This is a genomic window from Kluyvera chengduensis, from assembly GCF_044197065.1.
Classification (GTDB): Bacteria; Pseudomonadota; Gammaproteobacteria; order Enterobacterales; family Enterobacteriaceae; genus Kluyvera; species Kluyvera ascorbata_C.
In genome coordinates this window covers 111,956-337,792 of the sequence record NZ_JBIQOI010000002.1, presented here as the reverse complement: position 1 = coordinate 337,792, position 225,837 = coordinate 111,956, and the positions used below count along the sequence as shown (strand labels likewise).

The 225,837-nt window shown below is 54.7% G+C and carries 221 protein-coding genes, 3 tRNA genes, 3 pseudogenes and 1 other annotated feature (2 of these 228 only partly in view); of the genes and pseudogenes, 133 read left to right on the top strand and 94 right to left on the bottom strand.

Annotated elements, in window-relative coordinates; translation table 11 throughout:
- The 5 genes from ACH1XZ_RS07265 to rnd form a co-directional block, all read left to right on the top strand.
- Positions 1-626: the 3' portion of an ATP-dependent DNA helicase gene (locus ACH1XZ_RS07265; protein WP_395594986.1), read on the top strand. It extends 1,285 nt beyond the left edge of the window; only the last 626 of its 1,911 coding nucleotides appear in the window; its start codon lies off the left edge, out of view; it ends in the stop codon at positions 624-626.
- A gap of 58 nt (positions 627-684) precedes the next feature.
- Complete coding sequence (tsaB, locus tag ACH1XZ_RS07260; protein WP_395594985.1) at positions 685-1,380, top strand: tRNA (adenosine(37)-N6)-threonylcarbamoyltransferase complex dimerization subunit type 1 TsaB; 696 nt, start codon at positions 685-687, stop codon at positions 1,378-1,380.
- Positions 1,381-1,420: 40 nt separating this feature from the next.
- A complete protein-coding gene (locus tag ACH1XZ_RS07255) occupies positions 1,421-2,002 on the top strand; it encodes a Slp/YeaY family lipoprotein (RefSeq protein WP_395594984.1) in 582 nt (193 codons plus the stop codon).
- Positions 2,003-2,209: 207 nt separating this feature from the next.
- Positions 2,210-3,895 carry a long-chain-fatty-acid--CoA ligase FadD gene (gene fadD / locus ACH1XZ_RS07250; protein WP_395594983.1) on the top strand — a complete coding sequence of 562 codons (1,686 nt, stop codon included), beginning with the start codon at positions 2,210-2,212 and terminating at the stop codon, positions 3,893-3,895.
- Between the two features lie 81 nt (positions 3,896-3,976).
- On the top strand, positions 3,977-5,092 hold the full coding sequence (gene rnd / locus ACH1XZ_RS07245; protein ID WP_395595568.1) for a ribonuclease D: 1,116 nt from the start codon (positions 3,977-3,979) through the stop codon (positions 5,090-5,092).
- A gap of 100 nt (positions 5,093-5,192) precedes the next feature.
- Here rnd and gdhA read toward each other — a convergent pair whose 3' ends face one another.
- Positions 5,193-6,536, bottom strand: coding sequence for an NADP-specific glutamate dehydrogenase (gene gdhA, locus ACH1XZ_RS07240; RefSeq protein WP_035895378.1), 1,344 nt, complete (start codon positions 6,534-6,536; stop codon positions 5,193-5,195).
- 235 nt (positions 6,537-6,771) lie between these two features.
- Between gdhA and ACH1XZ_RS07235 the strand changes: the two genes are divergently transcribed.
- Positions 6,772-7,041 (top strand): YnjH family protein, encoded by a 270-nt coding sequence (locus ACH1XZ_RS07235; RefSeq protein ID WP_248537209.1) that lies wholly within the window; start codon positions 6,772-6,774, stop codon positions 7,039-7,041.
- Here the strand turns inward: ACH1XZ_RS07235 and ACH1XZ_RS07230 are convergent.
- A complete protein-coding gene (locus ACH1XZ_RS07230) occupies positions 7,001-7,417 on the bottom strand; it encodes a pyrimidine (deoxy)nucleoside triphosphate diphosphatase (RefSeq protein WP_395594982.1) in 417 nt (138 codons plus the stop codon). The two genes, ACH1XZ_RS07235 and ACH1XZ_RS07230, sit on opposite strands and share 41 nt — an antisense overlap.
- Before the next feature lie 78 nt (positions 7,418-7,495).
- Here ACH1XZ_RS07230 and ACH1XZ_RS07225 point away from each other — a divergent pair, with 78 nt between their 5' ends.
- Together ACH1XZ_RS07225 and ACH1XZ_RS07220 are read left to right on the top strand one after the other, a co-directional pair.
- Positions 7,496-8,065 (top strand): carboxymuconolactone decarboxylase family protein, encoded by a 570-nt coding sequence (locus ACH1XZ_RS07225; RefSeq protein WP_395594981.1) that lies wholly within the window; start codon positions 7,496-7,498, stop codon positions 8,063-8,065.
- Positions 8,055-8,687 (top strand): CDP-alcohol phosphatidyltransferase family protein, encoded by a 633-nt coding sequence (locus tag ACH1XZ_RS07220; protein WP_395594980.1) that lies wholly within the window; start codon positions 8,055-8,057, stop codon positions 8,685-8,687. Before ACH1XZ_RS07225 ends, ACH1XZ_RS07220 begins: the two co-directional genes overlap by 11 nt.
- On the opposite strand, the gene ACH1XZ_RS07215 is transcribed toward ACH1XZ_RS07220, so the two are convergent.
- From ACH1XZ_RS07215 to ACH1XZ_RS07190, 6 genes are all read right to left on the bottom strand, one after another.
- Positions 8,684-9,988 carry a rhodanese-like domain-containing protein gene (locus ACH1XZ_RS07215; RefSeq protein WP_395594979.1) on the bottom strand — a complete coding sequence of 435 codons (1,305 nt, stop codon included), beginning with the start codon at positions 9,986-9,988 and terminating at the stop codon, positions 8,684-8,686. The genes ACH1XZ_RS07220 and ACH1XZ_RS07215 overlap by 4 nt on opposite strands.
- A gap of 84 nt (positions 9,989-10,072) precedes the next feature.
- The gene (locus ACH1XZ_RS07210) at positions 10,073-10,705 is read right to left on the bottom strand and encodes an ATP-binding cassette domain-containing protein (RefSeq protein ID WP_395594978.1); all 633 of its coding nucleotides are present in this window, start codon (positions 10,703-10,705) and stop codon (positions 10,073-10,075) included.
- Positions 10,705-12,240: an ABC transporter permease subunit gene (locus tag ACH1XZ_RS07205; protein ID WP_395594977.1), complete on the bottom strand. Its 1,536-nt coding sequence runs from the start codon at positions 12,238-12,240 to the stop codon at positions 10,705-10,707. The genes ACH1XZ_RS07210 and ACH1XZ_RS07205 overlap by 1 nt, the downstream gene beginning before the upstream one ends.
- Positions 12,213-13,379, bottom strand: coding sequence for an ABC transporter substrate-binding protein (locus tag ACH1XZ_RS07200; protein ID WP_395595567.1), 1,167 nt, complete (start codon positions 13,377-13,379; stop codon positions 12,213-12,215). Before ACH1XZ_RS07200 ends, ACH1XZ_RS07205 begins: the two co-directional genes overlap by 28 nt.
- 26 nt (positions 13,380-13,405) lie before the next feature.
- On the bottom strand, positions 13,406-14,107 hold the full coding sequence (locus tag ACH1XZ_RS07195) for a TVP38/TMEM64 family protein (protein WP_395594976.1): 702 nt from the start codon (positions 14,105-14,107) through the stop codon (positions 13,406-13,408).
- Positions 14,107-14,730, bottom strand: a complete 624-nt coding sequence (locus tag ACH1XZ_RS07190; RefSeq protein WP_395595566.1) for a TVP38/TMEM64 family protein — start codon at positions 14,728-14,730, stop codon at positions 14,107-14,109. Before ACH1XZ_RS07190 ends, ACH1XZ_RS07195 begins: the two co-directional genes overlap by 1 nt.
- Here ACH1XZ_RS07190 and ACH1XZ_RS07185 point away from each other — a divergent pair.
- A complete protein-coding gene (locus ACH1XZ_RS07185; RefSeq protein ID WP_395594975.1) occupies positions 14,665-14,805 on the top strand; it encodes a hypothetical protein in 141 nt (46 codons plus the stop codon). The two genes, ACH1XZ_RS07190 and ACH1XZ_RS07185, sit on opposite strands and share 66 nt — an antisense overlap.
- 741 nt (positions 14,806-15,546) lie before the next feature.
- Here ACH1XZ_RS07185 and xthA read toward each other — a convergent pair.
- Positions 15,547-16,350 carry an exodeoxyribonuclease III gene (gene xthA / locus ACH1XZ_RS07180; RefSeq protein ID WP_395594974.1) on the bottom strand — a complete coding sequence of 268 codons (804 nt, stop codon included), beginning with the start codon at positions 16,348-16,350 and terminating at the stop codon, positions 15,547-15,549.
- 450 nt (positions 16,351-16,800) lie between these two features.
- On the opposite strand from xthA, the gene ACH1XZ_RS07175 reads away from it, so the two are divergent.
- From ACH1XZ_RS07175 to spy, 6 genes are all read left to right on the top strand, one after another.
- Positions 16,801-18,021, top strand: a complete 1,221-nt coding sequence (locus ACH1XZ_RS07175; protein WP_395594973.1) for an aspartate aminotransferase family protein — start codon at positions 16,801-16,803, stop codon at positions 18,019-18,021.
- Positions 18,018-19,049 (top strand): arginine N-succinyltransferase, encoded by a 1,032-nt coding sequence (gene astA, locus ACH1XZ_RS07170; protein ID WP_395594972.1) that lies wholly within the window; start codon positions 18,018-18,020, stop codon positions 19,047-19,049. The genes ACH1XZ_RS07175 and astA overlap by 4 nt, the downstream gene beginning before the upstream one ends.
- The gene (gene astD, locus ACH1XZ_RS07165; RefSeq protein WP_395594971.1) at positions 19,049-20,527 is read left to right on the top strand and encodes a succinylglutamate-semialdehyde dehydrogenase; all 1,479 of its coding nucleotides are present in this window, start codon (positions 19,049-19,051) and stop codon (positions 20,525-20,527) included. The genes astA and astD overlap by 1 nt, the downstream gene beginning before the upstream one ends.
- Positions 20,524-21,849 carry an N-succinylarginine dihydrolase gene (astB, locus tag ACH1XZ_RS07160; RefSeq protein ID WP_395594970.1) on the top strand — a complete coding sequence of 442 codons (1,326 nt, stop codon included), beginning with the start codon at positions 20,524-20,526 and terminating at the stop codon, positions 21,847-21,849. The genes astD and astB overlap by 4 nt, the downstream gene beginning before the upstream one ends.
- 9 nt (positions 21,850-21,858) lie before the next feature.
- Positions 21,859-22,836 carry a succinylglutamate desuccinylase gene (gene astE / locus ACH1XZ_RS07155; RefSeq protein WP_395594969.1) on the top strand — a complete coding sequence of 326 codons (978 nt, stop codon included), beginning with the start codon at positions 21,859-21,861 and terminating at the stop codon, positions 22,834-22,836.
- A gap of 318 nt (positions 22,837-23,154) precedes the next feature.
- A complete protein-coding gene (gene spy / locus ACH1XZ_RS07150) occupies positions 23,155-23,661 on the top strand; it encodes an ATP-independent periplasmic protein-refolding chaperone Spy (protein ID WP_395594968.1) in 507 nt (168 codons plus the stop codon).
- 99 nt (positions 23,662-23,760) lie between these two features.
- On the opposite strand, the gene nadE is transcribed toward spy, so the two are convergent.
- Positions 23,761-24,588: an ammonia-dependent NAD(+) synthetase gene (nadE, locus tag ACH1XZ_RS07145; RefSeq protein ID WP_395594967.1), complete on the bottom strand. Its 828-nt coding sequence runs from the start codon at positions 24,586-24,588 to the stop codon at positions 23,761-23,763.
- Between the two features lie 227 nt (positions 24,589-24,815).
- Between nadE and osmE the strand changes: the two genes are divergently transcribed.
- From osmE to cedA, 8 genes are all read left to right on the top strand, one after another.
- Positions 24,816-25,154: an osmotically-inducible lipoprotein OsmE gene (osmE, locus tag ACH1XZ_RS07140; RefSeq protein ID WP_395594966.1), complete on the top strand. Its 339-nt coding sequence runs from the start codon at positions 24,816-24,818 to the stop codon at positions 25,152-25,154.
- Positions 25,155-25,441: 287 nt separating this feature from the next.
- Positions 25,442-25,762, top strand: a complete 321-nt coding sequence (locus ACH1XZ_RS07135; RefSeq protein WP_035897020.1) for a PTS sugar transporter subunit IIB — start codon at positions 25,442-25,444, stop codon at positions 25,760-25,762.
- Between the two features lie 84 nt (positions 25,763-25,846).
- Positions 25,847-27,205, top strand: a complete 1,359-nt coding sequence (gene chbC, locus ACH1XZ_RS07130; RefSeq protein WP_395594965.1) for a PTS N,N'-diacetylchitobiose transporter subunit IIC — start codon at positions 25,847-25,849, stop codon at positions 27,203-27,205.
- Positions 27,206-27,259: 54 nt separating this feature from the next.
- The gene (gene chbA, locus ACH1XZ_RS07125; protein WP_035897022.1) at positions 27,260-27,607 is read left to right on the top strand and encodes a PTS N,N'-diacetylchitobiose transporter subunit IIA; all 348 of its coding nucleotides are present in this window, start codon (positions 27,260-27,262) and stop codon (positions 27,605-27,607) included.
- Positions 27,608-27,632: 25 nt separating this feature from the next.
- Complete coding sequence (chbR, locus tag ACH1XZ_RS07120; RefSeq protein ID WP_395594964.1) at positions 27,633-28,457, top strand: transcriptional regulator ChbR; 825 nt, start codon at positions 27,633-27,635, stop codon at positions 28,455-28,457.
- Positions 28,458-28,562: 105 nt separating this feature from the next.
- A complete protein-coding gene (locus ACH1XZ_RS07115; RefSeq protein WP_395594963.1) occupies positions 28,563-29,909 on the top strand; it encodes a 6-phospho-beta-glucosidase in 1,347 nt (448 codons plus the stop codon).
- 11 nt (positions 29,910-29,920) lie between these two features.
- A complete protein-coding gene (gene chbG, locus ACH1XZ_RS07110) occupies positions 29,921-30,676 on the top strand; it encodes a chitin disaccharide deacetylase (protein WP_395594962.1) in 756 nt (251 codons plus the stop codon).
- Between the two features lie 139 nt (positions 30,677-30,815).
- Complete coding sequence (cedA, locus tag ACH1XZ_RS07105; RefSeq protein ID WP_395594961.1) at positions 30,816-31,055, top strand: cell division activator CedA; 240 nt, start codon at positions 30,816-30,818, stop codon at positions 31,053-31,055.
- 157 nt (positions 31,056-31,212) lie between these two features.
- On the opposite strand, the gene ACH1XZ_RS07100 is transcribed toward cedA, so the two are convergent.
- The 4 genes from ACH1XZ_RS07100 to hxpB all read right to left on the bottom strand — a co-directional run bounded on the left by ACH1XZ_RS07100 (position 31,213) and on the right by hxpB (position 35,044).
- The gene (locus ACH1XZ_RS07100) at positions 31,213-32,604 is read right to left on the bottom strand and encodes an L-cystine transporter (RefSeq protein ID WP_395594960.1); all 1,392 of its coding nucleotides are present in this window, start codon (positions 32,602-32,604) and stop codon (positions 31,213-31,215) included.
- Positions 32,605-32,781: 177 nt separating this feature from the next.
- The gene (locus tag ACH1XZ_RS07095; protein ID WP_035892990.1) at positions 32,782-33,372 is read right to left on the bottom strand and encodes a metal-dependent hydrolase; all 591 of its coding nucleotides are present in this window, start codon (positions 33,370-33,372) and stop codon (positions 32,782-32,784) included.
- 89 nt (positions 33,373-33,461) lie between these two features.
- Positions 33,462-34,223 (bottom strand): 2-dehydro-3-deoxy-D-gluconate 5-dehydrogenase KduD, encoded by a 762-nt coding sequence (kduD, locus tag ACH1XZ_RS07090; RefSeq protein ID WP_395594959.1) that lies wholly within the window; start codon positions 34,221-34,223, stop codon positions 33,462-33,464.
- Between the two features lie 152 nt (positions 34,224-34,375).
- Positions 34,376-35,044 (bottom strand): hexitol phosphatase HxpB, encoded by a 669-nt coding sequence (hxpB, locus tag ACH1XZ_RS07085; RefSeq protein WP_395594958.1) that lies wholly within the window; start codon positions 35,042-35,044, stop codon positions 34,376-34,378.
- A gap of 136 nt (positions 35,045-35,180) precedes the next feature.
- On the opposite strand from hxpB, the gene ACH1XZ_RS07080 reads away from it, so the two are divergent.
- Positions 35,181-35,717, top strand: coding sequence for a YniB family protein (locus ACH1XZ_RS07080; RefSeq protein ID WP_395594957.1), 537 nt, complete (start codon positions 35,181-35,183; stop codon positions 35,715-35,717).
- A 54-nt stretch (positions 35,718-35,771) separates the two neighbouring features.
- Here the strand turns inward: ACH1XZ_RS07080 and yciA are convergent, their stop codons facing one another.
- The 3 genes from yciA to ACH1XZ_RS07065 are packed head-to-tail and all read right to left on the bottom strand — an operon-like array spanning position 35,772 to position 37,516.
- Positions 35,772-36,170: an acyl-CoA thioester hydrolase YciA gene (gene yciA, locus ACH1XZ_RS07075; protein WP_395594956.1), complete on the bottom strand. Its 399-nt coding sequence runs from the start codon at positions 36,168-36,170 to the stop codon at positions 35,772-35,774.
- Positions 36,171-36,185: 15 nt separating this feature from the next.
- Complete coding sequence (locus ACH1XZ_RS07070; protein ID WP_035892980.1) at positions 36,186-36,725, bottom strand: septation protein A; 540 nt, start codon at positions 36,723-36,725, stop codon at positions 36,186-36,188.
- Positions 36,726-36,772: 47 nt separating this feature from the next.
- A complete protein-coding gene (locus ACH1XZ_RS07065; RefSeq protein ID WP_395594955.1) occupies positions 36,773-37,516 on the bottom strand; it encodes a YciC family protein in 744 nt (247 codons plus the stop codon).
- A gap of 335 nt (positions 37,517-37,851) precedes the next feature.
- Between ACH1XZ_RS07065 and ompW the strand changes: the two genes are divergently transcribed.
- Positions 37,852-38,487, top strand: a complete 636-nt coding sequence (gene ompW / locus ACH1XZ_RS07060) for an outer membrane protein OmpW (protein ID WP_395594954.1) — start codon at positions 37,852-37,854, stop codon at positions 38,485-38,487.
- A 34-nt stretch (positions 38,488-38,521) separates the two neighbouring features.
- On the opposite strand, the pseudogene ACH1XZ_RS07055 reads toward ompW, so the two are convergent.
- The 3 genes and pseudogenes from ACH1XZ_RS07055 to ACH1XZ_RS07045 form a co-directional block, all read right to left on the bottom strand.
- Positions 38,522-38,749 (bottom strand): annotated as a pseudogene (locus ACH1XZ_RS07055) (site-specific integrase); the annotation flags it as partial.
- 114 nt (positions 38,750-38,863) lie between these two features.
- Positions 38,864-39,322, bottom strand: a complete 459-nt coding sequence (locus ACH1XZ_RS07050; protein WP_395594953.1) for a hypothetical protein — start codon at positions 39,320-39,322, stop codon at positions 38,864-38,866.
- 13 nt (positions 39,323-39,335) lie between these two features.
- The gene (locus ACH1XZ_RS07045; protein ID WP_395594952.1) at positions 39,336-40,151 is read right to left on the bottom strand and encodes a winged helix-turn-helix domain-containing protein; all 816 of its coding nucleotides are present in this window, start codon (positions 40,149-40,151) and stop codon (positions 39,336-39,338) included.
- A 332-nt stretch (positions 40,152-40,483) separates the two neighbouring features.
- On the opposite strand from ACH1XZ_RS07045, the gene ACH1XZ_RS07040 reads away from it, so the two are divergent.
- The 5 genes from ACH1XZ_RS07040 (at position 40,484) to ACH1XZ_RS07020 (ending at position 47,724) form a co-directional block, all read left to right on the top strand.
- The gene (locus ACH1XZ_RS07040; RefSeq protein WP_395594951.1) at positions 40,484-41,281 is read left to right on the top strand and encodes an EAL domain-containing protein; all 798 of its coding nucleotides are present in this window, start codon (positions 40,484-40,486) and stop codon (positions 41,279-41,281) included.
- A gap of 229 nt (positions 41,282-41,510) precedes the next feature.
- Positions 41,511-42,680, top strand: a complete 1,170-nt coding sequence (locus ACH1XZ_RS07035; protein WP_395594950.1) for an autotransporter strand-loop-strand O-heptosyltransferase — start codon at positions 41,511-41,513, stop codon at positions 42,678-42,680.
- Between the two features lie 11 nt (positions 42,681-42,691).
- Positions 42,692-46,678, top strand: a complete 3,987-nt coding sequence (locus tag ACH1XZ_RS07030; RefSeq protein WP_395594949.1) for an autotransporter outer membrane beta-barrel domain-containing protein — start codon at positions 42,692-42,694, stop codon at positions 46,676-46,678.
- Positions 46,679-46,736: 58 nt separating this feature from the next.
- Positions 46,737-47,309 carry a hypothetical protein gene (locus ACH1XZ_RS07025; RefSeq protein WP_395594948.1) on the top strand — a complete coding sequence of 191 codons (573 nt, stop codon included), beginning with the start codon at positions 46,737-46,739 and terminating at the stop codon, positions 47,307-47,309.
- Positions 47,310-47,490: 181 nt separating this feature from the next.
- Positions 47,491-47,724, top strand: a complete 234-nt coding sequence (locus ACH1XZ_RS07020) for a hypothetical protein (protein WP_395594947.1) — start codon at positions 47,491-47,493, stop codon at positions 47,722-47,724.
- 275 nt (positions 47,725-47,999) lie between these two features.
- Here ACH1XZ_RS07020 and ACH1XZ_RS07015 read toward each other — a convergent pair.
- The 3 genes and pseudogenes from ACH1XZ_RS07015 to ACH1XZ_RS07005 form a co-directional block, all read right to left on the bottom strand.
- Positions 48,000-48,170: pseudogene (locus ACH1XZ_RS07015) on the bottom strand (hypothetical protein); the annotation flags it as partial.
- 236 nt (positions 48,171-48,406) lie between these two features.
- Positions 48,407-48,622 carry a hypothetical protein gene (locus ACH1XZ_RS07010; protein WP_395594946.1) on the bottom strand — a complete coding sequence of 72 codons (216 nt, stop codon included), beginning with the start codon at positions 48,620-48,622 and terminating at the stop codon, positions 48,407-48,409.
- Positions 48,623-48,838: 216 nt separating this feature from the next.
- Positions 48,839-49,045 carry a hypothetical protein gene (locus ACH1XZ_RS07005; RefSeq protein ID WP_395594945.1) on the bottom strand — a complete coding sequence of 69 codons (207 nt, stop codon included), beginning with the start codon at positions 49,043-49,045 and terminating at the stop codon, positions 48,839-48,841.
- A 722-nt stretch (positions 49,046-49,767) separates the two neighbouring features.
- Between ACH1XZ_RS07005 and ACH1XZ_RS07000 the strand changes: the two genes are divergently transcribed.
- Positions 49,768-51,291 carry an EAL domain-containing protein gene (locus ACH1XZ_RS07000; protein ID WP_395594944.1) on the top strand — a complete coding sequence of 508 codons (1,524 nt, stop codon included), beginning with the start codon at positions 49,768-49,770 and terminating at the stop codon, positions 51,289-51,291.
- A gap of 8 nt (positions 51,292-51,299) precedes the next feature.
- On the opposite strand, the gene ACH1XZ_RS06995 is transcribed toward ACH1XZ_RS07000, so the two are convergent.
- The gene (locus ACH1XZ_RS06995; protein ID WP_395594943.1) at positions 51,300-51,932 is read right to left on the bottom strand and encodes a LysE family translocator; all 633 of its coding nucleotides are present in this window, start codon (positions 51,930-51,932) and stop codon (positions 51,300-51,302) included.
- Between the two features lie 315 nt (positions 51,933-52,247).
- Positions 52,248-53,195, bottom strand: coding sequence for a quinone oxidoreductase family protein (locus ACH1XZ_RS06990; RefSeq protein WP_395594942.1), 948 nt, complete (start codon positions 53,193-53,195; stop codon positions 52,248-52,250).
- 75 nt (positions 53,196-53,270) lie between these two features.
- Between ACH1XZ_RS06990 and ACH1XZ_RS06985 the strand changes: the two genes are divergently transcribed.
- Positions 53,271-53,726, top strand: coding sequence for a MarR family winged helix-turn-helix transcriptional regulator (locus ACH1XZ_RS06985; protein ID WP_395594941.1), 456 nt, complete (start codon positions 53,271-53,273; stop codon positions 53,724-53,726).
- 32 nt (positions 53,727-53,758) lie between these two features.
- On the opposite strand, the gene trpA is transcribed toward ACH1XZ_RS06985, so the two are convergent.
- The 5 genes from trpA to ACH1XZ_RS06960 are packed head-to-tail and all read right to left on the bottom strand — an operon-like array spanning position 53,759 to position 60,290.
- Positions 53,759-54,568, bottom strand: a complete 810-nt coding sequence (gene trpA, locus ACH1XZ_RS06980) for a tryptophan synthase subunit alpha (protein WP_395594940.1) — start codon at positions 54,566-54,568, stop codon at positions 53,759-53,761.
- A complete protein-coding gene (trpB, locus tag ACH1XZ_RS06975) occupies positions 54,568-55,761 on the bottom strand; it encodes a tryptophan synthase subunit beta (protein WP_395594939.1) in 1,194 nt (397 codons plus the stop codon). The genes trpA and trpB overlap by 1 nt, the downstream gene beginning before the upstream one ends.
- Before the next feature lie 9 nt (positions 55,762-55,770).
- On the bottom strand, positions 55,771-57,129 hold the full coding sequence (gene trpCF, locus ACH1XZ_RS06970; RefSeq protein WP_395594938.1) for a bifunctional indole-3-glycerol-phosphate synthase TrpC/phosphoribosylanthranilate isomerase TrpF: 1,359 nt from the start codon (positions 57,127-57,129) through the stop codon (positions 55,771-55,773).
- Positions 57,130-57,132: 3 nt separating this feature from the next.
- On the bottom strand, positions 57,133-58,728 hold the full coding sequence (gene trpD, locus ACH1XZ_RS06965; protein ID WP_395594937.1) for a bifunctional anthranilate synthase glutamate amidotransferase component TrpG/anthranilate phosphoribosyltransferase TrpD: 1,596 nt from the start codon (positions 58,726-58,728) through the stop codon (positions 57,133-57,135).
- Positions 58,728-60,290, bottom strand: coding sequence for an anthranilate synthase component 1 (locus tag ACH1XZ_RS06960; protein WP_395594936.1), 1,563 nt, complete (start codon positions 60,288-60,290; stop codon positions 58,728-58,730). The genes trpD and ACH1XZ_RS06960 overlap by 1 nt, the downstream gene beginning before the upstream one ends.
- Positions 60,291-60,324: 34 nt before the next feature.
- Positions 60,325-60,417: a sequence feature (Trp leader region), on the bottom strand.
- Between the two features lie 167 nt (positions 60,418-60,584).
- Between ACH1XZ_RS06960 and rnm the strand changes: the two genes are divergently transcribed.
- The 6 genes from rnm to ACH1XZ_RS06930 all read left to right on the top strand — a co-directional run bounded on the left by rnm (position 60,585) and on the right by ACH1XZ_RS06930 (position 68,305).
- Positions 60,585-61,466: an RNase RNM gene (gene rnm, locus ACH1XZ_RS06955; protein ID WP_395595565.1), complete on the top strand. Its 882-nt coding sequence runs from the start codon at positions 60,585-60,587 to the stop codon at positions 61,464-61,466.
- Positions 61,463-62,083, top strand: coding sequence for an L-threonylcarbamoyladenylate synthase (locus ACH1XZ_RS06950; RefSeq protein WP_395594935.1), 621 nt, complete (start codon positions 61,463-61,465; stop codon positions 62,081-62,083). The genes rnm and ACH1XZ_RS06950 overlap by 4 nt, the downstream gene beginning before the upstream one ends.
- 393 nt (positions 62,084-62,476) lie before the next feature.
- Positions 62,477-63,394 (top strand): 23S rRNA pseudouridine(2605) synthase RluB, encoded by a 918-nt coding sequence (rluB, locus tag ACH1XZ_RS06945; RefSeq protein WP_395594934.1) that lies wholly within the window; start codon positions 62,477-62,479, stop codon positions 63,392-63,394.
- A 181-nt stretch (positions 63,395-63,575) separates the two neighbouring features.
- A complete protein-coding gene (locus tag ACH1XZ_RS06940) occupies positions 63,576-64,937 on the top strand; it encodes an MFS transporter (protein WP_395594933.1) in 1,362 nt (453 codons plus the stop codon).
- A gap of 18 nt (positions 64,938-64,955) precedes the next feature.
- The gene (locus ACH1XZ_RS06935; protein ID WP_395594932.1) at positions 64,956-67,307 is read left to right on the top strand and encodes a beta-glucosidase; all 2,352 of its coding nucleotides are present in this window, start codon (positions 64,956-64,958) and stop codon (positions 67,305-67,307) included.
- 23 nt (positions 67,308-67,330) lie between these two features.
- Complete coding sequence (locus ACH1XZ_RS06930) at positions 67,331-68,305, top strand: helix-turn-helix transcriptional regulator (RefSeq protein WP_395594931.1); 975 nt, start codon at positions 67,331-67,333, stop codon at positions 68,303-68,305.
- On the opposite strand, the gene cobO is transcribed toward ACH1XZ_RS06930, so the two are convergent.
- Positions 68,277-68,867, bottom strand: coding sequence for a cob(I)yrinic acid a,c-diamide adenosyltransferase (gene cobO / locus ACH1XZ_RS06925; protein ID WP_395594930.1), 591 nt, complete (start codon positions 68,865-68,867; stop codon positions 68,277-68,279). The two genes, ACH1XZ_RS06930 and cobO, sit on opposite strands and share 29 nt — an antisense overlap.
- Positions 68,864-69,625 carry a YciK family oxidoreductase gene (locus tag ACH1XZ_RS06920; RefSeq protein WP_395594929.1) on the bottom strand — a complete coding sequence of 254 codons (762 nt, stop codon included), beginning with the start codon at positions 69,623-69,625 and terminating at the stop codon, positions 68,864-68,866. Before ACH1XZ_RS06920 ends, cobO begins: the two co-directional genes overlap by 4 nt.
- A gap of 254 nt (positions 69,626-69,879) precedes the next feature.
- On the opposite strand from ACH1XZ_RS06920, the gene sohB reads away from it, so the two are divergent.
- Positions 69,880-70,926, top strand: coding sequence for a protease SohB (gene sohB / locus ACH1XZ_RS06915; RefSeq protein WP_395594928.1), 1,047 nt, complete (start codon positions 69,880-69,882; stop codon positions 70,924-70,926).
- Between the two features lie 92 nt (positions 70,927-71,018).
- Here sohB and ACH1XZ_RS06910 read toward each other — a convergent pair whose 3' ends face one another.
- On the bottom strand, positions 71,019-71,270 hold the full coding sequence (locus ACH1XZ_RS06910; protein ID WP_333498400.1) for a YciN family protein: 252 nt from the start codon (positions 71,268-71,270) through the stop codon (positions 71,019-71,021).
- 394 nt (positions 71,271-71,664) lie between these two features.
- Here ACH1XZ_RS06910 and topA point away from each other — a divergent pair, with 394 nt between their 5' ends.
- The 5 genes from topA to acnA all read left to right on the top strand — a co-directional run bounded on the left by topA (position 71,665) and on the right by acnA (position 78,930).
- Positions 71,665-74,262, top strand: coding sequence for a type I DNA topoisomerase (gene topA / locus ACH1XZ_RS06905; protein ID WP_395594927.1), 2,598 nt, complete (start codon positions 71,665-71,667; stop codon positions 74,260-74,262).
- A gap of 181 nt (positions 74,263-74,443) precedes the next feature.
- Positions 74,444-75,418, top strand: coding sequence for an HTH-type transcriptional regulator CysB (gene cysB / locus ACH1XZ_RS06900; protein ID WP_035892921.1), 975 nt, complete (start codon positions 74,444-74,446; stop codon positions 75,416-75,418).
- 335 nt (positions 75,419-75,753) lie between these two features.
- On the top strand, positions 75,754-75,870 hold the full coding sequence (locus ACH1XZ_RS06895; RefSeq protein WP_072011363.1) for a YmiA family putative membrane protein: 117 nt from the start codon (positions 75,754-75,756) through the stop codon (positions 75,868-75,870).
- 2 nt (positions 75,871-75,872) lie between these two features.
- Positions 75,873-76,040: a hypothetical protein gene (locus tag ACH1XZ_RS06890; RefSeq protein ID WP_395594926.1), complete on the top strand. Its 168-nt coding sequence runs from the start codon at positions 75,873-75,875 to the stop codon at positions 76,038-76,040.
- Positions 76,041-76,254: 214 nt separating this feature from the next.
- Positions 76,255-78,930, top strand: a complete 2,676-nt coding sequence (gene acnA, locus ACH1XZ_RS06885) for an aconitate hydratase AcnA (RefSeq protein ID WP_395594925.1) — start codon at positions 76,255-76,257, stop codon at positions 78,928-78,930.
- A gap of 122 nt (positions 78,931-79,052) precedes the next feature.
- Here the strand turns inward: acnA and ACH1XZ_RS06880 are convergent, their stop codons facing one another.
- Positions 79,053-79,940, bottom strand: coding sequence for an oligogalacturonate-specific porin KdgM family protein (locus ACH1XZ_RS06880; RefSeq protein WP_395594924.1), 888 nt, complete (start codon positions 79,938-79,940; stop codon positions 79,053-79,055).
- Between the two features lie 294 nt (positions 79,941-80,234).
- On the opposite strand from ACH1XZ_RS06880, the gene ACH1XZ_RS06875 reads away from it, so the two are divergent.
- Genes ACH1XZ_RS06875 through bglB form a run of 3 tightly spaced genes read left to right on the top strand, consistent with a single transcriptional unit; the run spans position 80,235 to position 83,815 of the window.
- Positions 80,235-81,407, top strand: a complete 1,173-nt coding sequence (locus ACH1XZ_RS06875; RefSeq protein ID WP_395594923.1) for an oligogalacturonate lyase family protein — start codon at positions 80,235-80,237, stop codon at positions 81,405-81,407.
- A complete protein-coding gene (locus ACH1XZ_RS06870) occupies positions 81,404-82,696 on the top strand; it encodes an ABC transporter substrate-binding protein (RefSeq protein ID WP_395594922.1) in 1,293 nt (430 codons plus the stop codon). Before ACH1XZ_RS06875 ends, ACH1XZ_RS06870 begins: the two co-directional genes overlap by 4 nt.
- 9 nt (positions 82,697-82,705) lie before the next feature.
- Positions 82,706-83,815, top strand: a complete 1,110-nt coding sequence (gene bglB, locus ACH1XZ_RS06865) for a beta-galactosidase BglB (RefSeq protein WP_395594921.1) — start codon at positions 82,706-82,708, stop codon at positions 83,813-83,815.
- A gap of 19 nt (positions 83,816-83,834) precedes the next feature.
- On the opposite strand, the gene ACH1XZ_RS06860 is transcribed toward bglB, so the two are convergent.
- Complete coding sequence (locus ACH1XZ_RS06860) at positions 83,835-84,683, bottom strand: helix-turn-helix domain-containing protein (RefSeq protein ID WP_395594920.1); 849 nt, start codon at positions 84,681-84,683, stop codon at positions 83,835-83,837.
- Positions 84,684-84,877: 194 nt separating this feature from the next.
- On the opposite strand from ACH1XZ_RS06860, the gene ACH1XZ_RS06855 reads away from it, so the two are divergent.
- From ACH1XZ_RS06855 to ACH1XZ_RS06845, 3 genes are read left to right on the top strand one after another with little or no spacing between them, the layout of a single operon-like run.
- Positions 84,878-85,768, top strand: coding sequence for a carbohydrate ABC transporter permease (locus ACH1XZ_RS06855; protein WP_248537170.1), 891 nt, complete (start codon positions 84,878-84,880; stop codon positions 85,766-85,768).
- Entirely contained in the window at positions 85,761-86,663 is a 903-nt protein-coding gene (locus tag ACH1XZ_RS06850; RefSeq protein WP_395594919.1) for a carbohydrate ABC transporter permease, read from the top strand. Before ACH1XZ_RS06855 ends, ACH1XZ_RS06850 begins: the two co-directional genes overlap by 8 nt.
- 12 nt (positions 86,664-86,675) lie before the next feature.
- Positions 86,676-87,803 (top strand): ABC transporter ATP-binding protein, encoded by a 1,128-nt coding sequence (locus ACH1XZ_RS06845; protein WP_395594918.1) that lies wholly within the window; start codon positions 86,676-86,678, stop codon positions 87,801-87,803.
- A gap of 206 nt (positions 87,804-88,009) precedes the next feature.
- Here the strand turns inward: ACH1XZ_RS06845 and ACH1XZ_RS06840 are convergent, their stop codons facing one another.
- From ACH1XZ_RS06840 to ribA, 4 genes are all read right to left on the bottom strand, one after another.
- Positions 88,010-88,510 carry an Hcp family type VI secretion system effector gene (locus tag ACH1XZ_RS06840; RefSeq protein WP_395594917.1) on the bottom strand — a complete coding sequence of 167 codons (501 nt, stop codon included), beginning with the start codon at positions 88,508-88,510 and terminating at the stop codon, positions 88,010-88,012.
- Positions 88,511-88,864, bottom strand: coding sequence for a putative T6SS immunity periplasmic lipoprotein (locus ACH1XZ_RS06835; RefSeq protein WP_395594916.1), 354 nt, complete (start codon positions 88,862-88,864; stop codon positions 88,511-88,513).
- Positions 88,861-89,412: a type IV secretion protein Rhs gene (locus ACH1XZ_RS06830; protein ID WP_395594915.1), complete on the bottom strand. Its 552-nt coding sequence runs from the start codon at positions 89,410-89,412 to the stop codon at positions 88,861-88,863. Before ACH1XZ_RS06830 ends, ACH1XZ_RS06835 begins: the two co-directional genes overlap by 4 nt.
- Before the next feature lie 269 nt (positions 89,413-89,681).
- Positions 89,682-90,272 carry a GTP cyclohydrolase II gene (ribA, locus tag ACH1XZ_RS06825; RefSeq protein ID WP_035896308.1) on the bottom strand — a complete coding sequence of 197 codons (591 nt, stop codon included), beginning with the start codon at positions 90,270-90,272 and terminating at the stop codon, positions 89,682-89,684.
- A 167-nt stretch (positions 90,273-90,439) separates the two neighbouring features.
- Here ribA and pgpB point away from each other — a divergent pair, with 167 nt between their 5' ends.
- From pgpB to yciH, 5 genes are all read left to right on the top strand, one after another.
- Positions 90,440-91,165 carry a phosphatidylglycerophosphatase B gene (pgpB, locus tag ACH1XZ_RS06820; RefSeq protein ID WP_395595564.1) on the top strand — a complete coding sequence of 242 codons (726 nt, stop codon included), beginning with the start codon at positions 90,440-90,442 and terminating at the stop codon, positions 91,163-91,165.
- Positions 91,166-91,333: 168 nt separating this feature from the next.
- Positions 91,334-91,642 (top strand): LapA family protein, encoded by a 309-nt coding sequence (locus ACH1XZ_RS06815; RefSeq protein ID WP_395594914.1) that lies wholly within the window; start codon positions 91,334-91,336, stop codon positions 91,640-91,642.
- Positions 91,643-91,648: 6 nt separating this feature from the next.
- Entirely contained in the window at positions 91,649-92,818 is a 1,170-nt protein-coding gene (gene lapB, locus ACH1XZ_RS06810) for a lipopolysaccharide assembly protein LapB (RefSeq protein ID WP_395594913.1), read from the top strand.
- 149 nt (positions 92,819-92,967) lie between these two features.
- Positions 92,968-93,702, top strand: a complete 735-nt coding sequence (gene pyrF, locus ACH1XZ_RS06805) for an orotidine-5'-phosphate decarboxylase (RefSeq protein WP_395594912.1) — start codon at positions 92,968-92,970, stop codon at positions 93,700-93,702.
- Entirely contained in the window at positions 93,702-94,028 is a 327-nt protein-coding gene (gene yciH / locus ACH1XZ_RS06800) for a stress response translation initiation inhibitor YciH (RefSeq protein WP_185666047.1), read from the top strand. Before pyrF ends, yciH begins: the two co-directional genes overlap by 1 nt.
- 136 nt (positions 94,029-94,164) lie before the next feature.
- Here yciH and osmB read toward each other — a convergent pair whose 3' ends face one another.
- The 13 genes from osmB to ACH1XZ_RS06735 form a co-directional block, all read right to left on the bottom strand.
- Positions 94,165-94,380, bottom strand: a complete 216-nt coding sequence (gene osmB / locus ACH1XZ_RS06795; protein WP_035896313.1) for an osmotically-inducible lipoprotein OsmB — start codon at positions 94,378-94,380, stop codon at positions 94,165-94,167.
- A 296-nt stretch (positions 94,381-94,676) separates the two neighbouring features.
- On the bottom strand, positions 94,677-95,426 hold the full coding sequence (gene yciT / locus ACH1XZ_RS06790; RefSeq protein WP_395594911.1) for a DNA-binding transcriptional regulator YciT: 750 nt from the start codon (positions 95,424-95,426) through the stop codon (positions 94,677-94,679).
- Positions 95,427-95,496: 70 nt separating this feature from the next.
- Positions 95,497-95,679, bottom strand: coding sequence for a YciZ family protein (locus tag ACH1XZ_RS06785; protein WP_064545989.1), 183 nt, complete (start codon positions 95,677-95,679; stop codon positions 95,497-95,499).
- A gap of 81 nt (positions 95,680-95,760) precedes the next feature.
- A complete protein-coding gene (gene pdeR, locus ACH1XZ_RS06780; protein WP_395594910.1) occupies positions 95,761-97,746 on the bottom strand; it encodes a cyclic di-GMP phosphodiesterase in 1,986 nt (661 codons plus the stop codon).
- 223 nt (positions 97,747-97,969) lie between these two features.
- Positions 97,970-99,904, bottom strand: coding sequence for an exoribonuclease II (locus ACH1XZ_RS06775; protein ID WP_395594909.1), 1,935 nt, complete (start codon positions 99,902-99,904; stop codon positions 97,970-97,972).
- 81 nt (positions 99,905-99,985) lie between these two features.
- Positions 99,986-101,143 (bottom strand): CMD domain-containing protein, encoded by a 1,158-nt coding sequence (locus tag ACH1XZ_RS06770; RefSeq protein ID WP_395594908.1) that lies wholly within the window; start codon positions 101,141-101,143, stop codon positions 99,986-99,988.
- A 233-nt stretch (positions 101,144-101,376) separates the two neighbouring features.
- Positions 101,377-102,162 (bottom strand): enoyl-ACP reductase FabI, encoded by a 786-nt coding sequence (fabI, locus tag ACH1XZ_RS06765; protein WP_395594907.1) that lies wholly within the window; start codon positions 102,160-102,162, stop codon positions 101,377-101,379.
- 23 nt (positions 102,163-102,185) lie between these two features.
- On the bottom strand, positions 102,186-102,992 hold the full coding sequence (gene sapF / locus ACH1XZ_RS06760; protein WP_395594906.1) for a putrescine export ABC transporter ATP-binding protein SapF: 807 nt from the start codon (positions 102,990-102,992) through the stop codon (positions 102,186-102,188).
- 1 nt (position 102,993) lies between these two features.
- Positions 102,994-103,986: a putrescine export ABC transporter ATP-binding protein SapD gene (sapD, locus tag ACH1XZ_RS06755; protein ID WP_035896321.1), complete on the bottom strand. Its 993-nt coding sequence runs from the start codon at positions 103,984-103,986 to the stop codon at positions 102,994-102,996.
- Entirely contained in the window at positions 103,986-104,876 is an 891-nt protein-coding gene (sapC, locus tag ACH1XZ_RS06750) for a putrescine export ABC transporter permease SapC (RefSeq protein ID WP_395594905.1), read from the bottom strand. Before sapC ends, sapD begins: the two co-directional genes overlap by 1 nt.
- Positions 104,863-105,828, bottom strand: coding sequence for a putrescine export ABC transporter permease SapB (sapB, locus tag ACH1XZ_RS06745; RefSeq protein ID WP_395594904.1), 966 nt, complete (start codon positions 105,826-105,828; stop codon positions 104,863-104,865). The genes sapC and sapB overlap by 14 nt, the downstream gene beginning before the upstream one ends.
- Positions 105,825-107,474, bottom strand: a complete 1,650-nt coding sequence (gene sapA, locus ACH1XZ_RS06740) for an ABC transporter substrate-binding protein SapA (protein WP_395594903.1) — start codon at positions 107,472-107,474, stop codon at positions 105,825-105,827. Before sapA ends, sapB begins: the two co-directional genes overlap by 4 nt.
- A 90-nt stretch (positions 107,475-107,564) precedes the next feature.
- A complete protein-coding gene (locus tag ACH1XZ_RS06735; protein ID WP_395594902.1) occupies positions 107,565-109,868 on the bottom strand; it encodes a helix-turn-helix domain-containing protein in 2,304 nt (767 codons plus the stop codon).
- A 169-nt stretch (positions 109,869-110,037) separates the two neighbouring features.
- Between ACH1XZ_RS06735 and ACH1XZ_RS06730 the strand changes: the two genes are divergently transcribed.
- Positions 110,038-111,210, top strand: a complete 1,173-nt coding sequence (locus ACH1XZ_RS06730; RefSeq protein ID WP_395594901.1) for a M20 aminoacylase family protein — start codon at positions 110,038-110,040, stop codon at positions 111,208-111,210.
- Between the two features lie 25 nt (positions 111,211-111,235).
- The gene (locus tag ACH1XZ_RS06725; protein ID WP_395594900.1) at positions 111,236-112,627 is read left to right on the top strand and encodes an MFS transporter; all 1,392 of its coding nucleotides are present in this window, start codon (positions 111,236-111,238) and stop codon (positions 112,625-112,627) included.
- Here the strand turns inward: ACH1XZ_RS06725 and pspF are convergent.
- Complete coding sequence (gene pspF / locus ACH1XZ_RS06720) at positions 112,618-113,592, bottom strand: phage shock protein operon transcriptional activator (RefSeq protein WP_312656100.1); 975 nt, start codon at positions 113,590-113,592, stop codon at positions 112,618-112,620. The genes ACH1XZ_RS06725 and pspF overlap by 10 nt on opposite strands.
- A 167-nt stretch (positions 113,593-113,759) precedes the next feature.
- Between pspF and pspA the strand changes: the two genes are divergently transcribed.
- From pspA to tyrR, 12 genes are all read left to right on the top strand, one after another.
- On the top strand, positions 113,760-114,428 hold the full coding sequence (pspA, locus tag ACH1XZ_RS06715; protein ID WP_395594899.1) for a phage shock protein PspA: 669 nt from the start codon (positions 113,760-113,762) through the stop codon (positions 114,426-114,428).
- A gap of 52 nt (positions 114,429-114,480) precedes the next feature.
- Complete coding sequence (gene pspB, locus ACH1XZ_RS06710) at positions 114,481-114,705, top strand: envelope stress response membrane protein PspB (RefSeq protein ID WP_035894063.1); 225 nt, start codon at positions 114,481-114,483, stop codon at positions 114,703-114,705.
- Positions 114,702-115,061, top strand: coding sequence for an envelope stress response membrane protein PspC (gene pspC, locus ACH1XZ_RS06705; protein ID WP_123650504.1), 360 nt, complete (start codon positions 114,702-114,704; stop codon positions 115,059-115,061). Before pspB ends, pspC begins: the two co-directional genes overlap by 4 nt.
- Before the next feature lie 14 nt (positions 115,062-115,075).
- Positions 115,076-115,294 carry a phage shock protein PspD gene (pspD, locus tag ACH1XZ_RS06700; protein WP_395594898.1) on the top strand — a complete coding sequence of 73 codons (219 nt, stop codon included), beginning with the start codon at positions 115,076-115,078 and terminating at the stop codon, positions 115,292-115,294.
- Positions 115,295-115,328: 34 nt separating this feature from the next.
- On the top strand, positions 115,329-116,726 hold the full coding sequence (locus ACH1XZ_RS06695; RefSeq protein WP_395594897.1) for a YcjX family GTP-binding protein: 1,398 nt from the start codon (positions 115,329-115,331) through the stop codon (positions 116,724-116,726).
- The gene (locus ACH1XZ_RS06690; RefSeq protein ID WP_395594896.1) at positions 116,723-117,790 is read left to right on the top strand and encodes a TIGR01620 family protein; all 1,068 of its coding nucleotides are present in this window, start codon (positions 116,723-116,725) and stop codon (positions 117,788-117,790) included. The genes ACH1XZ_RS06695 and ACH1XZ_RS06690 overlap by 4 nt, the downstream gene beginning before the upstream one ends.
- Before the next feature lie 123 nt (positions 117,791-117,913).
- Positions 117,914-119,482 carry an ABC transporter substrate-binding protein gene (locus ACH1XZ_RS06685; protein ID WP_395594895.1) on the top strand — a complete coding sequence of 523 codons (1,569 nt, stop codon included), beginning with the start codon at positions 117,914-117,916 and terminating at the stop codon, positions 119,480-119,482.
- Between the two features lie 103 nt (positions 119,483-119,585).
- A complete protein-coding gene (locus ACH1XZ_RS06680; protein ID WP_395594894.1) occupies positions 119,586-120,599 on the top strand; it encodes an ABC transporter permease in 1,014 nt (337 codons plus the stop codon).
- Entirely contained in the window at positions 120,599-121,432 is an 834-nt protein-coding gene (locus ACH1XZ_RS06675; RefSeq protein WP_395594893.1) for an ABC transporter permease, read from the top strand. Before ACH1XZ_RS06680 ends, ACH1XZ_RS06675 begins: the two co-directional genes overlap by 1 nt.
- The gene (locus ACH1XZ_RS06670) at positions 121,425-122,261 is read left to right on the top strand and encodes an ABC transporter ATP-binding protein (RefSeq protein WP_395594892.1); all 837 of its coding nucleotides are present in this window, start codon (positions 121,425-121,427) and stop codon (positions 122,259-122,261) included. The genes ACH1XZ_RS06675 and ACH1XZ_RS06670 overlap by 8 nt, the downstream gene beginning before the upstream one ends.
- Positions 122,248-122,952, top strand: a complete 705-nt coding sequence (locus ACH1XZ_RS06665; RefSeq protein WP_395594891.1) for an ABC transporter ATP-binding protein — start codon at positions 122,248-122,250, stop codon at positions 122,950-122,952. The genes ACH1XZ_RS06670 and ACH1XZ_RS06665 overlap by 14 nt, the downstream gene beginning before the upstream one ends.
- A 228-nt stretch (positions 122,953-123,180) precedes the next feature.
- Entirely contained in the window at positions 123,181-124,725 is a 1,545-nt protein-coding gene (tyrR, locus tag ACH1XZ_RS06660; RefSeq protein ID WP_395594890.1) for a transcriptional regulator TyrR, read from the top strand.
- Positions 124,726-124,772: 47 nt separating this feature from the next.
- Here the strand turns inward: tyrR and tpx are convergent, their stop codons facing one another.
- Entirely contained in the window at positions 124,773-125,279 is a 507-nt protein-coding gene (tpx, locus tag ACH1XZ_RS06655) for a thiol peroxidase (protein ID WP_064545896.1), read from the bottom strand.
- Positions 125,280-125,379: 100 nt separating this feature from the next.
- Here tpx and ycjG point away from each other — a divergent pair, with 100 nt between their 5' ends.
- Positions 125,380-126,345 (top strand): L-Ala-D/L-Glu epimerase, encoded by a 966-nt coding sequence (gene ycjG / locus ACH1XZ_RS06650; RefSeq protein WP_395594889.1) that lies wholly within the window; start codon positions 125,380-125,382, stop codon positions 126,343-126,345.
- On the opposite strand, the gene mpaA is transcribed toward ycjG, so the two are convergent.
- Positions 126,336-127,055, bottom strand: coding sequence for a murein tripeptide amidase MpaA (mpaA, locus tag ACH1XZ_RS06645; protein ID WP_395594888.1), 720 nt, complete (start codon positions 127,053-127,055; stop codon positions 126,336-126,338). The two genes, ycjG and mpaA, sit on opposite strands and share 10 nt — an antisense overlap.
- Positions 127,056-127,247: 192 nt before the next feature.
- Here mpaA and ACH1XZ_RS06640 point away from each other — a divergent pair, with 192 nt between their 5' ends.
- A complete protein-coding gene (locus tag ACH1XZ_RS06640; protein WP_395594887.1) occupies positions 127,248-128,864 on the top strand; it encodes a peptide ABC transporter substrate-binding protein in 1,617 nt (538 codons plus the stop codon).
- Between the two features lie 233 nt (positions 128,865-129,097).
- Positions 129,098-129,394: a DUF406 domain-containing protein gene (locus ACH1XZ_RS06635; protein ID WP_395594886.1), complete on the top strand. Its 297-nt coding sequence runs from the start codon at positions 129,098-129,100 to the stop codon at positions 129,392-129,394.
- Positions 129,395-129,446: 52 nt separating this feature from the next.
- On the opposite strand, the gene ACH1XZ_RS06630 is transcribed toward ACH1XZ_RS06635, so the two are convergent.
- Positions 129,447-130,814 carry an MFS transporter gene (locus ACH1XZ_RS06630; protein WP_395594885.1) on the bottom strand — a complete coding sequence of 456 codons (1,368 nt, stop codon included), beginning with the start codon at positions 130,812-130,814 and terminating at the stop codon, positions 129,447-129,449.
- Between the two features lie 322 nt (positions 130,815-131,136).
- Between ACH1XZ_RS06630 and ACH1XZ_RS06625 the strand changes: the two genes are divergently transcribed.
- Complete coding sequence (locus tag ACH1XZ_RS06625; protein WP_395594884.1) at positions 131,137-132,039, top strand: LysR family transcriptional regulator; 903 nt, start codon at positions 131,137-131,139, stop codon at positions 132,037-132,039.
- 68 nt (positions 132,040-132,107) lie between these two features.
- Here the strand turns inward: ACH1XZ_RS06625 and ACH1XZ_RS06620 are convergent, their stop codons facing one another.
- Positions 132,108-132,854 (bottom strand): SDR family oxidoreductase, encoded by a 747-nt coding sequence (locus ACH1XZ_RS06620; protein ID WP_395594883.1) that lies wholly within the window; start codon positions 132,852-132,854, stop codon positions 132,108-132,110.
- A 297-nt stretch (positions 132,855-133,151) separates the two neighbouring features.
- On the opposite strand from ACH1XZ_RS06620, the gene ACH1XZ_RS06615 reads away from it, so the two are divergent.
- On the top strand, positions 133,152-134,099 hold the full coding sequence (locus ACH1XZ_RS06615) for a zinc-dependent alcohol dehydrogenase family protein (protein ID WP_395594882.1): 948 nt from the start codon (positions 133,152-133,154) through the stop codon (positions 134,097-134,099).
- 151 nt (positions 134,100-134,250) lie between these two features.
- Entirely contained in the window at positions 134,251-135,120 is an 870-nt protein-coding gene (locus ACH1XZ_RS06610; protein ID WP_395594881.1) for an aldo/keto reductase, read from the top strand.
- Positions 135,121-135,203: 83 nt separating this feature from the next.
- On the opposite strand, the gene ACH1XZ_RS06605 is transcribed toward ACH1XZ_RS06610, so the two are convergent.
- The gene (locus ACH1XZ_RS06605) at positions 135,204-135,935 is read right to left on the bottom strand and encodes a MerR family transcriptional regulator (RefSeq protein ID WP_395594880.1); all 732 of its coding nucleotides are present in this window, start codon (positions 135,933-135,935) and stop codon (positions 135,204-135,206) included.
- A gap of 170 nt (positions 135,936-136,105) precedes the next feature.
- Positions 136,106-137,299, bottom strand: a complete 1,194-nt coding sequence (locus ACH1XZ_RS06600; RefSeq protein WP_395594879.1) for a diguanylate phosphodiesterase — start codon at positions 137,297-137,299, stop codon at positions 136,106-136,108.
- Positions 137,300-137,621: 322 nt separating this feature from the next.
- Between ACH1XZ_RS06600 and ycgZ the strand changes: the two genes are divergently transcribed.
- The 6 genes from ycgZ (at position 137,622) to amyA (ending at position 140,980) form a co-directional block, all read left to right on the top strand.
- Positions 137,622-137,858, top strand: coding sequence for a regulatory protein YcgZ (ycgZ, locus tag ACH1XZ_RS06595; RefSeq protein ID WP_395594878.1), 237 nt, complete (start codon positions 137,622-137,624; stop codon positions 137,856-137,858).
- Positions 137,859-137,901: 43 nt separating this feature from the next.
- Positions 137,902-138,216, top strand: coding sequence for a hypothetical protein (locus tag ACH1XZ_RS06590; RefSeq protein ID WP_395594877.1), 315 nt, complete (start codon positions 137,902-137,904; stop codon positions 138,214-138,216).
- Between the two features lie 23 nt (positions 138,217-138,239).
- Entirely contained in the window at positions 138,240-138,503 is a 264-nt protein-coding gene (locus ACH1XZ_RS06585; protein ID WP_395594876.1) for a biofilm development regulator YmgB/AriR family protein, read from the top strand.
- 55 nt (positions 138,504-138,558) lie between these two features.
- Positions 138,559-138,771 carry a hypothetical protein gene (locus ACH1XZ_RS06580; protein WP_395594875.1) on the top strand — a complete coding sequence of 71 codons (213 nt, stop codon included), beginning with the start codon at positions 138,559-138,561 and terminating at the stop codon, positions 138,769-138,771.
- Between the two features lie 33 nt (positions 138,772-138,804).
- Positions 138,805-139,338 (top strand): LuxR family transcriptional regulator, encoded by a 534-nt coding sequence (locus ACH1XZ_RS06575; protein ID WP_395594874.1) that lies wholly within the window; start codon positions 138,805-138,807, stop codon positions 139,336-139,338.
- 154 nt (positions 139,339-139,492) lie between these two features.
- Positions 139,493-140,980, top strand: coding sequence for an alpha-amylase (gene amyA, locus ACH1XZ_RS06570; protein WP_395594873.1), 1,488 nt, complete (start codon positions 139,493-139,495; stop codon positions 140,978-140,980).
- A gap of 68 nt (positions 140,981-141,048) precedes the next feature.
- On the opposite strand, the gene ACH1XZ_RS06565 is transcribed toward amyA, so the two are convergent.
- Together ACH1XZ_RS06565 and ACH1XZ_RS06560 are read right to left on the bottom strand one after the other, a co-directional pair.
- Complete coding sequence (locus tag ACH1XZ_RS06565) at positions 141,049-141,615, bottom strand: DJ-1/PfpI family protein (protein WP_395594872.1); 567 nt, start codon at positions 141,613-141,615, stop codon at positions 141,049-141,051.
- Between the two features lie 282 nt (positions 141,616-141,897).
- Complete coding sequence (locus ACH1XZ_RS06560; RefSeq protein WP_395594871.1) at positions 141,898-142,947, bottom strand: LacI family DNA-binding transcriptional regulator; 1,050 nt, start codon at positions 142,945-142,947, stop codon at positions 141,898-141,900.
- A gap of 222 nt (positions 142,948-143,169) precedes the next feature.
- Between ACH1XZ_RS06560 and ACH1XZ_RS06555 the strand changes: the two genes are divergently transcribed.
- The 5 genes from ACH1XZ_RS06555 to tkt all read left to right on the top strand — a co-directional run bounded on the left by ACH1XZ_RS06555 (position 143,170) and on the right by tkt (position 148,007).
- Positions 143,170-143,610 carry a PTS sugar transporter subunit IIA gene (locus ACH1XZ_RS06555; protein WP_395594870.1) on the top strand — a complete coding sequence of 147 codons (441 nt, stop codon included), beginning with the start codon at positions 143,170-143,172 and terminating at the stop codon, positions 143,608-143,610.
- 10 nt (positions 143,611-143,620) lie between these two features.
- Positions 143,621-143,887, top strand: a complete 267-nt coding sequence (locus tag ACH1XZ_RS06550; RefSeq protein WP_035894009.1) for a PTS sugar transporter subunit IIB — start codon at positions 143,621-143,623, stop codon at positions 143,885-143,887.
- Between the two features lie 31 nt (positions 143,888-143,918).
- Positions 143,919-145,181, top strand: a complete 1,263-nt coding sequence (locus ACH1XZ_RS06545; RefSeq protein ID WP_395594869.1) for a PTS ascorbate transporter subunit IIC — start codon at positions 143,919-143,921, stop codon at positions 145,179-145,181.
- A gap of 21 nt (positions 145,182-145,202) precedes the next feature.
- On the top strand, positions 145,203-145,880 hold the full coding sequence (gene alsE, locus ACH1XZ_RS06540) for a D-allulose 6-phosphate 3-epimerase (RefSeq protein WP_123650479.1): 678 nt from the start codon (positions 145,203-145,205) through the stop codon (positions 145,878-145,880).
- A gap of 135 nt (positions 145,881-146,015) precedes the next feature.
- Positions 146,016-148,007, top strand: a complete 1,992-nt coding sequence (gene tkt, locus ACH1XZ_RS06535; RefSeq protein WP_395594868.1) for a transketolase — start codon at positions 146,016-146,018, stop codon at positions 148,005-148,007.
- A gap of 50 nt (positions 148,008-148,057) precedes the next feature.
- On the opposite strand, the gene ACH1XZ_RS06530 is transcribed toward tkt, so the two are convergent.
- Complete coding sequence (locus tag ACH1XZ_RS06530; protein ID WP_395594867.1) at positions 148,058-148,993, bottom strand: LysR family transcriptional regulator; 936 nt, start codon at positions 148,991-148,993, stop codon at positions 148,058-148,060.
- Between the two features lie 96 nt (positions 148,994-149,089).
- Here ACH1XZ_RS06530 and ACH1XZ_RS06525 point away from each other — a divergent pair, with 96 nt between their 5' ends.
- Positions 149,090-149,524 carry a DMT family transporter gene (locus tag ACH1XZ_RS06525; RefSeq protein ID WP_395594866.1) on the top strand — a complete coding sequence of 145 codons (435 nt, stop codon included), beginning with the start codon at positions 149,090-149,092 and terminating at the stop codon, positions 149,522-149,524.
- 3 nt (positions 149,525-149,527) lie between these two features.
- Positions 149,528-149,986 (top strand): DMT family transporter, encoded by a 459-nt coding sequence (locus ACH1XZ_RS06520; protein WP_395595563.1) that lies wholly within the window; start codon positions 149,528-149,530, stop codon positions 149,984-149,986.
- 125 nt (positions 149,987-150,111) lie between these two features.
- Here ACH1XZ_RS06520 and ACH1XZ_RS06515 read toward each other — a convergent pair whose 3' ends face one another.
- Positions 150,112-152,247, bottom strand: a complete 2,136-nt coding sequence (locus ACH1XZ_RS06515; protein ID WP_459253851.1) for a putative bifunctional diguanylate cyclase/phosphodiesterase — start codon at positions 152,245-152,247, stop codon at positions 150,112-150,114.
- A gap of 368 nt (positions 152,248-152,615) precedes the next feature.
- On the opposite strand from ACH1XZ_RS06515, the gene ACH1XZ_RS06510 reads away from it, so the two are divergent.
- The 3 genes from ACH1XZ_RS06510 to dbpA all read left to right on the top strand — a co-directional run bounded on the left by ACH1XZ_RS06510 (position 152,616) and on the right by dbpA (position 156,712).
- The gene (locus ACH1XZ_RS06510; RefSeq protein ID WP_395594864.1) at positions 152,616-153,782 is read left to right on the top strand and encodes a methyl-accepting chemotaxis protein; all 1,167 of its coding nucleotides are present in this window, start codon (positions 152,616-152,618) and stop codon (positions 153,780-153,782) included.
- Between the two features lie 239 nt (positions 153,783-154,021).
- Positions 154,022-155,005, top strand: coding sequence for a zinc transporter ZntB (gene zntB / locus ACH1XZ_RS06505; RefSeq protein WP_395595562.1), 984 nt, complete (start codon positions 154,022-154,024; stop codon positions 155,003-155,005).
- A gap of 333 nt (positions 155,006-155,338) precedes the next feature.
- Positions 155,339-156,712, top strand: coding sequence for an ATP-dependent RNA helicase DbpA (gene dbpA, locus ACH1XZ_RS06500; RefSeq protein ID WP_331387971.1), 1,374 nt, complete (start codon positions 155,339-155,341; stop codon positions 156,710-156,712).
- A 48-nt stretch (positions 156,713-156,760) separates the two neighbouring features.
- Here dbpA and ttcA read toward each other — a convergent pair whose 3' ends face one another.
- The 3 genes and pseudogenes from ttcA to ACH1XZ_RS06485 form a co-directional block, all read right to left on the bottom strand.
- Entirely contained in the window at positions 156,761-157,696 is a 936-nt protein-coding gene (gene ttcA, locus ACH1XZ_RS06495; protein ID WP_035895287.1) for a tRNA 2-thiocytidine(32) synthetase TtcA, read from the bottom strand.
- Positions 157,697-157,742: 46 nt separating this feature from the next.
- Positions 157,743-157,867 (bottom strand): annotated as a pseudogene (locus ACH1XZ_RS06490) (hypothetical protein); the annotation flags it as partial.
- A gap of 273 nt (positions 157,868-158,140) precedes the next feature.
- On the bottom strand, positions 158,141-158,833 hold the full coding sequence (locus tag ACH1XZ_RS06485; RefSeq protein WP_395594863.1) for an outer membrane protein: 693 nt from the start codon (positions 158,831-158,833) through the stop codon (positions 158,141-158,143).
- Between the two features lie 385 nt (positions 158,834-159,218).
- Between ACH1XZ_RS06485 and ACH1XZ_RS06480 the strand changes: the two genes are divergently transcribed.
- Positions 159,219-159,917, top strand: coding sequence for an RluA family pseudouridine synthase (locus ACH1XZ_RS06480; protein ID WP_395594862.1), 699 nt, complete (start codon positions 159,219-159,221; stop codon positions 159,915-159,917).
- Positions 159,918-159,969: 52 nt separating this feature from the next.
- Here ACH1XZ_RS06480 and ACH1XZ_RS06475 read toward each other — a convergent pair whose 3' ends face one another.
- Complete coding sequence (locus ACH1XZ_RS06475; protein WP_395594861.1) at positions 159,970-160,509, bottom strand: DUF2058 domain-containing protein; 540 nt, start codon at positions 160,507-160,509, stop codon at positions 159,970-159,972.
- Between the two features lie 227 nt (positions 160,510-160,736).
- On the opposite strand from ACH1XZ_RS06475, the gene ACH1XZ_RS06470 reads away from it, so the two are divergent.
- Genes ACH1XZ_RS06470 through ACH1XZ_RS06460 form a run of 3 tightly spaced genes read left to right on the top strand, consistent with a single transcriptional unit; the run spans position 160,737 to position 162,497 of the window.
- Positions 160,737-161,882, top strand: coding sequence for a transglutaminase-like domain-containing protein (locus ACH1XZ_RS06470; RefSeq protein ID WP_395594860.1), 1,146 nt, complete (start codon positions 160,737-160,739; stop codon positions 161,880-161,882).
- Positions 161,860-162,216 carry a hypothetical protein gene (locus ACH1XZ_RS06465; RefSeq protein WP_395594859.1) on the top strand — a complete coding sequence of 119 codons (357 nt, stop codon included), beginning with the start codon at positions 161,860-161,862 and terminating at the stop codon, positions 162,214-162,216. The genes ACH1XZ_RS06470 and ACH1XZ_RS06465 overlap by 23 nt, the downstream gene beginning before the upstream one ends.
- Positions 162,213-162,497, top strand: coding sequence for a heavy-metal-associated domain-containing protein (locus tag ACH1XZ_RS06460; protein ID WP_035895277.1), 285 nt, complete (start codon positions 162,213-162,215; stop codon positions 162,495-162,497). Before ACH1XZ_RS06465 ends, ACH1XZ_RS06460 begins: the two co-directional genes overlap by 4 nt.
- Before the next feature lie 58 nt (positions 162,498-162,555).
- On the opposite strand, the gene ompC is transcribed toward ACH1XZ_RS06460, so the two are convergent.
- A complete protein-coding gene (gene ompC, locus ACH1XZ_RS06455) occupies positions 162,556-163,710 on the bottom strand; it encodes a porin OmpC (RefSeq protein ID WP_395594858.1) in 1,155 nt (384 codons plus the stop codon).
- A 715-nt stretch (positions 163,711-164,425) separates the two neighbouring features.
- A complete protein-coding gene (gene nifJ, locus ACH1XZ_RS06450; protein WP_395594857.1) occupies positions 164,426-167,953 on the bottom strand; it encodes a pyruvate:ferredoxin (flavodoxin) oxidoreductase in 3,528 nt (1,175 codons plus the stop codon).
- A gap of 309 nt (positions 167,954-168,262) precedes the next feature.
- Between nifJ and ACH1XZ_RS06445 the strand changes: the two genes are divergently transcribed.
- Positions 168,263-168,529 (top strand): putative hemolysin, encoded by a 267-nt coding sequence (locus ACH1XZ_RS06445; protein WP_035895266.1) that lies wholly within the window; start codon positions 168,263-168,265, stop codon positions 168,527-168,529.
- 3 nt (positions 168,530-168,532) lie between these two features.
- Here ACH1XZ_RS06445 and hslJ read toward each other — a convergent pair whose 3' ends face one another.
- Positions 168,533-168,973: a heat shock protein HslJ gene (gene hslJ / locus ACH1XZ_RS06440; protein WP_395594856.1), complete on the bottom strand. Its 441-nt coding sequence runs from the start codon at positions 168,971-168,973 to the stop codon at positions 168,533-168,535.
- 190 nt (positions 168,974-169,163) lie between these two features.
- A complete protein-coding gene (locus ACH1XZ_RS06435; RefSeq protein WP_395594855.1) occupies positions 169,164-170,153 on the bottom strand; it encodes a 2-hydroxyacid dehydrogenase in 990 nt (329 codons plus the stop codon).
- Positions 170,154-170,464: 311 nt separating this feature from the next.
- Between ACH1XZ_RS06435 and ACH1XZ_RS06430 the strand changes: the two genes are divergently transcribed.
- The 11 genes from ACH1XZ_RS06430 (at position 170,465) to ACH1XZ_RS06380 (ending at position 179,943) form a co-directional block, all read left to right on the top strand.
- Positions 170,465-173,107: a YdbH family protein gene (locus ACH1XZ_RS06430; RefSeq protein WP_395594854.1), complete on the top strand. Its 2,643-nt coding sequence runs from the start codon at positions 170,465-170,467 to the stop codon at positions 173,105-173,107.
- Positions 173,104-173,295: a YnbE family lipoprotein gene (locus ACH1XZ_RS06425; RefSeq protein WP_035895792.1), complete on the top strand. Its 192-nt coding sequence runs from the start codon at positions 173,104-173,106 to the stop codon at positions 173,293-173,295. The genes ACH1XZ_RS06430 and ACH1XZ_RS06425 overlap by 4 nt, the downstream gene beginning before the upstream one ends.
- Before the next feature lie 7 nt (positions 173,296-173,302).
- Entirely contained in the window at positions 173,303-173,626 is a 324-nt protein-coding gene (locus ACH1XZ_RS06420; protein WP_123650538.1) for a YdbL family probable chaperone protein, read from the top strand.
- 132 nt (positions 173,627-173,758) lie between these two features.
- Positions 173,759-174,115, top strand: coding sequence for a purine nucleoside phosphoramidase (gene hinT / locus ACH1XZ_RS06415; RefSeq protein ID WP_395594853.1), 357 nt, complete (start codon positions 173,759-173,761; stop codon positions 174,113-174,115).
- Between the two features lie 3 nt (positions 174,116-174,118).
- Complete coding sequence (locus tag ACH1XZ_RS06410; RefSeq protein ID WP_395594852.1) at positions 174,119-174,493, top strand: YcfL family protein; 375 nt, start codon at positions 174,119-174,121, stop codon at positions 174,491-174,493.
- 22 nt (positions 174,494-174,515) lie between these two features.
- Positions 174,516-175,151 (top strand): penicillin-binding protein activator LpoB, encoded by a 636-nt coding sequence (lpoB, locus tag ACH1XZ_RS06405; protein ID WP_395595561.1) that lies wholly within the window; start codon positions 174,516-174,518, stop codon positions 175,149-175,151.
- On the top strand, positions 175,132-175,974 hold the full coding sequence (gene thiK, locus ACH1XZ_RS06400; protein ID WP_395594851.1) for a thiamine kinase: 843 nt from the start codon (positions 175,132-175,134) through the stop codon (positions 175,972-175,974). Before lpoB ends, thiK begins: the two co-directional genes overlap by 20 nt.
- Positions 175,962-176,987 carry a beta-N-acetylhexosaminidase gene (gene nagZ / locus ACH1XZ_RS06395; protein ID WP_395594850.1) on the top strand — a complete coding sequence of 342 codons (1,026 nt, stop codon included), beginning with the start codon at positions 175,962-175,964 and terminating at the stop codon, positions 176,985-176,987. Before thiK ends, nagZ begins: the two co-directional genes overlap by 13 nt.
- Positions 176,988-177,025: 38 nt before the next feature.
- The gene (gene ycfP / locus ACH1XZ_RS06390) at positions 177,026-177,568 is read left to right on the top strand and encodes an alpha/beta hydrolase YcfP (protein ID WP_395594849.1); all 543 of its coding nucleotides are present in this window, start codon (positions 177,026-177,028) and stop codon (positions 177,566-177,568) included.
- Between the two features lie 272 nt (positions 177,569-177,840).
- Positions 177,841-179,145 carry an NAD(P)/FAD-dependent oxidoreductase gene (locus tag ACH1XZ_RS06385; protein ID WP_035895803.1) on the top strand — a complete coding sequence of 435 codons (1,305 nt, stop codon included), beginning with the start codon at positions 177,841-177,843 and terminating at the stop codon, positions 179,143-179,145.
- A 261-nt stretch (positions 179,146-179,406) separates the two neighbouring features.
- The gene (locus tag ACH1XZ_RS06380) at positions 179,407-179,943 is read left to right on the top strand and encodes a glycine zipper 2TM domain-containing protein (RefSeq protein ID WP_395594848.1); all 537 of its coding nucleotides are present in this window, start codon (positions 179,407-179,409) and stop codon (positions 179,941-179,943) included.
- A 55-nt stretch (positions 179,944-179,998) separates the two neighbouring features.
- Here ACH1XZ_RS06380 and ACH1XZ_RS06375 read toward each other — a convergent pair whose 3' ends face one another.
- Positions 179,999-180,637: a TetR/AcrR family transcriptional regulator gene (locus tag ACH1XZ_RS06375; protein WP_395594847.1), complete on the bottom strand. Its 639-nt coding sequence runs from the start codon at positions 180,635-180,637 to the stop codon at positions 179,999-180,001.
- Positions 180,638-180,883: 246 nt separating this feature from the next.
- Between ACH1XZ_RS06375 and bhsA the strand changes: the two genes are divergently transcribed.
- On the top strand, positions 180,884-181,141 hold the full coding sequence (bhsA, locus tag ACH1XZ_RS06370) for a multiple stress resistance protein BhsA (RefSeq protein ID WP_395594846.1): 258 nt from the start codon (positions 180,884-180,886) through the stop codon (positions 181,139-181,141).
- Between the two features lie 88 nt (positions 181,142-181,229).
- Here the strand turns inward: bhsA and ldtC are convergent, their stop codons facing one another.
- Both ldtC and ACH1XZ_RS06360 read right to left on the bottom strand, forming a co-directional pair.
- Positions 181,230-182,189 carry a L,D-transpeptidase LdtC gene (gene ldtC, locus ACH1XZ_RS06365; RefSeq protein ID WP_395594845.1) on the bottom strand — a complete coding sequence of 320 codons (960 nt, stop codon included), beginning with the start codon at positions 182,187-182,189 and terminating at the stop codon, positions 181,230-181,232.
- Positions 182,190-182,320: 131 nt separating this feature from the next.
- On the bottom strand, positions 182,321-184,402 hold the full coding sequence (locus ACH1XZ_RS06360) for a TonB-dependent siderophore receptor (protein ID WP_395595560.1): 2,082 nt from the start codon (positions 184,400-184,402) through the stop codon (positions 182,321-182,323).
- A 515-nt stretch (positions 184,403-184,917) separates the two neighbouring features.
- Here ACH1XZ_RS06360 and ACH1XZ_RS06355 point away from each other — a divergent pair.
- From ACH1XZ_RS06355 to ACH1XZ_RS06325, 7 genes are all read left to right on the top strand, one after another.
- Positions 184,918-185,739 (top strand): ABC transporter ATP-binding protein, encoded by an 822-nt coding sequence (locus tag ACH1XZ_RS06355; RefSeq protein ID WP_395594844.1) that lies wholly within the window; start codon positions 184,918-184,920, stop codon positions 185,737-185,739.
- Positions 185,739-186,755 (top strand): FecCD family ABC transporter permease, encoded by a 1,017-nt coding sequence (locus tag ACH1XZ_RS06350; RefSeq protein WP_395594843.1) that lies wholly within the window; start codon positions 185,739-185,741, stop codon positions 186,753-186,755. Before ACH1XZ_RS06355 ends, ACH1XZ_RS06350 begins: the two co-directional genes overlap by 1 nt.
- Positions 186,752-187,804 (top strand): FecCD family ABC transporter permease, encoded by a 1,053-nt coding sequence (locus ACH1XZ_RS06345; RefSeq protein ID WP_395594842.1) that lies wholly within the window; start codon positions 186,752-186,754, stop codon positions 187,802-187,804. The genes ACH1XZ_RS06350 and ACH1XZ_RS06345 overlap by 4 nt, the downstream gene beginning before the upstream one ends.
- A gap of 8 nt (positions 187,805-187,812) precedes the next feature.
- On the top strand, positions 187,813-188,763 hold the full coding sequence (locus ACH1XZ_RS06340; RefSeq protein WP_395594841.1) for an iron-siderophore ABC transporter substrate-binding protein: 951 nt from the start codon (positions 187,813-187,815) through the stop codon (positions 188,761-188,763).
- A complete protein-coding gene (locus ACH1XZ_RS06335) occupies positions 188,760-189,662 on the top strand; it encodes a MurR/RpiR family transcriptional regulator (RefSeq protein ID WP_395594840.1) in 903 nt (300 codons plus the stop codon). Before ACH1XZ_RS06340 ends, ACH1XZ_RS06335 begins: the two co-directional genes overlap by 4 nt.
- Positions 189,663-189,888: 226 nt before the next feature.
- Positions 189,889-190,764: an NAD(P)-dependent oxidoreductase gene (locus ACH1XZ_RS06330; RefSeq protein ID WP_395594839.1), complete on the top strand. Its 876-nt coding sequence runs from the start codon at positions 189,889-189,891 to the stop codon at positions 190,762-190,764.
- A 19-nt stretch (positions 190,765-190,783) separates the two neighbouring features.
- The gene (locus tag ACH1XZ_RS06325) at positions 190,784-191,656 is read left to right on the top strand and encodes an oxygenase MpaB family protein (protein ID WP_395594838.1); all 873 of its coding nucleotides are present in this window, start codon (positions 190,784-190,786) and stop codon (positions 191,654-191,656) included.
- Here the strand turns inward: ACH1XZ_RS06325 and ACH1XZ_RS06320 are convergent.
- Positions 191,620-192,360: a metallophosphoesterase family protein gene (locus ACH1XZ_RS06320; RefSeq protein ID WP_395594837.1), complete on the bottom strand. Its 741-nt coding sequence runs from the start codon at positions 192,358-192,360 to the stop codon at positions 191,620-191,622. The genes ACH1XZ_RS06325 and ACH1XZ_RS06320 overlap by 37 nt on opposite strands.
- A gap of 112 nt (positions 192,361-192,472) precedes the next feature.
- On the opposite strand from ACH1XZ_RS06320, the gene ACH1XZ_RS06315 reads away from it, so the two are divergent.
- The gene (locus ACH1XZ_RS06315; RefSeq protein ID WP_395594836.1) at positions 192,473-193,342 is read left to right on the top strand and encodes a LysR substrate-binding domain-containing protein; all 870 of its coding nucleotides are present in this window, start codon (positions 192,473-192,475) and stop codon (positions 193,340-193,342) included.
- A gap of 98 nt (positions 193,343-193,440) precedes the next feature.
- Positions 193,441-194,286: an HAD hydrolase family protein gene (locus ACH1XZ_RS06310; RefSeq protein ID WP_395594835.1), complete on the top strand. Its 846-nt coding sequence runs from the start codon at positions 193,441-193,443 to the stop codon at positions 194,284-194,286.
- Positions 194,287-194,390: 104 nt separating this feature from the next.
- Here the strand turns inward: ACH1XZ_RS06310 and ACH1XZ_RS06305 are convergent, their stop codons facing one another.
- Positions 194,391-194,531 (bottom strand): hypothetical protein, encoded by a 141-nt coding sequence (locus tag ACH1XZ_RS06305; RefSeq protein ID WP_112205122.1) that lies wholly within the window; start codon positions 194,529-194,531, stop codon positions 194,391-194,393.
- A gap of 253 nt (positions 194,532-194,784) precedes the next feature.
- Between ACH1XZ_RS06305 and ACH1XZ_RS06300 the strand changes: the two genes are divergently transcribed.
- Positions 194,785-194,991 (top strand): glycogen synthesis protein GlgS, encoded by a 207-nt coding sequence (locus ACH1XZ_RS06300; protein ID WP_395594834.1) that lies wholly within the window; start codon positions 194,785-194,787, stop codon positions 194,989-194,991.
- A 69-nt stretch (positions 194,992-195,060) separates the two neighbouring features.
- On the opposite strand, the gene ACH1XZ_RS06295 is transcribed toward ACH1XZ_RS06300, so the two are convergent.
- The 4 genes from ACH1XZ_RS06295 to ACH1XZ_RS06280 all read right to left on the bottom strand — a co-directional run bounded on the left by ACH1XZ_RS06295 (position 195,061) and on the right by ACH1XZ_RS06280 (position 200,134).
- Positions 195,061-196,251 carry an MFS transporter gene (locus tag ACH1XZ_RS06295; RefSeq protein ID WP_395594833.1) on the bottom strand — a complete coding sequence of 397 codons (1,191 nt, stop codon included), beginning with the start codon at positions 196,249-196,251 and terminating at the stop codon, positions 195,061-195,063.
- A complete protein-coding gene (gene pepT, locus ACH1XZ_RS06290) occupies positions 196,248-197,495 on the bottom strand; it encodes a peptidase T (RefSeq protein WP_395594832.1) in 1,248 nt (415 codons plus the stop codon). Before pepT ends, ACH1XZ_RS06295 begins: the two co-directional genes overlap by 4 nt.
- Before the next feature lie 238 nt (positions 197,496-197,733).
- Positions 197,734-199,035 carry a uracil/xanthine transporter gene (locus ACH1XZ_RS06285; protein ID WP_395594831.1) on the bottom strand — a complete coding sequence of 434 codons (1,302 nt, stop codon included), beginning with the start codon at positions 199,033-199,035 and terminating at the stop codon, positions 197,734-197,736.
- 145 nt (positions 199,036-199,180) lie between these two features.
- Positions 199,181-200,134 carry a LysR family transcriptional regulator gene (locus ACH1XZ_RS06280; protein ID WP_395594830.1) on the bottom strand — a complete coding sequence of 318 codons (954 nt, stop codon included), beginning with the start codon at positions 200,132-200,134 and terminating at the stop codon, positions 199,181-199,183.
- A 141-nt stretch (positions 200,135-200,275) separates the two neighbouring features.
- Here ACH1XZ_RS06280 and ACH1XZ_RS06275 point away from each other — a divergent pair, with 141 nt between their 5' ends.
- The 3 genes from ACH1XZ_RS06275 (at position 200,276) to ACH1XZ_RS06265 (ending at position 202,578) form a co-directional block, all read left to right on the top strand.
- Complete coding sequence (locus ACH1XZ_RS06275; RefSeq protein ID WP_395594829.1) at positions 200,276-200,803, top strand: NAD(P)H-dependent oxidoreductase; 528 nt, start codon at positions 200,276-200,278, stop codon at positions 200,801-200,803.
- Between the two features lie 16 nt (positions 200,804-200,819).
- Positions 200,820-201,803, top strand: coding sequence for an aldo/keto reductase (locus ACH1XZ_RS06270; protein WP_395594828.1), 984 nt, complete (start codon positions 200,820-200,822; stop codon positions 201,801-201,803).
- Positions 201,804-201,876: 73 nt separating this feature from the next.
- Positions 201,877-202,578: a carboxymuconolactone decarboxylase family protein gene (locus ACH1XZ_RS06265; RefSeq protein WP_395595559.1), complete on the top strand. Its 702-nt coding sequence runs from the start codon at positions 201,877-201,879 to the stop codon at positions 202,576-202,578.
- Here the strand turns inward: ACH1XZ_RS06265 and ACH1XZ_RS06260 are convergent.
- Positions 202,552-203,460: a LysR family transcriptional regulator gene (locus tag ACH1XZ_RS06260; RefSeq protein ID WP_395594827.1), complete on the bottom strand. Its 909-nt coding sequence runs from the start codon at positions 203,458-203,460 to the stop codon at positions 202,552-202,554. The genes ACH1XZ_RS06265 and ACH1XZ_RS06260 overlap by 27 nt on opposite strands.
- 169 nt (positions 203,461-203,629) lie before the next feature.
- Between ACH1XZ_RS06260 and ACH1XZ_RS06255 the strand changes: the two genes are divergently transcribed.
- The 6 genes from ACH1XZ_RS06255 to ACH1XZ_RS06230 all read left to right on the top strand — a co-directional run bounded on the left by ACH1XZ_RS06255 (position 203,630) and on the right by ACH1XZ_RS06230 (position 211,789).
- On the top strand, positions 203,630-204,472 hold the full coding sequence (locus ACH1XZ_RS06255; protein ID WP_395594826.1) for an SDR family oxidoreductase: 843 nt from the start codon (positions 203,630-203,632) through the stop codon (positions 204,470-204,472).
- A gap of 51 nt (positions 204,473-204,523) precedes the next feature.
- Positions 204,524-205,726 carry a multidrug effflux MFS transporter gene (locus ACH1XZ_RS06250; protein WP_395594825.1) on the top strand — a complete coding sequence of 401 codons (1,203 nt, stop codon included), beginning with the start codon at positions 204,524-204,526 and terminating at the stop codon, positions 205,724-205,726.
- Positions 205,727-205,927: 201 nt separating this feature from the next.
- Positions 205,928-207,820 carry a protease modulator HflK gene (gene hflK, locus ACH1XZ_RS06245; RefSeq protein ID WP_395594824.1) on the top strand — a complete coding sequence of 631 codons (1,893 nt, stop codon included), beginning with the start codon at positions 205,928-205,930 and terminating at the stop codon, positions 207,818-207,820.
- On the top strand, positions 207,817-208,818 hold the full coding sequence (hflC, locus tag ACH1XZ_RS06240) for a protease modulator HflC (RefSeq protein WP_395594823.1): 1,002 nt from the start codon (positions 207,817-207,819) through the stop codon (positions 208,816-208,818). The genes hflK (ACH1XZ_RS06245) and hflC overlap by 4 nt, the downstream gene beginning before the upstream one ends.
- Positions 208,815-209,885, top strand: coding sequence for a protease modulator HflK (gene hflK / locus ACH1XZ_RS06235; protein ID WP_395594822.1), 1,071 nt, complete (start codon positions 208,815-208,817; stop codon positions 209,883-209,885). Before hflC ends, hflK (ACH1XZ_RS06235) begins: the two co-directional genes overlap by 4 nt.
- Entirely contained in the window at positions 209,882-211,789 is a 1,908-nt protein-coding gene (locus ACH1XZ_RS06230; protein ID WP_395594821.1) for a heavy metal translocating P-type ATPase, read from the top strand. Before hflK (ACH1XZ_RS06235) ends, ACH1XZ_RS06230 begins: the two co-directional genes overlap by 4 nt.
- A gap of 22 nt (positions 211,790-211,811) precedes the next feature.
- Here ACH1XZ_RS06230 and ACH1XZ_RS06225 read toward each other — a convergent pair whose 3' ends face one another.
- The 5 genes from ACH1XZ_RS06225 to ACH1XZ_RS06205 all read right to left on the bottom strand — a co-directional run bounded on the left by ACH1XZ_RS06225 (position 211,812) and on the right by ACH1XZ_RS06205 (position 214,743).
- Complete coding sequence (locus tag ACH1XZ_RS06225; RefSeq protein WP_395594820.1) at positions 211,812-212,480, bottom strand: anti-sigma factor; 669 nt, start codon at positions 212,478-212,480, stop codon at positions 211,812-211,814.
- Positions 212,477-213,025 carry a sigma-70 family RNA polymerase sigma factor gene (locus tag ACH1XZ_RS06220; RefSeq protein ID WP_395594819.1) on the bottom strand — a complete coding sequence of 183 codons (549 nt, stop codon included), beginning with the start codon at positions 213,023-213,025 and terminating at the stop codon, positions 212,477-212,479. The genes ACH1XZ_RS06225 and ACH1XZ_RS06220 overlap by 4 nt, the downstream gene beginning before the upstream one ends.
- A 59-nt stretch (positions 213,026-213,084) precedes the next feature.
- Positions 213,085-213,645: a fasciclin domain-containing protein gene (locus ACH1XZ_RS06215; protein WP_395594818.1), complete on the bottom strand. Its 561-nt coding sequence runs from the start codon at positions 213,643-213,645 to the stop codon at positions 213,085-213,087.
- Between the two features lie 93 nt (positions 213,646-213,738).
- Positions 213,739-214,257, bottom strand: a complete 519-nt coding sequence (locus ACH1XZ_RS06210) for a phosphoribosyltransferase (RefSeq protein WP_395594817.1) — start codon at positions 214,255-214,257, stop codon at positions 213,739-213,741.
- An 84-nt stretch (positions 214,258-214,341) separates the two neighbouring features.
- On the bottom strand, positions 214,342-214,743 hold the full coding sequence (locus ACH1XZ_RS06205) for a hypothetical protein (protein ID WP_395594816.1): 402 nt from the start codon (positions 214,741-214,743) through the stop codon (positions 214,342-214,344).
- Positions 214,744-214,868: 125 nt separating this feature from the next.
- On the opposite strand from ACH1XZ_RS06205, the gene ACH1XZ_RS06200 reads away from it, so the two are divergent.
- On the top strand, positions 214,869-215,633 hold the full coding sequence (locus ACH1XZ_RS06200; protein WP_395594815.1) for a DeoR/GlpR family DNA-binding transcription regulator: 765 nt from the start codon (positions 214,869-214,871) through the stop codon (positions 215,631-215,633).
- A gap of 114 nt (positions 215,634-215,747) precedes the next feature.
- Here ACH1XZ_RS06200 and ACH1XZ_RS06195 read toward each other — a convergent pair.
- The 3 genes from ACH1XZ_RS06195 to ACH1XZ_RS06185 all read right to left on the bottom strand — a co-directional run bounded on the left by ACH1XZ_RS06195 (position 215,748) and on the right by ACH1XZ_RS06185 (position 215,987).
- Positions 215,748-215,824, bottom strand: a tRNA-Val gene (locus ACH1XZ_RS06195).
- A 4-nt stretch (positions 215,825-215,828) separates the two neighbouring features.
- Positions 215,829-215,905, bottom strand: a tRNA-Val gene (locus tag ACH1XZ_RS06190).
- 5 nt (positions 215,906-215,910) lie between these two features.
- Positions 215,911-215,987: transfer RNA gene (locus ACH1XZ_RS06185), tRNA-Val, on the bottom strand.
- 268 nt (positions 215,988-216,255) lie between these two features.
- On the opposite strand from ACH1XZ_RS06185, the gene zinT reads away from it, so the two are divergent.
- Positions 216,256-216,903, top strand: a complete 648-nt coding sequence (zinT, locus tag ACH1XZ_RS06180) for a metal-binding protein ZinT (RefSeq protein ID WP_395594814.1) — start codon at positions 216,256-216,258, stop codon at positions 216,901-216,903.
- Positions 216,904-216,963: 60 nt separating this feature from the next.
- Here the strand turns inward: zinT and mdtK are convergent, their stop codons facing one another.
- A complete protein-coding gene (gene mdtK / locus ACH1XZ_RS06175; RefSeq protein ID WP_395594813.1) occupies positions 216,964-218,337 on the bottom strand; it encodes an MdtK family multidrug efflux MATE transporter in 1,374 nt (457 codons plus the stop codon).
- 251 nt (positions 218,338-218,588) lie between these two features.
- Between mdtK and ACH1XZ_RS06170 the strand changes: the two genes are divergently transcribed.
- Positions 218,589-219,227 (top strand): riboflavin synthase subunit alpha, encoded by a 639-nt coding sequence (locus tag ACH1XZ_RS06170; protein WP_395594812.1) that lies wholly within the window; start codon positions 218,589-218,591, stop codon positions 219,225-219,227.
- A 45-nt stretch (positions 219,228-219,272) separates the two neighbouring features.
- Here ACH1XZ_RS06170 and cfa read toward each other — a convergent pair whose 3' ends face one another.
- Together cfa and punC are read right to left on the bottom strand one after the other, a co-directional pair.
- Positions 219,273-220,421, bottom strand: coding sequence for a cyclopropane fatty acyl phospholipid synthase (gene cfa / locus ACH1XZ_RS06165; RefSeq protein WP_395594811.1), 1,149 nt, complete (start codon positions 220,419-220,421; stop codon positions 219,273-219,275).
- Between the two features lie 297 nt (positions 220,422-220,718).
- On the bottom strand, positions 220,719-221,912 hold the full coding sequence (gene punC / locus ACH1XZ_RS06160) for a purine nucleoside transporter PunC (RefSeq protein ID WP_395594810.1): 1,194 nt from the start codon (positions 221,910-221,912) through the stop codon (positions 220,719-220,721).
- Positions 221,913-222,025: 113 nt separating this feature from the next.
- On the opposite strand from punC, the gene punR reads away from it, so the two are divergent.
- Positions 222,026-222,937: a DNA-binding transcriptional activator PunR gene (punR, locus tag ACH1XZ_RS06155; protein WP_123650429.1), complete on the top strand. Its 912-nt coding sequence runs from the start codon at positions 222,026-222,028 to the stop codon at positions 222,935-222,937.
- A gap of 18 nt (positions 222,938-222,955) precedes the next feature.
- On the opposite strand, the gene purR is transcribed toward punR, so the two are convergent.
- Positions 222,956-223,981: an HTH-type transcriptional repressor PurR gene (purR, locus tag ACH1XZ_RS06150; protein ID WP_395594809.1), complete on the bottom strand. Its 1,026-nt coding sequence runs from the start codon at positions 223,979-223,981 to the stop codon at positions 222,956-222,958.
- A gap of 295 nt (positions 223,982-224,276) precedes the next feature.
- Here purR and cydH point away from each other — a divergent pair, with 295 nt between their 5' ends.
- On the top strand, positions 224,277-224,366 hold the full coding sequence (gene cydH / locus ACH1XZ_RS06145; RefSeq protein WP_115074450.1) for a cytochrome bd-I oxidase subunit CydH: 90 nt from the start codon (positions 224,277-224,279) through the stop codon (positions 224,364-224,366).
- A 160-nt stretch (positions 224,367-224,526) separates the two neighbouring features.
- On the top strand, positions 224,527-225,693 hold the full coding sequence (locus tag ACH1XZ_RS06140; protein WP_395594808.1) for an MFS transporter: 1,167 nt from the start codon (positions 224,527-224,529) through the stop codon (positions 225,691-225,693).
- Positions 225,694-225,774: 81 nt separating this feature from the next.
- On the opposite strand, the gene sodB is transcribed toward ACH1XZ_RS06140, so the two are convergent.
- A protein-coding gene (sodB, locus tag ACH1XZ_RS06135) for a superoxide dismutase [Fe] (protein ID WP_035896301.1) crosses the window boundary here: on the bottom strand, positions 225,775-225,837 show its final stretch. 519 nt of this gene lie beyond the right edge of the window; only the last 63 of its 582 coding nucleotides appear in the window; its start codon lies off the right edge, out of view; its stop codon occupies positions 225,775-225,777.

Here is a 225,837-nt window from a genome sequence, read left to right as displayed (position 1 = left end):
CCACCCAGGCGCTATTGTGCGTGCCGCGCAACCTGCCGCTGCCGAACCAGCCGGGGGCGGCGCGCCATCTGGCGGCAATGCTGAAACCGCTGATTGAGGCCAACGACGGGCGCTGCTTTATGCTTTGCACCTCGCACGCCATGATGCGCGACCTCGCCGAACAGTTCCGCGCCACCATGACGCTACCGGTCCTGTTACAGGGGGAGACCAGCAAAGGCCAACTGCTTCAGCAGTTTGTCAGCGCCGGTAACGCCCTGTTGGTGGCGACCAGCAGCTTCTGGGAAGGGGTCGACGTGCGCGGCGATGCGCTGTCGCTGGTGATCATCGACAAGCTGCCGTTCACCTCGCCGGATGACCCGCTGTTGAAGGCTCGCATGGAAGACTGCCGTCTGCGCGGCGGCGACCCGTTTGAAGAGGTCCAACTGCCGGATGCGGTGATTACCCTCAAGCAGGGCGTTGGCCGACTGATTCGTGATGTTGACGATCGCGGGGTGCTGGTGATTTGCGACAACCGCCTGGTGATGCGTCCTTACGGCGCCACCTTCCTTGCCAGCCTGCCACCCGCGCCGCGCACCCGTGATATTCGACGGGCGACGCGATTCCTGGCGCTGTCATCGACGCGGTAATGCAGCGCAAAGTGTGGTAAGATGCGCGCCATTTTGTTGATCGAGAGCGCGACTAACTATGCGAATTCTGGCTATCGATACCGCCACGGAAGCCTGCTCGGCTGCTCTGTGGAATGATGGCAACACCTGTGCCCACTTCGAGCTTTGTCCACGGGAACATACTCAACGTATCCTGCCCATCGTGCAGGATATTCTCACTGAAGGCGGCGTAAGCCTGACCGACCTCGACGCGCTGGCGTTCGGCCGTGGGCCGGGCAGCTTCACCGGCGTGCGTATCGGCATTGGTATCGCACAAGGTCTGGCGCTGGGCGCAGAGCTGCCGATGATCGGCGTATCGACCCTTGCCACCATGGCGCAGGGTGCCTGGCGTAAGCAGGGTGCGACCCGCGTGCTGGCGGCTATCGACGCGCGTATGGGCGAAGTCTACTGGGCTGAATACCAGCGTGATGAAAATGGCGTCTGGCACGGCGAAGAGAGCGAAGCGGTGCTGAAGCCGGAAGCGGTGCAACAGCGTCTGGCTGAACTTAGCGGCGAATGGGCAACCGTCGGCACCGGTTGGGCCGCCTGGCCTGATATGGCGCAGGGCGCTAACGCGACGCTGGTCGACGGCAACGTGACGTTACCGGAAGCTGAAGACATGCTGCCTATCGCCTGTGCCATGCTGGAGCAGGGAAAAACCGTCGCCGTGGATAAAGCGGAACCGGTTTATTTGCGTAACAATGTTGCGTGGAAGAAACTTCCTGGCCGCGAATGAATCTCAGTAGGTAGAGAGCGTAAAAATCAGGAGCAGCATCATGGCAGGTAAAAGTTTTGTGATTCGTGGCGCCGCAGCGGGGCTTATCGCTTTCGCGTTAAGCGGCTGCGTCAGCGTGCCGGATGCCATTCAGGGCAGTAGCCCGACGCCACAGCAGGATCTGGTGCGGGTCATGGCTGCGCCGCAGCTGTATGTGGGCCAGGAGGCCCGCTTTGGCGGGACGGTTGTTGGCATTGAGAACCAGCAGGGGAATACCCGTCTGGAAATCGCCACCGTACCGCTCGACAGCGGCGCGCGTCCTATTCTGGGCGAAGCCTCGCGTGGGCGCATCTATGCTGACGTGAACGGCTTCCTCGACCCGGTCGATTTCCGTGGCCAGCTCGTCACGGTAGTGGGACCGATTGTTGGCGCCGTTGAAGGTAAAGTCGGCACCACCAAATACACTTTCCTGCAGATGAAAGCGACGGGTTACAAACGCTGGCATGTGGCCCAGCAGGTAGTGATGCCGCCGCAGCCTATCGACCCGTGGATGTTTGGTCCGCGCCCCTGGAACTACGGTTACGGCGGCTGGGGATGGTATAACAGCGGCCCCGCTGAAGTCCGGAACGTCGTAACTGAATAAGATCTGATATAAAGCAGACAAAAAAGAAACAGCGGCTAGCCCGCTGTTTCTTCGTTGTAATGGATATAAAAAAAATAAAGAGTGACGCGCTTCGCAACCTTAATTCTGATTAATTCTTAAACTGGTACGCTGAGTTAATATAATGTTAATGAAAGTTTATCATTTGGGGTTGCGATGACGACGAATACGTATTTTAGAGGTGATGCTTTGAAAAAGGTTTGGCTCAACCGTTATCCTGCTGACGTCCCGGCAGAGATCAATCCTGACCGTTATCAATCCCTGGTGGAACTGTTCGAACACTCGGCAACGCGCTTTGCCGACCAGCCTGGCTTCGTCAATATGGGCGAAGTCATGACCTTCCGTAAGCTCGAAGAGCGCAGCCGCGCCTTTGCCGCTTATCTCCAGCACGGGCTGGGGTTGAAGCAGGGCGACCGCGTCGCGCTGATGATGCCTAACCTGCTGCAATACCCGGTCGCGCTGTTTGGCATTCTGCGTGCCGGGATGATCGTGGTGAACGTTAACCCGCTGTACACGCCGCGCGAGCTGGAACACCAGCTGAACGACAGCGGCGCGCAGGCTATCGTGATTGTCTCCAACTTTGCCCATACCCTGGAAAAAGTGGTCGACAAAACCTCGGTGAAACACGTGATCCTGACCCGCATGGGCGACCAGCTTTCCACGGCGAAAGGTACGCTGGTGAACTTCGTGGTCAAATACATCAAACGTCTGGTGCCGAAATATAATCTGCCGGACGCGATTTCGTTCCGCAGCGCGCTGCATAACGGCTACCGCCTGCAGTACGTGAAGCCGGAAGTGAAGGCGGATGACATCGCTTTCCTGCAATATACCGGCGGGACGACAGGCGTGGCGAAAGGGGCGATGCTGACCCACCGCAACATGCTGGCGAACCTCGAGCAGGTGAAAGCAACCTACGGACCGCTGCTGCATGAGGGCAAAGAAGTCGTTATCACCGCGCTGCCGCTGTACCACATTTTCGCGCTGACCATGAACTGCCTGCTGTTTATTGAACTGGGCGGTAAAAATATTCTCATCACCAACCCGCGCGATATTCCGGGGCTGGTGAAAGAACTCGGGAAATACCCGTTCACCGCGATGACCGGGGTGAACACCCTGTTTAACGCGCTGCTGAACAATAAAGAGTTCCAGCAACTGGATTTCTCAACCCTGCACCTCTCCGCCGGTGGCGGGATGCCGGTGAACCACGCGGTAGCCGAGCGCTGGGTCAAGCTGACCGGGCAGTATCTGTTGGAAGGCTACGGCCTGACCGAATGCGCGCCGCTGGTGAGCGTTAACCCGCACGATATCGATTACCACAGCGGCAGCATTGGTCTGCCGGTGCCGTCTACCGACGTGAAGCTCGTCGATGACGACGATAACGAAGTGCCTGTCGGCCAACCGGGTGAGCTGTGCGTAAAAGGACCCCAGGTCATGGAAGGTTACTGGCAGCGTCCTGATGCTACCGCCGAAATCATCAAAGAGGGTTGGCTGCATACCGGCGATATCGCGGTGATGGACGAAGAGGGCTTCCTGCGCATCGTTGACCGTAAAAAAGACATGATTCTGGTCTCCGGTTTCAACGTTTATCCCAACGAAATTGAAGACGTGGTCATGCAGCATACCGGCGTGCTGGAAGTGGCCGCCGTGGGCGTGCCGTCCGGTAACAGCGGTGAAGCGGTGAAGATTTTCGTGGTTAAGAAGGATGAAAGTCTTACCGAAGAGGCGTTGATCACCTTCTGCCGCCGCCAGCTTACCGGCTACAAGGTGCCGAAACTGGTTGAATTTCGGCAGGAATTGCCGAAGTCGAACGTCGGTAAAATTTTGAGACGAGAATTACGTGACGAAGCCCGCGCCAAAGTGGACAATAAGGGATAAGTCACGAGTCATGATGCCAAACGCCAGCTCAGCTGGCGTTTTTTTTGGCGCAATCTAAGAGAGTACGATTTGAACTATCAGATGATCACCACCAACGATGAACTCAGCACCCTGTGCGACGCGGTTCGTCAGACCACCGCCGTCGCGCTGGACACCGAATTTGTTCGCACCCGTACCTATTATCCGCAGCTGGGGCTGATTCAGCTTTTTGACGGCGAACGGACGGCGTTGATTGATCCTCTGAATATTACCGACTGGTCGCCGCTGCAGGCAATTTTACAGGACCGCAACATCACCAAATTCCTGCATGCGGGCAGTGAAGACCTGGAAGTGTTTATGAACACCTTCGGTTCAATGCCGCAGCCGCTGATCGATACCCAGGTGCTGGCAGCCTTCTGCGGCCGCCCTATGTCCTGGGGCTTTGCCCCTATGGTGGCGGAGTATTCCGGCGTTGAGCTGGATAAGAGTGAATCACGCACCGATTGGCTTGCTCGCCCATTGACGGCACGCCAATGCGACTACGCGGCGGCGGACGTCTGGTATCTGCTACCCATCGCCCACAAGCTGATGGCGGAAACCGAACAGGCCGGGCGACTGAACTGGGCGCTCAACGAGTGCCAATTGATGCAGCAGCGCCGCCAGGAAGTGACCGACCCCGCGGACGCCTGGCGCGATATCACCAACGCCTGGCAGTTGCGTACGCGCCAGCTGGCGTGCCTACAGCTGCTGGCAGACTGGCGTCTGCGTAAAGCGCGCGAGCGTGACCTGGCGGTAAATTTTGTGGTCCGTGAAGAGCACCTGTGGAGCGTGGCGCGCTATATGCCGGGCAGCCTGGGTGAACTGGACAGCCTGGGGCTGTCGGGCAGTGAGATTCGCTTCCACGGTAAAACGCTGATTAGCCTCGTGGAGAAAGCGCAGGCGCTGCCGGATGACGCGCTGCCAGAGCCGCTGTTGAACCTGATGGATATGCCGGGCTATCGCAAAGCGTTTAAAGAGATTAAGGCACTGGTGCAGGAAGTGGGACAGGCGAATGACGTCAGTCCTGAAATGCTGGCATCCCGTCGCCAGATTAACCAGTTGCTGAACTGGCACTGGCAGCTGAAGCCACGTACCACGGCACCAGAGATGATCTCCGGCTGGCGCGGTGAATTGCTCTGTGGCGCGCTGGATAAACTGTTGGCGGCGTACCCGCGTTAAGTCTGGTGTTAATTCCCGGGGTCGCATTCGCTCGCCCGGGCTACATGTCACTGCACTGGTAGCCCGGCCGAGTGAAACGACGCCGGGAAAACGAGCTAGATTAAATCACACCCTGAGCCAGCATGGCGTCGGCGACTTTCACGAAGCCAGCGATGTTTGCGCCGCGAACGTAGTTGGTCTGCGCCGCTTCACCACCGTGCTCAACGCAGGCGTGGTGGATATCCAGCATGATGTGGTGCAGACGCGCATCCACTTTCTCCGCTTTCCAGCTCATACGCGCCGCGTTTTGCGCCATTTCCAGACCGGACGTTGCCACGCCACCGGCATTCGCCGCTTTGCCCGGCGCGAACAGGACGCCCGCTTCGAGGAACAGATCGGTTGCTTCGATGGTGGTTGGCATGTTGGCTCCTTCCGCCACGGCTTTCACACCGTTGGCAATCAGCACGCGCGCAGCGTCAACGTCCAGCTCGTTCTGGGTCGCACATGGCAGAGCGATATCCACCGGGACGCTCCACGGCTGCTGGCCTTCCAGATACACCAGACCAAACTCACGTGCGTAATCGGCCACGCGACCGTCGCGGCTGGCTTTGATTTCGCACAGACGCGCCAGCTTCTCGGTGGTGAAGCCCGCTTCATCGACCACGGTACCGCTGGAATCGGAGGCGGTTACGACGCGCGCGCCCAGCTCCATCGCTTTTTCGATAGCATACTGCGCCACGTTACCGGAACCGGAAACCGCGACTCGCATACCTTCAAAGCCCAGCCCATGACGCTTAAGCATCGCTTCAGTAAAGTACACCAGGCCATAGCCGGTGGCTTCAGGGCGAATCAGGCTGCCGCCGAAGGAGAGGCCTTTACCGGTAAACACGCAGGCGGTGTCGTTGGAGAGTTTTTTCATCATCCCGGCCATAAAGCCGACTTCACGGCCACCCACGCCGATATCGCCTGCCGGTACGTCGGTGTCAGAGCCCAGATGACGATAGAGTTCGGTCATCAGAGACTGGCAGAAGCGCATGACTTCGCCTTCGCTTTTGCCTTTTGGATCGAAGTCAGAACCGCCTTTACCGCCGCCCATAGGCAGGGTGGTCAGGGCGTTTTTGAAGGTCTGTTCGAAGCCGAGGAATTTGAGAATAGAGAGGTTTACCGATGGGTGGAAGCGCATTCCCCCTTTGTACGGCCCAATCGCCGAACTGAACTGCACGCGCCATGCGCGGTTAACCTGTACCTGATTGCGGTCGTCTACCCACACGACGCGGAATTGAATAACACGCTCAGGCTCAACTAATCGCTCCAGCAGAGAAAGCTGGCGATAGCGCGGGTTCTGTTCCAGGAACGGCCAGAGGGTTGTCATGACTTCGCGGACAGCCTGAGCAAACTCGGTCTGGTGTGGGTCGCGTTGTTGAACATGAGCCAGGAAGTTATTGAGGGAGCAAACCTGATCCATAAATATAAGCACCTCTTATGGTTGTGATCGTATGTAGTTGTTATGGTTGTGTTTAATAAAGTGGCATTTTTCGACTATATCATTACCTGGCTAACGGATGACAAGTAAATTCCGGGACCAAAATAAAATTAATATTCGGGGTGGGGTCATAACTAAAAGCGATGATGTAAAAAATTTAAGTTAGCCGCGATTTTGGTCGATAGTATTAAGAGATGATTTTTCAGGAGATTAAGGGATGAAAACGTTCTGGATTGCGGGCGCGCTGGCGCTGTTTTGTCATGCGGCGCAGGCCCGGCCTCAGCTGGAAGTCAACGTGCCGCCGGAGGTGTTCAGCAACAGCAACACGACCCAACGGGCGCAGCCGTGCGCCCAGTGCTGTATTTATGAAAATCAGAACTACTCTGAAGGAGCGGTTATCAAAGCGGAAGGCGTACTGTTACAGTGCCAGCGCGATGAAAAAACCATCAGCACGAATCCGCTCGTGTGGCGGCGGGTAAAGCCATAAACGCATGAAGCAACGGTATGTCGGCGGGGGCTAATGCGTAGCTTAAGGCCTCCTGCGGCGTACACCACGCCAGCGCGCTGTGTTCACGGGCGATGATTTCGCCGTCAAAGCGCGGAACGTACCAGGCGTGGAGATGGATAATCCGCCCGGAAACCTCGCGCTGGTGGCTGGCAACGTAACGGGCAGGCCAGGCGTGAATGGCTAACTCTTCGCGCAGTTCGCGTACCAGCGCTTCTGGCTGCGTTTCTCCTGCTTCCACTTTCCCGCCCGCAAACTCCCACAGCCCTGGCTGATCGGCATGAAGTGGGCGCTGGGCGAGCAGAATTTTGCCGTTTTGTTCGATAATGGCGGCAACAACATCAATGGTTTTCAGCATAGCGGTCAAAGACGTGATAAAGGGAATGCCATATTATCGCTGCTTTGTTGTTAGCTAAAGCCTTGCAGGAGTCTCCGGGTGAAAAATAAACAACCCTGGGTGCAGCCGCTCAGTCAGTTACCCCTCAGTTTAAAACCGATCGTTGCCATGCAGCAGAAACATTACGGAAGCGTGTTGAACCCAACCCGCTGGTGGGGGCGAATGCCGCGTTTGTTCTGGTTAGTCGCGCTGTTCGTCGGCTATCTGGAGCGTAAAAAAGCGCGTCTGGACCCTACGCTTCGGGCGCTGCTGATGACCCGCGTTTCCCAACAGTGTGACTGCGCCTTCTGCATTGATGCCAACAGCCTGCGTCTGGCGCAGCGTAGTGGGGCGATGGATAAAGTGCTGGCGCTGGCTGACTGGCACACTTCGACGCTGTTTTCTCCTGCCGAGCGTGCCGCGCTGGGCTATGCGGATGCGGTGACGGCCACGCCGCCGTGCGTCTCTGATGAGCAGAAAAAATCGTTACACCGTCACTTTAACGAGGAACAGATAACCGAGATGACCGCGCTGGTGGCGTTCCAGAATTTGTCTGCCCGCTTTAACGCCGCGCTGGAGATCCCGTCACAAGGGCTGTGCGGCACTGATGGAGACTCACATGCTCGATAAGCATCTGCACCCACGCCTGAAACCGCTGCTCAACCGTGCCGCAAAGGCGTTGGATAGGCCGGGCATCTCCGCGGACGGCATCACGTTAGTGGGCTTTGCTATTGGCGTGATGGCGCTGCCGTTTCTGGCGCTGGGCTGGTACGGTGCGGCGCTGGTGGCGATTGTGGCCAACCGACTGCTCGACGGACTTGATGGCGCGCTGGCCCGGCAACGCGGGCTGACGGATGCCGGGGGCTTTCTCGATATCGCCCTCGATTTTCTGTTCTACGCGCTGGTGCCGTTCGGCTTTATGCTCGCTGACCCGGCAGCGAATGCGCTCGCGGGCGGCTGGCTGCTGTTTGCCTTTATGGGTACCGGCAGCAGCTTTCTGGCGTTTGCGGCGCTGGCGGCGAAGCATCAGATTGATAACCCCGGCTACGCACACAAATCGTTTTATTACCTTGGCGGCTTAACCGAAGGCACCGAGACGATTCTGCTGTTTGTGTTGGGCTGCCTGTTCCCGGCGTGGTTCGCGTGGATGGCGTGGGTGTTTGGCGCGCTGTGCTGGCTGACGACGTTTAATCGGGTATGGGGAGGGTACATGACGCTGAAGAGCCTCCAGCGTCATGAAGAGGCGGATTAGCGAGAGCTGTCCGGGCCGCGGTCGCCGGTGGATACCGGGTTTTTCGGGTTGCTGCTCCACTCGTACCAGCCGCCGTCGTAGACGCTGACGTTCTGCCAGCCCATCGCGCGGGCGTACATAAAGGTCTCAGACGCGCGCCAGCCGGTGCCGCAGTAAAAGGAGACCTGCTGGGTTGGCAGGATATTCCAGGACTTCCACATGGCGGCGATATCATCCGCGCTGCGCATGGTGCCGTCCGGGTTATGGAAATCTTCCATGTGGGTGGAGTCGCTGCCCGCATGCCCCCAACGTGCGCCCGCAATCTCACCTTTTGGCTTAATGTAGCTGTAGCCGCTGGTGGTGCCGATAAATTCCGGCCACGAACGAATGCTGACCAGTGAAGCATCCTGGCGATGCAGCAGACCGCGCGCCTGCTCCATATCCAGCATCAGCTGCGGCTGGCCCGGGATGGTTGCGCCGAAGTCAGGTGCCGGGGTCACGTCTTTAGGCAGGCCGCGCTCAACCGGCAGGCCCGCATCTGACCAGGTTTTCCAGCCGCCGTCCAGCAGACGCACATCTTTCACGCCCGCATACAGCATAATCTGCGCCACGCGCGCCGCGGCGTAGACATCGCGGCCGTACAGGATAACGGTGGTGTCATGGCGGATACCGTGTTTTGCCAGCATCGCTTTGAGCTTATCGTCAGAGACTTTATTCCACAGCGGCTCGCTTTCCACTTCGTTAGTGTCGATATAACCTGCGTTAGGAATATGGCTGACCAGATAGAGCTTTGGCGCGCCCCAGGCGGCTTCAATCACCTTGACGTCGCCCGCAGGTTTCGCCGGAACGTCTTTCCCCTGCTGTAAATCATGCAGCCATTGCGGATAGACCAGTTGCTCAAAGTGCGGCAGCTTTTGCAGACGTTCAGGCTGCTGCAGCGCATCGCTCAGCGTGGAAATATTGCTGAAACCAGCCTGTTTCAGGCGCTTAGCCACAGCTTCGTTGTCTTTGCTGTCGCCATAGAGCGCGATGTCGGTGGTTTTACTCAGCTGATGCTGCTGCGCCCACGCGCTAAGCTGCTCGTTGTTCATTGAGGAGAGCCAGCTTGCGGAGAGGTTTAACGCGCCCGGTTCGTGACCCTGCGGGCCGTTAGCCTGCTGTGGCCAGCCGTTATAGAAAGCGCTCAGGCGCGTATCAATGGCGGTCCCTTTTTGCTGCAGCAGGTGGGTGAAAGTTAAGGTTTTTGCCGTTTCAGCAGCAAAGACAGAGGAGGCGAGGCCAAGGGCAACGGCCAGCGCAGTCAGTTGAGAAACACGTTTCATCAAATCATCCGACGAGGAAAAAAGGAGCATTATTCTGAACCTCCGAGGGGCTAAATACCTTGCGTTAACGCAGTTTTTTCCGCGTCAGCGGAATGCGGTAAGCTGTAAACAGGTCGCGTGAGTGGGAACATCATCCGGGTCGTGAGTCACCTGTACGACCGGGATCTGCTGCTGGCGAAGTTCATCGAAAACCCATTGGCGAAAATTGTCGCGTAATGTTTTATCAAGACGGCTAAAGGGCTCATCCAGCAGCAGTGCGTCGGGCTCCGCCAGCAGGGCGCGAAGCAGCGCCACCCGGGCGCGCTGACCACCGGAGAGCGTCGCCGGGTCGCGATGATAAAAACCGCCTAGTTCAACATGCGCCAATGCCTGCTCAACGCGGTCGCGGCGCGCTTTCCGTACAACGGTTGCCGGTAGCGCCAGCTGGAGATTTTGCCCAACGCTCAGGTTGTCAAAGAGCAACGCATCCTGGAATAACACGCCGATACGGCGTTTCTCGGTTGGCAGCGTGTCGCAGCGTTGCCCGTTAAGCCACAGCTCACCCTGGGCGCGGAAGGCACCATCCAGCGCACCCACCATCCATGAAAATAGCGTCGATTTCCCACAGCCCGACGGCCCCATGAGCGTGACTATCTCGCCGGGTTGCGTGGTGAAATGGAGGTCGCGCAGTAATGGCTGCCCGTTGAGCGAGAGCGTGAGATTTTTAACCTGCAACATTAACGTAATCCTCGACGATAATGGCCGATGCGGCGCGCCAGCAGCGCGGTGAATAAAAAGAACCCCATCGGCAGGAGGAGTTGCCACAGCGCCTGCGCCGCGAGTGATCCGGTCACGCCGCCGCTGCTGAGTGCGACGGCTTCGGTGGTGAGCGTGGGGACGCGGCCCCCGCCGAGCCACTGCGTCGGCAGGTACTGTGCGATGCTGACGGAAAAGCCTACGGCCAGCGCGGAGAGGAGAGGCCGGATAATCAGCGGACATTTCAGACGCAGGAATATTCGTCTGCGCCCCCAACCCAGCGTTCTTGCCAGCAGTATCTGACGGGTATCTATCTGTCGCCAGGCGGGGTGTAGCACGAAAAGCATCCACGGTACCACCCACAGCAGATGCCCCCACAGTACCGTCGCGAATTGCCCGTCCAGCCAGCCATAAAGCGCCAATTGATATTGCCCTGCCGCCAGTGGCAGCGCGGGGAGCAGCAACGGCAGCGTCAGCCAAATCGGCATGGATGAAGACCCCCATTCGAGCCATAGCAGGCAGACCCCGGCACCGATTAACGCCGACAGCAGCGCCAGACCAAGGCTGTTAGTGAACGTGTCAGTATCGGGAAGCGTCGCATGGGCGAACCAGGCCAGACACAAGGTGCAGAACAGTCCGCTGAACGGCAGCAGGGTACCGATAACTCGCCCCGGCAGCAGTGGGAAATCAGGGCATCGGATACCCGCGGGAAGTGGTTCGCGCGCTTGCCATCTTGACCAGAGTAGCTTGCAGACACCGGCTATAACGGCCAGCAGCGCCAGTAACAGCAGGCAGGCCAGGCCGCCTTTGGCCCGATCGTCCGGGTCGGCAGAATTGAGCCATTGCCAGGCGAGTACGGCAAGCGTTGGCGGGTTGCCGGGGCCGATAATGGCGGCCACATCCACCACGGAGAGCGTCCATGCCGTGGTCGCCAGTAGCGCGACTTTTAACGCAGGGGCCAGCGTGGGCAAGATGACATGAGTAAGACATTGCCCGCGCCCATAGCCCAGGCTCTTAAACACCACGACCTGTTCCGCCAGCCGTCGTTCACCGAGCAGCCCCCAGCATACCCACAGCAAAAAACCGCTCTCTTTCACTGCCAGAACCAGCCCCAGCCCGATGCCATAGCGATCCTGAACCGGTTGGATAACGGGTATCAGGCGATAAAGCGCGCCGCCTTCGGCAAACAGGATCAGGGCGCAGGTGGCAAAAGCGACGTGTGGCAGAGCCAGCAGCAAGGGAAGGCGAGAAGCCAGCCGCTGCCAGCCGGTTGAGGGCCAAAGGGTGGCGATAACAAGCAGCGCCAGACATAGCGCACCCCCCACACCGAGCAGGGTGGAAACCAGCGTAGCCGTGAGGGCTTGTACCAGTTGCGGGTCATTGAGCAGCGACTGCCAGTGGGCGAACGAAAATGCAGGCATCGCCATGATGCCTGCGGCAGGAATCAGGGGCAGATAGATAATCAGCATCATGCCCCAGCAGAGTAGCGTTAGTGCGTACCGTAGCGGCGCAGCCATTCCTGCTCCAGCGCATTGACCCAGGCCGCGTGCGGCTCAGCCAGCACCTGCGGTGTATGTTCCGGGATGAGCGATTGCAGCGTTTTTTGCTGTGCTTCACTCAGTTTTTGCGGAGCAAGTACGCTTGGGTCGCCCCATATTGCCGGGTCCGCTTTACGAAGCTGGGCTTCAGGCGACAGCAGGAAATTCGCTACCACCTGCGCTCCCGCGCTCGCGGACGCATTCGCCGGGATAGTCACAAAGTGAACGTTGCCGAGCATACCGTTTGGGAAGCCAAAGCTGTAGCTGTCCTTCGGCAGTTCACCTTTTGCCACCTTCTGTTTGGCGTGCATCGGGTTAAACGTCAGCGAAAGGCGTAGCGTGCCGTTGCTCAGCATGGTGTCCATTCGCGCTGGCGATGGCGGGAAATCTTTGCCGTTACGCCACAGGAAGGGGTGCAGTTTATCAAGGTAGGCCCACAGCGGCGCGGTAACGGTCGCGAACGTTTTCGCCTCAGGCGGCTGTTTTAGTGCTTCGGGCTGAGCGGTGAGGTTAATCAACAGCTGTTCCAGGAGCGCGGTACCGGTGAAGTCCGGCGGGCGCGGATAGGTCACCGTGCCAGGATGGGCTTTGGCAAATTCGAGCAGCGCCTGCGCCGAGTCTGGCGGCTGCGGCGTTTGCTGCTGGCGGGCGATAAAGGTCAGCTGCGCGCTGCCCCACGGTGACTCCGCGCCTTCCACGGGCACGGAAAAATCTTCCAAAACGGGTTTGCTGACATCCACATAGCGCCAGTTCGGCAACTGCTCCGCCCAGCCGGTGCGCAGCAGGTTGGCCTCTTTCAGCGCGCGGAAGTTTTCGCCGTTGACCCACAGCAAGTCGACCGAGCCGTTGGTTTTACGCCCGGCCTGCGCCTCAGTTTGAATACGCTTCACGGTGTCTGCGGCATCGGCAATATGGACGATACGCAGGTTAATGGCGTAATCGCGTTTTACCTCCGCGCTGACCCAATCAAGGTAGTGGTTCACCGCTTCATCGCCGCCCCAGGCGTTAAACCAGACGGTCTGGCCTTTGGCTTCGCTCTCAACCTGTTGCCAGCTTTGCGCGTGGGCCATGAAGGGGCTCAGCGCCAGCATACTAAGACCGAGCAGGCTATTGCGCAGGCGATGTGTTTCTCCGTAGTCACGCATCATGAATTCCTCTTTTGTCGTTCGTGGTAGACCGTCTTAGCGACAACGATAACGATAGTCAGTGCAAATAAAATAAATAGCCCGGTGATAAACCAGTAGGTGCCTCCGGTCAGCAGGCTGCCCACCCATGAATAGACGAGGGTGGCGGGAAGCTGGCCGATGCCGGTGGCGATAAAAAAGTGGCGAAAGCGCAGTGACGTCAGCCCGGCGGCGTAGCTCACCGGGTCGAACGGGACGAAGGGCAGCAGGCGACAGATCAAAATGGTGTGCTTGCCATAGCGCTCAAAAAAGCCGTCGATACTCTTAAGCACCGTTTTCCCCGTCAGCTTCTCGACCGCGCCGCGCCCCATCAGCCGCGCGATGTAGAAGCACAGTGCAGCACCGGCCATCGAACTGGTCCACGAGAGCACCGCGCCCCAGAACGCGCCGAACAGCGACGCGTTAGCGAAGGTGATAAGAAAAGCGGGCAGCGGGGCGGCGACGGCCTGAAAAATCATTAGCACAAATGAGACGGCGGCGGCCTGTGAGCCGTAGGAGTGAATGAACCGTTCAATGCCCTGTTGGTCGACGCTGAGAAACGCGGCCAGGCTCTGGTCGACAAAATCCTTCACGCCTGGAATACACCACCAGGCGAGCAGCAGCGTGATACCTGCAACGATAAGCAGTAGACGGAAAAGCAGCGTGGTGCGGCGCGGCGGCATCAGCGCTGCTCTCCGGAGAGGTCCACGCGCTTATGCCGGGCATAGCGTCTGGCGGCCTGTACCAGCGCAAATAGCGTGAGTCCGGCGAGGCTCAGTTTGAGGATAAACGTCGGCGTCAGGCCGTGTGTCGACAGTTCGCTTGCCATCAGCGTATAAATAAAAATGCCCGGTAGTGTGGTGAGCGCGGAAATCAGGGTGTAGGGCCAGAACGGGATAGCGGTCAGACCGTAGGCGTAGTTTTGAATGTTGTACGGAAAGAGTGGGATTAGCCGGGTCAGAATTAAAAAGTCGATGCCGCTGCGGGCGATGCCGCGTTCTATGGCCTGAAAGGTGGACGTATGCCCGACGTATTTTACCAGCAGCGCGCGTCCGAGCCAGCGGGCGAGCAGGAAGGAGAGCGCGGAGGCGATGGTGGCGGCAATGAGCGAAAGCAGTGTGCCGAGCCACGGGCCGAAGGCTATACCGCCGACGAGCACGAGTACGCTGCCGGGCAGCAGGCAGACCGTGGCGAGAATGAACAGGGCGATGTAGATGGCGTAGCCGAGCGTGCCGCTTTGGTGTACGAGCGTTTGCAGGTGACGGATGTTGGTGACCAGTTCAGTCAGGCCGAAAGTGTGGGTCAGGATAACCAGGAGGCTGATGACAGCGACGATGAGCAGGAGCTTAGCGGCTGTGGGGTAGTGACTTCTTTTGCATGAGGTCCTCCTGGCGGGAAGAAAAAGTGCGCGCGACGGTATTATAGATTAGTGGTCACTGCAAGATTTTAGCGTTGGTTTATTGATTTTGCTCAGAATTTTTTGGTCGGAAAAGTGGTTTTCCGGTTGGGTGCGGGATTCCGTTCACGTTGCGTTTTGTAGAATATGGCGCTTCTTCATCTGTGAACGGGTTAAGGGGAGCTTGCCGCGCTCCCCTTAACAATCCCCGCGGCCCCGCAGGGAAATCGGTGCTTCGCACTACGCTCGCCTACGACTCCAGCCTGCGGCACGGCGAAACTCGACATCCTGTCTCGGTTCGCCTCAGTCCGCCATCCCTGGCGTCCTGACCTTGTCTTCCGTGCTACGGCTCGCCGATTTCCAGCGGGGACTCATCGGTTTCAGTGACATTCGTGTGTTTTTTTTGTCGTTAACTTAAAGACCGCACGGTTTTTGGTGGCGTCTAAATCGCCGAAGCGTTTCCCGTAGGCCGGGTCAGCCCACAGGGATGTGGGCTGAGGGCGTGGTTCACAGGGATGTGAACTCACGCCCGACCCGAAGCCGGAGGGAATAAGCTGAGGGAACCGCGCAGCGGCGATTTTGCCGCCAGAGCCCGGGGGTGCAGGGGGCGGCGGCGATTGGCCGCCCCTTGCGCGCTCCCTGCGCCCGCACAATTTATATGGCTAACATTGGAAGGGAGCGCAACAGGGCACTGAACCTAACGAAATCCAACGAAACGTAATGAGCCTACTTAAACGTCGCCCACACTGGCGCATGATCCGAAGGCTTCTCCATCCCACGGATCTCATAATCAATCCCCGTCTCCACGCAGCGCGCCGCCAACGGTTGGCTCGCCAACAGCAAATCGATACGCAGCCCACGGTTATCGTCAAACCCCTTAGAGCGGTAGTCAAACCACGAGAAACGATCGTTAGTCTCCGGATTCGCATTACGGAATGTATCCACCAGACCCCAACCCAGCAGACGCTGCATCCACTCACGCTCTTCCGGCAGGAACGAACACTTGCCGGTGCGCAGCCAGCGTTTGCGGCTGTCTTCGCCAATCCCGATATCGAGATCGGTCGGGCTGATGTTCATATCACCCATAATCAGCACCGGGTTCTCTTTGCTCAGTCGGGTTTCCAGATAGTCCTGCAAATCCTGATAAAACTTAGTTTTCGCCGGGAATTTGGTTTCATGATCACGGCTTTCCCCCTGTGGGAAATAGCCGTTCATCACCGTCACGTTACCAAACGGCGATGGGACTTCAGCGATGATCAGACGACGCTGCGCTTCGGGATCGTCGGTCGGGAAACCTCGGTGTACCGCAATCGGCTCGGCTTTGGTCAGCAGCGCCACACCGTAGTGGCCTTTTTGTCCATGGTAGAAGACGTGGTAACCGAGTTTAGCCACGTCTTCCAGCGGAAACATGTCGTCGTGAACTTTTGTCTCCTGCAGGCCAATCACATCAGGTTGATGCTTTTCAACGATGGCTTGCAGTTGATGAGGGCGGGCGCGCAGGCCGTTGATATTAAAAGAGACAAATTTCATAGTCGGAGTCACTTTACCTGGTGAATTGTGACGGGATAGTAGCAGAATTTAACGTGACTCGCTGCTTCCGGCCGGTGGTATCACCAATTTCTTTTATCGTTGCTGCCATGTTACAGAGCAAAAAATGCACCAGATTGAGGCAATCTGCGCCGCAATAAGGCGTAAATCTACGATAAATTTCGCAGTTGATCACAAATCCAGAATGATATTTTGCTGATGCATAATATTTCTTAATTTCGCCCTGCAATCATCGCTCGTCGTCACTAATATTCACTTTTTATTCACTTTGCATGAATAGGTGGCTTCCGTAACTTATTGATATTTCGTTGCTGAATCTCGTTTATGCATTTTTATCTCTCGCTGGCACGAACCGTGCAATCTACATTTAAGGTGAAACGCACTCAATTAATTAACATAAAATAAACCATTTATTTACTTATCGAGGTCGCTATGTCTCAGTCAATCAGCCGTCAGAATTTTGATCAGTGGATGATGCAGGTCTACGCACCGGCACCGTTTATTCCTGTTCGCGGTGAGGGGGCCTGGCTGTGGGATCAAGAGGGGAAAGGGTATATCGATTTTGCGGGGGGGATTGCCGTAAATGCCCTTGGGCACGCGCATCCGGCGATGGTCCGCGCACTGACCGAGCAGGCGACGAAATTCTGGCATACCGGCAACGGCTATACCAATGAACCGGCGTTAAAACTGGCGAAGCAGTTGATTGATGCCACCTTTGCCGACCGCATTTTCTTCTGTAACTCTGGGGCTGAGGCCAACGAAGCGGCGCTGAAAACGGCGCGTAAATTTGCCCACGACCGCTTCGGCGCGCATAAAAGCGGCATTGTGGCGTTCAAAAATGCGTTTCATGGCCGCACGTTGTTTACCGTTACCGCTGGCGGCCAGCCCGCTTATTCGCAGGACTTCGCGCCGCTGCCGCCGGACGTGCGCCACGGGGTATATAACGACCTGGAATCCGCGCGCATGCTGATTGATGACAGCACCTGCGCGGTGATTGTAGAGCCTATCCAGGGTGAAGGCGGGGTGCTCCCGGCGACCCTCGAATTTTTACGCGAGCTGCGCGAGCTGTGCGACCGTCACCATGCGGTGCTGATTTTTGATGAAGTGCAAACCGGCGTTGGCCGTACCGGCGAGCTATACGCCTACATGCACTATGGCATCACGCCGGATCTGCTCACCACCGCGAAAGCGCTGGGCGGTGGCTTCCCGATTGGCGCGCTGCTGGCGCGTGAAGAGGTGGCGAGCGTTATGACCGTCGGCACCCACGGCACTACCTACGGCGGCAACCCGCTGGCCTGCGCGGTAGCGGGTGAGGTGCTTTCTATTATCAATACGCCTGCGGTGCTGGGCGGCGTCAAACAGCGTGAACAGTGGTTTAAAGAGCGCTTACAGGCCATTAATGCCCAGTATGGATTGTTCAAAGAGATCCGCGGCATCGGTCTGCTTATTGGCTGCGCATTGCGTGACGAATACGCCGGAAAAGCCAAGCAGATTAGCCTGCTGGCTGCCGAAGAGGGGCTGATGGTGCTGATTGCTGGCGCCAGCGTGGTGCGTTTTGCCCCAGCGCTTATCGTCCATGAAGAGGACGTGACGCTCGGTCTGAACCGTTTCGCCGCGGCCTGTGAACGTTTTGTCACGGGAGAATCATCATGATGGTAATCCGCCCTATCGGCAGCGGCGATCTGCCTGGTCTGCTAAAACTCGCCGGAAAAACGGGCGGCGGACTGACCTCGCTACCGCAGGATGAAACCACACTAGGGGCACGCATTGCCCGCTCGCAGGACACCTGGCAGGGTACGCTGCCGCGCGGCGACCAGGGCTATGTGTTTGTGCTGGAAGATACCCGCAGCGGTGATGTGGTGGGGGTATGCGCCATTGAGGTGGCCGTCGGCATTAACGACCCCTGGTATAACTACCGGGTAGGAACGTTGGTGCATGCGTCAAAAGAGCTGAACGTCTATAACGCGCTGCCGACGTTGTTTCTGACTAACGACCACACCGGCAGCAGCGAGCTGTGCTCACTGTTTCTCGACCCGGAATGGCGCAAAGAGAGCAACGGGCACCTGCTGTCGTCCTCACGCTTTCTGTTTATGGCCGCTTTTCGCGACCGCTTTAACCATAAGGTGGTGGCGGAGATGCGCGGCGTCATTGACGACCACGGCTATTCGCCGTTCTGGGAAAGCCTCGGTAAGCGCTTTTTCTCGATGGAGTTTGCCCGCGCGGATTACCTCTGCGGCACCGGACAGAAAGCCTTTATTGCCGAACTGATGCCGAAACACCCGATCTACACCGACTTTCTCAGCGAAGAGGCGCGGGCGGTGATTGGTCAAGTGCATCCGCAAACCGCGCCGGCACGTGCGGTACTGGAAAAAGAGGGCTTCCGCTATCGTGATTATGTCGATATTTTCGACGGAGGCCCGACGCTGGAGTGTGATATTGACCGCGTGCGTGCGGTGCGCAAAAGCCGCCTGGTCACGGTGGTTGCGGGTGAACCGGCAGGAGCGGAACTGCCGCTCTGCGTGGTGGCAAACGAACAGTATCAGCACTATCGCGCCATGCTGGTGCACGCTGACCCGCAGGCGGATGTCCTGACATTAAACGCTGAGCAGTCCGATGCCCTGAACTGCCACCCTGGCGACGCCGTTCGCCTGGTGCGCCTGTGCCCTGAGGAGAAAAAATAATGAGCCTATGGATTAATGGACAGTGGTTGAAAGGCCATGGCGCGGTGCGTCAGAGCGTAAACCCGGTCACCGCGGAGGCGGTGTGGCGAGGCAACGACGCGGACCCCGCCCAGGTGGAACAGTCGGTCGCGGCGGCACGCTCGGCCTTTCCCGCGTGGGCTCGTCTGCCGTTAGGTGAACGCCAGAGGATAGTCGAAGCGTTTGCCGGGCTGCTGGAGGTGAATAAAACGTTGCTCGCAGAAACGATTGCCCGTGAAACCGGCAAGCCGCGCTGGGAAGCGGCAACGGAAGTGACGGCGATGATCAATAAAATCGCCATCTCCATCAAGTCTTATCATAACCGTACCGGAGAGAGCCACACCGAAATGGCGGATGGCGCGGCGTCGTTGCGTCACCGTCCGCACGGGGTGCTGGCGGTTTTCGGCCCTTACAACTTTCCCGGGCATCTGCCGAACGGTCATATCGTTCCGGCGCTGCTGGCGGGCAACACGCTGGTCTTTAAGCCCAGCGAACTGACGCCAGAATGCGGCGAGGCGGTGGTGAAACTGTGGGAGCAAGCCGGGCTGCCTGCGGGCGTGCTGAACCTTATCCAGGGCGGGCGAGAAACCGGCGAAGCGCTGAGCGGGCAATCAGGCCTGGACGGCGTGCTTTTTACCGGCAGTTCAGCGACCGGTTTCCACCTGCACCGCCAGCTTGCCGGGCAACCGCAAAAAATGCTCGCGCTGGAGATGGGCGGTAACAACCCGCTGATTGTTGACGATATTGATGATATCGATGCGGCGGTGCACCTCACCATTCAGTCGGCGTTTGTTACCGCCGGGCAGCGCTGCACCTGCGCCCGTCGACTGCTGGTGAAACGCGGTGCTACGGGGGATGCCTTCCTGCAACGTTTAGTCGATGTGGCTGGACGTATCGTACCGGGGGCATGGAATGCAGAACCACAGCCGTTTATTGGCGGGCTCATTTCGCCTTTGGCCGCCGAGCGTGTTTATCAGGCCTGGCAGATACAGGTGGAAAAAGGCGGAAAAACGCTGCTGGCGCCCCGCTTAATCCAACCGGGTACCTCACTGCTGACGCCAGGGATTATTGAACTGAGCGCAGCGCGTGATATTGCCGATGAAGAGGTGTTTGGGCCGCTGCTGGGCGTATGGCGCTATGATGATTTTGACGAGGCGATTGCCCTTGCCAACGCTACCCGTTATGGCCTTTCCTGCGGTTTGGTCTCGCCAGACCGCGAGAAATTTGAACGTCTTCTGTTGGAGGCGCGCGCTGGGATAGTCAACTGGAATAAACCGTTAACTGGTGCAGCGAGTACTGCGCCGTTTGGCGGCACCGGTGCTTCCGGTAACCATCGCCCCGGCGCGTGGTATGCCGCAGATTATTGCGCCTGGCCGATGGCAAGCCTTGAGTCAGCGACGCTGACCCTGCCAACGGCACTCAACCCTGGGCTCGATTTTCACCACGAGGTGAAATCATGAACGCCTGGGAAGTGAACTTCGACGGGCTGCCGGGGTTGACGCACCACTACGCCGGGCTGTCGTTTGGCAATGAAGCGTCGGCGAAACACCAGTATCAGGTCTCTAACCCGCAGCGAGCGGCGAAGCAGGGGCTGTTAAAGATGAAGGCGCTGGCGGACGCGGGATTTGCGCAAGGCGTGATCCCGCCGCAGGAGCGGCCAAACGTAGCGCTTCTGCGCCAGCTGGGGTTTAGCGGGCGTGATGAGCAGGTTATCGCCAAAGCCGCGGCGCAGGCACCCGAATTGCTGAGCACCGCCAGTTCGGCATCGGCGATGTGGGTTGCCAATGCCGCGACGGTCTGCCCCTCAGCCGATGCGCTGGACGGGAAAGTGCATTTCACGGTGGCCAATCTCAGCAGCCTGCTGCATCGCGCCAGTGAAGCGCCAACGACGCAGGCCATTCTCGAGGGTATTTTTGCTAACCGGGATCATTTTGCCGTACACCAGGCGCTGCCGTCCGTTGCAGCCTTCGGTGATGAAGGTGCTGCGAACCATAACCGTCTGGGGCGTGATTATGGCCAGCCGGGCGTACAGCTCTTTATCTATGGCCGTGATGCTGTCGGTGCTGCACAGCCACAGCGCTATCCCGCACGGCAAACGCGTGCGGCAAGCGAAGCGGTGGCGCGGCTCAATCAGCTCAACCCAAATCAGGCGATTTTCGCCCAGCAAAACCCCCAGGTGATTGACCGGGGCGTATTCCATAATGATGTGATTGCGGTCAGTAACCGACAGGTGCTGTTTTGCCACGCCGAGGCGTTTGTGAACCAGCCCGCGCTGATGTCTCAACTGACGCAAAAAATACCGGGATTTATGCCCATTGAAGTTCCCACCTCTCGTGTCTCGGTGGATGATGCGGTATCAACCTATCTGTTTAACAGTCAGCTATTGAGCAAATCTGACGGCAGCATGATGCTGGTGCTGCCGGGCGAGGCGCAGGAACACCCGCGAGTGTGGCGTTATCTGAATGATTTACTGACACAGGATAACCCCATTGATGAACTGCGCGTGTTCGACCTGCGTGAAAGTATGGCTAACGGTGGTGGACCGGCCTGTTTGCGCCTGCGGGTTGTGCTGACGGATGAAGAACGCCGGGCGGTGAATCCTGCGGTGATGATGAATGACACGTTGTTTGCCACGCTGAATGATTGGGTGGATTGCTATTACCGCGATCGTCTGACCCAGGCCGACCTGGCTGACCCTCAGTTGTTACAGGAAGGGCGCGAGGCGCTTGACCGCTTAACGCAAATATTGCGACTGGGTTCGCTTTATCCATTCCAGCGCTAAGAAGGTGATATGAAACATTTTCTGGCCCTTACGCTCGCGGGAAGAATGCCGGCAGAACCGGAAGGCGATACCGACTACTTTCACTGGGAATGGCGTGAAGCAGGGGTGTTGCAGCTCACGCCGCATGAGCCCTGCTCGCAGGCGCTGGTTCTGTCGGCGGGCATACACGGTAATGAAACCGCACCGGTCGAGATAGTCGATTATCTGCTGCATGCGCTGATAAAAGGGGAGCTCAAGCTGCGCTGGCATCTGCTGGTGGTACTGGGAAATCCTCCGGCGCTGCGCGATAACAAGCGTTACGTGCATAGCGATATGAATCGCATGTTCGGTGCCCGCTGGCGGCATTTCCCCGTCAGCGATGAAACTATCCGCGCTGCAAGCCTTGAACAGACGGTGACGGCGTTCTACCAGCGCTGTCCGGCGGAAGTGCGCTGGCATCTGGATTTGCATACCGCCATTCGTGGCTCTCATCACCCGCGGTTTGGCGTTTTACCCGCGAGGGAGACGCCGTGGGACCCACAGTTTCTTCGCTGGCTAGGCTCGGCCGGTATGCAGGCGCTGGTATTCCATCAGTCACCCGGCGGTACCTTTACTCACTTCAGCAGCGAGTACTTTGGTGCGCTCGCCTGTACGCTAGAGCTCGGGAAGGCAAAACCGTTTGGTCAAAATGATTTGAGCCAGTTCGCGCTGGCGACGCGACAGCTCAGGCTTCTGTTGGCCGGAGAATGGGGGGGAGGATCATCAGCCGTACCGCTCTATTACCGTGTGGTGCAGCAGATAACCCGACGCAGCGCCGATTTCCGACTCTATATGTCGGCACAGACGTTGAACTTCACCCCTTTTGCTAAAGGCACGCTGTTGGCTGAAGATGGAGAAACCCGTTACGTAGTGGCATCGCCGTGCGAATATGTCCTGTTTCCAAACCCAGAGGTAGCATTGGGGTTACGGGCAGGATTAATGCTGGAACGCTGCCCGCCGCAGGATTAATTACACGAGCCGCGCGAACCTTCGCTGCGGCTTTTGATTTTTAGTGCCACACTTTATTGCAGATAATTCTTAGTATTTTGCTTTATTATTAATCTTGCCTGCTTTATACTTCTTCAAAATCTCTTCTTAATCAGTGTGTTGAATATTTTCGTTGCAACTCTCCATAGTTTTTCCTTAATTTCCTCATAATTGGCGCGAAATCGTTTTTTACACTTTCATTGTTTTACGCACGCTCTGATTAATTGACGATAAACCCCGTAAAGTTAATCTCGTCAACACGGCGATGCGCCGTCAGAATAACTGAAAAGTAAGGATTCGATGATGAAAAAATTAACTGCTCTGTTTGTTGCCTCTACGCTGGCTCTGGGCGCGGCTAACCTGGCTCACGCTGCGGACACCACCTCTACGACCACCACCGACGCGGCACAGCCGAACGGTACGACAATGCATCATCACAAAGGTAAAATGGGCCCACGTCATGACATGATGTTCCAGGGGCTGAACCTGACCGATGCTCAGAAACAGCAGATTCGCGACATTATGAAAGATAGTCGCCAGAATATGAAACGTCCGCCACAGGAAGAGATGCGCGAGATGCATAACCTGATTGCGAGCGATAGCTTCGACAAAGCGAAAGCAGAAGCGCAAATCAGCAAAATGGAAGCGCAGCATAAAGACATGATGCTGTCTCGTCTGGAAACCCAGAACAAGATCTACAACATCTTAACGCCGGATCAGAAAAAGCAGTTTAATGCCAATTTTGAGAAGCGTCTGACAGAACACAAAGCGCATGAAGGTAAAATGCCTCCTGCGCCAGCTGAATAATACCTTCAGCGTACTGTCTTAAGACCGCCGGAGTTGCCCATAAACGCCATCAGGCTATGGGCAGCTCCGGCGGTTTTTTATTACCGATAAATCAATAGATTACTTCTTCCAGAAATCGTCGAACACCGTAATCGGCGTGCGGCGTTTGTGCTCGGTTTTCAGATACCAGCCTTCGATGGTTTTGGCGATTTCCGCGGGCAGCGTTTTGCCTTCCAGATAATCATCAATGTTGTCGTAGGTGACACCCAGCGCGGCTTCATCTGGCAGAGAAGGGCGGTCGTCTTCAAGGTCAGCGGTTGGCGCTTTCTTATAAAGATGCTCCGGGCAGCCCAGTTCGGCCAGCAATTGTTTACCCTGGCGCTTGTTGAGGCGGAAAATCGGGTTGATGTCGGTGCCGCCGTCGCCGTACTTGGTGAAGAAACCGGTAATGGCTTCAGCCGCATGGTCTGTACCAACCACCACACCGCTGGTCATCCCGGCGATGCTGTACTGGGCTTTCATACGCTCACGAGCTTTTTCATTACCGCGAACAAAGTCGCTGAGTTCAATACCGGCCTCGCGCAGCGCCTGTTCGCTGGCCAGCACTGCACCTTTAATGTTTACGGTCAGCACGCGATCTGGCTGAATAAAGGTAATAGCATCCTGGCAATCTTGTTCATCGGCCTGCACGCCGTAAGGCAGACGCACGGCGATAAACTGCAGCGCGCTGTCGCCGGTTTCGCCACGCAGTTCATTAATCGCCTGCTGGCACAGTTTCCCGGTGAGGGTCGAATCCTGGCCGCCGCTAATCCCCAGTACTAATGATTTGATAAACGGATAGGTTTTCAGATAAGCCTTAAGAAAATCCACGCTGCGGCGGATCTCTTCTTTTGCGTCAATCTGTGGTTTTGCGCCGAGCGCCTGAATAATGTCTTGTTGTAATGCCATTTACCCCTCCGGAATGTGTGTGCCAGCCTGAAAATCGCGTGTCGTTGGCCCATCAGAACAATGTGTTAAAACTACCTCTTTGACGGTAAAACGACAAGGATCACAGTTTTGACTGCTGGATATTAGCCCGATTTACCGTAGGTTACGGTAATCAATTCGCTGCCTAAGTTGATAAATAGCAATATTTATTCCAGGCTTAATGAACACCAACAAAAAGGAGAGGGAAGATGAACAAGAATGTAGCAGGGCTTCTGGGTGCAGCAGCGGTATTGACCATGCTGGCAGGCTGTACCGCCTACGACCGTACGAAAGATCAATTCACTCAACCGGTAGTAAAAGATGTTAAAAAAGGGATGAGCCGCTCCCAGGTGATGCAGATTGCGGGTAAACCTTCATCTGAAGTGAGCATGATCCATGCCCGAGGAACCTGCCAGACCTACATTCTGGGTCAAAGAGATGGTAAAACAGAAACCTACTTTGTGGCGCTGGATGACACCGGTCACGTCATCAACTCTGGCTACCAGACCTGCGCCGAGTACGACACGGACCCAGCAGTTAAGAAGTGATTCTCGTGCATTTATAGGATTCATACGAAAGCCCGACCGCTGTGTCGGGCTTTTTTATGAGTCATCATGCTTATTTCTTGTCGCGAATTATTTTGAGCAAAGTGTGAAGGTAGTCAAGATAGGAGGTCAATGAGAGACAATTTTAAGGTGCTGGGAATTATCCGTACACAAATTGTTGCCGTATACTCATCCCATAAACAGAAGAAACTCATCTGTTACATACGAGGGTAGTGGGCACAAGGAACATCGCCCGATGATGACAGATTTCACAAGTTGAGGAAGCGTGAATGGAAAAGAAACATATCTATCTATTTTGTTCTGCCGGCATGTCCACTTCATTACTGGTCTCCAAAATGCGAGCTCAGGCTGAGAAATACGAAGTGCCAGTTATTATTGAAGCATTCTCCGAAGCCTTCGCTGCGGAAAAAGGTCCAGAGGCTGATGTCGTATTACTTGGCCCACAAATCGGCTATATGCTGAATGATATTAAAAAGATTCTGCCAAACAAGCCGGTTGAAGTTATTGATTCAACCCTCTACGGCAAGGTCGATGGTTTAGGTGTGTTAAAAGCAGCTGTTGCTGCAATTAAGAAGTCAGCTGCGCAGTAATTTTTGATTTATTTTCCCCGTCAAAGAGTTATTTCATAATTAATCGCCGCAATATTGATTGCGGCCTTTTAAGGGTATTTTTCTATGAGTAAAGTGATCGATTCGCTTGAAAAGGTACTCCTTCCTTTTGCTGTTAAAATAGGAAAGCAGCCTCACATCAATGCCATTAAAAACGGTTTTATTAAATTAATGCCGCTGACCCTCGCAGGGGCCATGTTCGTATTAATTAATAACGTTTTCCTGAGTTTTGGTGAGGGGTCATTCTTTTACTCAATGGGGGTCCGCCTGGATCCATCAACCATTGCGACCTTAGACAGCTTTAAAGCCATCGGCGGTAACGTTTATAACGGTACCCTAGGCATTATGTCGCTGATGGCGCCTTTCTTTATTGGCTCCGCGTTAGCAGAAGAACGCAAAGTTGACCCAATGGCAGCAGGGCTGCTGGCGGTCGCGGCCTTTATGACCGTCACCCCATACAGCGTCGGCGATGCTTATGCCGTCGGTGCAAACTGGCTGGGCGGTCAAAACATTATCTCCGGTATGATTATCGGTCTGGTTGTGGCGGAACTGTTCACCTTCGTTATCCGTCGTAACTGGGTCATTACGCTGCCTGCGAGCGTACCGTCATCGGTTGCGCGTTCCTTCTCGGCGTTGATCCCGGGCTTCCTGATTCTGTCTATCTTCGGGATCATCTCCTGGATTCTGACCTCCTACGGTAGCAACTTCCACCAGATCATCATGGACTCTATCTCCAAGCCACTGGCAGCGATGGGTGGTGTGGTCGGTTGGGCGTACGTGGTGTTCAACAGCCTGCTGTGGTTCTTCGGTGTTCACGGTTCCCTGGCGCTGACCGCGCTGGATAACGGCATCATGACCCCATGGGCGCTGGAGAACATCGCGCTGTACAACCAGTACGGTTCCGTTGACGCCGCGATTGCCGCTGGCCAGCAGTTCCACTTCTGGGCGAAGCCGATGCTCGACTCCTACATCCTGCTGGGTGGTTCTGGTGCGACGCTGGGTCTGATTATCGCTATCTTCATTGCCTCCCGTCGCGCTGACCATCGTCAGGTCGCGAAGCTGGCTCTGCCATCCGGTATCTTCCAGATTAACGAACCGATTCTGTTCGGTCTGCCGATTATCATGAACCCGGTCATGTTCATCCCGTTCGTCCTGGTACAACCGATTCTGGCAGCTATCACCCTGGCGGCCTACTCAATGGGCATCATTCCTCCGGTGACTAACCTGGCACCGTGGACCATGCCAACCGGCTTAGGGGCGTTCTTCAACAGTAACGGTAGCGTTGCCGCCCTGATTGTCGCGCTGTTCAACCTCGGTGTCTCAACGCTGGTTTACCTGCCATTCGTGATGATTTCGAACAAAGCGCAGGCCACCATTGAAGAAGAAGAAAGCGAAGAAGACATCGCTGCCTCTCTGAAATTCTAATGCCAATGCGGTATGGAGCAAGCCTCCATACCGCCCTCACAAAAGGGAATAGTTATGTTTGATCTGGATAATGTTGTTGCTGAGGACGTGCAGGAAAACGATCTCGAAGAAGTGGTAATGGGCCTGATTATCAACTCAGGGCAAGCACGCAGCCTGGCGTACGCTGCGCTGAAACTGGCAAAGCAGGGTGATTTCGAAACCGCAAAAGCCACGATGGAACAGTCCCGCATTGCGCTGAGCGAAGCCCACCGCGTGCAGACTCAGCTGATTGAGAGCGATGAAGGCGAAGGCAAAATGAAGGTGAGCCTGGTGCTGGTCCATGCGCAAGATCATCTTATGACCTCAATGTTAGCACGCGAGCTGGTTGCTGAATTGATCGAACTCCACGAGAAGGTACAATAGGCTTTTCCCTATGAGGCAACCGAAGATGATCACCATGGAAATCAACACCGCCCGAGAACAACAGCTCTTTAACGGTAAAAATTTTCATGTCTTCATCTACAACAAAACGGAAAGCATCAGTGGGTTACACCAGCACGACTACTACGAGTTCACTATCGTACTGACCGGTCGCTATTATCAGGTGATAAACGGTAAGCGAGTTATGCTGGAGCGAGGAGACTTTGTCTTTATCCCTATGGGGTCGCATCACCAGAGCTTCTACGAGTTCGGTGCTACGCGAATTCTCAACGTAGGGATCAGCAAAGATTTCTTCGATACCCATTACCAATCATTGGTGCCGTTTGCGCTGGTTGCTTCGCAAGTCTATTCGATCAAAAGCACGTTTCTTAGCTACATTGAGTCGGTTATTGCCTCACTACATTTTCGCGAAACGGAATTCGATGAATTTATTGAACTGGTTTCCTTCTATGTGATTAACCGTCTACGACATCACCGGGAAGAACAGGCGCAGGATGTGACGCCACAGTGGTTAAAAACCACCGTAGAAGCCATGCACGATAAATTAAAGTTTGGTGAAGGTGCGTTGGAAAATATGGTCGCGTTATCCGGGAAAACCCAGGAATATTTAACCCGAGCCACCCAGCGCTATTATGGTAAAACGCCGATGCAGATTATCAATGATATCCGCATTAACTTTGCCAAGAAACAACTGGAAATAACCAACTACTCGGTAACCGATATTGCGTATGAGTCAGGTTACAGCAGCCCAAGTCTGTTTATTAAAACATTCAAGAAGCTGACCTCATTCACGCCAAGTAATTATCGGAAGAAACTGACAGTTATTAAATAACGCGCTACGACACGATTTCGTAGTTCTGAAACAAAGTATTTAGCTCACCGCATATTATGCGGCGGGTAAGCCACGTTTAGCTTGTGGATCTCGAGGGAGAAAAGTATGAGCCAGAAATTGAAAGTCGTTACTATTGGTGGTGGTAGCAGCTATACGCCGGAATTACTGGAAGGTTTTCTTAAGCGCTATCATGAGCTGCCGGTAACGGAACTGTGGCTGGTTGACGTCGAAGGCGGCCAGGAAAAGCTGGATATTATCCACGCGCTGTGTGAGCGCATGGTGGAAAAAGCGGGCGTGCCGATGAAGGTCTATAAGACGCTGAACCGCCGCGAAGCGCTGAAAGACGCCAACTTTGTCACCACCCAGCTGCGCGTAGGCCAGCTGAAAGCCCGTGAAAAAGACGAACGTATTCCGCTGAGCCACGGTTACCTGGGTCAGGAAACCAACGGCGCGGGCGGCCTGTTTAAAGGTCTGCGCACTATTCCGGTAATTTTCGACATCATTAAAGATGTGCAGGAAGTCTGCCCGGATGCGTGGGTTATCAACTTTACCAACCCGGCCGGGATGGTGACAGAAGCGGTTTACCGTCACACCAATTTCAAACGTTTCATCGGCGTGTGCAACATTCCAATCGGTATGAAAATGTTCTTCACCGACGTGCTGCGCCTGACCGAGAAAGATGACCTCTCCATTGATCTGTTCGGCCTGAACCATATGGTGTTCGTGCGCGATGTGCTGGTGAACGGCGAGTCTCGCTTTGCTGAACTGCTGGACGGCGTCGCCTCCGGTACGCTGTCGGCGAATACCGTTAAAAACATCTTTGATATGCCGTTCAGCGAAGGGCTGCTGCGTTCCCTGAACCTGCTGCCGTGCTCTTATCTGCTGTACTACTTCAAGCAAAAAGAGATGCTGGCGATTGAAATGGGTGAGTACTACAAAGGCGGCGCGCGCGCTCAGGTCGTACAGAAGGTTGAGAAACAGCTCTTCGAACTGTACAAAAATCCGGATCTGAACGTGAAGCCTAAAGAACTGGAACTGCGTGGTGGGGCGTACTACTCCGATGCCGCGTGCGAGGTCATCAACGCTATCTACAACGATAAGCAGACCGAACATTACGTCAACATTCCACACCACGGTCATATTGATAACATCCCGGCAGACTGGTCTATCGAAGTGACCTCCATTCTGGGCCGTGATGGTGCAAAACCGCACCCGCGCGTGACCCATTTTGATGAGAAAGTGCTGGGCCTTATCCACACCATCAAAGGTTTCGAAGTGGCGGCAAGCCAGGCGGCGCTGAGCGGTGAGTTTAACGATGTGCTGCTGGCGCTGAACTTAAGCCCGCTCATCCACTCTGATAAAGATGCAGAGGTGCTGGCGCGCGAACTGATTCTGGCGCATGAAGAATGGCTGCCGAACTTCGCTGCCACCGTGGAGAAACTGAAACAGTGACAGGAGGCATGATGGAACGTTTGTTAATCGTTAATGCCGACGATTATGGTCTGAGTAAGGGGCAGAACTACGGCATTATCGATGCCTGTAAGCATGGCCTGGTCACCTCGACCACCGCGCTGGTAAACGGCGCGGCTATCGACCACGCGGCTCGCATGAGCCGCCGTACGCCGGAACTCGCCGTGGGCATGCACTTTGTGCTGACGCTGGGCGAACCGTTGTCACCGATGCCTGGACTGACCCGCGAGGGGAAACTGGGCAAGTGGATCTGGCAGATGGCGGAAGAGGGCTCGCTGCCGATGGATGAAATAGCCCATGAGCTGGAGTGTCAGTATCGTCGCTTTATCGACCTGTTCGATGCCGAGCCGACGCATTTTGATAGTCACCACCATGTGCACATGATCCCGCAAATTTTCCCGCTGGTGGCCGAGTTTGCGAAATCGAAAGGCATTGCGCTACGTATTGACCGCACTATTCCGTATCCGTTTGAGTTACCGGAAGGGCTGCGCAGTACAGAAGGCTTTAGCAGTGAGTTTTACGGTGATGCCGTATCGGAAGCGCTGTTCCTGAAGGTGTTGGAAAGCTCAATGGCCCGTAATGAGCAGTCTCTGGAAGTGATGTGCCATCCGGCTTTTGCCGACCGGACGATTATGGGCAGCGCGTATTGCTACCCGCGTCTGGATGAGCTGGATGTGCTGACTTCTGAATCGCTGAAGTACGCGATTGCTGAACGAGGTTATCGTCTCGGGACCTACCGCGACGTGTAATACGAGTAATGTTTTACCCCCTCAACCCTTGCCCGGCAGCATTCCTGCCGGGCTTTTTTGTGTATGACGCGCTTGGGTGAATCCTGCTATCATAAGTCTTTCCTGCTTTTGCTATTACTGATTGTGAATTTAACTGCTTATGAAACCGCTCCGCCAACAAAAACGGCAGATTATCAGCTATGTACCGCGCATCGAACCCGCTCCGCCCGATCACGCTGTGAAAGTAGAAGGCTTTCGCGATGTCTGGTTATTGCGCGGCAAGTATGTGGCGTTTGTGTTGATGGGCAGCGCGTTTTGTCGCTCGCAGGCATTCTCCATTCCGGAGTCGGCCCAGCGTTGGGCTGTGCAGATGCGGCAGGAAGGGGATATCGACGCGTAACGGCGTGATCCAGATATAAAAAAACGCTGGTTTTCACCAGCGTTTTTTTTCTGAAGTAGCGATGCTCAAGTGGCATTGTAGGCCTAATAAGCGAAGCGCCATCAGGCAGAATGTTGCAGATTGCTGGATGGCGGCGATGCCTTATCCGGCCGACAAGTTAGCGGTGGGCTAACTCGGCGTCTTCTTCGCTGTTCAGCACGTCTTTGTCGGTCTGGCGTAGCCACTGGCTGGTCAGGGTACCGGCAGTCATGGAACCGCTCACGTTCAGCGCGGTACGTCCCATATCGATCAGCGGTTCAACGGAAATCAGCAGCGCAACCAGCGTCACCGGCAGACCCATAGCTGGCAGCACAATCAGTGCCGCGAAGGTCGCACCGCCGCCCACGCCAGCAACACCGGCAGAGCTCACGGTCACGATGCCAACAAGGGTCGCAATCCACACCGGATCCAGCGGATTAATGCCTACGGTTGGCGCAACCATTACCGCCAGCATTGCCGGATACAGACCAGCACAACCGTTCTGACCAATGGTCGCACCAAAGGAGGCAGAGAAGCTGGCGATAGATTCCGGCACGCCCAGACGACGGGTCTGCGCTTCCACGTTCAGCGGAATAGACGCGGCGCTGGAACGGCTGGTGAAGGCGAAGGTCAGTACCGGCCAGACTTTACGGAAATACTTCAGCGGGCTGACGCCGTTAGCACCCAGCAGGAGGCCGTGAACCACGAACATAATGATCAGACCCAGATAAGAGGCGACAACAAAGCTGCCCAGCTTGATGATGTCCTGCAGGTTAGAACCCGCAACGACTTTGGTCATCAGCGCCAGCACGCCGTAAGGCGTCAGCTGCATCACCAGGCGAACCAGCTTCATGACCCAGCCTTGCAGGGTATCGATAGCGGTCAGCACGCGTTTGCCTTTCGGCTCGTCGTCTTTCAGCAGCTTCAGCGCCGCGACGCCGAGGAATGCAGAGAAGATAACGATGCTGATAATAGACGTTGGGTTAGCACCGGTCAGGTCAGCAAACGGGTTTTTCGGTACGAAGGAGAGCAGCAGCTGCGGCACGCTCAGATCGGCGATTTTACCAACATAATTGCTCTGAATAGCGTTCAGACGCGCGGTTTCTGCCGTACCCTGAACCAGACCTTCAGCGGTCAGACCGAACAGGTTTGTGACCAGCACACCGACCAGCGCAGCAATCAGCGTGGTAAACAGCAGCGTACCGATGGTCAGGAAGCTGATTTTACCGAGCTGAGAAGCGTTATGCAGACGGGCAACGGCGCTCAGAATTGAGGCGAAGACCAGTGGCATAACGATCATTTGCAGCAGTTGCACATAGCCGTTGCCGACAATATTAAACCACTGAATAGAATCTTTCAGCACCGGGTTGTCGGAACCGTAAATCATCTGCAGCGCAAGGCCAAAGACCACGCCGATAACCAGGCCGACCAGTACTTTTTTAGCCAGACTCCACTGTTTATGACGCGTTTGCGCCAGCGCAAACAGCAGTACCACGAACACCACAACGTTCGCTATTAATGGAAAATTCATCCCCGTTCTCCTGAAGTATTATCCACGGCGTTCAGCGGCAATAAAGATTGCCGCGACGCGTGTTTTTTAGATCAAATCCGTAAAGATTTGTCTGGATGTGAGAAGGTTAACAGAAGTGTATTAGTCCGCTTATATCCAAATGGAATGGATTATACCAAAAGTGTGATTTTCGCTGGATTATTGCTCAACATGGCGACCGATAAAGCGGTTGAAGTCCGTTTGCAGCAAATTAATCATCGATGAAGACCAGCGTACTGCGCCGTTGTCCGGCAGCGACTGGGGCATAAAGACGGCATAGGCGAACAGCGCCATGCACAGCACGCGCTCTAACTGGTTGCCTTTGCGTGGAGCAAGAATAGGCAGACGAAAACGCCAGCGGCAGGGCCAGAGCAGCGGCACGCCCGCGGGAGTCAGCATGTCGGCAAGAATGTGGCTGAGATAGCCCAGCACCATGCCTTGAAGCGCATCGGCTGGCACAATCCAGCTATCGGGCACCTTCAGATAGAACAGCGTCAGCGCACCAAAAACGGCGAGCAGGCTGTGGGTGAACCCGCGGTGACCGCAAAGTCGCGCGATGGGTTTGGACAACCAGCTCAGCCGCTGCCCGAGCAGCGAGCGCGGGTGGTCGATATCCGGGAGCAGACAGGTCAATATCGCCGACGGCACAATATGCCACCAGTCCCCCTGAGCGAGAACTGGCGTGAGCTCGGCATTTTTAGCAAACACCGCGCAGGCGATGGAAAAGAGCAGATGACCTTCCGCCGTCATGATAAAACCCATTGTTCTGTAAATTCATACAGTATAGGGTTTTTATACAGTAGGCGGAAGAGGTTACAGTGTAACTCTTTGTCAAAAAATTAACGCGCCAGCCAGCCACCGTCGACGGCAACAGTGTAGCCATTGATATAGTCGGAGGCGGATGAGGCGAGGAAGACCACCGGGCCTTTCAGATCGTCTGGTGAACCCCAGCGGCCTGCCGGAATACGGTCAAGGATTTCTTTGCTGCGCTCGGCGTCTTCGCGCAGCTGTTGGGTATTGTTGGTGGCCATATACCCTGGCGCGATCGCGTTAACGTTAATCCGGTGCTGCGCCCATTCATTCGCCAGCAGGCGGGTGATACCGAGAACGCCGCTTTTTGAGGCGGTGTAGGATGGCACACGAATGCCGCCCTGGAAAGAGAGCATCGAGGCAATGTTAATAATTTTTCCGCCATCACCTTGCTTCAGGAACTGCTTTGCAACGGCCTGTGAGAGAAAGAACACCGATTTGATGTTCAGGTTCATTACCTCGTCCCAATTCTTTTCACTAAAGGTGAGCGCATCTTCCCGGCGGATAGTCCCGGCATTGTTGACCAGAATATCAATTCTACCCGCAGCGGCAACGGCCGCAGGCACAATATCAGCGATGCTTTCGGCCTGGCTCAGGTCGGCTTGGATCGCGTACAAACGTCGCCCCAGCGCCGCCACTTTTTCGGCGGTTTCCTGCGGCACCCGGCGGCTGACGCTCACAATATCGCACCCGGCTTCGGCGAGCCCTAGCGCCATGCCTTGACCCAGACCTTTATCACACCCGGTGACGAGCGCCACTTTGCCTTGCAGATTAAAAGCGTTAAGAATCATGTCGACCCCTGTATGCGGTTTTTATCGTTATGAGATGACCTACAGGCGAAAGCATAGAAGGGCGTAGTCGAAAATTCAAATAAAAATAAAACAGCGTTTCATTTTTATGAGGTGGTTATCATTTGCGGGCATAATTTATGCCCGCATAACCATTACCCAAGAAGATTTTCGCGGGTGAGAGATTCAAGAGAAAGCAGTTTGACATCGGCCAGGCTGAAACGCGGATCGAGCTGGCTTTCAGCCGCGGGAACCACAATGGCGCGCATGCGTGCGGCTTTGCTGGCAATCATCCCGTTGACCGAATCTTCCAGCGCCACACAGTTGAGTGGGCTGACGCCAAGCTGTGATGCACAGTTTAGGTAGACCTGCGGGTGCGGTTTGCTGTAATCCAGTTTATCGGCGGAAGCCAGCGCATCGAACTGGTCACGCAGGTCAAACATGGTCAGCACTTTTTCCAGCATATACAGCGGCGATGCGGAGGCGAGGCCGACCTTCAGCCCCTGGGCTTTGCAAAGGGCTACGGCTTCACGTACGCCAGGCAGCAGTGGTCGCGTCGCTTCAACGAGGGCGATAACGCGGCTGATAATGCGCTCAACGACGGTCGCGCGATCCGGCCCCGTCCATGGTTGTTGTCCGTACCAAAGGTCCACAACCAGATCGATACGCAAACCGCGGGTATCCGGAAGCTCATGACGACGGGTGAAGTCTACCCCCAGCTCGCTCAGGACTTCGTGTTCACCACGGTCCCACAGCGGTTCTGAATCGATCAATAAGCCATCCATATCGAAAATCGCGGCACGTATTTGACGCTCGGTGGACATAACTACCTCTCCTTTAGGGTATCGAGTTCAGCAATGGTATATCATATCGCGCGTAAAGTCGGGCGAAAGTCACCTTCAGCAGGTAGACTCAATAAGCACTTAGCCCGAGCGTGAAGCGTCTTAACAAGGGGAACCCATGACGTATCAACAAGCTGGACGCATTGCCATCCTGAAGCGTATCGCCGGGTGGGTGATTTTTATTCCTGCCGTGATTTCAACGCTGATTTCCGTACTCAAATTTATGTACGAGCACAGCGCTAAACAGCCGGGAATTGATGCTGTCATGATGGACTTCGTGCACGTGATGGTCGAAATGATGCGTTTCAATACGCCATTCTTAAATGTCTTTTGGTACAACTCACCGCAGCCGGATTTCCATAACGGCCTGAATATTATGTTCTGGATTATCTATTCGCTGATCTTTGTGGCGCTGGCGATGCAGGATTCCGGCGCACGAATGTCGCGTCAGGCGAAGTATTTGCGTGAAGGGGTGAACGATCAGCTTATTCTTGAGAAAGCGAAAGGGGCGGAAGGGCTGAGCCGTGAAGCGCTGGAAGCACGAGTCGAGGTGCCGCGTCACACGATTCTGGTACAGTTTTTCCCGCTCTATATTTTGCCGATTATCATCATCGTGATTGGCTACTTTGTTTTGAAGGTGCTGGGTTTTCTTTAATGCGCGCCATCTGGCCTACAAACAACAAGCCCGGCAATTGCCGGGCTTGTTGTTTTATGCGGTTGGGATAGCGCGAGGCTTACCTTGCGGATCAACCGCGACGTAGATAAACAGCGCCTCGGTGGCCTTGTAGCGCTGGCCAATCGGCTCCGACGACACTTTCTTCACCCACACTTCTATGTTGATAGTGACTGACGTATTGCCGCGTTTCACGCAGCGCGCGTAGCAGCACACTACATCACCCACCGCAACCGGGCGCAGGAAGGTCATACCATCCACGCGAACGGTCACTACACGGCCATGGGCGACCTCTTTTGCCATAATGGCGCCGCCAATATCCATTTGCGACATTAACCAACCGCCGAAAATATCACCGTTGGCATTGGTATCCGCAGGCATAGCTAACGTGCGTAATACCAGCTCACCCTGAGGCGCGTCATTTTGTTGAGTCATGGTTCTTCTCTGTACTTACTTATGGTCGTCTTGCGGCATATGACGATAGATGTAAACGCCGCTCAGCACGGTGAACACCAGCGTCAGAGCGGTTAAGCCAAACACCTTAAAGTTTACCCAGATTTCCTGCGGCAACCAGAAGGCGATGTAGATGTTGGCCACGCCGCATAAGATAAAGAACACCGCCCAGGCCAGATTCAGTCGTGACCACACGGTTTCCGGCAGGGTGAGTTCTTTACCCAGCATGCGCTGGATAAGCGGCTTTTTCATCACCCACTGGCTCACCAGCAGGGCGCCAGCGAAGAGGGCGTAAATCACCGTCACCTTCCATTTAATAAACTCATCGTTATGGAAGAAGATAGTCAGACCGCCAAACACCGCCACCAGAATAAAGGTGATCAGCGCCATTTTTTCAACTTTGCGGTAGCGCACCCAGCTGTAAATCAACACCACCGCAGTGGCGACGATCAGCGCGCTGGTGGCCGCATAGATGTCATAAATCTTATAGAAGGCAAAGAAGACAACCAGCGGTAAGAAATCCAGAAACTGCTTCATACTTCGATTCCGTAGTTCAGCGCTGCCCACCGATGGGCAGCATCAGTTTATTGACGAATTAGCATATACACGCGGAATAAATAGATCAGCAACAAAGCCGAAACGAGGTTGCTAAGGGTATTGACCACCACGGCGCCGATATAAGGGGTGAGCACGGCAAAGCTGGATGCCAGAAGCAGCAGCAGCGTTTTCGCCAGCATCCAGCCGATAACCGCTGGCGCGATAAGGCGCATATTCGCCCAGCCGAGACGCGTACTGACGCGCACGGCGGAGAACACGCCAAGTTTATCCTGCACCATGATGATCGGCGCAAACGCCAGCACGAGAGCCAGCAGAATACCCGGGACGATGATCAGCATCATGCCCATCTGGATCAGGAAGGTGCTGATGAAGATAAGCACGAACAGCTTAGGTAGCACCGGCGCACTTGCGCCGATAGCGCGTAGAGCGCTAACGCGATGACCGGCAGAAATAAGCTGGATCAGCAGCAGAATTCCGCCTGCGAGAACCGCGTTACCAATCAGCCCGGAGAACGTCGAAGCCGCAGAAGAGCGCAGCAGAACCTGCTGCTGTTCCGGGGTCATGTTCTGAACCAGATCAAACAGGCCGGTGCTGCCCGCCAGATTATCCCCGACGGTCAGCGTCGCGAGCTGTTCATCGCTGGGGGAAAAGGCATGGCCAAGCACTACGGTGATAAATGCACAGAGCAAGGCAATCAGTAAAATGGTGACGAACTGATTACGGAAAAAATTACCCGTGTCACGGTATACAGACTGCGCCGTGATAGACATGCACTCTCCTTGAGTATTGCAGGTGTTAATTAGCCGGCAATTGTACCGCAAATCGCGCGACCGTAGCACTCTCTACGCGGGTTGCGCTAAGTATATCTTTGTAAAGAGAATCTCACATCGCCAGAGTGCGCCGAGAAATGCCGGTCAATGGCACCCTGCGTGAGAAAGTCAAGGAATTGATGTGGGTGCTAATACGCCAATTGATTGTAAAGGCAAAAATTAATCTGGATCAATAAATGTTAAATCTAATGACTTTGTGTGATCTGTGACGGATCAAAAGTAACTCGTTATGGGTATATTTGCCGCGCTTGAAAAACCATAATGAGGAAGTGGATATGAAAAAGTTAGCAGTGGTTGCATTAGTGTTGAGTACCTTTTCCGGCAGCGTCTGGGCGCACGAAGCGGGTGAATTCTTCATCCGTGCAGGTTCGGCAACCGTCAGGCCAACGGAAGGTTCTGATAACGTTTTAGGCAGCCTCGGTAGCTTTAACGTCAGCAACAATACGCAGCTCGGCCTGACCTTTACCTACATGGCCACGGACAACATCGGTATTGAGTTGCTGGCCGCTACACCGTTCCGCCACAAGGTGGGAACCGGGCCAACCGGGAATATCGCCACCGTCCATCAACTTCCGCCAACGCTGATGGCGCAGTGGTACTTTGGCGATGCGCAGAGCAAGGTACGCCCGTATATCGGTGCGGGCATCAACTACACCACCTTCTTTGATAACGACTTTAACGATACCGGTAAAAAGGCTGGGCTTTCTGACCTGAGTCTCGACGATTCCTGGGGAGCGGCAGGGCAGGTCGGGTTGGATTATCTGATTAACCGTGACTGGCTGTTGAATATGTCGGTCTGGTACATGGATATCGATACCAACGTGAAGTTTAAGGCTGGTGGTGTGAATCAGAGTGTCAGTACCAGACTGGATCCGTGGGTGTTTATGTTCTCAGCCGGTTACCGCTTCTGATTTCCTCTGCAAACCCCTTCTGCAAAACTGGTCATTAAATGACCAGTTTCTTCCACTCTTTCCCGCGTGAATCGTTGTAACGATCCGTTATGGTTTTGCTCGAATGACCGAGCACCTGGGTATCAATCCCCTGAGTTCTGTACAGACGTTCCAAAAGGGATCTCTGTTCATGAAAGCTTGGTGGCGTTCCGTTTTCTTCCCGGTTGTATTCCACTTCATCTCTTGCTTTGCTAAATGCTACGGTGAGTGTTCCAGGCATTACCTTATGGGGATTACTGGGACATCAAACGAACTCTGGAGTATTGACCGGTTACGCACGAACTGCCTTCGTAATGCGCAAAGGCGCTGAATCAGTTTCATCATACTAGCAGGAATATTAATCCTTCTTATTCACACATAATGCAAAGGGCGACTGCGGATTACCCAGTAACCAGGCATTGCTTAATGGGTTTAACCGTAATTGTCGCTCAGTCCCCTCGGGAACAAAGAAGAAACTATTTTTCACGATCTCGTCATGGGCATTATCCCTGAGTGTTTTTATATAGCTCATGTTTCTGACGGTTATTTCACCGGGAGTCTTAACACTATAATCAAACTGGATATTGCGGGCGATGGTCTGCCTGCCAGTCGGTGTGTCAATGTAACCAGACAGTACAACCAGCCCTTCGTAGTCCTTGTCTAACCTGAATGTCATTTCCAGACTGGAAACATAATTAGGGCTGGCATGGTCATAATGCAGGATAGTGGAGCAATTTATTTTTATGCCCGGCTGCTGAGATTTTTTATGCCAGAGCAAACCTGCCGCTGTTATCATCAGTAGCGTCACGGTCGTCACTAGCGCTCCTTTCTTAAGGCTTACGTGCATAACCACTCCAGTAATAATTTAAGCACGAGATATATTTATTGTCTTTTAACGTACACCGACTGATGAATGCTCTTCCTTCACGACCGTAAAGGTACGATTCGGAAACCTGATACAAAAATGAAGTACCGTGCAGGCACGCAATGCCTTCCTGATTGGCAAGATCGAGAAAGAGCAATTTTTTATGCTCTGCAAGCGCGGTCGAATTATTCTGCGTGGTGTAAACAGGGCAGTCACCGTAGTTGAAAAGAAGGTATGTCGGGATGTCTTTTTTGGGCACCTGAACATTTTCCTGGTGCAAAAATTCTGCAGGCAGGAAATAAGAGCAAATAGCGATGATACCCGCGATTATCAGGGGATAAATTAAGACATGGCGGGAAGGGGGGCTGTCATCATTTTTTTCTGGCGCGGCAATATCAATGCTGGTATCGATATTGGTATCAGGCTGACTATTCAGTGGCTTTTGCGAAAGGACCTGTACATCTATCCCCCCCTCAAACATAAAACCTATTCTGGGGATAGTGGTAATACACTCGGTTGTGACACCAAAGTTTCTGAATTGTTTTCTGAGCTCAGAAATGTATTTATTCAATGTGTGACCTGAAGATCGCAAACCATGCAAATCCCAGACATTCTCCAGCAACCCATCGCGTGTCACAACTTGCCCGCGATGTTCAAGAAGATAGGAAAGCAATCTGTTCATGATAACGGTCAGGACAATGAGCGAGCTCTCATCATCCTGTAGCCACATCGCCCCATCCTCAGGGCGATACTTGATCCGCATATCAATCAAATAAACCATTTCCGACTCTCCGTGCCTCATGGTGAAAAGGTCGTCTGAAGACGTAAACCTCTGATCCTACTGCCCGTGCCAACTGGTTTCCAATGATATCACACTCCCCACCACGCCTCCTTTTTGCTTACGGAATAATGATTTGTAACTAAGATTGTTATTAGTTTATTCGTCTGTAATTTGACATATTCACGATACATATTGTTATCAAACTATGGGCTTAGATACCATGACCTCCAGAAAATGAAGTCACAGGAATACACAAGCATTCGGGCTTCACAGAACTAATCATTCGGGCGGAACGGCCACTGCGACCACGAGAGAATAAGGAGCTAGCAGAAATGAAAAACATCAAGATACTGATGAAAATTGAACGTCTGTTCAGTTCCTGGCATGCCGCTGTCAGAAACAGGATTGTTGCAGCCCAACTGAACGAGGCTGAATTCATACCCTATATACAGCCTATCTACCGATCTGATGAGCTGATTGGTGGAGAGGTTCTGCTGAGAATAAAAAAGAAAGGGGTCCTGTATACCCCGGAAAGCTACATTTCATTAATAGAGTCCAGTGAGGCTATTAACGACGTCACCTGTGAGTTGCTTAAGAGCGTGAAGAGTCACTTCGCGCCTTATATGGATTTTTTACCAGAAGGATTTTATTTATCATTCAATATCTGCACAAAACAGCTCAGATCACCGCGAGTCACTGAGGCTGTTATCGACTTTAATGATTTTTTCGCGGGTAAGGCTGGCGTTACTCTTGAAATCGTTGAACGTGGAACAATAGAGCTTGATGATTTTGCGCTTGAAACCCTGCAAGGTTTGGCCGATGCAGGCGTGCGATTTGCTATTGATGACTTCGGACATGGGAGTTCATGTCTGAAATATATCGAGCACACAGGTTTTTCAATAATCAAGATAGATAAATGCCTGACGGTTGCCTGTAATGGTGCGCTTGTTTACTCTGCGGTCATTGACTCAATTGTTGCTCTTTCTGCGAGTCTGAAGATTAATGTTATTGCAGAGGGCGTCGAAAATAACGAGCAACTGGAACTTTTGAAAAATAAAGGCGTGAATTTATTTCAGGGCTATCTGTTTTCAAAACCTCTAAGCATGCGAGCGTTTTGCTCACTCATTTGAATTCTTTATTTGGTTAATACGTTAAACATCAGTGATTGATGTTTTATTGGATTCAACTTATTACCCACATAATTTTTCATCACTCTGTGGTCAGTAAATAGTGAAAAACTGGTTTATTGCATCGCTGAAATAAAAGCGATTTGAGACCTTTCAATAAGCATTGCTGAAGATGCCGCAGTGCTATTGCTTTCATTTTACCGATGCAGTGAAGACTAAGGATACATGAAATATGTCAGTTAGCTTTGCCAACCCTCCAGCATTTCCGTCCTGCTCCGGGCCAGAAGGTATTCTGTTTGACTTTAATTACGGTGCGCGTGTTTATCTTCCAGAAGGTAAGTGGCATGTCGTTTTAATGGATGATGATAGCGGAAATATTCTTTTCAGCTGTGATTCTGAAGGAGGGTGGGTCACCAGTAATAAAAAATATTACGTACGTTTCCGTATCCAGGTATTTCATCAGGGAGAAGCGCAGCCGATCCTGGATGAACGGCTGGAAATGAAGGACAAGCCGGTTGTCATCTTTTTCCCGACAGGAACCCTGGGCGATATGCTCGGATGGTTCCATTACGCCGAGCGGTTTCGTCAGTTACACCGATGCCAGCTTGAATGCGTCATGGGGCAGGAAATTATTGACCTGCTCAGCGCGCAATATCCAGAAATTATCTTTTCCACAAAAGAGTCTCTCCAGACCGTTAATCCCTACGCATCCTGGTATGTCGGCCTGTTCTTTAAGGGTGAGACACAGCATCAGCCCATTGATTTCAGGAAAGTCGGGTTTCACCGCAATGCTGGTTACATCCTCGGCGTTGACCCTCGGGAATGCGCTCCGCATCTGAAACTGGATGCAGAACGAAAAATAGCTGAGCCATACGTCTGCATCGCCGCGCAGTCCACCAACCAGGCGAAATACTGGAACAACGGTTATGGCTGGGCGGAGGTGGTGGCTCACCTCAAGTCATTGGGATACCGGGTGCTGTGCATTGACCGTCATGCACATTACGGCCAGGGATTTATCTGGAATCACATCCCTCATGGCGCAGAAGACTTTACGGGCGATATTCCTCTTCAGGAGCGGGTCGACCTGTTAAAGCACGCGAGTTTCTTTATCGGTCTGGGCAGCGGGTTGTCATGGCTTGCCTGGGCGGCCGGCATTCCTGTGGTGCTTATCAGCGGATTCAGTCTCCCCATTAGTGAGTTTTACACCCCCTGGCGAGTATTCAGCAGCCATGGCTGTAACGGCTGCTGGGATGACACATCCGTTGATTTTGACCATGTGGATTTTCTGTGGTGCCCGCATCACAAGAATACCCCCAGACAGTATGAATGTACGCGACTGATAACCGGAAAACAGGTTATCGGGATGGTGGACAGTCTGCATGCTGGGTTAGTTGATAAATAAGGGACGTAAATATGAACAAGATTTATACCACGGTCTGGAACGAGTCGCGACAGCAGTGGGTGGTTACCTCTGAACTGGCATCCGGCTCTGGTCGACCGAAAGTGGCGTCAAAGAAAAGTGCTCTGGCATTGCTGCTGGGGGCAATGTTGCTGCCTTCAGGGCCGGTTATGGCTGTTGATTATACGGGCGAGACGGTAGATAACAGCACGGGCCCACAGTATCTTTCTTCAGGCGATAAGGCCACCTCTACTACCATCAATAGCGGTGGTACCCAGATAGTTTCCAGTGGTGGTTCGGCTAACGTTACAAACATCAATAGCAATGGTGGCCAGATAGTTTCCAGTGGTGGTTCGGTCACCTCCACGACCATCGGCAACGGTGGTAGTCAGCTTGTTTACGGTGGTTCGGTCACCTCCACGACCATCAGCAGCGGTGGTAGTCAGATGGTTTTAGGTGGTTCGGCCACCTCCACGACCATCAGCAGCGGTGGTAGTCAGATGGTTTTAGGTGGTTCGGCTACCTCTACGACCATTAGTAGCGGTGGTGTCCAGAGCATCACCAGTAGCGGTTCGGTCACCTCCACGACCATCAGCGGTGGTATTCAGGGCATTAGCGATGGCGGCTTAGCCACTATCACGAACATCAGTAGCGGTGGTCGTCAGAACATCGACAATGGCGGCTCTGCTACCTCTACGACCATCGGAAACGGTGGTATTCAGAATGTTTCCAGTGGCGGAGTTGCTAGCGACACCATCATCAAAAACGCTGGGCTTCAGTATGTGTATGACGGCGGCATAGACAATAGTGCCACCATCAATATAGGTGGCAAACAGCACATCTTAAGTGGTGGAACCGCCAATGATGCCACTATTAACCACGGAGGCAATCAGAACGTTTCCGGTGGCGGAACTGCTAACGATACCATCATCAACAGCGCTGGACTCCAGAATGTTTTCAGTGGCGGAACTGCCAACGGCACCATTATCAAAAGTGCGGGAAACCAGGGTGTGCATGGCACCGCCAATGATGCGACCATCAATAGCGGTGGTCGCCAGTCCGTCTACCTTGGCGGTTCGGCCAATGGCACCATCATCAACAGTGGTGGTGAACAGAACATCAACATTGGTGGAACTGCCAATGATGCCATCATTAACAGCGGTGGCGTTCAGAACGTTTCCAATGGCGGAACTGCGAACGACACCATCATCCAGAGCGCTGGAGTCCAGAATGTATATAACGGCGGCATAGACAATAGTGCCACCATCAATAGTGGTGGCGAACAGCACATATTCAGTGGTGGAACTGCCAATGATGCCACTATCAACAGCGGCGGAGTTCAGAATGTTTCTAGTGGTGGCACTGCCAACGACACCATCATCAAAAGCGCTGGACGTCAGAATGTGGATGACGGCGGCATAGATAATAATGCCACCATCAATAGCGGTGGTAGCCAGTGGGTCTACGTTGGCGGTTTGGCTAATGACACCATCATCAACAGTGGTGGGGTTCAGCAAGTCTACGGTACAACCAATGATGCCATCATCAGTGGGATTCAGGATGTGCATGACGGCGGAACAGTCAATAATGCCACCATCGAAAACGGTGGGAGTCAGAATGTTTCCGGCATAGACAATAGTGCCAACATCAATAGTGGTGGCAAACAGCACATCTTCAGTGGTGGAACTGCCAATGATGCCACCATTAACCGCGGTGGCGTTCAGAACGTTTCCAATGGCGGAACTGCGAACGACACCATCATCCAGAGCGCTGGAGTCCAGAATGTATATAACGGCGGCATAGACAATAGTGCCACCATCAACAGTGGTGGCAAACAGCACATCTTCAGTGGCGGTTCGGCCACCTCTGCCACTATCAATAAAGGAGGTATTCAGTACGTTTCCAGTGGAGGACTGGCTACCTCTACAGATATCAGCGGTGGTGTTCAGTTCGTCAGTGATAGCGGCTCTGTTACCAGTACGACCATCAACAGCGGTTCTCAGTACATCCAGAGTGGTGGCACTGCCACCTCTACGACCATCACCGATGGTTTCCAGCGTGTCGAAAGCGGTGGTAAGTCTATCTCTGCTACCATCAGTGATTGGGGACTTCAGGAAATATTTAGTGGCGGCACGGCCACTGACATCATCCTCAATAGCGGTGGCGAACAGCACCTCAAAGGTGAAGTTATTTCTACAACCATCAATAGAGGTGAACAGTTCATCTCAAGTGGTGGCTCGGCCACTGACACCACCATCAACAGCGGTGGCAGGCAGAACGTTTTAAGTGGCGGTTCGGCCATTTTTACAAACATCAACGATGGCTCTCAACTCGTCTCCAGCGGCGGCATGGCAACCTCTGCTACCATCAGCAGTGCTGGAATTCAGCGTGTCTACAGTGGTGGCTCAGCTACCTCTACTACCATCAATAGCGGTGGTTATCAGTACGTATCCAGTGGCGGTACGGTCACTGACAATATCATCAGCGGCGGCCGGTCGTGGCTGATGAATGGTGCAGTAGCTGGCGGCGAAACCCGGATAAGCACCGGTGGCGAAATGCTGATGGAAGCCGGTTCTATCGCTACGGATGTGCACATCAGCGGGGGGACCCTCTCAGTTGCCGACTTTACCGATGCCTCAGCCAGCCTAGCCCCGGCTCAAATCGATAATCTCACCATGAACGGTGGCAATGTTTCCTTCCTGCGTGACGGTAATGGTTATGACTTCGCTGAGCTGAATATTTCAGAACTCAGTGGAACCGGTAACTTCCTGTTTAATACCTCACTGGCTGATAGCAATGCCAACTTTGTCACTATCGAACAGGGAACTGGTAGCTTTGGTATAGGGGTTACCGACTCAGGCAAAGAGATTGCCAATTATACCGACCTGACCGTAAACCTGATTCATGACCAGGGAGGTGACATTGATTTTGATATGGTCACGACGAAAGGCCGAAGCACGCAAGCCATTGATGGTGGTACCTATATGTATACCCTGGAGAGCGCGCAGGATAAAGACGGTCTCAATGGTGGTAATGTCTGGTTCCTGGATGTCATACAGAAGGAACAATCTGGTGGCAGTGGCCCTGAAACTACGCCAGCCACGGATGCGGTTCTGTCCATGTCAAATGCCGGTTTAAATGTGGTGAACGCTGAGCTTGAAGGTTTACGTACCTACCGCGCGAACCTGGATAAAACCGGACCTGAAAGCAATGTCTGGGGCCACTACCTGGGCGGTAAAACCAACGCCGATACCAGTAATGGCGCAGCGTACACGCTTAACCAGAACGGTATGGAGATTGGTGCTGATGTCAGAACCGATTTCAGTCGCGGCAGTCTGCTGACCGGGGCATTTATGTCTTACAGCGACAACCAGGTGAAACACGCCCGCGGCGGTAAGAGCAAAATCGACAGCTATGGTCTGGGTGTGTATGCAACGTGGTTTGATGCCAGCGGTTTTTATGCCGACGGCGTGCTGAAAGGCAACCGTTTGAATAACAACCTGAGCGCGGTAATGACGAACGGCGGCAAAACCAGCGGCGACTGGAAGCAATATGCTCTGAGCACTGCGATAGAAGGGGGTTATGTATTTGACCTTGCAGACGAACTCAGCCTGACCCCGTTTGCCCGCATGAGTTTTGTACAGATGAACAGTGAAGTGGTCACGCTCAGCAACGGCATGAAAGGCAACACCGGTACCCCGCGCTCCGTCACGGGTGAAGCAGGTGCGAAGATTGCCGGTAAGTTCAGCCTGGGTAAAACCGAATTCAGACCTTATTTCTCTGCAGCAGTTGTGCAGGAGTTTGCTGACTCAAATGAAGTGACGATTAACAGCATTAACCGCTTCGACAACAATGCTAAAGGCACTTCCGGGAAATATGGTGTGGGCGCTTCAATTAACTTAAGCAAAGACATCACTCTGTACGGTGAGGCGAATTACCGACAGGGTAGTCATGTCGAAACACCAGTCCAGGGTGTTGCGGGTATCCGCGTCAGTTTCTAATTACGGATGAATAGCGGGAGGAGAACACAGCCTCTTCCCGTTCACATGGAGAACTACAGTGACGTACTGCATTGAAACCCGTAATCACTTCTTACGTTTCGCCCTAGAGGCTCTGCACCAACGAAACCGCTACAAGCAGGGTGTCTGCATTGTCGACCTGACTTCTTGTCACTCTCTGCACGACGTCCTGCGCCGTGTTCAGCGCAACAGTGATGCACGGCGATTCATTTTTATCGGCAATTCATCAGCCATTTCCCGAGTACTGGGATCACTGATTTCGATTGAGAGTACTTTCTCTCTGCAGCAATACCACGAAAAGATACGCCATTGCCCAGGTGCCAGCTATGAAGACGTGATGCGTCTGCTCACGGCCCACCGGAGCATGGAGAACTTTACCCAGCGGGACAAAACAACGGTCTACGGACTTTTACTCAATGACTCCATGAATGACGCGGCCAGGATAGCGGGAGTCAGCCCCAAGTTGTTTTATATGCGAGTAAACCGACTGGTAAAATTGTTGAATATGAGGAGCAGTCTTCAGGCTCATCAGTTCTTTCGGGATGAGTACCATCCGAGTTTTGTCAGGCAAAAAATTCATGAACATCGCTGGTCATCGGTAGGCCTGAAGTAAATGGTCCGTTTAAGTGGAATATTTACACTGTGACCAGCCTATTTCTTTACCAGGAATGCTCCGCATTTAAAGCATACATTTCTTTTTCTTCGTCACCGGAAATAAAAGCCATTATTATTGATAACGCACGATTTTATCAATTAGATCAGCTTTGACGGTTGGTACTATAAAGAGAACAGGAATGGCAAGCAAATACCTCAATTACAACACGCGAACGGAAGCACTTCGGCAGCTAAAAGTACCGGGAGACAGTATTCTTCTGGTGCCCTATAACGATGGAGGGTTTCAGCGAGAGTCGACCAGCTTAAAGGCTGCCGCTATTAAACAGAGTATGAAGATCGAGTTGAAATCTGTGTTGTTAGTGGTGGAAGGGGAATTACCGCAGCGTTTTTTACGCGTGACCAAAGTGGCATAACGCGGCACGTCCTGTTGATGAGAAACAATAGGGCTCCCTTAGGAGCCTTATTATTATTTAACGATCTGGGCGTTGCGCACGAAGCCCTTATCTTCCACGATTCGTAACAGGTGCCCCGATTTTGCCCAGTCGCCGTTAGACTGCTGGCGCCAACCTCTTTCGACCAGATACTCTTCAGCGGCAATCGCCTTCAAGCCGAGAATACTTTCTGCTTCGCCCACGATCTGACCATACGCCGTTGTTGGCTTAGGCGCCGTTTTAGGAAGCGGCTTACCCGCATTAGCGGCGTTCTGCGCTTTGGTTTTGTTGATATCGCAAGTGACCCCCTCCGTCACCTGTGTACAGCCTGAACGGATGAGCTGCTCGCGGTATTTGGCATTAATCGCGTGAGCTGGAGCGGCGGCAACGACGGCGAAAGCCAACGCGGAAAACATGATTTTTTTCATTAGGGATGGAGCCTGTGTTGTGTTTTATCAATTACCGCTGTTATCCGCCAGAAGCTGAAGGGCAGTATGCCAACTAGCTCGGCGTAAAATAACATCAGCAGACTTAATTTATTGATGACTATTTTTCTCATCGCGATAGCGGCGAGCATTATCGTACAGATTGACGCACATTGTATTACCTCGCAAAAAATCCCCCCATCACAGGGGGTCCACCACAGACCAAATGTGAAAATGGTTCAGCCCATATACGTTATAGGCACATAGTGCAGCAGGGACACTAAGGCGACGATAAGGGTGTGAAATAGGGCCTTTATTGGCATAATAACCAGCCCCTGAGACAGTGACAGGGTCAGGTTCAACGTCGTTAGCGATACGGTAATCACCGCCATTGTCAACGTTAACGTGATGCCCATAATCGAACCCAGCGAACAGCAAGCGCGTAGTAATACCATTCAGAAGACCCTTTACATCAAATACGCTACTGCGCTTTTGTCGGTTACGACGAAAAAACTCATTTGCAATATTTTCTGGCCACAATAGTTAAATAACATGGCTGATAATCGAAATATTACGCACAAGGATATACCTAAAAACATCAGGATGTTTTTATTGTGTTCGCTAAATAATTATTTTTCTGACCTGTTGTTAACCAATATAAATGAGTTTATTTACTCGGTTATCTCTGGATTGTTTTCCCGATATAACACAAGCGCTTCAGTAATGATCTGTTGTTTACTTTTTCGTGTTTGGCTTGCCACCTCACGCACGTATTCACAAAGGTCATCTGCGACACGAGCACTCAGCATTGTCAGTCCGGCATTCAGGCATTCGCCACGACGTCGGCGCTGAGCAGGATAGGTTCTGGCGTGTTTCATGCGATTCTCCACGTCACCCTGGACATTATTTTTCTGCATGAAATATGAATGTGAGTAAATGACATGTCAACGTACGAATAATGTCTTAGGTATTGTATTAAAAACGTTAAGTCCGGGGATGGTTATCCGATATCTATTACGAATGAAAGGAAAATGTATGCTCAATGAAGTTTTAGAAATTCTTTGATGTCGGGTGTTACATTTTGAAGCCGGATTGAACGCCGAAAAAATGTGCGGTAAACCTTGTTAGGTAGTATGACCGAAGAAAAGCCAGCTTGGGCAATGCATTACGTTATTTTAAGGAGTAGGGAAATGCTCCTCGCATTTTGTATGACTTATTCATTATCGTTGCACGTTTATTCATTATTTAAGGCAAAATTACCTGCTTTGCCCACACCTGACGAGTGCAGGTGTGGGCAATTTTCTCGCAACAGTTTTTTAAAGAAAGTCGGAGATATGTCGCTTTATTGCCATGATAAAAATGATCGATATTTGATTATTGTCAAAAATAGACATGTGTCTTTAATAGGTAAAATGCCGCCCACGGCGGTAGAAAAATAGTTTTAAAATTAATCATTAGCGTAGAAAGTGATGAGTTCTATAGGCAATCGCGACATTTTTCATTCAGGTCACAACCCGTATGGCATTTCTGGACATTTTCGACCATGATCAAGATGTAAAACTATCGCGTCGCCGCACGCACTTATAGCCAGGTAGCGTTAATGCGCAATATCCTCATTCCCGCCGTTGCCGCGGCGCTTTTGCTGATCTCCGGTATTTTTATTCTCAATGCCCAGCTCTGGTATTCGTTACGTTCAGAACGTTTGGCTGGGGCACGCTACGCGGTGAGGAATATTGCCACCATGCTGAATGAAGCACAGGAGGCCAGTCGGGTGGCGGAGGAGGTCATCGCCAAAGGATGTGATGCTCAGGGCCAGTATCAGTTGGGCACTGAAGCGGCGCTACAGCCGCATCTACGAACATTAGTTATCTTTAACGACGGTAGAGTGTGGTGCTCCTCATTGCCGGGCAACCATATACTGCTGCTGCATGTGGCGCAGATCCCGGAGAGTTCGCTGCTGTTACTGTCAAAGGCGAACGCGGTTGACGATCGCCCGGTGCTTATATTCCAGCACCGTTTTGCCGGAAAACGGATTATCATCACCATTAGCGACCGGCACATTCGTGACGTACTGAATACGCCGCTTCGCGATGCGAATTATTCACTGGTGGTCGATAAACAAGTGATGGGCCTGTACGGCGATATCCGTCCTTTGCCGGTGACGCCGCCCGGCCACAGCATGGTGAGCGCGAAAAGCTATCCTTTTGGTATTCAGTACAATCTCCCCGTACTGTTCAGCGCCGAACGGCTGATGCATCAAGGGGGCGGGGTTCTGATTTTCCTGTTACTGCTCTCTGGTGCTGCTGCCTATGCGCTGTATCAATACCTTAATAAAAGCACGACGCCGGAAGAGACGCTACGCAAAGCGATTGCCAAAGGGGAAATCGTGCCCTACTACCAGCCTATCGTAAATGGTCGGGAAGGCACGCTACGCGGTGTCGAGGTGCTGGCTCGCTGGAAGCATCCCAAAGCAGGCTTTATTTCTCCCTCGGTTTTTATTCCCGCCGCTGAAAAATCGGGCCTGATTGTGCCGCTAACCCGCAGCCTGATGGCACAGGTCGCGGCGCATATGAATGCTATTGAGAGCAAGTTACCGGAAGGGTTTCACATCGGGATTAACTTTAGCGCATCGCATATTGTGGCACCGAGTTTTGTGGACGAGTGCCTGGCGTACAAGACGAGTTATACCCGCGGTGATCTCAATCTGGTCATTGAAGTCACGGAGCGTGAGCCGCTGCATGTCGATGAGCATCTGATTCAGACACTGAACGTGCTGCATGAAAACGGCTTCGCTATAGCGCTGGATGATTTCGGCACCGGCTATTCTGGGCTCTCTTATCTGCATGACCTGCACATTGACTATATCAAAATTGATCAGAGCTTTGTCGGCCGGGTAAACGCCTATGAGGACTCGACGCTGATTCTGGATTCCGTGCTCGAACTGGCGCGTAAACTCTCAATCAGCATCGTTGCCGAAGGGGTCGAGACGCAGGAGCAGGTCGATTACCTGAGCCGCAATAACATCACCTATATGCAGGGATACTACTTTTTCAAACCCGTATCCCTGCCTGAGCTGGTCAAAATTCTGCTGTCGAAACCGAAGGTGAGAGTCCTGGTCGAATAGCGTGACCGCTAACGGCGGGATTCGGTGGCAATCTTAATCGCCAGCCCTGTTAATACGCCGCCCATCAACCAGCGCTGAATGATGCCGAACGATGGGCGTTGCACCAGAAATAGCGCAATGGTGCCCGCTGAAATCGCGACCAGCGCGTTAATCGATACGCTTATCACAATCTGCGTCATACCCAGCATCAGCGATTGTGTCAGCACGCTCCCGCTGGCGGGGTTGATAAACTGCGGCAGCAATGAAAGGTAGACGATAGCGATTTTGGGGTTGAGCAGATTGGTCAGAAAGCCCATCAGAAATAGCTTGCGCGGGCTGTGCTTAGGCAACTCTTTTAGCTGGAAGGGTGAACGCCCGCCGGGGCGTACCGACTGCCAGGCCATCCACAGTAGGTAAAGCACGCCAGCAATCCGCAGCGCATCATAGGCGTAGGGTACTGCCATCATCAGCGCGGTTAAGCCAAAGGCGGCGCTGACCATATAGAAGATAAAGCCGAGCGCTACGCCGCCGAGCGAGACCAGACCCGCTGCACGCCCCTGCGAAATGGAACGTGAAATCAGGTAGATCATATTCGGGCCGGGGGTAAGCGCCATCCCGAGTGACACGAGGGCGAAGGCGAGAATGTTGTGGGACTCTGACATGGATAACTCCAGCGGGGGGAGGAGTTTTTATACTACGATGTCTGATGAATACGGGCGAGGCAATTGTTGGTAGGGATCTGTTCCCGAAGGCGCTTCGTTTGGCCGGGCTACATATTACGCGTACGTTTACGCCGACCCTGGGACCTGCACGCGGCCAAAAAAAAGCCCGCATTGAATGCGGGCAAAAATACTGGAAGCAATGTGAGCAATGTCGTACCGAATACCTGAGTGATTTGCTCAACTATTCGGTAATGAGAAAGATAATATTTCTCATTTAAGATATCAACCCTATCTTTTGTGTGAAAGCGATTTTTTTTAATCGAGGGTGAAAACGGTTCGCTTCTGGCTGTTGTCCTGCGACCACGCGGAGGTGACATTACGCAGGGGAACAGGGGTGGTGGCGATGGTAAAACCACCGGCAACAGCGACATGCAACATTTCTCCGGTTGCCTGTAAAAGCTGTGGCATCGACAGGCTGCCAATACCGCTGCCCATCAGCTGTAATGGGGCAGAGCGGAGTACCGCGCTGTTAAGCGCAATATCGTTTCCAGCAAGCGACCCAACCTGCACATAGCGAATCGGCGCATCGCCAGGACCGTATTTAGCGAGCGCAGGCAGCATCAGCTCGGCGCTATGCCCCCAAAGATAATCGACAACCACGTCAATGCCCTGACTGGCCTGAAGCGCAAACTCAGCGCTGAGGGTGGTGTCATCGTCGGTGATCAGAATGGTGGCATCGGCGTTTAACGCGGCAAGCGCACTGGCATTGCGTCCGGTAGCAATCACCTTTTCAGCGCCAAGGTAGCGTGCAATCTGCACCGCAAGTTGTCCCGCGCTGCCGGTCGCGCCGTTAACCAGCACGGTTTCACCAGCCTTAAATTTTGCGCGTTTAACCAACGCTGCCCACGCGGACATTCCCGGGTTCGCCATCGCGGCGGCGGTCACATCGTCTAAGCCATCCGGTAGCGCAAAGCAGTTCTGGCGGGTAACGGGCGCGTATTGCGCCATACTCCCCCACGGGGACGCAGGAAAGGCAAAATAGACCCGCTCGCCGGTAGGAAGCGTGCCGGTGCCGTCGATACCAACGACAAACGGCAGCGTGCCGTCAAAACTGTAGTGCTTTCCCGACGCGCGACTCTTAACAACATGGCTAATCGCGGCGGCGCGCACGCTAATTAACGTTTGCTGTTCACCGACCTGCGGTTCATTAAAATCGGCCCATACGGGGCCCTGGGCGAGGTCAAAGACCACGGCAGCTTTCATAATTTTGTCTCCATAGAGTATTTATGTGTAAAATGCACATTTCAGATAACGGCACTATACTCGGCTGGATAATATATGCAACATGCACATAATAATTATGACATCACGGCGTTCCACGGCGCGCTGCTGGATATCATCGGTGTGATGAACCAGCCCGCCCGCGATGAGCAGCTGTTACAGGTGGCTGGCGTTCAACTGGAACAACTGCTGTTTCCGCTGCTCGTGGCGATTGGCCGCCGTGGGCCGATAGGCGTGGTGGAGTTGGCGGATAACCTTGGGCGGGATTACACCACCGTCAGCCGTCAGGTAAAAAAGCTGGAAGCGCAGGGGCTGGCACACAAGCAGCCGAACGCGAACGATAGGCGAATTAGCGAAGTGACGTTGAGCGAACAGGGACAGGCGATTTTTGCGCAGATTGCGCAGGCGCGGCAGAAATTGATGAATCAGGTGCTGGCGAACTGGTCGCCGGACGAGGTACAGGCGTTGTTTACGCTGACGCGCAAATACGCTGACAGCTTACAGCAGCAATAAGCCGCCTGACGAGCGCCAGGCGGCCTGAGGCATTACGCGGTTTTGGTCGCCGCTTTCATGCTTTTCACAAAGTCTGACAGCTCGTCGAGCATGACCTGTGGCTTCTCGACGTTGCGTTCAATGATTTTGACAATCGCGGAACCCGAGATAGCCCCAGCAGCGCCCGCTTCGATACTCGCGGTTACCTGATCCGGCGCAGAAATCCCAAAGCCCTGCAGCGGCGGTGCTGCGTTGTACTCGGCCAGTTTTTCCACCAGATGGTGCAACGGCAGCGCGGCGCGAGTTTCGGTACCGGTCACGCCTGCACGAGAGAGCAGGTAGGTGTAACCCCGGCCGTGCTCGGCAATCTGGCGCAGCAGTTCATCGTCGGCGTTCGGCGGACAGATGAAGATAGGCGCGACGTTGTGGCGCATTGCCGCCTGACGGAACGGCGCGGACTCTTCTACCGGCACGTCGGCAACCAACACGGAATCAACACCGACGCGCGCGCACTCGGCGTAGAATTCATCGATACCGCGGTTGAAGACCAGGTTGGCGTACATCAGCAGGCCAATCGGAATCGTCGGGTGCTTCTGACGAATGGCCGCCAGCATCTCAAAGCACTGGGTCGGCGTAACGCCGGAAGCAAAGGCACGCAGAGTCGCGTTCTGGATGGTTGGGCCATCCGCTAGAGGGTCGGAGAACGGGATCCCCAGCTCCAGCGCGTCGGCACCGGCGGCAATCAGCGTGTCGATAATCTTCAACGACTGCCCCGGGTTCGGGTCGCCCAGGGTGACGAAGGGAACAAACGCGCCTTCCTTGCGGGCCTTCAGTTGAGAAAACAGGTTGTCATAGCGTTCCATCAGATTTCCCCTCGCGCTTTCAGAATATCGTGTACGGTAAAGATGTCTTTGTCGCCGCGACCGGACAGGTTGACGACCAGCAACTGCTCTTTTTCTGGATTTTCACGCATCATTTTCAGCGCATGCGCCAGGGCGTGGGAAGATTCCAGCGCTGGGATAATCCCTTCGTGACGGCTGAGTTCTTTGAAAGCGTCCAGCGCTTCGTTATCGGTAATCGACACGTATTCAGCGCGACCGATGCTGTTCAGGAAGGCATGCTGAGGCCCGACGGACGGGAAGTCCAGACCGGCAGAAATAGAGTAAGACTCTTCAATCTGGCCTTCATCGGTCTGCATCATCGGCGATTTCATGCCGAAGTAGATACCTACACGACCGTGCTTCAGCGGTGCGCCGTGTTCGCCGGTTTCGATACCGTGGCCGGCAGGCTCAACCCCAATCAGGCCGACGCTGGTTTCTTCGATAAAGTCGGCGAACATGCCGATGGCGTTAGAACCGCCGCCGACGCAGGCAATAACCGCATCCGGCAGACGACCTTCTTTTTCGCGGATCTGCACTTTGGTCTCTTCACCAATCATGCGCTGGAATTCACGCACGATGGTCGGGAACGGGTGTGGGCCCGCCGCGGTGCCGAGCATATAGTGCGCGGTTTCGTAGCTACCAGACCAGTCGCGCAGCGCTTCGTTACAGGCATCTTTCAGGGTAGCGGAACCGCTGTGTACCGCGATAACTTCCGCGCCCATCAGGCGCATACGGAACACGTTCGGCGACTGACGTTCGATATCTTTCGCGCCCATATAGATGCGGCATTTCAGGCCGAGCAGAGCGCAGGCAAGCGCAGACGCCACGCCGTGTTGACCGGCGCCGGTTTCGGCGATGATTTCGGTTTTACCCATGCGTTTTGCCAGCAGCGCCTGGCCCAACACCTGGTTGGTTTTGTGCGCGCCGCCGTGGAGTAAATCTTCACGCTTGAGGTACAGCGTGGTTTTGGTACCTGCCGTCAGGTTACGACACTTGGTCAGCGCCGTTGGGCGACCGGCGTAGTTTTTCAGCAGGTCGGTAAACTCTGCCTGAAACGCCGGGTCTTTCTGGGCGCTGACGAAAGCCTCTTCTAGCTGGCGCAGGGCAGGCATCAGGATCTGCGGAACGTACATCCCGCCAAATTCACCAAAATAGGGGTTCAGTAAAGTGCTCATTATTGCTCCTTAATATGCGCGCAGCGTTTGAAATGCCGAGGCCAGTTTGCTGGCATCTTTAATGCCCGGTTGTAACTCTACGCCTGAATTGAAATCCAGTCCGACGCAGCCGCTTTTGGCGGCGATTACGCAGTTATCTGCGCTCAAACCACCGGCCAGAATCACATTACTCAGATCCTGACCTTGTAACAGTGCCCAGTCGAAACGCTGCCCGGAGCCGCCCTGACCATTGTCGAAAACGTATTTATCGACGTGATTCAGGTCGCGCGCAGGCAATGTGTTAGCGACACTCAGCGCTTTCCAGATTTGTACGCTAGCGGGCAGTTCGGCGCGCAGGACGTCGATATAGGCCTGATCTTCGTCTCCGTGAAGCTGAACGGCGGCGAGCTCAAGCTCAGTAGCACGCGCAACAACATCCGCCGCGGGCGTATTACGGAACACGCCAACGTAGGAGAGCGGTGCCGCGTTGACAACTTCGCGCGCCTGGTCTTCGCTCACTGCACGAGGTGACGTTGGGACAAAAATCAGACCACCGTAGATGGCCCCAGCTTCGTAAGCGGCCTGGGCATCCTGCGGACGCGTTAGCCCACAAACTTTGTTCTCGCCAAGCAGCACACGGCGTACGGCGGCATTGAGGTCGTCATGAGACATCATCGCCGAGCCAATCAGGAAGCCGTTAGCGAAGTGCGCCAGCTCGCGCACCTGGGCGTTGGTGTTAATGCCAGATTCGCTGATGACCGTAACATCGTGGCCCAGACGCGGTGCCAGTTGGCGCGTGCGGTTGAGGTCGATGGAGAGGTCGCGCAGGTCGCGGTTGTTAATGCCGACGACTTTGGCTTTTAGCGCAATGGCACGTTCCAGCTCTTCTTCATTGCTGACTTCGGTCAGCACGCCCATGTTCAGGCTGTGTGCCACCGCCGCCAGTTGACGATACTGCTCATCGTCCAGCACGGAGAGCATCAGCAGGCAAGCATCGGCCTGGTAGAAACGCGCCAGGTAAATCTGATAGGCGTCGATGATAAAGTCTTTGCACAGAATCGGCTGCGGCGCGATGCCGCTAACGATAGGCAGGAAGTCGAAGCTGCCCTGGAAATACTTTTCATCGGTCAGCACGGAAATCGCTGAGGCGTAGTGCTTATAGACGTTAGCAATGCGCGCCGGGTCGAAATCATCGCGGATCACCCCTTTCGACGGAGAGGCTTTTTTGCACTCCAGAATAAAGGCGGTGCGGGTGCCGCGCAGCGCATCATAGAAGCTGCGCTGGGCTGGCTGTACGTCATTCTGGAACGAGGCTAACGGTTGTTGTTGTTTGCGGGCTTCTACCCAAATCGCTTTATCGGCAACGATTTTTGCTAATACGGTCTGCATTTCTTATCCTCTTGCCGCTAATGCGGTGACGCGGTCGTAGGCTGCACCACTGTGCAGAACATCCAGCACTTGTTGTACGTTGGCTTTCAGGTCTTCGTGACCGTACAGGCGCATCAGCATGGCGACGTTAACCGCCACCGCGGACTCATGGGCCGCTTCACCTTTACCTTGTAGCAAGCGCGTCAGAATGTCACGGTTTTCTTCCGGCGTGCCGCCAGCCAGTTCGGCCTGATGATAAGGCTTGAGGCCAAAGTCATCGGCGGTCAGTTGATAGCTCTTAATTTCGCCGTTATTCAGCTCGGCAACCACCGTTGGCGCGTGCAGCGAAACTTCATCCATACCGCCGCTATGAACCACCGCCGCACGCTGATAGCCCAGAACGCGCAGGGTTTCGGCAATCGGCAGCACCAGTTCCGGGCTGTAAACGCCAATCAGCGCCAGCGGCGGGTGCGCCGGGTTAATCAACGGCCCCAGCACGTTAAACAGCGTGCGGGTTTTCAACTGCTGGCGAACCGGCATCGCGTGGCGGAAACCGGTGTGATACTTCGGTGCGAACAGGAAGCACACGCCCAGTTCATCCAGCGCCTGACGTGATTTGTCGGCGTTCATATCAAGATTGATGCCGAAGGCGGCCAGCAGGTCGGAAGAGCCAGACTTACTGGAGACGCTGCGGTTGCCGTGCTTGGCGACCTTCAGCCCACACGCTGCGGCAACGAAGGCGCTGGCGGTAGAGATGTTGATGCTGTTGCTGCCGTCGCCGCCGGTGCCGACGATATCGGCAAACGGGTAATCAGGGCGCGGGAACGGCGCGGCGTTTTCCAGTAGGGCGGTGGCGGCACCGGCAATCTCATTCGGGCTTTCGCCGCGAATTTTCATGCTCACCAGCGCAGCGGCCAGTTGCTCCGGCTTCACTTCACCGCGCACCACGGCAGAAAACAGCTGATGGCTCTCTTGCTGCGTCAGGGTTTCGGCCTGATAAAGTTTTTCCAGAATCGGCTGCAGGGTGTTGCTTTGCTCCAGCTTCTGCAGCGCCCATGCCAGCGTCTGCTCCAGCAGGCGAGCGCCCTGGGTGGTGAGGATAGATTCCGGGTGGAACTGGAAGCCGCAGACGCGATCCGCGTCATGACGTACCGCCATCACCATGCCGTTGAAATGGGCGTTGATGGTTAAACCGGCCGGAATGTTACTGCCGACCAGCGAGTGGTAGCGCGCCACCGGCAGCGGGTTGGTTAAACCGGCGAACATCGCCTGGCCGTCGTGTTCAATGCTGGACGCTTTGCCGTGCAGGATCTCACCCGCCTGACCGACGTAGCCGCCGTAGGCTTCAACAATCGCCTGATGGCCAAGGCAGATACCGATAATCGGCAGCTTACCGCGCATGCGGGTCAGTAGCTCCGGCATACAGCCTGCTTCTGACGGTGCGCCGGGGCCTGGGGAGAGCATCAGTACCGGGTTATCCATGGTGCCCAGTCGGTCAATTAAGGTCTGTGCCGGCACGTGGTTACGGTAAATCACCACGTTGTGGCCGTTTGCGCGCAGCTGATCTGCCAGGTTGTAGGTAAATGAATCGATGTTATCGAGCAGCAGAATGTCAGCCATCAGAAAATCTCCTGTGCATGATGAGCGGTGGCGATGGCGCGCAGAACCGCACGAGCTTTATTACGGGTTTCGTCGGCTTCAGACTGCGGAACGGAGTCGAGTACCACTCCCGCGCCCGCCTGCACGGTGGCAATGCCGTTTTCAACGAAGGCGGAGCGGATAACGATGCAGGTATCAAGGTCGCCGTGGGCGGTAAAGTAGCCCACCGCACCACCGTAGCTGCCGCGACGTTTACCTTCTGCGGCTGCAATCAGCTGCATGGCGCGCACTTTTGGCGCGCCGCTCAGGGTGCCCATGTTCATGCAGGCGCGGTAGGCGTGCAGCACGTCGAGGTCTTCACGCAGTTCGCCAACCACGCGGGAGACGAGGTGCATAACGAACGAGTAGCGGTCAACTTTGGTCAGGTCTGCGACGTAGCGGCTGCCCGGCGTACAGATACGTGCGAGGTCGTTACGCGCCAGATCAACCAGCATCAGATGCTCGGAAAGCTCTTTGTGGTCGGTACGCATCTCCAGCTCAATGCGGCTGTCGAGGTCGCGGTCCAGCGAACCGTCGGCGCGGCGGCCGCGTGGGCGGGTACCGGCAATCGGGTAGATCTCAATCTGACGGTTGGTGGCGTCATATTTCAGCGAGCTTTCCGGTGACGCACCGAACAAGGTGAAATCGTTGTCCTGCATAAAGAACATGTACGGGCTTGGGTTGCTCTTTTTCAGCACGTCGTAAGCGGCGAGCGGAGAAGGGCACGGCAGCGAGAAGCGGCGGGATGGCACCACCTGGAAAATTTCCCCGGCGCGAATTGCTTTTTGCATCTTACGCACCACATCGCCGTATTCTTCGTCGCTTTGGTTGGTTTCGCAGCGCATGGTGCTGATTTCATGCACCGGCAGCGCTGATGGCGGTTCGTTCAACTGCTGACGAACCTGCGCGATGCGTTGCAGCAGGCGGTCTTTCTCGGATTCGGATGGCGTAAACAGGCTTGCCTGAATGCGGGTGTTCTTGGTCTGATGGTCAATCACCAGCAGCGTTTCGGCCAGATAGAAGCAGTAGTCCGGGCAACTGGTGTCGCTTTCAAGCTGCGGCAGGTCTTCGAAGCCGGCGACCAGGTCATAGGCAAACAGGCCGCCGAAGAACATCGCTTCACGTTCGTTTTGCGGCACGTTCACCAGCTCTTGTAACAGGCGGAAGGCGTCGAACACCGACAGCGAACACAGGCGAGCATCTTCATCCAGCAGCGTACTCACCGCCGGGAAACGCAGCACGCGGCAGGTTGGCTGGCGCTTGTTTTCCACACCCGCTGGCAGCGCGGCGTCAAGCAGCGGCAGCAGGGAAGCGCCGTTATCGGATAGCGCCTGAATGGTCACGGTATCGCCCAGCGCGGTGATGCGCAGTGCGCTATCGACCAGCAGCAGGCTTTTTAAATCGTTCTTGCTATCAATGTCGGCTGATTCAAGCAGCAGCGTCGCCGGGCGTGCACCGCACAGCTGATGGAACAGCGCGGTCGGATTCTCACGGTAAATCGCATCGCTGGTCAGAAGCTCGAGCATAGGTTTTTGTGTTTGCATCGTTGTTCTCGCCTGTTCTGAATGATTTTTACTTAATAAAAAGCCCGCGCATTGGCGGGCCGGGTATCTGTTTGCATAATGCAGACGTGATGACTCCGCCCTACTGGGAAGTACGCCACCAACCGCCGTGCAGAGCAATGATTTTACGCATCATTTTTAGATACCTTCTACTAAGTGAACTTGCGTACTAGTTAACTAGTTCGAGGGGGCAAAGTCAACCCCTGATTTTAGAATTTCACGCAATGCCGTTATGATAGGCCGCGAATCCTTATAGGTAGTCCAATGGGAGCTGTTTTGAGCGACAACGAGTACGCCATCATTTATGACCTGCATAGCCACACGGTTGCCTCCGACGGCCGACTGACGCCGGAAGCGTTGGTGCATCGTGCGCTAGAAAACCGCGTAGGCACGCTGGCGATCACTGACCATGATTCTGTCGCTGCCATTCCTGCCGCACGAGCGGAAATCGCTCGCGCCGGTTTGCCGCTGACGCTGATTAGCGGCGTAGAAATCTCGACCCTGTGGGAAAATCACGAGATTCATATCGTCGGCCTGAATATTGATATTGCCAACCCGGCGCTCACCGCGTTTTTAAGCGCGCAGATAACGCGCCGTGAGCAGCGTGGGGTGATGATCGCCGAGCGGCTGGAAAAAGCGCATATTCCCGGAGCCTGGGAAGCGGCGCAGAAGTACGCCGAGGGTGGGGCGGTAACGCGTGCGCACTTTGCGCGATTCCTCGTCGAACAGGGTAAAGCGAATAATATTGGCGACGTGTTTAAAAAGTACCTCGCCCGCGGGAAAACCGGATACGTTCCGCCACAGTGGTGTACAATAAAGGAAGCTATTGATGTCATTCATCATTCGGGTGGGGTTGCGGTATTAGCCCATCCGGGGCGGTACGATTTGTCCGCCAAGTGGCTGAAAAGACTGCTGGCACACTTTAGTGAACACGGCGGCGACGCGATGGAAGTTGCCCAGTGTCAGCAAGCGCCTCACGAGCGCGCTCAGCTTGCCACCTATGCCCGCGATTACGGTTTACTGGCGTCACAAGGGTCGGATTTCCATCAGCCCTGCCCGTGGATAGAACTGGGCCGTAAACTGTGGTTACCCGCAGGCGTAGAGGGTGTCTGGCAGCGCTGGGAACAGCCACAGAATTCAACTGAGAGGGAAGCATGAGTCAGTTTTTTTATATCCATCCGGATAACCCGCAGGCGCGCCTGATTAACCAGGCGGTCGAGATTGTGCGTAAGGGCGGCGTCATCGTCTACCCAACCGACTCCGGCTATGCGCTGGGCTGCAAAATTGAAGACAAAGGCGCGATGGAGCGAATTTGCCGCATCCGTCATTTACCGGACGGCCACAACTTTACGCTGATGTGCCGCGACCTGTCCGAGCTGTCGACCTATTCCTATGTCGATAACGTGGCGTTTCGCTTAATCAAAAACAACACGCCGGGCAACTACACCTTCATCCTGAAGGGCACCAAAGAAGTGCCGCGTCGTCTGTTGCAGGAGAAGCGTAAAACCATCGGGATGCGCGTACCGTCAAACCCGATTGCTCAGGCGCTGTTGGAAACCTTAGGTGAGCCGATGTTGTCGACTTCCCTGATGCTGCCGGGCAGTGATTTCACCGAATCCGACCCGGAAGAGATTAAAGATCGTCTGGAGAAGCTGGTGGATCTGATCATCCACGGCGGCTACCTCGGCCAACAGCCCACCACCGTTATCGATCTGACTGAGGATTCCCCGGTCGTGCTGCGTGAAGGCGTCGGCGACGTAAAACCGTTCCTCTGATCCTCCTCACCCGGCGATGCCTTCGCCGGGTGCTTCTTCTATTCAAGCTCACTTATTTGCTCCAGTATCCATTGCTGTGCTTTCGCTTTCCCGCTAGCAGGTGGGTTCAGCCGGTGGGGAGACGTGGTTTGAAATGAAGCAGAAGATTGAGTTTTTTATCGTGTCATCAGACTTCTTTTCGCCGTGAAGGCCAATAAAGTGAAATAAAAGGGCAGGAACAAGCTGCCCTTTTCTCCTAAAATTCGTGTAGTATGTGCGGTCACCATTTTGGGTGGGGAGCCTGCGTCGCAAAAAACGCCGCTGCCTGCCTCCTTATGCAGCCCGGTGTCGAGTTCCCGTGCTGCTAATGAAGTCTCTAAGACGCCTGTGAAGGCGACACCGGAAGGAAGCTCCATGAGCGATACAAGCGATAAAAGCGAAAAACTGCAAAAAGTGCTGGCACGCGCTGGCCACGGCTCCCGTCGTGAAATTGAAACGATTATTCAAGCGGGCCGCGTGAGCGTAGACGGCAAAATCGCCAAACTGGGCGATCGCGTTGAAGTGATCCCTGGTCTCAAAATTCGTATCGACGGCCACCTTATCTCCGTCAAAGAATCCGTAGAACAAATCTGCCGCGTACTGGCGTACTACAAGCCGGAAGGCGAGCTGTGTACCCGTAACGACCCAGAAGGTCGCCCAACCGTATTCGACCGTTTGCCGAAACTGCGTGGCGCGCGCTGGATTGCCGTGGGGCGTCTGGACGTGAATACCTGCGGCCTGCTGCTGTTCACCACCGACGGTGAGCTGGCAAACCGCCTGATGCACCCGAGCCGTGAAGTTGAACGTGAATACGCGGTGCGCGTATTCGGTGAAGTGGACGACACGAAAGTGCGTCAGCTGTCCCGCGGCGTACAGCTGGAAGATGGTCCAGCGGCGTTCAAAACCATCAAATTCAGCGGCGGTGAGGGTATCAACCAGTGGTACAACGTGACCCTGACCGAAGGCCGTAACCGTGAGGTTCGTCGTCTGTGGGAAGCGGTAGGCGTGCAGGTGAGCCGTCTTATTCGCGTTCGCTACGGCGACATCCCGCTGCCGAAAGGCCTGCCGCGCGGTGGCTATACCGAGCTGGATCTGGCGCAGACCAACTACCTGCGTGAGCTGGTAGAACTGCCGGCGGAAACCTCCTCGAAAGTGGCGGTAGAAAAAGACCGTCGTCGCATGAAGGCGAATCAGATTCGTCGCGCCGTGAAGCGTCATACGACCACCGGCGGTAATACCGGCAACAACAATAATAACCGTCGTTCCAGCACGCGTAATAACCCGAAAGGCTGATGACGTCCATTCCGGCGGGCTCCCGCCGGAATGCTTTCCCCGCGTTTATCTTCTCCTGTGATGCCATTCACACTTCTTTATAAAGACAAAAAACAGGAATTCCCCGGACAAAGAACGCAAAGTGATAAAATAACCCTCGCCATATACTGTTGCCACAGATTACTTAAACAGGTAGCCCGAAATGGATACAACAAAAAAACTCTCGGCAAGCTATGTGGTTATCGGCGTTAAAGAAAAAATTGGCTATGGTTTCGGTGACTTTGCCTCAAATTTATCCTTCGGTTTTGTTTCACTCTTTTTATTATTCTTCTATACCAACATCTACGGTATTAGCGCAGTTCAGGCGAGCCTGATCTTTGTTATTGCACGAGTTGTAGACGCGATTTTTAATATCCTGATTGGCTTCGCGATTGATAAAACCCACAGCCGTTACGGCAAGCTGCGTCCGTGGTTATTATACGGCTCGGTGCCGCTGGGGCTGTTAACCGTGCTGTGTTTCCTGCCGTTTGGCGGCGAGGCTAAGTTCTGGTTTGCGCTCTGTTCCTATACCATCTACTGCCTGGCGTACACCGCGGTCAATACACCGTACTCGGCGCTGACTAACCGTTTAACCCAGCACGAGGCCTCGCGCTCGTCGCTATCCGTTTACCGCTTCGTGATGGCGATTGTCGGCTACCTGATTGTCTCTACCACTGCCGATATTCTGATTTCGCCGTTTGATGACAAACAGTTGGGCTACGTCTTTGCAGTCTCCTGCTTTGCGCTGCTGGCGACGTTCTTATTCCTGGCTTGCTTTGGCATGACCAAAGAGCGCGTGGGGGAAGAGGAAGATACGCCTGCGCCGACGCTGCGTGAGATGTTCCGCGCGGTGGTGGGCAATGCGCCGCTGATTAACCTGTCGTTATTTACCGTTTTCTTTTATATCGCCTACACCGTGTGGATGGCGATCGCCATTTACTTTATTAAGTACATCATCGGCAATGAAGGTTTTACCGCCTCGTTCTTTATGATTCAGTCGGCCGCTTATATTTTGGGAACGGTTATTTCTGAAAAAGTCATTGCTGTAATGGGGAAAAAGAAAATGGCGCTGGTGGCGCTGTTGATTGGCGTGCTCGGCGTGCTGATGCAGTATTTCATTGCCGGTAATAATATCTGGCTGATTATGACCGGGGTATGCCTGTTCAGTATTACGCTGGGGATGGGTTTTGTCGCCATGTGGTCGATGATCGCCGACACCGTGGAATATGCCGAGTGGCACCACGGCGTACGTACCGAAGGTGCAATTTACGGTTTCTTCAACTTTATTACCAAAATAGCGATGGCCATCGGTGGCGGCTGCGCCGGGTGGATGCTGGATTATTACCACTATGATGCCGCTAATATTAGCGCCGACGCGCTAAGCGGTATCAACATTCTGATGACGCTGTTCCCAGGCACCATGTTTGCGATTAGCGCCATCTTCGTTGCCAGCTATTCGTTGGACGAAAAGACCTACCGCGACATCGTGCAGAAAATCAGCCTGCGTAAGCAAAACGCGCTTTAACCTCAGGGAGCCAGAGAAATGAATCGTGATTTTAAAACGCTTATTGCGACAATGAACGCAGAAGAAAAAGTGGCCTTGCTGACCGGTAGCGGCCTGTGGCGCACCGCGAGTCTGCCGCAGCACGGCATTGACGATATTGTCATGACCGACGGCACTTACGGCGTGCGTTACAGCAGCGCGCAGATTGACGGCAATGAAAAGTGGAGCATGGATGATTTTATCTCCGTGATCACCCAAACTGCTGACCGGGCGAATGCTGAAGAACCGGCGGCGAAAGGGGGCAGTGAAGCGCTATTTAGCGCCTCGCTGCCAGCCACCTGTTTCCCAAACGGCTCAAGCCTTGCCTGTAGCTGGGATATTGACCTTGTTTATCAGATGGGCCAGGCGCTGGGGCGCGAATGTCAGCATATGGGCGTCGGGATTTTACTCGGGCCTGGCATTAACATCCGCCGCACGCCGTTGGCGGGCCGCGGCTACGAATATTACGCCGAAGACCCGGTGGTGAGCGGCGATATTGCTGCGGCGCTTATCAATGGCTTACAGGATGAAGGCGTGGGCGCCAGCCTGAAGCACTTTGCGGCCAACAACTCGGAATACCGCCGCACCGAAATGGACTCCATTATTGAAGAGCGTGCGCTGCGCGAAATCTATCTGGCCGGATTCCAGCGGGCGATTGCTAAATCGCAGCCGTGGACGGTGATGTCCTCCTATAACCGCCTGAACGGCGTGCAGACTTCGCAGGACCCGTTCCTGTTGACGCAGGTGCTGCGTGACGAATGGGGCTACGACGGACTGGTGATGTCGGACTGGTACGGAATTAAGGATCGCCCAGCCTCACTGCTGGCGGGGAACGATCTGGCGATGCCGGAAACGCGCCGTGATAAACAGACGTTGCTGGCGGCCATTAACGCGGGCGATATTCCTATGGATGTGGTTGACCGTTCCTGTCTGCGTATGCTGGAACTGCTGGATAAAGTGCAGCGTAACCGTCGACCGAATGCTAAAGCAGACTTCTCCGCACATCACGCACTTTCACAGCAATTGGCGGCAGAGTCTATTGTTCTGCTGAAAAATGACGACCATATTCTGCCGCTGCGTCCGGAAAAAACGCCGCGTATCGCCGTGCTGGGCAAACCGGCGCAGGAGCCGGTTATCCAAGGCTCTGGCTGTGCGACCACGGTACCGTATCTCCTCGACCGTCCGCTGGACGAGATTTTCGACCTTGCGGGCGAGGACTTCAGCGTGACCTGGGCGATTGGTGCACCGGACGATATGACGAGTGATGAAGCGGCGCTGGCTCAGGCTAAAGCTGTCGCCCAGGATGCTGATGTCGCAGTGGTGTTTGTCAGCACTGCCGTTGGCGAGGACGGTGAAAATGGCGATCGTCACGACCTGAATATTCTGGCGGTACATGAACAACTCATTCGTGAGGTTGCCTCCGTACAGCCAAACGTGGTGGTGGTGCTGGCAAACAGTGACGCAGTCGTGATGCCGTGGCTCGTTGAGTGTAAGGCCCTGCTAGAGACCTTCTTCGCAGGCCAGGGTATGGGACGCGCGGTAGCGGAAATTCTGTTCGGCAAGCGTAATCCTAGCGGCAAGCTGACGGTCACCGTACCAAACACGCTGGAAGAGACGCCGGCCTGGCTGAATTACCCGGGTGAAAACCTGCGTCACCACTACGGTGAAGGGCTATTCGTTGGCTATCGTTACTATGATAAGCGTCGTCTGACGCCGCTGTTCCCGTTTGGATTCGGCTTGAGTTACACCCAGTTCGCCTACGAGAATCTGGCGTTGTCGTCGGAGCATGCCGGTGCGGATGATACGCTGACGGTCTCCTTTGATGTCAGTAACGTCGGTGATTGTGATGGTAAAGAAGTGGTCCAGCTGTATGTTTCTGCGCCTGAGGGCGAACTTATCCGTGAAGTCCGCGCGTTGAAAGGTTTTGATAAAATCTCCCTGGCTGCAGGGGAAACGCGCCGTGTTAGCCTGCAACTACCGATAGCCGAACTTGCCTGCTATCATCCTGGCCTTGCTGACTGGGTGATTACGCCAGGCGTCTGGCAGGTGCATGTGGGCGGCTCGTCTCGCAGTCTGCCGTTGAATGCCCGGTTTGAGGTTGACTGCCCCGCGCGTTATGTTCCGCTGCGTGACGATAACTCCTTACAGCAGTTGATCCAGCAGCCTGCCGCCTTTGCCCGTGTCGTGCAGTTGATTGCCGGGAAGAGTCAGCTTCCCCCTGAGGAGGTTCGGGAGAAACTGATTCGCCTGGCGCCGGATCTGTTCTGCGGTCTGCTTATCGCGCTGACGGAATTCCTCGCGCTGGATATCGAGCGTGATGAACTAAACGCGGTGCTGGCTGAGCCTGAATAACGGCTAACTACAGGAGAGAATGCGTGTTTCCATTTTCAGTGACTCATCCCCATCCGGCCACGCAAACCGGACGGCAGACGGCAAACAGCGGCTATGAGCTGATTGCCTTCGACGCAGAAAAACTGAACGTGTTTGCCGCTGAGGTTCGCTATTGTGAGCCGCACTGGCATCCGGCGCCGGAACTGATTACGGTACTGAATGGGCGCTTCTCTCTGACCGTTGGCCAGCAGAACGTAGTCCTCCAGCAGGGCGAGATGTTGTATATCAATGCTGAAGAGGTGCACGAACTGAGCGCGGAGGAGGAGGGCAGTCAACTGGTGACGGTGCAGTTTTCTCCCGGGCTTTTTGATGATTTGCACCCCGCACCGCGGCTGGAGTGGCGTACCCATAAACATGCCATGACGGAGGCTGACCACGCCGTCTTTGAACGGCTGATGGCGTTACTGGAACACATTATCGACAACCATGCGCCATTTCAGCGTTTTGCAGCGATTTACTTATTGCTGGATGCGCTGGTCGCCGCCGGGCAGACGATTGAGCTGGCAGAAAGTACGATACGTGAAGAGGCGATGATTAAAGAAGGGATTGAGTATATTAATCAGCACTTCGATCAGCCGTTAACGCTAAGCGACGTCGCTGAGCATAGCGGCATGAGCTATTCATGGTTTTCGCGGTTATTTAAAAAGGTCAGCCGGCATAATTTTAAAGAGTATCTGACGCTGGTGAGACTCAATAAAGCCCGCAATCTGCTGCGCGACACGCGAACGCCGATTACCGAAATCAGCCACAGCTGCGGTTTCCCTGAGCATAAGCTGCTGATTGCCGCTTTTAATAAGTACTGCGGGCTGACGCCTACGGAGTACCGTAAGCGCTTTATTTCACGTCAGAACCTGACGGAGGTCGCGCTGGCGCAAGGGGAAGACTGCTTATGCCTGCCGCTCAATCGGGCGCTGCTCGACAGGCTTGTGCTTAGTAATCGATCCCAATCTGCGCCTTAATTCCCGCTTCAAACGCATGCTTGACCGGACGCAGTTCGCTGACCGTGTCGGCGTACTCAAGAATATCCCGGTGACAGCCGCGACCAGTAATAATCACCGTCTGATGATGCGGACGGTTTTTCAGCGCGGTTAATACCGCTTCTAACGGCAGATAGTCGTACGCCACCATGTAGGTCAGCTCATCCAGCACCACCATATCCAGCGTGTCGTCGGCCAGCATTCGCTTCGCATGCTCCCAAACGGCAAGGCAAGCTTCCGTATCGCTCTCCCGATTCTGGGTGTCCCAGGTAAAACCGGTGGCCATCACCTGAAATTCGACGCCGAGTGGTTCGAGCAGGTTACGCTCGCCGTTAGGCCAGGTGCCTTTAATAAACTGGATCACCCCAACGTTATGGCCGTGGCCGACCGCGCGGGTAGCGGTGCCAAAGGCGGCGGTAGTCTTACCCTTACCGTTGCCGGTAAACACAATCACAATACCGCGGGTATCCTGAGCCGCGGCGACGCGGGCGGCAACGCGCTCTTTTACGCGCTGCTGACGTTCACGATAACGTTCATCACTCATTGTGCGATCCCTGGTTTACGCCCTGGTTGGGCATCAAAAGTCATTCCGGTTTTACGGCGGCTATCATCGCCCATCAACCACAGGTAGAGCGGCATAATATCGGCAGGCGTTTTCAGCTTCTGCGGATCTTCCGTTGGGAAGGCGCTGGCACGCATGCCGGTGCGGGTACCGCCTGGGTTAATACAGTTTACGCGCAGATGGCGATTCTTATACTCGTCGGCCAGTACCTGCATCATCCCTTCGGTGGCAAACTTCGATACCGCATAGGCACCCCAGTTGGCGCGCCCCTCGTGCCCGACGCTAGACGAGGTAAAGACCAGCGAGCCGGATTCTGCTTTCAGCAGCAGCGGCAGCAACGCTTGAGTGAGCATAAAGGTGCCGTTGACGTTGACCTGCATCACCTGCTGCCAGACGTCGGGGTCCTGCTGGTCCATCGGCACCACATCACCGAGAAGCCCGGCGTTATGCAGCACGCCGTCAAGATGCGGATAGTGCAGGCTAACCTGCTGAGCCACCTGCTGGCATTCCTGTGGCGTACAGGTGAGCAGGTCGAGGGTAAACCAGCGGGCGGGGCGCAGGCCTGCGTGGTCTATCTCCTGCGCAACCGCGCGCAGTTTTTCATCGTTCCGGCCGAGCAAAATAACGCTGGCACCGTAACGGGCGTAGGTGATTGCCGCTTCCCTTCCAATACCATCGCTGGCCCCGGTGACCAGAATGATACGGTTTTGCAACAAATCGAGCTGGGGTTGATAGTGCACGATGACTCCTCTATGGCATTCGTCCGCCATATTTTTTGTACTTTTTCATGGTTTTTGGGCTTTATGCCTGAATCTTCACGCTATTTCAATCAGCGAGCAGGAGAGACAACCAATAATTAACAATTTGCAATGATTTCATTGGCAAAAAAGTAATCTGGAATGTGCCTCGAGGCCTGATACTGCATTCGAGACGTAGTGAACGCGGTGTTGTACACTGGGCGGTAGATTCTGTGATTTTTGTACAAGGTGGATGTGTGGAATTACTTTTTCAATATGGTCTTTTTCTGGCGAAAATCGTCACTGTAGTCGTTGCCATTGCCGTGATTGCGGTGCTGATTGTCAATATAACGCAGCGTAAACGCCAGCGCGGTGAACTGCGAATCACCAATTTAAGCGAACAGCACAAAGATATGCAGGAAGATTTAGCCGTGTCGCTGCTCGACGCGCCGCAGCAAAAGCTCTGGCATAAGGCGCAAAAGAAAAAGCTGAAGCTGGAAGCGAAAGCGGCCAAAGCCAAAGCGAAGCAGGGTGACACTCAGGTTGCAAGCAAACCACGCGTCTGGGTTATCGACTTTAAAGGCAGTATGGATGCTCATGAAGTCTCCTCCCTGCGCGAAGAGATTACCGCCGTGCTGACCGTTGCAACCCCGCAGGATCAGGTCGTCGTGCGTCTGGAAAGCCCTGGCGGCGTCGTGCATGGCTATGGTCTAGCGGCATCGCAGCTGCAGCGTATCCGCGATAAGCAGATCCCGCTGACGGTAGCGGTAGATAAAGTGGCGGCCAGCGGCGGCTACATGATGGCCTGTGTGGCCAACAAAATTGTCGCGGCACCGTTCGCGATTCTTGGCTCGATCGGCGTGGTCGCGCAGATCCCGAACCTGAACCGTTTTTTGAAAAATAAAGATATCGACGTTGAGTTGCACACCGCGGGCCAGTACAAACGTACGCTGACGCTGCTGGGTGAAAACACCGAAGAAGGGCGTCAGAAATTCCGTGAAGAGCTGAACGAGACGCATCATCTTTTTAAAGATTTCGTGAAAGCAATGCGCCCGTCGCTGGACATTGAACAGGTTGCTACCGGTGAGCATTGGTACGGCACACAGGCGCAGGAAAAAGGACTGGTCGATGAAGTCGGCACCAGCGATGAACTGCTGTTGGGGCTGATGGAAAACCGAGACGTCATTAGCGTGCGTTACACGCAGCGTAAAAAAATGATGGACCGTTTTACCGGCAGTGCGGCAGAAAGCGCCGATAAGCTGATGATGCGCTGGTGGCAGCGCGGGCAGAAACCGCTGCTGTAACCGTTTCCTTTCTATTCTTTTCCTTTCTATTTATAGCCCGGTAAATCAGATTTACCGGGCTATATCTGACGGCTCAGGCGATAGCCCTACGCTCAGTCAACCAGGTGATACTTTTCAGACAGCTGGTGGGCGAGATACTTGAACATATTAAACACCGCCGTGCTTTTCGGCGTCGGCAGGCCCTGTTCATCCAGGTAAAATTCACCGCTGAAAACCAGCACGCCGTTGCGCTGTTCTACGCCGGTGGCTTCAATACCCGCCATGGTATCTTCATGCTCACGAATGAGGCGGTTTGCTTCAATAAGCAGTGTCTGACGATCGATAGGTTGGCTATTATTTGACATATTCAACTCCTCAAAATTCCTGCGCTAGTCTACGCCGGGCGCCGTCTTCGGGCAAATATTCCCGACGTTTACCAGGGACAAGCATTTTACCGCAGAGTTGGCATGATTGGTGATTGCATGCTAATAAAGTTGCGTAACGAATTTTATCAGGTACAGTGTGACGCTTTCGGCGATCTGGCAACAGATTTGCTTGACATTCGACCAAATATTCTTCGTGCTATAGACCCTGACGAAAAAAAGTCTGTAAACTCAGCCACCTGACTGCATGTCTCAAAAGTCAGTCGGTAAAGGGTTGATATCCATTGGTATTGCCGCAACATACAAGGCTTGTCGCCAGTGGAACGTGGAACATGTGCGATGTATTCCTGGAAGAATCAAATTAGGTAAGGTGAATATGGGTAAAGCTCTCGTTATCGTTGAGTCCCCGGCAAAAGCCAAAACGATCAATAAGTATCTGGGTAATGACTACGTGGTTAAGTCCAGCGTCGGTCATATCCGCGATTTGCCGACAAGTGGCTCAGCCGCCAAAAAGAGCGCTGACTCTACCTCCACCAAAACGGCCAAAAAGCCTAAAAAGGATGAACGAGGCGCGCTGGTTAACCGCATGGGTGTCGACCCATGGCATGACTGGGCGGCACACTACGAAGTGCTGCCAGGCAAAGAAAAGGTAGTATCGGAACTCAAACAGTTGGCGGAAAAAGCCGACCACATCTATCTCGCAACTGACCTTGACCGCGAAGGGGAGGCCATTGCATGGCACCTGCGGGAAGTGATCGGTGGTGATGAATCACGCTATAGCCGCGTGGTGTTTAACGAAATTACGAAAAATGCGATTCGTCAGGCGTTCGAAAAGCCGGGCGAGCTGAATATTGACCGTGTTAACGCTCAGCAGGCGCGCCGCTTTATGGACCGCGTGGTGGGGTATATGGTCTCGCCGCTGCTGTGGAAAAAGATTGCCCGCGGTTTATCCGCCGGTCGCGTCCAGTCCGTAGCGGTACGTCTGGTCGTTGAACGCGAACGTGAAATTAAAGCGTTTGTGCCGGAAGAGTTCTGGGAAATTGACGCCAGCACCACCACGCCGGGCGGCGATGCCCTGCCGCTGGAAGTGACCCATCAGGGTGACAAGCCGTTCCGTCCGGTTAACCGTGACGAAACCATGGCTGCGGTCAGCCTGCTGGAAAAAGCCAGCTACAGCGTACTGGAACGTGAAGATAAGCCGACCAGCAGCAAGCCGGGCGCGCCGTTTATTACCTCCACGCTGCAGCAGGCGGCCAGTACCCGTCTGGGCTTTGGCGTGAAGAAAACCATGATGATGGCGCAGCGTCTGTATGAAGCGGGCTACATCACCTACATGCGTACCGACTCCACTAACCTGAGTCAGGACGCGGTGAGCATGGTTCGCGACTATATCGGCGATAACTTCGGCAAAAAATACCTGCCGGAGAACCCGAACCAGTACACCAGCAAAGAAAACTCGCAGGAAGCGCACGAAGCGATTCGTCCTTCCGATGTTTCCGTTCAGGCAGAAGCGCTGAAAGATATGGAAGCAGACGCGCAGAAACTGTATCAGTTGATCTGGCGCCAGTTCGTAGCCTGTCAGATGACGCCAGCGCAGTACGACTCCACTACGCTGACCGTGAAAGCGGGCGATTTCAAACTCAAAGCGCGTGGTCGTACTCTGCGCTTTGATGGTTGGACCAAAGTGATGCCGGCGCTGCGTAAAGGCGATGAAGACCGCACGCTGCCGATGGTTAACCAGGGCGATAAACTGAGCCTGGTTGAACTGACCCCGGCGCAGCACTTCACCAAACCGCCTGCACGCTTTAGCGAAGCTTCGCTGGTTAAAGATCTGGAAAAACGCGGCATCGGTCGCCCGTCCACCTATGCGTCGATCATCTCGACCATTCAGGACCGTGGCTATGTGCGTACCGAAAACCGTCGTTTCTATGCGGAAAAAATGGGCGAGATCGTCACCGATCGTCTGGAAGCGAACTTCCGCGAGCTGATGAACTACGACTTTACCGCGCAGATGGAAGACCACCTCGACCGCGTGGCAAACCACGAAGCCGAGTGGAAGCAGGTACTGGATCTGTTCTTTGGTGATTTCACCAAGCAGCTCGAAACGGCTGAGAAACCGCCAGAAGAGGGCGGCATGCAGCCGAACGAGATGGTGTTGACCAGTATCGATTGCCCGACCTGCGGTCGCAAAATGGGTATCCGTACCGCCAGCACCGGCGTGTTCCTTGGCTGTTCCGGCTATGCGCTGTCGCCAAAAGAACGCTGCAAAACCACCATTAACCTGGTACCGGAAAACGAAGTACTGAACGTACTGGAAGGCGATGACGCGGAAACCAACGCGCTGCGTGCTAAACGTCGCTGCCAGAAGTGCGGCACGGCGATGGACAGCTACCTTATCGATCCGAAACGCAAGCTGCACGTTTGTGGTAACAACCCGACCTGCGACGGCTACGAGATTGAAGAGGGCGAGTTCCGCATCAAGGGCTATGACGGCCCAATCGTTGAGTGTGAAAAATGTGGTTCTGAAATGCACCTGAAAATGGGGCGTTTTGGTAAGTACATGGCCTGTACCAACGACGAATGTAAGAACACGCGTAAGATCCTGCGTAGCGGTGAAGTGGCTCCGCCGAAGGAAGATCCGGTGCCGTTGCCGGAACTGCCGTGCGAGAAGTCTGACGCCTATTTCGTACTGCGTGATGGCGCGGCTGGGGTATTCCTGGCAGCCAACACCTTCCCGAAATCGCGTGAAACCCGCGCGCCGCTGGTTGAAGAGCTGTTCCGCTTCCGTGACCGTCTGCCGGAAAAACTGCGTTATCTGGCCGATGCGCCGCAGCAGGACCCGGCGGGTAACAAAACGATGGTGCGTTTCAGCCGTAAAACCAAACAGCAGTATGTTGCTTCCGAGAAAGATGGCAAGGCAACCGGCTGGTCAGCGTTCTTCGTTGACGGTAAATGGGTTGAAGCGAAAAAGTAGCGTTTTTTACTATGAAGTCATAAAGGGCCGCAATTGCGGCCCTTTTTTATAACCTCGTTATTATTTTTTGTTTCCATCTATACACACTTGCTATAAATGATATAGTGGTTATAGCCAATGCATTTCTTATGATTAAATCGTCTTTATGACCGATTCCTGAGCGTAGACTGGATACAACCGCATGAAATTACAGCAACTCCGCTACATCGTTGAGGTGGTGAACCACAATCTTAACGTCTCCTCGACCGCCGAAGGTTTGTATACTTCGCAGCCTGGTATCAGTAAGCAGGTCAGAATGCTCGAGGATGAGCTGGGGATCCAGATTTTTGCCCGCAGCGGCAAACATCTGACGCAGGTGACGCCAGCAGGCCAGGAAATCATCCGTATTGCTCGTGAAGTGCTGTCAAAAGTCGATGCGATTAAGTCTGTTGCCGGTGAGCATACCTGGCCGGATAAAGGCTCATTGTACGTTGCGACGACGCATACGCAGGCGCGTTACGCGCTGCCCGGTGTCATCAAGGGTTTTATCGAACGCTACCCGCGTGTTTCACTGCATATGCATCAAGGTTCGCCAACGCAAATTGCAGAAGCGGTCTCCAAAGGTAACGCGGACTTTGCTATCGCGACCGAAGCGCTGCACCTCTATGACGATTTGGTGATGCTGCCTTGCTACCACTGGAACCGTTCGATTGTCGTGACGCCGGAGCATCCGCTGGCATCGAAAACGTCCGTCACCATTGAAGAATTAGCGCAGTACCCGCTGGTGACTTACACCTTTGGCTTTACTGGCCGTTCGGAGTTGGATACTGCGTTTAACCGCGCGGGCTTGACGCCACGTATTGTCTTTACCGCGACCGACGCCGATGTCATTAAAACCTACGTACGATTGGGCTTAGGGGTAGGGGTGATTGCCAGCATGGCCGTCGATCCTATTTCTGACCCGGATCTGGTTAAGCTGGACGCCGACGGTATTTTCAGCCACAGCACGACTAAAATCGGCTTCCGTCGCAGCACCTTCTTGCGTAGCTATATGTATGATTTTATTCAGCGATTTGCCCCACATTTGACGCGCGATGTGGTCGACACCGCCGTGGCGCTGCGCTCGAATGAAGACATTGAAGCCATGTTTAAAGATATTAAGCTGCCGGAAAAATAGTCCTGATTTAATTATCCGCCTCTACGGTGAAGAGGCGGATAGCTTATATCCTCCCGGAACAAATGGCTTTTCCCCTCTCTGTTAGCCCCATCTTTGATTAAGAATTGTTTCTATTACTAATGATGTAGCAAAAGTAGAAATAAATTTAACGTTAGGCAAATTTCTCCTCTCAAATATCTCTTTGAGCTCAAAAGATTAAATTAATCTCACTGTAATATTCGTAAAACCTCTGGATTTTTGCTTAAAATTTACTTAGGATTTATCTCAACGATGATTAGTTGTAACAATTGATTGGTGCGAAAATGATAAGTAATATCGATTGTGAGAGGGCGGTAATGGTGTCAGAAAAGAACGAAACTCGCGTGAAACGTAAAGCATGGCTGAGCGTATTCCTCGGGTCTGCGCTGTTCTGGGTAGCGCTGGCGCTGCTGGTTTGGAAATTCTGGGGCTAGCTATGCTTACGTCTGAACGCGTCAAGCCGGCGACGCCTCCCGTTCCGGTAGAAAAAAAACCGCAAGATGACAAAAATAATAAGGTCAACGTTCCTGATGAATGGAAACTGACACGCGACCAAAAAGAATTTATCGATCTTTTCAATCAAGATGAGAATAAGAAACAGTAACCACATGGTTATTTATCACTTTCGTTTTACCTCCCTCATACGAAATAAATCCTTTCCCTGCTATTAATTCCAGTTGGTGGTTATCCTGAATAACCTATTGATCGCATTTATCAATCTGAGCCCTTTCCCGGCGTTATCCCCTGAATGTGTTATCTTTTATATAGACCAAGAGGAGTGTCAGAGTACTGCAATTCCCGCCATTTAAGGAGGAGCTATGTCGTTAACACTACGAGAGACCTGCAAGGAAACACTACAGGTCGATAATAAAACCTACCGTTACTACAGCCTACCGCTGGCTGCTAAGACCCTGGGTGACATCACCCGCCTGCCTAAATCACTCAAAGTTCTTCTGGAAAACCTGCTCCGCTGGCAGGACGGCGACTCTGTTACCGCTGAAGATATTCATGCGCTTGCCGGATGGCTTAAACAGGCCCATGCCGACCGTGAAATAGCCTATCGCCCAGCGCGTGTACTGATGCAGGACTTTACCGGCGTTCCGGCGGTCGTGGACTTGGCCGCCATGCGTGAAGCGGTAAAACGACTCGGCGGCGATACCCACAAAGTGAATCCGCTGTCTCCGGTCGATCTGGTGATTGACCACTCGGTAACGGTGGACCACTTTGGTGATGACGACGCGTTTGATGAAAACGTCCGTCTGGAAATGTCGCGCAACCATGAGCGCTATACCTTCTTACGCTGGGGCCAGCAGGCCTTTAGCCAGTTCCGCGTAGTGCCGCCGGGGACCGGGATCTGCCACCAGGTGAACCTTGAGTATCTGGGGAAAGCCGTGTGGAGTGAACAGCAGGGCGATGAGCTCGTTGCCTACCCAGACACGCTGGTGGGGACCGACTCCCATACCACCATGATTAACGGCCTGGGGGTTTTAGGCTGGGGCGTGGGTGGTATCGAAGCGGAAGCGGCGATGCTGGGCCAGCCGGTCTCGATGTTGATACCGGATGTGGTTGGCTTCAAACTGAGCGGCAAGCTCCGCGAAGGGATAACCGCAACTGACCTGGTGCTAACGGTCACGCAGATGCTGCGTAAGCTTGGCGTGGTCGGCAAATTTGTTGAATTCTACGGCGATGGCCTGGATTCTCTGCCGCTGGCCGACCGGGCAACGATTGCCAATATGGCGCCGGAATATGGCGCGACCTGCGGTTTCTTCCCAATAGATGACATTACGCTGTCTTACATGCGCCTTAGTGGGCGCAGCGATGAGCAGGTCGCGCTGGTCGAGGCCTATGCCAAAGCACAGGGCATGTGGCGGTCTAAAGGCGATGAGCCGGTGTTCAGTCAGACGCTGGCGCTGGATATGGGCGACGTTGAAGCAAGCCTTGCGGGCCCGAAACGCCCACAGGACCGCGTCGCACTGGCGCAGGTGCCACAGGCATTTAACGCTACGACCGAACTGGCGGTGAACGCTGGCGCTTCTGGTAAAACCGCTGTCGACTTTACCCTAAACGGTGAATCGTATTCCCTTCCGGAAGGGGCCGTTGTGATAGCGGCTATCACTTCCTGTACCAATACTTCAAACCCTAGCGTGTTGATGGCCGCGGGTCTGCTGGCGAAAAAAGCCGTCGCGTTGGGGTTACAGCCTAAACCGTGGGTCAAGGCGTCGCTGGCGCCCGGTTCGAAGGTGGTTTCCGACTATCTGGCGCACGCGGGCCTGACACCGTATCTCGACCAGCTTGGTTTTAACCTGGTTGGTTATGGCTGTACCACCTGTATCGGTAACTCAGGTCCATTGCCTGACCCTATCGAAAAGGCCATTAAACAGGGCGACCTGACGGTGGGGGCGGTGCTGTCCGGCAACCGTAACTTTGAAGGCCGTATTCATCCACTGGTGAAAACCAACTGGCTGGCTTCACCGCCGCTGGTCGTTGCTTACGCGCTGGCGGGGAACATGCGTGTCGATCTGACCCACGATCCGCTGGGGCACGACAGCAATGGGAACCCGGTCTACCTGAAAGATATCTGGCCGAGCAGCGTTGAGATAGCACAAGCCGTGCAGCAGGTGTCTACGGGGATGTTCCACAAAGAGTATGCGGAAGTCTTTGCCGGTACCCCGGAATGGAAGGCTATCGATGTACCTGCGACAGATACCTACGAGTGGCAGGATGATTCCACCTATATCCGACTCTCGCCGTTCTTTGACGAAATGGGCGTGACGCCCGATCCGGTGCAGGATATTCACGGGGCGCGTGTTCTCGCGATGCTGGGAGATTCCGTCACCACCGACCATATCTCTCCCGCAGGCAGCATCAAGGCGGACAGCCCGGCAGGTCGTTATCTACAGGAAAACGGCGTCGCCAGCCGTGACTTTAACTCCTATGGTTCCCGTCGTGGTAACCACCTGGTGATGATGCGCGGTACCTTCGCCAATATACGTATCCGTAATGAGATGGTGCCGGGCGTTGAAGGCGGCATGACGCGTCTGCTGCCCGGAGACGAGGTGATGTCGATATACGATGCAGCCATGGCTTATCAACAGCAGGGGACACCGCTGGCGGTCATTGCGGGTAAAGAGTACGGTTCGGGTTCGAGCCGCGACTGGGCGGCAAAAGGGCCGCGTTTGCTTGGCGTTCGCGTGGTGATTGCCGAATCGTTCGAACGTATTCACCGTTCAAACCTGATTGGTATGGGCATTCTGCCGCTGGAATTCCCGCAGGGAGAAGATCGTAAAACGTTGAAGCTGAGCGGTGAAGAGCGGATAGATATCGCCGGGCTGCAGCAGCTGAAACCCGGGGCGACCATCCCGGTGCTGATCACTCGACCAGACGGGCAGCAGCAGACGCTGGCGTGTCGCTGCCGTATTGATACGGCGACGGAGCTGACCTACTACCAGAACGATGGCATTCTGCACTATGTCATCCGTAATATGCTGAGCTAAAAAAAGGGGGCCGATGGTGGGCCCCAAAAGGACGATGGCAATAACAGCAATAGAAAACGCTGGCTTAGCATGTTGAACAGAAGCGAACCTCTCGCGCCTACCCGGCGTGAGAGGAATCATGCTTATTTAAAGGTGTAAACCACCCCCATACGCAGACGGAACTGGCGCTCTGTGGATGTTGATGAGCGGCCAATGTCGCCAAAGGTGACATACGGTTTCCACTCTTTTTTATCCCCGAGAGAATAGTCAAACTGCCATTCCTGCTCGTAATCGTAATGCTGGTTTCCCCAAAGCACCTCATCACCATGTTTATAGATGAATTTGTAGGTGGTAGAGAAACGGTCCAGGGTATAGCGTAAATAGAGGTCGCCACGGTTAACAGTACGATGTTTATTTGTGCTACAGGATTTATCACCATTATATCCGCAGTCTGGATCGTTGGCGTAATCGGTCATTTCAAAACGATACATCCCGCCGACGGCCCAATTTTCATTAAACGTGTACCAAGGAACAAAACCAAATTTCCATTCGGTTCGTTCACTGTTAAATTCGGGTTGAATGAGTGGCGCTATTTTGAAATTACCGAAGGTAAAAGATTTCGATAATGTCAGCTCGACGGCATTAATGACCGGATCGCTATACCACTTGTCCTGTGGGTCATCGCCACCCGTTTTGTATTTAGTCTCAATTGAAAAATTATAGTTGTCCGGCAGAGCCGCAGACATGTTCAGTTTATCGTAGTGAGTGCGGTCACGCGTCCGATACTCATGTCGGTAATCAAGGCTCAGCGAGCGGATGGGAGAGGTATATTCTTCAGCCAGTACAACGTTACTGGTTAATAAGACGCAACCTGCTATAAGGTATTTACCGGATAACATAACAATTCTTTCCTCGTTATTATTTGAATAATGCATTGCGTAATGTACTTGGTTCATTTCACCTAAGCTTGCTGATGAATTAATTGCCACTGTTGGCAAGCTTTCGCTAAATGAACGCTCGTAGTTAAACATCCGTCGCTGAGTTAAAACCTTTATAAAATCACCAACTGTTTTGTTTTTTTGTCGGGATAGCGAAGAAAGATATTTGTCGTGTTAAGAATGTGAGCATGGCTGAAATTATTCATGATAACGCTGCAACCTTTGTTATTGCGTCATCCGCTAACGGGCTTTGTCTTTATTTCAAAGGTTATTGTCGATACGTGTCGGCATGCTGTGAACTGCTCCTGTCAGCCTGGCCTGATGGGAGATTCCGCATCCTGGGATGCCTTTGAATCGACCAGACAAACTCCTGACATTGAGGACACTATGGCAAAGGGTGATGTCACTCCACTGACGTTTACATCTGAAATTGACTCCGTCACGCAGGTTCGCGTGGTACGGCTAACGCCGCGGGATCGTATCTTTCATCGCAACTACTTCTATCAGAAATGTTTTTTGCAACAGGGCAGACAACTGCTGATTGGCGGCGTGGATGATGGCAACTGGAACTACTGGCTGCTGGATTTGCAGCAGCATACGCTGCGTCAGCTGACGGAAGGTCCTGGTGACAATAGCTTTGACGGCTTCATCACGCAGGACGACAGCGCGCTGATCTTTATGCGGCATAACCGGCATATCGTCCGCGTTGAGCTGGACAGCCTGCGGGAAGAGGTTCTCTACGAGCTGCCTCCACAGTGGGTCAGCACCAGCGCCTGGGCACCGGACAGTACCGGCAGCAAGATGATTGGGATGTCGTTGTCGGCGGAAACCTGGATACCGCTGAATGACTGGAATGATTTCCAGCGTCAGTATCATATGAACCCGACAACGCGCTGTGAAGTGGTTGACCTCGCCACCGGGCGGACCGAGATTCTGTTTGAAGAGTCGCGCTGGCTGGGCCATCCCGGTTTTCGTCCGAACGACACCAACGCCATCATGTACTGCCATGAAGGGCCACATGACCTGATCCGCAACCGCATCTGGCTGTACGACCGCCAGACCAGCATTTCAACGCCGGTCAGCCAACCGGAAGCGGAAACCTTTACCCACGAATTCTGGGTGCCTGACGGTTCGCGCATCGTTTTCGTCTCGCTGCACAAAGAGACGCACCAACGGCATATTTGCCAAACGCTGGCCGGTAGCGTGCAAAGTGAGAAGGTGATGGAAATGCCCGCCTGCTCACATCTGATGAGTAACCATGACGGGTCCCTGTTGGTTGGCGACGGCTGCGGTACACCGGTTGATTTAACCGATGAGGGCGGCTACACGGCGTTAACCGACCCGTGGCTTTACCTGTTTGCGCCAGACCACAAGCAGACGCGCAAAATTACCCGCCACGACACCTCCTGGCGCGTTATCGATGGCCAGTGTCAGGCAAGCCATCCACACCCCTCTTTTAGCCCGGATCTCAGCCATGTGCTTTATACCTCTGACCGTGATGGCTTGCCTGCTGTCTATCTGGCGGAGATTGCCCCTTTACTGAAAGGAAGCTCGAAATGAAAAAGATTGCCTTCTCGTTAATGCTCGCCTGTAGCGGCATGCTGTGCGCGGCACCGACGTTTGCGGATGACAGCGATACGGTGACGCTGCGCGTAGCCTGGTGGGGGGCTAATTCCCGCCACCAGAACACCCTGAAAACCATCCGCGCCTTCGAACAGGCGCACCCGAATATCAAGGTGAAAGCGGAGTACACCGGCTGGGATGGCTTTGTATCGCGCCTGTCAACGCAGATAGCCGGGAAGAACGAACCTGATGTGATGCAACTCGACTGGAGCTGGATTCAGGTGTTCTCACGTTCGGGCAACGGCTTTTACGACCTTAACCAGCTCAGCAAAGAGGTGGGGCTCGACAACTACGCGGGCAAGCTCGGCACCGTTACCGTCAATGGCAAAGTGCAGGGGCTGCCGGTGTCGCTGGTGGCACCCATTCTCTACTACAACACTGAAACCTGGAAGAAAGCCGGTCTGGCCTACCCAAAAACCTGGGATGAACTTTTTGCCGCCGGTCACGTGTTTAAAGAGAAGCTCGGCGATAACTACTATCCGGCGATCGTCACCACCTCGATGGAGCTTATCAACTCGTGGATGGTTCAGAAATACAACCAGCCGATGCTCAATGAGAAAGGACAGTTCACCTATAGCGAAGCGCAATGGCTGGAGTTTGTGCAGCTCTACCAGAAGCTGGTTGCCGAGCACGTCCTGCCAAGCCAGAAGTACATCCAATCTTTCGGCAAAGCCCAGCCGTTTGAAATGAAACCGTGGATCAACGGCGAATTTGGCGGCTCAAACCTGATGAGCTCGGCGGTCGCCAAATATGAAGACACCCTAGCGCCGCCGGCGAAGCTGGAAGTGGGGCCTTATCCGCTGCTGCCGGGCGCCAAAGATGCGGGGCTGTTTATCAAGCCCTCGATGATCTTTGCCATCAGCCGCAACACGCAGCACCCGAAAGAGGCGGCGATGCTGCTTGATTTCATGGTCAACCAGCCTGAAGGCGTGCAGTTGATGGGGCTGGAGCGTGGCTTCCCGGTCAGCAAAGCGGCGGCGGAATTTGTGCTGAAAACCAATATGGCGCAGCCGAATGACCCGGTAATAACGGGCCTGAAGCTGGTCGAAAGTATGCCGTCGGACAACGTCTACGTCTCACCGTACTTTAAAAACCCGGAGATCGAACAGTACTGGCTGGATCTCACCCAGCGGATTGACTACGGCAAAATCAGCGCACAAGACGCGGCAAAAGAATTTGAACGCACCGCAAAACGCGCGCTGCGCAAACATGCACCAACGAAGTAAGGGGAGTTCATGGAGAGGAAGCAACTGCAGTTTAGCGCTGATGAAACGGTGCTGATGACCGAAAAGCTGATCGATGCGCTGGTGAACATTCGCGACGAGAACGGCGCGTTCCTGATGACGCTGGCAGATGGACGTGTGGTCGACACCAAAGGCTGGGGCGGCTGGGAGTGGACTCACGGTGTAGGCCTGTACGGGCTCTGGCAGTACTGGCAGCAAACTCGCGACCCGCGCTGGCTGGCGATTATTGAGCAGTGGTTTACGGATCGTTTCCGTGAAGGTACGCCAACCAAAAATGTTAACACCATGGCCCCGATGCTGACGCTGGCCTCGGTGTATGAAGAGAATGGCTACACGCCATGGAAGCGCTATATCGAATGCTGGGCCAATTGGGTGATGTACGACATGCCGCGTACTGAGCTTGGCGGGCTGCAGCATATGACGTTCAACTATGCCCACCACCAACAGTTGTGGGACGACACGCTGATGATGAGCGTCATGCCGCTGGCGAAGGCGGGCCTGGTGCTGAACCGCCCGGAATGGGTTGATGAAGCGAAACGGCAGTTCCTGCTGCACTCGCAGTATCTATGCGATGCGCCAACCGGGCTGTGGTATCACGGCTGGAATTTTGAAGGTAAGCATCATTACGCCAAAGCGCTATGGGGACGTGGCAATAGCTGGGTAACGGTGGCCATCCCTGACTTTATTGAGATGCTCGATTTGCCGCAGGGTGACCCGGTGCGTGAGTTCCTGCTAGGGCAGCTCTCCCGGCAGGTTGCAGCGCTGGCGGAACGTCAGGATAAAGCGAGCGGGCTCTGGCACACGCTGCTGGATGACCCTACCTCTTACCTGGAATCGTCCGCTTCGGCGGGTTTTGCCTACGGCATTCTGAAGGCGGTGCGCAAGCGCTATATCGATAAAGGTTTCCTGGCGACCGGGGTCGCGGCGGCGGAAGGCGTCATGCGTCAGATTACGCCGCAGGGCGAGCTGGCGAACGTCTCTTTCGGCACCGGAATGGGCAAGGATCTCGACTACTATCGTAATATTGAACGCACCTCCATGCCGTATGGACAGGCGATGGCGATGCTGGCGCTGATCGAGTATCAGAATCTGTTTATCTGAGCCGCAACGGCTCTCCGCTTCAGGACTGGAGGGCCGTACGGTGATTTATCAGCGGGAACAGTCCGTACTTGCGCACCGTGCGCGGCGGCATGCCGAAAAAGAGTTTGAAACGATGGGAGAAGTAGTTGCTGTCGTTAAAACCGCACAGATAGGCGATATCGGTGATGGACTGCTCAGATGTGACCAGCAGGTTCATGGCATGACATAAGCGGACGTGAGTAATGTAATCATTCGGCGTGAGCGCGGTAATTGATTGTACTTTACGTTCCAGCATGCGCTTTTGGATATTAAATTTTTGTGCCAGGTAATCAATGCTTAATTGATCATTTGCATAATTGTGATGCAAGTAATTCAGCAAATAGATAATTGAGTCTTCTTTGGCACAATCGTTAGCTGTCTGGCTAACATGACCTCGCTGTAAAAATATGGCGAGTTGAGTAAATAATGTTTCCAGCATGACAGAGCGCCAGGCGAGATCTTTAGTTAATTCTTCATTTAAGAGGTTGGTATAAAATGCACTATGTACGATGGTTTTATGGGTGGCCATAAATTGTTTTTTTGGCGCGAAGTCAGCTAGCAGCTTCAGCAGCGTTTCTGTGAGAAAATCCGGGTGAATGAGAATATTGAGAAGCGACAATTTTTCGACTTTCTCAAAATAATGCTCTTCGTTCGGCGATACGATAAATATAGAGCCGCAGCTGATAGGCCACGAGATCCCGTCAATGACGTGCATCCCGCTCCCGGAAGAGACGCAGACCATTTCGTAAAAGTCATGGGCGTGCAGCGGGCAGATATCCTGGTCAGCGATGTGCTTAATCATCAGTGACGCATTCTCAGGGAAATAGGTGGCGTGACGACGCAATGCCATAGCAAAAGCCTTCAGAAGAGAGATTATTTACCGACTATAGGTTTTAATCTTTAAAAAATGAAATGTTTTTTCATTATTCTGCTGGAGTTCACAGCTAAAATTAATCAAATAATATTAAATGTGATAAAGATCACTGTGCGAACCGTTAACGCGGCATCATTGCTCAAGATATCTTTATTATATTAGAGGAATCTATGAACGAAAATAAGTTATTAGGACTGGCATGGATCTCGCCGTACATAATAGGGCTAGTGGTCTTTACCGCATTTCCCTTTATTTCGTCGTTTTTATTGAGTTTTACTCAGTATGATTTAATGAGCCCGCCGGAATTTAACGGTATTGAAAACTATCGCTACATGCTGACGGAGGATCCGCTATTCTGGAAATCGATGGCGGTCACCTTCGTCTATGTTTTCCTCACTATTCCCGTCAAGCTGGCATTCGCGCTGGGCATTGCCTTCGTGCTGAACTTCAAACTGCGGGGCATCGGCTTCTTTCGTACCGCGTACTACATCCCGTCTATTCTCGGCAGTTCGGTGGCGATTGCGGTGCTGTGGCGCGCATTGTTCGCCATCGATGGCCTGTTCAACAGTATGCTCGGGGTGATTGGCGTTGACCCAATCAACTGGCTGGGTGAACCCTCACTGGCGCTGATTTCCGTTACGCTGCTGCGCGTCTGGCAGTTTGGTTCGGCGATGGTCATCTTCCTGGCCGCGCTGCAAAACGTTCCACAGTCGCAGTATGAAGCGGCGATGATTGATGGTGCGTCGAAATGGCAGATGTTCCTTAAGGTAACGGTGCCGCTGATTACGCCGGTTATCTTCTTTAACTTCATTATGCAGACCAGCGGCACTTTCCAGGAATTTACCGGCCCGTATGTCATTACCGGCGGGGGACCGACCTACTACACCTACCTGTTCTCACTCTACATCTACGATACCGCCTTTAAATATTTTGATATGGGCTACGGTGCCGCGCTGGCGTGGGTCCTGTTCCTGGTGGTGGCTGCCTTTGCGGCCGTTGCCTTCAAATCGTCGAAATACTGGGTCTTCTACTCCGCCGATAAGGGAGGCAAAAATGGCTGATCTGCACACCATGTCTGCGACTGAGCAGGAGGCTGCACGCGAAGTAGCTCGTACGCTACGTCGTGAAAAAGTCAGTCGATCGCTGCGATATACCATTCTGCTGGTGGTCGGGTTGATGATGCTTTACCCGCTGGCGTGGATGTTCTCGGCGTCGTTTAAACCGAACCACGAAATCTTCACTACCCTCAATCTCTGGCCGGTACATGCCACCTGGGATGGGTTTATCAACGGCTGGAAAACCGGAACGGAATACGACTTCGGCCATTACATGATTAACACCTTCAAATATGTCATTCCGAAGGTGATTCTGACCATCGTCTCCTCGACCATCGTGGCCTACGGCTTTGCTCGCTTCGAGATCCCGTGGAAGAAATTCTGGTTTGCCACGTTAATCGCCACCATGCTGCTGCCGAGTACCGTACTGCTGATACCTCAGTACCTGATGTTCCGAGAAATGGGCATGCTCAACAGCTACCTACCGCTGTATCTGCCGACGGCGTTTGCTACTCAGGGTTTCTTCGTCTTTATGCTGATTCAGTTCCTGCGCGGCGTACCGCGTGACATGGAAGAAGCGGCGCAGATTGACGGCTGCAACTCCTGGCAGGTGCTGTGGTACGTGGTGGTGCCAATTCTGAAACCGGCTATTATCTCGGTCGCACTGTTCCAGTTTATGTGGTCGATGAACGACTTTATCGGCCCGCTGATTTACGTCTACAGCGTGGATAAATATCCGATTGCCCTGGCGCTTAAAATGTCCATCGACGTGACCGAGGGCGCGCCGTGGAACGAAATTCTGGCAATGGCGAGCATCTCCATCCTGCCATCCATCATTGTCTTCTTCCTGGCGCAGCGTTACTTCGTCCAGGGTGTCTCCAGCAGCGGAATTAAAGGTTAAGAGGGAACTATCATGGCTGAAGTGATTTTTAAGAAACTGGAAAAGGTCTACTCCAACGGCTTCAAAGCGGTACATGGTATCGATCTTAACATTGCGGAAGGGGAGTTTATGGTGATTGTCGGCCCGTCTGGTTGCGCCAAGTCCACCACGTTGCGTATGCTGGCTGGCCTCGAAACCATCAGCGGCGGTGAAATCCGTATCGGCGAGAAAATTGTTAACAACCTCGCGCCAAAAGAGCGTGGAATTGCGATGGTGTTCCAGAACTATGCGCTGTACCCGCACATGACCGTGCGTGAAAACCTGGCGTTTGGCTTGAAGCTGAGCAAGCTGCCAAAAGCGCAGATTGACGCCCAAGTGAACGAAGCCGCGAAAATCCTCGAGCTGGAAGACCTGCTGGAACGTCTGCCGCGTCAGCTTTCCGGCGGGCAGGCACAGCGTGTGGCGGTAGGCCGCGCGATTGTGAAAAAGCCGGACGTGTTCCTGTTCGATGAACCGCTGTCTAACCTCGATGCCAAGCTGCGCGCCTCAATGCGTATTCGTATTTCCGATCTGCATAAATCGCTCAAACGCTCCGGTAAACCGGCGACCACCGTTTACGTCACCCACGACCAGACCGAAGCGATGACCATGGGCGACCGTATCTGCGTGATGAAACTGGGTCACATCATGCAGGTCGATACGCCGGACAACCTTTACCATTATCCGCAAAACATGTTCGTGGCCGGGTTTATCGGCGCGCCGGAGATGAACATCAAACCGGCAAGCCTCGTGCGTAAAGACGATGGGCTGCACATCACCGTTGGTCACGACACGTTACCGCTTAACGCGCAGCAGCAGGAGAAGGTGGCGCATTACGTTGAGAAAGCGGTCTGTTTCGGTATTCGGCCTGAGTACGTTCATGTCTCCACGCAGCCTTTCGCGGAAGGTGGTGGTCGGGGCACGCTTATCCGCGTTGAGAATATGGGCCACGAGTTCTTTCTCTACATGCAGGTGGGGGATTTTGAATTGACGGCGCGTATGCCTTCCGATCAGGTGAAACCCATTCTGGAGGCCGGGCTGAATAGCCAGGTGTGGTTCCGTTTTGAGATGGCGAAATGCCATATTTTTGATGCCGAGAGCGAGCTGAATATTTCACTTTAACAGCACAAGGGAGGGGGGATCCCAACCGTACGGAAATGTACGCTAAGCACGTAACCTTATGATTTTAAACTTATAGATTTTGCATTATTGGTTTGATGACCTGGTACGCTCTTATTGCAAGTAAGCGTGTTCGTGAATAGCGGCGAGTATTGCAGGCAGTCTGCTAAGTGGTTTTTATTTTCAGCAGATCTGCCTGCCAATTCGATTTACCTCTGCTGCTGGTTGTAACCAACCGGGCGGCTCCAGTCATCGTCGTACTTGATATTCCCTTCGATATAAAACCACTCAATGCCTGAGTAGGTGATGGCGATATTTTCCATCATGCCTGGAGTGTGGGAACCCGGCATATAAGCATGAGCAGCATTGACGGACATGATTACGATGCTGTTAAGCGTAATTCGGTAAATCTCGTATTCGACACCCGCCTCGTTGATGTCGTAATAGTGGATTACTGCCTTTTGCAGCCGCTTACTTTGGCAGACTGCAACCGCAAAATATGGCGAGGTCTTATCAATCTCTTTGTGCAGGGTAAAAGCGTTGTGTTCGCGCGAACCCATCAGCTTACCAGTGTTGCGGCATGTGTTTTGGTTCACACCGTAACTGCTGTTCATGATTTCAATTGCACCCTCACGGCCCAGCGCCATGCAACTGCCTTTGATCAGCTGTCCATTTTCATCATAAATATACATATAAGCTGGTAATGACATTTATAGATCTCCTTCTTTTGTGCTTAATATTTGCCCGTTTCTGTCGATGAAAAAGTTGTAACGGTAATTCGTTCCGTTCAACGTGTATGAAGCCGCATAGATATAGCCCGGCGTTATCGGTATTTTTAAGCACGTTTCAGGGTAGGAGAGAGCCACATGAGAATTTTCCGCTAATGTCTTGTATTCATTCCCCTGTTCAGAATAAACGCCGTATCGGCTCAGAACGTCCGATTTATTAACAGAGAAGCAAAGCGAATTATTTATAATGGGGAAACTACGCCATGGGGGAACGCTATCGCCAGCACCACACCCAGCCAGCGCAAAAAGGGCAGGAATGAGAAAGTAGTGTTTCAATGCGGGAACCTCCCTAACACTTTCTCATAGCGAGATATGAGGCTAAGGACAGGCTCAGAGGGATCGTAATCCTTGAGGCGATACAAATCAGGGCGGTTGACGAATCCATACGTTTTAAGTAGCCAATAATCAGCCACCATTGCAGCCTGCTGCTCTAAGCCGTAATCCAGGAGTATGGCCTTATCCAACGTGTAATAGTAATCAACAGCCCAAGAGAACAAGCCCCGCATCCTTACCATCATCCCGCGCTGATGCTGCCAGACGTGCATCATTTCATGTAAAAAAAGATGCTGCCCTCCAACGCGATCGTTATTAACATGCGGCTGTGAAAAGTCAGGCTCATAAGAACCTTCCTGAAAGTACAATTCGCCGTTGGGTGTCATGGCGTAGTTGTCCTTTTGGAGGTTGAAAGGTAGATAGCTGCTGCGGTGGATCCAGACTGCGTTATAGCGGATGGTGAAAGCGTAGAGGATACGGGCCAAGTTAATCTCACCAAGCGTTAACAGCCGTAACCCTCCCCGGTCTATATCGTTCATTTCCCTTATCATTGGAGAGCTCATCCATTAGTAAAAACACCTTAATACGCCTTAAGGTAAATTTTTTCCTGTTAAAAAATGCGTAAAATATCCGAAATTGTCACAAACTGCGGCTACGCCGCTTGATGTCAGTTTGGATATCGAAAATGATTGTACATAAAGGTTTTTTTTGTACTACCAGGCTGCGATAAGGGAGATTGGCCACGTAGACAGGCAGCTTTGAGCTATGAGTTCAAGGAAGGAAGAGGTCGCCGTTTAGTGATTAAACGGCGACAAACGCGTTATTTACTGAGCAAATGCCCCATCTTGGCCGCTTTGGTATCGAGATAGTGGGCATTTTTGGGGTTACGGCCCACGATCAGCGGTACGCGCTCAACGATGTTGATGCCTGCTTCGGTCAGGATTTCGACTTTTTTCGGGTTGTTGGTCAGCAGACGCACGGCGTCTACGCCCAGCAGCTTGAACATATCGGCGCAGAGGGTAAAGTCACGTTCGTCAGCGGCAAAACCAAGCTGGTGGTTGGCCTCAACGGTGTCATAGCCTTGATCCTGCAGCGCGTAGGCGCGAATCTTATTTAGCAGACCGATGTTACGGCCTTCCTGGCGATGGTACAGCAGGATCCCACGACCTTCTTCTGCAATGTGAGACAGCGCGGCCTCTAGCTGAAAACCACAGTCGCAGCGGAGGCTGAAAAGGGCATCCCCCGTCAGGCATTCAGAGTGAACCCGCGACAGCACCGGCGTTTGCCCCGTAATATCACCAAAAACCAGTGCGACATGATCGTGCCCGGTTGCCAGTTCTTCAAAGCCCACCATCAGGAAATCGCCCCATGGGGTTGGCAGTTTGGCTTCTGCCACACGTTTTAGCTGCATGTGATTCTCCAGATTATGTCAGCGCCATCAGCGCCTTCTGTTTTCCTTATTTTGCCACAACGTGCTTTACTTCACCTAATCATGCGCGGATGACCGTTCGTAAAGCGCACAATTTTGACACTTTATTCTTTAGCGGGACGATGACATTGATGGAAAAAGGAAGAGAGATGCAGGCCATGGCAGGACGAACCACGCTCGCCGCCGTAATATTGCTGCTGATGCCGCTGGCCGTTTGGTTTTCTGGCTGGCAATGGTTGCCTGAACCCAGCGGCTGGGGGCTACATGCGCTCTATGCCATTACGGAAACCGTGACTCAGCCCTGGGGGATCATCACGCACCTGCTGCTGTGCGCAATGGTTATCGGGGTGTTGCGGCCAGGGCGGCGCAATGCGATTATCCTGTTTGCCGTTCTGAGTGCGACCGTGGTGCTGGGGCAGGGGGCAAAATCGCTGGTTAAAGAGCGGGTTCAGGAACCGCGTCCTTTCGTTATCTGGCTTGAAAAAACACAGCAAATTCCCGTTGAGCAGTTCTACACTTTAAAGCGTAAAGAGCGGTCGGCGTTGGTGAAAGAACAGCTGGCGCAACAAAATGATATTCCCGGTTTTTTACGCCATCACTGGCAAAAAGAGACCGGATTTGCGTTTCCCTCCGGCCACACCATGTTTGCAGCGACCTGGGCACTGCTGATTGCTGGCCTGCTGTGGCCGCGACGTCGTATTGTGATTGTGGCCGTCGCGATGGTCTGGGCAATCAGCGTCATGGGTAGCCGTCTGCTGCTTGGGATGCACTGGCCGTTGGATCTCATGGTGGCGACGATAATGTCCTGGCTTCTGGCGACGATCGCCTGTTGGCTAGTGGAATATCTGTGTGGGCCGCTGAAAAAAGCAGCGTAAACGTGGGCGCGGCGAAGAGAATAACGGGAAAGGGTTGATTTTCATCGGTGTTAACCACAGATCTAAGGCTTGCTGTGCGCTTTTCCATTTCGTCGTCGCGGTGAAGATGTTATTTTATAAGGCTGGGTGCGGTGTAGACACTGCCGAAGCCACATAACGGGAAGTCATGTGAAATACCTACTCATTTTCTTATTGGTGTTAGCGATTTTCGTCATCTCGGTGACGCTGGGCGCACAAAATGACCAACAGGTCACCTTTAACTATCTGCTCGCGCAGGGTGAGTTCCGAATCTCAACGCTGCTGGCGGTGCTGTTTGCCGTAGGTTTTGCCATCGGCTGGCTGGTCTGCGGCCTGTTCTGGCTGCGCGTGCGCGTATCGCTGATGCGCGCTGAACGTAAAATTAAAAGACTCGAACATCAAATGACGCCAGATACGGTGGCTCCGGTTGCGCCGGCCGTCCCGGCGACGAAGGAATAATTACCTATGCTGGAGTTGTTGTTTCTGCTTTTACCTGTAGCAGCAGCCTATGGCTGGTATATGGGGCGCAGAAGTGCACAACAGTCCAAACAGGACGAAGCTAACCGCTTGTCGCGTGACTACGTGGCAGGGGTGAACTTTCTTTTAAGCAACCAGCAGGATAAAGCGGTTGACCTGTTCCTCGATATGCTCAAAGAGGACACCGGCACCGTGGAAGCTCACCTGACGCTGGGCAACCTGTTCCGCTCGCGCGGCGAGGTTGATCGCGCTATTCGCATTCACCAAACGCTGATGGAAAGCGCCTCTCTGACCTACGACCAGCGCCTGCTGGCCGTGCAGCAGCTCGGCCGTGACTATATGGCTGCCGGGCTGTATGACCGTGCTGAAGATATGTTTAATCAGCTGGTGGACGAAACCGATTTCCGCGTCAGTGCCTTGCAGCAGCTACTGCAAATCTACCAGGCGACCAGCGACTGGCAAAAAGCGATTGATATCGCCGAACGGCTGGTGAAGCTCGGTAAGGACAAGCATCGCGGCGATATCGCGCACTTCTGGTGCGAGCTGGCGCTGCAGCAGATGGGCAATGATGAGCTGGATAAAGCTATGTCGTTGCTCAAACGTGGTGCGGCCGCCGACCCGTCCAGCGCGCGTGTGTCCATCATGATGGGCCGGGCGTGGATGGCAAAAGGCGATTACGCGAAAGCCATGGACAGCCTGCTGAGAGTTATCGATCAGGATAAAGAGCTGGTCAGCGAAACCCTGGAAATGCTGCAAACCTGCTACCAGCAGCTTGGCAAAGACAAAGAGTGGGAGCATTTCCTTCAGCGCTGCGTTGAGGAAAATACCGGGGCGACGGCGGAGCTAATGCTCGCGCAGGTCATGGAACAGAGTAAAGGTGGCGAAGCGGCGCAAACCTATGTTACCCGTCAGCTGCAGCGTCACCCAACGATGCGCGTGTTCCACAAACTGATGGACTACCACCTCAATGAGGCGGAAGAAGGGCGCGCCAAAGAGAGCCTGATGGTGTTGCGTGACATGGTGGGCGAACAGGTGCGCAGTAAGCCGCGCTACCGCTGCCAGAAGTGCGGCTTTACGGCTTATACCCTTTACTGGCACTGTCCGTCATGCCGCTCCTGGTCGACCATCAAGCCTATTCGCGGGCTGGACGGTCAGTAATTCCTAAAAAAATCGCCCACTTAGTTACAACATACTTTAATTTCCTCTTCGTTCATCCCTCGGCATTGTGCCTGCCCGGTCACGCAGGTAGAATGCTGCCCGTTTACCTTTTCCGCACCCCGCGTGCCCATCAATAAGAAGGTCCAGTCATGTCCGTTGCTTCATCTTCTTCTCGTGTTGCCATCTCCTCTCCTGTTGTCGTTGCCCTTGACTACGATAATCGCGATAAAGCGCTCGCCTTTGTTGACCGCATTGACCCGCGTGACTGCCGCTTAAAAGTGGGCAAAGAGATGTTTACGCTATTTGGGCCGCAGTTTGTCCGTGACCTGCAGCAGCGTGGCTTTGAGATTTTCCTCGACCTGAAATTCCACGATATTCCGAATACCACGGCGCACGCTGTCGCAGCGGCGGCGGATCTTGGCGTCTGGATGGTAAACGTGCACGCCTCCGGTGGTGCAAGAATGATGACCGCAGCGCGTGAAGCGCTGACGGCGTTTGGCGCCGATGCGCCGCTGCTGATTGCGGTCACCGTGTTGACCAGCATGGAGTCCAGCGACTTGCAAGACCTGGGCATCGCATTGTCTCCAGCGGAGTACGCTTTAAAGCTGGCAACGCTGACCAAAAACTGTGGCCTGGACGGCGTCGTCTGCTCCGCGCAGGAAGCCGTGCGCTTTAAACAGGAGTTGGGACAGGCGTTTAAACTGGTTACGCCGGGCATTCGCCCAACGGGCAGCGACGCCGGCGATCAGCGCCGTATTATGACGCCAGAGCAGGCGCTGGAAGCCGGTGTAGACTATATGGTTATTGGTCGCCCGGTTACCCAATCAGCGGACCCGGCGAAAACCCTGCGTGATATTAATGCATCGCTGAATCTGGGGGCGTAATGAGCGACAATAATAGCCGTCTGGTCTATTCGACGGAAACCGGGCGCATTGATGAGCCGAAAGCGGCGGTTGTGCGCCCGAAAGGTGACGGCGTGGTCAGAATTCAACGCCAGACCAGCGGGCGTAAAGGGAAGGGCGTGTGCCTGATCACCGGTATCGATCTGAACGACGATGAGCTGACCAAACTGGCCGCCGAGCTGAAAAAGAAATGCGGCTGCGGCGGCGCGCTGAAAGATGGCGTGATTGAAATTCAGGGCGACAAGCGCGATTTACTCAAAACGCTGCTCGAAGCCAAAGGGATGAAGGTTAAGCTGGCAGGCGGCTGATTGCCGGATGGCGGCGTTGCCTTATCCGGCCTACCGATCCCGTAGCCCGGGCGAGCGCAGCGACCTCGGGAGTATCACCCACTCCTAATAAAAAGGGCCCCGATTCTCATCGGAGCCCTGATATTCGTATTGCCGGTTATTTTCCGACCTGGTGGCCGATAATCCCACCTACCGCCGCGCCACCCAGCGTACCCAGCGCGCTACCGTCCGTTAACACGGCACCACCGATTGCCCCTGCACCGGCACCCAGCGCGGTATTACGGTCACGTTTGGACCAGTTAGAACATGCACTCAGCGACATTACCAGCGTTACCGCTAAAACAGCAGCAGTCATTTTTTTCATTGAAGTCATTTTTTTCTCCTGAATATTCTATTCACGGAAAAAGCCCTTTTATTATAGCAGTAGCCAGAAGTACTCAGTGCGTATTCCGTGAAGCTTGTTGCGCAGGTTGTAAATTTTGTTGCTAAAAGTCACGCAAGTGATAGTTACTTCCTGTTATATCGCTAACATTAATTTTACGATTTTGTGATGTAAGTGCGAGGGAAAAAGTCTTAATTCCAGCGTAGGAAAAGTCTCATAGCGGAGCGGGATAAAAAGGGGGGAATACAGGGGCAAAACCCGACGCCAGCAGGCATCGGGCGGGGTCATTATGGGCGCTGGACAATGTTAACCGTCAGCCCGGTTTGCTCAAGCTGTAGCTGTTTTTCCGTGGATAAATTATCGTCGGTAATTACCCGGTTGAAGTGGCTCATCGGGCCGAGCGCATACGGATGGATAGCGCCGAATTTTGAGCTATCGGTCAGCACAATTGCTTCGCTGCCTTTCTCCAGTACGGCGTTGACGATATCGGCGCGCATCATATCGCGACCGGTAAAGCCGGTTTCCGGCTGCCAGCCGTCAATCCCAATAAACGCTTTGCTGAAATGCACCTGCTGAATGTACTGACGCGTCAGTGGGCCCACCATGCTTTCGCTCTTCTTCTGGTAAATACCGCCCAGTAGGATCACTTCTCCCGGCGTCTCTTTCAGCAGGTGTGCGATATAGCTGCTGACGGTGATGATAGTGATATCCGGCTGCTTTGCCAGTTCGCGCGCGAGCAGCGCGTTGCTGCTGCCGTTTTCGATAAATACCGTTTCACCCGGGCGCACCAGCGAGGCGGCAAACTCCGCGAGTTCACGTTTGAGGGCGAAGTTGTTCATCATGCGCGTTTCCACGTCTTCGCTGTCCAGCGGAACGGCGAATCCATGGGTACGTCTCAGGTAGCTCTGCTTCTCCAGCAGATTCAGATCCTGACGGATGGTCACTTCTGAAACGCCGGTCATTTTCGCCAAATCGGCGACGCTCATCCGGCCTTTATCAATAACCAGCTGTAAAATGGTTTGCTGTCGGGAATTCATAATCAATGCATCAATTTTTTGGGGCGAGGGCGGTCTTGTATTTAAACCACCGCTCGCAGGGCGAATGGTGTCAGATTTCCCACGGGGATTTTGGCTGACCTGTTCTGCTGTCGCGTTCGTCTGCTGCGTGTGCCAGCAATTCCGCTTTTAATATTTCCAGATTATTGATTGCGGAATGGGTGTCGCCGCCAACCAGAATATCAAGTACGGTATCAATACGTTGGGCTACCTGACGCGCATCGAGCTCGGACATAGTGGGATCCTGTTGATAAATTCGATTGAAATCAATGATGCAAAATTTACTGCCAAAAGAGAAGTGAAAAAATAGCTTACCTTATAACCCCTGATGCTCGTTCAACCAGCGTTCGAGTTCGGCGACGGGCATCGGGCGCGCGAAAAGATAGCCCTGTCGTTCATCTACCCCGTGTAGCTTAAGAAAGGCATCGTCGGCAGCATCCTCCACGCCCTCGGCGATAATATGCAGATTCAGCGCGCGGGCGACGGCAATAATTGCCAGCACCAGCGACTGAGAGACCGAACGGTCATGGACGCTCTGGACAAAAATATGGTCCAGCTTGATGGTATCGATAGGAAAGCGCGCCAATTGCGACAGCGATGAATAACCGGTACCAAAATCGTCGAGATGAATTTGCGCCCCCAACGAACGGAACTGTTCGATAACTTCCAGCGCCTGTTCAGCATTATCAATCAGGCAGCTTTCGGTGAGCTCAATATCAATGGGACACTGCTCGAATCCCTGCGCGCTGAGCGCCTGCTTCAGGTCGCTAAAAATTGAGTGGTCGACTAGCTGGCGGGCAGAGACGTTTACCGCCACGCGCAGGTTAATGCCCCGGTCTCGCCATTGCGCGACCTGACGAATCGCATCCAGCATGACCCAACGACCAAGCGGCACGATAAGCCCCGATTCCTCGGCGTAAGAGATAAAATCCATCGGCGGAATAAGCCCACGCTCCGGCGAGTTCCAGCGCACTAAGGCCTCGAGGCTGCGTACTTCACCATCTAAGCTTACTTTCGGCTGATAGTAGATAACCAGCTGATCGCACTGCAACGCTTTACGCAGGTTGGTATCCAGCCACAGATATTCGAACACGCGCAGATTCATTTCAGGTTTAAAAACGCTAAACCTCCCGCGACCGCTCTCTTTGGCGGTGTACATCGCGGTGTCTGCGTTACGAATCAGGCTCTCTTTGTCCTCGCCGTGCTGAGGGGCTATCGAAATGCCCAACGAGCATCCGCTATAGACTTCAATCAGGCCGATACGAAACGGATCGCGCAGGCGGGTTAACACTCGCGATGCCATGGCCTCCAGTTCGCTCTGCGAGGTTTGCGTCGCCAGCACGATAAACTCATCGCCGCCAAGGCGGGCGAGGGTCTGGTTCTCTTCCAGGCAGCTCAGAATTGACAGCGCAACGGATTGTAATAGCTGATCGCCAAAGACATGCCCGTAGGCATCGTTAACTTTCTTGAAATTATCCAGATCGAAGTAGACCAGGCCAATTTGTTCCTCGGGCTTGCGGGTATCAATAGCGCTACCGATGAGTTCGTTGATGGCATGGCGATTTGGCAGCCCGGTGATGGTGTCGGTATTGGCCAATACCCGCAAACGCTCCTGCGCTTTGCGCTCCTCGGTGATATCGGTGCCCGAACAGATAAGGTAGATCTCATTCTTACCGCTGCCGCTGTGAACAAAACGGTTACGGAACAGAAACAGACGCGGCCCTTTGCGGGTTTTAATCCAGCGTTCTACCTCATAAGGTCCGCCGTTGCTAAAAAAACGGCTGACATTTTCCCGCGCGGCGGCCGCTTCCGGCGCGGACATAAAAAGCTCAAACGCGGTTTTGCCAATAACATCCTGCTCTTTTACGCCGGTGTACTCCTCACACAGGCGATTAAAGCGCTGAATCTTGCCTTCCCGGTCGAGAATGACGATGACCGCGTTAGCTTCTGACACCACCTGCTCAGCAAACAATAGCCCCTGTAATAGGTCGCGGGCGACGGAGGAGGTATCAAACCACGACGACGCCGTACCAGCCCATTCGCTACCGTTCACCTTACGCCCAATCAGATGTACGGGAACGTCATAACCGTTGAGTTGAATATTGACTGCGATGCTTGAGGTGGTGACGCTCATGGTATGAATACGTTGGGCATTTTCTGCGCTGAGCGGAATGGCGAGGTCGGAACCGGCATCGGGGTCGATGCTCAGGTACAGGGTGGGATCGGTTCGCGACAAACGCCAGTAAAGACTGGTTTCGCTAGGGTTTGGGTCGAGCAGATTTTGTGCCAGAGACTTCACCATGCGTGCTCCTCATACACCTGCGATCGAGTAGGTCCGAATCCAATGCCATGATATTCAGTGTGATCGTTTTTTGAAAATTCGCGCAGAAAAAAGAGGGTAGTGATGGGCTGTAGGCCGGATAAGCGAAGCGCCATCCGGCAGAACCCGAGTACATTGCCAAATGGAACACAGCCAAAAAAAACGGCCCCCGAAGGAGCCGTTGAATCATCTTAGCGAAGCGAACTTACGCTGCAGGGCGAGCAATTACGCTGCGTGTTTCCATGCGCACTTCCGCGATGGTGACATCAATGACGTCAGTGACCTTATAGACCACTTCGCCTTTGATCTGCACGGTACCGCTTTCCTGGCTGCACACCATCTCATCACGCACTGCGTGCAGGAACGGCGCAGGGATAAAGGCAACCGCGCCGTTATCCACCAGACGCACGCGCATACCGCCGCGGCTAACGTCAATGATCTCCGCCGCAAAGCGCGTGTCTTTACCCGCCTGCGGGCTCAGATAACGTGCGTACAGCCAGTCAGCCACATCGCGCTCCGCCATACGGTTCAGACGACGGCGTTCGGCCATCTGTACGGTCACATCTTCTTGAGGACGTGGTGCACTTTCACCTTTGATAATCGCTTTCAGCAGACGATGATTCACCATGTCGCCGTATTTACGGATAGGTGAAGTCCAGGTAGCGTACGCTTCCAGACCTAAGCCGAAGTGTGGACCCGGCTCGATGCTGATTTCAGCGAACGACTGGAAGCGACGAATACGGCTATCGAGGAAGCCAGAAGGCTGTGCGTCGAGTTCGCGGCGCAGCTTACAGAAACCGTCCAGAGTCAGCACTTCAACCGGATCGACGTGAACGTCGTGGGTTTTCAGCAGCGCGGCCAGCGCTTCGGTATTGTCAGGGGCAAAGCCGGTGTGGACGTTATAAATACCAAAGCCCAGTTTGTCGCGCAGGACACGCGCGGCGCAGATGTTTGCCGCAATCATTGACTCTTCAACGATACGGTTAGCAATGCGGCGCGGCTCGGCGACGATATCCAGCACTTCGCCTTTCTCACCCAGCACAAAGCGGTAGTCAGGACGATCCTTGAACACCAGCGCGTGGGTTTTACGCCATTCGCTGCGAACCTGACAAACGCGTTGCAGCAGGGTAATCTGACGCGCGATAGCGTCGTTCTGCGGCTTCCAGTCGCCGGTATTTTCCAGCCAGTTGGAGACGTCGTCATAAACCAGTTTGGCTTTTGATTCGATATTAGCGGCGAAGAACTCAATGTTGTCTTCGATGGTGCCGTCGGCCGCCAGCGTCATGCGGCAGGCCAGTACCGGGCGGACCACTTCCGCACGCAGCGAACAGAGGTCGTCGGACAGCTCACGCGGCAGCATCGGAATGTTGAAGCCCGGCAGATAGTTGGTAAAGGCGCGAATTTTCGCGGCGTCGTCCAGCTTGCTGCCTTCAACGATCCAGGCGGTCGGGTCGGCAATCGCGACGGTCAGCAGCAGCTTGCCGTCGGCGGCTTCTTCCACAAACAGCGCATCGTCCATATCTTCGGTGCTGGCGCTGTCGATGGTGACGAAGTCGAGGGCGGTCAGGTCGCGACGCTCCAGACCTTCGTCCTGCATCTCGGTGGCCACGCCGTTTGGCGCTTCTTTTTCCAGGTTATGACGGGCGAGGGTCACCCACCACGGCACAAAGTGGTCGTCACCGAAGGTGATGAATTTGGTCAGCTCAGCGTAGAAGCTACGATCGCCTTTCAGCGGATGACGGCGCATTTCAGCAACGGCCCAGTCACCCTCTTTGAAATCATGTGTGACACCGCGGTCGGCGCGGCAGGGAATGGCATCTTTTAACAGGGGATGGTCAGGAACGATAGACAGTCTGTCATCCTTGCGGTGCACTTTCCCGACAAAACGCGTCAGGAAAGGCTCAACCAGTTCTTCTGGCTCGGCGCTCTCTTTCTCTTTTTCAGAGTGAATGACCGCGATAATACGGTCGCCGTGCATCACTTTTTTCATCTGCGGCGGCGGAATAAAATAGCTTTTCTGCGCGTCGACCTCGAGGAAACCGAAACCTTTATCCGTGGCTTTAACGACCCCTTCCGCACGCGGCGTCTGGGAGTGAAGTTGCTGTTTTAGCTGCGCGAGCAGCGGGTTGTCCTGAAGCATATTGATCTATTTTCGTGGCCAAAAGAGCGGCTGACATTTTTACGCGAATCTATAGGTTGCAGCAAGCGCTCTTTCACCCTTTTACGTAACTTGTTGTGCGCTGCCAAGCGCTATCCGCAGACGGTTCAGCCAGCCGCACAGTGCGCTCCAGGCAAGCAGCGTAATAGCATCCGGAACGGAAAGTCCCTGCTCGGCGAGGGGCGTTAGCTGCGCGGCGCTAAAACGGTCTGGTGCGCGGGTCAAAAGCTGGGTCGCCTGGGCAACCACGCGCTCGCAGGGATGGTGGTGACTCCAGGCCTGAATGGCGCGTTCACCGTTACGCACCGCCTCCGGCAGGCCGTTCGCGCCTTGCCATTGACCGCTGTAATAGTGAAAACAACTGGCGCTGCCGTTGATGCGGGCAGGGATCAGCGACGCCAGTGGTTGTAGTGGGTGTGCGAAGGCGAGGGCGTCGATAAGCTCCCCCAACCCCTCCAGCAGCGTCTCCTCGGTCACCAGCGCGTTGGCTAACTCGCTTAGCTCGGGTACGTGCTGCCAGCGTGCCAGGGCCTCGCCCTGCGGGGTGTTGGCCTGATGCGGTGTGGTGTTGACAAAGTCGGTATGCCACGGTGCGCTTTCGCTCTGGAAGCGGTCCGCATCGGCATCTTCCTGCACCGGCATGCCGGGTATCCAGCGAACCGGGAAACCGAGCTGGGCCTGGAAAATGGCGATAACACGCGCCTGGAAGCCGACAAAACCGACCACCTGGTTAATCAGAATAATATCGTGCGCGGTGAGTCCCACCTCATCCAGTTGCTGACGCTCGCGCGGGGTGATAACCGACGGCGAGCTGGCAAGCTGGCGGGCATACTGGGTGATTTGCGCTAACCGGTGGTTGCTCTCGCGCGACGAATCTGGCCCTGGCAACGGCGCTAAACGCGCGGCGTAGTGGTTGCACAGTCGCTGCACGCCAGAGACCTGCGCGACGGTGAGCGCGGTGCTCAAACGGTCGTAGGCGCTGAAGGTACGCAGGCGGTTAACGGTGACCACATCCGGAAATAAGGTTTGGGCAAAGGTACGGGCGAGGCGTAGCCAGCGCTGATTGGCGCTGTAGAGGGCATCGGGTAACGTGAGATCCAGTAAAAAACGGTCGTCAACGTGTGCGGCTTCAGGAACCAGCGGCATCACGTCGCTATGTTGGGCTCTCGACTGGGTTTCGTGATACCAGTGGCTTTTGCCGTAAACGCGGCGTGGCTCCATGGATATTCCTTGATCTATAGGTGGCGAGCCGGCGCGTGTTGAGAGGGGTTGCCGGATCGTTATAGGTAAATATCCTGGCGCATGCGTGACGAGGGAGAAAATATTGTTCGGTGATAATTAATAACTGGCTGGAATAACAGAGGTGTAAGAAGCGGGGAATGTAGGCCTGATAAGCGGAGCGCCATCAGGCAATGCGGAGCACATTGCCTGATGGCGGCGTTGCCTTATCCGGCCTACAGTTCGAGTTCGTTCATCGCGGCAATGCTGAAGCCGCCATCAACGTGAACCACTTCCCCGGTGATCCCGGCGGAAAGGTTGGAGCACAGGAAGGCAGCGGAATTACCCACGTCTTCGATAGTCACGGTGCGACGGATCGGCGTGACCGCTTCGCAGTGCGCCAGCATTTTTCGGAAATCCTTGATGCCGGAGGCGGCAAGTGTGCGAATCGGGCCAGCCGAAATCGCATTGACGCGAACGCCCTCCGGCCCCATCGCGTTTGCCATATAGCGCACGTTAGCTTCCAGAGATGCTTTTGCCAGCCCCATCACGTTGTAGTTAGGAATCGCACGCTCCGCCCCCAAATAGGAGAGGGTCAGCAGGGCAGAGCCGGGGTTCAGCATGCTGCGGCAGGCTTTTGCCATCGCCACAAAGCTGTAGGCGCTGATATCGTGGGCGATTTTGAACCCTTCGCGGGTTACCGCATTGACGTAATCGCCGTCCAGCTGATCCGCCGGGGCAAAGCCGATGGAGTGGACGAAACCGTCAAACGTCGGCCAGACTGTTGCCAGTTCGGTGAACAGGGATTCAATGCTCGCGTCTTCTGCCACGTCGCACGGCAGGACGATGCTGGAATTTAGCGAAGCGGCGAACTCCTCTACGCGGCCTTTTAGTTTGTCATTCTGGTAGGTGAAGGCCAGCTCGGCCCCTTCGCGCTGCATTGCCTGAGCGATACCGTAGGCGATGGAAAGCTTGCTCGCCACGCCCGTAATCAGAATACGTTTACCGGAAAGAAAACCCATCGTGTTCATCCTTCTATTCAGTGTTAGCGGTCTTTACGCCAGGCGTCTGCGGTCAGCGCCTCGCCAAAGTGGCCCGCAATCAGACGCTTGGTTAAATCGTGCAGCGGGGAGGCCAGCACATCGGCGGTGCTGCCGCGCTCGACCACTTCGCCCTGGTGCATCACCAGCACCTGGTCGCTGATATGCTTCATCATGCCCAAATGCTGGGTTACGTAGATATAAGAGATGCCCTGTTTTTCCTGCAGCTCCAGCATCAGGTTCACCAGCTGTGAACGCATCGACATATCCAGCGAGGCCAGCGCTTCGTCGCAGATAATCACCTTCGGTCGCAGGATCAGCGCACGGGCCAGACCCAGACGCTGTTTTTGCCCCGGTGCCAGCATGTGCGGGTAGTAGCTGACGTGGTCTGGCAGCAGGCCGACCAGGCGCAGGGTATCGATAATCTGCTTGCGCCGCGCTTCCGGTTCGAGATCGGTATTAAGACGCAGCGGGAAGTCGAGGATCTGTGAAATACGCTGGCGCGGGTTTAACGAGGTGCTCGGATCCTGAAAGATCATGCGGATACGCTGGCTGCGGAACGAGTAGTCACCGAACGCCAGCGGATGGTCGTCAATCAGCAGCTCGCCGGTGGTCGGTTCCACCATGCCCGCCAGCATTTTCGCCAGCGTCGATTTACCTGAACCGTTCTCGCCAATAATCGCCAGCGTCTGTTTTTCGCGCAGGGTAAAACTCAGCGGCTTCACCGCCTGCAGCGTCTGACGGTGGAACCATCCGGTGCGGTAGCGAAAGGTCTTACTCAGATTGCGTACTTCAAGCAAGGTTTCGACCATTTCACTCTTTCTCCATGTTCAGCGGGAAATGACAGGCGAACAGGTGGTTCTTCGCACCCGTCAGGCGCGGGGTTTCAATACATTTACGCTGGGCATAAGGGCAACGCGGCCCCAGACGGCAGCCCATCGGCAGTTGTTCCAACAGCGGGATCGCGCCGGAGAGCGTGTTCAGGCGGCTTTTATGCGGCATTGAACGGCCAAAGTCGGGGATCGCGCGGATCAGCGCCTGGGTATACGGGTGGTGCGGAATGGTCACCAGCTCTTCGCTCGGCGCGCTTTCCACCGTTTGCCCGCAGTACATGACGTTAATTTTATCCGCCCAGTGAGTCAGCATCTGCAAATCATGGGAGATAAGCAAAATGGTGGTGTTATTGTTCTGGTTAAGACCGGTGAGCAGGCGGAAAATCTGCGCCTGGGTGGTCGGCTCCATGGCGTTAGTTGGCTCATCGGCAATCAGCAGACGCGGCTGGTTGGCCAGCGCGATAGCGATCATCACCTTCTGGCATTCCCCTTCGGTCAGCTCATAGGGGAAGCTGCGCATGGCGTCTTTGTGGTCTTTAATCCCCACGCGGTGCAGCAGTTCGATGGCGCGGCGCTTACGCCAGCCTAGTCGTTGCCACCAGTGGCCCTTAAAGGTCCAGCCGGGGATGTTCTGCATCAGCTGTTCGCCAATACGCTCGGAGGGGTCAAGACAGGACTGCGGCTCCTGGAAAATCATCGACACGTTGTGGCCGACCAGCTTGCGACGTTCGCGGTTAGACAGGCGCAGCAGGTCGATATCGTCAAAGCGCATACGGTCTGCGGTCACGCGCCAGTTATCTTTAGTCACGCCGCAAATGGCTTTGGCGATTAGGCTTTTGCCTGAGCCAGACTCGCCGACCAGACCACGAATTTCACCCTCGGCCATGGTCATGCTGACGCGGTCAACGGCCTTCACCCAGCCTTCGTTAGTCTTAAATTCAATGGTTAAATTGCGAATATCAAGTAACGGCATTATTCCACCCCCGCGTTGATGGCGCGGCGAATACCGTCGCCCAGCAGGTTAACCAACAGCACGCTTATCATAATGGCTGCGCCCGGCAGCATCACCGTCCACGGCGCAACGTAGATAAGTTCCAGCGCATCGCCCAGCATCGCTCCCCATTCTGGCGAAGGAAGCTGCGCGCCGAGGTCAAGGAAGCCCAGCGCGGCAATATCCAGAATCGCCATCGACAGCGCGCGGGTAATCTCGGTCACCAGGCCCGCGGCGATGTTAGGTAAAATGGCAAACCACAGAATATTCAGGGTAGAAGCACCATCGAGGCGGGCGGCAATGACGTAATCCCGCTCCAGTTCATCGTGAACCATGCTGTAAATCGAGCGTACCATGCGCGGAAGCAGCGCCAGCCAGACGGCAAACATCGCATGCGACAGATGCGGGCCAGCAAAAGCCACCACGATAATCGCGAGCAGCAGCGACGGAATAGAGAGCAGGGTGTCGAGAATATGGTTCAGCATGGCTGAACGCAGTCCGTGGGTCGACCCGGCAAAGGCGCCGAGCAGCAGGCCAAACGCGGTGGCCCCCAGCGTCACCACAAAGGCACCGCCAACGGTCGGCGCCGCGCCGCTTAGCAGGCGGCTTAACACATCGCGGCCCAGATCGTCGGTGCCGAGGAAGAACGACACTTCGCCGTAGCGCGACCAGGATGGCGGCAGCAGCTGGTAACCGAGGAACTGCTGGTCGATGCCGTAAGGGGCAAACCAGCCGCCGAATACGCACACCAGTACCAGCCCGATGCAGCCATAAAAGCCAATCATCGCGGTGGTATCGCCGTAGAACTTACGCCACACGGTGCGCAGGGCACCCGGCGGGCGCTTCTCGAGGTAGACGCTATCGTAAGGCATACCATTCCTTATGTTTCAGCGGGTTAGCCATAGCACCCAAAATATCGGAGATCACGTTGACGATAATAACCAGCGCGCCAATCACCATGACCCCGGCGGAAATCGCCGCGTAGTCCTGCTGGCGGATGGCGTTAATCATCCAGCGCCCCAGGCCCGGCCAGCTAAAGACCATTTCGGTGATCATCGCCAGCGTCAGCATGGTGGAAAATTGCAGACCCAAGCGCGGGATCACTGGCGGCAGGGCGTTATGCAGCACGTGACGACGCAGAATGGTCAGACGCGAAACCCCGCGGGTTGCCGCCGCTTTCACGTAGTTGGTGTCGTACACCGCGATGGTGCTGATACGCATCAAACGCACCACTTCGGTGGTAGGCGCGACCGCCAGCGTCAGCACCGGCAGCACCATATGGCGCAGGGCGCTGATGATCATCTCGTGTCGCCACGGCGAGTCGGAAAGCCAGGCATCAATCAGCGCGAATCCGGTAACGTTTTTCACTTCGTACAATAGGTCAAAGCGCCCGGAAACCGGCAGCCAGCCCAGCGTCAGCGAGAAGAACAGGGTCAGCAGCAGCGCCAGCCAGAATACCGGAATGGAAAAGCCCAGCAGCGCAAAGAAGCTGATGACTTTATCCTGCCACTTGTTGCGGGTGATCCCCGCCAGCATACCAACAGGGATGCCGACCAGCAGGGCGAAGCCAAACGCCAGGATGCACAGTTCCATGGTCGCCGGGAACACCTGCCGAAGCTGCTCGGAAATCGGCTGGCCGTTGATGCTGGAGACGCCAAAGTCCCAGTGCATCACGCTTTCAAACCAGAACACCCAGGCGTTCCACAGCGAGGCGCCCTGCAGCGGCGCGTGCGGAGTGAAATAGCTCAGGCTGAAGCCGACAAAGGTCAGGAAAAAGAGCGTAACCAGCAGTAGCAACAAGCGACGAAGCGTGAAAATAATCATGGTTTCTGCACCTTCTCTTCTTTTTCCCGCGACACGCCCGCAAATGAGGCGTTACCAAACGGGCTCAGCACCAGGCCTTTCATATCGTAGCGGTAGGCCTGCAAACGTAGCGAAGACGCCAGCGGCAGCACTGGCAGCTCGCGGGCGAGGATCTGCTGGGCTTCGTCGTAGGCATCAATGCGCGACGCGAGCTGTTGAGAGTCCAGCGCCCGGCGCAGTACGCTGTCAAATTCACGGTTACACCAGTGGGACAGGTTGGTCTGCGAGTTGATAGCCGCACAGCTCAGCAGCGGACGGAAGAAGCTGTCCGGGTCATTACTGTCGGTGGCCCAGCCGGAGAGCGTCAGGTCGTGGTTCATGTCCATCAACCGCGCTTCCTGAAACCGGCCTTCAACCGGCACGATCACTACCTTGACGCCAATCTGCGCCATATCCGCCTGAATCAGCTCGGCGGTTTTCAGCGGGCTCGGGTTCCAGGCTTGTGAACTGGTGGGTACCCACAGATGCAGGGTCAACTTCTGCAGGCCCAAAGCCTCAAGGCGTCGACGCGCTTCTTTCGGGTTGTATTCGGTAATTTTAGCTTCGTTATCGTAAGCCCAGGAGGCGCGCGGCAAAATGGAGGCCGCCGTTTCCGCTGTCCCGTAATAGATAGACTGCATCAGACGCTGGTTGTTAATAGCGAGCGACAGGGCATGGCGCACTTCGGGGTTATTCAGCGGCGGCTTATCGGTATTAAACGCCAGATAAGCGATGTTCATACCGGGGCGCAGCGTCAGACGCAGGCGCGGGTCGTCGCGCAGAATGGTCAACTGACTGGCGGCAGGCCAGGCCAGAACGTCACATTCACCGGTCAGCAGCTTGGATAAACGGCCAGTACCGCCGGAGCCTAAATCCACCACCACCTGCGGCATCAGCGGCGTGCCGCGCCAGAATTTCGGGTGGCGCTGTAGGCGGATGTACTGACCCGCCTGATATTCATCAAGCTGGAACGGCCCGGTGCCGACCGGCTGACGGTCGAGCCATTCCTGGTGGTCCTGTTTGGTCAGTTTGTTGGCGTACTCGGCGGACATCACGGAGGCATAGTGGGTCGCCAGGTGCCACAGGAACGACGCGTCCGGACGGGTCAGACGGAACTCCACGGTGCGGTTATCGAGCTTCCGTACGCTCTGCACGCTATCGGCAAACTGTAGACTGTCGAAGTACGGGAAGGCGCCGCCGTTGACGTTATGCCACGGATGGTTGCGGTCGAAAATGCGCTCAAAAGTAAAGACAACGTCGTCGGCGTTCAGCGCGCGCGTCGGCGTAAACCAGCGGGTGGTCTGGAACTGCACATTATTGCGCAGATGGAAGCGGTAGGTCGCACCGTTGTCCAGCACCTCCCAGCTTTCGGCAAGCTCAGGCACCAGTCGGTAGGTGTACGGGTCGACGTCCAGCAGACGATCGTAAAGCTGAGCGGCCAGCGTATCGACGATAAGCCCACTGCTCGCCTTTTGCGGGTTGAAGGTGTTGACCTGCCCGCTGACGCAGTAGACAAATCCGCTGTCGCGAATATCGCCGCGAGGGGAGTCAAGCGGTTGCGGTGCGGCAATCGCCTGGCCGCAAAGTAGCCCCAATGCGGCGAGGAAGGATGACAAATTCAGGCGCATAGTTTCGTTATATTTTCGATTGATCTGCAAAGTGTATCGCACTTACGGCTACCAGGTACAAATCTCTACGTGCAACTGCTTTAAAAGTCATCAAATCAGTGGGGTTAACTCATATAACACCAGCGCATTGCTCTCCAGCGCATCTACCACCTGCCAGTTTTCCTCAACGTTTTCCTCACGAACGCTGAGCGCCGGTCGGGTTTTATGGACAAGCCAGCTCCAGGTTTCTTCATCCGGGCCGCTGCTGCTGTCAATCGCGTCAAGGTACGGAAAGAGCGCGCCGTTGCGCTGATCGAACAGATGACGTTTGATTTTCCATCTGCCATGTAGTGGCTGAAGGGCGACCGGATACTGCTGGCGGAAACGCTGAATAAACGCCTCTTCACTGGAGAGCCACGGGTTAAAAACCACCGGGTTACGGAGCAACAGTTGATAGCGTCCGCGGTGATGCAGCAGCAGGATATTTTTATCGTTAACCAGCACATCCCCGCGCAAGCGGTGCCACAGCCAGAGTACCCAGAAAATAGGCCGTGGAAGCCCATGATGGTAGTACAGCGCCAGGCTTGAGGTATCAAAGGTGCCGTTGCTGCGCGCCTCTCCCTGCTGACTGGAGTTGAGCCAGAAGCCGGTCAACTGCACCTGTTCGGCGAGGCCAAGCAGGTTGTTCATCAACAGTGCGCCGCGGAAGAACTCGCCGTTAGTACGCCGGGTGGACCCGGTCAGGGTGTTCCACGACAGCAGCCATAGGGGTAACGCAAGATGATGCTGTCGCAGGGCGCGCTGAATCTGGCGCACTTTCTCTACCGGATAATTTTCGGCGGCGGCAAGTCGGCTGCCGTCAAAAGACTGCTGCTGGAAACGCTCGTTGGCGTTCGCTGAACAGGCGAGAAAATCGGCCTCTTTTAATAATGGCGAAGTGAAGATGGCATCCTCAACGATGTCGTCTTCGGCCGTGGTAAAGCGATGCCAGATACCGAGCAACGAGTCTGGCGATAACGCGCGAATGGCCGCTTTCTGCTGTGCCCATACCTCCGCGCTGGCCTGCGGCGACCAGTGCCAGACGAACTGCCAGCGGGCAAGCGCCGATGGTGGAAAATGTTGGGCGGCAAGGGATAAAAATTGGCGCAGCAGATCCGGCCGGGTGGTCAGGCTGGTATGCAGCAACACGCGCCAGCCCATGTGGGACAGAAACGTGAAGACCTGCTGTAGGTTATACCAGCAGGCGTAGCCCACCATCTGCGGGTCATCCCAGCCATCGCTGAACAGACGGCTGCTGAGAAACGGTTCGTTAATATCAATGCCAGCGATGGGAATTTGCGCGTGCAGTGCCAGCAGCGACTGACGAACGTCGTCGCGCAGCAGATCGTCCAGTTCACGGAGCGTAATAATCATCTCGCTACGGCGCAGCGGTACACGTCGTGTGGGTAGCGTATTCAGCGCAATCTGCCGAGGCTGCGGGTGGTGCTGAAGCGGCGGCGGGTTATCCCACGCTGACGTGCCCGTATGATTAAGCAGCGCGTAGAGCGTTTCAGCGGTGACCGGCAGCGTGCGGTCTGGCGGGCTTTCTCGCGGGCGGCTGCGGCTTTTGCTGGTGGTCTGCTGGCGAAACTGACGGGGCGTCATGCCGTGGCGACGCTTAAACAGGTCGCTCATCACTCGGGCGCTGGCAAAGCCCTGCTGTTGGGCAATGCGCTGTACCGGTAGGGCGGTGGTCAGCAGCAGCTCGGCGGATTTCTCAAGACGCAGTGCGGTGATGAACTGCATAAAACTGACCCCCACCTCTTTATGAAACAGGCGAGAGAGCCAGGCTTCGGACACTCGCTCGGCACGGGCAATTTCGGCCAGCGACAGCCGTCGGGTGTACTGCGATTCAATTCGGGCCACCACCTGGCGGATGCGATGGCTCCAGGCCGCTTCGCTGTACGGCGCGCTGGATTGGCGCGGCTGCTGAAAATGGGTGGCCAGCAGCAGGGCGATTTCGCTCAACCAGCGGTTGGCTTCCAGCCGTGAATGCGTTTCGTGATTGGTGAGATGGGTGATGAGCAACTGGCGCATCAGTGAACAGAGTCGGGCTTCATGCGCCAGCAAGGCATGCGGTTGGGTGGCTATCTGGTAATCAAAACCGAAAAAATGGGCGTCCATCCGGGTCAGCCAGTGAGCGGCAACGGTCAGCGTCATCAACGTATTGGGTTGTTCGCTGGCAAGCCGCCAGCGTTGATTGGGGTTGATGATAGCGAGCGCGCCGTCCTGCAGGCGACGAGTGCCATTGTGGGTTTCCAACGTCATGTCGCCCTGGAGCACCCACAGCAGCGTCAGCGCAGGCTGCTCCTCGTGAGTCTGATGACGGACATCCTGAACGACCACGGAAAAGTCACTGATTTGCTGCGTCGGCATCTCGTTCTCCTGAGACAAAAAATAACGGTATCTTTTTTGTCATAACCAAACCGTATGAAAAATAGTCATTTCATTTTCCGTCAATATAAAACAAAAACCCGCACTTTAAAGCCATCCCGGCGGCATAAACTCGACGTTATCACTGTGGAGCCATAAAGGGATAACAAAAATGACACATCCTATTGTTGAAGCATTGCAGAGCCGCGAGGCGGAGTTTATTGCGCTACGCCACCGCTTTCACCAGCAGCCTGAGATAGGTTTTCAGGAGCATAAAACCAGCGCCGAGGTGGTGAAACTGTTGACTCGTTGGGGCTATGACGTGGACTACGGCCTCGGCGGCACCGGCGTGGTGGGAACCTTAAAAGTGGGCAACGGTGGCAAAACGTTGGGTCTGCGCGCGGACATGGACGCGCTGCCGATGCAGGAGCGCAGCGGTAAGCCGTGGGCCAGCGAAACCGACGGCAGCTTCCACGGCTGCGGTCACGATGGCCATACCACCATGCTGCTTTATGCGGCCGAATATCTGGCGCGTTCCCGCGCGTTCAACGGCACGTTGCACCTGATATTTCAGCCGGCGGAAGAGTTGCTGTATGGCGGTCGCGTGATGCTGGAAGACGGCCTGTTCACCAAATTTCCCTGCGACCGTATTTTTGGCCTGCACAATATGCCGGGGCAGAAGCTCGGCAAAATTGGCCTGCGCGATGGGGCAATGATGGCGTCGTCCGACACCTTGCATATTGATGTCCAGGGCGTCGGCGGTCACGGTGCAGTGCCGGAGCATACCGTCGATGCGACCGTGGTGGCTTGTCATATCACGCTGGCGCTGCAAACGATCGTGTCGCGAAATATTAGCCCGTTCGACCCGGTGGTGGTCACCGTGGGCAGCATTCAGGCGGGGCATGCGCCAAACATCATCAACGATAAAGTGCAGATGAAACTGACGGTGCGCACCTTGAGCGAGTCGGTGCGGAAAACCGTGCTGCAACGGATTCACGATATTGCGGTATCGCAGGCGGAGAGTTTCAACGCCACGGCGACGCTAACGCACGTCAACGGCAGCCCGGTGCTGCGCAACGATCCGCAGGCAAATCAGATGGTGCGTGAGGTGGCGACCTCGCTATTTGGCGAAGCCGCTATCGCTACGGTTAACCCGTTTATGGGAAGTGAAGATTTTGCCTTTATGCTCGAACAGAATCCCAACGGTGCCTATTTTACCATCGGGGCGGGCGACGAGCCGGATCGCTGCATGGTCCACAACCCGGGCTATGACTTTAACGACGATATCCTGCTGACGGGCGCGGCGCTGTGGTGCGGCCTGACGGAACACTACCTGCGTGCATAAGTGACGCGCAACCTGAGGGCGAGCCATGAGTACCGTTTCGTTGACTGAAGCGCAGTATGTCGGCACAGACCGACTGCTGGCGGGGATTGTTTTAAGCGTTCTGACCTTCTGGCTGTTTGCCCAGTCGGTGATAAACGTCGTTCCGGTGGTGAAAAGTAGTATCGATATTTCGCTAGAGACGCTCACCCTCGCGGTCAGCCTCAGCGCGTTGTTCAGCGGCTGTTTTGTGGTCGCCAGCGGCGGACTGGCGGATAAGTTTGGCCGGGTACGCCTGACGCTTATCGGCCTTGCGCTGAGCATCGTGGGTAGCGCGCTGTTGGTGGTTTCTCAGGGTCCGGTGCTGTTTCTTATCGGGCGAGTGGTTCAGGGGCTTTCTGCCGCCTGTATCATGCCGGCGACGCTGGCGCTGATTAAAACCTGGTATGAAGGGCGGGCGCGGCAGCGCGCAGTGAGCTTTTGGGTGATTGGCTCCTGGGGCGGTAGTGGGCTGTGCTCCTTTGTCGGCGGGGCGATTGCTACGGGGCTAGGCTGGCGCTGGATTTTCGTCTTCTCCATCGTTGCTGCCGTGACCGCGTTTTTCCTGATTCGTGGCACGCCGGAAAGCCGAAGCGTCACCGCCGCACAGCACAAGCTCGATGTAAGCGGGCTGCTGAGCCTGGTGGCCGGACTGGTGCTGTTTAACCTGTTTATCGCCAAAGGGCATCACTGGGGCTGGACCAGCGAGCTGTCGTTGTCGATGCTGGCCGGTGCCATGGTGGCGATGGTCTGGTTTATCCGCAGCGGTCTGCGCAAAAAGGAAGCGGCGCTCATCGATTTCGCGTTGTTCAACAACCGTTCTTACAGTGCGGCGGTGCTGTCGAACCTGATGCTCAACGGCGCGATTGGCACCATGATGATCACCAGCATCTGGCTGCAACAGGGTCGACATCTCAGCCCATTGCAAACCGGGATGATGACGCTCGGCTATCTGGTGACCGTGCTGCTGATGATTCGGGTGGGGGAAAAACTACTTCAACGTTACGGTGCCAGATTACCAATGATGGGCGGCCCGGCAATCGCCATGGTGGGGATTTTCCTGATTTCCTGCACCTTCCTGGAAACCTGGACCTATATCGCCACCGTCTTTTTCAGCAACGTGTTATTTGGTTTAGGGTTGGGCTGCTACGCCACGCCGTCGACGGATACCGCCGTCACCAGTGCGCCGGAAAATAAAGTGGGCGTGGCTTCCGGAGTCTACAAAATGGGCAGCTCGCTCGGCGGGGCGTTTGGCCTGGCGATGACCGCCTCGCTCTATGCGCTGTTTTTACCGCACGGGATGGCAAAGGCGGCACAGTATGCGCTGTGGTTTAACTGCTTATTGTGCCTGGGGGCGATAGTGGTTAGCGCGGTGATGTTGCCGCGCCACCGTCAAAGCTGATGTTTTTTCAATAAGGCGCGCAGCTGGTGGTAGGTTAACCCCAGCAGTTCAGCAGCCTGTTTTTGGTTGAATCGGGCCTGTTGCAGACTTTGCTGCAACAGGCCTTTTTCTTGTTCTAATTGGAACTGACGCAGATCCAGCGGCAGCGACGGACCGGCTTTTTCCCCCGCAGGCTCAGCGTGAACCGCCGGTTGGCGGCGGAACGGGTCGATAATAATGTCGTCCAGCGGCTCCTCGATGGAGCTGTGCCGATAGACCGACCGCTCCACCACGTTTTTCAGCTCACGGATATTCCCCGGCCAGCGGTAGTGCAGCAGCGTCTCGCGGGCGCGTTCGGTAAATCCAGGGAACAGCGGCAGACCGAGTTCACGACACATCTGAATGGCGAAGTGCTCGGCCATCAGCATGATGTCGCTCTGGCGCTCACGCAGCGATGGCAGCAGCACCACGTCAAAGGCCAGCCGGTCGAGCAGGTCGGCGCGGAAGGTGCCTTCCTCGACCAGTTGGGGCAAATCCGCATTGGTGGCGCACACCAGACGCACGTTCACCTGCAACGGCTGGCTGCCGCCAACGCGCTCCAGCTCGCCATATTCAATCACCCGCAGCAGTTTTTCCTGCACTAGCATGGGCGCGGTGGCGAGCTCATCGAGGAACAGGGTGCCGCCGTCGGCGCGTTCAAAACGCCCTGGATGACGCTTCTGCGCGCCGGTAAACGCCCCGGCTTCGTGACCGAACAGTTCGGAATCCAGCAGATTTTCATTAAGCGCCGCGCAGTTAAGCGAAATAAACGGCCCCTGCCAGCAGGAGGAGAGGTAGTGCAGGCGGTTGGCGATAAGTTCCTTGCCCGTCCCGCGCTCACCGATAATCAGCACCGGCTTATTCAGCGGCGCCAGCCGGGAAACCTGTTCCAGCACCTCAATAAAGCGGTTCGCTTCGCCGAGGAGAGTATCTTTGTTATCTGCCATGATGAAATTCGCCACATGTTGGTGTAATTCGCCATTTTACTGTAGGCGTTTAGCGGCTGAATTTCAATCACCTCTTTGATAATCAATAAGATAAAAAGTTGGCACGGAAGTTGTAATAGTCATTACGCAGGGCTCAGCCCGATACACAGAACTAAGAGGATTGAACAATGGGTATTTTTTCTCGTTTTGCCGACATCGTGAACGCCAACATCAACTCGCTGCTGGAAAAAGCGGAAGACCCGCAGAAGCTGGTTCGTTTGATGATCCAGGAGATGGAAGACACCCTGGTGGAAGTGCGCTCTACCTCTGCCCGTGCGCTGGCAGAAAAGAAAGATCTGTCCCGCCGCGTGGAACGTGCGCAGGCGCAGCAGGTTGAATGGCAGGAGAAGGCCGAACTGGCGCTGCGTAAAGAGAAAGACGATCTGGCGCGTGCGGCGCTGATTGAAAAACAGAAGCTGACCGATGTTATCGGCACGCTGGAACATGAAGTGACGCTGGTGGATGAAACCCTGGCGCGGATGAAAAAAGAGATCGGTGAGCTGGAGAACAAACTCAGCGAAACCCGCGCTCGTCAGCAGTCTCTGGCGCTGCGTCATCAGGCGGCGAGTTCATCCCGCGATGTACGTCGTCAACTGGACAGCGGTAAACTGGATGAAGCGATGGCTCGCTTTGAATCCTTTGAACGCCGCATCGACCATATGGAAGCGGAAGCCGAAAGCCATCGTTTTGGTAAACAGCCGTCGCTGGACCAGCAGTTTGCTGAGCTGAAAGCGGATGACGAAATCAGCGAGCAGCTGGCGGCGCTGAAAGCCAAAATGAAGCAGGACAACGAATAATCATTCCGGCGGCACTGACCGTGCCGCTGCTCATAATATATAAGGAGTTTCTATGAGCGCGCTTTTCCTCGGCATTCCCCTGACGTTGTTTGTGCTGTTTGTTTTGCCGATTTGGCTGTGGCTTCACTATAGCAATCGCTCCCGCTCCGGCGAGCTGTCGCAGGGCGAGCAACAACGGCTGATGCAGTTGACCGATGACGCGAAACGGATGCGCGAGCGTATTCAGGCGCTGGAAGCCATTCTGGATGCTGAACATCCAAACTGGAGGGACAAATAATGGCGCTGGATCTTAACAAAAAGCTGTGGCGTATCCCGCAGCGAGGCATGGTGAAAGGGGTCTGTGCCGGTATTGCCGAATATCTCGACGTACCGGTGAAGCTGATTCGTATTATTACCGTGCTGGCGATGCTGTTTGGTCTCTTTTTCTTTGTCGTCGTCGCCTACGTGATTTTGACCTTCGCCCTCGACCCGATGCCGGAAGGGGCGATGAACAATCCGCATCAGCCCTCCAGCCGCGATCTGCTGGATGCGGTAGATGCTGAATTAGCCGCTGGTGAGCAGCGACTGCGCGAGATGGAACGTTACGTGACATCTGACACCTTTACTTTGCGCAGCCGGTTCCGTCAGCTCTGAGCAAGAGGTTACTGATGAATAATCAATGGCAGCGGGCAGGCCAGAAGGTGAAGCCCGGTTTGAAAATCGTCGGCAAGCTGGCGCTGTTGACGGCGCTGCGCTACGGCCCGGCGGGTGTTGCCGGATGGGCGGTAAAGTCCGTTGCCCGCCGTCCGTTGAAGATGTTTCTGGCGGTGGCGCTGGAGCCGCTGTTATCCCGCCTCGCCAAACGTTATTTCCCCATGGCAAAATAGGGCTATCGGCGTAGCGAGGAGTGTTTGATAAGCAATGAAGCGACTCAAAAATGAATTCAATGCGCTGGTCAACCGTGGCGTTGACCGGCATCTTCGTCTTGCCGTTACCGGCCTTAGCCGCAGCGGCAAGACGGCCTTTATCACCGGCCTGGTGAATCAGCTACTCAATATTCATACCGGCGCGCGCCTGCCGCTGCTGAGCGCGGTGCGCGAAGAGCGCCTGCTCGGCGTTAAGCGTATTCCCCAGCGTGACCTCGGTATCCCGCGATTCACCTACGACGAAGGGCTGGCGCAACTCTATGGCCAGCCGCCATCATGGCCGACGCCGACGCGTGGGGTGAGCGAAATTCGCCTGGCGCTGCGCTACAAATCAAACGATTCGCTGCTGCGTCATTTTAAAGAGACCTCCACGCTCTATCTGGAGATTGTCGACTATCCCGGCGAATGGCTGCTCGACTTACCGATGCTCAACCAGGATTACCTCGGCTGGTCGCGGCAGATGACCGGGCTGCTGACCGGCCAGCGCGGCGAATGGTCGGCAAAATGGCGACAGCTCTGCGAAGGGTTGGACCCGTTCGCGCCCGCCGACGAAAACCGGCTGGCGGAAATCGCCCAGGCGTGGACCGACTACCTGCACCAGTGTAAGCAGGAAGGGCTGCACTTTATTCAGCCGGGCCGCTTTGTGCTGCCGGGCGACCTTGCCGGTGCCCCGGCTTTACAGTTTTTCCCGTGGCCGGACGTCGACGCCATCGGCGAGTCGAAGCTCGCGCAGGCAGACAAACACAGCAACGCTGGCATGCTGCGCGAGCGCTTCCACTATTACTGCGAGAAAGTAGTGAAGGGGTTCTATCGGGATCACTTCCTGCGCTTCGACCGCCAGATTGTGCTGGTCGACTGCCTACAGCCGCTCAACAGCGGCCCGCAGGCGTTTAACGATATGCGCCTGGCGCTGACGCAACTGATGCACAGCTTCCACTACGGGCAGCGCACGCTGTTCCGTCGTCTGTTTTCGCCGGTTATCGACAAGCTACTGTTTGCCGCCACCAAAGCGGATCACGTGACCGTCGATCAGCACGGCAATATGGTATCGCTGCTGCAACAGCTGATTCAGGACGCGTGGCAAAACGCCGCCTTTGAAGGCATTACCATGGACTGTCTGGGACTCGCTTCGGTGCAGGCCACGCAAAGCGGGCTGATTGAGGTCAACGGTGAGAAAATCCCGGCGCTGCGTGGTCATCGCCTGAGCGACGGCCAGCCGCTCACCGTCTACCCCGGTGAAGTCCCGGCGCGCCTTCCTGGACAGGCGTTCTGGGATAAACAGGGCTTTCAGTTTGAGGCCTTCCGCCCGCAAGCCATGGACGTTGACCAGCCGCTGCCGCATATCCGCCTCGATGCCGCGCTGGAGTTTTTAATTGGAGATAAGCTGCGATGAATGATGCCTATAAACCACGCATTGACTTTGACGGCCCGCTCGATGAAGTGAAGCCGGAACAGTTTAAAACCTCGCAGGCGTTTGATGACGCGACGGCAGAGAAATTCGCCCCGGTAGCGCTCGACGATGAACCCGAGCAGGAAGGGCAGGTGGAAGCCACCCTCGACGCGGCGCTGCGCCCGAAACGCAGCCTGTGGCGCAAAATGGTCACCGCGGGGCTCGGTCTGTTTGGCATTAGCGTGGTTGCTCAGGGCGTACAGTGGACGATGACGGCCTGGCAAACCAACGACTGGGCGGCGCTCGGTGGCTGCGCCGCCGGGGCGCTTATCGTCGGCGCGGGTGTCGGTTCGGTGGTCACCGAATGGCGCCGACTCTGGCGCTTGCGCCAGCGCGCGGAAGAACGCGATGAAGCGCGCACCTTAATGCACAGCCACAGCGTGGGCAAAGGGCGTGCGTTCTGTGAAGGGCTGGCGCGCCAGGCGGGGCTGGATCAGTCGCACCCGGCCCTACAGCGCTGGTACGCCGCTATCCACGAAACCCAGAGCGACCGCGAAGTGGTCGGCCTGTATGCCCATCTGGTGCAGCCGGTGCTGGACGCGCAGGCGCGGCGTGAAATCAGCCGTTCGGCGGCGGAGTCGACGCTGATGATTGCCGTCAGCCCGCTGGCGCTGGTGGATATGGGCTTTATCGCCTGGCGTAACCTGCGGCTGATTAACCGCATCGCGAATCTCTACGGCATTGAACTGGGCTACTACAGCCGCCTGCGCCTGTTCCGCCTGGTGCTTATCAACATCGCCTTTGCCGGTGCCAGCGAATTGGTGCGGGAAATCGGTATGGACTGGATGTCGCAGGATCTGGCCGCGCGTCTGTCGACCCGTGCGGCGCAGGGGATTGGCGCCGGGCTGCTGACCGCACGTCTTGGGATCAAAGCGATGGAGCTTTGCCGACCGCTGCCGTGGATAGACAACGACAAGCCGCGTCTCGGTGACTTCCGCCGCGAGCTTATTGGGCAACTGAAAGCGACGGTGCAGAAAGGAAAATCGGCGGCGCAACGGGATAGTTGACGAGATAAAATATGGTTATGCAAAAATTGTATAACCTATTTCTATACTTATCTTTACTGAAAGTGACAAGCAGCGCTACTTTAGCTGAATCGTCCACAACACGTTCATTTTCAGGAAGTCACGATGACCAAAAAATTGCTGCCGTTACTCGTGCTGACCGCGCTGTCAGCCTCCGCTTATGCCGCTACGCCACCAAACACGCTGGTCGTGGCTCAGGGTCTGGACGATATTGTCAGTCTGGACCCGGCGGAGGCCAACGAGCTCTCCAGCATCCAGACGGTGCCAAGCCTCTACCAGCGTCTGGTTCAGCCTGACCGTAACGATCCGGCAAAAATTACCCCGATTCTGGCAGAAAGCTGGCAGGCGGATGCGGCAGCGAAAACGTTGACCATCAAGCTGAAAAGCGATGCTAAATTTGCTTCCGGCAACCCGCTGCGCCCGGAAGATGTGATTTTCTCCTACACCCGTGCCGTCACCCTGAACAAATCTCCGGCGTTTATTCTCAACGTCCTCGGCTGGGAGCCAGGAAACATCGCCAGCCAGCTGAAGAAAATCGACGACCATACGCTTCAGCTAAGCTGGACCGCCGACGTCAGCCCATCGGTGGCGCTGAATATTCTCTCTACGCCAATTGCCTCGATTGTTGATGAGAAGCTGGTGGCGGCCAACGTGAAGGGCAATGACTTCGGCAACGAATGGCTGAAAATGCACTCGGCGGGCAGCGGCGCGTTCAAAATGCGTGTCTACCAGCCGCATCAGGCTATCGTGCTGGAAGCCAACGACACCTCGCCGACCGGTGCGCCGAAGCTGAAAAGCGTGATCATCAAAAACGTGCCGGATCCAGCCTCCCGCCGCCTGCTGATCCAGCAGGGCGACGCCGACGTGGCGCGCGACCTTGGCGCCGATCAAATTGACGCGCTGCAGGGTAAACCGGGCCTACAGGTGTTAAGCATTCCGTCCGCCGAGCAAAACTATGTGGTGTTCAACACCGCAAACACCGCCAACCCGCTGCTGGCGAACCCGGCGTTCTGGGAAGCGGCGCGCTGGCTGGTGGACTACAACGGCATCACCAAAGATCTGCTGAAAGGGCAGTACTTCGTGCATCAAAGCTTCCTGCCGGTCGGATTCCCGGGCGCGCTGGACAACACGCCGTTTAAATTTGACCCGGCGAAAGCCAAAGATATTCTGGCGAAAGCGGGCATCAAAGACGCCCACTTTACCCTCGACGTGGAAAACAAACCGCCGTTTATCACCATCGCTCAGTCGATGCAGGCAAGCTTTGCTCAGGGCGGCGTGAAGGTGGATTTGCTGCCTGCGGCGGGCAGCCAGGTTTACGCTCGCGTGCGGGCTAAACAGCATCAGGCAGCGATTCGTCTGTGGATACCGGACTACTTCGACGCGCACTCTAACGCCAGCGCTTTTGCCTTTAACGACGGCAAATCCAGCACTGTGGCCGGGCTGAACGGCTGGAAAATCCCGGAGCTGAATAAAGCAACGCTGGCAGCAGTGGCCGAGCCGGACGTGGCGAAGCGCCTCGACCTGTACAAAAAAATGCAGGAAGAGCTGCAGCGCAGTTCGCCGTATGTCTTTATCGATCAGGGCAAAACGCAGATTGTGGTTCGCGATAACGTGAAGGGCTACCAGCAAGGGCTTAATGCCGATATGGTCTGGTACGACCACGTAACGAAGTAGATTGACGCCTGTTGCCGGGTGGCGCTTCGCTTACCCGGCCTACAACATCCAGGAACGTAGGCCGGGTAAGGCATCGCTGCCACCCGGCAAAAAGAGATTTCCCATGTCGAATTTTTCCAGGCGTGCGCTTCAGGGTCTGCTGACCCTGTTGCTCACGCTCTTTGGGCTGTTGCTCGTCACCTTTGCGCTCTCTGCGCTTTCCCCCGTTGACCGCGTGCTGCAAATCGTCGGCGACCATGCGAGTCAGTCGACTTACGATCAGGTTCGCCATCAGTTGGGACTTGACCGCTCGCTGCCGGTACAGTTCTGGCACTATCTGGTCAACCTGGCTCACGGCGATCTTGGCACCGCCAGCGCCACCGGGCAGCCGGTGCTGCACGATCTGCTGGCTGCCTTTCCCGCGACGCTTGAGCTCGCCACGCTGGCGCTGATTATCGGCGCGGTGTTCGGTGTGATTGCCGGCGTGCTCTGCGCGCGTTACGCCGGTTCCCCCTGGGATGTTGCTGTGCGAACGCTGACGCTACTGGGCAACTCGGTGCCTATTTTCTGGCTCGGGCTGCTGATGCTGGCGTTGTTCTACGCGAAGCTGCAATGGAGCCCGGGTCCCGGTCGTCTGGACGACATTTACCAGTTCACTATCGAACCCAAAACCGGTTTTGCGCTGATTGATACCTGGCTTTCCGGCGACAAGGAAGCCTTCCGTAACGCCTTCAGTCACCTGGTGCTGCCGGTGCTGCTGCTGGCCTACTATTCGCTTGCCAGCATCACGCGCCTTACCCGTTCGGCCTGCCTGAGCGAGATGAACAAAGAGTACATTCTGCTGGCGCGTGCCAAAGGGGCAGGCGAGATGAGCATTCTGCTGCGCCACGTGCTGCCGAATATTCGCGGTACGCTGCTGACGGTTATCGCGCTGGCGTACACCTCAATGCTTGAAGGCGCGGTGTTGACCGAGACGGTATTCTCCTGGCCGGGGATTGGCCGCTACCTGACGACGGCGCTGTTTGCTGGCGATACGGCGGCGATTATGGGGGGAACGCTGCTGATTGGCGTTTGCTTTGTGTTGATTAATAACCTCACCGACGTGCTGGTGCGGCTGACCGACCCGAGGGTTCGCTGATGCCATCATCTCTGTTTTTACGCCGATTACTGCGCTCGCCTGCGGCCTGCTGCGGGCTGACTATTATTGCCGTGTTGGTACTGACGGCGCTATTGGCTCCATGGCTCGCGCCGCAGGACCCAAACTGGCAAGACGCCGCCGCGCGTTTGCAAATGCCCAATGCGCAGCACTGGCTCGGCACCGACAGCTACGGGCGCGACCTGCTCTCAAGACTGATTTACGGCACCCGCCCGGCGCTGGGTCTGGTCGCGCTGGTGACGGTGATTACGTTGCCGGTGGGGCTGCTGATAGGCATTTTGTCCGGCTATTACGGCGCCTGGCTGGAGCGCGTTCTGATGCGCTTTACCGACGTGGTGATGTCGATGCCGCGCCTGATTCTGGCGTTTGCCTTTGTGGCGATGCTGGGCCCAGGGCTGGTTAACGGGGCGTTAGCGCTGGCGCTGACCACCTGGCCTGCCTATGCGCGACAGGCACGCAGCGAGATTCAGCGCCTGCGACACAGTGACTATTTAGCCGCTGCTGAAATGATGGGTATCCGCGGTCTGCGCCTGCTGGTGGGCCATATCCTGCCACTGTGTTTGCCGTCGGCTATCGTACGTCTGGCGCTGGATCTGGCAGGGATTATTCTGGCCGCCGCAGGGTTAGGCTTCCTCGGCCTGGGCGCACGTCCGCCCATGGCGGAGTGGGGCGCGATGATTGCCGATGGTATGCAGGTGATATTTGACCAGTGGTGGATTGCCGCCGCACCGGGTGCCGCTATCCTGATTGCCAGCCTGGCGTTTAACCTGCTGGGCGATGGTTTACGTGACGTTCTGGAGCCGCAACATGACTGAGCAACGCCTTTCCGTACAGGGGCTGAATATTGATTATCCCCGCGCGCGGGTGGTCAACAATATGAGCTTTACGCTCGGTAACGAACGCTTAGCGCTGGTAGGAGAATCCGGTTCCGGTAAGTCGATGACCGCGCGTGCGCTGATGGGGCTGGTACGCAAGCCGGGGATCGTCAGCGCCAACCGTCTGAACGTGCTGGGCCATGATGTGCTCTCTCTGAATGCCCGCGGCTGGCGTATGCTTCGCGGCAACGACATCGCCATGGTATTGCAGGACCCGCGTTATGCGCTGAACCCGGTGAAAACGGTGCGTGAGCAGTTGGAAGAGGCGCTGACTCTGCATCAGCGGCTTAATCGTCGTGAACGGCAGGAAAAAATAGCCGCGTCGGTGGTTGCCATGGGGCTCGATGTTGCGGTACTGAACCGCTATCCCGGCGAACTGTCCGGCGGTATGGGCCAGCGGGTGATGATTGCCATCGCGCTCATCAACGACCCCAAAGTGCTGATTGCCGATGAGCCGACCTCGGCGCTGGACGCCCGTCTGCGTAACCAGATCCTCGAACTGCTGGTGGCGCAGTGCGAGCAGCGACAAATGGCGATGCTGCTAATTAGCCATGATTTACCGCTGGTGGCTCAGCACTGCGATCGCGTGCTGGTGATGTATCAGGGCAACGGCGTCGATGAGATGGCGGCCCGTGACTTACCGCAGGCCACGCACCCCTACACCCGCACCTTGTGGACCTGTCGCCCGAACGCGCAGACCTACGGACAGATGCTGCCGACGCTGGACCGCAGCCAAAACTTTGAGGAGGCGGCGCATGGCGATCGTTGATATTCAGGCCTTACAGGTCACGTTTGGCGAGAAAACGGCGGTGTCGGCGGCCAGTTTCCACGTCAACGCAGGTGAGACTTTTAGCCTGATTGGCGAATCCGGCTGCGGAAAATCGACCATCCTGCGCGTGATCGCCGGACTTCAGCGTGAGTGGGGCGGGCATGTCTCGCTGTTTGATAAAACACTCGCGCCCGGCGCGCGTTTTCAGGGCGACCTGCGGCGCAACGTGCAGATGGTTTTCCAGGACCCGTACGCCTCGCTGCATCCGAATCACACCCTGTGGCGTACGCTGGCGGAACCGCTGCGTATTCACGGTGAAGTGGATATTGAGCCGCGAGTCCAGACCGCCTTAGCGCAGGTCGGCCTGCCCGCGGATGCCGCCAGCCGCTATCCGCATCAGCTCTCCGGCGGCCAGCGCCAGCGCGTGGCGATTGCCCGCGCGCTGCTGCTGCGGCCAAAAATTCTGCTGCTTGATGAACCCACTTCGGCGCTGGATATGTCGGTACAGGCGGAAATCCTGAACTTGCTCAACCGCCTGAAGCAGGATCACGGCATGACCTACCTGCTGGTAAGTCACGATGCCGACGTGATTGCGCATATGTCCGACCGCGCGGCGTTTATGGCAGGAGGCGTGATCCAGCGCTTCTTTGACCGTACGGCGCTGGAACGCGGCGAGCACCGGATGGGGTAATCTTGTAGCCCGGACGAGGTGCGTCAGCACCGACTCCGGGTTTTTCCCGGCGTCACTTCGTTCGGCCGGGCGACGATCGACCGATCGTTCGTTTGATGAACGCATAACTTTACGGCGCAATGCCCATTTTTCCGCCATACTGTCAATAATTCTTGACACTCATCTTCACGCCAGCGAATAAGTGTCTTATTATTCATACGTCTTTGGCTTATAAGGGTGAACACTCCCATGCGTCTTGAAGTCTTTTGTGAGGACCGTCTCGGTCTGACCCGTGAACTGCTCGATCTTCTGGTGCTGCGCGGCATTGACCTGCGCGGTATCGATATCGACCCTGTTGGCCGAATCTACCTTAATTTCGCGGAGCTGGAATTCACCAGCTTCAGCAGCCTGATGGCGGAAATCCGCCGTATTGCCGGCGTGACCGACGTACGCACCGTCCCGTGGATGCCTTCTGAGCGTGAACACCTGGCGCTCAGTGCGCTGCTGGAAGCGATGCCGGAACCGGTGCTGTCGCTGGACACGCGCAGCAAAATTGAACGCGCTAACCCGGCGAGCTGCCAGCTGTTCGGCATGAGCCAGGACAAGATGCGTAACCACAATGTCGCGCAGCTCATTAGCGGCTTTAACTTCCCGCGCTGGCTGGAAAGCGAGGAGGTGGAACCTCACGCCGAGCATGTGGTGATCCACGGACAAAACTTCCTGCTGGAAGCGACGCCGGTTTACCTCAGCGGCGAGAACGATGCCCGCGTGCTGGCTGGCGCGGTGATTATGCTGCGCTCGACGCTGCGTATGGGCCGTCAGCTGCAAACCATGACCACTCAGGACGTCAGCGCGTTCAGCCAGATTGTGGCCGTGAGTCCGCGTATGCGTCAGGTGATGGAGCAGGCCCGTAAGCTGGCGCTGCTGACCGCGCCGCTGTTGATTGTCGGTGAAACCGGCACCGGTAAAGATCTGCTGGCTCATGCCTGCCACCTGGCGAGCCCACGCGCGGCGAAGCCGTATCTGGCGCTGAACTGCGGCTCGATTCCGGAAGATGCCGTAGAAAGCGAACTGTTTGGCGACGCCTCTGAAGGTAAAAAAGGCTTCTTCGAACAGGCTAACGGCGGCTCGGTGCTGCTGGACGAAATTGGCGAAATGTCGCCGCGCATGCAAACTAAACTGCTGCGCTTCCTCAACGATGGCACCTTCCGCCGCGTCGGTGAAGACCATGAAGTGCATGTCGACGTCCGCGTTATCTGCGCTACCCAGAAAAACCTGGTAGAGCTGGTGCAGAAAGGGCTGTTCCGTGAGGACCTCTACTATCGCCTCAACGTGCTGACCCTCAACCTGCCGCCGCTGCGCGATCGTCCGCAGGACATTATGCCGCTGACTGAACTGTTTGTGGCGCGCTTTGCCGACGAGCAGGGGATCTCCCGTCCTAAACTTTCTGCCGATCTCAACACCGTGCTGACCCGCTACGGCTGGCCGGGCAACGTTCGCCAGTTGAAGAATGCGGTATACCGTGCGCTGACCCAGCTTGAAGGCTACGAACTGCGCCCTCAGGACGTGCTGCTGCCGGACCACGATGTATCGAGCGCGGCGGTTGGCGAAGAGGCGATGGAAGGCTCGCTGGACGACATTACCCGTCGCTTTGAACGCTCGGTGTTAACGCAGCTTTATCGCAGCTATCCAAGCACCCGTAAACTTGCCAAGCGTCTGGGCGTATCGCACACGGCGATTGCGAATAAATTGCGGGAATATGGCCTGAGCAACAAGAAGGGCGAAGAGTCATAAAAAAACAGCCTCTGAAAAGAGGCTGTTTATGTTTTGCGGCGCGGTAATTACGCTTTCAGTGCAGCCAGTGCCGCATCGTAGTCTGGCTCGTTGGTGATTTCGTTCACCAGCTCGCTGTATACCACGTTGTCGTTTTCATCGATAACCACAACGGCACGTGCCGCCAGGCCTTTCAGTGCGCCGTCTGCGATGCCTACGCCGTAGGTCTGCAGGAATTCTGGCGCACGCAGGGTGGACAGGGTGACCACGTTGCTCAGACCTTCTGCGCCGCAGAAGCGAGACTGCGCGAACGGCAGGTCAGCGGAAACGCACAGCACAACGGTGTTGGCCAGTTCGCCAGCCAGTTGGTTGAATTTACGCACAGATGCCGCGCAGACGCCGGTATCGATGCTTGGGAAAATGTTCAGAACTTTACGTTTGCCAGCGAACTGGCCCAGGGTGACGTCTGACAGATCTTTTGCCACCAGCGTAAACGGTTGAGCTTTATCGCCCGCCTGTGGGATAGAACCTTGAACAGCAACGGGATTGCCCTGGAAATGTACGGTTTGCGACATGATTATCTTCCTGTTTACATATAGTTAACGTCGGCCCTAGTGTATGACAACAGGTGTTAACACGGCAAACCCTATTTACGCCTGAATAAAAGGAGCGAAAATGAGAAAGCTACGCGTCTTCGAAGAGGCCTGGCCTCTGCATACCCCATTTGTCATTGCCCGCGGTAGCCGCAGTGAAGCCAAAGTGGTGGTGGTCGAGCTGGAACAGGATGGCGTAAAAGGGATAGGCGAGTGCACGCCGTATCCGCGCTATGGAGAGAGTATCGCTTCGGTGATGGCGCAGATCGTGGCCTTGGGCGAGCAGCTTGAACGCGGACTCACGCGCGAACAACTGGCGAATTTACTTCCGGCAGGCGCGGCGCGTAATGCGGTCGACTGTGCGCTCTGGAGTCTGGAAACGCGCCTTCTCAAAAGTGACGTTGTCACTCAATTGGGCGTGCGTTTACCTGATACAATCACGACCGCCCAAACGGTGGTCATTGGCACGCCAGAGCAAATGGCCGCTAGCGCAAAGGCGCTGTATGAAAGCGGTGCCCGGCTGCTCAAAGTAAAGCTCGATAACCATTTTATCTGCGAACGAATGGTGGCGATTCGCGCCGCCGCGCCGGATGCAACGCTGATTGTGGATGCCAATGAATCCTGGCACGGGGACGGTTTAGCGGCGCGTTGCCAACTGCTGGCCGACTTAAACGTTGCCATGCTCGAACAGCCGCTTCCGGTGGGCGAAGACGACGCGCTCAGCCACTTTATCCATCCGCTGCCGATTTGCGCTGATGAAAGCTGTCATACCCGCGAAGATTTACCGGTTCTGCGCGAACGCTACGAGATGGTGAACATCAAGCTTGATAAAACCGGTGGCCTGACCGAGGCGCTGGCGCTGGCAGCCGAAGCCAAAGCGCAGGGTTTTGCGCTCATGCTCGGCTGTATGCTCTGTACCTCTCGCGCTATTGAAGCCGCGCTGCCGCTGGCACCGCAGGTACGTTTTGCCGACCTCGACGGCCCAACCTGGCTTGCCGCCGATGCCGAACCGGCGCTGCGTTTTACCTGTGGTGAGCTTCACTTGTGATGCGTTGACTGCCAGTGCAGCAGCGCGGTCATCGCCGCCAGATATTTCTCGCTCGCTTCGTCGGAAGAGACGGGCGGGAACTCGGCGGTGATGCAGTGCAGACCGATATCAGCGCACCAGCTACCAAACGACCCCGGGGTTTCATAACCCACGCTGCTGACCAACGGCAGGCTGAACGCCTCGGCAAGCCATTGACCCAGTTCACTGTGGCGGTTGTCCTCAATGCAGGCCAGCGGGTCGTGGAAAGAGACAACCCATGCGGGGGTAATCTGGTGGATGAGCTGACACAGCGCACGGCTTTCCGGCTCGGAGCCGGGGCGGCTACCGGTCAGTAACACCACGTCACGTTGCTCAGCGGCGCTGTTCCAGCGATAAACTGTTTCGCCTTCCTTCCAGTTCGCCGAAGGGAAATTTCGATTCAAATCCACACCGTTCGCGTTGGCGCGCAGCCCGAGCTGACAGCCGTCCGGGTTAACCGCCAGCACCACGTGATGACGGCGAAGATCCGTCGCCAGCGTGCGCAGCGCGCAGGAGAGGGTGACGACCGATGAGTTCTCGTCGCCATGCGTGCCAGCAATGATTAAGCCGCTCTGCGGGCCAGCCAGCGGGGCAGGAAACCAGAGTAAAGGGGCTCCAAGCAGCGAGCGTCCATAGTGTTGTGTTCCTGGCGGGAACGCGCCGCGCTGGGCGCGAGGGCGAGTAACTGACATACGCGGAGTCCTGATACGCAAGGGGGATATTGAGCAGTGTTGTGCAAAATCCGCCGCGAATCAAATAGTTTCCCTTATAGATATTGCTGGGGATATATCAAGTTTATGTGACATGTTGTTTGCAATTAACGCGACTGAAACAAATAATATTTTCATCAAGTTGTGTGGGTTTACCTATTTTAAGGGGATGTCATGAAGTTACCGTTCACCTTGACCTGCTGTGCAGCCTTGCTTTCAGGTCTGAGTACTCTCGCCGTTGCGGCCGACGTTCCCGCCGGAACGGTGCTGGCGAAGCAGCAAACGCTGGTTCGTCATATTAAAGATGAACCCGCTTCACTGGACCCCGCAAAAGCGGTGGGGCTGCCTGAAATCCAGGTGATTCGCGATCTGTTCGAAGGGCTGGTTAACCAGGATGCCAACGGCAACATTATTCCTGGGGTCGCTACACGCTGGCAAACCAACGACCAGCGTATCTGGACCTTTACTCTGCGTAACGACGCGAAATGGTCTGACGGTACGCCGGTCACCGCGCAGGACTTTGTCTATAGCTGGCAACGACTGGTTGACCCAAATACTACATCACCGTTCGCCTGGTTTGCCGCGCTGGCGGGGATTAACAATGCCCAGGATATTATTGATGGCAAAGCCAAGCCGGAAACGCTGGGCGTGACGGCGGTCGATGCGCACACCCTGCGCGTGCAGCTGGATAAACCGCTGCCGTGGTTTGTGAATCTGACCGCTAACTTCTCGCTGTTCCCGGTGAATAAAGCCAACGTCGAAAGCGACAAAAACTGGACGCGCCCGGGCAAGCTGGTGGGCAATGGGGCTTACGTGCTGGCCGACCGCGTGGTGAATGAGAAGCTGGTGGCGGTGCCGAACAAGTACTACTGGGATAACGGCAAAACGATTATCCAGAAAGTGACCTTTGTGCCAATCAACCAGGAGTCGTCTGCGACGAAGCGTTACCTGGCAGGTGATATCGATATCACGGAATCCTTCCCGAAAAACCAGTATCAAAAGCTGCTCAAAGAGCTGCCGGGGCAGGTTTACACTCCGGCACAGCTGGGCACCTATTACTACGCGTTCAACACCCAAAAAGGGCCAACAGCCGATGCGCGCGTCCGTCTGGCACTGAGCATGAGCATTGACCGACGAATTATTGCCGAGAAAGTATTAGGCACGGGGGAGAAACCAGCATGGCGCTTTACGCCAGATGTGACGGCGGGCTTTAAGCCGCAGGACTCAGAGATGGCTAACGCAAGCCAGGCCGAGCTGAACGCCCAGGCTAAAATGTTGCTGCAGGCGGCAGGTTACGGCCCGAATCGTCCGCTGAAGCTGACGCTGCTCTATAACACCTCTGAGAACCACCAGAAGATAGCGATCGCCGTCGCATCGATGTGGAAGAAAAACCTTGGCGTAGACGTTAAGTTGCAAAACCAGGAGTGGAAAACCTATATCGATAGCCGCAATACGGGTAATTTCGATGTGATACGCGCGTCATGGGTAGGGGACTACAACGAGCCGTCAACCTTCCTCTCGCTGCTCACGTCGACCAACACCGGCAATATCTCGCGCTTCAGTGACCCGACCTACGATAAGGTCATTCGTCAGGCGACGCTTGAGAATACTGCTGAAGCCCGCAATGCCGACTACAACGCGGCAGAAAAAATTCTGGCGGAGAAAGCGCCGATTGCGCCTATCTATCAGTACACCAACGGGCGTTTGATTAAGCCGTGGGTAAAAGGGTACCCGATCACCAATCCGGAAGATGTGGCTTATACGCATACGATGTATATCGTGAAGCACTGACAAATCACGGTTGCCTGACTCGGTCAGGCAACCGTCAGTATCTTACTCGCTATATCGTCCATTTTCGTCAACGGTTAAAAGCATCACTCCTTCAGTAAAAGGCGGTAGTAATGCCGCCCCATCGGCCTACATCCAGTGTTTAATCGCAAAAATGGTAATCTATAACCCTATTAATGGTTGGACTTTCCATCGGCAGAGTCTTATCTTGAGAATAAACATATGAGGTTATCATCATGAAAGACGTAGTAGATAAATGCAGTACCAAAGGGTGTGCCATCGATATTGGTACCATCATTGAGAATGATAATTGTACGGCTGTGATCGAGCGGTTTTTCCCGACGGAAAATGAAGCCGAACTCGCCGTGGCTAAGATTAAGAAACTGGCCGCCGCAGCGTCCTCGGATGAAGACGCTGTCGTTGATTATCAGATTGTTAATGCCGATAACGACGTGAAGCTGAACGCTTCAGTGACGTTCTCTTGCCAGGCTGAGATGATTATTTTCGAATTATCATTACGTTCCGCATTCTAATCGTCACGTTCCAGCCAGCGCGTCTTGCAGATGCTGGCTGGAACGCGTGAATTTACCATTCGCCTAACTTTTTATGTGGCAGTTTCCAATAGCCCACGATAATCCAGATAGCCGTAATCGCGGCGGCGGCAAAGGCCACCATTCTCAGACCCTGCGTCATGTCCGACTCCGCATTCAGTATTAACCCAAATACGGCCACGCCGCTGACTCCACCCATTTGTCTGGCACAGTTAAAAAAGGCGGACGCTGAACCGGCAGATTGATGAGAGGCCTGTGAAAGTACCAGGTTGGTCATTATCGGCATGGCAAAGGAAGTTCCGCTACCAAGCAGTACCATGGGAATAAAGAGTTGGTAAGCGGTCCATTCTGGAGAGACGAACAGCACGATAATGAACCCGAGCAGGCTGATACCGCTGCCCAGCAGAGACAGACTCTTGATGGAATACCTGGAAGAGAACCATTTCGAGGAAAAATTTACCAATGCGGTGATGGCCATCATCGGCATAAAGGCAATCCCGGTCTCCAGTGCGGACAGATGAAGCTGATTCTGGAAGAAAATACTGAAGATAAATACGGCGCCGTAGAAAACAAGATTGCATAAAAAACCGACGACAACCGCGCTCGGGATATATTGGTTAGAGAGCACATCGCGGGCGATAACCGGGTTCAGTGAACGTTTATCGATTCGTCTATTGGATACCAACAGCAGTAGCCCCAGCACCAGCGTGGTGACAATTATTGGGCTACTCCAGCCGTATTGCCCCGCCTCGGTGAGCGTAAATGTCAGCAGGGCCAGACTGGCGGCGATGAGTGATTGGCTCAGCACGTTAATGCGCGCAGGCGCGAGAGGGCTGGCCGGTGCCAGAGACTGAATCAGAACGATGCTGATAAGCCCAAGTGGGAAGTTAATCAGAAAAATGCTTTTCCAGCCGCAGTACTTAATTAATACTCCGCCAACAACGGGTCCTGCCACCAGCGCCAGAGAGCCCGCGGCAGCCCACATCGCAATGGCTGCCGATCGCTCACGCGTATCGGAAAAATATTGACGCAGTAAGGTTAATGAACTCGGCAGCAGTAACGCCGCACCAATGCCCTGTATTCCGCGCATCAGATCAAGCCAGTAGATAGTTGGGGAGAGGGCGCAGCATACCGAGGCGATAATGAAGATGACGACCCCGGTAATGAACGTTTTTTTAGAACCAAAGCGGTCGACGAGGCTTCCTGAACTCAGCATCAGCGCGGCGAAGACTAGGGCGTAGGCATTAATGACCCATTCCAGATCGGACACGGTGGCATCATACGCCACTTTAAGCGAATGCAGCCCGACGTTGACAATACTGACATCAAGCTGAACAAGCACGATCCCCAGACAGGAGGCAAAGGTAAACAGACGCTTGCGCGTCGTCATTTGGCTGGACATAGATTTCCCGATTCGTTGCGGTGCTGCCTGCGTTAGCCGCTGGCAGGGTTAAAACGGCTGCCGGATGTTCCTGAATATCTGGTCTGGCAGCAAAACTCACCGCGAAGGGTATCGATAATTTTAGAGATTATTAATAATCAATAATCCATATTTATTTCGTGAGAATCTCAATCTGGTTCTTTTGAGTGAAAAGTAGTCAGTGGGTAAACAGCGCCTTCGAGATACGCCCTTCGATAATGCCTTTCCGTGAAGCGATTTTAATGCTTCCATATTAATAAGAACGGAGTGATTATTGTATTAAGGTTATTAGCAGGGCTTCTTAATGACGGAAAATTTTAATGAACTGGCCGCATTTGCGCTGGTTGCCAGCGAACGGAGCTTCACTCGGGCGGCGGCGAAAATAGGGATATCGCAATCGGCATTGAGCCAGACAATACGAAATCTGGAAGCCCGGCTGGAAGTGCGCCTGTTGACGCGTACGACCCGCAGCGTGTCGCCGACGGAAGCCGGTGAGTTTTTACTGAACAGCCTAGCGCCTAAGCTCGATGAAATTACTCATGCTGTCAATGCGTTAAAAGGGATGCGACAAAAGCCAGCCGGGACGGTCAGAATCGCGGCGTCAGCCCATGCCGCCATCTCGGTGATTGAACCAGGTTTGCGGCAACTGCTAAGAGAAAACCCGGACATCCACATTGAAATCTCAGTTAATGACTCTCTGGAAGATATCGTGGCGGAACGCTTTGATGCCGGGGTCAGGCTGGGGGAGCAGGTTGCCAGAGATATGATTGCGACCCGAATAAGCCCGGATATTCGTATGGCGATAGTCGGGTCGCCGGATTATTTTTCACGTTATCCTGAACCACAATCTCTCCAGGAGTTGCCCCGCCATAACTGCATTAATTTACGTCTTCCAACTTACGGAGGTCTGTACGCCTGGGAGTTCAACCATCACGGCGACACCTTGAATGTGAAAGTGGAAGGGCAACTGATCGTCAACAGCCTGGAACTGATGTTGAATGCGGTACGGGCGGGGAGCGGGCTTTGCTGCATCCCAGAAGATGTGGTGGAAAATGACATCCGGGAAGGGGCGCTGATACGGGTGCTGGAGGCACACAGCCCGCTGATGCCAGGCTATCACTTGTACTACCCGGACAGACGCCACCATTCACCTGCGTTTTTGCTGGTACTGGAGGCGCTGAAAAACAAGAGCCGCCAGCCGCGCTGACTGCTTTTTCGCTGAGAAACGAGGACTAGCCTTAGCCAGGAGGCGGCCAGCATGCTGGCCGCTAAGGATTACAGTTCCTGCGCCGTCGGGCGGAAAATGATTTCGCTGACCCCAACATCCTCCGGTTCGTTAATGGCAAACGCCACCATGCGGGCATAAGTTTCCGGCGGTACGCCCACGTTTTCGACATACTCGCGGTTTGCTGCCTGGACGTCTTTATCTGAAATATGTTCCAGCAGTTCGGTTTTTACAGCACCGGGGGAGATCAACGTCGCGCGAATGTTGTCCGCCGCTGTCTCCATACGTAGGCCTTCAGTCAGTGCCCTGACGGCAAATTTCGTTGCGGAATAAACCGCTGAGCTCTGGAAAACCAGATGGGCGGCAACGGAGGCGGTATTGATAATATGGCCCGATTTTTGCGCCTTCATGTGAGGCAGTACCGCAGCAATGCCGTGCAGCACGCCGCGCAGATTCACATCAATCATCTGGTTCCATTCATCAACGTTTCCCTGCTCAAGACGAGAAAGCGGCATCAAGCCTGCGTTGTTGATAAGGACATCAACCCGGCCAAACGCGCTGATGGTTTTCTGGATAAGTGCTTCCACATCAGCAAGCTTTGTGACGTCGGTGGCGATGGCGAGCGCTTCTTTACCCTGCTGCTTTAATTCATTGGCAATGGCTTCGATGCGATCGGCTCGACGGGCGGCCATCACAATTTTTGCGCCTTTGTCAGCGAGGTGGCGGGCAGCGGCTTCGCCCATACCGCTTGATGCTCCGGTGATGACAATCACTTTGCCCTGAATATTATCTGTCATTTTACGCTCCTGATAAGTGGATGAAGTGTCACCGGCATAGGTAATCGTCGGCTTAGCATTCGACCTTCCGCGGGGGAATGCCTGAAACAGTACTCATCCTAGCAGGGGGATATTCATTCGATAATACTCGTAAATTTCTAACATAAATAAGTAAGGCTAATTAATAATGGTCGGGATGTATTCAGAAGTAGCAATAGAATGTGCAAAGGCAAGCGAACCCGTTGAGCGTAAGGTCTGCCTTGTTGCCCGCGAGAACGATGGTGTAAGGTACGTTTTTTTCATGGCTTGTGAAATACGATGATTAATACGGCAATGGTGTACCGGCAATTTGGGAAACCTGAAGAAGTCCTTCAACCGGAAACCGGCCTGAAAGCGAAACGCGCTGAGCATCATCTCCGGGTTAAAATGTTGCTGGCTCCGGTCAACGCATCCGATTTAATCCCGATAACAGGGGCTTATCGCCATCGCGTTTCAGTACCTGCTGTTGCAGGATACGAAGGCGTTGGACGCGTTATTGACGCTCCCTCGCAATATGCTGCACTGATAGGGCAACGGGTTCTACCACTACGCGCAGAGGGCACCTGGCAACAATACGTTGATTGCCCTCCAGCGTTTGCCATTCCAGTCCCTCATGACATCGATAATGTTCTGGCAGCAAGAGCCTATATTAATCCACTCGCCGCCAGGCTAATGCTTCGCCACGATAATCCTGCAGGCAAAACTGTGATGATCACCGCCGCGGGCTCTGACTGTGCGCTTTTATTAGGGCAGTGGGCCCAGCGGTTGGGCGCGTCATCGGTCTATGGTGTTTATCGCTCGGCCAGTCATCAGGAAAAACTGACGCGTTGCGGCATTATTCCGGTTCAGCAGGAGGACACGGCTTACCTTTCCACTATTACCGCTCGCTGCGATCTGGTTTATGACGCGGTAGGTGGGGCGTTGGCCGCGTTGATACTTGATGGAATGAAACCAGAGGGCATCTTTGTTTCCTATGGCTTGCTTTCTGGTAAGCCTTATCAAATACGCGATTCGCACCCCATCACAAAATGGTTTCATGTCCGCCATTATCTGAATGGTTTCACCGATAACGGTTGGCAGCAGGCGTTTAACGAAATATGGGATTTACTGCGGGAAAGTGAGCTTAACGATTGTAAGCTTTACCCGTTAGCGTCGTGGCAGGAGGCGGTATCGTGTTACCGCCAACCAGGGAGCGCTTGCAGGCCGCTATTGCAACTGGGGGAATGATGGCGTCGTATCTGGGGGAACTCAGGGATGATGAAGCTGATGGCACATTTGGATTAATGAATTCATTGCATAAGTCAAATCAGGTATTGCTGGCTAATCGTCACGATATTTCTGTCCTAAAATCATGTTTTAACCAGCCTGGAGCCTTACCGTGGAATATTCAGTTTTAAGTAACAACCTCAAAATGCCAATGATGGGTTTTGGCGTGTTTAAAGTCACCGATAAAGAAGAGTGTAAGCAGTCGGTGTTAAGCGCGATTCGCACGGGCTATCGCCTCATTGATACTGCCGCCGTCTACGGTAACGAAGACGCCGTGGGTGATGCCGTTCGTGAAGCTATCGCGCAAGGGCTGTGTACCCGTGAAGAGTTGTTTATTACTTCCAAGCTGTGGGTTCAGGACATGGCCAGTTACGAGACGGCTAAGGCGGGTATTGAGGCGTCGCTGAAAAAATCAGGGCTAGAGTATTTTGATCTCTACTTGCTGCATCAGGCGATGCGTGACTATTTCAGCGCGTGGCGCGCCCTTGAAGACGCTTATGATGCCGGTAAACTCAAAGCCATCGGCGTATCCAATTTCTATGCGCACGTGGTGGCGAACTTCTGCGAAACCGTCCGAATTAAGCCGATGGTGAATCAGGTTGAGCTGCATCCTTACTTCGCGCAGCCTGAAGCGCTTGAGACCATGAAGTATTACCACATCCAGCCAGAAGCCTGGGCACCTTTAGGCGGAGGTAGACATCAGCCGCATGAAGATAAAATGCTGCAGGGTATTGCAGATGCTCATCATAAAACCATCGCTCAGGTTATGCTGCGCTGGAACGTGCAGCGTGGCGTCACGGTTATTCCTAAATCGACGAAGCAGAAACGCATTGAAGAGAATTTTGCCATCTGGGATTTTGCGCTGACCGAGAGCGATATGGCGCAAATCAGCGCGCTGGATTTAGGCTATGTGGGTGAAGCGGTGAAGCATTTTAATCCTGAGTTTGTCCGCGGCTGTCTTGGCGTTAAAATCCACGATTGAGCGGTATGATCGTTGATGTGATAAACAATAGGCCGGATGGACCTGCCTATGACGACACGCTTAACTGCACCAAGGGGGACTCATCACGCCTGGTGCAGTTTGACCGTATATCCCTGTTCTGACCAGTACTGAAGAAGTTCAGTTTGTCTGATGGATGCTGTTTTTCCGGTCCAGACATATAACGTTTGCCCCGGAAACAGTTCAGGGCGGGGCGATGAGACAAATTCTGGTATGACGGTGAGGTGCCATCCTTCCTGAGACAGTCGCCATGCCTCGAGCCAGAGACCGGTTCGGTCTTCGATGTCCCATGCCATGATAAGCGCTTCCTTACCTGACTTACGACGAGAATCATTCAGTGAAGCCGCCACCAGTTCAGTCAGAATGCCGTCAAACATGCCTGATAGCATTTTGCCCGTTTGATTATCTAACGTAAGACGCAGTCGGACAGGGTTAATAATATTATCAATCAGTTCAGGCGCCGTATGCTCGCGCGTCAGCGTCACCAGCTTTGCCCGTAGCTTGGCCGGGGAGGCTAATCTGAGTACGGTCATCAGGTTTTCTTGCAATGCGTTGCAGTTGTCAGCGGGAACGGGCTTTTCCGCTTCCAGCAGCGCTTTAATTTTCCCGACCGATGTGCCGCCTTTTATCAGCGCTTTAATTTCTTCGATGCGCTGAATGTCTTCTTCATCAAAAAGACGGTGCCCACCCTCAGTGCGCTGAGGCTTAAGAAGACCATAACGTCTTTGCCACGCCCGCAGAGTGACCGGGTTTATCCCGCATCTCTCGGCAACCTCACCAATGCTATAACTTGACATATTTCCCCTAAAAGCACTGTCCAGATGAAGGCGGTGTTAAGCGCCCATTAAGTCTCTTTAAGATACAGTACTGAGTTAAATATTTACTCAATACCCTGAGAGAGGTCAAACTCTCAGGGCATCTTTCGGAATCTATTCCTAAACGAACGTTACGTCGTTAAATCGTGGCATTATACCTTTTTTTCTGGCCAGGCAATGCTCGGTATTCTATTGCATTCGGGCGTTGAGAAAAGCGGGCCCTGAAAGTGCTCGATGCCTGCGGATTCAAGCCACATCCACTCTTCTGCCAGCATGATGCCATCAGCGGAGAGCCGGATTTCGAGGGAAGAGCAGCATTTGATAATGGCATGGATAATGGCCTGACGTGGGCCGCTTTTGTGCACTTCTGTAATCAGGTCCTGACTTATTTTTATGCGATCGGGCTGAAAACGGGCCAGCAGCTGTAAGCCTGCGAAACCTGCGCCGAAGTGATCGATAGCTACGCTTATTCCTGAGGCTTTAAGCCCTTTGACGGCATCCGCAAATTCATCAAAGCGTGAGATGACTTCGTTTTCAGTGAACTGTACCTCAATCTGTTCCGGAACCAGGCCATTCGCGGCAATTTCAGTGAGCAGGAAATCAACGGCACCAGGCACATTTACCAGCGTCATGGGCATCAGGCTGACGGATAGCACACCGGAACCCGTCAGAAGTTGGGCTCCTGTGGAAAACGCGAACTTCTTGGCCATCAGGTCAGCTTGATACATGTCGTCCCCAGGCGGAACAGGGGCTGTAGAAGCTGGAGCAGGGCCGCGTGTTCGCGCCTCTAGCGATACAATTTCTCTGGACAGCGGGTCGATCAGCGGCTGAAAGCCTATCGCTTCTGATGCCTTAGAGGGGGCGCCATTTTCGGCCTGGTCTTCGGCGATAAATTGCCAGCTGTCGGCGGGGGGGATTTCATACACGTTGTCTTTTCCGTCCGTCAGCACGAACGTTCTGACAAACTGTAGCGCGCGATCGCTATAGGTCAACTGATACCGGCTTGTCCCCTTGTCCAGTACCGCCTGTAACACATCATCCTGACCGTGTTTACGTAAATCAAATAGCTCCATACCGGCTTTGCCAAAGCGGCGGGCCGGAGCATAGTCGCACATCAGCTCTACGACATTGTAATGTCGCACGTCCTGGCAGATCTGTTGGTAAATCGTTTTGACGGTTCTCTCTGGCCCCTCTAAGAGCTGGAAGAAGTGAAGGCCATTAAACAGCAGAATGCCGGTAACGTTTTCATGCTCATTCCTGAGGTTAGCCGCAGCTATCATCGTTTCGACGTCCCTGAAAGGTACGGAATCGCATAAACGACTGCGGTAAATAAGTGTGGTGAGCATAGGTTGTCCAGTGACAAGGTGGGGGTAGGGACAGGCTAACAGATAATTGCTGCAAACGCTTAATTCACAAACATTTTTTTTACAAGCAATTAACTTTTGTGGGTGGTTTTTATCCTTGGTTGTACAGGTTTTTTTAACCCTCTTCATTTTATGTACAGTATTGTCCGTAGGTTGAGTATGGAGTTTTGTATTTATGTCATTGATTAAAAACAAAAAGCACTTTTTGTTAATTGTTGCGTAATAATTTTGTACACATTTTTTGTATAAGTTTGCTAAGTTTATTTAACCAAAGCATTACCCCCTGTCAATAACCGGAGAGAAAATGCAGAGATCACTTCCAGGCGCAGATTCGGCCGCTGCGATTACACGCTACTTTGCTAAGGCAGAGTTACCGACACAGCACCTTATTCTCGGTGAGATAGTGGCTGAAATTTTACATGATGGGCGCAGCCTGAATCGTAAAGCCATTTGCACAAAACTGCTCTCACGGCTCGATAAAGCACAAAATACCGAAGAGGAAGCGCACTGCAACCGTTTGATTGGCATGCTGTTTGACTGAGCCATTTCTGAAAGACCGGAAATAAAAGTAAGACACTTATGCTATGAAGACGCTAATCAAAACGCAGATGCGTAACGAGCTTATCGGGCAGGCCATACTGGCGCTTCTTATCCAGAAAAGCCCGATATCAGAACGCACGCTGCTCATGCAGTTACGGAATATTCAAACTATGGTGCCGGACCCCGTACGGCAGGAGGCCTTGCAGGAGCTGATCGCCGAACTTTCAATTAGGGTAAAAAAAGTCACCTCAGACGCCGTTAAGGTGACGCGGGAAAACGATAGCGAAGTCCGAAAATCGGAACCCGGTGACGAAAAGAGACGTGCCGATATTGTGCACAATTCACACAAATTACATTAACTTACCTCTCAGGAAAAAGAATCATGCAGACTCAACCTTTTACCGTCGCGCTGTCTGACAAAACGCTCGAAAACTTTTTCTCTCACTCCGGTGAGGCGATGGCTGAGGAAGCCAAACTCTTAGGCGATGTGGCTCAGGAGATGCTGGCTGTGGGTATGCCATTGACCAATAAGAACCTGATTATTTGTCTCATTAAAGCGCTCGATTGCGCTGAAGGGGTCGTTCAGGCGGATATTATTCGCAAGACGTTAGAAATTGTTGTGAGCCACACGTCTGATGACTTTTAACCTCCTGTTAGCAAAGTAGCGGAGCGTCGTTTTATCAACAGAGCAGGTAGCACAAATGAAAAATGCTATTCCTGATAAGTACATTTTCAGCTGCGAGCTTTTCAGAAATGTGGAAAGAAGCGCAATGACTGATTTTGGTTCCTCTGACATTGACGTTATCAAGGCTGTCATTATTAAAAAAATGGCTAAAGAGCGAAATGCCATACTTTTCGATCTCTATCAACAAATTTTAATAAAAGTGACGCAGCATGATATCGCCATCAAATGAACAATATATTCCAATAAGTATCCGGAGCCTAAAATGAAGCGAGTGAAAACAGCAGATATCTGGGTCAGTGATATTTACCTACAGCATGGGCTTGAGATCTTGCTTGAAAAGTCGTTCTCAGCGCCAGCACGTAAACGTTTTGTCTTTTTTACCATCGAAAATTATTATGATGTTAAGGCGCAAAATTATGATTTATCCACCCATCGTCTGGTGTTGTTGACGCAGGGGGATATGTATTATTTTCTCAGTGATTTCAAAATGTTTAGGCTTCACGCACGCTGCGATCTTTCTACCATGCAACGTTCCATTAAAGAAATTGCTTCGGATGTAGAAAAAATCAGGAAAAGACCTGAGAAAATAGTGCTAACTGCCAAAGATAAGGTCTATCTGGATCAATTCAGTTCCGGTAAAAGTGTGCAGGAAATTGCGTTATTAAATAAAATTCATTACAAGACCGTCTATCAGAATCGCCAAAAATTAATCGCTAAATTAGGCTGCACCAATCTGGTTAACTTCTTTAGAACGTTGAAAAGCGATGTGTTCAAAACGTGGGTAGTTTCAGCATAGTAAAACGGTTGACTCTAACTATACTGCCAATTAATCACATTTTTCGCGATGTCATCTAATATTGATATCGTGTGAAATGTGATTGTTTCGTTATACTCAATAAATTATTGCCGTTATGCATTAATACATTAACGTTTTTTGGGAGTAAAGGATAATGGTCAACCCCACGTTATTGCAATGCTTTCATTGGTATTACCCTGATGGCGGTGAGCTGTGGCGAGAGGCTGAAAGTCTCGCCCCGCACCTTAATGAGATAGGTATCAATATGATTTGGCTGCCTCCGGCATACAAGGGGGCGTCCGGGGGATACTCGGTAGGGTATGACAGCTACGATTTATTTGACCTTGGTGAGTTTGACCAAAAAGGTTCTGTGCCCACCAAATATGGCGATAAAGCGCAGCTACTCTCCGCCGTTTCCGCATTGAAAAAGCACGATATTGCGGTATTGATGGATGTGGTGCTGAACCACAAAATGGGTGCGGATGAGAAAGAACGAATCCAGGTTCAGCGGGTTAATGAGCAAGACCGCACGCAGATAGATGACGAGGTGATTGAATGCGAAGCCTGGTCTAAGTACACCTATCCCGTGCGTGCCGGGCAATATTCTCAATTCATCTGGGATCATAAATGCTTTAACGGTATTGACCACATCGAAAATCCAGATGAAAACGGCGTTTTTAAAATCGTTAATGATTATAGCGGCGAAGGCTGGAACGATCAGGTTGATGACGAAATGGGTAACTTTGATTATCTGATGGGCGCTAACACGGATTTTCGCAATCACGCGGTGACCGAAGAACTCAAGTACTGGGCCCGTTGGATGTTGGAACAAACGCAGTGTGACGGTTTTCGTCTTGATGCGGTAAAACACATTCCGGCCTGGTTCTATAAAGAGTGGATTGGGCATGTACAGGAAGTTGCGCCAAAACCGCTGTTTATTGTGGCGGAATACTGGTCTCACGAGGTCGGTAAGCTGCAGCACTATATTAACCAGGTCGATGGTCAGACACTTTTGTTTGATGCGCCGCTGCAAATGCACTTCCACGAGGCCTCCCGTCAAGGGAGAGACTACGATCTGAGCCAGATTTTCACCGGCACTCTTGTTGAAGCGGACCCTTTCCATGCCGTAACGCTGGTGGCCAATCACGACACTCAACCTCTTCAGGCGCTGGAGGCTCCGGTTGAATCCTGGTTTAAGCCGCTGGCCTACGCCTTAATACTGTTACGCGAGAATGGGGTGCCGTCGGTGTTTTATCCCGACCTGTTTGGGGCCACTTATGAAGATACCGGCCAGGATGGCAACTCTTACTCTATCGATATGCCGGTCATTTACCAGTTACATGAGCTGATTGACGCGCGTCAGCGTTTTGCCCATGGCGTCCAGACGCTATTTTTCGATCATCCCAACTGCATTGCGTTTAGCCGCAGCGGCACTCGAGATGCGCCGGGCTGTGTCGTGGTGATGTCCAACGGCGATGATGGGGAAAAAACGATTGCGCTGGGTGAAAACTACGGTAATAAAAACTGGAGAGATTTCCTTAATAACCGTGCAGAGACGGTGACGACCGATGAGGCAGGCACCGGTATCTTTACCTGCAAGGGTGGTAGCGTCAGCGTGTGGGTGATGGAGGATGTGCTGTAAATCTCGCGAGTGGTCGGCAGAATGCCGGCCACTCGCCCTAACAAACTCTCCGAAAAGGCGAGCGCAGGTTAACGTAATAGCTCGGCAAATTTCGCCAGCCACTGCGGATGCGCAGGCCATGCCGGTGCCGTCACCAGGTTGCCATCGACATACGCCTCATCAATACCGATTTGCGCGAATTCTCCACCGCTAAGTCGTACTTCAGGCGCACAGGCCGGGTAGGCGCTACAGGTTCGCCCCTTCAAAACCCCAGCGGCTGCCAGCAGCTGCGGGCCGTGGCACACGGCGGCAATGGGCTTGTTCGCCGCATCAAAATCCTGTACCAGCGTGATAACCGACTCATACAAGCGCAAATATTCCGGCGCGCGTCCGCCGGGGATCAGCAGCGCGTCATAATCTGCCTCATTCACGCTGGCAAAATCGGCGTTGAGCACAAAACGGTGGCCGGGTTTCTCGCTGTAGGTCTGGGCGTCGTCAAAATCATGAATGGCCGTCATGATGTAGTCGCCTTTAGGCTTATCCGGACAAACCGCGTCCACCTGATGACCAATCATCTGCAGTGCCTGAAAAGGTACCATGGTTTCATAATCTTCCGCGTAATCACCCACCAGCATCAGTATTCTTTTGCCTGCCATAACCTCTCCTCATTGAGTAAAGATGTTTAAGATATAGCCTGTCTGAGGTGGCTTTGCGACCCGTAAACCGCGTGCTGCGTCACGGATAGGGTGATGAGTGGGGAAGTGGGGGTGAGGATGCGGACAAGAGCAGCCCCATTTTCACTCAGGCGCCTTCACTTGCGTAGGTAGCGGCGATGCTATACCTGGCGAACGGAATGGCGTAGAGGAGAGAGTTCAGGCCAGCGAATATCAATCTTATATGCTGGCCTATCTTGAGGATGCGGATCGCTAGCGGTCGATTTACCGCTTCGTACTGGCTCGTAACTGTAACGTTGAAGGCAGCTCAATGGTTTTTTCTGGTGGGTTGCCCGCCAGTAAATCGAGGAGCGTTTGCCCCGCCAACGTCCCGGTTTCACTCCACGGAAACTCCACGGCAGTGAGCGCAGGCGAGCAGACGGCGGCGAGCATACCGCCGCTCAGGCTCGCCACGGCCAGCGTATCGGGGACTTTTACCCCGGCACCGTGGCAGGCCATAATGCAGCCACAGGCAATTTCATCAGAAGTACAAATCAGCGCATCCAGTTCAGGCCAGGTGATACGAATATCCCCCAACAGGTTTAAACCGGTCGTAATGCCAGGCGGCAGATGCGACGTCACCACGCGATGCGGGGAGTGGTTAATTGAGAGCATGGCGCTGTTCCAGCCGCTCAGCACCTGGCGGAACATGATGTTATTGGACGCGGTACAGAGCAGGCCGATGTTTTTATAGCCACTTTTCGCAAGCGAAGTCACCAGCTTTTTAATGGCTGCGGCGTAGTCAACGCCAATGCTGACCCAACTGGCATCGCGGTTAATCGCGCCAATTTCGACCACAGGTACGCCGGTGTTGATAAGCATCTGCGAACAACTACTGATGTTATCAATATTGAACTGGACAATCGCCGCCGGGTTATAGGCGAGCATCTGCGCAAACGCTTTTTCTTCGCTCTGGCCCCCCTGTCCGGACTCAATAAACATCATGCTGAAGCCTTGCGTAGACAATACGGTCTGCAGCGTTTCGGAGACGGCAAGAAAACCGGGGGAAGAGAAGGTGGGTACAACGCCCATGACCAGGCTGGAATCGGCAGAGGCGAGATTACGAGCCTGTAGGTTTGGTACATAGCCTAATTCGCTCACCGCGGCTTCAATGCGGGAGCGCAGCTCTGGGTTTACTTTTTCAGGCATTCGTAACGCACGCGACACGGTCATCGTGCTAACACCGACCAGTTTTGCCACTTCGGCAAGCGTAATCTTACCGGTGTTTTTTCTGCGTTTTTCTCTCGCACCGTCATCCGTTTGTAGCGTCTGCACTGATGTCCTCCTTCAGCTTGTCTGGGCACCCATTGTAATAGATGTTTAGCGTTTTGCGCATTGCCCAACTGCAAAGTAATGATAAGTATGGGTAATAAAGTTAGCGTTAACAAGAATTTTAACATTGCTATCATGTTAGCGCTAACTTTGCGATATGGATCACGGTAAGCCGTAAAGGCATTCCACTATAGTAGGCCCACTTTCAACGCTCTCGGGGTATTTATGATTACGACCTGGCTACCTGTAGAAAATATCCAGATTGTGGATTCAGTCAGTGACTGGAAGCAGGCCATTACGCTGTCGGCACAACCTTTATTGGTGAAAGGTGCGATTACTGAAGATTATATTAACGCGATTTTTAACAGCCATCAGGAACTCGGCCCTTATTATGTTTTAGCACCCGGCCTGGCAATGCCACATGCACGCCCGGAGCAGGGGGCGATTAAAAATGGTTTGTCACTTTTACATATTAAACAAGGTGTCTCTTTTGACGCTGATGAGAATGACCCTATCTATGTTGTGATTATGTTGTGCGCACTTTCAGGCGAAGAACACATCAACATGATTACGGCACTGGCAGAGATTTTTAGTGATGATGAACGTCTCTCAGCACTGCTGAAAGCATCATCAATGGAAGCAATTCAAAGCGTTATCAACGGATAATGAGGTAAAGATGAAAAAGGTTCTGATTGTTTGCGGTAATGGTTTAGGCAGCAGCTTCATTGTTGAAATGAACGTTAAAAAAATCCTCAAAGAGTTGAATAAAGACGCAGAGGTTTCCCATACAGACCTTACGTCGGCGAAAAGCGAAACTGCCGACATTATCCTTAGCGCGAAAGATATCGCTGAACATCTGTCCAGTCATTCCGCGAAGGTCTTTGGTCTGTCTAATCTGCTGGACAACAATAAAATTAAAGAAATTCTCTCTGAGAATATCTGATTAATTATTTGCGGCCCTACGGAGCTATTCTATGCTGCAGTTTATTATTCATGATGTGTTGGGTACGCCAGCAATTCTGGTCGGTCTGTTTTCCCTGATTGGCTTATTATTGCAGAAGAAAGCATTTTCCGATGTTATTTCCGGAACCCTCAAAACAATTATGGGTTTTGTGATATTAACATCCGGCGCGGCGATTATCGCCACGACCTTGACCACGTTTAGCCAGCTGTTTGAGCATTCGTTCCATATTCAGGGCGTGGTGCCAAACACTGACGCCATGGCGGCGCTGGCGCAGAAAAACTACGGTACTGCGACGGCGATGATTATGGTGCTGGGGATGCTGTTTAACATCGTTCTCGCCCGTATTACGCCGCTGAAGTACATCTTCCTGACCGGGCACCACACGCTTTACATGTCGGCAATGCTGGCCGTTATTCTCTCCGTCGGCGGTTTGTCGCCGTTCTGGGTAGTGCTGGTTGGCGCGGTGATCCTCGGCATCATGATGGTAGTCTCTCCGGCCATCCTGCAGCCATTCACCCGGAAAATCACCGGCACCGATGACCTGGCGCTGGGCCACTTTGGCTCAACCGGCTATCTGCTGTCGGCGTGGGTGGGGAAAGTGGTCGGTAAGGGCAGCCCGTCGATTGAAGAGCTGAAGGTACCGAAGTCGCTGAACTTCCTGCGTGACTCGTCGGTCGCTATCTCGCTGACGATGATGATCCTGTTCGTAATCCTGGTGTTGGTAGCCGGTAAAGAATTCGTGGAAACCAGCGTTAGCGGCGGTCAGAACTTCATTATCTTCGCCATCATTCAGTCGCTGACCTTTGCTGCCGGCGTGTGGATTATCCTGGCGGGCGTACGCATGATTATTGCCGAAATCGTCCCTGCCTTTAAAGGTATCGCAGACAAACTGGTGAAAGACGCCAAACCGGCACTGGACTGCCCAACGGTCTTCCCATTCGCGCCAAACGCCGTCATTGTCGGCTTCCTGTCGAGCTTTGCCGCAGGCCTGGTGAGTATGTTCCTGTGCCCACTGTTTGGTTTAAGCGTCATCGTTCCAGGCCTGGTCCCGCACTTCTTCTGCGGCGCAACGGCGGGGGTTTACGGCAACATCTGCGGCGGTCGACGCGGGGCGATTATTGGTGCTTTCGCACAGGGTCTGCTGATTTCGTTCTTACCGGCCATTTTGCTGCCGCTGATGGGGGATTTGGGCTTTGCGTCCACCACCTTTGGCGATGCGGACTTCGGCGTGGTAGGCATCATTCTTGGGCATGTAGTGGCGCTCTTTAACTAATTGATTCTAGTGAGGTGAGGTATGGCGGCTAAATTTTCGCCTTCGTTAATGTGCATGGATTTAACGCAGTTCAGAGAACAAATCACGGCCATGAACGGCCGGGCAGACTTCTACCACGTCGATATTATGGACGGTAGCTATGTGAAGAACATCACGCTGTCACCGTTCTTTATCGAAAACCTGAAAAAGATAACCGATGTGCCGATTGACGTGCACCTGATGGTTAACCATCCGGAAGACATTATTCCGATGTGTATTGATGCCGGTGCCGACATCATTAGCTTCCACCCGGAGACGGCGAATAACAAAATCTTCCGTCTGCTGAACCAGATTAAAGATGCTGGTCGTCGCTGCGGCGTGGTGCTGAACCCGGCAACTCCGGCGGATGCTATCAAAGAGTACGCGCATCTGCTGGATAAAGTGACGGTAATGTCGGTTGACCCAGGCTACGCGGGGCAGAAGTTTATCCCGGAATCGCTCAACAAAATCAAACAGCTGATTGCGATGCGTGAAGCGAATGGGTACCACTACCTGACCGAGATTGACGGCTCCTGCAACGAAAAAACTTTCAACGTCATTTCCCAGTCCGGGGTCGATGTGTTCATCGTCGGTACTTCAGGCCTGTTCTCGCTGGCGGAAAACGTCAGCGATGCCTGGGATAAAATGATCGATATCTACCAGCGCGAAGTCGCTGCCTAAAATTGCAGCGCGCTCAGCCGTATTGAGCATTAGCGATGCGCAAAGAGTCTATTTAACCGGTCCCGTCTCTTTGCGCTCCCGCCTGATCATTACGGTTGAGGGCGCTGTAACCTCTTTCTCTCTGGAGTTCCCCTCATGATGACTCGTCGCACGCTTGCGAATGCTTTGCGCATGCTTTCTGTTGATGGTGTACAAAAATCGAATTCCGGTCACCCGGGTGCCCCTATGGGTATGGCTGACATTGCCGAAGTCCTGTGGCGTGATTTTCTGAACCATAACCCACAGAACCCGTCCTGGGCTGACCGTGACCGCTTTGTGCTGTCCAATGGTCACGGCTCCATGCTGATTTATAGCCTGCTGCACCTCACCGGCTACGACCTGCCTATCGAAGAACTGAAAAACTTCCGTCAGCTGCACTCCAAAACCCCAGGCCACCCGGAAGTGGGTTACACCGCAGGTGTTGAAACCACGACTGGCCCACTGGGTCAGGGTATTGCGAACGCTGTCGGTATGGCTATCGCAGAAAAAACGCTGGCGGCGCAGTTCAACCGTCCGGGTCACGACATCGTTGACCACTTCACCTATGCGTTCATGGGCGACGGCTGCATGATGGAAGGCATTTCTCACGAAGTGTGCTCCCTGGCAGGTACCCTGAAGCTGGGCAAACTGATTGCGTTCTACGATGACAACGGCATCTCCATCGACGGCCACGTTGAAGGCTGGTTCACCGATGACACCGCTAAACGTTTCGAAGCCTACCACTGGCACGTGATCCGTGACATCGACGGCCACGATCCAGAAGCGATTAAACGTGCCGTAGAAGAAGCGCGTAAAGTCACCGACAAGCCATCCCTGCTGATGTGCAAAACCGTTATCGGTTTCGGTTCACCAAACAAAGCGGGTACTCACGACTCTCACGGCGCACCGCTGGGTGAAGCCGAAGTGGCGCTGACCCGCGAAAAACTGGGCTGGAAATACGGTCCGTTTGAAATCCCGGCTGACATCTATGCACAGTGGAATGCGAAAGCTGCAGGCCAGGTCAAAGAAGCCGCCTGGAACGACAAGTTCGCCGCTTATGCGAAAGCTTTCCCGCAGGAAGCCGCAGAGTTCACCCGCCGTATGAAAGGTGACATGCCGTCTGACTTCGACGCGAAGGCGAACGAATTCATCGCTAAGCTGCAGGCTAACCCGGCGAAAATCGCCAGCCGTAAAGCGTCTCAGAACGCGATTGAAGCCTTCGGTCCATGGCTTCCTGAATTCCTTGGCGGCTCCGCTGACCTGGCACCGTCTAACCTGACCATCTGGTCCGGCTCTAAGGCGATTAACGAAGACATCGCGGGTAACTATATCCATTACGGCGTGCGCGAATTTGGTATGACCGCAATTGCCAACGGTATTTCGCTGCACGGTGGCTTCCTGCCGTACACCTCGACCTTCCTGATGTTCGTTGAATATGCCCGTAACGCGGTGCGTATGGCGGCGCTGATGAAGAAACGCCAGGTGATGGTCTACACCCACGACTCTATCGGTCTGGGCGAAGATGGCCCAACTCACCAGCCGGTAGAGCAGATTGCCTCCCTGCGCGTGACCCCGAACATGAGCACCTGGCGCCCATGTGACCAGGTTGAATCTGCGATAGCGTGGAAATACGGCGTAGAGCGTCACGACGGCCCAACCGCGCTGATCCTCTCCCGTCAGAACCTGGCGCAACAGGACCGTACCGAAGTGCAGCTGGCGAACGTGGCGCGTGGTGGTTACGTGCTGAAAGACAGCGATGGCCAGCCGCAGATCATCCTGATTGCGACCGGTTCCGAAGTTGAGCTGGCCGTTGCCGCTTACGAAAAACTGACCGCTGAAGGCGTGAAGGCGCGCGTGGTATCCATGCCGTCTACTGACGCCTTCGACAAACAGGACGCGGCTTACCGTGAATCCGTACTGCCGAAAGCGGTATCTGCGCGCGTGGCAATCGAAGCGGGCATCGCCGACTACTGGTTCAAATACGTGGGCCTGAACGGTGCTATCGTTGGCATGACCACCTTCGGTGAGTCTGCGCCAGCGGATCTGCTGTTCAACGCGTTCGGCTTCACCGTAGAAAACGTGCTGGAGAAGGCGAGAGCGCTGTTGTAATTCGTTTTTACCGCACATCAACCCGGCCGCGCGCAGCAACGCCGGGTTATCTATTTCACCTGCCAGTACGGCGGAGAGCCAAATTTTTCTACATAGTAATCAATCACCGCACGCACGTTCAGCGGCGGGTGGCGGGCGTTTGGATAGAGTGCCGCAATTTGCTGCGTATCGGTATGAATCGCCGCATCAACATCTGCTAATAGCTTAATCAGCGTGCCGTTTTTCAGACAGTCACCGATAAGCCAGTCAGGAAACAGCACCAGCCCCATTCCCCCAAGTGCGGCAGACAGCAGCGCGTCGGCGTTATTGGAAACCAGCCTCGGCGACAGCGGGTAGTGGACCCATGGTGCTTCACCTTGCTTCAACAACCAGCGGTTAGGGCCTGACGAACCTTTATAAACCAAACACGCGTGTTGATGGATATCGGCCGGCGATTGCGGTGCGCCGTGCTGACGAAGATAGGCGGGCGAGGCGGCCAGATGGTAATGCTGATTGCCAAACACCCGGGCGTGAAACGCCGAGTCGGTCAAAGCGCCGATGCGAAAAATAACGTCGGTAGCCTCCCGATGCGGGTCGACAAAATCATCGGTCAGCGTCAGCTCAACCTGCAATGCGGGGTAGCGTTCGATGAGCCCGACAAGGGCGGGAGCGATGTGCCGTTGGCCAAAAAAGACCGGTGCATTGATGCGCACCGTGCCAGACGGTGAGGCGGCACGGCTCTGCAACGTCTCTTTTGCTTGCTCAAGTTCATCGGCAATGGCACGGACATGGTCAATCAGCTGCCGCGCGGCTTCTGTTGGGATAACCGAACGCGTATTGCGATAAAACAACTGCTGACCGATAGCCTCTTCAAACTGCTGCATGGTGCGCGAAATCATCGATGCCGAGACCCCTTCTTTGCGGGCGACAACGGAAAAACTTTGCGCATCGTACACCGCAATAAAGAACATCAGGGTGCGGATATTTACCGCGCTGAGATCGAACATTAATGCAAATCCTGAAAAAGTGTTTCTCTACTTATACCATTTTTAAGGCAATCAAAATCGACTATCTTCACCCGCCTTAACGATGGGAGGGTATTGATGCAACTGTTATTGATTGCGTTGGTGATAGCCGGCGGTATGGGGCTGTCGATTGAGGCCGGTATTCTGGGGCCGCTCGGCGGGGAAGTGGGTGATTTATGGGCGACGTTCAGCATTTTCGGCGTCGGGGCGGCGCTGACGTTTTTACTGATGCTGTTTTTCAGTCCGCGTTCGGGGCCCTCATTTTTTACCCAGCCGGGCTGGACGTTATTGGGTGGGGTGCTCGGGCCGATATACGTGGTGATCCTCACGGTGGCGGCGCCGATTATTGGCGTGGCAATGACCATGATAGGTGTGCTGGCGGGGCAGGTTTTTAAAAGCCTGTTGATTGATCATTACGGCCTGTTTGGCACGCCGCATCGTAAAATCAACGTCCAGCGTCTGTACGCGTTGGGGTTTATTCTGGCGGCGCTGCTGCTGGTGGCAAGAGGGTAAATGATGATAGTTATTATGATGCTATTGGCGGTATTGGGCGGCGCGACGCTGAGCGTTCAGGCGGCAATTAACGGTCGGCTGGGCAGCCAGGTGGGCGTTCTGAAAAGCGCATTCCTGACCTTCTCGGTGGGGGCGCTGGTAACGGCACTGCTGATTTTCTATTTCGAGCCGGTGCAGGCGGTGACGTTACTGGACGTGCCAAAATGGCAGCTGATGGGGGCGATGCTCGGCGTTCCGTACATTGTGATTATGGTCGTGGCGGTACAGCGAATTGGTACCGGCATCGCCACGGTGGCGGTTATTTTCGGCCAACTGGCCATGAGTATGCTGATTGACCACTTTGGCTGGCTGGGCAACTCGTCTATTCACTTCACCTATACCCGTCTGGGCGCGGTGATTTGCTTAGGCATTGCGCTCTATTTTATCTATTCAAGCAGCAAGGTGACGCCGGTAACTACCTGAAAAAACGGCCTGTAAAGTAACAGGCCGTTGTGCTGGTGATTGTTCGACACGAGCCTGCATAGCTGCCGGATAACGATTGTCCATCATCTTAATCGCATCCAACGACACGTGTCGCTCGGCAGGCTTCAGGCCTGCCGCTTTTTACCTGACGAAATATCCCGACGTAGCGTGGCAGGGGCGTTCGGGTCGCCGGTCAGCGGCAGGTTATTCAGCATGACTTCAATGTCTTCCGCAGGTACTGGGTCGGAGAACCAGAAGCCCTGGAGGGCATCGCAGCCAAGTCCGCTGAGGATCCGCTGTTGTTCCTGGGTCTCTATACCTTCGGCCACGACATCCATATTCATCGAGTGGGCGATGTTGATGATAGTGGAGACAATTCGGACGTGTTTGCTGTTTTCGCGCATATCCTTCATAAAGCTTTTATCGATTTTAAGTTCCCCCGCCGGGAGATCCTGCAGCGCCAGCATGTTGGAGTAGCCCACGCCAAAGTTATCGATGGAAATGGTGATCCCGATGCGACAGAAATCGTTAAATATCTGCACGCTGCGGTCAAAGCCGTGAAGCGCGGTGGTTTCCGCAAGCTCAATGGTCAGGCGAGTCGGGGAAACGTGATGGCGTACCAGCGCATCGCAGACGCGTTCATAAAAGTTCTGCTGTTCAAACTGCACCGGAGAGATATTCAGCGAAACCGTCCAATCGTCATGCCCTGACAGACTCCATTGGTGCAACTGTTGACAGGCCTGGTCCACAATCCAGTTACCGACCGGGACAATAAGCCCCGTGTTCTGTAGCGTAGGCAGGAAAACCTCGGGCAGCAGGATGCCTTTTTTCGGATGCCGCCAGCGCAGAAGAGCTTCAAAGCCGTAAATGCGCTGTTCTTTGACGTGATATTTGGGCTGATACCACAGTTCAAATTGACCGCGATCCAGCGCCTGGGTCAGATCCTGCAGGAAATGCGCTCCTTGCCAGGTGCTGTCGAGCATCGATTCATGATAGAAGACCCAACCATTGCGACCGCTGTGCTTCACATGATACATCGCCGTGTCTGCGGACAGCTTCAGTTCCTGAGGCGTTTCGCCGTGGCCGGGATAAAGGCTTATCCCTACGCTTAAAGAGATTTGCAGGATTTGCCCGGAGTGATAAAACGGACGACGAATACTCTCCACCATACGGGTGCAAATATCGGCAATTTCCGCTTCATTACAGTCTGGAGCCAGTAGAATAAACTCATCCCCACCGATACGCGCGAGCGTCATTTTTGGATTAATGCAGGCGCTCATGCGGTTTGCAACGGACACCAGTAGGTTATCGCCAACATGGTGGCCCCAGGCATCGTTAATTAACTTAAAACGGTCGAGATCCATCAGCACCAGCGCGAAAGTGCTGCCGGCCAGGCGCGATTGATGCAGGCAGGCCAGCAGCCGCATATCAATCTGGCTGCGGTTCGCAAGCCCCGTCAGCCCGTCGAAGCGCGCCTGTTGCTCCAGCTGTTGATTTAGGCGCTGTAAATTCTCCGTCAGGCGCGTAGTGCGCACCTGCGAATCCACCATGGAAATCATCAGCATCAGTCCCAGCAGAAGCAGCGTAGTGACCGATACCCAGATAGAAAGCCCCTCTTCGCTGACCATGGCGTCGTGGTTCATCATCATATGACCATCGCCGGTGAAGGTGGCGGCGCTCATGCCGGTGTAGTGCATAGCGGCGATGGCAATACCCATGGCGAGCGCCGCGCCGACGCGGGACAGCAGCACGCCTTTACTGTTAAGGCGCAGACTGAAAGCCAGCCAAAGGGCTACGCACGATGCCACGATAGCAATGATCACCGAGGCGATAATCAGCGGAATGCTCCAGGTGATTTCGTCGTGGGCCATCAGCGCCGCCATGCCGACATAGTGCATGGTCACGACCCCGGAACTGAGCAGGGCAGTAGCAATACAGAGGCGTTTTAGTGATAACGTATTGCCTGCAACCGCAATATTAATAGCCAATGAAGAGGCAATAATCGCGGCTAACAGGGAAATAACCGTGAGCTCAAGGTGATAGCTCATCGGCATCGGCATTTTCATTGCCAGCATGCCGATAAAGTGCATTGACCAAATACCAATGCCCAGCGTTGCGCCGCCGGTAATACGCCAGAAGATGGCCGCCTTTTTATTAGAAGCCGCTATTTTTGCAGCACTATCAAGCGCAACGAAAGACGCAATGAAGGCCACCAGAAATGAAATACCGACTAGTATCGGGTCCCACGAAGCGTGCAGCATCATGCAATCCATACCTTTTCATAAACGTGATTTAATTAATCTATCAGTAAATTCCTAATTTTACACAATGAAAAAACACTTATCAGACGCTCTTTTTTCGCCATTGGATATTATTAAGCATGGCTAACGAATAATGAAATGCCAGTAAATGTTAAGCCTTGCTTTTTTATATTGTTCTTATTTTATGGCGGCTTAACTGTCGGTGTGATTTTTGACTTTGCTAGTTTAACTTTGGTTGGTTGAAAAAACTGCAAAAAGCAAAACTGGCGTTGCTAACAATTAAACTACTTAAAAACATAGAAATAGTCTGAAAAATGCAACTTCTGGTGATATAACAAAATGACACAGCAGGAGTTGGGGAATAGATTATGTTTAAAAACATTAGCGTCCGAACTTTTATCCTGGTATTTATTCTGGCGGTTTTTATTATTGCAGATGTGATCTGTTTAATATTATCAAAGAATATATTCTTGCATTTGGCCGTCAATATCGTATGGGTGGCGGCACTAGGGTTGCTCTGGATTTATATGACGAAATATCTCGTCACCCCGATTAACGCGGTCAAACGCAGCATCGATGAGGTTAATGATGGAAATTTGTCGGTTCGTATTCCTATATTCGGCAATAACTGCGCGGGGCGCTTAATTCCGGGTATCAATAGCTTATCGAATAATATATCAACGCTGGTGGCAGAGATTCGCACTTCGTCTGATTCCGCGATGTCGCTATCTGAACAGTTGGCTAACCGCAGTGCGGAACTGGCGGTCAAAACCGAAGAGCAATCGGCAACGCTTCAGCAAACGGCTGCCAGCATGGAAGAGATTGCGGCAAGTACTAAAAATAACGCCGAGCATACCCGACTGGCCAGCGAGCGAGCGGGAGATGCCACCCAGTGCGCCCGCAAAGGCGGTGCGCTGATGGGCGAAGTGGCGAACAATATGCAGTCGATCACCGACTGCGCTCGCCAGATGACGGAAATCATCGCCATGATCGATGGCATTGCATTCCAGACCAATATTCTGGCACTGAACGCAGCGGTAGAGGCTGCCCGTGCCGGCGATCATGGTAAAGGATTCTCGGTGGTGGCGGGCGAAGTGCGTAATCTGGCGCATCGCAGCGCCGAGGCGGCGAAAAGTATTAAGACCTTGATTAGCGTCACCAGCGATAACGTGACGCAAGGGGCGAATATTGTCGCCGAAGCCGAGAAGAATATGCAGGATATTGTCGCCGGGTCTGGCGAGCTCAACAGCCTGATGGAGCAGATTGCCGTCTCAACCAATGAGCAGGAGAAGGGGATTGACCAGATCACTCAGGCGCTGACGGAGCTGGAGAGCGTGACCCAGAGTAATGGGATGGTGGTTGAGGAGCTGGCGCGATCGTCTGATGTTCTGAAGCATCAGGTGATTGAGTTGCAGTCGCGGACGCAGAACTTCCGTATTGGTGGGGAACCACGGGCGGTGGATGCACCGGCGGTGGGGGCGTTGCAGCCCGCGGTGGCCGGGAGCCATGATAAGGATTTTTGGCAGTCGTTTTAACGCCTCAATCCCTGAAGCGTTCCCTGTAGGCCGGATAAGCGAAGCGCCATCCGGCAGTCTGTAGCACATTGCCGGATGGCGCTTCGCTTATCCGGCCTACAACTGCAAGGCAGTACGAACCCAATCACCACTACCTTCTACCTTTTATGAACAATTTCAGCGCGATGGCACATGCTCTTATTGCTTAACAAAAGCAGATAGCTAGACTATCAGGATGAATAGTCGTGACCGGAGGCGAAGTGGAAGCCATAAAGGGATCAGAACTGAACGTACCTGATGCGGTATTTGCGTGGTTACTCGACGGCCAGGGCGGAGTCAGACCCCTGACCAACGACGAAACCGTCAGCAAAGAGAACCCGTGCTGGCTGCATATGAATTACACCCATCCCGACAGCGCCGAATGGCTGGCAACAACGCCGCTGCTACCCCAAACGGTACGCGATGCGCTTGCTGGCGAAAGCCTGCGACCGCGCGTGAGCCGGTTAGGTGAAGGCACGTTGATAACGCTGCGCTGCATTAACGGCAGTACTGACGAACGCCCTGACCAACTGGTGGCGATGCGTCTCTATATAGATGAACGCATGATTGTCTCGACGCGGCAGAGAAAGGTGCTGGCGCTGGATGATGTGGTGAGCGATCTACAGGAGGGCAGCGGCCCAACGGATTGCGGCTCCTGGCTGGTGGACGTTTGCGATGCGCTGACCGATCACGCCAGCGAGTTTATCGAACAGCTACACGATAAAATTATCGACCTCGAAGACAATCTGCTTGAGCAGGAGGTGCCGCCGCGTGGCTTTCTGGCGCTGCTGCGCAAACAGCTTATCGTGATGCGCCGTTATATGGCGCCGCAGCGGGATGTGTACGCGCGCTTGTCCAGTGAACGGCTCTCGTGGATGACGGACGATCAGCGTCGCCGGATGCAGGACATTGCAGACAGACTTGGCCGCGGGCTGGATGAGATTGATGGCTGTATCGCCCGCACCGCGGTGATGACCGACGAAATCGCGCAAATGATGCAAGAGTCGCTTTCGCGCCGGACCTACACGATGTCGCTGATGGCCATGGTGTTCTTACCCAGCACTTTCCTGACCGGACTATTCGGCGTCAACCTGGGGGGTATTCCCGGCGGCGGTTCGCATCTGGGCTTCTCCCTCTTTTGTATTATGCTGGTCGTACTCATTGGTGGTGTTACGTGGTGGTTACACCGCAGTAACTGGTTGTAAAAAATCACCTTTTATATTCTGTCAGGTGACGATAACGCAACTTAATTTGAGCGAGGTCAATAAACCAGCGCTCCAATCGAGGCAATATCGTTCCTGCAGGTGAATGCAACGTCAAGCGATGGGCGTTGCGCTCCATATTGTCTTACTTCCTTTTTTTGAATTACTGCATAGCACAATTGATTCGTACGACGCCGGCTTAGAATAGTCGGCTTTTTTTTATCTTTTTTTCCGCTACCCTGGCTACACTCGTTGATTAGTTGTCGCATCCCGCGGCGAGATCTGCGAGGATACGCGCCTGCTGAACGTCAGCCCCTAATTCGTGAGAACTACACCGTGACCGCTTTTGCCTCCCTGAATATCCTCCCCGCATCCCAGCTCGAAAACCTTAACGACCTGGGCTATCTCTCTATGACCCCGGTACAGGCGGCAGCGCTGCCAGCCATCCTTGCTGGAAAGGATGTGCGGGTACAGGCAAAAACCGGTAGCGGCAAAACGGCAGCATTTGGTCTGGGCCTGTTGCAACATGTGGACGCGGGTTTGTATCAGACGCAATCGCTGGTGCTGTGCCCAACCCGTGAACTGGCAGACCAGGTCGCCGGGGAAATTCGTCGTCTGGCGCGTTTCCTGCCAAACATTAAAGTGCTCACGCTGTGCGGCGGCCAGCCGTTCGGTGCGCAGCGCGACTCGTTGCAGCACGCGCCGCATATTATTGTGGCGACCCCAGGGCGTCTGCTGGATCACCTGCAAAAAGGCACCGTTTCTCTGGATGCGCTGCAAACGCTGGTGATGGACGAAGCGGACCGTATGCTTGATATGGGCTTTAGCGACGCCATCGATGAAGTGATTCGCTTTGCGCCAGCCTCTCGCCAGACGCTGCTGTTTTCCGCCACCTGGCCGGATGCCATCGCGGCGATCAGCGGCCGTGTACAACGCTCGCCGGAAACCATCGAAATTGATTCCGTGGACGCGCTGCCAGCCGTTGAGCAGCAATTCTTCGACGTGCCGCGCCACGGCAAAATCGCCCTGTTGCAGCAACTGCTGAGTCAGCATCAACCGGCGTCCTGCGTGGTGTTCTGTAACACCAAAAAAGATTGCCAGGCAGTCTATGAAGAGCTGAATGCCGCGGGCCAGAGCACCATAGTACTGCACGGTGATCTCGAGCAGCGCGACCGCGACCAGACGCTGGTGCGTTTTGCAAACGGCAGCGCACGTATTCTGGTCGCCACCGACGTTGCCGCACGTGGTCTGGACATTAAATCGCTGGCGATGGTGGTGAACTACGAACTGGCGTGGGACCCGGAAGTTCACGTACACCGCATTGGTCGTACCGCGCGTGCCGGTAACAGCGGGTTGGCAATCAGCTTCTGTGCACCAGAAGAGGCTCAGCGCGCCAATATTCTTGCTGAAATGCTGCAGATCAAACTCAACTGGATGGCTGAGCCGGGTAAAGCGCGTATTGTGCCGCTGGAGCCAGAAATGATGACGCTGTGCATCGATGGCGGTAAGAAAGCCAAAATGCGCGCCGGTGACGTGCTGGGCGCGTTAACCGGCGACGTTGGGCTGGTTGGGGCGGATATCGGTAAAATCGACGTTCATCCGGCTCACGTTTACGTGGCGGTGCGCGAAGGGGTAGCACATCAGGCGTGGAAACTGCTACAGAAAGGGAAAATCAAAGGCAAGGCGTGCCGGGTGCGTCTGCTGAAATAAGCGCGGAATAATGCGTCTCAGGCACAGACCTGAGACGCGGCAATCGTATTACTTCACTTCAACCACGTTCAGACGCAGCTCATCTAACTGACCGTCTTCTTCTTCTGGCTGCCAGCCTACAGGCTGTAACGGCATCTCTTCACGGTCAAATGCCAGGTCTCCGCCGTTAATGACTTCACCGCCGTGGGTCAGACTTTTGAAATCAAACAGGTTGATATCGCTCAGGTGCGATGGCACCACGTTCTGCATGGCGCTGAACATGGTCTCAATACGGCCTGGATAACGTTTGTCCCAGTCGCGCAGCATGTCCGCAATCACCTGACGCTGCAGGTTTGGCTGCGAGCCGCACAGGTTACATGGAATGATTGGGAACCCTTTGGCTTCAGAGAAACGCTCGATATCTTTTTCGCGGCAGTAGGCCAGTGGGCGAATAACGATATGTTTGCCGTCGTCGCTCATCAGCTTCGGTGGCATGCCTTTCATTTTGCCGCCGTAGAACATGTTCAGGAACAGCGTCTGCAGGATGTCGTCACGGTGGTGACCGAGTGCGATTTTGGTCGCCCCGAGTTCAGTGGCGGTACGGTACAGAATACCGCGACGCAGGCGAGAGCAGAGCGAGCAGGTAGTTTTGCCTTCCGGGATCTTCTCTTTCACGATGCCGTAGGTGTTCTCTTCGACAATCTTGTACTCAACGCCCAGCTTCTCCAGATACTCTGGCAGAATGTGCTCCGGGAAGCCCGGCTGTTTCTGGTCGAGGTTTACCGCCACCAGACTGAAGCTGATTGGGGCGCTCTGCTGCAGGTTGCGCAGAATTTCCAGCATGGTGTAACTGTCTTTACCACCGGACAGGCAGACCATAATGCGGTCGCCGTCTTCAATCATGTTGAAGTCAGCGATGGCTTCGCCCACGTTACGACGCAGACGCTTCTGTAATTTGTTCAGGTTGTATTTTTCTTTTTGGCTAATTTCTTGATTTTGTTGCATTTAATGGTTACTCAAAAATCTAAATGGAAATTCAGGCCGAACACAGCGTCTTCCCGTCCATTTGATTTGCGATAAAAGACCTGTCTCGCGCTGACCGGTCAAAAGCGAATCAGCGAATGTGTGGCGTGTATGGTACGGATTACGAGGACGAATGTCAGCACGTTTTACAGCGTTGGGCTCACTAAGCCGGTGTGATCCTGCATTGGGCGAGTCTGAAGTGGGGGTAATTGTGGTGGTAGGAAAGAATCGGTAAAAAGGGCTAAATAGGTAAAAGGCCCATGTAAAATAATGGGCCTGTCCAATAATATTATTGGCAACTTTATTATTTAATGAAAATCATCAGGCGTGATGAGTCTCAATTCAAAATAATGAAAAGTCCGAATATTATGTGGTTATCGCGTATTGACGTTTTTCAGGAGAATCTAAATTCTCCGGCGCTTGCTATCAGAAGAGATAGTTAACGTTCAGCGTAGTAGTGCTGTATGACGTGTTGAAGTCACGAGCACCATATGTTGGATAGTTCGGGTCATCCATATAAACGGAAGATGTACCTAAATCAACATAAGTATACTCAAGACCTGCAGATAAATTATCGGTAACACGGTATTGAATACCCGCACCAACGTTCAGACCAGCGGCAATATTGGATGTACTGGAGTTGAATTCTTGATCACAGCCATTTGTTTTTGAGGCGTTGCCGGCGTGGCAACCCATCGAGAAATCTTCTTTAGCGATGGTCACACCAGCCTTAACATATGGCAGGAAACGATCAAAAGCATAGCCCATCAGCATGTCGACGGAACCGTTCAGTTTGATATTCACGGAGCCGTTATACGGGTCATACTGATTGTGCTCACTGTTTTTGAAAGCATCACCCATATCAGACAGGTTCAGGTTCGCTGCCACACCCAGCACGATATTATTATCAAACTGCCAGTTATGACCGACCTGGATACCACCGACTACGCCATCAATGGAATCACCCCAGGAGTTACTGTTTCCTTCATCGCGACTATGACCAGAACCATAACCCAGGTTGCCCCCAACATAAAAACCGGTCCACTGGTCAAGATGATTAGATGCCGCGAAAGTAGAACAGGAGACCATTAATGCAGAGACAAGTAACGCACGTTTCATTTCAGTACCTATTAAGTAAATTAATCTAGCCCGGGTATTATTCTAGGTATGAGTTTTAATGCAATTAATAGTTTTATTAAGTTCAATCTCAATTAATAATAAATGTTGCAAAATCGCAATATGTCATAGGATTCATATTTTAAATTTATATCATTTAATTCAATAATAAATTAAAGCCAAAGGGGTGGGCAATAAACTGATTATGAGTTATGAATGATTGGGCCGAATGGCCTATTGCTGTTTTAATTAAGCGGGGAACCCTAAACGCAAAGGTAAACGGAACCCGAAACAGAGGGTAAATCAGCGGACAGATGCAATGAAACTGATTCGCCTGCGGAGTGAAAATTCGCTATTATCCCGGCTTCACCGCTATGCAGGTCACCTGATGTCTACGATTGTTGATACCTTTGTCGCTCCCCCTTGTTCCGCTGAGATAGCGATCCTGTATCAGGACGAACATTTGCTGCTGATTAATAAACCTGCCGGGTTACTGAGCCTGTCGGGAAAGCATCCCCAGAATCTTGATTCAGTGCACTATCGGCTCGTGCAGCAGTTTCCCGGCTGTACGCTGGTTCACCGCCTGGATTTCGGGACTTCCGGGCTGATGGTGGTGGCACGCAACAAAGCGATGAATGCCGCACTCTGTCAGCAGTTCAGCGAGCGCAGCGTCCGTAAGGGTTACAGCGCGCTGCTCTGCGGCCATCTCGAGCGGGATGAAGGCGTTATTGATGCTGCGATTGCCAAAGATCCTGCGCTTTTCCCTCGCATGTCGATTTGCCCGGTTAACGGGAAACCGGCGCGTTCGCGCTACCGTGTCGTTGAGCGTTTTTACCTGCGAGGGGAAGGGGACGCAGACCTGCCGGTCACCCGGGTTGAACTGACGCCCGAGACCGGAAGAACCCACCAACTGCGTATTCACTGCCAACTGTTGGGGCACCCCATTTTAGGCTGTGACCTTTATGGCGGCATGAAGATGCCGGGAGCCGAACATGCATCCCGACTGATGCTCCACGCCAGCAGGCTTCAGTTTGTGCATCCGGTAAGCGGCGACAAGATCAATACGCATAACGCCAGCCCGTTCTAAATAAAAAAAGCCCGTCAGGGCTTTTTTTGTGAGGGGTCAAGAAAGGCTTGAATTACCACATCAGATCGTCAGGAATTTTAAAATCAGCATAAGGATCGTCCTCATCCTGGACCTCCTGACTGAGTGCGCTGTGCAGGACAATGCTGCTCTCATCGCGCTGGGCGATTTTGTCTGCGACAACGGCGGGAATAATGGCGTATTCACTTTCGCCGTTGCTGAGCGTTGCCAGACGTGCGATAGCCAGACGGCCATTAATCAGCTGGGTCTGGGTCAGCTTATCCACCGTGAGCTTTTTGATGAGGTTACCGTCGGTAAAGTTGAAGCCAATATCGCCTTTACCTGGGATGACCCGGTTCATCTCGATCAACTGCTTAACCTGGGCTTTATACTCTTTAGATAACACGGCCTGCTTTTGCTGCTCGCTGAGCAGTTTATCGCGCTCAAGCTGCGCCTTCTTATTTTCTTCGACCGCTTCTCTTGCTTCACGAGCCTGAATGCGTGATTTTTTCGCCGTACGCTGAACCTTCGCCACCTTTTTGCTGGTGACTAATCCCGCTTTTAGCATCTGCTCTTGTAAGGTCAGTTTTGTCATTTTCGCTTCTGAATTTGATGAATAATAATGAGGATTATACCTATAATTTTTGTCACGATGCCAGATTATAGCTGCGCACTACGAGGTAGCTGCCGAACCGATTGGCATTTTGCGCCTTTAATGCCCGGTAATTCATTGTGGTGATGAATACAAGGTCGCATAATAGCGGCCAACCTCCGCAGGTGCGGGGTTAAGCGCCAGCTTTTTCTGGTGATGAAGGAAACACAATGGAAAGGCGTAACTTTCTGAAAGGTGCTGCGGCACTCTCCACCCTTGGGCTGGTGAGCCCGGTTTTTGCAAAAACCGAAGCTGTTGCTAAGCCTGCCGTCTCATCTTCAGGCAAATCCCGCCGTTTTGTTATGACCCAGACCTACAGCCTTAAGGCCCCTGAGGGTTCTTCCGGCAAGGTTAATTTGTGGATCCCCATCCCGGAAGATACCGCTTTCCAGCAGCTGCTTGACCTCTCTTTTAGCGGTAATTACCAGAGTGCTACCCTCAATGCGAATAACCGTTACGGCGCGAAAGTGCTCTTTGTGACCTGGCCTGCCTCTGGCGGCCCGCTGGAGATCAAAGTGGAAATGGAAATTGAGACCCGTGATTGGGAAGTGCTGAAAGAAAACCGTCTTGCCGACTGGCAACTGCCGGTGGAAGGCGTCGTTATCCCAGACGAAATCAAACCATTCCTGCAGGCAACCCCGCATATTCCGGTAGATGGTCTGGTGAAAGAAACCGCGCTGAAAATTATCGGCAGCGAAAAAGCGCCGCTGAAGCAGGCGCGCCTGATTCATGACTGGGTGAGTACGCATATGCATCGCGATGATGCGGTGATTGGCTGCGGTACCGGCGATGTGGGTGAAATCCTGAAAACCGGCAAACTGGGCGGTAAATGTACCGATATTAACTCGGTGTTTGTCGCGCTGTGCCGCGCGGTTGGCATCCCGGCGCGCGAAATGTTCGGTATCCGCCTGGGCGCGAGCCGTAAGCTCGATGGCTACTCCAAAAAAGCGTTCGGCAGCGCCGATGCGCAGGGCGTGGCGAAAGTCAGCGGTGGTCAGCACTGCCGCGCGATGTTCTGGCTGGCAGGTTTTGGCTGGATGCCCGCTGATCCCGCGGATGTGACCAAAATGCGCCTGACCGAGAAAAAAGAGAACGGTGACCCGGCGGTGACGGCGGTGAACGACTATCTGTTCGGTAACTGGGAAATGAACTGGGTGGGCTTTAACCACGCGCGTGATTTCGCGCTGTCGCCAGCGGCTGAACAGGGTGACGTTAACAACCTGGGCTATCCGTATGCGGAAGTCGATGGCGACCCGCTGAATTTCTACGATCCTGCGCTCTTTAGCTACGACTATGTCAGCGTCGAACAGCATTAAGGGTGGCGTACTGACGCTGCTGGCGGCGATTGTCGCCGCTGGCGCATCAACGCTTTGCTGCATTGGTCCTTTGCTGTACCTGCTGTTTGGTATCTCTGCGGCAGGGCTGGTGGGGATCCCCGGTGCCTCCTGGCTGCAGATCCCGATGATTGTGGTGGCGGTAGGTCTGATGGCGCGGGGCTTCTGGCGTCTGCATTTGTCGTCGAAGCCGGTATGTGTCAACGTGGTGAGCCGTCGGGTGCTGGTGTGGCTCTACTGGTTGTCGGTACCGCTGGTGCTGGCGCTTATCACCTATCCTTATGTTCTGCCCTGGATTTGGGAGTGGATGGAATGAAAAAAGCAGTTTGCCTGGCGTTGATGCTCTTCACGCCGTTAGGCTGGGCCGCCGATAAGCTGGTGACCATTGATATTGGCGAGATGAACTGCCCGCTGTGCGTAATTTCGATTAACCAGGCGCTGCGGACGACCGACGGCGTTATCAAGGCGAAAGCGTCGCTGAAAACGCGTCAGGCTGAAGTAGTGGTGCCGGAGAATTTCGATAACCAGCAGCTGCTGGCGGCGATTGCCAAAACCGGGTTTAAAGGTGAGATTCACGGAGAAAGCGCGGTGCAGTGAAATTGTGCTGATGCCGTATAAGAGAAAACCCGCTGTTGCCAGCGGGTTTTTTGTTGCATTAGAACTGGTAAACCAGGCCCAAAGCGGTAATGTTATCGGTAGAAATACCATTCTGCTGGTAGAAGTTATCGTTACCATCCAGCAGGTTGATTTTGTAATCAACATAGGTGGACATATTTTTGTTGAAATAATATGTCGCGCCAATATCCATGTATTTAACCAGATCTTTGTCAGTGCTGCCGCCGTTAACCAGATCCAGATCCTTACCTTTAGACTGCAGATAAGAGATAGCAGGACGCAGACCGAAGTCAAACTGGTATTGTGCAGTTACTTCGAAGTTCTGAGTTTTGTTTGCGATACCGCCACCGTTGGTGCTGGTAGAGCTACCATACGGTGTCATGTTGCGAGTTTCAGCATACATAGCTGCTAAATAGACGTTGTTAGCATCGTATTTCAGACCAGTGGTCCATGCATCAGCTTTATCGCCGTTAGCGTATTGGCTGTTTACGCCGTATGCATTGATCTGATCATTTGTACGATCAGAAGATGCATATGCTGCTGCGAAGCTTACACCCATACCTAAATCATAGGAGGTGGAGATACCGAAGCCGTCGCCGTTAGCGTTACGGATGCTGCGGTCACCATTGTTGGTGCCTTCACCGCTGCCTGGGTTTTCATTTTTACCCTGGTATTGCAGAGCAAAGTTCAGGCCATCAACCAGACCGAAGAAATCATTGTTACGGTAGGTTGCAACGCCGTTTGCACGACCAGTCATGAAGTTGTCAGAGTTGGTATAGGAATCACCACCAAACTCTGGCAGCATATCGGTCCAACCTTCTACGTCGTACAGTACGCCGTAGTTACGGCCGTAGTCGAATGAACCATACTCGCCGAATTTCAGACCCGCGAAGCCCAGACGAGTCCACGCCTGATTAGCATCATCACTTGTGGATTCTGGATTGTTTGCTTGAACGTTATATTCCCACTGACCGTAACCAGTCAGCATATCGTTAATCTGAGTTTCGCCTTTGAAACCAAAACGGACGTAGCTTTGGTCGCCGTCTTTAGAGGAATCGCTGGAGAAATAGTGCAGACCATCTACCTTGCCATAGATGTCTAATTTATTGCCGTCTTTATTATAAACTTCTGCGGCATGAGCTGCGCCTGCTGCTAACAGCGCAGGGATAACGAGGGCCAGTACTTTTCTGTTCATTGAAATTATTCCTTTAGTATTTTTATTCGCGCACTTCCAATCAAATAGAGGAAGTAGGGCAATGCTAAAGGAGACCTATCTGAGATGGTAAATAACATTTGTTACAGTATGAGTAAAATCTAAAGTATATAATTCAAATGAAATGACGATAAATATCGTGAATGAATTGCCACATAAATATATATAATAAAAATTATACAAATAATATTCGCTGACGTAATCTATCCATGTTATATGCCTTTTTGTCACACAACGTCTTTATGTTGCCGTGTGTCATTTATCTTCTTCGTCATATGAAGTGACAAGCCCGAACCCTCATTCGGGCTTTTTTTATTCCTCTGTTTTTAAAGACATTTACATCGCATTAAGCATGGCGATATCTACACAAAACCATGGGCAGGATGATTCATAGTCGCCTATTTCTGTGCAATTAATGTGCGGTTAATTTGCGCCTGATAGCTAGCACGTTCAAAAGAATGAGGGAAAATGCTAGGGTGCGGAAAATGAATTTAGTGTGTTGAGAATATCCTTATTCATTGCAACAAAACTATTTCGGACACATTGTGAAGGGCTGGTGGACGGTATTTTATACATATTCAATTAAATAGTGTGATCGAGTGCATAAAAACAAATGTAACGGTACTGGCTAAATGAGCCGCTATTTTACATGCAAAAATACCGCCTTCTTGTTGAAGGCGGTTATCGGTCAATCGACTTATTCCTGCGGGGTTGGTTTTTCGGCTTTTCCCGCCATTAACGCGAGGAAGTCATAACGCTTCTGCAAATCTTCCGCCGCGTCTTTCCACAGCTGCTCGGCCACTTCTGGCTGCTGGCTGTTCAGACGACGGAAGCGCTGTTCGTTCATCAGCGTTTCCGCGAGCGCGTCTGATGGTGGACGAGAGTCCAGCGCCAGCGGAATTTTGCCTTCATCGCCGCGACGTGGGTCGAAGCGGAACAGCGGCCAGAAGCCGGTTGCGGTAAGCTGACGCATCTGATCGTGGCTTAATGCCAGATCGTAGCCGTGCTCTTCACAAGGGCTGTAGGCGATGATGATGGAAGGCCCCGGATAGGACTCCGCTTCCTGAATCGCTTTCACCGTCTGGTTAAGCTGCGCGCCGAGCGAAATCTGCGCCACATAAACATGACCGTACATCATCATGCTGACGCCGAGATCTTTACGCGCTTTGCGCTTGCCGTGTTCGCCAAACTTGGTGACCGCGCCGAGCGGCGTGGCTTTCGAGGCCTGACCGCCGGTGTTGGAGTAACACTGGGTATCGAGCACCAGAATATTGACGTTCTCGGTCAGGCTCATCACGTGATCCAGACCACCGAAGCCAATATCGTAGGCCCAGCCGTCGCCGCCAATCAGCCAGATAGATTTCTCTACCAGCGCATCGGCGTCGGTCAGCAGCTCTTCGGCACCTTCCACCTCTTTCAGCGCATTGCGCAGCGCTGCGACCTGTTCACGACGGACCTCAGGCGTAGCGTCGGCGTGCAGTGCCTCGTTCAGCTCAGCCGGAATATGCTCGGCAAAACCGTCCAGCAGACGCATGACGCGCTGACGATGCTGATCGACCGTTAAACGGAAGCCCAGACCAAACTCGGCGTTATCTTCAAACAGCGAGTTGGCCCACGCCGGGCCGCGACCGTTGGCATCGGTGGTGTACGGCGTAGAAGGCAGGTTGCCGCCGTAGATAGAAGAACAACCGGTGGCGTTGGCGATCAGCATGCGGTCGCCGTAGAGCTGGGTCAGCAGTTTGATATATGGCGTTTCGCCGCAGCCGGAGCAGGCGCCGGAATATTCAAACAGTGGGGTAATCAGCTGCGAGGTACGAATATCGATACGCTCCAGCTTGCTGCGGTCGATTTCCGGCAGGTCGAGGAAGAAGTCGTAGTTCACTTTCTCTTCTTCAACGTGCTCCAGGCGGGACATCATATTGATGGCCTTGATGCTTGGGTCCTGACGGTCTTTCGCCGGGCAGACTTCAACGCACAGGTTACAGCCGGTGCAATCTTCCGGTGCAACCTGTAGCACGTATTTCTGGCCGCGCATATCGCGGGATTTCACGTCCAGAGAGTGCAGGGAGGCCGGGGCGTTTTCCATCTCTTCAGGAGAGACCACTTTGGCACGAATGGCCGAGTGCGGGCAGGCGGCGACGCAGTGGTTACACTGGGTACAGAGATCTTCTTTCCAGATGGGGATCTCTTCGGCAATGTTGCGTTTCTCCCAGCGGGTGGTGCCCACCGGCCAGGTGCCGTCCGGCGGCAGCGCGGAGACCGGCAGCGCATCGCCAAGTCCGGCAAGCATCGCCGCTGTCACGGTTTTGACGAAATCTGGCGCGGCGTCGGATACCACTGGCGGGCGGTTCGGGCTGGTGGCGTTGACCTGCTGCAACGGCACTTCAAACAGCGACTCGCGCGCCAGCGCCAGCGCCTGCCAGTTACGCTCAACCAGATCCTGACCTTTACTGCTGTAGCTCTTGGCGATAGCGTTTTGCAGTTCCATCAGCGCGCTATCGCCCGGCAGGATCTGTGTCAGATGGAAGAACGCCATCTGCATCACGGTGTTAATACGCGCGGCCAGCCCGCATTCACGGGCGATTTTCGCGGCGTTAACCACGTAGAAGCGCGCTTTTTTCTGATTCAGTACGGCCTGGACTTCCTGCGGCAGTCGCGCCCAGACTTCATCAGCGCTATACGGGGTGTTGAGCAGGAAAATACCGCCGGGCTTCAGGCGCTCGGCCATCTGATATTTATCGATAAACTGCAGCTGGTGGCAGCCCACGAAATCGGCCTGCGCCACCAGATAGGCGGAGCGAATAGGCGTATCGCTCACGCGCAGGTGAGAGACCGTCAGGCCGCCGGCCTTTTTAGAGTCGTAGACAAAGTAACCCTGCGCGAACCACGGCGTGGAGTTACCGATTATCTTAATGTTGTTTTTGGTGGCCGAGACGCTGCCGTCACTGCCAAGCCCGTAGAACAGCGCTTCCAGACGCGCACGCGAGGGCAGCGTGTTTTCCGGCAGCGGCAGGGAGAGGTTGGTGACATCGTCGTAAATGCCGACGGTAAAGCGCGGTTTTGGCTTCGCCTCCGAGAGTTCATTAAAGATAGCCAGCACGCAGTCCGGGCCAAACTCTTTTGACGACAGGCCGTAGCGGCCGCCAATCACGCGCGGCAGGGTTTCACGTTCACCCCGGTTAAAGGCTTCCGCCAGCGCGGTCATCACGTCAAGGTACAGCGGTTCGGCGAGAGCGCCAGGTTCTTTGGTGCGGTCGAGCACGGCAACGCTGCGTGCGCTTTCCGGCAGCGCCTGGAGTAAATGCTGCGCGGAGAACGGGCGGTAAAGGCGAACTTTCAGCACACCGACTTTTTCGCTGCGGGTCAGCAGTTCATCCACCACCTCTTCACAGGTGCCGATAGCGGAGCCCATGATGACGATAACGCGTTCGGCCTGTGGATGACCGTAGTACTCGAACGGTTTGTACTGACGGCCGGTGGCGTCGGCGAAGTCAGCCATCGCTTGCTCAACGTGGTCGTATACCGCGTTGTACCAGGGGTTAGTGGCTTCGCGAGACTGGAAGTAGGTATCCGGGTTTGCGGAGGTGCCGCGAATCACCGGATGCTCCGGGTTCAGCGCGCGGGCGCGATGGGCGGCGATTTCATCCTGCGGCAGCAGATCGCGAAGGGTGTTGTCCGACAGCGGCACGATTTTGTTGATTTCGTGCGAGGTGCGGAAACCGTCGAAGAAATGAATAAACGGCACGCGGCTTTTGAGCGTGGCGATATGCGAAATCAGCGCAAAGTCCTGCGCTTCCTGAACGCTACCGGCGCACAGCATCGCACAGCCGGTCTGGCGGATAGCCATCACGTCGGAGTGATCGCCAAAAATAGAGAGCGCGTGGGTCGCCACGGTACGGGCAGCGACGTGCAATACAAACGGGGTCAGCTGACCGGCCAGTTTGTAAAGCGTCGGGATCATCAGCAGCAGGCCTTGCGATGAGGTGAAAGAGGTCGACAGCGCGCCGGTTTGCAATGCGCCATGCACGGCGGCAATGGCACCGGCTTCGGACTGCATTTCGACCACGCGCGGGACATCGCCCCACACGTTTTTAAGCCCATTCCCCGCCCAGGCATCGGCCTGCTCGGCCATGGTTGAACTCGGCGTGATCGGGTAAATGGCGATGACTTCACTGGTTCGGAACGCCACCGAGGCGACCGCACCATTACCGTCAGTTGTGATCATGGGTTATGACACCTTACATTGCGCAGAAAAGTGGTCCACGGGCGCAACCGCAGACCGGGAATTTATCCTTAATAGACTCATCGCTCTTGTCGATGATGTTAGATAAAGTTTAGCAAACCCCACGCTGAATCATTTTTGCTTTTGTGTCCTTGGGGCGCGTCTACATCAATGACGCGAATGTTTTTCGCCACAAAATTGACAGAAAATGTTTCTGAGGTGCATAAATGCGCGCTTCCTCTCTCGACGTGCGCGCGCTCGGTGCCTATGATGCATAGGTTTGTTCCTATTTTTGCGATTCGGAGGGAAGTGATGCGAGCTGCTTTTTTTGTGGGGTGTGCGGCGCTTTTGTTGTCCGCGTGCAGCAGTGAACCTGAACAGCAGGCCACCGCGGCACACGTTACGCCAGGGATGAGAGCGGCAATGTCCAGCTCAGGCGAAGCAAACTGCGCGATGATTGGCGGAACGCTTTCTGCGGCCCGCCAGCTGGACGGGTCCAGCATCGGGATGTGCGCGCTGCCAAACGGTAAGCGTTGCAGCGAGCAATCTCTGGCGGTAGGAAGCTGCGGTAGCTACTGAGTGTTAACTCACCAGGTCGGCGAGTTTGAAGGTCAGCGTGTGATCGGCGGTTGCCAGCGTCAACTGATGTTCGGTTAAATCGACCTGGGCTCCCTGGCGGAGCATGTCGCTGAGCGTCGCGTCGAGCTGGTTTAGCTGCGCGTCGCTACAAAGCTTACGGGTCATTGCCAGGTCGGAGGCTTTTAGCTCGCCGTTGCTGATTTTTGCGGTACCGGAGAAGCGGTTGCACATCTCGCCGGAGAGATAAATGTTATTTAATAGCGGCTGTTTCTCACCAAAGCTCACTTCGAGCGGGGCGCCATTGCTATTGACGGTATTGCCATTCACGCTTTCAAGTACAAAACGGTGATGCTGTAGTTGATCGCCGCCGGTCGACATTTTGCTGTTATAGACGCAGCCTGAAAGCAGGGCGGCTGCAGCCAGCAGGAAAAACACTTTCTTCATTGCACTAGACTTCTTCTAAAAATATTGATCAGGTGAATACTACTGAGGGATTACTGTACAGCGAGATCGGGCTATGGGACTTTGCGGAAAATGCTTCTCGGGTGGTGGGCTGACGTTATTCGTCAAATTCTTAGTTGTAGTCCGTTCTTCCCCCACAACGGTGTGTTCTTTGTGGGGGAAGAAAAACGCATCAAACAATAGCGTTAGGACAATCCGCCCCGGTATCAATCTGGCGCAGGTTCTCCAGCGTCGTCTCCGAAATGCTGGTCAGCGCCTCCGCGGTCAGGAATGCCTGGTGGCCGGTAAACAGCACGTTGTGACAGGCGGAGAGGCGGCGGAACACGTCATCCTGAATCACATCGTTAGATTTATCTTCAAAGAACAGATCGCGCTCGTTCTCATACACATCCATCCCCAGCGCGCCAATTTTCTGCGTCTTCAGCGCTTCAATCGCCGACTGCGAATCAATTAACGCACCACGGCTGGTGTTGACGATCATCACGCCATCTTTCATTTTCTCAAACGCGCTCGCGTTGAGCAGATGATAGTTATCCGCAGTCAGCGGGCAGTGCAGAGAGATAACGTCCGACTCGGCGAACAACGTCGGCAAGTCAACGTACTCAACGCCAAGCTCCAGCGCCGCTGCGCTTGGATACGGGTCGAACGCCAGCAAACGCATCCCAAAGCCTTTCAGAATACGCAGCGCGGCAACGCCGATTTTACCGGTACCGATAACCCCGGCGGTTTTGCCGAACATGGTAAAGCCGGTCAGACCTTCAAGAGAGAAGTTGGCATCGCGAGTACGCTGATAAGCACGGTGAATACGACGGTTGAGCGTCATCATCATACCGATCGCGTGTTCCGCAACGGCCTCAGGTGAATAGGCCGGAACGCGCACGACGCGCAGACCCAACTCTTTGGCCGCATCAAGGTCAACGTTGTTAAAACCAGCACAGCGCAGCGCGATGTACTTCACGCCGATTCTCTTCAGCTCTTCCAGAACCGGACGGCTGCCGTCGTCGTTGACGAAAATACACACCGCTTCACAGCCGTGAGCGGTTTTGGCGGTTTTTTCCGTCAGCAGGAAATCAAAAAATTCAAGTTCAAAGCCATATGTTTCATTAACATTTTGCAGGTACTTTTTGTCGTACTGCTTGGTGCTATAAACGGCGATTTTCATAAGACTTTTCTCCAATGATTTTGGCGTTAATTTAGCATAATTCAAAAAATCTTACAAAATATAAAAATGTTTTGAAGGCTAAAGTTACGTAAAGAAACTATCACCAGTATACGCGTTTTGGTGAGGGGGGCGAAATTGCCTGCTCAATCAGAATCAACTGAAATCCCTCACATTTTATTTTGCAGCAGCTATTCTTAATGCATTACAGCGGCTTTCACTCACAGGTCTGACATGCCACAATATGCTCTTTTGGATCGCCTGCTGCGCGTTCACGGCATGATTGCCTGCTTAATCTGGATATCACTGCACCCATGAAGGGTAAATATAAAGCCGTTATTGCGCTACTCCTGTTATTAGTGCTCCTACCGTTAACGTTGGTCATGACGCTGGGGTACTGGGTTCCTACGCTGGTGGGCATCTGGCTACCGGCTGGCACCCGCATTGCGCTCAATGAAAGCCCGCGTTTTACCCGCACGTCGCTGCGCATTCCTGATTTACGTTATCTGGTGGGCGACTGCGAGCTCGCCACATTGAAAGATGTGACGCTGTCACATCCTAGCCGCTGGCAATTACATGCTGCTGCGGTCAATCTGAATTCCGTTTGTTTTAATAAGCTGCCGCAAAATGATGCGGTACCGGGCGCACCGCGCACGCTGGCTGAATGGCAATCAATGCTGCCAAACACGTGGCTATCCATCGATTCGCTGAGTATCTCACCGTGGGAAAAGTGGCAGGGTAAACTCAAGGTGTCGCTCACGGAAAAACGTCAGGAACTGGAGTACGAAGGCGACCTGGTCACGCTGCATGCGCGTCTGCAAGGACAGGCGTTGACCATCAGTGAATTCCACGCCAGCCTGCTTGAAGGTGAGCCTCCGGTGAAGCTACTGGGTGAATTTACCATGCCGCTGGTACCGGATGGCCTGCCGGTAAAAGGTCATCTTGAATCCACGTTCCAGGTGCCACAGGTGCCGTCGCTGGTTGATGCCGAGCTGGATTGGGACGGTAATCAGGGGCAACTGGTGATGATGGCGCGCGGTGAGGATGACCCGCTTGCCGATTTCCCGTGGCAGATAACGGAACAGCAGCTTGTTATCAGCGATGGCCGCTGGAGCTGGCCATACCAGGCGGGTATCCCGTTGCGCGGACGCGTGGGCGTGAAGCTTGATAACTGGCAGCAGGGCATTGATAACACGCAGATTACCGGCCGTCTGAGCGTCCTGACCTCCGGTGATGCCGGGAAGGGTGTGGCAGTGCTGAACGTTGGACCGGGCACGCTGAGCATGGATAACAGCGATATGCCAATGCATCTGGTTGGTGAAGCTAAGCAGGGCGATCTTATTTTTTATGCCAAACTGCCCGCCCACCTGAGCGGCTCGCTGGCGTCACCAACGCTTGCCTTTTTGCCGGGTTCCCTATTGCGATCTCGCGGTCGAGTTATTGATGCACTGAATATCGACGACGTCCGCTGGCCGCTGGCCGGGGTGAAAATTTCGACTCAGGGTATTGATGGCCGTCTGCAGGCAATTCTTCGTGCCCATGAACGGCAAACCGGTGATTTTGTTCTACACCTCGACGGTAAGGCCGATAACTTCCTACCGGATAAAGGCACCTGGCAGTGGCGTTATTGGGGTGACGGCCACTTCACGCCGATGCAGGCGCGCTGGGATGTCACCGGCACTGGCGAATGGCGCGACAGTGCCATTGTGCTGAATACGCTCTCCACCGGCTTTGATAAATTGCAGTATGGCACGATGACTATCGACCAGCCGCGTCTGACGCTACAGCAGCCGATCCACTGGATTCGGGATGAACAGCATCCTAAATTTACCGGCGCGCTGGCGCTTGATGCCAAAGAGACCCGCTTTACCGGCGGCAGCGTGCTGCCCGCGTCGGCGCTGAACTTCAGCGTAGAGGGGCGTGACCCGACTTTCTTCCAGTTTAAAGGCGACCTGAAAGCGCAGGAGATTGGCCCGATTCGCGTGAACGGCCGTTGGGACGGCGAACGTCTGCGCGGGCAGGCCTGGTGGCCGAAACAGTCGCTGACGGTGTTCCAGCCGCTGGTCCCGCCGGACTGGAAAATGAAGCTGCGTGATGGCTCGCTTTATGCCCAGGTGGCGTTCTCCGCGGCGGCGGGGCAAGGTTTTGAAGCCGGTGGTCATGGCGTGCTACGTAACGGCAGCGCCTGGATGCCGGATAACGAAGTTAACGGCGTGGATTTTGTCCTGCCATTCCGCCTGAAGGCGGGAGTCTGGCAGTTTGGCACGCGTCGTCCGGTCTCTTTGCGCATTGCGGAAATCGTCAACCAGGTGACGGCTCGAAACGTGACGGCTGACCTACAGGGCACCTGGCCCTGGACCGAAGAGACCCCGCTGCAACTGAGCGATGTCAGCGTCGACGTGCTCGGCGGCAAAGTGACGATGCAGCAGCTACGTATGCCGCAGCACGATGCGGCGCTGCTGCGCTTGCAGCATATCTCAACCAGTGAACTGGTGAGCGCGGTAAACCCGAAACAGTTCGCGATGTCCGGACCGGTCGACGGCGCGCTGCCGCTGTGGCTGAACGACAGCAAATGGATAATCAAAGACGGCTGGCTGCATAATCCCGGACCGATGACCCTACGGCTGGATAAAGACACCGCTGATGCCGTCGCCGACGACAATATTGCCGCCGGGGCAGCGATTAACTGGTTACGCTATATGGAGATCTCGCGTTCGTGGACGCGAATTAACCTCGATAGCCTTGGTCAACTGACCCTGCAAGCGACGGTGACCGGCACCGGGGTGATGGATGATAAACGCAGCACGGTGCGGCTGAACTATACGCACCAGGAGAATGTTTTTGATTTGTGGCGAAGCCTGCGCTTTGGCGACAAACTTCAGTCATGGCTTGAGCAACACGCAACCCTTCCCGGTGTGCCGTGTCGCAGTGGCACGGAATGTAAGGAGCAACAATGAAATTCACCATCGCCGTACTGGGATTGATGGCAACGGGACTGCTATCAGGATGCGTGCCGCGCATTGAGGTGGCGGCGCCGAAAGAGCCGATTACCATTAATATGAACGTGAAAATTGAGCACGAGATCCGCATCAAGGCCGATAAGGACGTTGAGGACCTGCTGAAATCTCGTAGCGATCTATTCTGAGGCCATGATGAGAAAAATGCGGATTATCGCCGTGCTGGCGTTCAGTCTCTTCAGCGTGCAGGCGCTGGCGCTTACGCTTCCCGAAGCGCGTCAGCAGGGCCGCGTCGGTGAGACGCAGGGCGGCTATCTGGCGGCCATTGCCCAGGATAGTGAAACACTGACTCTGGTGAAAAAAATCAACCAGGCGCGCAGCCAAAGCTACCAGCAGCTCGCGCAGAGTAACAATCTGCCGCAGCAGGAGGTTGCGAGGCTTGCAGGGAAAAAGCTGATTGAAAAAGCGCAGCCGGGAGAATACGTCCAGGGCATTAACGGCCAGTGGGTGCGCAAGTAAAGGTCGGAACGTATAAGAAAAAACGCATTACGGTTGAAAGAGGGGCGGCAACTCGCTCATACTCTCGGCATGTAACCTGTTCGTCGGTAACGATTTTACCGGCTGCACATGAGAATAATAAAGGAACTCCTAATGGCAGAAGAAACGATTTTCAGCAAAATCATTCGTCGTGAAATCCCGTCAGATATCGTGTATCAGGACGATTTGGTGACCGCCTTCCGCGATATTTCCCCGCAGGCGCCGACCCATATTTTAATCATCCCGAATACGCTTATTGCTACCACCAACGACGTGACCGCCGAACATGAGCTGGCGCTGGGCCGTATGGTGACCGTGGCGGCGAAAATCGCGCAGGAAGAAGGGATTGCTGAAGACGGCTATCGCCTGATCATGAACTGCAACCGTCACGGTGGGCAGGAAGTTTACCACATTCATATGCACCTGGTGGGCGGCCGCCCGCTGGGGCCAATGCTGGCGCATAAAGGCTAATCTATGAAACCGGTCTGTCTGGGTCTTGTACTTTGCGCGACGCTGCTTGCCGGGTGCCATTCGCGCCCGGAAATTGCGGTGAGCGAACAGCAAACGCTGGTGATGGAATCCAACGTTCTGGCGGCGGGAGTCAGCGCGGAAAAACCGGAGCTGAGTTCGTCAGATATCCAGGCTACCGCTAGCTCAAAGCTGTATAACGAAAGGCGAGAGCCAGTCACCGTTCACTATCGTTTTTATTGGTATGACGTCAGAGGGCTGGAAATGCACCCGCTTGAAGCGCCGCGCAGCATCACGGTTCCTCCGATGGGATCGGTCACGCTGTACGGGACGGCTGACGGTCTAGGGGCGCATAAAGCCCGGCTTTATCTTTATCTCTGAGGGGTAAACTGGAATGAGTAAATTGGGTCGCTATGCGTTAATTGCTTCCCTGGCGATGTTCCTCGCCGGGTGTGCGGTGCGTGAACAACCGGCACCGGTCGACACGGCCAATCCACAGCAGCCGCAGCCAACCGAGCCGCAACAGCCGGTTCCAACGGTACCGAGTGTGCCGACGATCCCGCAGCAGCCTGGGCCGATTGAACACGGTGGCGAAACGCCAGCGCAGCCAACGCCGCGCGTACGTCACTATGACTGGAACGGCGCAGCGCAGCCGCTGGCCGGTCAGATGTTGCAGGCGAGCGGCGTCACTGCCGGAAGCATTCTGCTGGTCGATAGCGTCAACAACCGTACTAACGGTTCGCTGAACGCCGGTGAGGCGACCACCGCGCTGCGCAACGCGCTGGCGGGCAACGGTAAATTCACCCTGGTTTCAGCTCAACAGCTGGCGGTGGCGAAGCAGCAGTTAGGCCTGTCGCCGCAGGATAGCCTTGGCTCGCGCAGCAAAGCGATGGGCATTGCCCGTAACGTTGGCGCACAGTACGTGCTGTATTCCAACGCCACCGGCAACGTTAATTCGCCGGTACTGCAAATGCAGCTGATGCTGGTTCAGACCGGGGAAATTGTCTGGTCAGGTAAGGGTGCGGTTGCGCAACAATAAGCTCACGCGTGACGCGCTTCTGTCACGCGAATTCCCGCACTATCACATTGTCGCCAGCCCCGAAACCGCGGGGCTGAGCGGCAGTAGCTGTATTCTGCAAAACGGTGAACGGCGTCTGGTGCTTCGACAGCACCACGACCCGGATGCACCTGAAAGCGACTTCCTTCGGCAGTATCATGCCCTGCGACGGCTTCCGTCGACGCTGGCGCCTAAGCCTGTTTTTTATACGCCCGGCTGGATGGCGGTCGATTTTTTAGCCGGAGAGATCAAAAGCGTGCTCCCGGCGCATCGTCCGCTGGCCACTCTCCTGTATGATTTACACCAGCAGCACCGGTTTGGCTGGGCGTTGTCGCTTAGGCCGCTGCTTGAAGCCTACTGGCAGCAGTGCGACCCGGCGCGCCGCACGCCGCTGTGGCTACGTGAATTACAGCGTTTGAAAAAACAGGGTGAACCGCGAGCGCTGAGACTGGCGCCGCTGCATATGGATGTTCATGCGGGTAATATCGTCCATACCCCGGAGGGGCTGCGGCTCATCGACTGGGAGTATGCCGGAGACGGAGACGTGGCGCTCGAACTGGCCGCCGTCTGGACGCCCGATGATGAACAGCGTTACCAGCTTACGCAGGTGTATGCCGAACGGGCGAAAATCGCCCCTGATCTCCTCTGGCGGCAGGTCATGCGCTGGCGGCCTTGGGTATTGATGCTAATGGCAGGTTGGTTCGAATGTCGCTGGCAGCAAAGCGGTGACAAACAATTTATTATGCTGGCGAATGAAATATGGCGTCAGCTAAGCGACAAAAAGGAGGCCGTGTGGGGCCAGTAATGTTGGATGTTGAAGGTTACGAGCTGGATGCCGAAGAACGCGAGATTCTGGCGCATCCGCTGGTGGGCGGGTTAATTCTCTTCACCCGGAACTATCATGACCCCGAGCAGCTTCGCGAGCTGGTACGTCAGATCCGCAGCGCTTCTCGTAACCATCTGGTGGTGGCGGTCGATCAGGAAGGCGGGCGCGTCCAGCGTTTCCGTGAAGGTTTTACCCGTTTGCCCGCGGCGCAATCTTTTGCTGCCGTGCTGGGTGAAGAAGCGGGCGGTCGTATGGCGGTTGATGCTGGATGGCTGATGGCGAGCGAAATGATTGCCATGGATATCGATATCAGCTTTGCGCCCGTGCTGGACGTCGGCCATATCTGCACCGCCATCGGTGAGCGCTCCTATCATGCCGACCCGCACAAAGCGCTGGCGATGGCGCGTCACTTCATTGACGGCATGCATAGCGCTGGCATGAAGACCACCGGCAAGCATTTCCCAGGGCACGGCGCGGTCACCGCCGACTCGCATAAAGAGACACCGCACGACCTGCGCTCAGAAGCTGAAATTCGCGCCAAAGATATGGCGGTGTTCAAAACGTTGATTACTGAAAACGCGCTCGACGCCATTATGCCCGCACACGTTATCTATGATGACGTAGACCCGCGCCCGGCCAGCGGTTCGCCGCACTGGCTGAAAACGGTGCTCCGCGGTGAGCTGGGCTTTGACGGTGTTATCTTCTCTGATGATTTATCGATGGAAGGCGCGGCGGTGATGGGTAGCTATGCCGAACGTGGCCAGGCATCGCTGGATGCAGGTTGCGATATGATCCTCGTCTGCAATAATCGTAAAGGGGCCGTCAGCGTGTTAGATAACCTGTCGCCGATCAACGCTGAGCGTGTTACGAAGTTGTATCATAAAGGTTCATTTAACCGTCAGGAACTGATGGACTCCGCCCGCTGGAAAACGGTTAGCGCAGAGCTGGAGCAACTCCACGAACGCTGGCAGGAAGAGAAGGCTGGTCATTAACCCTCCCGGTGTGGGAGTAATGGTGTGGTGAGGATACGATGATTATCTATTTACACGGTTTTGACTCGAATAGCCCAGGCAACCATGAAAAAGTGCTGCAGCTGCAGTTTATCGACCCGGACGTGCGGTTGATTAGCTACAGTACGCTGCACCCGAAACATGACATGCAGCATTTACTCAAGGAAGTGGACAAGATGCTGCAACTGAGCGCTGATGAACGTCCGCTGATTTGCGGCGTAGGGCTCGGTGGTTTTTGGGCGGAGCGTATCGGCTTCCTGTGTGATATCCGCCAGGTGATGTTCAATCCGAACCTGTTCCCGGATGAGAACATGGACGGCAAGATTGACCGCCCGGAAGAGTATGCCGATATCGCCACCAAGTGCGTGAATAACTTCCGCGAGAAGAACCGTGACCGCTGCCTGGCCATTCTCTCGCGCCACGATGATGCGCTGGATAGCCAGCGTTCCGCTGAGATGCTGCATCATTACTATGAAATTATCTGGGATGAAGAGCAGGGGCATAAGTTCAAGAATATCTCCCCGCATCTGCAGCGGATCAAAGCCTTTAAAACCTTAGGCTAATCCTGCTTGAAGAGGCCCCGACAACGCGGTGTTGTCGGGGCTTTTTTTTGTTAATTTTTAACCCCGCCACGCGTTTATCAGCCATTAAAAATACCGTTCGCTCAACTTCTGCGCGATAAAACTTGATGCACATCAATTTTGGTATGACCAATGCACCATTCATGTTATTCTCATTGCAGCTGAATGGTTTCACACAAGTAACTTGTTGTTAATTAAAGGCTATATTCATAACTTTTAATTAACAATTGGTTAATAAATTTTAAGGGGGTCACATGACTACGCCAATGAAAAAAATCGTAATTGTGGGTGGTGGTGCTGGCGGTCTGGAACTGGCTACTCAACTGGGTAGAAAGCTTGGCCGCAGTAAAAAAGCAAAAATCACGCTGGTTGACCGTAACCATAGCCACCTGTGGAAACCGCTGCTGCATGAAGTGGCTACCGGTTCTCTGGATGAAGGCGTGGATGCGCTGAGCTACCTGGCACATGCGCGCAATCATCACTTCCAGTTCCAGTTAGGTTCGGTGATGGACATCAACCGTGAAGCCAAAACCATTACCATCGCTGAGCTGCGCGATGAGAAGGGCGAGCTGCTGGTGCCTGAGCGTAAGGTTGCGTATGACACGCTGGTGATGGCGCTGGGCAGTACCTCCAACGACTTCAACACGCCGGGCGTCAAAGATCACTGCATCTTCCTCGACAACCCGCATCAGGCGCGTCGTTTCCATCAGGAAATGCTGAACCTGTTCCTGAAATATTCCGCGAACCTGGGCGCGAACGGCAAGGTTAATATCGCCATTGTCGGCGGCGGGGCGACTGGTGTTGAGCTGTCCGCTGAGCTGCATAACGCGGTAAAACAGCTGCATAGCTACGGCTACAAAGGCCTGAGCAACGAAGCGCTTAACGTAACGCTGGTGGAAGCCGGTGAGCGTATTCTACCCGCGCTGCCGCCGCGAATCTCCGGCGCGGCGCACAGCGAGCTGACCAAAATGGGCGTACGCGTACTCACCCAGACGATGGTCACCAGCGCTGACGCAGGCGGCCTGCACACCAAGGACGGCGAGTATATTGAGGCGGATCTGATGGTCTGGGCTGCCGGTATCAAAGCGCCGGACTTTATGAAAGAGATTGGCGGACTGGAAACCAACCGTATTAACCAGCTGGTGGTGGAGCCAACGCTGCAAACCACTCGCGACCAGGATATTTACGCGATTGGCGACTGCGCGTCCTGCGCGCGTCCGGAAGGCGGCTTTGTGCCACCGCGCGCTCAGGCTGCGCACCAGATGGCCACCTGCGCGCTGAACAACATTCTGGCGCAGATGAAGGGCAAAGAGCTGAAAGCCTATAGCTATAAAGACCACGGCTCTCTGGTATCGCTCTCTAACTACTCCACCGTGGGCAGCCTGATGGGTAACCTGATGCGCGGCTCAATGATGATTGAAGGCCGCATCGCGCGTATGGTTTACATCTCGCTGTACCGTATGCACCAGATTGCGCTGCACGGGTACGTGAAAACCGGCCTGATGATGCTGGTGGGCAGCATTAACCGCGTGATTCGTCCGCGTCTGAAGCTGCATTAATCATCGCGCTTTTCCCGGCCTACACGTTATTACATCTGTAGGCCGGATAAGGCGTTTACGCCGCCATCCGGCAAATGCTCGCATCTCGCCTGATGGCGCTACGCTTATCAGGCCGACAAGAGTTAGCTGCGCTCCCATCCTCAGAATCCTCCGAAACACCCATCTCCCGACATTAAATCCTGCTTTTGCGCTTTTGTCTGATAGGCACTGCTAACGATCGGTTGCACAATTGTTAGCAATAGCAACATAGGAGGATCTCCCGTGAATAAATCAATGTTGGCGGGTATTGGTATTGGCGTTGCAGCCGCGCTTGGGGTTGCCGCCGTAGCGAGTATGAACGTTTTCGACCGTGGCCCGCAGTACGCGCAGGTTATCTCCGCTACGCCAATCAAGGAAACCGTCAAAAATCCGCGTCAGGAGTGCCGTAACGTGACGGTCACTCATCGTCGTCCTGTGCAGGATGAAAACCGTATCGCAGGCTCTGTGCTGGGTGCTGTTGCGGGTGGCGTCATTGGACATCAGTTTGGTGGCGGACACGGCAAAAGTGTCGCGACCGTGGTCGGTGCATTAGGCGGCGGCTATGCTGGTAATCAGGTGCAGGGTGCAATGCAGAATAATGATACCTACACCACCAACGAGCAGCGCTGTAAGACGGTGTACGATAAGTCTGAGAAAACGCTCGGTTATGACGTGACCTACAAAATCGGCGACCAGCAGGGCAAAATCCGTATGGATAAACAGCCTGGTAGCCAGATACCGTTGGATAACAACGGCCAGCTGGTACTGAATAAAGCCTAAAATAGCAGTGAATATGCTGTTCGCCCCTCATTCTTCCGAGTGAGGGGCGTTTTTTTTACCGCTCGGCAATCATCTGCGGCCAGAGGCGCAGCGTGGTGTCGATAATCTGCATCAGCGTCTCAAAGCTTGCCCCTTCACGGGCGCTAATCGACATCCCCTGCAAAATACAGCTTAGGAACTGCGCCACCTCGGTAACGTTTTTCCCTGCCGGAATTTCCCCACGCGATTGACGCAGCGAAAGGAATTGATTCAGCGTCTGTTCCTGTACCGCGTGACGAGATTTAATCGTCCTGGCAATCTCTTTTGACGAGGCCGCCAGCGCCGCAGAGGTGTTGATCATAAAGCAGCCCGCGGGGGTGTCCTTGCTGGTGAAGCAGGTTGCTACGGCGGTGAAGTAGTTGCGTAGCGCTTCTACAACCGGCTGCTCGTCGCAGAACAGGCAAGCTTCGTTTTTGGAAGCAAAGTGCGTGATGTAGTGATCGAGAACGGCGCGGAACAGCCCCTCTTTATTCACAAACTCGGCGTACAGCGTCGGCGCTTTTGCACCCGTAGCTTCGACAAGGTCGGAGAGGGATGTTGCTTCATAGCCATACTGCCAGAATAGCGTCATCGCTTTATCAAGCGCCGCTTCCCGGTCGAATACTTTAGGTCGACCGCGGCCTTTTTTCGCGCAACTTTGCGTGTCAGTTGTCATCGTGCCGCCTACCTTAGTCGGTGTTTAGTGAACATTCATTATAAAAATAATCCATGCAAGGGGCTAGCGCTTCCTTAGCGAAAAATAAAAAGAACATATTCATATGAAAAATATATGAATCTTTATTAAATAAACGATCGTTATAAAAATCCGTTGACGTGTGACGCAGATCTCATTATGATTAACCTATCGATCGTTAAGTTATTAACGTCTGACCTACAAAAATCATCTGCAAAGGTAATAATTATGAAAAACGTAAAAGCTCTGGCCATCGCAGCCGTACTAAGCTCTCTGTCATTTGCAAGCTTTGCCGCCGTTGAAGTGCAATCTACTCCGGCAGACCAGCATAAAGTCGGTAGCGTCTCTGCTTCTGCAGGCCCTAACCTGGCGTCTCTGGAGCAAGAACTGGCTCAGAAAGCGGATGACATGGGTGCGAAATCATTCCGTATCACTTCCGTTAGCGGTCCAAACAACCTGCACGGTACCGCAGTAATCTATAAATAAGCGTTAAAACCCTCATAATGCTTATGTCACTGCTATAAAAAAGGCCCTGAGCGTATCCCGCTCAGGGCCTTTTACTTTGTGGCTCAGGTTACATATTTTGCTGAGCAACATCGTGATGACGGGTGACATCGACCGGCATCCCGGAACGCACATCCATCACTTTATTCATCACCGCAGTATCCGTGTTGGCATCCTGGCTAAACGCCTTCATACCCGCGTTCAGAACGATTGGCAGGGTTTGCGGATCGTCATCAATATGCTCAGATAGCGGCTGGTGCACTTCGACCAGACGCACGCCGTTGGGCTCGACCGACGCTTTAATCGGCGTATTAATGATGGTCACTTTTGTCCCCGGCGTGACCTGCTCGAACAGCGCTTTGATGTCGTTATCGCGCAGACGAATACAGCCAGAGCTCACGCGCATACCGATACCAAAATCGGCGTTGGTGCCGTGCAGCAGGTATACGCCACCGTAAGCGGCCAGACGAATGGCGTGATGGCCCATTGGGTTATCCGGGCCGGCTGGCATTACCGCAGGAAGATCAATGCCCTGCGCTTTGTAGCGCGCGCGGATATTGGCGGTAGGCGTCCAGGTCGGGTTGGCGCGCTTATCGGATACGGTGGTCACCATGGTTGGCGTCACCGTCGTGCCGCCTAGCTGGCCGATGCCGATAGGGTAGACGGTGACCGTATTTTTGCCCGGCGGGTAATAGTAGAGGCGCAGCTCCGCCAGATTCAGCACGATACCTTCGCGCGGCACGTCCGGCAGCAGCGTTTGCAGCGGAATGGTTAATACGCTTCCGGCGCGTGGAACGTAGGGGTCAACGCCTGGGTTGGCCTGTAAGAGCGCCAGAAAACCCACGTTGTATTTTTTCGCGATCGATTCCAGCGAACCGCCGTTGTTCTCGACAACGTGGAAACGGTTTTCGCCCACCAGTCGACTCCCCGGCGGTGGCAGCGGCCAGCTATTGGCGCTGGCGGGCAGCGCCACGCAGGCCGCGAGGAATAATCCCACCAACCAGCGTGAAAGTTGCAGTGTTTGTCCCATGACGATAATCCCCAAAGTCTGAATGTGTTGCCTAAAAGTTAAAGCGACTATTATGCGGAAGGGAACTGTAGGGAAGTGCTAAGGGATTGAAAGAGTATGTAAACGCGGCCCCGTTTCGGGGCCGCGGGCGGTTAGAAGGACATTTTCACCGTGAACTGCACTTCGCGCGGGTCGCCAATCTGGTTGCCCAGGTTGTTGCTGGCGATGGACGAGGTGTAGTAGGTCTTATCGAACAGGTTTTTGACGTTAAGCTGCAGCGTGACCGGGTATTGCAGCTTCATCTTATAGGCCGCAAAGATATCCGCCACCGCGTAACCCGGCAGGTAGTAATCCGCGCCGTTGGTACCTGAACGACGACTCAGCGCATGCCCGCCGCCGCCGAGGGTCAGCGTGTTGCTGTCGTAGACGTTATTGATGTCATAGGTCAGGAACAGTGAACCGGTATGGCGCGGAACGTTTGGCAGCGGTTTGCCCGCGTAGTCTGGGTCGTCAATGACCTTCGCATCGGTGTAGCCGTAGCTGGCAATCACATTCAGGTTGTCGGTGAGCGAGCCTGCAACATCCACTTCAATCCCGCGAGAACGCACTTTCCCCGCCGTCTTGGCATAGGTTTCATCACCAATGGTTTCGGTGTACAGCACGTTACGTTTATGGATATCGAAGAAGGTGATATTCGACGTTACGCCGTTGAAGAGATCAAACTTGGCACCCATTTCATACGCCGTTGATTCTTCCGGAGGCAGGTCGCCGATGTAGCTGGCAATGGAGGATTGCGGCATAAACGACTGCGCCACGTTACCGAACAGCGAGACGTTTGGCGTCAGCTTATAAACCATCCCGAACTTCGGCGTCAGCTTCTCATCCTGGCTATCGGTGTTGGCATTAAACGGGCGGCCTTTACCCGCATACTGGGTGTAATATTGGTAGCGCGCCCCGGCGACGGCAATCCATTTATCGGTCAGGTAGAGCGCGTCCTGGACGTAGGTCGCGTAGGTTTCCTGCTGAATGCGCTGGTCGCTATCGGCGGCCGAAACGCTGGTACATTTGCTGAGCGAACCATAAACCGGGTCATAAATGTTAAAGCCATTTTTAACGTTTTTGCAGCGGATCATATCGGTACGCAGCAGGTCATAATTCTCATAGGCGATACCGGTGAGCAGTTCGTTATAGAACCCGCCAATCACCACGTTGCCCTGCAGGTCGGCACGGGTGGAGTGCATACGCTGGGTAGAACCCTGGGTGGCATCGACACGGCGGGTCAGGTTGCCGGTCTTCGCATCATAAGCCATCACGCGCGCCTGGTTATCGCTATACATGTCCTGGCTAAAGCTGTAGTCAAAACGCGCGGTCCACTGGCTGTTTAGGCGGTATTCCGCGTTGAGCTGCGCCAGGTCAGAGTTACCGTCGGTGATATTGAACGGCTCGTCGAAACGCTCCTTGCGGGAGACGTTCACCGCGTGCCCGGTATCGAGATCGAAAATGGTGCCGCGATCGAACGGGGTATTGTAGTTACGATGTGACCAGGAGAGGTTCACCGTTGCATCGTCGCCAAACCACGTCAGGGAAGGGGCAATAAAGCTGCTGCGCGATTTGCCGAAGTTACGCCAGTAATCTTCATTCTGATATTCGCCAATCAGGCGATACGCCAGTCGAGTCCCTTCGATAGGCCCAGTGACGTCGATTTGCCCGGTGCCGCCGCCAAAGCTGCTGGAGGTGGCTGAAATGTCGCCGGAGAAGGTGCGCTCCGGGCGTTTGGTCACGACGTTAATCAGGCCGCCCGGGTCCAGAATCCCGTAGAGGGTTGAGGCTGGCCCTTTGAGCACTTCGACGCGTGATGTCGCGGCATTAAAGCTGCGCGGCAGCACAGTACGCAGGCCGTTGGTCATGATTGAACCATCGCGGTTTGCGCCAAAACCACGACGGGTAAAGGCATCCTGAGTACCGCCCAGGGTGTTAGTTTGTACCACGTTCGCGACGTTATACAGCGCTTCATCAAGCGACGTGGCGTGCTGGTCTTCCAGCACTTTGTCGCTCACCGTGTTCACCACCTGCGGAATATCCAGCAGCGGCATAGAGGTGAGCGTAGCGGTGGAGCTACTGATGGGCTGATAACCTTCCGTGACGGTCTCATCAGCCTGCGCGGTGGTGCCAACCACCGTCATCGCTTCTTCTTTTTTCGTCGTATCCCCACTGGTTGTGCTTTCGGCCGCCATCAGCGAAGGGGAGGCAACCGCCCCCAGAAAAAGCAGTGAAAAAAGCGCGCGTCCGGACGTTTCCGTGAACGTCGGGAATAGTTGTTTCATCTCTCTGTTTCCCATAAAAAAACCGCCGAAAGATGGCAGTCAAAAGTGATAAAAATCATTGCCCTGAATAGCGAAAATCATCCGTTCACACCGCCATGTGATGTTCAGGATGTGTAATTGAGAATCATTCAAACATGCAAAAATGTAGTAGTAAATGCAGCAGGTGATAAATTTATCAGCGGCAGTAAAAGGGCGATTACAGGGCGTGGGAAGTCAGGGGTTATATTCATAATGTGTTGAATTTAAATAATATTAATAATTAACGTCAGGCGCTAAAAGCACGGAGTCTCACTAAGGCCTTATGAAGTGAAGTGATGATGTAGCGATCTTGACTACTACATTACGGCATTGCATGATCAAAAGAGAATGAGATTTATTTATAGTGCAGAACGATACCACGTCGTTGCCGCCGGAGAGAAAGAAACATGCCACAGCGGCAAAATACCCCGCAGGAACGCGGAATTGTGCTGGAGTCCCTTTGTGCCGGGTATGGCAACCAGCGCATCGTTGATAACATCAACCTGACGCTACCCGTCGGTAAAATGACGGTATTGGCGGGCGCCAACGGTTCCGGCAAATCCACCTTACTCAACACCATCGCGCGGATGCTCAAACCGCTGGGTGGTTGCGTGCGCCTGGATGGTCACGATATTCATCAGCAGCCGACCAAACAGGTGGCGCGTCAGCTAGGCCTGTTGCCGCAGTCGCCGCTGACCCCGGAAGGGCTCACCGTGTTTGAGCTGGTGTCGCGCGGGCGTTATCCGTGGCAGGGGTTGATTCGTCAATGGTCGCCGGAAGATGAAGCGGCGGTTGAGACGGCGCTGCGCCTGACCGGTACGCTGGAGTTTGCCCATTTACCGGTCGACAGCCTGTCCGGCGGCCAGCGTCAGCGCTGCTGGATAGCCATGGCGTTGGCGCAACAAACGCCGACCATTCTGCTGGATGAACCCACCACCTGGCTTGATTTACGCTATCAGGTTGAAATTCTCGAACTGCTCCAGCAGCTCACCCGCGAGCATGGACGTACCGTCGTCACCGTTCTCCACGACCTCAACTTTGCGGTGAACTACGCCGATACGCTGATCTTTATGAAGCAGGGACAAATTGCCAGCATTGTGGATGAAACGTCCCCCTGCACGGCGGAAATCATCAAGCAGGTTTTTGACGTCGATGTGCTGATGCTGCCCAATCCACAGACCGGTAAACCGCTGTTTATGCCATTCTGCGCGCGTCCGGAGCCGGTCTGATGGTGACGCAAAGCCTGATCCAGCGCCAACATCGGCTACGCCCACTGGGGGCGCTGCTGCTGGTGAGCAGCCTGCTGTGTATTGGCGCGATTATCCACCTGGGGCTGGGCGCGCGCGCCATTGCGCCGCGCGTCGTGGTGGAGGCGTTGCTGCACTACGACCCGCGCAACTTCGATCACCGCATTATCGTCAACCTGCGCCTGACGCGTCTTCTGGCGGCGTTGCTGACCGGCGCGGCGCTAGGGGCGGCGGGCCTGCTGCTACAAACCGTTATCCGTAACCCGCTGGGCGAGCCGCATATTCTTGGCCTGAACGCTGGCGCAACGCTTGCCGTGGTGGTGTGTTCCGCCATCGGGATAACCGCCGGTGTGAGCCAACCGCTGGCCGCTGCTTTGGGCGCTGCGGCGCTGTTTGGTTTGGTGATGCTGTTGGCTTCCGCTGGGCGTGCTGGCGCGACGGCAATGAAAATCACGCTCTGCGGGGTGGCGCTTTCGGCTTTTGCCTCGGCCATCACCGCCTCCATTTTGATTCTGGACGAACAGACACTACAGGCGATGCGCACCTGGCTTGCGGGCGACCTCTCCGGTATTCGCCTTGCCACCTTGCAGATAGCGTCCATTCCGACGCTGCTGGGCATACTTCTGGCGGGATTCCTCGCGCCTCGACTCAATATTCTGGCCCTGGGCGACCGGGTTGCCAGCGGCCTTGGCGTCCCGGTGGCGCGCACGCGTGTGTTCGGCGTTATCGCTATCGCGCTGCTGTGTGGCGCGGCGGTCTCCGTTGCGGGGCCGATTGGTTTTATCGGGTTAGTGGTGCCGCACGTTATTCGCCGCTGGGCGGGGCAGGACATTCGCACTGGGCTGCTGCTGGCGCTGCCGACCGGCGCGCTGTTGCTGTTATCGGCGGACATTCTGGCCCGCTGGCTGCTGGCGCCACAGGAGCTGGCGACCGGGGTCATGACCGCGATGGTCGGCGCGCCGGTGTTTATTGCCATTGCGGTGAGGTTCTTTAAATGACGCGAGCAGTCACCCGCGCGGGGTTTCGCGCCGTCACGCTAGGTCCATTACGTCTGCTGCTGCGCCCGCGGCTGCTGAAAATCGCCGCCGCGCTGCTGGCCATTATTGTGCTGCTGCTGGTTTTTGGCGTCACGCGAGGTTCGCTGCCGATTCCCACCGGCGCAATTGGACGGGCGCTGTTCATGCCTGAGGCGCTAAGCCCACAACAGGTCTACATCGTTCGTGATATCCGTTTACCGCGGCTGTTTATGGCTATCTTCTGCGGTGGGATGCTCGGGCTTGCCGGGGCGGCAATGCAGTCGATAACCCGCAATGGCCTGGCTGACCCTGGATTGATTGGCGTAAAAGAGGGGACCAGCGTGGTTGTGCTGACGCTTATCCTCGCATTCCCCGCCGTCAGCCTTGCCTGGCGGCCGCTGGTGGGGATGCTCGGCGGTGTGCTGGTGGCGTTGCTGGTTATCGTGCTGGCCCGTGATCTTTCGCGCCCACGCTTCATTCTGATTGGCATTGGCGTGTCATGGGCGCTCTCGGCGGCGATGGGGCTCTTTATCACCACCGCCGATATCCGCGATGTACAAACGGCGATGACCTGGCTTGCGGGTAGCCTGCACGCCGCGACCTGGCCGCTGCTGGCGGTCGCCGTGGCGTGGGCACTGCCGGCGGTGGCGATTCTCTATCTGACCGCACGGGCAGCGGACGTTGCGCTGATGGGCAATCAGGTGGCCAACGGGCTGGGCGTGCGGTTATCGCGCCTGACGATGTTGCGGTTTATCGCCCCGGTGCTGCTGACGGCGGCGAGCGTTTCCTGTGTCGGCAGTTTGGGCTTTGTTGGCCTGATGGCTCCGCATATGGCGCGCTTTATGCTGCGCGGCGGGCAGGTGGCGCTGCTGACCGGCAGCGCGTTGATTGGCGCGCTACTGGTGCTGCTGACAGACACCATCGGGCGTCTGGCCTTTGCGCCGCTACAAATTCCGGCAGGGATCATCATTTCGCTGATTGGCTGCCCCTTCTTTATTTTTCTGCTGTGGCGTCGCCGTGACGCCTTGTGAGGTTCAGGATGACCCTTCGTGGGCTGATGTCTTTGTTGTGCCTGTGTAGCGTTTCAGCGTTCGCGCAAACGCACCCGTTCACCGACGATCTGGGCCGCGTGGTTCAGGTTCCCGATCACCCAAAACGCATTGTGTCGATGCACGATCTCGATATTACCATTCCGCTGATTGAGCTTGGCGTGCCGCCGGTCGCTAGCCACGGGCGAACTCGTCCGGATGGGAGCCACTATCTGCGCTCCAGCGCGATGCTGACCGGCGTCGATTTTGACAACAGCGATATCAAATTTATCGGCACCGCTGATATCGACCTCGAAGCGGTGGCGGCGGCTAAACCTGACCTGATTATTACCGAACCCAACCGCAACGTGCCGATAGAGCAGCTGGCGAAAATTGCGCCGACGGTCAGTATTGACCATCTGTTGGGCAGCGCGCCGCGCATTTACGGCAAGCTGGCGGAATTGACCGGGACGCAGGCGCGACTGGCGATCCTTAATCGCCGCTATCAGACGCAAATCGAGCAGCTCAAACAGACCATCGATACCCATAAAATCACCGTCTCGGTGATTCAGGCCAATAACGGCAAGGTGACGGTGCATCACTCCTATCATTCGCTGGGTCGCGTACTGCGCGATGCGGGCTTCCGCTTCCCGCCGCTGATTGAGGGCATTCCTGATGGTCAGCGCATTGACGTCAGCGCTGAACAATTGCCGGAACTGGACGCCGATTTCCTGTTTGCCACCTGGCGCTCGGATACCGGCGGTAAACCGCAGGATGAACTCAACGATATGGAAAAAGTGATGCCGGGCTGGTGCGATTTTATGCGGGCGTGCCACACCGGGCATTACATTCTTCTGCCGCGCGATGAAGTTATTTCTAACTCTTATGCCTCGTTGAATTTGCTGGTGGCGGAGGTGCAATCGCAGATTGCCGGCCGTCCATTGTCTAAGGAACCGAAATGAGCCAGACGTTGATCCGTAAAGAAAAGCGCCGGGTCGATCTGTTTGGCGAACGCCTGCGCAGCCGCACCAGCCAGCTTTCACCGCGCCTGTTGGCCGTCGCGCACTGGATAGACGATAACCGTGAAGCGGTGCTGGACCATACGGCAATGGAAATCGCTGCCGCGACGCAAACCTCTGATGCCACCGTCGTCCGCGCTATTCAGGCATTGGGCTTTGCGGGGTTGCGCGACCTCAAGCAGACCATGCAGCACTGGTTTGGCCCGACCATTACCTCGTCGGAAAAAATGGCCTCGACGGTGGGGGCGCTGACCAGCGACGTGAATTCAAGCATCGATTTTGTGCTGGAAGGGCATCAGCGCGCCTGTGAAATGCTCGCCAGCACCAGCAACCGCGCGGCAATAGCCCAGGCGGTGGCGCTGCTGGGTGATGCGCGGCAGGTCGCGCTGTTTGGCATTGGCGCATCGGGGATTTTGACCGATTACACCGCGCGGTTGTTTAGCCGTATTGGCCTGCCGTCCTGCGTGCTTAATCGCACCGGCTTTAGTCTGGCCGAGCAGCTTATCGCGCTACAGCGCGGCGATGTGCTGATTATGATGGGACAAAAATCGCCGCACCGGGAAGGGCTCACTACGCTGCGTGAGGCGGAGCGGTTGGGCATTCCGACGATTTTACTCACTCAGGCTACCGATTCGCGCTTTAGCGATATGGCGCAGGTGGTTATCCACGTTCCGCGCGGAGAAAATGGCCGGGTGCCGCTGCACGGAACGGTGATGGTGTGCCTGGAGATGCTGGTGCTGTCGGTGGCGTCGACGCATTCCCAGCGTACGCTGCGGTCGATGAAGCGAATTAATGATTTGCATAAGGCGATTGGCAAGTCTGGGGGGCGGAAAGGGGGGTAGCATAAACGTTGCTGATGTGTTGCCTTTTCAGCGGTAGGCCGGATAAGCAAAGCGCCATCCGGCAGTGTCCCGCAGAATGCCGGATGACGGCGTTGCCTTATCCGGCCTACAGGGAACTGTTATCAGAAAGTTACTAAAAAGCGGCGGCGCTTAACCATTAACCAGTTGCTTTTCTGCCGAATAATCATCACGCTACCAAAAAGACCGAACATCTGAGGAGAGAGACATGAACGCACTGCCCGTGGTAGCGGTACTGGGTTTAGGCGCAATGGGGCACGCATTTGCCGCCAACCTGCTGAAAAAAGGCTTCACGGTATACGGCTGGAACCGCACGCCGGGACGCGGCGACGACCTGGTCTCCCAAGGTCTGGTTCAGCGTGAAACCGCCGCTCAGGCGGTGAGCGACGCGCAGGTGATTATCGCTATGCTCACCGACGGCGACGCCACGCTGGCGGCAATCCGCGCCATTGCACCATCCTGCCCACAGAATGCAACCTTCTGCCAGATGGGAACCATCGGTATCCAGGAAACGGCCGACGCCATCGCGCTGCTCGAAGCGCTTCGCCCCGATATGCTCTACCTAGACGCGCCGGTTTCCGGCACGAAAGCCCCGGCAGAAAACGCCCAGATTCTGGTAATGGCCTGCGGCGACCAACAGCGCGCGGGTGCCGCACAGCAGGTCTTCGATGCCATTTCTCGCGGTACGCAGTGGTACGGCGACGCAGGCAACAGCCAGAAGATGAAGCTGGTTATTAATGCCTGGCTGATATCGATGATGCAGGGCGTTGCCGAAAGTATGCAGCTTGCCCGTCAGTTTGGTTTCACGCCGGGACAACTGTGGGAAACGCTGGACGGTGGACCGCTGGCTGCGCCGTACGTGAAGGGCAAGCTGGAGATGATCCGCAAAGACGATTACACCCCGCAGATGCAGCTTCAACATGCGCTGAAGGATGCGCGTCTGGCGCTGGCGAACGCCCCGCAGGGCACGATGCCGATGATGAGCGAAATCGTCGAAATGTGGACGCAGGCGTCGCAGAGCGGGCTCGCCGAGCAGGATCTGGCGGCGGTTTATGCCTGGCTTGATAACGCGCGTCAGGCATAAGCACGAAGAGAGGTGAAGCATGGAGTGGTTACGCCAGCGCATTGAACGCCAGGTGCTTGGCCTGACGGGAATGGCGCTCAATGAAATTGACTTTGAGCACCCAGCGGGCGAACCGGGGCTGTTTGGCCCACAGTCGGCTATCTGGCCGGTGCATGGCGACTTCACCTCAATGCTCTGCGGCGGTATCAGCGCCTTACTCTTGCAGATGCTTCATCCGCTGGCGCTGGCAGGCGTGTGGGATCACTCCTCCTTTCGGGACGATATCTTCGGCCGCCTGCGCCGTACCAGCCAGTTTATTTCCGCCACAACGTTCGCCACTGAACCGGATGCCGAGCGGCTGATTGCCAAAGTGAGAGCCATTCACGAACGGATAAACGGTCTGGACATCGACGGCACGCCTTACGCCGCTAGCGACCCTGATTTGCTCACCTGGGTTCACATTGCTGAGTGCAGTTCGTTTATGGCCTCTCACCTGCGCTATCGCCGGGTGGTAGTGAGCCCGGAAAGGCAGAGCCAATATTTTATAGAGTCGGCAACTATCGCCGAGCGGCTGGGAGCGCGTAACGTACCGAAAACGCCGCGGGCGGTAGCCGATTACCTTCACAACATGCGGCCTCAATTGCGCTGCGATGCGCGTACGCAGGAGGTGGCTCGCGTGCTAATGACCACCCGGCTGCCGGGAAGGCTGGCGCAGCCCGCGGGCACAATTTTAATGAAAGCGGGGATAGACCTGCTGCCGGATTGGGCGCAGGAGATGCTGAATCTTCGTTTGAGCCCGTTAGAACAGCGTATTGTGCGCGGTGGGGTTCACACCATTGCAGCGGTACTGCGTCGTTCCGTGCGTAACGGTGCTTATCACTGTGCGATGCGGCGGGTCAGTTCGTCAGCATAAAAATTCGGAACGTCGCTTTGTCGAATGGCGTTGGCGACCTGCAGAACATCATAATTCACCGTTTGTATCGTGAGCGAGAGCACCCCTTCCCGAACCTCGCCTGAAAGCCAGCTTGCCGGCGGTTGGCCCGGTTTGATGCGACCCGCGGCGCCGGGGTTAGCAAACAGCAGCGGTCTGCCCTCTGGCGTTTTAATGGTTCTGACGTGAGCAAAATGGGTATGCCCACAAATCAGCGCGTCAACGTTTTGTAGCTGTGGGAAGGCCAGCAGGGTGTCCGTTGGCGTATCGCCGTAAAGGTATTCGGACAGCGAGCGCGGACTGGCATGCACCAGTAGAATGCGCAGCGGTAGCTCCAGCAGTATCGAAGCAGGCAGTGACCGCAACCAGCGGCGGTTTTCCGCCGTGATCACCCGTTTGCTTAAGGCAATGGCGTCGACGCGGGCATCGCGCTCCTCAGGGCTATGTTTTGCCATCGGCGTGACCGGTTCGTTGCAGGCAACGCGCTGGTCGTGATTACCGCGCAGAACCGGTATCTGACGCTTGCGCAGCCGCGCAATCACTTCATTGGGCCAGGGGGCAAAATCGACCACATCACCCAGACAAAACATGCGGGTAATCCCGTGGCTGTCAATATCGTCAAGCACGGCGTTGAGCGCCGGCAGATTGGCGTGAACATCGCTAAAAATGGCAAAACGGCTACACATGGTATTTATCCATCAACCTCTAAGATGCCTGTAGCATCGGCGTTACGGCGACCATGTTCAATTCTTCATTCGGGGATTATTATTAGGTAAAACCTAACAATCAGGAACCGTCATGGAGCTTCGACATCTACGATATTTTCTCGAAGTCGCGAATACTCTGCATTTTGGTGCGGCGGCGCAGGCGCTGGATATTGCGGTGCCGACGCTCTCCGTGCAGATAGCCCAATTAGAGCGAGAGCTGGGCACGCCGCTATTTGTGCGCACCCAGCGACGTGTGCAGCTCACGCAGGCTGGGGAAACGCTGCGTGATGAAGCGGAAGCCACAATCCGCCAGGCCGAGCAGGCAAAGGCGAGGGTGCAGAGCGTGGCGCGGGGTGAACGGGGGTATCTGCGTGTCGGGTATGTGTCGTCGACGTTGTTGTCCGGAGTGTTGAGCTCGCTGTTTAATGGCTATCGCCAGCAATACCCCGACGTCGCCGTCGAGGTCAGCGAGCTGCCGATGGAAGGGATGGCGGCGTTATTGGTGGAAGACAAATTGGACGTCGCGTTGGTGCGTGGCCCGCTGGCGTTACCAGCCGAAGTGACCCATCTGTCGCTGTATCATGACCACTTTTGCCTGGCGCTAAGCGACGGCCACCCGCTGGCGCAGAGCGTGACGATTGCTCCGCAAAGCCTCCGCCAGCAACCCTTTATTCTGCCGGAACAGCGATCCGGCACCGTGGAGGTGGCGAAACGCGGCGGCTTCACTATTGAGCACGCCCGACGAGCCGGGGCGCTGACCGAGGTGCTGGCTAACGTGTCGCTGGGCAACGGCGTGGCGGTAGTCCCGGCGGTGATGGCGCAGACAATCAATCTGCCGGGCGTGTGCTACCGGGAGATTGCTGGTGATGCGATACCCTCGGTGCTGTGGTTGCTGTATCGCAAACGGGAGCGCACCGCAGCGATTAAGAAACTCGTGGCGCTCGCGAAAGCGCAGACATAAAGTTGATTTTAAGTGACGTTGTCACTTAAATAATTTTTACTGTCGACTTACGATTGAAATTACATATGATGGGAAAGGTATTCATCAGGAGAATTGGCATGACGAAAACGCTTTATATCAGTGACCTTGACGGCACGTTGTTGAACCGCGAAGGCCAGTTTTCTGACTATACGCGTGAGGCGCTGCGCCGCTTTGATGAAGCCGGGATACTGTTCACCTGCGCAACGGGTAGAACGCTGAGTTCAGTATCGATGCTGCTCGGCGAGGCGCGTTTTACCTGCCCGGCGGTGCTCAGCGATGGCCTGCTAACCTTCGATATGGAACGCGAGGCGATTGTGCAGGCTTCCGCGTTGCCACAACCGTTGATTGAACAGGTCGCAACGACGCTTGATGAGCACTCGCAGGAAGGTTTTCTCTACTGTATTAAGGGCAGTCAGTATGCGCTGTTCTATACCCAAGTGCGCACTGAATTGAGCCAGCGTTTTCTCAACAGCAAAGCGCCGTTTCTTGGCGACAATATCTTCCGTATCAACACCTTTACCGCGTTACCTGAAGGGTATTTGCCGCTCTACTATGTGCTTTACGATAAGCAACAAACCCTCGCGGGGTTGCAGCAGCCGATTCATGCCATTCCTGGTGCTCACAGCCTGCTTAACCGTGACGTCTACTGCGCCGAGCAGGATATTTATTTTATGAATATTCTCACCGATACCACTTCAAAGCATTCGGCGGTGCATGACCTGAAAATGCGCCTGGGGGCAGATGAAGTGGTGGCTTTTGGCGATAACTTTAACGATCTGCCGATGCTGAAAAGCGCCGACCGTTGCTATGTCCCGAATAACGGTATTGCAGAAGCGAAGGCGGCGGCGACGGAAGTGATTGAGGATTGCTGGTTGGATTCCGTGGTGCGATTTATCGAGCGCGAGCAGGGGATTCAGATTTAGTTTCTCCTCAACCAGCAACATTTTGTAGCCCGGCCGAGCGCAGCGACGCCGGGAAAGGCACCCACCGCACATAAAAAAACCGGCCCTCAGGCCGGTTTCTGCTATCAGATTTTGCAGGCATCGCCGCAATCATCGTCGGCAACAATCGCCTGCGCTTTCTTGTCTGCATCGTCAAGACGCTCCGCGTTACGCTCTTGCGCTTCTTCCAGTCCGTCAAAGACCAGATTATCGAGATCAATTTCCATCGCTCACCTTTGCTCACTCTGTTCTACAATTGTCACAGTATATTGCAAAAATGTTGATTGATGTACCCGCATCTGGACCCGCACACGTATTCAGCACGATCCGGTCGTAATGAAAAAAGAGAGATGGCTGAAGTGTGACGGCGCGCAAAGGGAATACGCACGCAGTGTTCAAAAAGTAACTGATAACAGGCGAATACTGGAAACAGTAGAGCATATAGCCTTGAAAACGAGTATCAGAACGGAGGGATATGCAATGCAACAACAGGATCAACAAGCGTTAATGAATTTTGATTTTTTGGCCCGCAGTTTTGCCCAAATGCAGTCGCGAGGCCACCCTGTAGATATTTGCGCGGTAACCGGCAATATGAACGAGCAGCAAAGAACGTGGTTCTGCGCGCGGTATGAGTACTACCTAACGCAGGCAGAAAGCGTAAAGCAACAGGTACTTGAAGCGTGTTAATCATTAACGGGCCGGGCGGCCCGTTTTTCATACGAAGCGGGCACAAAATGTGCCCGTTGTTGTTTCTGATTAACGTGCTTTTTTAGGAAAGACCAGCAGCGCCACAACCGGTGAAATCACCATCAGGGCGAAGACGTAGGTAAAGCCCACGCTAAAGCCGCCGGTCAGGTCAACCGACCAGCCGATAAGCTGGCTGTTGATGGTCGCCAGCAGGAAGGTACAGACCCAGAAGGTTGACATGGCGTAGGTGACGGTCTGCGTGGTGGCGTTTTTGAGCCCCTCTTTAGGAATTGAGAAGATAAACGCAAACCAGGTGGCGAAGATACCGCCGGTCAGGAACGAACAAACCAGAATTACGATGTCGTTGGTGGCAAATAGCATAGCGAAGGTGGTGATGGCCATAAAAATACTGGAGATAAACAGCCAGTTTTTATAGTGATAGCCGCGGTTTTTAAAGTAGGGCCCCACCAGCGCGCCCAGCATGATCCCCACCTGGTTTACCGTACCGCTCAGATGCGCGTGCGAGTCCGCCGGTAGATGCGCGTATTTGGCGTAGTAAAGCGGCAGGAAGGTGAACATAAAGACCATCATGATCATCGCCCCGGCATACTGTGCAATCATCCCCCAGACGATACGGCTGAAAACAGCCTCTTTCAGCACCGCCATTTTACTCTCGCGGCTCAGATTCGCGGTATTGTCCTCGCTGCGCTCTTCGTCAGTAAAGCACAGCATCCATATCACACCCAGTAGCAGCGTGATAACGCCATAGCCCGCCAGCAGATTACGCCAGCCGCCAAACAGCGTCGACAGATAGCCCGCCAGGGTCAGCGCAATAATGGTGCCGATGATGTTCGAGGTACAGTTGATGCTGTTAAGCGTTGCCGCCATTTTGTTATCAAAGAAGCGGGCCACCGTCGGCACCAGGGAAACCAGACACACCGCGCCACCCAGACCACCGAGGAAGCGGATAATCAGCAGTAGCGTGAAGTTATCAATAAACGGAATAAATACCGATACCCCAATCATCACGCAACCCAGCAGGTATGACTTCCGGGTGCCCATACGGGCAACCAGCACCGCGGTGCACACTGCGCCCACGATTTTGGCCCACAGAATCACGTTCGACATCAGCGCCGCGTGCGAGACGTCAACGTTGAAGTCACTCATGATCTGCGGCATCACCGAGCCGGTCGTGGCCCAGGCAGCGCCAAACACCATGTAGACGGCATAGAGTACGAATTCAATGGTCCATTTTTTCACGCGCGAGCCTCGCTGATGCTCAGTTCAACCATCTCCAGCAGCATCTCGCTTGCCAGACGCAGAGATTCAACCGGTAAAAACTCTTTGGTGGAGTGGAAGTTGTGGGCGCCGGTGAAGATATTGATGGTTGGGAGGCCCTTGGGCGTGATCACGCTGCCATCGTAACCGCCGCGCATAATCAGCGGTTTTGGCGTAATGCCGAGGTTATGCATTGCCCGCTTCACGTTTTCGAGAATTTCCGGCGACCGGTCGAGGCTTGGCTTCACGTTGTCGTAAATATCATTCAGCGTGATGGAGACCCGCTCGTCGCCCCAGCGCTGCTTGAGGTCGGCGACAATGGCTTGCAGCGTGGCTTTACGTTGCCGATAGCCATCGATTTCAAAATCACGGATGGCAATATCCAGCGTCGCGCTGGCGGTGTCACCGCTTAGCTTATGCGGCCAGTAATAACCCTCGCGGCCTTCGGTGTGCTCTGGGCGCTCTTTTGGCGGCAGAGCGGTAATCACCTCGGTGGCGATGCACAGCGCGTTCACCAGCTTACCTTTGGCGCTCATCGGGTGGGCGGTGGTGCCCTTCACCGTAATCTGCGCGCTACCGGCGTACCAGTTTTCAATGACGTATTCGCCCACGCCGCAGCAGTCGAGGCAAATGCCGAAGTCGGCGTTAAGTTCAGCCACATCCAGCGCTTTCGCCCCGCGAATACCTATCTCTTCGTCCGGCAGCAGAACCAGACGGACATCGCCGTGCGGCACTTCCGGGTGAGCAACCAGATATTGCAGCGCTTCGGCACCGGCGGCGATAGCCGCTTTATCATCGGCGCCTAATAGACTGGTGCCGTCGGTGGTGATGAGATCCTGACCAACGTAGTCCAGCAGCTCCGGGTGATTGTCCGGGGAGAACACCTCGCCGCTTCCCGGCAGCACAATGGCTTTACCGTCGTAGTGGTTTACGCGCACCGCATGGGTATCGCCGGTATGGTCCGGCGCGGTGTCGAGGTGAGCGAAGAATACGATGGAAGGCGCGTTGGAAATATTCGCGGGAAGGGTAATCGTGGTGATGGCGTTATCTTTTATCTCAACGGAGACACCGGCATGATGGGCAAATTGACTGACAACATGTTGGGCGAGTTTAAATTGATTCTCACTGCTTGGTAAATTCTGGCTAGTGGGGACGGAGGTGGTGTTGATTAAGGTATATTCGAGAAAGGTTTTTGTTATTTTGTCGCTATCAATTCGTTTTTTCATTACGATCTGCCTATTATTTGGTTACGTAAAGAAACACTTTATTCACATCTTTATGGAAGGGATAAAAAGCTTCTTGCCGTTCTCTCTTATGCAACAGGAAACGCTTGCGTGATGGGGTGTTGTATTATTTGTCTTGCCAGACAACACCGTTATTAATAGCACATTGTGAGGGTATGTAAAGTGGTCGGTTGGGAAGCCGGAGGGCTTGCTCCCCACGGTGTAGGGAGCGAAATAAGAATTATTTAAAACGATCCCACGGAATAATATTATCTAACAATACGGACAACAGAATTCCCATCAATAAGCCATTACTTAACAGCGGACGAATAGTCAGGGGAACATCCTGTAAATATGCGGGAGGTAGCGCCATTAAAAATAACCCGGTAAATAACGGCAGTGCCAGACGATAAATATTGCGTGAAGTGAATTTCACCTGCTGGCTGAATACCAGGCTGGAATAAAGCAACGGCAGATAAGACACCAGCATGACCGCGCTACTGACCCCTAACGGGATGGCGCAGAAGAAGCGCGAAAGCGGCGTAATAATGGCCACCAGCAAAAACAGCAACGAACCGTAGAAAAATGACTTTCGGGAGCTATCGCCGGTCTGGGTTAATAAGCCCACGGAAGAGACGAACGGGGAGAACGGGATCACCGCCAGCGGGACGGTGACGAGCGTAATAACCCCGGAGACCACAAAGCTACGGCGGTAATGGGCGCTGGTAGCCGGGCTTTGCGGATAAAACACATCGGTGCCGCGAATGGCGCCGTAGGTATTACTGATGTTGACCAACCCGGTCATGACCGCCGTGAGGATAATCCCCGGTGAGAGCGTACCGTGACTACCTAAGGGGAACAGCTGCCAGTGCAATTCGCCAAAGGCGACCGTTGATGCACCAAAGCACAGGCGCCAGACCAACCAGCCAATCACCGTGCCAATCAATAGCGCATAGCGCGAGATGCGCTGAGGCAGAAAGACAATCAGACCAATCACGAAGAACATCACCGCGGCGGAAACGCCGAACGGTGCCAGTTGAAGGCTAACGTCAGATTTCGCAATGCCAAACGGCAGCCCCAGCATTCCCTTGAAGAAGATGGCGGTAAGCTGTGCGCCCAGCAGCAGCATAAACGCGACCATCACCGTTGGGCTAAACAGACGAGCCAGGCGGTTGCCAAGCCCGCTGACGCCGATAAGGATGGTCAGCACGGCAGAAATCGCGATGCCGACGGCCAGGCTGCTGGCAATGTCGTTCAGCGGCGTACCGCGAGAGGCTTCCGCTAGAGTGATAGTTAAAATTGTACCCCACCACAAGCCGGTTGGGCCTTCCATAATGGCGCGACGGTGGCCGAAAAATACCTGTAACAGGCAGGCCACGGCGGTGCTGAGAAACGCATACTGCGTCAGCATCAACAGGCTACTCATTGGTAGATGGAAGGCGGAAACCAACGTCGGCGGCACCACCACGGTATTGCAGAAAATAAAGAAGAACCACTGAAAACCGGATAACAGATTTTCGCGATGAAACAGAGACTTCGGCATAGGGCACACCTGCAAATAAACGCTACTGTAGGGTTTTTTGTCGCCTAACGGACGCTCCAGGCATTAACGGCCTGAAAATGGGAATGAAATGCCGAAAATCCGGCATGAAATGCATTATTTGTGTGATGAATATATAAGCTATGAACTATGCTGCAAACTCCGCCAGGCTGGCAACGGGGAAGTATAACCTGCTGTCCTGGCGGAACGTTTCCAGCAGGTATTCAACGGTCGCCTTAACGCGCGGCGCCACCAGCGCCCGGTGCGGATACTGAATCACCATTTCGTAGCTGCCGGTATCGTGTTGGCCAAAAAGCAGCGTTTTTAGCTGCCCGCTTTGCAGGTGCGCCAGCGCGTGGTGTACGCCGACCTGCGCGATCCCAAGCCCCAGCAGGGCGGCCTGAAGCTGCGCTTCCGGGGCGGACAACGTAACCACAGCGGCGTCCGGTTCAAGGGTTATCAGGCTGCCATCGGGGCCGTGGAAGTTCCAGGGGGACACTTTGCCGCCGAGAAAACGGCGGGCAATCAGATGATGGTGTTTTAGCGCCTCGGGCGTGGTCGGTACGCCATATTCCGCAAGGTAGCCCGGGGAGGCCACTAATACCATATTCATCAGGCAGACCGGACGGGAGATTAGCGACGAATCGACAATACGCCCGCCGCGGATGGCCAGGTCGTAACCGTCGCGGACAATATCCGTCACCCGATCGTCAAAATCGACTTCCACGGACAGGCCCGGATAACGCTCGCGAAGTCCGGGAAGGGCGGGCAGTAGCTGCTCGCGGCCAAAAGCGGCGCTGGTGGAGATGCGCACGTGGCCCCGCGTTTCCATTTTTCCGGCAACCACCGTATCTACCGCGGTATCCAGCGCTTCTACGGCGATTCGCGCCTGCTGGAGAAAGAGGGTGCCTTCTTCGGTCAGGCTGAGCTTTCGGGTGGTGCGGTTCATCAGCCGTACCCCAAGCGCCTGCTCCAGCCCGGCGATGTTTTTACTGATGGCGGCAGCGCTCACCCCCTGAAGCCGTGCGGCGGCGGCAAAGCTACCGGCATCGGCGGCATCGATAAAAGAGGTAATGGCGCGCACGCGCTGTGAGAGATCCATATCCGACTCCGGTCGCGGGTAAATAACCTTTATTATTAACCTTGAGTTGAAAGTGTATCAACTATAGGCGCTATTAAAGTTATCAATCTAACGTCGCATACTGCTTGTCATTCGAAGTAAACACGACAAGGTAATCGATATATGAAAACGCTGGTGATTGTTTCACATCCCTATTTCTCTCAGTCCCGGGCGATTCACGCCCTACAGGAAACCGCCGAAGCGGCGGAAAACGTGACGGTACGTAATCTGGAAGCGTTGTACGGCGATTCTCCGGATGCCATCGACATCGCGGCAGAACAGTCGGCCTATGCCAACGCCGATCGCGTGGTATTCCTCTATCCTACGCACTGGTTCAACCTGACGCCGATGCTTAAAGCGTACCTGAATGCGGTCTGGACCTACGGCTGGGCGTTTGGTCCCGGCGGTGAGGCACTCAAAGGGAAACAGCTGCAAGTCGTGACCACGGCGGGGGCGAGCGAGTTCACCTACTCCCATGACGGCCTACTCAACAGCACGATGGAAGAGGTTCTCACGCCCATGAAAGCCAGTGCACTCTACGTGGGTATGCACTACCGTCAGCCGTTGGCGTTCTATGAGGTGGCGGCGCGCAATAAGGACAAACTGAGCGAGTTCCAGACGCGATTTGCCGCCGAGTTGCGCACGGCATAACAAAAGGAAAAACAAGATGATAAAACGTCAGCTAGGGCAAGGGCTTGAAGTCTCAGCGCTATCGCTTGGCGCAATGGGCTATGGCAAAGCCCGCGAACTACCGGATCGTGCACAAATGATCGCGTTGATTCGGCATGCGGTTGCACAGGGGATGGATTTTTTCGATACCGCTGAGGTGTATGGTCCCTGGACTAACGAGGTAATGGTTGGCGAAGCGCTCGCGCCATTTCGGCATCGGGTCAAAATCGCCACCAAATTTGGTTGGGATATCGATCAGCAAACCGGTGAGCATCGGGGCGGCGTTAATAGCCGCCCGGAACAGATTCGCCGCTCGGTTGAAGGAAGCCTGAAACGTCTGGGTACCGACTACATTGACCTATGCTACCAGCACCGCGTTGACCCTGACGTGCCAATGGAAGAGGTTGCTGGCACGGTACAGGATCTGATTGCCGAAGGTAAAGTGCGCTGGTTTGGCATGTCGGAAGCCAGCGCCGAATCCATTCGCCGGGCTCACGCGGTGCAGCCACTCGCCGCGCTGCAAAGTGAATACTCCCTGTGGACGCGCGAGCCGGAGAGCGAGATTTTGCCGACGCTGGAAGCGCTGGGCATTGGGCTGGTGCCTTATAGCCCGCTTGGCAAAGGCTTTTTGACCGGCAAGATCGATGCGACAACGGTGTTCGACAGCAGCGATATTCGCGCCCATACCCCGCGCTTTGCCGACGCCGCCCGCGCGAGTAACCAGCAGTTGATCACGCTTATCCGCCAGATTGCCGACAAACACGCCGCCACGCCTGCACAAGTTGCGTTGGCGTGGTTGATGGCGCAGAAACCGTGGATCGTGCCGCTCTTTGGCACCCGCAGCCAGACCCGATTTGAAGAAAATATTGGCGCGCTGGGCGTGTCGCTGGATGCAGAAGATTTACAGCGCATCGTGGATGCCAATATTGCAATTCAGGGCGAGCGCTACCCGGCAGAGGTCCTGCGCTTCTCAGGTCGTTAGTAAGACTATTAATGAAATTGATTCATAGGCCAGTTCTGAATTTACGCCCTAATCATCCTAATACCAACGCTCTATACTTTCCCCATTTACCCGTTTATACGGGAGCCTCAGGGCTCCCTTCGGAGATGCCACGATGCAAAACCCACTGAATACCCGCCAGCTGGCGATAATCCCGATTGCGGCCCTGACCGCCAGCGGGGATATGACCCGACTCACGACGGCACTTCACGAAGGCCTCGATGCCGGTCTGACCGTGAATGAAATCAAAGAAGTGCTGGTACAGCTTTACGCCTACTGCGGTTTCCCGCGCAGCCTGAACGGCCTTGGCTGTTTTATGTCGGTGATGAACGCCCGTCAGGCTCAGGGGATTAAGGATGAAGCAGGGAAGGACGCCACCCCAGCCCCTGCGGGATGGGATAGCCTGACCGCCGGGCGCGATACGCAGACTGCGCTGGTGGGCCGAGCCGTCAGCGGGCCGCTGTTCGATTTTGCTCCTGCTATTGATACCTACCTGAAATCGCATCTGTTCGGGGATATTTTCCAGCGAGACGTGCTGGACTGGCAGGCACGCGAACTGGCGACCATTTCAGCGCTGGCGGCGATCCCTGGTGCAGAAAGCCAGCTCAAAAGCCACTTTGCTATCAGCCAGCATAACGGTATTACCCCAGAGCAATTCCACGCGTTTATTGCGGTGCTGGCAGCAAAATGCTCGCCGGATATGGCGGCGAATGCCAATGCGGTGCTGGCGTCATTTATAGCTGAAATGGTCGCGTAGTATTTGCGTAAGCAGATCAAACACCAGTCGAACGCGCGCTGGGAGCAGCGGCAGATGCGGACGGAATATATAAAGCTGCCACGGCTGATAGTTCAGGTCCGGCAGCAGATTCACTAGTTCGCCGCGCTGCAGGAACGGGCGCACGGAGATATCCGCCAGTTGGCTGACGGTGCGCCCGGCAAGGGCTGCGGCAAGTTCACTGTCGATATCGAAGGCAACCAACGCCGGGTTCGTCGGGAAGAAGCTATTGTCGTTGGCAAACTGCCACGGCCAGACGCGCCCGGAGTTGCTGTTGCTAAGCGCGCTTAGCGGGTAGTGGAGTTGCAGTGTTTTGAGGTCGGCTGGTTCGCCCAGTCGTTGAATTAAAGACGGCGCGGCGACAATCTGCACGCCAACCGGGCGGATGGTTTTAACGATATAGCGGTTATCCGGCACCGTCCCGATGCGAATGCCAATATCAATCTGCTCATCAATAATATTCAGATGCCGACCGGTGTTGTGCCATTCAATGGTTATCTCCGGATAGTCCATCAGTTGATGCAGAAGCTGGCAGAGGATCTCCCGGTTTTCAAACAGCGGCGGCAGCGTGATACGCACCTTGCCTGCCATGGTCTGCTCATTGCGCCGCTGGCCTTCGGTAAACAGCGCTTCGCTTTCGGCGAGCAGCCGTTCGGCTTTGGGCCAGAACTGCTGGCCAAACGGCGTGAGTTTGATCTGCCGGGTATTGCGCAAAAACAGCATCTCGCCAAGCTGGCTTTCCAGTTCCGCGATTCCGCGGGTGACTTGCTGTGGCGCGAGCCCTAGCTGTGTTGCCGCGTCGCGGAATTTTAGCGTTTGTGCGGCGGTGCAGAAGATTCTCAGCGCATCGAGTTTATCGAGCATGGTATGGGCCTGAAAGAGATGAGGGGTGCTTGCTATTATATCCAAAAATGGAATTCTGAAAGCAGGATAAATTCATATACCGGTAATAATCGGCGGCGGATAATAGCCTCATTGAAACGCGGGCGATAACGCCTGGCGGCATAAATATTAACGATTTTCAGGGGGATTTATGGTTCAGCGGACATGGCTTATTACGGGCGTTAGCAGCGGTTTTGGTCGTGAGATGGCGCAGCAGCTGCTGGCGCGCGGTGAGCGCGTCATCGGTACCGTGCGCAGTACGGCGAAGGTAGAAGACCTGCTGGCCGCATGGCCGGAGACCTTCAGCGCGCCGGTACTGGATGTCACCGATAGCGCGGCGCTGCGCCGCGTGGTGGATGCATCCTGGCAACGTTTTGGCCGCATTGATGTGGTTATTGCTAACGCGGGTTACGGCCTGTTTGGCGCGGCGGAAGAGCTGAGCGACGCGCAGGTGCAGCAGATGATTGACACCAACCTGCTGGGCTCCATTCAGCTTATTCGCAGCGCGCTGCCTCATTTGCGGGCGCAGGGCGGCGGACGCGTGATTCAGATCTCTTCTTACGGCGGCCAGGTCGCGTTCCCGGGTAACTCGATGTATCACGCCACCAAGTGGGGCATCGAAGGGTTCGTTGAGTCAGTGGCGCAGGAAGTCGCGCCGTTTGGTATCGGGATGACCATCGTTGAGCCCGGCGGCGCGCGTACTGAGTTCCGCTACGGTAGCGCGCAGGTCGCGACCCTGATGCCGGAGTACGATGCGACACCGGCGCATAGCTTCCTTAAAATGCTCGACCCTGCAAATGGTCAGGCGCCGGGCGACCCGGCACGAATGGCGACACGTATCATTGAAAGCGTGGAAATAAATCCGGCTCCGCTGCGCATGGTGCTGGGCTCGCAGGCGCTGCAAAGCACGATTGCGGTGCTGCGTGAGAGGGTGGCCGATTTTGAAACTCAGCATACGCTTGCGGCATCTACCGATTTCCCCGCCGGCGAGTAACCCCTTCACCGGCAGCGACGCGCTGCCGGTTTCTTCTTTTTTCAGGATATTATGAGTCGAACAGAGCATTCTGCACCGAATAAGCGTGCCGCCACTTCCGGCGTCTTCTTCATCGTCATTCTTGGCGCGCTGATGGCGTTTACCTCCCTTTCTACCGATATTTACCTGCCTGCAATGCCGATGATGGCCGCGCAGCTAAAGGGTAACGTCGAGCTGACGATTACCGGTTTTCTGATTGGCTTCTCGTTTGCCCAGCTTGTCTGGGGGCCAATAAGCGACCGTATCGGGCGTCGCATTCCGCTGTTTATCGGCATGGTCCTGTTCGTGATTGGCTCCGTGGGCTGCGCGCTGTCGACCGATATGCCGCAGATTGTATTCTGGCGCGTATTCCAGGCGTTTGGCGCCTGTACCGGGCCGATGCTGGCGCGCGCGATGATTCGCGACCTTTATGCGCGTACGCGCGCCGCGCAGATGTTGTCAACGCTGGTGATTATCAGCGCCATTGCGCCGGTTATTGGCCCGCTATTGGGCGGTCAGATTGTCACCGTTGCCTCCTGGCGGATGGTATTCTGGCTGCTGGTGGTGATGGGGGCGGCGATGTTTATTGCCCTTTGGTGGCTGCCGGAAACGCTGCTGGCGGAAAAACGGCTGAAGACCCCCATCAGCAGCGCTTTTGGCAATTACGGCTCGCTGCTAAAAAACCGTGAATTTATGCGCTACACCCTGTGCGTGAGCTTTTTCTACGTGGCGGCGTACGCCTTTATTGCCGGTTCCCCGTTTGTCTATATCAGCTATTACCACGTCGACCCGCAGCACTATGGCTGGCTGTTTGCGGTGAATATTGTCGGCGTGATGGCGCTGAGCTCGGTGAACCGCCGCCTGGTGCAACGTCACCCGCTGCATACCTTGCTGCGCGTGTCGGCCTGCGTGGCGGCGCTGGCCACCGTTGTGCTGGCGCTGTCGGTGAAAATGCACGTCGGTGGGATGGTGATGATGGTGCTGACCATCTTTATCTTCTTCTCGATGAACGGCATTGTGGCTGCCGCCTCGACCGCCGCGGCGCTGGATACCGTACCCGGAAACATGGTGGGTTCCGCCTCGGCGCTGATTGGCTCATTACAATACGGCAGCGGGATCATCTCTTCACTGCTGTTGTCGGTCTTTAGCGACGGCACACCGTGGGCGATGGCGTGGATTATGATGGCGTTTACGCTGCTGTGTTTTGTGATGGTGATGAAAGGCAAGCGCGGGTAAGACCCTCGAACTCAGACGCGAAAAGCCGTACGGAACATCCGGTTACATATTGATACTAAAATGATTCCGACGGCTAATTATATTCTGTTTTGTATATGGCCATGATGTTATATCGTAACGGAAAAAATCGCGTCTGTTAACCACTCCTGCTATTACCTTTTGTGTTGCAGCCGGTCAGGCGAATCCATTGGGAGCATCGGGGTGTCATTACCGCCATTATTGCAGAAGGGCGCGCAACGTAGCCGTTTGCTTCTGCGTCTTACCATTATCAAAATCTCTCTCGCCGGCCTGCTGATGTTGGTCGGTTTGATTTACGCCTTTCTCTCGATGATTGCGGGCACGGGCATCTGGCTGCCCGCGTTTCGCCTGCTGCTGGCGGTCGTGCTGGTTGCACTGGCTTTTATCGATAACGCCATGCGCTTTGAAAACCCGCCGTCACCTCCGCCGGAGGGCGAGCCCGCGACGGCGGCAAATAAGTGGTTGCCGATACCGCCTGCTCTCCAGACCTGGTTGACCTATTTTCAGCAAAACCTGGCGATAACCGCCACGCTGTCGTTGCTGGCGCTGGCGTTTGCTATCGCGGGTCTTGCCGACCGAAGCCCCGCCAGCGAAGCCGATACGGCAATCAGCCGCGTCATTCCCGGAATACTGCTGGCATTAAGCTTTGGCCTGCTGGTGATTGAGCGCACGATTAGCTTTAAAGCGCAGCGTCACTGGCGCTATCAGCAGGAGTATATCGGGCTAGCGCGAATGATGCTCAGCCTGCTGATTTTGCTTGCTGCAGCGCTGCTGTTGGTCACCTATTCACCGACGCTGACGCTGTGGCTTATCAAGCTGGGCTGCTTGATGATTCTGCTGGTGGCGCTGGAGTATTTCCTGCGCACAATGATGGTGATGGCGTCGCCGCTATCTACAGACCTTGCTCCGCGTTTTCTGACCCGCAGCCTGTTTGCCGTCCAGTACCGTTGGCCGCTGCGGCCGCTGACGCTCATGCTGGATACTCTTGAGCAACGTTTTGGCATCGATCTTCGCCAGGTTCAGGCATTTCGCCTGATGGGGAAAACGTTGCTACCGGTTTTGTTCGGCCTGGCCATTGTGGGCTGGTTATTGAGCGGTCTGACGCAGGTGCCGCTGCATCAGCGCGGTATTTATGAACGTTTTGGCCGACCGATGGCGGTGCTTCCGCCTGGGCTGCACGCCGGGCTACCCTGGCCGTTTGGTCGCGTTCGCGCCGTGGAATATGGAGCGGTACATGAACTGCGGCTGAGCGACGAACCAGAGCAGCAGGCAAGCAGAGATGAGCCCGATACCGCAGAAGGCCCGGCACCGCAAAATAGCTGGCGTCTATGGGATAACAGCCACCTGACCGACCAATCTCAGGTAATTGCCAGCCAGGCGGCGGATAAGCAGAGCTTTCAGATAGTGAATATGGATATTCGCCTGATCTGGCGGGTAGGGCTGACTAACCAGGATGCGTTAAACAGCCAGTATCAGGCGGAGGATCTCCCGGTACTGGTGCGCAGTATTGCCCGCCAGGTGCTGGTGGCGGAATTTGCCAGTAAGCAGCTCGATGAACTGCTTAATGAACAACGCGCAAGCCTGGCGACAGCGCTCAACCAGCAAATTCAGCAGCGCTTAACGGCGCTGCATACCGGCGTCGAACTGCTCTCGACCCGTATTGAGGCCATTCATCCACCGGCGGGAGCGGCCGATGCCTATCACGGCGTTCAGGCGGCGCAAATTGCCGCCAGCGCACGTGTCGCCCGTGAACGCGGCTATGCGGCGACGGTGACCATCACCGCCCGGCAAAATGCGCAAACCCGTGAGAACGGCGCTGAGGCCTTTGCCGCCGAAAATCTGTCGCGCGCCCGGGCCGCTGCGGTGCAGTTTGCCGCGGATAGCCAGTCATGGCAGCAGGCCGGTCAGGCCTTTATTCTTGAGCGTCGTTACCACATTCTCAGTCAGACGCTGGCGCACACGCCGTTATTAATCCTGGATAGCCATCTCCAGGGCACAAATGAACCCGTCCTCGATATGCGCCAGTATCCCGCGCTTACGGATAGCACCGCACCACAGAAGGCCAGCAAACCATGAAGATCCATTCAATCGTTCCTGCGCAGCGTACAGAAAACATTGGCGTGCGTCAGATGCCGTCGCCCCAGCCGCTGCGGCATAAGCGGGCGCTGCGCCTCGGTATTGCGGCCTTTTTACTGACGCTTGCCGTACTGACGGCCTGTTTGCTCAACGTGAGCGCCGGCAGCGCGACGGTCGTCACGCGTTTTGGTAACCCGGAGCGGGTGCTGCTGTCGCCGGGTCTGGCATGGCGTCTACCGGCGCCGTTTGAGACGCCGATTAACGTCGACCTGCGCGTGCGTTCGACCTCCAGCGGCTTACAGGATGTGGGAACCCGGGATGGGCTGCGCGTGCTGGTGCAGGCGTGGGTTATCTGGAAAGTGAAGCCGGATGACAACAATGTGCTGCGCTTTATCCGCGCCGTACAGAACCAGCCGGATGAAGCGGCGCGTCAGATACGCACTTTTATCGGTTCCGCGCTGGAAACCACCACCAGTAACTACGCGCTGGCGGATATCGTCAACGTCGACCGTAACAAGGTCAAAATTGACCAACTAGAGCAGGGGTTGCAGGCGCAGCTGAAAAGCCAACTGCTCAACAGCTATGGTATTGAGGTGATTCAGACCGGCATTGAGAGGCTGACGTTGCCGGCGGTCACCCTTAACGCCACCGTCGACCGTATGCGCGCCGAGCGCGAGACCATCGCCGCAGAGCGTACGGCTGAAGGGAAGCGGCTGGCGGCGGAGATTCATTCTCAGGCGGATCGCGACGGGCGAATTGTGGAAGCGGACGCTTCGGTCAAAGCGGCGACGATTGTGGCCAATGCGCAACGCGACGCGGCATCTATTTATGGCAAAGCCTGGGCCAGCGACCCGCAGCTTTATAGCCTGCTGCGCTCGCTGGATACGCTGAGCACCATCGTTAATAGCAACACGCGGCTGGTGCTGCGTACCGACGCGGAACCGTTCAAGGCGCTGGTACAAAGCCCGGATCAGCTAAACGAGGCCGCCAAACCATGAAGCGCGAATCGCCAACAGCGACGCCCTGGGGGCAGTCGTACCGAATAGCCTTTTTCACGCTGTACGCCGCGGCGATTATTGCGGCCTGCGCGTGGCTGTTTTCCAGTATTTACCAGATAGCGCCTGACAGCCGCGCGATTGTCTATCGCTTTGGTAAACCCGTGCGCGTTGAAGGTGCGGGCCTGCTGTTTGCGTGGCCGTATCCCATTGAACGCGTAGAGCGGGTGCCGGGCGCAGAGCGCATACTGGAGCGCGACGTGCTGGCATTGCAGCGCGAACAGCAGCTGAGCCAGATTAACAGTTGGGATCGGGATAACGACGCTGGGGCGGGGGCGGGCTATCTGTTAACCGGCGATGCGGGCGTGGTGCAGCTTAATGTACGGGTGTTCTGGCGCGTAAGCGACCCGGTGCAGTTTGCGCTACAGCAGCCGCATATTGACCCGCTTATCGACCGTCTGACGGAACGGGCGGCGGCAGTGGTTTGTGTGGGGCGCGATCTCGACTCCATTCTGGTTACCCGCCCGGAGAGTTTGCAAAATGACAGTCGTGCGGCGCAGGAACGTATCCAACTGCGCAGTGATTTTAAACAGGCCATGACGCAAAGCCTGCTGAGGCTTGCCGACGGCGGCAACGATCCGGGGATTCGCATTGAACGCGTGGATATCACCTCATCGCTGCCGGAAAATGCCGTTGCCGCGTTTAACGCCGTGCTGGCCGCCGGGCAGCAGGCGGAGCAGGCCGTTGCCAGCGCCCGCACCGCCGCGGCGCTGCGAAGCCAGCAGGCGCAGCAGCAGGCGGACCGTACGCTCCAGCAGGCCGAGGCGAGCCGTCAGGAGATACTGGCGCAGGCCAACGTGGACACCCAGACCATTAACCAACTTGCCGACGCTCGCCGCGCGGGGCTGGACGGCGGGCTGCTGCAGCGTATCTGGCGCGATAAGGTGACCCGTATTCTGGCGCAGGCAGGACAGGTGATTACCGTCGCACCCGGTGACGATAGCCGCTTGATTTTGCAGGGACTACCGGCTCAGCCTGCCACGCCGACCACTAGTGAGAAACAACCATGAGTCATCAGTGCAGCCACGGGCATATCCATTTCAGCGGCAACCTGCAAACCCCCGAGGAACAGCGGCGGATGCAGCGCCAGCTTACCCTCACGATGATAACCATTGGCCTGCTGCTGCTGAGCTTGCTCTGGCGAGCCATTGCGCCGGATCAGCCCGGCATCAGCGACATTCTCGCCGGCGTGGCCTGGCTGCTGGTGGCGGTGCCGGTTTTCCGTGCCGGATGGCACAGTCTACTGCATCCGGACCTGCACGGCGTGACCGACCTGCTGGTGGTGCTGGCCATGCTGGGGGCCTGGGCGTTAGGGGATTTAATGACTGCGGCGCTGCTGCCGGTCATCATGATTTTCGGCCACATCCTCGAAGAGCGAAGCGTAATGGGAACCCGGCAGGCGATCGCCGGGCTGACTAAACTGACGCACAGTCAGGCGCGGCGCGTGCGTGCAGACGGCGAGGTGGCGTTGATTGATAGCCAGCATTTGCGCGCGGGAGATGTGGTTGAGGTGAGGGCGGGTGATCGACTCCCTGCTGACGGGCGCATCCTTTCCGGTCAGGCGAGTCTGGATGTGGGGCACATTACCGGTGAGTCGGTACCGGTTGAAACCGCGCCGGGCATGAACGTCTTCGCCGGGAGTATTAACCTCAACGGTCTGCTGCGTGTTGAAGTGACCCACACGGGCGACCAGTCGACGCTCGGTAAAGTGATTGCGCTGATGCAGGAAGCCGAGCAGGCAAAACCGCCGATCACCCGTATGCTTGAGCGCTATGCCGGTCACTATCTGATTCTGGTGCTGCTGATTGCGGCGACGACCTGGTTCTTAACCTACAACAGCCAGGCGATGCTGGCGGTGCTGGTGGCGGCATGTCCCTGCGCGCTGGTACTTTCCGCGCCCGCCACCGCGATGGCGGGGATTGCCGTTGCCGCTCGTCACGGGGTCCTGATTCGCAACGCGGCGTTTCTTGAAGAGCTTGCGGATGTTGATGCGCTGATTGTCGATAAGACGGGCACTTTAACCGAGGGGCGGCTTAGTTTTGTCGATGCGCTATTGGTGACCGAGATGCCTCGCGAGCAGGTGCTTGCCCTCGCGTCGGCGCTGGGCGCGACCAGTAATCATCCGGTTAGCCGGGTACTGGCCGAAACCTTATCCGACGCCGGCGGACTCGCGCTTCGTGATGTCGAAGAGATTCAGGGCGTGGGGATTGTGGCGATGACCGATGACGGCGTCGCGCTGCTGGGACGACAGGCGCTCTTTACGCGCTACAGCGTCGAGACAGCACCGTTGCCAGCGCATGAAGGGCCGGTGGTCGGACTGGCGCTGAACGGCGAATTCCTCGGCTGGTTCCTGCTTGATGATACGCTGCGCGCCGAAGCGCCAGCGGCCATTGAAGCGCTAAAATCGTTGGGTATTGACCGTATACAGCTATTGACTGGCGATCGGATGTCCGTTGCTGAGCGCGTGGCGCAGCAGGCGGGGATTGATGAGCTCGCGGGTGAAGCGCTGCCGGCAGAAAAATTGCGTCAGGTTCAGAACATGGTCAACGAAGGCTGGAGACCAATGGTGGTCGGCGACGGGATCAACGATGCGCTGGCCTTAAAGGCGGGAGCCGTTGGCATTGCGATGGGCGGAAACGGCGCGGATATCGCGCTGGCGTCGGCAGACGTAGTGCTTGCCGGTGGCGACCTCAGGCGTTTACCCACGGCGATTCGACTGAGCCGTAAATGCCGCGCCACGCTGCAGGTGAACGTCTTTATCGGCCTCGGTTGGACGATACTGATTGTCGCCGCCGCGGCCATGGGGCTGCTGGGCACCGCCGGGGCGCTGATTGCGGCGGTGCTGCATAACCTGAGCACGTTGCTGGTGTTGCTCAATACTGGCCGGTTGTTGCAGTTTGATGAGACAAACTGAACACAGCACGTGCCTCATGCCGTTATAGCGCCTTCACGCTGCCCTGATACACCACCGGCCCGGAAGGTCCGGATAGCGGCGAGCCGCCCGACGGTTCCAGACTTATGGCCAGCACGGTCTGATTATCCAGCGCGTCGGAAGACAGCCTGAAGCTGTTGCCGTCGCGTTGGGTGATGAGCCCGAGTGAACGCGGCGGGGCGCTGCCTTTGATCATCCAGAGTTGCAGGCTTTTATCACGCGGCAGGGTGACGTTCAGCGCCGAGACCTGAAGCAGGGATGCTGACTTATCCAGCATTACCACAAATTGTTGATCCGAGGGCTTACCGCTAAGAATCGCAATAGTCTGTAGCGCATGCGGCGTGTCGGGTTTGATAACCTGGGTGAAAATCACCACGCCGCCCATTGCCGCGGCGAGCGCCCACCCGAGCCAGAACAGAGGCCGTCTCCCAGCCGGTGGCGCGGTGGAGGACTGCGGTAGACTGCGCTCAATGTGTTGCCAGAGCGTTGGCGAAGGCGCAACGTCGCGGGTCGTGACGTCGATACCGCTAAACGCTTTTTGCCAGCGTTGGACCTCGGCGGCGAATTCGGGGTCTTCATTTAAGCGCTTAGTTAACTGCCGCCGCGTCATCGGGTCGGTTAAACCCAACACATAGGTGGCAGCACAGAGCGGCTCTTTTTCTTCCATACTCATAGGCCAATACACTCCCTGAGATGCGTCAGCGCGCGGCGTATCCAGCTTTTAACGGTGCCTTCCGGCTGGTTCATTGACAGGGCAATTTCGGTTTGTGACAGACCACGATAGTAGGCTAACGCAATGCTTTGGCGCTGTTCGGCGGGTAAATGATCCAGGCAATGATGCAGACGACGAGCTTCCTGATGGATATCTTCGGCAGGGAGCGGCGCTTGAAAACTGTCTTCGGCTTCGCTTATTTCGTCAACCGAGCAGCAGCGGTGTTCGTGCTTGCGTAAATAGTCTATGGCACGGTTTCGGGCGATATGGCTGAGCCAGATTTGTGGTTCGCTGCGTTGCTCGTCGTAATAGATGGCCGATTGCCAGATTTGAATAAAGGTATCGTGCAGAATCTCTTCGGCCCAATCCCGACGCCTGACCATGCGCAGAATAATACCCAGCAACTTAGGGGAGAGCAGATGATAAAGCTGCGCCAGGGCATCTTTATCGCCGCAGGCTATTTGGTTCATTAATCCAGCATGAATATGAGGCGCATTGGCTGTCATCGGATTCCCTTTAAGGTGCAGCCACACCAGGAGTGGCTGCACACAGTATAGGCAATGTTTTACGGCATCAGCACCGTATCAATAACGTCTATGACACCGTTGCTCTGATTAACGTCGTAGGTGGTGATATTCGCGATATTGCCGCGAACGTCTTTAATCTGAATATTGTGCGGCCCGTTTGCCATTATCCACAGCGATTCACCGTTAACGGTTTTCAGCTCTGCTTTACCCCCACCGGCTTTGATTTTTTTCTCCAGCGCTTTCATATCCAGTTTCCCGGATACCACATGATAGGTGAGCACGCTGGTGAGTTTTTGTTTGTTCTCCGGTTTCAGCAGTGAATCTACCGTTCCTGGAGGCAGTTTTTCAAAAGCGGTATTGGTCGGGGCGAAAACGGTGAATGGGCCGCTACCCTCGAGCGTAGGGACCAGCCCAGCCGCTTTCACCGCCGCGACAAGCGTAGTGTGATCTTTGGAATTGATGGCATTCTGGACAATATTTTTTGATGGATACATTGCTGCACCGCCCACCATAACGGTGTTGTTGTCCATCATTGCGGCCTGGGCAGCACCGCTTACGATCAGGGTAGAAAAGAGCATCGTTTTTAGAAATTGTTTCATTTTCACTTCCCTCATTGGTTGTTTTAGGAAGGGTTTATGTACCCTCATCTACTAATACGAATGAAGAAAGAAAACGGATGCACACAATGTGATTTATTTTTTCAGGCGGGCGACATTGGGCCGGTTTCGATATTTATTCTCCCACGGCATCCCATAGCCAACCAGCAGACAGTCACTTTCCATTTCATAGGCGTAGTACTGCTTCACCGGGATTGCTACGCGGCCTGGCTTCACAAAAAGTACGGCAACTGATACAGAGGCGGGGTGATAGTTTTCTGCGAGGTGCGCGACCAGGCGTTTCATCGTGCCGCCGGATTCAATCGCGTCGTCAATAACGATGACGTGGCGGTTGGTGATATCAATATTCTGGTGATAGACGATGGTTGAGTCGTTATGCCGTTCGCCAGGGGTATGGGGGCATGAAATGTAGTCCATGCTGATATCAAAATCTAACTGTCGGGTCAGGTCTGCGGTGAACAGTATTCCGCCTGGAACGACGGTTATCACGACCGCATCGCTGAAATCCCGGTTTAGCTGTGCGGCGACCTGACGCACGCCGGAGGCAATGGCGGCTTCGTTGAGGATGATGTCGCCAATAGGTTGATTGCTCATTTGAACTCCTGACCTGCTATGTTGAACGGCGTGAGATTGAAATCCATCATGACCGAGCATGATCTTCATCGGTAAAGTAAATGGTCAGCCGACTGAAATGACCTGGTTGTGTAAGATCCCAGCGATAATATCGCGAGCCTCGCGCGTTTCGGGTAACTCGCGATGCTGGCCGCAGTGATATTGCGAGAGCCAGTAGGTCAGCATCCCCAGAATCAGGCGAATGGCGCGCCCCGATGCCGGTACGATATCCGAGACCACGCGGGTCAGGCAGTCAGTGATCGCGGGTTGAACGGCAATCTGCTGTTCACCGGCATGCCGCATCAGTTCCGCATACAGAGGTTTCAGGCTGCCGCGCCGCGCTTCGTAGTAGTAACGGATAAACACCTCTTCCGTCCCGTTGATATCCTGGGCGATAAACCAGGCATAGGTTCGCTGTTCAAGCTGCTGCAGATAAGCGCTGAGACCCTGAGGTAAGGTGATGTGCACGCGATGCTCCTGGTTATCGGGAAGGGTTTATCCGGCTAAGATTTTCAGCACGGCCTGATAGATGGCGCCACTATGATGTATTGTGATAGATTGTGCAATATATTGCTCGTTTATTGGAGGTTGCTTTGATTGATTATGATGCTTTACCTGACCAGCGTCAGGCGTTTATTCATCAGCTATTGATGACCACTGGTCGGGTGATTGGCGCTGATGTTGCGCGGCAGCTTGGCGTCTCGGAGCACACTATCCGCCGCGATCTACAGGAACTCGCCAGAAAGGGAGTATGCAAGAAGGTTTACGGTGGGGCGGTTAGCCAGCTTATTGCGTCAAGTTCGCTGGCTACGCGCATTGAGCAGAACGTCAGCGAAAAGTCGCAGGTGGCTAAGAAATGTGCCGAGCTGTTAAAGCCTGAATCCTGCATCTTCATGGATTCCGGTTCGACCTACCTGGCAATGGCGGCGTTTATTCCTGAGGACCTTGAGCTGACGATTGTCACTAACTGCCCGCAGATAGCCGCGGCGTTAGGGGCCAGAACGAACGGAGAACTTATTCTTCTCGGCGGGAAGGTGAATCCAAAAACCGGCAGTACGCTCAGTTCGGATACGGTCAATCTGGTACGCGAAATGGTCTTTGATCAGGCGTTTATCGGCGTGTGCGGGATGGATCTACAGGCGGGTTTGAGCGCCGTGTACTATGAAGATGCGTGCTTTAAGAAAGAGGTTATCGCGCAGAGTAATGAGGTCATTATCGCCGTTACGGCAGAAAAAATATCTCAGGTGGCGCGCTACAAAGTGGTGCCCTGCGACGAGATTGATGTGATGGTGGTCAGCCCTGAAACCCTGACCGCAGATTTCGACAACAGCACTATTCGTATTGAAAAAGCGGAGTAGCGCAGCGCGTAGTGGGGAGGTCAAAATATCTTCCCACGTCATGACGCGAGATGGTTGCGTGATGAATCAGCGTGATAAGGGGTAACAGCAGGAAAATTCGGAGATAAAACAGAATGGTGCGTCTGAATGGACTCGAACCATCGACCCCCACCATGTCAAGGTGGTGCTCTAACCAACTGAGCTACAGACGCATAATGGTGCGTTTAATTGGACTCGAACCAACGACCCCCACCATGTCAAGGTGGTGCTCTAACCAACTGAGCTATAAACGCATTAATGGTGCGTCTGAATGGACTCGAACCATCGACCCCCACCATGTCAAGGTGGTGCTCTAACCAACTGAGCTACAGACGCATTGTTGCTTGCGGCAACGGGGACGAATATTAGCGGCAGCGGCGGTCGGTGGCAAGCGGAAAATGTGTGATTTCACCCGACTGGAGAACTTTTACCCATATTGCGGGTGTTTTAGCGCGCTTAGCGAAAATCCGTTGATCTCGCTGCATTTTATTTATCCAACCGTCGGATCGATACGACGGAAAATCAGGATGGTCTGTGTGGTTGAGAAATGAATTGTTATATTATAACATCTCGTTTTTCTCGTATCATATAAGGATAAATAATCATGAAACTTCTGGGTAAAGTGACGCTGGCTGTCGGTGCGCTGGTGATGGGCGGTCAGGCATTCGCTCATGGCCATCACGATCACGGGCAGCCGTTAACCGCGGTGGAGCAAAAGGCCGCCGAAGGCGTGTTCAAAGACAGCGATGTCAAAGACCGTGAACTTAAAGACTGGGAAGGCGTGTGGGAGTCGGTGAACGGTCTGCTGTTGTCCGGTGACCTGGACCCGGTGTTCCAGAAGAAAGCGGATAAGGATAAGCGTAAAACGTTCGCCCAGATTAAAGAGTATTACCGTGCAGGCTATGCCACCGATGTGAATATGATTGGTATCGAAAACGGTACGATGGAGTTCCACGTGGGTGACAAGGTGAGTGCCTGCCAGTACCGTTACGCGGGGCACAAGATTCTGACCTATACCTCCGGTAAGAAGGGCGTGCGCTATTTGTTTGAATGTCAGGACGCGAAGAGCGAGGCACCGAAGTTCGTGCAGTTCAGTGACCATATTATTGGCCCGCGCAAGTCCAGCCATTTCCATATCTTTATGGGGAATCAGTCTCAGGAAGCGTTGCTGGCAGAAATGGATAACTGGCCGACCTATTATCCGTTCCAGTTAACGAAACAGCAGGTGGTTGACGAGATGCTGCACCACTAAGTGATATCGCCGGGCTACATTCAAATGTAGCCCGGTCAAGCGACGCGCCGCCGGGAAACGTTAGCGCGCGGCGCGCTGAAGAATAACCACGTCAGGCTGGCGTTGCAGGAAGCGCATTCTCAGCATCATCAGCACCGCGGCCGACGTCAGACCAATAATAAAGCCCCACCAGAAGCCGGCCGGGCCCATGCGCGGTACCACGATATCGGTCAGCGCCAGCACATAGCCGCACGGCAGCCCCAGAACCCAATACGCAATAAAGGTAATAAAGAAGATCGACCGCGTATCTTTATAACCACGCAGAATACCACTACCGATAACCTGCACCGAGTCAGAAATCTGGTACAGCGCTGCCAGCAGCATCAACTGCGCGGCAAGCGTCACCACTTCCGGGTTGTCGTTGTACAGCAGCGCGATATGCGTGCGCATCAATGTAGTGAAAATCGCCGTGCACATTGCCATACATACACCAACGCCGAGCCCGGTGCGCGCGGAAACCTGCGCATCCGGCGTAGAGCCTTGCCCAAGACGGAAGCCGACGCGGATGGTCACCGCCGCCGCCAGCGACATTGGCAGTACGAACATCAGCGAGCTGAAGTTGAGGGCAATCTGGTGGCCGGCCACGTCGACGATTCCCAGCGGCGAGACAAGCAGCGCCACCACGGCGAACAGGGTCACTTCAAAGAACAGCGCCAGCGCAATGGGCAGCCCCAAAGAGACCAGTCGTTTCAGGATGGCCGTATCCGGGCGGGCAAAGCGTTCTTTATTACGGATGTCGCGCATCGAGCCCGCATGGCGAACGTAGTAGAACATGCTGAAGAACATCACCCAGTAGACGGATGCGGTAGCGACACCGCAGCCAACGCCGCCAAGTTCCGGCATGCCAAAGTGACCGTAAATAAAGATGTAGTTCACGGGAATATTCACCAGCAGACCAATAAAGCCCATCACCATACCGGGCTTGGTTTTGGCGAGGCCTTCACACTGGTTACGCGCAACCTGGAAAAAGAGGTAGCCCGGAGCCCCCCATAGCAGGGCTCGCAGATAGCCTACCGCTTTATCTGCCAGCGCGGGGTCAATGTTATGCATGGAGCGGATGATGTATCCCGCGTTCCACAGCACGACCATAATTAACACGGAGACAAGCCCCGCCAGCCAGAATCCCTGGCGTACCTGCTGCGCAATGCGGTCGCGACGACCGGAACCGTTGAGCTGGGCAATCACCGGAGTGAGGGCCAGCAGTAAGCCGTGACCAAAGAGGATGGCTGGCAACCAGATAGAGGTCCCGATGGCGACGGCAGCCATGTCGGTAGCGCTGTAGCCGCCTGCCATGACCGTATCGACAAAGCCCATCGAGGTTTGGGCAACCTGCGCGAGGATAACCGGGATAGCCAGCGCTAATAACTGCCGCGCTTCACTAAAGTACTTCTGCACGTGAACACCTGTATTGTTGTTATTTATTCTCGCCGTACGCCGGGTACGGGAGACAGAAAAGCCGCCTTAACCGGCAGCAAGAAGAATAAATAGAGGATTTGCTCCATCATTGTAGCGAGGATTTGCTTTTAATCTAGTCAAAAAATAAGAGGAGGGCCGGGGAAGGTAGCAACCTGTTTTATCAACTGCTATTGTGCGTAGCAGACGAATCGGTAGACGTACCGTAATGATTATCAACAGGAGTTAACTGCATGTTCACTGGTATTGTGCAGGGCACGGCAAAAATCGTGTCCATTGATGAGAAACCGAACTTCCGTACCCACGTTGTGGCGCTGCCGGAACACATGCTGGCGGGTCTTGAGACGGGCGCATCGGTTTCGCACAACGGCTGCTGCTTAACGGTGACGGAAATTAACGGCGACCAGATAAGTTTTGATCTGATGAAAGAGACGCTGCGCATCACTAACCTTGGCGATGTGAAAGAGGGCGACCTCGTGAACGTTGAGCGCGCGGCGAAATTCAGCGATGAAATTGGCGGTCATTTAATGTCCGGTCATATTATGACCACGGCGGAAGTGTCAAAAATCCTGACCTCCGAAAACAATAAGCAGATCTGGTTTAAAATTCAGGATCCGACGCTGATGAAGTATGTCCTGTATAAGGGCTTTATCGGTATTGACGGCATCAGCCTGACGGTCGGTGAAGTGACGGCGACGCGTTTCTGCGTCCACCTGATCCCGGAAACGCTGGAGCGCACGACGCTTGGCAAAAAACGCCTGGGCGATCGCGTCAACATTGAAATCGATCCGCAAACGCAGGCGGTAGTCGATACCGTTGAGCGCGTGATGGCGGCAAAAGAAGCGGCGGCGCAGCAGGCTGACGCGGAGTAGGCATAAAAAAGGCCCGGGGCGGTGTGCTCCGGGCCTTGTTCGTTTTCATCGGGCGACGCGCAAACCGTGCTCTACGCCGCGTGAGAACATTACCTGCCAAAGCTGTATATCTCGGGCACGGAACGCACCCGCGCAGGCGTTGAGATAGTAGCTAAACATGCGTTTGAATCGTTCAGAATAGTTGTCTGCGATTTCCGGCCAGCATTCGAGGAAGCGCTCATGCCATGCCATCAACGTCGTATCGTAGTCAGCGCCAAAGTTGTGCCAGTCTTCCATCACAAAGTGAGGTTCGCTGGCGTGCGCAATCTGGCGTACTGAGGGTAAACAGCCATTCGGAAAGATGTATTTGTCTATCCAGGGATCGACATTATTGTCCGTTGTTTTCGAGCCAATGGTGTGCAGCAAAAACAGGCCGTCGGGCTTAAGATTTCTGTCGACGACGGTGAAATAGGTATCGTAGTTTTTCGGACCAACGTGCTCGAACATCCCGACGGAAACAATGCGGTCAAACTGATCGTGAAGGTCGCGATAATCCTGTAGCAGTATTTCGACATCCAGCCCTTCACAGCGCGCCTGCGCCATTTTTTGCTGTTCCGCTGAAATCGTCACGCCCTTAACGCTCACGCCGTAATTTCTGGCCATAAATTCCGCCAGACCGCCCCAGCCGCAGCCGATATCCAGGACTTTCATGCCGGGTTGGAGTTGTAATTTCTGACAGATAAGGTTCAGTTTGGCTTCCTGAGCCTGTTCCAGCGTCTGCGCATCTTTCCAGTAGCCGCAGGAATACTGCATAAACGGGTCAAGCATACGGCTAAAGAGATCGTTGCCGAGGTCGTAGTGTTCTTTACCGACCTGCCAGGCGCGCTTACGACTTTGTAGGTTAAACAGACGGGCGCCGACAATGCGAAGCGTGTCTTTAATATTGTGAGGGAGTTGCGTTTCTAATCCGGCGCGCAGTACCTTGTCGAAAAAGATATCCAGACGATCGCATTCCCACCAACCGTCCATATAACTTTCGCCAAGACCCAGCGAACCTTCTTGTAAAACACGTTTAAACAAACGCGGATTTTTGACTTGAATATCGCAGGAAGCATTGCCGTTAATTTCAATGCCTGCTCGGCTTAGCAGCTCGCTAACGATACGATACCAGTCGTCATCCGGTACATTTACTTCTTCTATACACGATGAGCTCATAGCTTCTCCATCCCGACCTGATGATCAGAACCTTAAAACAGCGTAGACGCTTTTTATGGGTTTGTGAGAAATCTCACGAAATTCGTGAGCCTGCTATCCGACGTAGCACAGAGGAAGGGAAGAATCCCTTGCCGAAAGCCAATCCATGGTTCAACGGGAAGCTATCCTGCTCCCGCTTAATAAGTTCAATCTATATTATTTATGTGATGCGGATCCAGTATAGGACGCTAAGTTTGTTGATTCAACTAAAAATCTTAGCGCCCTAATCATTTCCTGGGATATTGATATGAATGATGTTTAGGCGTGGGAAGTCGCGTGTTCTACATCGCGCTCAGCGCGGCGCGCGGCCAGCTGAATTTTGTAACCGACGCCAGCAAGCAGCACGGTGACTAGCATGACGCTGGTGGTGGTCAACAGCGGTGTTGCAATCAGCGTAGATACCGCCAGGCTTGCAAGGAAGCACAGCCCTAATTGCAGCGTGTTCTGCAGCGCGGCGGCGCGCCCCGTTGCCTGCGGGAACGGCTTCAGAGCCTGTGCGACGACGATTGGATAAATAGCGCCGTTCGCAATGGCCATCACGCAGAATGGAATCAGCAGGGCGGTCAGTGACGCATTTTCTGCCAGACCTACGGCCCAGGTGCCCACCACGCTCAGCGCGTATATAACCAAAAGCCATGGCAGCATTTGTGCCCCACGCCATTTTTGTAGCGCGGCGCGACAGCCGTAGCCGCCAATCAGGAAGGCGATGGTTTGCGGTACATAGCTCAGGCCAATTACCGTTGGGCTGTAGCCCATCTCATGGAGAATAAACGGCGAACCGGTAAGCCAGGCGAAGAAGCTTGCCGAACAGGCGGCGTAGATAAGCACGTTGCCGCGATAGTCTTTGCTGCGTAACAGACGCATAAAGGTGAGCTTATCTTCGCTCACCGCGTGCTTTTTGTGGGCCGGTTTCAGGCGGAATGCGGGCAGCATCAGAAGCAGCGTGATAATAAACAGCGTGGCGAAAATAGCCTGCCAGTCAAAGTGTGCCAGCAGCCAGCTACCCAGCAGCGGGGCGAGCGCCGGTGATAGCCCAACCAGCGGCATGATGGTGGCAAAAATACGGTTAGTACGCTGGGCCGGATAGTAATCGGTGACCATTGCCTGCCAGGTCACCGCGGCGGCACAGACACCAACGGCCTGTACAAAGCGCAGCACTAACAGCGTGGTGCCATCGCGCACCCACAGCATACCGATGCAGCCGACCGCAAAAATGGTTAACCCCGTCAACAGAATAGGCTTACGACCATAGCGATCCGACAGCGGTCCCCACAACAGTTGTGCGACGGCGAAGCCGGCCAGAAACAGGCTGAGGCTCGCACTAACGGCGGAGGCCGGCGTTTGCAGGTCTTCCTGAATGGCGGCAAAAGCCGGGAGATACATATCGGTGGCCAGAAATCCTAATACGCTCAATCCCGCGAGCCAGACTAAAAATCCTTTCCCAGGTTGCATAAACTTCGCCCTTTTTATCATGAGTAAACGATGCCGCTGAGTGTAGAGAGTGCATAACGGCTTGTGAAACGCTAATATTTGCGTCATGGATTCAAAATATTTGAAGGCAAAAAATGTGGTCTGAATATTCTCTGGAAGTGGTTGATGCAGTCGCGCGCAACGGCAGCTTTAGCGCCGCGGCGCAGGAATTACACCGCGTGCCTTCTGCGGTGAGCTACACGGTACGCCAGCTTGAGGAGTGGCTCGCCGTGCCGCTGTTTGAACGACGTCATCGCGACGTAGAACTCACCCCAGCGGGGGCGTGGTTTTTGAAGGAAGGACGATCTGTTATCAAAAAAATGCAGATCACCCGTCAGCAGTGCCAGCAAATCGCTAACGGCTGGCGCGGACAGTTGGCAATTGCTGTCGATAATATCGTGAAGCCTCAGCGTACTCGTCAGCTCATCGTCGATTTCTATCGGCATTTCAGCGATGTGGAACTGATTGTTTACCAGGAAGTATTCAACGGCGTCTGGGATGCGCTGGCTGACGGTCGTGTGGAGCTGGCGATTGGCGCCACCCAGGCGATTCCGGTCGGCGGTCGATTCGCGTTCCGCGATATGGGGATGCTCAACTGGCACTGTGTGGTTGCCAGCACGCATCCGTTGGCCCGGATGGACGGTCCGCTTAGCGACGACGTGTTGCGCAACTGGCCGTCGCTGGTGCGGGAAGATACGTCGCGATCTCTGCCGAAGCGTACGACCTGGCTGCTTGATAACCAGAAACGTGTGGTCGTACCGGATTGGGCCTCTGCGGAAACCTGTATCTCGGCCGGGCTTTGCGCGGCAATGGTGCCTGGACATCAGGCGCAGCCGTGGCTGGAAAGCGGAGAGTGGGTAGTGTTACAGCTTGAAAACCCGTTCCCGGATGCCGCCTGTTGTCTGACGTGGCAGCAAAGCGAAGCGTCGCCGGCCTTGAACTGGCTGCTGGAGTATCTGGGGGATAGCGAGACGTTAAATGAAGAGTGGTTACGGACACCCGAGTAGGGTGTCCGTGGGTAACGCTTAGCGGCGGTAGTCGCGGAACGGACCGTCGGCTACGGAGCGACGTTCGATGAGACGCGGATGCACCTCAATCGATTGCGACGTCTCGCGCTTGCTGACGATACGATCCATCAGCATATTGAAGGCCGTTTCGCCGAGTGAATCTTTCGGCTGATGAATAGTGGTCAGTGCTGGGGTGAAGAAACGAGAGTTGCGCACGTTGTCATAACCGATCAGCGAAATATCCTGCGGTACGCGTAGCCCCATTTCATCGGCCGCACACAGGGCACCCATCGCCATAATGTCGCCGCCGCAGAAGATAGCGGTAGGGCGCGGATGCTGTGACAGGATTTGTTGCATCGCGCGATAGCCTGACTCAGGCTCAAAGTCACCCTGCACAATCCAGTTGGCTGGCACGTTAATTTGCGCTTCTTCCATGGCCTTCATAAAGCCCGCCAGACGGCCAGCGCCGGTGTTACGCTCCAGAGGACCTGGGATCACGCCAATGTCGCGGTGCCCGCGCTCAATCAAGTAACGGCCCGCGGTGTAACCCCCTTCAAAGGCGTTATCGATAACGGAGTCGGTAAAGTCCGCTTTGGCTTCACCCCAGTCCATCACGACCATCGGGATGTGACGGTACTCTTCCAGCATCGTCAGCAGCGACTCTGGGTATTCAGAGCACATGACCAGCAGGCCATCAACGCGCTTTTGCGCCATCATTGACAGGTAGGCGCGCTGCTTTTCCAGGTTGTTCCAGGCGTTGCCCAAAATTAGGGTATAGCCTTTCTCAAAGCAGTTTTTCTCAACAGCTTCGATAATTTCGGCAAAGTAGGCCGCTTCGCTGCTGGTTGCCAATAAGCCAATCGATTTGGTGTGGTTGACCTTGAGACTACGGGCAACGGCGCTTGGCGAGTAGTGCAGCTCTTTAATAGCCGCCCAGACGGCTTCACGTGTCTCTTCAGCCACAAAACGCGTCTTGTTAATTACATGTGATACGGTTGTAGTGGAAACGTTTGCGCGCTTCGCTACATCTTTAATAGTTGCCATTCCATCTCACTCCAGACCCTGGCCTGCCCCTGATAAAATCGAAAGGAAAACGTTTGCCTTCACACACCCTGACGCAATTTTATGGATTGCGATTCGCCGGGAAAACGATACAGGACGACAGGAGGGGGTCAATGGCCGGTACGCTTATAAATAAGCGTCGAATTTTGACTTATCCTGGCGCAAAGTGGAAGAGCAAAAACCAACATCCTGCTAAAACTGTGAAGATTTTTGCGCAATACTGTGCAAAAATGAGTTAGCTCAGTTTTGCTGTGGAAATAAAAAGGAGAAAAAATTGATGAGTACCGAACTTAAGCTGTCGCTCTCTACCACCGTTATTACGCTGGCGCTGATTGTCGCCGCCGCGTTGACTGCTGTTCTGCACTAATTCCTCTGCGAGGGAGCGTCCGCTCCCTCCTGTTAGATTATTACCTGATTCGCAATAATCTTTTGCTGTTTTGCACACTTCTGTTTTTCTGTGATTGATGTCATGCTTTTGCATTATGTCCTTATGCCGCGTCTGTGGTGCGGCCAATCGGAGCTTAAGCATGAAAATTAACTTCCCCTTACTGGCGTTAGCCGTCGGTGCCTTTGGCATCGGCACCACCGAGTTCTCGCCGATGGGGCTTTTGCCGGTCATCGCTAAAGGGGTGGACGTCTCCATTCCTGCGGCTGGGATGCTGATCAGCGCCTATGCGGTCGGCGTGATGGTCGGTGCGCCGTTGATGACGCTGCTGCTTTCTCATCGTGCTCGTCGTAATGCGCTGATTTTTCTGATGGCGATTTTTACCCTCGGCAACGTGCTCTCTGCCATTGCGCCGGATTACACCACGCTGCTGTTGTCGCGCATTATTACCAGCCTTAATCATGGCGCATTCTTCGGTCTGGGCTCGGTGGTGGCGGCGAGTGTCGTGCCAAAACATAAACAGGCGAGCGCAGTAGCCACCATGTTTATGGGGCTGACTATCGCGAATATTGGTGGTGTGCCTGCCGCGACGTGGCTGGGCGAAACCATCGGCTGGCGCATGTCGTTCCTGGCGACCGCCGGGCTTGGCATTATCGCGATTCTGGGTCTGTGGTTCTCGCTGCCGAAGGGCGGGGCGGGCGAAAAACCGGACGTGAAACGCGAACTGTCGGTGCTGGTGCGTCCGCAGGTACTATCAGCGCTGTTAACCACCGTGCTGGGCGCGGGCGCGATGTTTACACTCTATACCTATATTTCTCCGGTGCTGCGTACCATCACTCACGCCACTCCGGGCTTTATTACCCTGATGCTGGTGCTGATTGGCGTAGGCTTCTCTATCGGTAACTACCTTGGCGGTAAATTCGCAGACCGCTCGGTGAGCGGGACGCTGAAAGGCTTCCTCGGCTTGCTGATGGTGATTATGCTGGCCATACCTTTCCTTGCGCAAACGCAGGTAGGTGCGGCGTTCAGCATGGTGGTCTGGGGTGCGGCAACCTTCGCGGTGGTGCCACCGCTGCAAATGCGCGTGATGCGCGTGGCTCACGAAGCACCAGGCCTTTCTTCCTCGGTGAATATCGGGGCGTTTAACCTGGGTAACGCACTGGGTGCGGTTGCGGGTGGGGCGGTTATCTCCGGCGGTCTGGGGTATAGTTTCGTGCCGGTAATGGGGGCGATAGTGGCGGCTCTGGCGTTACTGGTTGTTTTCCTCGGCGGACGTTCTCGCGGTGAAGAAGCCCTGGCCAGCCAGTAAAAACAAAAACGCAGAAGGTCTCCCTTCTGCGTGATACGAGATAACCCGGCGAAGCGTTGCGATGCCGGGTTATTTTTTTGCTTACGCTGCCAGATTCTTAGCGACGAATTCCCAGTTAACCAGAGCCCAGAAGTGCTCCAGATA

Excerpts from the sequence above, each read along its gene's own strand:
- ACH1XZ_RS06870 (WP_395594922.1), top strand. The coding sequence starts at position 81,404 with ATGAAAAAGATTGCCTTCTCGTTAATGCTCGCCTGTAGCGGCATGCTG.
- purR (WP_395594809.1), bottom strand. The coding sequence starts at position 223,981 with ATGGCAACTATTAAAGATGTAGCGAAGCGCGCAAACGTTTCCACTACA.
- ACH1XZ_RS07095 (WP_035892990.1), bottom strand. The coding sequence starts at position 33,372 with ATGACGGCGGAAGGTCATCTGCTCTTTTCCATCGCCTGCGCGGTGTTT.
- ACH1XZ_RS07135 (WP_035897020.1), top strand. The coding sequence starts at position 25,442 with ATGGAAAAGAAACATATCTATCTATTTTGTTCTGCCGGCATGTCCACT.
- chbG (WP_395594962.1), top strand. The coding sequence starts at position 29,921 with ATGGAACGTTTGTTAATCGTTAATGCCGACGATTATGGTCTGAGTAAG.
- ACH1XZ_RS06465 (WP_395594859.1), top strand. The coding sequence starts at position 161,860 with ATGTCAGCGTCGAACAGCATTAAGGGTGGCGTACTGACGCTGCTGGCG.
- ACH1XZ_RS06590 (WP_395594877.1), top strand. The coding sequence starts at position 137,902 with ATGAAGACGCTAATCAAAACGCAGATGCGTAACGAGCTTATCGGGCAG.
- ACH1XZ_RS06785 (WP_064545989.1), bottom strand. The coding sequence starts at position 95,679 with ATGTCCGAGCTCGATGCGCGTCAGGTAGCCCAACGTATTGATACCGTA.
- lapB (WP_395594913.1), top strand. The coding sequence starts at position 91,649 with ATGCTGGAGTTGTTGTTTCTGCTTTTACCTGTAGCAGCAGCCTATGGC.
- ACH1XZ_RS06940 (WP_395594933.1), top strand. The coding sequence starts at position 63,576 with ATGGATACAACAAAAAAACTCTCGGCAAGCTATGTGGTTATCGGCGTT.
- ACH1XZ_RS06910 (WP_333498400.1), bottom strand. The coding sequence starts at position 71,270 with ATGTCAAATAATAGCCAACCTATCGATCGTCAGACACTGCTTATTGAA.
- ACH1XZ_RS07230 (WP_395594982.1), bottom strand. The coding sequence starts at position 7,417 with ATGCTGAAAACCATTGATGTTGTTGCCGCCATTATCGAACAAAACGGC.
- hinT (WP_395594853.1), top strand. The coding sequence starts at position 173,759 with ATGGCAGAAGAAACGATTTTCAGCAAAATCATTCGTCGTGAAATCCCG.
- ACH1XZ_RS06545 (WP_395594869.1), top strand. The coding sequence starts at position 143,919 with ATGCTGCAGTTTATTATTCATGATGTGTTGGGTACGCCAGCAATTCTG.
- ACH1XZ_RS06615 (WP_395594882.1), top strand. The coding sequence starts at position 133,152 with ATGATTAATACGGCAATGGTGTACCGGCAATTTGGGAAACCTGAAGAA.
- ACH1XZ_RS07255 (WP_395594984.1), top strand. The coding sequence starts at position 1,421 with ATGGCAGGTAAAAGTTTTGTGATTCGTGGCGCCGCAGCGGGGCTTATC.
- ACH1XZ_RS06470 (WP_395594860.1), top strand. The coding sequence starts at position 160,737 with ATGGAAAGGCGTAACTTTCTGAAAGGTGCTGCGGCACTCTCCACCCTT.
- cfa (WP_395594811.1), bottom strand. The coding sequence starts at position 220,421 with ATGAGCTCATCGTGTATAGAAGAAGTAAATGTACCGGATGACGACTGG.
- ACH1XZ_RS06890 (WP_395594926.1), top strand. The coding sequence starts at position 75,873 with ATGCTTACGTCTGAACGCGTCAAGCCGGCGACGCCTCCCGTTCCGGTA.
- ycjG (WP_395594889.1), top strand. The coding sequence starts at position 125,380 with ATGAGAAAGCTACGCGTCTTCGAAGAGGCCTGGCCTCTGCATACCCCA.
- ACH1XZ_RS06620 (WP_395594883.1), bottom strand. The coding sequence starts at position 132,854 with ATGACAGATAATATTCAGGGCAAAGTGATTGTCATCACCGGAGCATCA.
- astA (WP_395594972.1), top strand. The coding sequence starts at position 18,018 with ATGATGGTAATCCGCCCTATCGGCAGCGGCGATCTGCCTGGTCTGCTA.
- bhsA (WP_395594846.1), top strand. The coding sequence starts at position 180,884 with ATGAAAAACGTAAAAGCTCTGGCCATCGCAGCCGTACTAAGCTCTCTG.
- ACH1XZ_RS06360 (WP_395595560.1), bottom strand. The coding sequence starts at position 184,402 with ATGGCGGCCGAAAGCACAACCAGTGGGGATACGACGAAAAAAGAAGAA.
- tpx (WP_064545896.1), bottom strand. The coding sequence starts at position 125,279 with ATGTCGCAAACCGTACATTTCCAGGGCAATCCCGTTGCTGTTCAAGGT.
- ACH1XZ_RS06325 (WP_395594838.1), top strand. The coding sequence starts at position 190,784 with ATGGAGTGGTTACGCCAGCGCATTGAACGCCAGGTGCTTGGCCTGACG.
- ACH1XZ_RS06255 (WP_395594826.1), top strand. The coding sequence starts at position 203,630 with ATGGTTCAGCGGACATGGCTTATTACGGGCGTTAGCAGCGGTTTTGGT.
- ACH1XZ_RS06575 (WP_395594874.1), top strand. The coding sequence starts at position 138,805 with ATGAAGCGAGTGAAAACAGCAGATATCTGGGTCAGTGATATTTACCTA.
- ACH1XZ_RS06510 (WP_395594864.1), top strand. The coding sequence starts at position 152,616 with ATGTTTAAAAACATTAGCGTCCGAACTTTTATCCTGGTATTTATTCTG.
- ACH1XZ_RS06210 (WP_395594817.1), bottom strand. The coding sequence starts at position 214,257 with ATGAGCAATCAACCTATTGGCGACATCATCCTCAACGAAGCCGCCATT.
- fabI (WP_395594907.1), bottom strand. The coding sequence starts at position 102,162 with ATGGGTTTTCTTTCCGGTAAACGTATTCTGATTACGGGCGTGGCGAGC.
- ACH1XZ_RS06355 (WP_395594844.1), top strand. The coding sequence starts at position 184,918 with ATGCCACAGCGGCAAAATACCCCGCAGGAACGCGGAATTGTGCTGGAG.
- yciA (WP_395594956.1), bottom strand. The coding sequence starts at position 36,170 with ATGACTCAACAAAATGACGCGCCTCAGGGTGAGCTGGTATTACGCACG.
- ACH1XZ_RS07205 (WP_395594977.1), bottom strand. The coding sequence starts at position 12,240 with ATGGCTGCGCCGCTACGGTACGCACTAACGCTACTCTGCTGGGGCATG.
- pspA (WP_395594899.1), top strand. The coding sequence starts at position 113,760 with ATGGGTATTTTTTCTCGTTTTGCCGACATCGTGAACGCCAACATCAAC.
- ribA (WP_035896308.1), bottom strand. The coding sequence starts at position 90,272 with ATGCAGCTAAAACGTGTGGCAGAAGCCAAACTGCCAACCCCATGGGGC.
- ACH1XZ_RS06605 (WP_395594880.1), bottom strand. The coding sequence starts at position 135,935 with ATGTCAAGTTATAGCATTGGTGAGGTTGCCGAGAGATGCGGGATAAAC.
- ACH1XZ_RS06850 (WP_395594919.1), top strand. The coding sequence starts at position 85,761 with ATGGCTGATCTGCACACCATGTCTGCGACTGAGCAGGAGGCTGCACGC.
- tyrR (WP_395594890.1), top strand. The coding sequence starts at position 123,181 with ATGCGTCTTGAAGTCTTTTGTGAGGACCGTCTCGGTCTGACCCGTGAA.
- ACH1XZ_RS06875 (WP_395594923.1), top strand. The coding sequence starts at position 80,235 with ATGGCAAAGGGTGATGTCACTCCACTGACGTTTACATCTGAAATTGAC.
- ACH1XZ_RS06375 (WP_395594847.1), bottom strand. The coding sequence starts at position 180,637 with ATGACAACTGACACGCAAAGTTGCGCGAAAAAAGGCCGCGGTCGACCT.
- ACH1XZ_RS07000 (WP_395594944.1), top strand. The coding sequence starts at position 49,768 with ATGCGCAATATCCTCATTCCCGCCGTTGCCGCGGCGCTTTTGCTGATC.
- ACH1XZ_RS06520 (WP_395595563.1), top strand. The coding sequence starts at position 149,528 with ATGATAGTTATTATGATGCTATTGGCGGTATTGGGCGGCGCGACGCTG.
- sapC (WP_395594905.1), bottom strand. The coding sequence starts at position 104,876 with ATGCCTTACGATAGCGTCTACCTCGAGAAGCGCCCGCCGGGTGCCCTG.
- ACH1XZ_RS07215 (WP_395594979.1), bottom strand. The coding sequence starts at position 9,988 with ATGAAACGTGTTTCTCAACTGACTGCGCTGGCCGTTGCCCTTGGCCTC.
- ACH1XZ_RS06350 (WP_395594843.1), top strand. The coding sequence starts at position 185,739 with ATGGTGACGCAAAGCCTGATCCAGCGCCAACATCGGCTACGCCCACTG.
- ACH1XZ_RS06340 (WP_395594841.1), top strand. The coding sequence starts at position 187,813 with ATGACCCTTCGTGGGCTGATGTCTTTGTTGTGCCTGTGTAGCGTTTCA.
- ACH1XZ_RS07080 (WP_395594957.1), top strand. The coding sequence starts at position 35,181 with ATGACGTATCAACAAGCTGGACGCATTGCCATCCTGAAGCGTATCGCC.
- ACH1XZ_RS07045 (WP_395594952.1), bottom strand. The coding sequence starts at position 40,151 with ATGGTTTATTTGATTGATATGCGGATCAAGTATCGCCCTGAGGATGGG.
- ACH1XZ_RS07175 (WP_395594973.1), top strand. The coding sequence starts at position 16,801 with ATGTCTCAGTCAATCAGCCGTCAGAATTTTGATCAGTGGATGATGCAG.
- ACH1XZ_RS06275 (WP_395594829.1), top strand. The coding sequence starts at position 200,276 with ATGAAAACGCTGGTGATTGTTTCACATCCCTATTTCTCTCAGTCCCGG.
- nifJ (WP_395594857.1), bottom strand. The coding sequence starts at position 167,953 with ATGATCACAACTGACGGTAATGGTGCGGTCGCCTCGGTGGCGTTCCGA.
- ycfP (WP_395594849.1), top strand. The coding sequence starts at position 177,026 with ATGATTATCTATTTACACGGTTTTGACTCGAATAGCCCAGGCAACCAT.
- ACH1XZ_RS06895 (WP_072011363.1), top strand. The coding sequence starts at position 75,754 with ATGGTGTCAGAAAAGAACGAAACTCGCGTGAAACGTAAAGCATGGCTG.
- amyA (WP_395594873.1), top strand. The coding sequence starts at position 139,493 with ATGGTCAACCCCACGTTATTGCAATGCTTTCATTGGTATTACCCTGAT.
- chbC (WP_395594965.1), top strand. The coding sequence starts at position 25,847 with ATGAGTAAAGTGATCGATTCGCTTGAAAAGGTACTCCTTCCTTTTGCT.
- ACH1XZ_RS06310 (WP_395594835.1), top strand. The coding sequence starts at position 193,441 with ATGACGAAAACGCTTTATATCAGTGACCTTGACGGCACGTTGTTGAAC.
- ACH1XZ_RS06480 (WP_395594862.1), top strand. The coding sequence starts at position 159,219 with ATGTCTACGATTGTTGATACCTTTGTCGCTCCCCCTTGTTCCGCTGAG.
- zinT (WP_395594814.1), top strand. The coding sequence starts at position 216,256 with ATGAAACTTCTGGGTAAAGTGACGCTGGCTGTCGGTGCGCTGGTGATG.
- hflK (WP_395594822.1), top strand. The coding sequence starts at position 208,815 with ATGAAGCGCGAATCGCCAACAGCGACGCCCTGGGGGCAGTCGTACCGA.
- ACH1XZ_RS06840 (WP_395594917.1), bottom strand. The coding sequence starts at position 88,510 with ATGTCATTACCAGCTTATATGTATATTTATGATGAAAATGGACAGCTG.
- ACH1XZ_RS06285 (WP_395594831.1), bottom strand. The coding sequence starts at position 199,035 with ATGCCGAAGTCTCTGTTTCATCGCGAAAATCTGTTATCCGGTTTTCAG.
- astD (WP_395594971.1), top strand. The coding sequence starts at position 19,049 with ATGAGCCTATGGATTAATGGACAGTGGTTGAAAGGCCATGGCGCGGTG.
- sapF (WP_395594906.1), bottom strand. The coding sequence starts at position 102,992 with ATGGTCGAAACCTTGCTTGAAGTACGCAATCTGAGTAAGACCTTTCGC.
- hxpB (WP_395594958.1), bottom strand. The coding sequence starts at position 35,044 with ATGTCCACCGAGCGTCAAATACGTGCCGCGATTTTCGATATGGATGGC.
- ACH1XZ_RS06445 (WP_035895266.1), top strand. The coding sequence starts at position 168,263 with ATGCGAGCTGCTTTTTTTGTGGGGTGTGCGGCGCTTTTGTTGTCCGCG.
- ACH1XZ_RS06640 (WP_395594887.1), top strand. The coding sequence starts at position 127,248 with ATGAAGTTACCGTTCACCTTGACCTGCTGTGCAGCCTTGCTTTCAGGT.
- ACH1XZ_RS06420 (WP_123650538.1), top strand. The coding sequence starts at position 173,303 with ATGAGAAAAATGCGGATTATCGCCGTGCTGGCGTTCAGTCTCTTCAGC.
- ACH1XZ_RS06330 (WP_395594839.1), top strand. The coding sequence starts at position 189,889 with ATGAACGCACTGCCCGTGGTAGCGGTACTGGGTTTAGGCGCAATGGGG.
- punR (WP_123650429.1), top strand. The coding sequence starts at position 222,026 with ATGTGGTCTGAATATTCTCTGGAAGTGGTTGATGCAGTCGCGCGCAAC.
- ACH1XZ_RS06385 (WP_035895803.1), top strand. The coding sequence starts at position 177,841 with ATGACTACGCCAATGAAAAAAATCGTAATTGTGGGTGGTGGTGCTGGC.
- acnA (WP_395594925.1), top strand. The coding sequence starts at position 76,255 with ATGTCGTTAACACTACGAGAGACCTGCAAGGAAACACTACAGGTCGAT.
- cobO (WP_395594930.1), bottom strand. The coding sequence starts at position 68,867 with ATGAGTGATGAACGTTATCGTGAACGTCAGCAGCGCGTAAAAGAGCGC.
- ACH1XZ_RS06530 (WP_395594867.1), bottom strand. The coding sequence starts at position 148,993 with ATGTTCGATCTCAGCGCGGTAAATATCCGCACCCTGATGTTCTTTATT.
- chbA (WP_035897022.1), top strand. The coding sequence starts at position 27,260 with ATGTTTGATCTGGATAATGTTGTTGCTGAGGACGTGCAGGAAAACGAT.
- yciT (WP_395594911.1), bottom strand. The coding sequence starts at position 95,426 with ATGAATTCCCGACAGCAAACCATTTTACAGCTGGTTATTGATAAAGGC.
- ACH1XZ_RS06230 (WP_395594821.1), top strand. The coding sequence starts at position 209,882 with ATGAGTCATCAGTGCAGCCACGGGCATATCCATTTCAGCGGCAACCTG.
- ttcA (WP_035895287.1), bottom strand. The coding sequence starts at position 157,696 with ATGCAACAAAATCAAGAAATTAGCCAAAAAGAAAAATACAACCTGAAC.
- pspD (WP_395594898.1), top strand. The coding sequence starts at position 115,076 with ATGAATAATCAATGGCAGCGGGCAGGCCAGAAGGTGAAGCCCGGTTTG.
- ACH1XZ_RS06550 (WP_035894009.1), top strand. The coding sequence starts at position 143,621 with ATGAAAAAGGTTCTGATTGTTTGCGGTAATGGTTTAGGCAGCAGCTTC.
- nadE (WP_395594967.1), bottom strand. The coding sequence starts at position 24,588 with ATGGCATTACAACAAGACATTATTCAGGCGCTCGGCGCAAAACCACAG.
- ACH1XZ_RS06220 (WP_395594819.1), bottom strand. The coding sequence starts at position 213,025 with ATGACAGCCAATGCGCCTCATATTCATGCTGGATTAATGAACCAAATA.
- ACH1XZ_RS07115 (WP_395594963.1), top strand. The coding sequence starts at position 28,563 with ATGAGCCAGAAATTGAAAGTCGTTACTATTGGTGGTGGTAGCAGCTAT.
- ACH1XZ_RS06435 (WP_395594855.1), bottom strand. The coding sequence starts at position 170,153 with ATGAAAATCGCCGTTTATAGCACCAAGCAGTACGACAAAAAGTACCTG.
- bglB (WP_395594921.1), top strand. The coding sequence starts at position 82,706 with ATGGAGAGGAAGCAACTGCAGTTTAGCGCTGATGAAACGGTGCTGATG.
- ACH1XZ_RS07030 (WP_395594949.1), top strand. The coding sequence starts at position 42,692 with ATGAACAAGATTTATACCACGGTCTGGAACGAGTCGCGACAGCAGTGG.
- chbR (WP_395594964.1), top strand. The coding sequence starts at position 27,633 with ATGATCACCATGGAAATCAACACCGCCCGAGAACAACAGCTCTTTAAC.
- cydH (WP_115074450.1), top strand. The coding sequence starts at position 224,277 with ATGAGTACCGAACTTAAGCTGTCGCTCTCTACCACCGTTATTACGCTG.
- ACH1XZ_RS06985 (WP_395594941.1), top strand. The coding sequence starts at position 53,271 with ATGCAACATGCACATAATAATTATGACATCACGGCGTTCCACGGCGCG.
- pepT (WP_395594832.1), bottom strand. The coding sequence starts at position 197,495 with ATGAAAAAACGAATTGATAGCGACAAAATAACAAAAACCTTTCTCGAA.
- astB (WP_395594970.1), top strand. The coding sequence starts at position 20,524 with ATGAACGCCTGGGAAGTGAACTTCGACGGGCTGCCGGGGTTGACGCAC.
- ACH1XZ_RS06630 (WP_395594885.1), bottom strand. The coding sequence starts at position 130,814 with ATGTCCAGCCAAATGACGACGCGCAAGCGTCTGTTTACCTTTGCCTCC.
- pdeR (WP_395594910.1), bottom strand. The coding sequence starts at position 97,746 with ATGGTGAAGTCTCTGGCACAAAATCTGCTCGACCCAAACCCTAGCGAA.
- pgpB (WP_395595564.1), top strand. The coding sequence starts at position 90,440 with ATGCAGGCCATGGCAGGACGAACCACGCTCGCCGCCGTAATATTGCTG.
- alsE (WP_123650479.1), top strand. The coding sequence starts at position 145,203 with ATGGCGGCTAAATTTTCGCCTTCGTTAATGTGCATGGATTTAACGCAG.
- topA (WP_395594927.1), top strand. The coding sequence starts at position 71,665 with ATGGGTAAAGCTCTCGTTATCGTTGAGTCCCCGGCAAAAGCCAAAACG.
- hslJ (WP_395594856.1), bottom strand. The coding sequence starts at position 168,973 with ATGAAGAAAGTGTTTTTCCTGCTGGCTGCAGCCGCCCTGCTTTCAGGC.
- ACH1XZ_RS06770 (WP_395594908.1), bottom strand. The coding sequence starts at position 101,143 with ATGGAGCCACGCCGCGTTTACGGCAAAAGCCACTGGTATCACGAAACC.
- trpD (WP_395594937.1), bottom strand. The coding sequence starts at position 58,728 with ATGGCTGACATTCTGCTGCTCGATAACATCGATTCATTTACCTACAAC.
- ACH1XZ_RS06725 (WP_395594900.1), top strand. The coding sequence starts at position 111,236 with ATGAGTACCGTTTCGTTGACTGAAGCGCAGTATGTCGGCACAGACCGA.
- ACH1XZ_RS06215 (WP_395594818.1), bottom strand. The coding sequence starts at position 213,645 with ATGAAACAATTTCTAAAAACGATGCTCTTTTCTACCCTGATCGTAAGC.
- ACH1XZ_RS06685 (WP_395594895.1), top strand. The coding sequence starts at position 117,914 with ATGACCAAAAAATTGCTGCCGTTACTCGTGCTGACCGCGCTGTCAGCC.
- ACH1XZ_RS06845 (WP_395594918.1), top strand. The coding sequence starts at position 86,676 with ATGGCTGAAGTGATTTTTAAGAAACTGGAAAAGGTCTACTCCAACGGC.
- yciH (WP_185666047.1), top strand. The coding sequence starts at position 93,702 with ATGAGCGACAATAATAGCCGTCTGGTCTATTCGACGGAAACCGGGCGC.
- pspF (WP_312656100.1), bottom strand. The coding sequence starts at position 113,592 with ATGGCAGATAACAAAGATACTCTCCTCGGCGAAGCGAACCGCTTTATT.
- ACH1XZ_RS06260 (WP_395594827.1), bottom strand. The coding sequence starts at position 203,460 with ATGCTCGATAAACTCGATGCGCTGAGAATCTTCTGCACCGCCGCACAA.
- spy (WP_395594968.1), top strand. The coding sequence starts at position 23,155 with ATGATGAAAAAATTAACTGCTCTGTTTGTTGCCTCTACGCTGGCTCTG.
- ACH1XZ_RS06250 (WP_395594825.1), top strand. The coding sequence starts at position 204,524 with ATGAGTCGAACAGAGCATTCTGCACCGAATAAGCGTGCCGCCACTTCC.
- ACH1XZ_RS06475 (WP_395594861.1), bottom strand. The coding sequence starts at position 160,509 with ATGACAAAACTGACCTTACAAGAGCAGATGCTAAAAGCGGGATTAGTC.
- ACH1XZ_RS06830 (WP_395594915.1), bottom strand. The coding sequence starts at position 89,412 with ATGATAAGGGAAATGAACGATATAGACCGGGGAGGGTTACGGCTGTTA.
- ACH1XZ_RS07100 (WP_395594960.1), bottom strand. The coding sequence starts at position 32,604 with ATGAATTTTCCATTAATAGCGAACGTTGTGGTGTTCGTGGTACTGCTG.
- sapD (WP_035896321.1), bottom strand. The coding sequence starts at position 103,986 with ATGCCGTTACTTGATATTCGCAATTTAACCATTGAATTTAAGACTAAC.
- ompC (WP_395594858.1), bottom strand. The coding sequence starts at position 163,710 with ATGAACAGAAAAGTACTGGCCCTCGTTATCCCTGCGCTGTTAGCAGCA.
- ACH1XZ_RS06300 (WP_395594834.1), top strand. The coding sequence starts at position 194,785 with ATGCAACAACAGGATCAACAAGCGTTAATGAATTTTGATTTTTTGGCC.
- ACH1XZ_RS07005 (WP_395594945.1), bottom strand. The coding sequence starts at position 49,045 with ATGAAACACGCCAGAACCTATCCTGCTCAGCGCCGACGTCGTGGCGAA.
- ldtC (WP_395594845.1), bottom strand. The coding sequence starts at position 182,189 with ATGGGACAAACACTGCAACTTTCACGCTGGTTGGTGGGATTATTCCTC.
- ACH1XZ_RS06855 (WP_248537170.1), top strand. The coding sequence starts at position 84,878 with ATGAACGAAAATAAGTTATTAGGACTGGCATGGATCTCGCCGTACATA.
- ACH1XZ_RS06525 (WP_395594866.1), top strand. The coding sequence starts at position 149,090 with ATGCAACTGTTATTGATTGCGTTGGTGATAGCCGGCGGTATGGGGCTG.
- ACH1XZ_RS07220 (WP_395594980.1), top strand. The coding sequence starts at position 8,055 with ATGCTCGATAAGCATCTGCACCCACGCCTGAAACCGCTGCTCAACCGT.
- xthA (WP_395594974.1), bottom strand. The coding sequence starts at position 16,350 with ATGAAATTTGTCTCTTTTAATATCAACGGCCTGCGCGCCCGCCCTCAT.
- cedA (WP_395594961.1), top strand. The coding sequence starts at position 30,816 with ATGAAACCGCTCCGCCAACAAAAACGGCAGATTATCAGCTATGTACCG.
- ACH1XZ_RS06670 (WP_395594892.1), top strand. The coding sequence starts at position 121,425 with ATGACTGAGCAACGCCTTTCCGTACAGGGGCTGAATATTGATTATCCC.
- ACH1XZ_RS06730 (WP_395594901.1), top strand. The coding sequence starts at position 110,038 with ATGACACATCCTATTGTTGAAGCATTGCAGAGCCGCGAGGCGGAGTTT.
- ACH1XZ_RS06555 (WP_395594870.1), top strand. The coding sequence starts at position 143,170 with ATGATTACGACCTGGCTACCTGTAGAAAATATCCAGATTGTGGATTCA.
- trpCF (WP_395594938.1), bottom strand. The coding sequence starts at position 57,129 with ATGCAGACCGTATTAGCAAAAATCGTTGCCGATAAAGCGATTTGGGTA.
- osmE (WP_395594966.1), top strand. The coding sequence starts at position 24,816 with ATGAACAAGAATGTAGCAGGGCTTCTGGGTGCAGCAGCGGTATTGACC.
- ACH1XZ_RS06775 (WP_395594909.1), bottom strand. The coding sequence starts at position 99,904 with ATGCTTCAGGACAACCCGCTGCTCGCGCAGCTAAAACAGCAACTTCAC.
- ACH1XZ_RS06345 (WP_395594842.1), top strand. The coding sequence starts at position 186,752 with ATGACGCGAGCAGTCACCCGCGCGGGGTTTCGCGCCGTCACGCTAGGT.
- ACH1XZ_RS06320 (WP_395594837.1), bottom strand. The coding sequence starts at position 192,360 with ATGTGTAGCCGTTTTGCCATTTTTAGCGATGTTCACGCCAATCTGCCG.
- gdhA (WP_035895378.1), bottom strand. The coding sequence starts at position 6,536 with ATGGATCAGGTTTGCTCCCTCAATAACTTCCTGGCTCATGTTCAACAA.
- rluB (WP_395594934.1), top strand. The coding sequence starts at position 62,477 with ATGAGCGATACAAGCGATAAAAGCGAAAAACTGCAAAAAGTGCTGGCA.
- ACH1XZ_RS07070 (WP_035892980.1), bottom strand. The coding sequence starts at position 36,725 with ATGAAGCAGTTTCTGGATTTCTTACCGCTGGTTGTCTTCTTTGCCTTC.
- ACH1XZ_RS06695 (WP_395594897.1), top strand. The coding sequence starts at position 115,329 with ATGAAGCGACTCAAAAATGAATTCAATGCGCTGGTCAACCGTGGCGTT.
- ACH1XZ_RS07235 (WP_248537209.1), top strand. The coding sequence starts at position 6,772 with ATGAAAACGTTCTGGATTGCGGGCGCGCTGGCGCTGTTTTGTCATGCG.
- tsaB (WP_395594985.1), top strand. The coding sequence starts at position 685 with ATGCGAATTCTGGCTATCGATACCGCCACGGAAGCCTGCTCGGCTGCT.
- ACH1XZ_RS06990 (WP_395594942.1), bottom strand. The coding sequence starts at position 53,195 with ATGAAAGCTGCCGTGGTCTTTGACCTCGCCCAGGGCCCCGTATGGGCC.
- ompW (WP_395594954.1), top strand. The coding sequence starts at position 37,852 with ATGAAAAAGTTAGCAGTGGTTGCATTAGTGTTGAGTACCTTTTCCGGC.
- ACH1XZ_RS07035 (WP_395594950.1), top strand. The coding sequence starts at position 41,511 with ATGTCAGTTAGCTTTGCCAACCCTCCAGCATTTCCGTCCTGCTCCGGG.
- mpaA (WP_395594888.1), bottom strand. The coding sequence starts at position 127,055 with ATGTCAGTTACTCGCCCTCGCGCCCAGCGCGGCGCGTTCCCGCCAGGA.
- ACH1XZ_RS06960 (WP_395594936.1), bottom strand. The coding sequence starts at position 60,290 with ATGCAAACACAAAAACCTATGCTCGAGCTTCTGACCAGCGATGCGATT.
- ACH1XZ_RS06410 (WP_395594852.1), top strand. The coding sequence starts at position 174,119 with ATGAAACCGGTCTGTCTGGGTCTTGTACTTTGCGCGACGCTGCTTGCC.
- trpA (WP_395594940.1), bottom strand. The coding sequence starts at position 54,568 with ATGGAACGCTATGACAACCTGTTTTCTCAACTGAAGGCCCGCAAGGAA.
- ACH1XZ_RS06735 (WP_395594902.1), bottom strand. The coding sequence starts at position 109,868 with ATGCCGACGCAGCAAATCAGTGACTTTTCCGTGGTCGTTCAGGATGTC.
- hflC (WP_395594823.1), top strand. The coding sequence starts at position 207,817 with ATGAAGATCCATTCAATCGTTCCTGCGCAGCGTACAGAAAACATTGGC.
- ACH1XZ_RS06170 (WP_395594812.1), top strand. The coding sequence starts at position 218,589 with ATGTTCACTGGTATTGTGCAGGGCACGGCAAAAATCGTGTCCATTGAT.
- sapA (WP_395594903.1), bottom strand. The coding sequence starts at position 107,474 with ATGCGCCTGAATTTGTCATCCTTCCTCGCCGCATTGGGGCTACTTTGC.
- ACH1XZ_RS06625 (WP_395594884.1), top strand. The coding sequence starts at position 131,137 with ATGACGGAAAATTTTAATGAACTGGCCGCATTTGCGCTGGTTGCCAGC.
- astE (WP_395594969.1), top strand. The coding sequence starts at position 21,859 with ATGAAACATTTTCTGGCCCTTACGCTCGCGGGAAGAATGCCGGCAGAA.
- ACH1XZ_RS06935 (WP_395594932.1), top strand. The coding sequence starts at position 64,956 with ATGAATCGTGATTTTAAAACGCTTATTGCGACAATGAACGCAGAAGAA.
- ycgZ (WP_395594878.1), top strand. The coding sequence starts at position 137,622 with ATGCAGAGATCACTTCCAGGCGCAGATTCGGCCGCTGCGATTACACGC.
- ACH1XZ_RS07195 (WP_395594976.1), bottom strand. The coding sequence starts at position 14,107 with ATGCCGCCGCGCCGCACCACGCTGCTTTTCCGTCTACTGCTTATCGTT.
- ACH1XZ_RS06515 (WP_459253851.1), bottom strand. The coding sequence starts at position 152,247 with ATGCTGCACGCTTCGTGGGACCCGATACTAGTCGGTATTTCATTTCTG.
- ACH1XZ_RS06585 (WP_395594876.1), top strand. The coding sequence starts at position 138,240 with ATGCAGACTCAACCTTTTACCGTCGCGCTGTCTGACAAAACGCTCGAA.
- ACH1XZ_RS06225 (WP_395594820.1), bottom strand. The coding sequence starts at position 212,480 with ATGAGTATGGAAGAAAAAGAGCCGCTCTGTGCTGCCACCTATGTGTTG.
- ACH1XZ_RS06425 (WP_035895792.1), top strand. The coding sequence starts at position 173,104 with ATGAAATTCACCATCGCCGTACTGGGATTGATGGCAACGGGACTGCTA.
- ACH1XZ_RS06565 (WP_395594872.1), bottom strand. The coding sequence starts at position 141,615 with ATGGCAGGCAAAAGAATACTGATGCTGGTGGGTGATTACGCGGAAGAT.
- pyrF (WP_395594912.1), top strand. The coding sequence starts at position 92,968 with ATGTCCGTTGCTTCATCTTCTTCTCGTGTTGCCATCTCCTCTCCTGTT.
- ACH1XZ_RS06880 (WP_395594924.1), bottom strand. The coding sequence starts at position 79,940 with ATGTTTAACTACGAGCGTTCATTTAGCGAAAGCTTGCCAACAGTGGCA.
- ACH1XZ_RS06280 (WP_395594830.1), bottom strand. The coding sequence starts at position 200,134 with ATGGATCTCTCACAGCGCGTGCGCGCCATTACCTCTTTTATCGATGCC.
- sapB (WP_395594904.1), bottom strand. The coding sequence starts at position 105,828 with ATGATTATTTTCACGCTTCGTCGCTTGTTGCTACTGCTGGTTACGCTC.
- cysB (WP_035892921.1), top strand. The coding sequence starts at position 74,444 with ATGAAATTACAGCAACTCCGCTACATCGTTGAGGTGGTGAACCACAAT.
- ACH1XZ_RS06675 (WP_395594893.1), top strand. The coding sequence starts at position 120,599 with ATGCCATCATCTCTGTTTTTACGCCGATTACTGCGCTCGCCTGCGGCC.
- osmB (WP_035896313.1), bottom strand. The coding sequence starts at position 94,380 with ATGACTTCAATGAAAAAAATGACTGCTGCTGTTTTAGCGGTAACGCTG.
- ACH1XZ_RS06430 (WP_395594854.1), top strand. The coding sequence starts at position 170,465 with ATGAAGGGTAAATATAAAGCCGTTATTGCGCTACTCCTGTTATTAGTG.
- ACH1XZ_RS07210 (WP_395594978.1), bottom strand. The coding sequence starts at position 10,705 with ATGTTGCAGGTTAAAAATCTCACGCTCTCGCTCAACGGGCAGCCATTA.
- ACH1XZ_RS06485 (WP_395594863.1), bottom strand. The coding sequence starts at position 158,833 with ATGAAACGTGCGTTACTTGTCTCTGCATTAATGGTCTCCTGTTCTACT.
- ACH1XZ_RS06140 (WP_395594808.1), top strand. The coding sequence starts at position 224,527 with ATGAAAATTAACTTCCCCTTACTGGCGTTAGCCGTCGGTGCCTTTGGC.
- ACH1XZ_RS06600 (WP_395594879.1), bottom strand. The coding sequence starts at position 137,299 with ATGCTCACCACACTTATTTACCGCAGTCGTTTATGCGATTCCGTACCT.
- ACH1XZ_RS07065 (WP_395594955.1), bottom strand. The coding sequence starts at position 37,516 with ATGTCTATCACGGCGCAGTCTGTATACCGTGACACGGGTAATTTTTTC.
- ACH1XZ_RS06305 (WP_112205122.1), bottom strand. The coding sequence starts at position 194,531 with ATGGAAATTGATCTCGATAATCTGGTCTTTGACGGACTGGAAGAAGCG.
- ACH1XZ_RS07020 (WP_395594947.1), top strand. The coding sequence starts at position 47,491 with ATGGCAAGCAAATACCTCAATTACAACACGCGAACGGAAGCACTTCGG.
- ACH1XZ_RS06665 (WP_395594891.1), top strand. The coding sequence starts at position 122,248 with ATGGCGATCGTTGATATTCAGGCCTTACAGGTCACGTTTGGCGAGAAA.
- ACH1XZ_RS06635 (WP_395594886.1), top strand. The coding sequence starts at position 129,098 with ATGAAAGACGTAGTAGATAAATGCAGTACCAAAGGGTGTGCCATCGAT.
- ACH1XZ_RS06270 (WP_395594828.1), top strand. The coding sequence starts at position 200,820 with ATGATAAAACGTCAGCTAGGGCAAGGGCTTGAAGTCTCAGCGCTATCG.
- punC (WP_395594810.1), bottom strand. The coding sequence starts at position 221,912 with ATGCAACCTGGGAAAGGATTTTTAGTCTGGCTCGCGGGATTGAGCGTA.
- ACH1XZ_RS06335 (WP_395594840.1), top strand. The coding sequence starts at position 188,760 with ATGAGCCAGACGTTGATCCGTAAAGAAAAGCGCCGGGTCGATCTGTTT.
- ACH1XZ_RS06995 (WP_395594943.1), bottom strand. The coding sequence starts at position 51,932 with ATGTCAGAGTCCCACAACATTCTCGCCTTCGCCCTCGTGTCACTCGGG.
- trpB (WP_395594939.1), bottom strand. The coding sequence starts at position 55,761 with ATGAGCACTTTACTGAACCCCTATTTTGGTGAATTTGGCGGGATGTAC.
- ACH1XZ_RS06860 (WP_395594920.1), bottom strand. The coding sequence starts at position 84,683 with ATGGCATTGCGTCGTCACGCCACCTATTTCCCTGAGAATGCGTCACTG.
- ACH1XZ_RS06460 (WP_035895277.1), top strand. The coding sequence starts at position 162,213 with ATGAAAAAAGCAGTTTGCCTGGCGTTGATGCTCTTCACGCCGTTAGGC.
- ACH1XZ_RS06315 (WP_395594836.1), top strand. The coding sequence starts at position 192,473 with ATGGAGCTTCGACATCTACGATATTTTCTCGAAGTCGCGAATACTCTG.
- ACH1XZ_RS07010 (WP_395594946.1), bottom strand. The coding sequence starts at position 48,622 with ATGGTATTACTACGCGCTTGCTGTTCGCTGGGTTCGATTATGGGCATC.
- ACH1XZ_RS06950 (WP_395594935.1), top strand. The coding sequence starts at position 61,463 with ATGAGTCAGTTTTTTTATATCCATCCGGATAACCCGCAGGCGCGCCTG.
- ACH1XZ_RS06690 (WP_395594896.1), top strand. The coding sequence starts at position 116,723 with ATGAATGATGCCTATAAACCACGCATTGACTTTGACGGCCCGCTCGAT.
- ACH1XZ_RS06580 (WP_395594875.1), top strand. The coding sequence starts at position 138,559 with ATGAAAAATGCTATTCCTGATAAGTACATTTTCAGCTGCGAGCTTTTC.
- ACH1XZ_RS06680 (WP_395594894.1), top strand. The coding sequence starts at position 119,586 with ATGTCGAATTTTTCCAGGCGTGCGCTTCAGGGTCTGCTGACCCTGTTG.
- pspB (WP_035894063.1), top strand. The coding sequence starts at position 114,481 with ATGAGCGCGCTTTTCCTCGGCATTCCCCTGACGTTGTTTGTGCTGTTT.
- ACH1XZ_RS07040 (WP_395594951.1), top strand. The coding sequence starts at position 40,484 with ATGAAAAACATCAAGATACTGATGAAAATTGAACGTCTGTTCAGTTCC.
- rnd (WP_395595568.1), top strand. The coding sequence starts at position 3,977 with ATGATCACCACCAACGATGAACTCAGCACCCTGTGCGACGCGGTTCGT.
- kduD (WP_395594959.1), bottom strand. The coding sequence starts at position 34,223 with ATGATTCTTAACGCTTTTAATCTGCAAGGCAAAGTGGCGCTCGTCACC.
- tkt (WP_395594868.1), top strand. The coding sequence starts at position 146,016 with ATGATGACTCGTCGCACGCTTGCGAATGCTTTGCGCATGCTTTCTGTT.